Below are 228,741 nucleotides of genomic sequence, written 5' to 3'. Positions count from 1 at the left end.
CCGTTCCACCCCGTTCACGCACGGCGCGCAGCAACCGGCCGAACTGCTCGACCCGCAGCCCCGTGAACGTCTCCACCCACACCCGCTCAGCGCTCAACACCCCAGCCATATATCGGAGATGCCCAGCTCAAGGCCTTGTGCAACACGCTTTAAAGGCAATGCTGTTGCTTTACGGGTCTGCGGGTTGGGGGCGTTGGGCGTGGACGGCTTGGGTGCCGGTCCGGGTGGGCTGTGGCCAGGTGTGGTGCCGAGCCCGTTTGAGTCGGTAGTTGGACATCTTGCGTTTGACGACGCGGGGCTGGCTGCGTAGGCCCTACGTCGTGGCGCTCAAGCCGCACCGCGGCACCTGGGCCCGGGCCGACAGCCCTGCGATGAAGAGCAAGCCGAAACCGATCCAGTGCTGACCCGACATCGTCGAGGGATGCCTCCCCGGAACATGCCTCACACTCGAACCGCCCTGATCTGCAACACCACTTGAAGGTCGGTGGTGTCTGGAGCGTGCCGCTCACCACGCTACGGAAGTCCTCTTCTTCCGCGATGTCGGTTGTCGACAGATGGGGCACCCGACTCATCGACGTATGGGCAGCAATGCAGATCCTGCAGCGGGCAATATCTGTCAACTGCCCATATCGGAGAGGACGTACATTGCTCCGTAGAAGACCTCGCACCCTCGGTCTGGGAGTTTGAGAAATCGACGTCATTGGACCAGAAACGCGAGATCAGCATCTCTGCCGACCTGAATCTACTTACCTCTGAGCACGAGAGTCAGACATCCCCACGAGCCGTTTCGTTGTTCTTGGGTCGCGAGGATAAGGTTCTGGAGAACGATGAATTTTGATGGGGCATTGCTCGAAGACTGGATGCGCGACCACTATCATGACGCTGCGATAGACATCGGGTCGAGTGGGGTTCTTGACTACTCGCTCGGACAGGTGCGAAAACTCGCCGGCATCGAGCCTGGTGATTTGGACGAGATCGTTTTCCGGGACAGCCCGTGCCTGGGTCGGGACGACCTGCGCGAGGCCATCGCCTCGCGCTGGGGGGACGGTGACGCGCGCAGGGTGATGCTTACGCACGGCGGCAGTGAGGCTATCTACGTCGCGCTCCAGACCCTCCTTGAGCCAGGTGACCAAGTCGTCGCCCTGCACCCGGCCTACCACTCGCACGTATCCGTCGCAGAGTCCATGGGGTGCGAAGTTCTGCGCTGGCGGCTGCGCGAGGAGGACGAATTTCGGCCTGACGTGGAGGAACTTGCGAGGCTCGTCACTGCGCGCACAAAGGTTATTGTGGTCAACTTTCCGCACAACCCGACCGGCGCGACACTCGACCTTGCTGGTTTCCGTCGCCTGCTTGAGATTGCTGACAATGTTGGCGCCTATCTCCTGTGGGACGGCGCTTTCACGGACCTGGTCTACGATGACGCACCGCTGCCGGACCCCGGACTGACCTATCCGCGCACTGTGTCGATCGGAACCTTTTCAAAAGCTTTTGGTCTACCCGGCATGCGTTTCGGATGGTGCATGGCCGACCCTGAGCTTCTGCGGGCGATGACCAACCTGCGCGACCGCATCACCCTCAGCCTCTCTCCGCTTCTCGAGTACATAGCGCTGCGCGTCGTACAGCGTGCAGACGTCTTCATCGCTCCCAGGCTGAAGAACGCCAAGGCCAACCGACGCCTGTTGGCCGACTGGGCCGTGCGGCACGAGGGTCGTGTCGACCTCCCGCTGCCCCTCGGCGGAGTGACAGCGTTCCCGCGACTGCGCCCGTGGCGGGACACGACCGAGCTTTGCCGTCGGCTGGGAGAGACCAGCAACATACTGCTCGTCCCCGGCCGGGCATTCGACCACCCGTGCCGCGTCCGGCTCGGTTTCGGCGGCGATCGCAGCCAACTGAGCAAAGGCCTGGACATTTTGGGCGCTGAGTTCGCCGCGAGTCTCCAACCGTGAGGCGGAAAGGAACCCTGACGAACATGCAGAGCATTGAACTCTCGGACATTGAGTTGAAGACAGTCAACGACGTACTCGCTTCGCTCACGGCGAAGTTCACTTCGAGCAGTGACCCGGAATTCGTCCGGCAGTGCGCGGTGTTCGCACACGAGCTGCCGCAGCGGCTGCGGGCTGAGTTGAACGCGTTCCGCCTGGAGGCTTCCGGTGGCGTGCTGTCCATCCGCGGCTTCCGGATTGACGACGTTGCTACCGGGCCCACTCCCGAGCACTGGCGTACCCACGCCGACCGGGCGTCCACGCTCCCCGCGGAGATGTACTTCATGCTCTGCGCATCCCTGTTGGGCGACCCCATCGCCTGGGCGACGCAGCAGGACGGCCGGATCATGCACGACATCTTTCCGATCAAGGGTCACGAGAATGAGCAGCTTGGCTCGGGCAGCGAAGAACTGCTGACCTGGCACACCGAGGAGGCCTTCCACCCGCTGCGGGCCGACTACCTCGGCCTGGCCTGTCTACGCAACCACGACCGGGTGGCAACGACCTTCGCCTCGGTCGACGACCTCGAGCTCACTGGTGAGATCAGGGACCTGCTCTGTCAGGAGCGGTATCCGATCAAGCCCGACCGCTCGCATCTGCCGCACCACGGGGAAGACAACCGGGAGATGTCGACGCGCGAACGCGAGCTGCTCTCGCGCAGCTATGAATGGATCATGGCCAAGGACAGCGAGCCCGACCGAGTCGCAATCCTCTTCGGCGACCGCGAAGCACCCTATCTACGCATCGATCCATTCTTCATGGAGGACGCATACGCCGTCCCGGACAGCGCCCGCGCAATGAAGGCCATCGTCGCGGAGGTCGATCGCAACATACGAGACTACGTGCTCGAACCGGGTGAACTGCTCTTCCTGGACAACTACAAGATCGTGCACGGCAGGGTGCCGTTCACTGCCCGCTTCGACGGCACGGACCGCTGGCTCAAGAGGCTGAACGTGGCGCGCGACCTGCGGAAGTCGCGCGATCGCAGAATCGACCACGACGCGCGAGTGATCCATTGACGACCTACAGCGCCTCGGCCCTCGCGGCCGGACGGACCCTACCCGGAAAGGACTGGGAGACGTCAGTGTCGACTACCCAACACTCTGCGATGCAACCGAAGGACAGCCAGGACCGCCGCGTTGACAGGAGTTTCCCCCTTTCCCTGGCACAGGAGCGGATCTGGGTCTCCGAGCAGCTCACCGATTCGGGCTCGCACTACGGGACCCCGGTTGTGTTCGCCCTGCGCGGCGAGTTGGACCTCGGGCTGCTTGAGGTGGCTCTGACCCATATCGTTGAACGGCACGAAGTGCTGCACTCTGTGGTGTCCATCGCGTCTGGCTCGCCTCGGTTCGTCGTCGTCCCCGCACGCCCCGTAAGACTCGATCCACAGGATGTGGCCTCGGAGCAGGAGATGACTGAGCGGGTGAGCGCCGCGACGGCAGCTCCGTTCGACCTCTTGCACGGGCCGCTCGTGCGCTTCGGCTTGTACCGCCTTGGTCCCGCGGATCACCGCCTGCTGGTGGACATACATCACCTGATCTTCGACGGAGTCTCGGCCGGCGTGTTGGTCCAGGAGCTTGCCGAACTTCTTGCCGCGGGCGCCGAGGGCCGCACACCCGAGCTCCCCATGCTGCCTTTCGCCTACGGGCAGTACGCCGTTGCGCAACTTCGCTCGCTCGACGAGGGCCTGTTGGACAGTCAGGTCGAGCACTGGTGCACCCGGCTCAGGGACGCGTCCTTCGCACTTGAACTGCCCACCGATTACCAGCGTCCCTCACGCATGAGCTTCCATGGCGCCAGCCACTCCTTCACATTGCCGGCTTCGCTGGGCGTCGAACTCGCGGCGGCGGCCCGCCGCTGGAGCGTCACCCCCTACGTGGTCATGCTCGCCGGCTGGGCTGCCGTTCTCGGCCGCTACGCAGGCCAAGAGGACCTGCTGGTGGGCACCCCCATGGCCGGTCGGACCGAGCCGGGCACCGAGGAAATGATCGGCATGTTCGTCAATGTCCTGGCCCTCCGGGTACGCCCAGAGCGAGATCAGACGTTCCACGGCCTGGTCAATCAGACACGCCGGGCTTCCATCGAAGGTCTCGCCTATCAGGAAGCGCCGATCGAGAAGGTCATCGAGCGACTTCGTCCGCCACGCGACCCGAGCCGCAATCCGCTGTTCCAGACGGCGTTCAGCTACGACGAGGCGCTTGAGGAGTCCATACGCGTCGCGGGACTGACGATCGAGGGCGCCGCACCGCCGCCGCGCACCGTCAGCAAACTTGATCTGAGTATCGAGGTCGTTGAGCGGGACGGCCGACTCGAAGCGGAAATCGAGTACGCGACCGACCTGTTCGCGCCGGAGACGATCCGCCGCATCGCATCGCACTACACCACCTTCCTCGCCAACGCTGTCCGCTCGCCGAACCGACCGCTGTGCGAGATTCCACTGGCCTCAGAGGAGGAGCACGCTCGGCTGGTAACGCAGCAGAGCGGAGACGGCGCATCATACGATCCCGTCGTCCTCCCCTCCCTCTTCGAGGCCCAGGTCGCGCGGCGCCCCGACGCATGCGCGGTCTCCTGCGGCGAATTGCGGTGGAGCTACCGACAACTCAACGAGCGGGCCAACCGGCTTGCCAGAGTTCTGATTGCCCGCGGACTGGGACCCGAGAAACTGGTGGGGGTCGCGTTGCCCAGCGGCCCGCTCCTCGTCCTGGCCATCCTCGCGATCAGCAAGGCGGGTGCCGCGTTCCTACCGCTCGACCCGGCCTATCCGACCAAGCGAATCGAGTACATCGTCGGCGACGCGCGTCCCGCCCTGCTGCTGACCGATGCCGCCGGCGCCACGGCCCAGCCCTGGACGATGCCGATCCTGGTCCTCGACGAACAGCAGACCGGGCGTGACGCGGACGCATCGAACCTCTCCGACACACAGCGGTCGCAGCCGCTCACCCTCGCGCACCCGGCATACGTCATTTACACCTCCGGTTCGACCGGGACACCGAAGGGCGTGACGGTCACGCACGAGGGCCTCGCTGGGCTCTCCGGCGCGCAGATCGAGGCATTCGGCGTACGGTCCGACAGTCGGGTCCTGCAATTCGCCAGTCCAAGTTTCGACGCCTCCGTCTCGGAGCTCTGTATGGCCCTGCTCAGCGGCGCTACGGCGGTGTTTGTCCCGGGTCTTCACGACTTCGTCGGTGGTTCGTTCGAAGCAGTGCTTGTCCGAGAGGCTGTGACGCACGTAACCCTGCCGCCCTCGGTACTCGCCTCGCTCTCCCCCGACGAGGATCTGCCCGCGGACCTGACCATCGTGGTCGCCGGGGAAAGCCTGACCGCCGACCTCGCCGCACGCTGGTCCGGGCGTTGCAGTATGTTCAACGCTTACGGGCCTACCGAGGCCACGGTGTGCGCAACGCTGATCGGCCCGCTGACGGGGAACGAGGGGAACGAACCGCCACCCATCGGCCGGCCGATCGCCGGCACCCAGATCTTCGTCCTGGACGAGGGCTTGCGGCCGCTGCCGGTGGGCGTGGCGGGCGAGCTGTACCTTGGCGGCGCTGGGCTGGCCCGCGGATACCTCAGCCGACCCGACCTCACTGCGGCCGGCTTCGTTGCCTGTCCCTTCGGTCCGGCCGGGGGGCGGATGTATCGCACCGGAGATCGGGCCCGCTGGCGTGACGACGGGAATCTTGAGTTCGTCGGGCGCCGGGACGACCAGGTCAAGATGAACGGCTTCCGGATCGAGCTCGGCGAGATCGAGAACGTGATCGCAGCGCACCCAGGTGTGGAACAGACCGCCGTCGTGGTGCGCGAAGACAGGCCGGGGCTGCGGCAAGTCGTCGCCTACGTAGTGGCCCAGGCGCCCAACGAGGAGATCCTCGCCCACGCCGCGTCACAGTTGCCCGGTTACATGCTCCCGTCTGCCGTGGTGCGCTTGCAGAACCTGCCGTTGACCACGAACGGCAAGGTGGACCGGCGTAACCTGCCTGCTCCGGATGATCGTTCATCTGTCACCGATCGCAGCCCGGGCACTGAGCGCGAGCAGCAACTGTGCAAGCTGATCGGCGAGGTGCTGGACCTCGCTGAGGTCGGTGTGGACGAGAGCTTCTTCGAGCTCGGCGGCCAGTCTCTGCACGCGGTGCGTCTGCTGAGCCGGATCCGCAGTGTCATGGGTGTGGAGATCGGTATCAAGACCCTGTTCCAGGCGCCTACCGCGGCGTTGCTCGCGGCGCAGATCGACTCTGGTCAGATCGCCGTCATCACCCGGCCGGCACTCCTTCCGATGGTCCGCTGACCCACGGCGGGCGCCGGATGACTTCCGCGTGGTCGGACGGGCCCGCACAGAGCAGTAGGGATCTCAATGCTTGTGTCAAGCCGATTGCGTCACCGAGGTGTGCAAGAGCCCTTCGGATCGCTTTTTGCGGTGGCAATTTCGCGAGGGGGCGAGTTACCTCATCGTGGTCGGCGCAGCCTCGTACGGGTTTGCCCTTCACGTACCGGACGCCGCGACGGGGCGAACGTTGCCATCAGTCACATCCGATCCTCCCGTACCGCCAACATTTTGTGGGACCAGCCATGATCCCTCTGTCGTTTGGGCAGCTCGGACTGTGGTTCATCCATCAGATGAATCCGGGCAGCTCGATGTACACCATGCAGCTCGCTTCGCGGCTGACGGGGCAGCTGGACAGAACAGCCCTGGAGGAGGCATTGCGAGACGTCGTGCAGCGACATGAATCGCTTCGCACGGTAATCCGGGACGCTAGGGGCGAGCCGCACCAGGTTGTCCTGGATATCTCGGAATGCGCGGTGAGACTGGAGTACAAGGAGCTTGCCGAGGAAGAGGTGCATAAGGCGATGCACGAGGCCTCGGAACGCCCGTTCGACCTTGTGCGCGACCTGCCCCTTCGGGCATGGCTGTTCGCACTGGGGCCGCAGGAGCACGTGCTGCTCATGTCGATGCACCACATCGTCAGCGATGGCTGGTCGTTGGGGCCACTCACCCGAGACCTCGCCCGGGCCTACGCGGCGCGGCGCCGTGGCGCCGCGCCGAATATGCCGCCGCTGCCTGTCCAGTACGCCGACTACGCACTCTGGCAGAGGCGGTTGCTGGGCCGCGAGGAGGACCCGGACAGCCTGGCGTCGAGACAGCTCACGCACTGGCGTTCAGTGCTCGACGGCATACCCCAGGAACTGCGGTTGCCGGTGGATCACCCGCGCCAACCGATGTCCGACTTCGCCGGGGGCACGATCGAGTTCACCCTCGACGCCGATCTACATACGGCACTGGCCGAGGTCGCCCGTACCGAAAATGCGACCATGTTCATGGTATTGCAGGCCGGGTTTGCGGCGCTGCTGAGCAAGCTCGGTGCGGGCACCGACATTCCGATCGGCTCACCCGTGGCCGGCCGCATGGATGATGCGCTGACCGATCTCGTCGGTTACTTCGTCAATATGCTGGTATTCCGCGTTGACGTCTCCGGCGACCTGAGTCTGCGAGACCTGGTCAAGCGGGTCCAGACCGTCGCCCTTGATGCCTACGACAACCAGGACATCCCCTTCGATCGCCTGGTCAGGGCACTCAATCCTGCCCGCTCGCGGACCCGTCACCCGCTTTTCCAGGTCATGTTCACCCTGGAGAACAACACCGACGCCGGGCTCAAGTTCGACGGATTGACCGACGTGCCATTGGCCATCGACGCCGGCAGCTCCATGTTCGACTTGGCGTTGAGCCTGCAGGAGAACTTCGGCCCGGACAAGGAGCCGGCCGGGATGGATGCGTTCCTGGAGTACCAGCTCGACATGTTCGAACGGGAGACCGCACAGCGCATGGCCGACGGTTACCGCCGGATGCTGGCCGCTCTTGCCGCGGACCCGGATGCGCCGACCAGCACAGTCGACGTGCTGGGGGAAGAGCATCAAGCGCTGATGTTCGATCGCGCCCTATGACCACACCGAGGTTCCGGTGGTCGCTGCGAACCAGCCCGAGCTGTTCGCGGCGCGAGGCGCAGTCGGCCCGTTCCCTATTGCCCATGAATTCGGCACGCATATCGAGTTGCGCGGCCGCTGACGAATGATGACAACTTACCTAAGGGAGTGACAGCAGTGGCGAATCCATTCGAGGACCAGGACGGCGTGTACCTGGTGCTGGTCAATGCTGAGGGACAGCACTCGTTGTGGCCCGCAGCCATCACTGTGCCCAAGGGCTGGACCGTAGTACACGGCGAAGCTGGGCGAGAGGACTGCCTGGAGTACGTGAAACGGAACTGGACGGACATGCGGCCCAAGTCCCTGGTCGAGGCGACAACCTCTTGAGGGCCCCTCGGTGTGGCAGCGCCGCCCGACCGGACCCAAAGAAGCCATCACCTAGCCCTCGTGCCGGGACCTGAAACCAGCACGCGCGGAAAGAGACGCAATGAGCGATGTAGGGGTCTCCGGCGAACGAGGACGCCGAGGCAAACGCAGAAGGCTGCTGACTGACCGAAACTTCGCCTCCTTATTGGCCGCCCGGCTGGGCTCCAGCATGGCCAACGGCTTCCTGCCGGTTGCGGAGAGCTTCGGTATCCTCCACACCACTGGTTCTGCGAGTGACCTCGGCCTCGTCCTCGGAGTTCAGGCGGCGGTTTCGCTCGTCCTGTCGCTGTTCGCCGGCGTCGCGGCGGACCGCTTTCCGCGTGCCGCGTTGCTCATCGTTTCGTCGATCGTGCGCCTGGTCGCGGCGGCGACCTTGGCGATAGGGCTACTCACGCATACTGCGACCCTCAGCTGGTTCTTCGCTCTGGCAGTCGTATACGGCGGCGCTGACGCGCTGTTCGGTCCGGCCAGCATGGCGATCATGCCGGACGTCGTTGCGAAAGACGACCTGGACGAGGCCAATGCGTTGGTCGGTACGTTTTCCTCGCTGGCTTGGACGGTGGCCCCTGCGGCGGCAGGAGTGGTCGTGGCGGCGTACGGTGCGGGAGCCGCTTTCCTGGTGGAGAGCGTGCTGATGCTTTTCATCACTCTTTGTCTCGTATTCGCCAAGATCCCCGCTGGGGGCGAAGCCGAGCCGGATCGCGAAGGCGGGACGCTCACGCAGCTGGCGCAAGGATGGCGGGAGTTTCGAATACGCCGCTGGCTATGGCTGCTTACCTTGCAGTGGACGTTGTTCTCGCTGGTCCTGCTGGCTCCCCTCGCGGTCCTCGGCCCGTTGGTAGCCGACACCTATATGGGCGGTGCCGCAGCTTGGGGTGTCATCGGCACCTGCATGACCATCGGCGTGGTCTGCGCGCAGTTCACCGCCGGGCGGATCAAGCCGAAGCGACCGGTGGTCTTCATAGCGTGGCTGCCACCGCTGATCGTCTTCGAAACGCTGGCCCTCGGCTCTGGCGTGCCGACGGTGGTGGTGGCGGGTGCCGCACTGCTCTCCGGCTGTGCGATCGGCCTGCAAGGAGTGTTCTTCCAGACCCTCATGCAGCGAGCCGTACCGAGCGCGGTACTCGGCCGGGTGGCCGCCTTCGACTTGATGGCCTCGGAGATCGCCCAGCCGGTCGGCTTCGCCGTAGCCGGCCCACTGGGCATCCTGTTCGGCCTACGCCCGGTGCTGGTGGGCTGTGCTGTGGTCGCGGTGGTGGGCACGGCACTGTTCGCCCTTGCCCTGACCAGGGTTGAGCAACCAGATCTACAGGTGCAGAACGAGCCGGACGACGCCGGGCTCCGCAAGTACGCCATCGGACCGCACGTGCCGGACGGCGGCAGTGAGGCGTCGGTCAGCTGAGCGGTACTCGACTGCGGACGAGCCTTTGACGAAGCCGGACCCCCGCGGCACGAAGGAATCAGGAAGATGATTTATAAAGACAGGTTGGCCATACCCGGTCCGACTCCGCTGCCGCCCGCGGTCATCGCGGCGGCGACGCATCCAATGGTCGACGAGCGCACCGAGGACTTCGCACGCATATTCACACGAATCATCGACGGGCTCAGGCATGTGCTTGGTACCGCGGGGGACGTGCTGATCTTCTCGTCAAGCACCACCGGTGCGTTCGAGAGCGCGGTGCAGAACCTCTTCAGTCCAGGGGAAAAGGTACTCGTGGTGGACAACGGCGCCTTTGGAAGGCGCTGGGTGGAGCTGTGCCGCGCTTATGGCCTGGAGATCGTCGTGCTCGACGTCGAGTGGGGTTGCGAGCCGGACCCTGCGGCTGTCGAAGCCTGCCTGGCGGCCGACTCGCACATCGTCGCGGCGATCGTCGTACACTGCGAGACCTCCACAGGCGTCGTCACCGACCTTGAGGCCCTCGGGCGCGCGACCCGCAGTGTGCTGACGATAGTGGACTCGGCCTCCGGGGTCGGCGGCTGCGAAATGCAGGCCGACGCGTGGGGGTTGGACGTCGTGGTCGGCGGATCTCAGAAGGCCCTGATGGCGCCGCCAGGGGTCTCTTTCGTCTCGGTCAGTGAGCGTGCCTGGCGCCGGCACGCCAAGGCCAGGCATCTGCGGTACTACTTCGACTGGACGATCACGCGTGACAGCCTGAACGACTCCATCCCGCGTACCCCCTGGACGCCGGCGGTCGGCGTGCTGCTCCAGTTGTCCGCGGCGCTCGAACAGGTACTCGCTGAAGGCATGGAGCGGCGCCACCGGCGGCATTCGGAGCTCGGCAGGATGGCCAGAGCGGGCTTGCGCGGCCTCGGACTTCGGCTGCTGACCCCAGAAGTGGCGCGCAACGGCATCGTGACGGCCGCGTTCACGCCGCCCGGAACAGGCGCGCGATCTCTCGTCGATGCGGTAGTCGAGCACACAGGCGTCCAGTTGGCTACCGGCAACGGAGAACTGGCCGACCAAGTGGTGCGGATCGGTCACTGCGGCCACGCCGACCCGCTCGACCTGGTTACCGCGCTGGCCGCGCTCGAGACCGGGTTGGCAGCCCTCGGCGCCCCGGTGCTGCCGGGCAGTGGCGTCACACCCGTTGTGAAGCTGATGGCAGAGCAGGTTGACGCCGCCGCACGCCCCTTGACGTCGACGTCGCCCAACCCTGAGGAGTCTGCCGCGTGAACGCCGACGTTCAATCAGCGCGTAACGACGCGCCGAAGCTCATCCCGCACCTGCTTGAGCAGCACGCATGGGTGACGCCGCACGCTTGCGCCACCGAGGATGCACAGCGGGCGCTGACCTACGCCGAACTCGCCGCCGAAGCCGAGCACATGGCGGCGCGCCTGGCGGAGGTGGGAGTGCTTCCCGGCGATCGCGTCGGCGTGATGATGCGTCACTCCGTCGACCTGCTTGTCGCGATTCTCGGCGTGCTGCGTGCGGGAGCGGCCTACGTACCCATCGACCCGGACTACCCCGACCAGCGCAAGAGTTTCCTCGCGGCGGACTCCGGTATCAAGATTCTCATCGTAGACGGAGCGCAGGGGACGCCAACCAGCCTGCCCGTCATGACCCTTGCGCCGGACCGGGGGCGCTTGCCTCCCCGTCCGGGCGCCCCCGCAGCCGCGCCGGACGATCTGGCCTGCGTGATCTACACCTCAGGTTCCACCGGAGCGCCCAAAGGCGTCATGATCACCCATCTCGGCCTGGCGAATCTCGCAGCCGCCGCGAGTGCCGAGTTCAACATGGGGCCGGATGACCGCTACCTGATGCTGGCCGCCGCCGCATTCTCCGCCTCACTCGAGGAGCTGTTCCCCCCACTCGTGCAGGGCGGGACAAGCGTGTTCCCGACCGACCGGGTTGCGCTCTCCCCGGTGGAGGCTCTGCTCGACTTCCTCACCGCGCACGACGTCACGCTGCTGGAGATGCAGACCGCGCACTGGCACCTGCTGGTTCACCACCTCGTGGACACCGGCGGGGCACTGCCCCCGTCGCTGCGCCTGGTCGTCGTGGGAGGTGACCGCGCCATGCCCGAAGCCGTCGAGCATTGGAACCGCTTCCGCCTTCCGCTGGTGCACGTCTACGGGCCGACCGAGACCACTGCGACCGCGTCGTACTGGAGCGTGCCGCCCGGACAAGCACCCAAGGACGGGGTGTTGTCCATAGGCGATGCCATCGCCGGAACCCGCATGTTCGTCGTGGACGAGCGGCTCGAACTCGTTCCCGCAGATGCCGAGGGCGAGCTGCTCATCGGTGGTGACTCGCTGGCACGCGGTTACCTGGGCAGACCCGACGTCACCGCGGAGAGGTTCGTCGCCGACCGCTACTCGGGGATTCCGGGTGCCAGGTTGTACCGCACCGGCGATCGGGTACGCCGTCTTCCCGACGGTCGGCTGCAATTCCTCGGACGCGGCGACCAGCAGGTCAAGGTGCGTGGATATCGCGTCGAACCAGGCGAGATCGAGGCTGCGCTCGGCCGGCACCCTTCGGTGCGTCAAGCCCTGGTCACGACTGGTCGAGACGCGTCGGGTGAGCGGCGTCTGATCGGCTACGTGACTGCTGACCGGGACACGGTGAGCGTCGGTGAGCTGCGTTCCTTCCTCGCCGATGAACTGCCGGCCCATCTGATCCCTTCAGCGCTGATCCGGCTGGACGATTTTCCGCTGACGACGCATCGGAAGATCGACCACGCGTTGCTTCCGCAGCCGCCGAAGTGTCGGCCCGACCTGCCCACCGAGTTCGTGCCGCCGACAGGTGAAATCGAGTGGCGCGTCGCCGCCGCCGCGGCGGAGCTACTGGGACTCGACGAGATCGGTGTGCTCGACAACCTGCTTGACCTGGGTGGGGATTCGCTGTTCATGTTGCGGCTGATCAGCTGGATCCGCACACACTTGGGCATCAGCCTCGGTTTCCGCGAGGTCTTCGACGCGTATTCGGTACGCGGAGTGGCGGCGCTGGCCGACGCGAGGGCGGACGTCACGGCGGTGGGTAAGCCGGGCAGTGGCCGGTGACCATGCTTCCCGACCTACCAGTGGCAGTGCTTCCGGAACCGGCGCCCGCCGATCTCATGACAGCGTTGCATGCTTCAGGCGTTCGACTGGCTCCGCCGGCCCGGGCTCAGGGCTTGATCTGGACCGGCGAGCGGCCCTCGGTGCTGGCAGCCGCACTGGAGTGCGCGCCGTCGGTGCGCTGGGTTCAACTGGCGAGCACCGGCGTCGAAAGCTACCTGCCGCTCATGGATCAGCGGATCCGCTGGAGCCGGGCCGTGGGCGTCCAGTCCGAGCTGGTAGCTGAACACGCCCTCATGCTCGCGCTGACCGTGCTGCGCCAGGGCACTGCTTCCGTGAGGGCCGGCGCGTGGCTGCCGCGCCCTGCCATCGGGCTGACGAACGCCGAGGTCCTTGTGGTGGGCGGCGGCGGGGTTGCCCGGGCACTGCTCGCACTGCTGCGCCCGTTCAGGGTCCGCCCCAAGGTGGTGTGCCGCGGCGGCGCCCCGATAGCGGGCGCCGAGGTCGGCACGCCCGATCGCCTCGACGAATGGCTGCCCGAGGCCCGTGTGGTCTTCCTCGCGGCGCCGCTGACCGCGGACACGGCCGGGCTGATCGACGCAGTCAGACTCAGGTCCATGCGTCGGGACGCGTGCCTGGTGAACGTGGCGCGCGGCGGGCTTGTCATCACAGATGACCTCGTTCGTGCGCTGACCTCCGGGTGGATTGCCGGCGCCGGCCTGGACGTCACCGACCCCGAGCCGCTTCCTCCGGAGCACCCGCTGTGGTCCCTTCCCACCTGTGTGATCACCGCGCACTGCGCGGGCGATCTGGATCACGCACTCGGACCCTTCGTCGACCTGGTCCGGCGCAACATTCGTCGACTGGCGAACGGCCTTGAGCCGATCGGCCTGGTCGACCCGGAACTCGGTTACTAGCCGACTGTCAGGAAGAGCGGGTCATGATGACCGAGTCAACCACTACTCCGAAGGCCACGCACCCGACCGGAGCACCCATGGGCAACCGACAGATCGAGAGGATCTCCCTCCTGCAGGAGCAGATCTGGATCGCTGAACAACTCGCCCCGGGCCGCAGCGTTTACGGAATACCTATGGTGATCCGACTGCGTGGCGCGTTGGACACGGAGCTCGCCGCCCGCTGCGTGACCGAGATCGTGCGTCGGCATGAGGTGCTGCGCTCCCGGGTGGGCGAGGAAAACGGTGAACTGCACCTCATCACCGATCCGCCGCAGCCCTTCGCGCTGCCTGTGTTCGACTTTCGCTCCCGGCCCGACGAGTGGCGTGTGTTCGTCGAGACGGCTGCTCGAGAGTCCTTCGACCTTGTGCACGGCCCGCTGCTGCGGGCCGCTGTGCTACGTCTTGAGGATGACGCCTACGCGTTTTTCCTCAACATGCACCACATCGTTGCGGACGGTTGGTCGCTGCGTCTGTTCTGGACCGAGTTCGTCGCGCTCTACGCCGCATGGCACGCGGGCGGTGAGCCCGATCTGCCTGACCTCACCATGCAGTACCGCGACTTCGCTGCCGAACAGCGGCGCATCACCGAGGACGGCGGGTACGGCAACGTGCTCGACGCGTGGGCTCGGGAATTGGCCGGTGCGACGACGGTCCTTGCACTGCCGGTCGATCACAGTTCAGGAGCGTCCCGGGACTACCAGGGGGATGAGTTCACGACAGTGGTGCCAGAGCAGCTTCGGGCCGATACCTACGCCTGCGCCAAGCGGCTCGGGGTCACGCCCTTCGCGATGCTCGGCGGTGTTTGGGGCGTGCTGCTGGCCCGCTGCACCCGTCAGGACGACCTGCTGATCGGAACGCCTCTGGCCGGCCGGACCCGGCCCGAGTACCAGTCGCTCATCGGGCTGTTCGCCAACACCATGCCGTTGCGACTGCGGCTGGACGCGGACGTGTCCTTCGCCTCCCTGGTCCGCGAACTCCAGCTGAGTACTTTCGACGCGCTCTCCTCACAAGACGCGCCTTTCACCGAGCTTGTCAAACGGGTCGACTCCCAACGCACCTCGCGTGAGACCCCGCTCTTCCAGACGATGTTCTCCTTCGAGCAGTCCACGGAGTTCGAGGCCACGCTGCCGGGCTGCGCGGTGACGGAGCTGTACGAGGTGTCCAATGGCGGGGCCCGGTTCCGTCTCAGTCTCAGCGCTGTCGACGCGCTGGGGGAGCTGAGCCTTCAGTTCGAATACGACAGTGAGCTGTTCGACCCGGGCACCATCGAGGCAATGGCCGAGAGCTACCTGGCGCTGCTCGGCGAGGCCGTGTCCCACCCCGAGTTCCCACTGGAGGCGCTTCGCACATCGACCGACGCCGCGCCCGATCGGGAGCTCACCGGCCGACCCGTGCCGGTCGACGAGCCGGCCACCCTGCACGCGCTGTTCGAGCGACGGGTCCGACAGAGCCCAGATGCGCCGGCGATCGAGCGTGAAGACGGTACTCCCGTCAGTTACGCACAGCTCAACAGCCAGGCCAACCGGCTCGCGCGGTATCTGCGTCAGCTAGGTCTTCGCACGGGCGAGCGGGTGGCGCTCGCCTTGCCCCATGGCTCCTCCTGGCCGTCCGCCGTGCTCGCCGTGCTGAAGGCGGGCGGGGCCTACGTCCCGGTGGCTCCGGACGCGCCCGGCAGCCGCAAGGCTCACGTCCTCGCCGAGACCGCGCCCCGCTTGGTGCTCACGGTCGTGGACCTTGCCGAGGGCTTTGCCGGGGCGCACCATGTGCTCGCCCTCGACGACCCGGCGGTTGCTTCCTCGATCGAGGCCCAGACCGGTGAAGATCTCGAGGACATCGCTGTGACAGGCCGCCAGGTCGCGTATGTCCCGTTCACCTCCGGCTCGACGGGAGTGCCCAAGGGCACCCTCGTCACCCATGTCAACCTGACTGCGTTCACCCGTGCCGCGGTGGACACGATCGATCTGGGCCCGGAAGACAGGATGCTGCAGCTCGCCGCGATGACCTTCGACGTACATGTCGAGGAGTTCTTCCCAACCTGGCTGGCCGGTGGCTGCGTCGTCTTTTTCGATGGCGTGCTCGGCCGGACCAGCCCGGAGGCACTGCTGCACCTCCTCGGAGAGCGCGAGATCACCATATGTGAGCTCCCCACCGCCTATTGGATCGAAGTAGTGCGCCTGATCGACCCGGCTGTTGTCCCCATTCCGCAAAGCTTGCGGCGAGTGCTGGTCGGCGGCGAACGCGCGCCGATCGAGGTCTACCAGCGCTGGTTGGACTTCGGGATTCCGCTCACCAATGTCTATGGGCTCACCGAAACGGCGGTGACCAGCACGACCTACCAGCCTGATGCTGACTTCGACCGCGAGGCGCTGCCGATCGGACGACCAATGCCGCACGCCGCCGTCTACGTGCTCGACGCTTTGCTCGCACCGGTTGGACGCGGCGTGCCAGGGGAGATCTACCTGGCCGGCCCCGGCGTCTCCGACGGCTTTCTCAACCGGCCCGAGCAGACCGCCGAGCGCTTCTTGGCGGACCCCTTCGCGGCCGAGCCGGGCGCACGTATGTATCGCACCGGCGACCAAGGCCGATGGACTACCGAAGGTGACCTCGAATTTCTCGGCCGCGTGGACCGTCAGCTCAAACTGCGCGGCCATCGGGTCGAGCTCGCCGAAATCGAATCGGTACTCGACGGCCATCCGGACGTGGCGCTCAGCCTGGTCGTGCCTCGGCGCACCGAGGCTGATCCAGCGGCCGAGCTTGAGCTGATCGCGTTCCTGATCGGTGCGTACGCCGACGAGGCAACAGTCGCGGCGTACGTTCGTACCCAGCTTCCCCCACACCTGGTTCCGGCTCAAATCTCAGTAGTTGAACGGTTCCCGCTCACCTCGCACGGCAAGATTGACGAAGCAGCCTTGCTCGCGCTGCAGAGCCGCGAGCGTGTCGTCCCCGAGGAAGTGCAGGGCAGCGAGCTCGAAGTCAAGGTCGCGGAGGTCTACCGTGAGGTACTCAAAGTACCGACGATCGACCTGCGGACGGACATCTTTGCGCTGGGCTTCCACTCTCTGGCCGCGCTGCGGCTCGTTTCCCGCCTCAATAGTGTGTTCACGGTGCAAGTCCCGATTGTCGAGTTCTTCGTGGACTCCTCAGTCACCAACGCTGCCCGACTGATCGTGGCGGCGGGGGCCGACCAACCAGTCGGCTGACCGCGCCATCGGCGCATACGACCGACGTCCTGCGCGGGATCATGCTGGTCGCCCTCAAAGAGCTCTCCCACAAGCCCTGGAGCGACCAACAGGGCAACCTCGCTAGAGGTTGCCCTACCTTTCACACGTGGGTCTGATCCGGTCGTTCGTAGGACTTTCCAGTTCTTCAGGATGAGCAGTCCGGTGCCCTGATAGCCGCCGTCGGCGATGGTGGGAACGCCGCGGCAGACCCGGTCGACGCCGGACTCGGTGAAGGCCCGGCAGTCGTTGCGGCTACCGGGCAGCGGATCACCGATGGCCACCGCCAGACGGCTGTTGGCGTCAATGACCACCTGCAGGTTCGTCGAGTACCGGTAGTTCTTGCTCGAGGCAGCCACGCTGCGATCCCTGGTGGGCACCAGCGTGCCGTCCACGATCTACAGGGTGTCCTCCCGTTTCCGGCGCGCTGGCGAGATCGCCAGCAGCGGCGCCAGATGGTCAAGGATCCGGTCCGCGGCCGCTGATGCTCAGAACCGCCGCCACCCGCGGCCTGGATCCCGACCTGATCTCCTTCACCCAAACCCTGCGCTCCGCCCGGCGCAGCGTGACCGTCACGCCGGGCCGCTTTTCCCCCTGAGCTGCTGGTCAGAGCCATCGTCTGGCTCCAGCACGACCTGCTCGAACACCTCCTGCCACACAGACGCCTACGCAGCCAGCCCCGCGTCGTCAAACGCAAGATGTCCAACTACCGACTCAAACGGGCTCGGCACCACACCTGGCCACAGCCCACCCAGACCGGCACCCAAGCCATCCGCGTCCAACGCCCCCAACCCGCAGACCCGTAAAGCAACAGCATTGCCTTTAGGCGGCGGTGGACGCTGTCGGCGCAAGGGGCTCGGTGTTCGTGAACGGCTGCCCACGCCCATAGGGCGGCAACGCTCGGCAGGTCGGCCGTTTTCTCGACGCCCTCGGTGTGTTCGGTATGCGGTGGGTCCAGGAGGACAAGCAGCGGCTTACCGAGCGCCAGGAGCCCTTCGTGGTCGCCGTGCCGCAGACTCAGGCTGCTCGCCTTGTGGAGCACACCACGGATGCGCTGGTCCTGTGGTGTGAGCCGGTGGAGCGCGGCCGCGTAAGCGCGCGCCGATCGGGGCCAGTTGGTCCTGGCCTCCTGGCGGGCTGCGGCCAGCAGCAGCGGCACGGCGAGGGCATCGTCCAGGCGCGGGCCTGAGGCTGCGACGCGATCGGCCAGCCTCGGGTAGCCGCGGCCGGCGACTTCGGCACCGAGCTCGTCCGCCAACCGCTTGATGTACCGAGCGGAGTTGCCCTGCACGTCGCGCTGGATGGGCAGAGTCCGCAAGGCCGCGGCGAGCGCCGGGACGGCGAATGACAGGCGGCCCTGCGGGCCCATGGTCAGGATCCCGTCCTTGATCCAGCGTGCCCAGCGCCCTCGACACAGCATCCGTCAACGCGGATTCGGCCGGACGGCCGAACCGCCGTGTGACGTGGACGTCGACGAGCGTGGCGACATCGGCAGGCTGCAGAGGGGGCAAAAAGGACATGGTCGGCCGCGGCCGTCAGCTGGGCGCGGCCGGGTTCCGCCGCAGGCCCTTGCCGCCCGGCCATCACCGCGGGTACGCCTCGCGGGCGGAAGACCCGCAGCAGCAGCGCCAAAGCATCGGCGCTGCGCTGCGGCATCCGCTCGACGCCGTCGACAACCAGCGCGAACGGGTCTGGCGGAATGCCTCCATCAGTACCTCGGAGAAGGCGGATAGCGCGCTCGCCCAGCCCTCCCGCACGGCGGCGCGCAACTGTGCTCGGCGGGCTGCCGTGAGAGGCGGCAGGCAGCCGTCGGGATCCTCGACGGTCAGGCCGCAGCCCGCGTCGAGGGCGAAAGCGTCGGCTGTGTCCTCGGAGTCTTCGTCTTCCCAGCCGAGCCTCACCACCGCGGCGCCGTCCTGGGCTGCCGCACGCTGCGCCTGCTCCAGTACCGCGGTCTTGCCCATCCCTGCCTCTGCGGTGACCAGGCCGTCGTCGAGACGCGGTCGGTGGTGTTGACGTCGATGTGCAGCCGGGGCTTTCCCGTCCGGGGGTCACTGGTCGGGCTGAAGACGAGGGTGGGCTGCGGGCCGCCGAAATCGGCTGGTGCTGTCGGGTCGCTCGGCCTGGTGCGCATCGGGACAGTTCGGGGCGGAAAGCAGCGCGTCCCGGTACGGGCGTTCCAGTGTGGCGTTCCAGGCGTTGCGTGTTTGACCTGTTCAGGGGTGCCTTCTGCGTTCCAGCGTCCCGGACTGCCGGCCTTTTGTGGCGGGTGGGACAGGTGATGTCGCAGGCTCTCTCGGCGGGGCCGTACGGCGCGTCTGTCCCCGCTGGCTCGGGGTCGCAGGGCGCCCGTGAAGTACGTGCCACGAGTCCTGTTGTCCGACGTCATGAAGGGGAAGGACGTGCTGAACGGCATGCCCATGCCAGGAAAGACATGCACGAGACTGGCCTGCGTCGTTTCGCTTGCGCTGATGTTCGTCGCGGCCACGACGTCGACTTCGTCGGCCCCTACAAGGGGACCAAGACTCCCGCCGCCCCGGCGGCCCCGGCCAGGCCAGCGCTTCAGGGAGAGATCGAGGATGTACCCCCCGAGGGCCCACCTGTCGTGGGTGAGTACGCGGCCGGAGTGTCCCCGGATTTCGACAGCGACCACTTCGCGGTCTGGGGACGCCAGGCGGCCCAGGACAAGAATCTGATCGGCAGGATGGTCGCGCAGTACGAACCTGATCTGGTGCTCGTCGGACTCGGGTTCAACGACATGGGCTGGTTCGTCAGCGGCACGCAAGGCACGCTCAACAGCATGAAGGAGCTGATCGACAACGCCCGCGCCGCCAGGCCCGGCGTCGGGTTCGCCGTGGCGAACGTTCCCCAGCGCTCCCTCATCGACGGGCGCGAGGACCTGCCCGCCACGACCGCCGACTACAACGACCTGCTCGCCGACGCGGTCTCGTCCTGGAGCAGCCCCGCCTCCCCGGTGGAGCTGGTGGACTGGGCCGGCGGGTACGACTGCGGTCCCGTGGACTGTCCGGCGGGCTACGACGGTCTGCACGGCGATGCGGTGGCGGATGCCTCGCTTGCGGAGCCATCGGCGCGGGCCGCGGCGTGAGCGGATCGGTGGCATCCCGCGCACGAGCGGCTTCAGGCCGAGGCTGTCGTGCAGTTGGCGCCGGAGATGCCCAGCGACAGAGGTAGACCGTTCCGGTCCGTGACGAGGTGGATTCTCGATCCGTCTTTGCAGCGGCCAGTCGGATTCGGTCCGGTCAGTGGCCCCTCTTTTTGCAGCCCTGAGGCTGACGGACCTGGCTCCTGTCACTCCTCGTTTCCGCGACCCCACGCAAGGGAAAACTACGTGATCATTACGTGCCGAGACCAATCCTGTCCGGAACTCGTTGTGGAAGAGCGAGCCGCTGGGCACGACAGCGGCACCTGGACATACCAATTGCCGGATCAGTGGTTCGGCATCGTCACGCCAATACGAGGTGTGTGTCAAATTGAAGGTCGAGAGAATCACGGTTGGTTACGTACCACGCTCAGTCCTGGAGAGGTCTGCCGGGTCGCACCCAACAACCTGATCCGGCTCAGCAGGACACCGCCCAGACGTCTCCCATTCGAAGTCGTTTGTATCCAGCTCTCCGTAGAAGTCCTTCAGCGAGCACTGGACACGCACACCACCGCTCCTGTCCGTGATGTTTCGGAATTACAGACACTGCGCGCCTTCGATCCACATGTCGCATCCATGGCGCAAACTCTACTTCACGCCCGAAAGACAGGTGCAGGAGAGCGCTATGCCCTGAGTGCAGCCCACTACCTGGCTGAATATCTACTCCATCCACGCCGCGACGCCTCACCGCGCACCGGAGGTCTTAGCCCGGAACAGCTACAAACGGTGACAACATTTATGAGCGCGAATTTCTCCTCGAACATCACGCTTGATCAGCTTGCCAAGGAAGCAGGACTCAGCCGGTACCACTTCCTGCGTCGTTTTTCCGCAGCCACCGGAAAGACACCTCTGCAATACCTCACCGAGTTGCGCATCGAAGCTGCCTGCTATCTGCTCGCAGTAGACAATGACCCAGTGTCTCAAGTCGGTAGGCGCTGCGGTTTCCCTAACCCAGAGCACTTCGCCCGCGTGTTCCGTAAGCACGTTGGATGCGCGCCATCGCAATACCGGCAGCAAGGGCAGCGTGCCTCTTCCCCTTGAGCGGGTGTCACCGCATCGTCGTGACACGGATCCACCGTGATGCTCGCACCCGTCTCTACCTCGAACGACCGACGAAACAAGTACTGCCGGGTTCCTCTTTCACTGGGTATGTGTCCTGGTGGCGGGGTAGTTGACGGTGCTCGGGGGCGGGTGCTGGACGATGGTTTTACGCGCACGACCGGGGCGTGATGAGGAGGGGCGGATCGTCGTTCGTCGATCGTCGCGGGCACGGAAGGCGCCGCGCGATGCCGTGATGCGGGCGAGGATGATCGAGTTGAGCTGCGGAACGCGGAGCCGGGGACGGGGGATGATCCCGGCTCCGCGTCCCGGGCGGCACGTCAGTGGTTGACGTGGCTGCCGTCCATGGGGCGCCCCGCTGTCATCAGGTTCTTCAGGTCCCGGGCGTACTTGGCGACGAGGTCGCGCGTGAGGCTCGGGATGTCCCCGTGCCCGGCGATGGCGCCGGCCCGGACGGCGGCGCGGAACCGGTCGGAGGGGATGACGGATCCGGGTACCGGGTCCTCGGGCTCCTTGAAGCCGTGCCGGATGGGCAGCGCCGCGTACTGCCGCTGTGCCTCCGGCAGGGCGCGCATCGCCGCCTCGAACCGCAGGTACCACTCGGCGTAGTCGTCCACCCGCTCGATGGCATGGCCGTCCTGGGCGAGCCAGTCGACGATGGCGTCGAGGGAGACGCCGTCGTCGTTGGGGTTCACGAGGCTGAACGTCCGGTACTCCGACGGGGCTTCAGAGGTGCCGCGGCCCCCCAGCGCCACCACGGCGGCGGCCGTGAACTCGACCGGCAGGCCGTCGTAGTGGGCGCGTTCGCCGTCCGCACGGTAGAAGCTGCGCGGCGCGACCCCGGTGGCGAGCACGCTGAACAGGAGGCGGCTGAACACGTCGGTGACGTTGAGCTGTCCGCCGTACCGGCTGTGCGCGAGGATCATGCTGGACCGGACGGTCGTGACCGGCAGTCCGCACAGGTCGTGCGCCTCCCGCAGCAGCACTTCGCCGGCCCATTTACTGGTCGCGTACCCGTTGGCATAGCCATCGTCGACGTTCAGGGCCGGTATGGCGACGCGGACGTCGGTGTCCTCGTCGAGGGCCGGTCGGCAGGAGTCGGCGACCCCGACGCTGGAGATGTAGGTGATCGGCTTCGTCCGGCGGGTGAGGGCCAGCCGGACGAGTTCGGCGGTGCCGACGACGTTGGCCTCGAAGAGGTGCGGGTACGGCAGGAGGTGGTTCACCAGCGCACCGGCGTGGACGATCAGGTCGACCTCGTCGGCCAGCCGGTCCCAGGCCGCCTCGTCCAGGCCGAGCCGCGGTTCCGCCATGTCACCCGCCACGACCTCGAGATGGACCGCGGCCAGTTCCTCGTACGTCCGCACCAGCTCCGGGTCGCCGCTGTCGAAGGCCGCGTCCAGCCGCTGCCGGGCCGCGGCGGCGTTCTTGCCGCGCACCAGGGCGATCAGCCGGCCGCCGGCCGGCGCCAGGGTGCGCAGCCATTCCAGGGCGAGGAAGCGGCCGAGGTAGCCGTTCGCGCCGGTCAGCAGCACGGTGCGCGGCTCCCGCTCGGCACGGGGCAGCGCGGGGGCGTCGGCGAGGAGGTGTGCGTCGAGGAACTTGTCGAGGGTGAGGTCCTGCGCGTGGACCTCGGTCACGCCCTCGCCGTGCACCGAGGCGAAGGTGGGCCGCCGCACGGCCGTATCTCGGCGAGCAGGGCGCCCGGCGCCCTCGCCGCCTTCCTTGATCTCCAGGATGCGGATCGTCATTTCCTTGAGCGTGACCGGTTCCAGGAACAGCTGGATCGGTACGTCGATGTCCAGCTCGTCGCGGAGCCGTCCGGCCAGATGCACGGACGTCAGCGAGTCGCCGCCCGCCTCGAGGTACGTCTTCTCCAGACCGGCGGACCCGTCGAGATCCAGCGCCTCGATCACCAACTCGGCGACCCTGCCCTCCAGTTCGCCCCCCAGTGCGGGCGCCGCACTCTCGGCCGGCGCCTGAGCGGCCGTGCCGCGCAGCGTCAGGGCGCCGTGGCTCTCGCCCGCGAACGGGTACGACGGGAGCCGTACCCGGCGCGCCTCGCCGTCGAGCGTCGGCCAGGTCACCTCCTCGCCGCGCAGCCACGCCTCCCCCGACGGGTCCCGCACCGGATCCGGGTGGCTCTCGGCCAGTGCCATGAGCTTGTCCGACGCCTCCTGCACGCCGGCGGCGACCACGTAGGCACGGACGGGCATCCCGACCCGGCCGGTGCGCAAGGTGTGCGCGACATCGGCGAGGGCGGGGGCATCGGCCTCGCGCAGACGTGCCGCCAACCGCGATGCCACGAGAGCGAGTTGATGCTCGGTGCGGGCCGACAGCGGCAGGACCGTCGGGCGGGCGTCGGCCTTCGCGCGCGGCTCGCGTGCCGGTGCCTCCTGCACCACCACGTGCACGTTCGTGCCGCCCATGCCGACCGACGTCACGCCGGCCAGCCGGGGCAGGTCCGGCCTGCGCGGCCAGTGACGGGTCTCGGTCACCAGTCGCAGCGGCGAGTCCTGCAGGGCGGCGACCGGGTTCGTGACGTTCACCGTCGGGGCCAGGGTGGCGTGCTCCAGCATCAGGACCGTCTTGATCAGCGCCGCCACACCGGCCGCCGCGTCGGCGTGCCCGATGTTCGACTTCACCGAACCGAGCGCGATGCCTACGCCGCCGTCGAGGCCGGCTCGGGCGGTGAACGCCGCGCTCGCCGCCTCCAGTTCGATCCGGTCGCCCAGCTCGGTCCCGGTCCCGTGCGCCTCCAGGTACTGCGCCGCCGACGGCTCCAGCCCCGCCGCCGTCCACGCCTCGGTGATCGCGGCCGTCTGCCGGTCCACGCCCGGAGCGGTGAAGCCGACCTTGCCGGCCCCGTCGTTGGTGACGGCCGTGCCCCGGATCACCGCGCGCACCGGGTCGCCGTCGGCGAGCGCGTCCTCCAGCCGCCGCAGCACCAGCACGCCCACCCCGCTGCCCGCCACCGTGCCGGCCGCCTTCTCGTCGAAGGGGCGGCAGCGGCCGTCGGGGGAGGAGGTCCCACCCTGGTAGTAGACGTAGCCCTCCTTGCGCGTGGTGCCGATGGCGACGCCGCCCGCGAGCGCGGTGTCGCACTCGCCGAGCAGCAGGGCCTGGACGGCAAGATGGACCGCCGTCAGCGAGGTCGAGCAAGCCGTCTGGACCATCATGCTCGGCCCGTCCAGTCCCAGCCGGTAGGAGATCCAGGGCGCCAGGAACTCGCGGTCGGTGAGAATACGCACCTGGAGCGCGCCGATCGACGCGGCGAGCACCGGGTCCGTCTCGGCGGCCAGCGCGTGGTCCGTCGAGCTGCCGCCCATGTAGACGCCGGTGCGGGACGGTGCGTTCAGCGGGGCGTACCCGGCGTCCTCCAGCGCCGACCAGGCGGTCTCCAGGAGCACCCGGTGCTGCGGGTCCAGGGCGGCTGCCTCGGTGCGGTTGAAGCCGAAGAGCTCGGCCTCGAAGCGGTCCGCGTCAGCGAGATGCCCCTGCACCGGGACGAACGCGGGATTGCGCAGCTCGGCCGGGTCCGCCCCGTCGGCGAGCAGTTCCTTCTCGGTGAACTCGGACAGCGAGCAGACGCCGTCGCGCAGGTTGGCCCAGTAGGCGTCGAGGTCGGGGGCGCCGGGGAAGCGTCCGCTCATCCCCACGACGGCCACCGATTGCTCAAGGTCGTGCTGTGCGGCTTCCTCGGTCGTCATCGCGTCGTGCCCTTCCTGGAACGGAGCTTGTGCAGGGCGGCCCGGTCGCTGCCGCGCCGGGCCGCCTCCTGCCCGGCCGTCTGGTCGAGTTGGGCAGCCGCGGCGGCCGCCGTCGGGTGCCGGAACAGGTCGGTCAGGGGGATGAGGTCCTGGTACTCCGGGTGTTTCCGGAGCGCCGCGAGGACGGCCGGCAGCCGTGTCGAATTGCCGCCCAGGTCGAAGAAGTTGTCGTGGACGCCGACCCGGTCCAGGGTCAGCACCTGCTGCCACACCCGGGCCACGCGCCGCTCGGCCGCGCTGTCCGGGGCGGTGTACGACCGGCTCAGCTCGGGGCGCGCGGAGGGGGGATCGGGCAGCGCAGTATCGTCCACCTTCCCATTCGTCGTCATGGGCATGCGGTCGAGGACAACAATGGCCGACGGTATCAAGTGCGCGGGCACGGAATCAGAAAGCGCCGATCGAAAGCCTTCCTGCGTCACATCAGTCCCCGGTTCCCTTGCCTCGTACCCCACTACGGATTTTCCCATGTCAGGGTTACATCCCTTTTGGCCTGCATGAGAGAGTCCTTCCGGCTGGTTATCTTGACGTTGAGGGATTTCCGGATCGGAGCGTATGGAGGTTCTGAATGAAGGTAGAAATGATCTCCCCTCACCAGATGCTCGAAGAACGCCCCCGTGGTTAGGTTCTCGGCCTCGGCGGGCGATGGGTAGCTGGCTGCGTTGCGGGTGCCCGAAGCGAATAGATGCGCCAACCGGGTGCCGCCCGCCTGGAAGACTCGGGCAGCCTCCAGGGCTACCAAGGCGCCCATACCGTGCCCGAATAATGCTTTGGGACGCTCATCCGATGGATCGAAGGTGTCGGCGATCTCGAAGGCAAGATGATGCAGATCGGTTGGTGAGCGCTCATCGATCCGTTCAGCGCGTCCGGGACAGCGGACGGCCTGGACTTCAATCCCGGGAAGATTGCTCCCCCACTCCTTGAACACGGAGGCCGATCCGCCTGCATGTGGGAGGCAGACCAGCCGATGGACGGCACCGCCAGGCACGAGGTCGCGCCGGAACCTGGTTAACTCCACCGTCACCGCCGTTCCCCTCCCTCTGAACGCTGGCGCCGTGCTCGCAGCGCGCGAGCGCGCCTGGCCGATGCCGCTCGCCCGACCACAGCCGAACCATCGTCCGAGGGCACGCCGTCACGGATCAGCGTTGCCTGCGCCGCCACCGTGGTGTGCGAGAACAGAGAAACAACCGAGAGCCGAACTCCCGTATGTCGCTCAAGGGCGTTCTGAAGCTCAAAGAGCTTGACCGAGTGGCCGCCCAGATCGAAGAAATTCACCTCGATCGGCACATTTTTCCGCTTCAGTACCTCGGCCCACGCGGCGGACACCCGTCCAGTCGTGTCGTCCGTGGGGGCGGCGGCTGCATCCTCTGTCTGGGAGTCCGGATAGGTTTCTGCCAGAGCACTAAGGTGTTTTCGGTCGATTTTGCCGTTAACAGTCACAGGAAACCGATCGAGCACATGAATCCAGTTCGGAACCATGGCTTGCGGCAGCCTGCGGGCCACATGCTCGCGGATTGGTTCTGGAGAAATGTAAGAAGGCGACAGGACGAACCCGACAAGCTGGGTCCGCTCCGCGTTCGTCACCACGACGGCGTCGCTGACCCCTGGTGCAGTACGCAGATGAGCCTCGACTGCGCCGAGCTCGATCCGATGGCCACGGATCTTAACTTGTTGATCGCGGCGGCCGAGGAATTCCAACTCACCATCGTCGTTCCACAGGGCGAGGTCCCCCGTGCGGTACATCTTGGCACCCTCGACGTCGGTGAAAGGGTCGCCGATGAAAGCCTGGGCAGTCACTTCAGGGCGGCCGAAGTATCCTCGAGCTACCCCTGCGCCGCCGATGAACAACTCGCCGCTTACACCGCGGGGGACCGGCTCCAGCTCCTCATTCAGCACGTATAGGCGGACACCAGGCGCCGGCCCGCCGATGGATATCGGTCCAGGGGCCTCATAACGGCGGAAGCTGGCCCATACAGTGGCCTCGGTCGGGCCGTACTCATTGACCAGGGCGGCTGTGCGACCGAGCAAGGCGAAATGGCGTTCCACCAATGCCTCCGCCAGCGACTCGCCGGCCACGATCACCGTATCCAGCGCATCCAGCCGCCTGCCCTGCCGTGTCGCCGCGTCTAGCAGTGCGCTGTAGAGGAGCGGCACACAGAGCAGCCGGGTCACCTGCCAGCGTTCCACCAGGCGGGCCAGCCGCTCAGGATCGCGGATTTCATCAGATGTAGCTACGACTAAGCATCCCCCCGCGGTCAAGGTCCCCCACACCCCGGCAACCGAGGAATCGAAGGCCAAGGGGGACACAAGCAAGAAGACCGGAGCGCCGGGATACACCGCGCGGCGTGCCCAAGTGGAAGCGGACAGCTGACTGTGCTCGACCAGGACACCTTTGGGCTCGCCAGTGCTGCCCGAGGTGTAGATGATGTAAGCGGCGTCATTGGGTGTCACCGCGACTGCCGCCGCCGTGGTCTCTTCTCCTTCTCGGGCGTCCTCCGCTCGAATGACCGGGCATGTGAGCGTGGGCAGTCGGCCAGACGTGCCGTCTGCGACGATCACGGCAGACACGCCCGCGTCAGCGAACACATCAGCGATCCGCTGATCAGGGTGGGCCGGGTCTGCCGGGACGTACGCGGCACCGGCGTACAGGATTCCGAGCACGGCGGCAATCATCGCGTTCGAAGGTTCAACGAGCACACCGATTCGCTCGCCTCTGCCCGCACCTGCCGCACGGACAGACGCTGCGATGCGCCTGGCCCAAGCGTCGAGCCCGCCGTAGCTCAGCTCGATGCCCCTGCTCCGAACGGCGACCCTCAGCGGATCACTGCTGGCTATCCGGGCCACGACTGCATGGACTGGGCCGAGCTCCTCGTGTGGAGCGTTCGACACAGAGTTCTGTTCTGGCAAGGTCATCAAAATTCCCACACTAATTCTCGGCTGATGGTGCTCGGTTCATGGCGTGCCAACAGGCCAAGGACGACCTCGGCATGCCGCCCCAGCGTGCGAGCGGCCAACATCGCCCGGGCGGGGACCTGAACGCCGAGACGCTGGTCGAGCTGGCGGGCAAGGAATGTGATCAGCAGTGAATCTCCCCCAACTCGAAGAAAGTCGGAGTCGTCACGGAGATCGGTGTGTCCAAGCAGTTCAGTCCACAACCCGGCTAGCGTTGCCAACATGAGCAGTACACGCTCATCGGACGGTCACTGAACTCCGCTCAGACCGGAGGGGATTCACTCTGGCATCCGTTCACCCCAGCGTCAATGCCGCAAGAAGGGCCGGCAAGGCGGCTCGCAATATGTGTCCAGAAGAGCGCAATAACTGTCAACCGTGCTTTGCTGGCGACACTTGACGCCAGCTCGCGGACGTCGCTAGCCTGCTCGATATTCCATCACGGGCGCAGTACTTAAATCCCGTAGATTATTCATAATCCGGCGGTCCGTAAAGGGAGGATCCGGTGCGCGAGCAAGAAGGCCAAAAATGTCTGATCGTTGTGAACGGGGAAGAGCAGTACTCCATCTGGCCGCTTGATCAGGCCGTTCCAGCGGGCTGGAACAGAATCGGAGCCTCAGGGGAGAAGTAATACTGTCTCAACCATATCGCGAAGATATGGACGGATATGCGGCCGCTGAGTTTGCATAGATACCTGACGACGACAACCGTGTCTGCGGTACCCGATCCCCACTCGGAACTTCCACCCCCGGTCACCCGGCTTTGTTCGAATGAGCATGCAGTCGAAGCACGACTCAGCGTTGGTGAAGACGTACGGACGACGATCGCCCGCGACTTCTCCGACTCCTCTTTCCTGAAACCCTGGGTGGAACGGAGCTGACGGTGCCAATCGGCCACGGCGCCAGTAGCTTTACCAGCACGTTTTCCGGCATTTTTTACTCTATGCGCTCGCGGCAACCTGACTCTTGACTACGAGCAGATACGGTGCGAAGCAACCATCATGCTGCCTTCGCTTTCCGGGCGGGCCAGGCTATGGCGGGTGGCCAGTCGGCCCCATCCGAACTGAACACCTCGTTTGCGTTACTGGACGACCCTGTTCGGCGACCCAGGCGCTGTCCCGTATCTCGTGGCCCGGCTCGACCGCCGGTGTCCAGGCCGATACCGGGGAATTCCGTTACAACAATATTCGACGCAGAGTCAACAATGAAGGCCGACTCCTGTCGATCTATACCCCCCCCCTTAGAAGCCTCGGGTTTCGACTTCTTCGATGCGGTGGACTGGAGGATCTTCCATGCGCACTCCCGATACGACGAATCTATCTCGCCTGCTCGATCCCGAACATGCGGCGGAGCCATACTCATTCTATGCCGAGTTGCGTACAAAATCACCGGTGCAGTGGGATGAATGGATGCAGACCTGGGCGGTGTTCGGCCATCCGGAAATCCTCGATCTCTCGAAGGACGGGCGTCTTTCTGCAGCCAGAATATCGGATTTCTACGAGAGCCTCCCCGAACAGGCCCGTGGCGATGTTGCACTGCTGACTCGCACACTGTCAGACATGATGCTGTTCAATGATCCGCCGCATCACACCCGGCTACGCCGACTGATCAGGCCGAGCCTTTCTCCCCGCCTCGCCCGGGAACTACGCTTTCATGTCCAGGAGTTGGCCGACGAGCTACTCGACAAGGTCCTGCCGAGCGGGCGCATGGACATCATTCACGACTTCTCGGAACCGCTCAGCCGTGGCGTCATCGCGAAACTGGCAGGCGTATCCGACGACGCCGCCCACCTCCTGGAGAGCTGGCAGGGGCTGTTGCATGAGTTCTTTACTCAGTCCGACGCCCAGAACGCGCGGATACAGGCACTGAGGGAGTCCTTCGACCGCACTGCCACCGCTCGTCGAAACAGCACGGCCGACGACTTCTTCAGCCGGATGATCAGTCCCCAACTCCGGGCAGCCGACTACACCGAGGACGAAGTCTTCGCCAACCTCCTGCTGCTCATCGACGCGGGGCAGGCGACTACCACACATCTGATCGGGAACGCGGCCCTCGCCCTGTTGAACAACGACGAGCAAACTCAGCGGCTGCGCAGAGATCCTGAGCTGATTACACCCGCCACGCACGAACTGATGAGATACGACAGTTCGGTCCAGTTCACCACTCGGAAGGCGCTCGCCGACATCGACCTCGGTGAGCACCTGATCCGAGCTGGCCAGTCGGTGACCCTGATTCTTGGTTCAGGGAATCGTGACCCTCGCCGCTACACCGACCCGGACATATTGGATGTCTCCCGACCGGCAGCTGATCACCTGTCGTTCGGGCACGGCATCCACTACTGCCTGGGCGCCTCACTAGCTCTCACCGAGATCGATGTCGCACTGCGGGCGCTGCTGCGTCGGACCACCAACTGGAAGTGCGAGGTGGCGCAGCCCGAGTGGCTCGAAAGCATCAACTTCCGCTTCCTTGCATCCCTTCCGATCACTTTTGAGGCAATCGCCTGAATGTGGCATTCGCCTCGGCCGAAGGAGAGTTCCTTGGGACATGATGTCGGCGCATGCCGTCGGCGTTGAAGTTGTGGATCACGTCCCGGACCCGGTCGTTGCTGGTGAACGTCACTTCGGCGATCTTCGCCACCGGCATCCCCTGCGCGGACAGCAGTGTTGTCTGGGCGCGCCGCCAGGTCACCACCGATCCCGTGCCGCGCCGAATGATCCGTAGCAGCCGGCGGCCCTCGTCATCATCGATCTCGCGGACGCGCACTCGTTCTGCCATCCGCACGGCGTGGCGACCGCGCGCCGCTCAAGCCAGCACCCGGACGGCGCGTCACATCACAACAGGGCGAACGTTGCCTGATGCGGCATTAGCTCATGGAGAGCTCACAACATCATGTCCGCGGTTTTGGAGGGCGACCGCCGCGAACACTGCGGTCATCAGCCTTCGGAAGGCTCGGAATGGCGTAATCTCACGGACCTTGTAGGGCACTGGTCCGTCATCGGGAGTCCTCAAGTGCTCCAGACGCCTCCCGGAAGCCTGGGATTTCCCAGAGACTCTTCAGGCACTTTCACGTCTGTCCCAGGGAGTTTCCACGGACTTTCCACCTCCTAAGCAGGGAAGGCCCCGACAGCGCTGAAAGACAAGAACGCGCTGGTCAGGGCCCTTCTCCCCAGCACACCATGCCTCGACTCCCTTGGGCCGCCGCCACGGCCACGCCGGGTGCTGATCTTGGTGTCCCGCTACGGCCACTGCCTCAACGATCTGCTCTACCGGGCCCGCAGTGGCGACCTCCCGATCGACGTGGGCGGCGTGGTCTCCAACCACCGCGACCACGAGGCCCTCGTCACCTTGCACGGCAGCCCGTCTCCTGGACATCGTCGACTCGCTCGACGTCGAACTCGTTGTCCTGGCCCGCTTCATGCAGGTGTTCTCGGACGACCTGTGCACCCGGCTGGCCGGCCGGGTGATCAACATCCACCACTCGTTCCTGCCGAACGCGCCACGACCCACTACGTCACCGCCGACCTCGACGAGGGCCCGATTCATCGCGCAGGAGGTCATCGACGTCGACCACAGCCACACTCCCGACGGCCTTGCCGCCATCGGCCGCGACGCGGAATCGGCCGCCCTCGCCAGCGCGGTCCGCCGGCACTGCGAGGGGTGGGTGTTCGTCCAGGGCAGGCGTACGGTCGTGCTCCGGTGAGGCGTGGCGGCTTCAGCAGCGCAAGCCGACGATGCCCCAGCCGCGGTGCTCCGCTTCCGTAACCACCTTCGCCCAGTCGGTGAGAAGGTCGGCAAAGGATTCGAAGGTCGTGATCCATCCGCTGGGCACGGCGGCATGCTCGGTGAACAGATCGTGCAGGACGTCCAGGGAGGGTGCGACCCGCCGCCACCATCCGGCGATCAGCGGCACGTGATCGGGCGGGCACCACAGCAGCAGATCCGCGTCCCAGGTGCATGGCCGATCCGGGAGGTCCGAACCGACCCCGGTCGTGTCTTCCAGGCCGTGCCAGAACAGCGCGTCGTTGAACTGGTCCAAACTGTCGCGCAGTTCTGGCTCGACCAGGTCCCGGAAGCGCTCCCAGCGGTGACCGGCCCAGAAGTGCGGCTTGTACGAGCCGAGGCTGTCGCGAAAGGCGTACCTGCCGTACCAGGCGTTGTCCGGCGGCGTGGGCCACGACCAGCCGTGCTCGAAGAGGTCGTCGCTGTACGCCTCTCCGAAGGCGGCGTCGACGAGCAGCTCTTCCCTCTCGCCCGGCGCGGCCGCCTCCACCCGCGGCCAGTCCACGATCAGCACTTCGATGCCCACACCCATCACGCCAGCGTAGGGCAGGCCAATCGATGTTGATCAGGTGCCTGGGTCGCACAGCCCGGCCATCCGCAGAACCGCGTCGCGCGGGCATGCCGTTGGACAGGGCGTGCAGGCCGAGTCCGTTCACGGAGACTCCGCCACGGGACGTGCACCGGATGATGGTGCCCACTGCCCTCCGCCTCTCCCCACGGAGCACTTCATGAACGTCGTCATCTTCGGCGCGTCCGGCATGGTCGGACACGGCGTACTGCGCGCCTGCCTGCTGGACAGCGAGGTCACCCGGGTCCTGGTCGTCAACCGCCGCCCGCTCGGCATCACCCATCCCAAGCTGCACGAGATCATCCACCAGGACTTCGCCGACCTCTCCCCCATCAGCGGCCAACTCACCGGCGTGGACGCCTGCTTCTACCCCCTCGGTGTGTCCTCCGCCGGCCTCGGCGAAGCCGAGTACACCCGCATCACCTACGACTTCACCCTTGCCGCGGCTCGCACACTCCTGGCGCACAACGCCCGACTGACCTTCGCCTACGTCTCGGGCGAGGGCACCGACAGCACCGAGCAGGGGCGCACCATGTGGGCCCGCGTCAAGGGACGCACCGAGAACGCCCTCCTGGCCCTGCCGATGAACGCGTACATGTTCCGGCCCGGCTACATCCGGCCTCTCCACGGCGCCGTCTCCAGGACCACGGCCTACCGCTTCACGTACACGCTCACCGGCTGGCTGTACCCCGTGCTGCACCGCATTGCCCCGAAGCACACGACGACCACGGAACACATCGGGCGCGCCATGCTCGCCGTCACCCGTCAACCCGTGCGGAACCGCATCCTGTTCAGCCCGGACATCAACCGCCTCGGCGCCTGAGAGCGGCTGTGACCGCGAGACGCATCGCGCGTCACGTGCGTCGTCGTCGGCGCAGCGCGTGGAGGAGTTTGGGCATGACGCCTCCGATGACGAGGGCGGCCAGGGGCAGGACGACATCGGACCATGGGTCGCGGATGGGCTTGTAGGTCGCGACGCCGTCGCGGATCTCGATGAAGCCGAGCGGCTTGGCCCCCGCCCCGCCCCCTCCTCCACCGCCGTCGCCGGTCTTCGCGGCGCCGACCTCGCGGCCGGCGCCGCCGCCGAAGCCGAAGCCGACCTTGGCGACGGGGATGACGGTGACGCCGCCGGCGGTGACGGGTTCGCCGTACACGGCGGTCACCGAGGCGCGGCCGCCGAGCTTCTCGGCGAGCCGGTCCAGGAGAGTGACGGAGGCGTGTGCGGCCGACAGGTCGACGTCAGGAAGGTGCGGGGGCTCGGAGTCGTGCTGGGGCGAGGTCATGAGGTGCACTCCGGTCGGTGGCGCTCGGCGGTGCCGAGGGTGTGAGTGGAGGCTGGGGAAGGAAGGCGGGTGCCGCGGAACAGTGCGGTGTTCGGATGCCGGCCTCGTTCGGTCACCGTCCTCCTCGACAGCGTTCCCCTGAGGGCTACCATGTTTTGCGGAGGTATTACACAGTGAAGTCACTTCACGATATGCCGGAAGGGACCTCTGCCGCCAGCATCTCGCTGGACCGGCTCTTCGAGCTGGCCGAGGTGCTCGGAGCGATGATGGAGCGCGGGGTCGGCGAGCACGGGCTCACCCGGGCCCGGGCCGGGCTGCTGTGGACGCTCTTCCGAGACGGGTCGATGACGCAGCGGGCTCTTGCCGCACGGCTCCGGGTCACTCCGCGCAACGTCACGGGTCTGCTGGACGCTCTGGAGGCCGACGGCCTGGTGGCCCGTGCCGCCCACCCGAGCGACCGGCGGGCCACGCTGGTGTCCCTCACGGAGTCGGGCCGCGCCCTGGCCTCCGTATTGCGCGGGGGACGTGACGCCCTGGCCGTGGAGCTCTTCAGGGACATGTCCGCGGGACAACTGGCCGCGATCCAGGACGGCCTGGAGACGGTGATCGCACGGTTGCGCGCCATCGATCGGGCCGGCGGTTGGCGAGCCGCCGTTCCGCACGCGAAGGAGGTGACGCCCGATACCTTGCCGGGCGGGCTCCCTCCGCGGCGGACGAAGCGGGGGTAATAGGATCTGAGCTGCCGCGACGGCCTCGTTGGCGCAAGTGTTCGCACGCAGGCCGGGCCGTTCGGTCATGCTGGGAAGGTGCCAGCGTCACCCCTGCGGAGGGAGCGGGAATGGCGGAGAGTCCGGCCGACGAGTGGAGGGACGGTCCCGCCGCACCCCAGCTGCGGCTGGACGAGCTGCTGGAGGGCCTCCAGGAGCAGGTCGCGCAGGTACGCGCCACCCGCGACCGGGTGCATACGCTGCTGGACGCGGTCCTGTCGATCGGCTCCGACCTCGATCTCGACGTGGTGCTGCGCCGCATCACCGAGTCCGCGGTGGCCCTGGTGGACGCCCGGTACGGGGCGCTGGGCGTGCTGGGCGACGAGGGCGGCCGGATCAAGCAGTTCATCACCGTCGGCGCGGACGAGGAGACCGTCGAGGCGATCGGCCACTATCCCGAGGGCCGGGGCATCCTGGGGCTGCTGATCAGGGAGCCGGAGCCGCTGCGGCTGGCCAACATCGGCGCACACCCCGAATCGGTGGGCTTCCCCGAGGGGCATCCGCCGATGACCACGTTCCTCGGCGCCCCGCTGCGCGTACGCGACCGGGTCTTCGGCAACCTGTACCTGACCGACAAGCGCGGCGGGGCGCAGTTCGACGACGAGGACGAAGCGGTGCTGCGCACGCTGGCGGCCGCGGCCGGCGTCGCCATCGACAACGCCCGGCTGTACGAGGACTCGCGGCGCAGGGAGCAGTGGCTGGCGGCGAGCAGCGACCTGACCCGGAGCCTGTTGTCGGGCACGGACCCGGAACAGGTGCTGCACAAGGTCGCCGCCACGGTGAGGACGCTGGCCGATGCCGATCTCGTGACGCTGGCCGTGCCGATCGAAGGCGGCGACGAGTTGGTGATCGAGGCCGCCGACGGGGAGGGCGCCGAGCGGGTGCGCGGCCTGGTGCTGCCGGCCGGCGCTCTGGCGGCGAAGGTCTACGACTCCAACGAACGGATCACCAGCGGCGCACTGTCCCAGGAGCCGCAGGAAGGCGCTGGCTCCGCGGCCCACGTGGAGCTCGGGGCCGGGTTCCTGCTCCCGCTGGGCGGCCGCGAGAACGTCCGCGGAGTCCTCCAGGTCGCCAACCTGCCCGGCCGCGAGGAGTTCTCCGACGCGACCGTGACCATGGTCAGCGGCTTCGCCGACCAGGCGGCACTCGCTCTGGAGCTGGCCGAGCACCGACGTGAGGCCGAGCATCTCCTGGTCCTGTCCGACCGCGACCGCATCGCACGCGATCTGCACGACCTGGCCATCCAGCGGCTGTTCGCCTCGGGGCTGACGCTGAACTCGGTCCTGGGCCGGATGGCCGACCGGCCCCAGGTGGCCGAGCGCGTCCAGCGGGTGGTCGAGGATCTCGACGACACGATCAAAACGGTGCGGAGCACGATCTACGCGCTGCGCGAGCGCGACCGCGCCGACGGGCGCTCCGCGGGGCTGCGCGCGCAGCTGCTGTCCGAGACCGACCGGGCCGCCGAGGCTCTGGGCTTCAGCCCCGCCCTGCGGATGACGGGCCTGCTGGACACCGCCGTGCCCGCGGACCATGCCGAGCACCTGCTGGCGGTGGTGCGCGAGACGCTGTCGAACGCTGCCCGGCACGCGCACGCCACGGCCGTCGAGGTCACCGTCGAGACCGACGGGACGCGGCTGCAGCTGCGGGTGTCCGACAACGGGCGTGGCCTCGACCCGGCCGTCACCCGCCGCAGCGGCCTGGACAACCTGCGCCGGCGGGCCACCGACCTGGGCGGCAGCTGCACGCTCACCCCGAACGAGCCCACCGGCACCGTCGTGGAATGGACGGTGCCCCTCCGCGGAGACGCGGACGTGGCCCCCTGAGGTGACCGTCAGCCCGTGCGTTCCCAGCCGCGGCGCGGGGCCCGGGCGCCGAGCCCGGTGTCCCGGCTGCGGTAGACGATGTAGGGGCGGGTGACGTAGCCGAGTGGTGCGGTGAGCATGTGCACCAGCCGGGTGAACGGCCAGAACGCGAACAGCAGCAGGGCGCTGGCCGCGTGGAGCTGGAACAGCACCGGCGCTTCGCTCATCAGGTGTGGGTCGGGCTGGAGGTAGAAGACGGAGCGGAACCAAGGGGAGATGGTCTCGCGGTAGTTGTAGCCGCCGCCCAGGGCGTTCGCGGCCACCGTGGCGGACAGGCCAAGGACGATGGTCACCGTGAGGGAGACGTACATCGCCTTGTCGTTGCGGGTGGTGGCCGAGAAGACGGGTCCGACCGTGCGGCGCCGGTAGATCAGGATGGCCAGCCCGCCGACGGTGGCGATGCCCGCGATGACGCCGAGGGTGAGGGCGAAGACGTGGTAGACGTCCTCGCTGATACCGGCCGCTTCGGTCCAGCTCTCCGGAATGACCAAGCCGGCGATGTGGCCCAGGAGCACCATCAGGACGCCGAAGTGGAACAACGGGCTGCCGATGCTCAGCAGCCGCCCCTCGTACAGCTGGGAGGAGCGGGTGGTCCAGCCGAACTTGTCGTAGCGGTAGCGCCAGACGTGGCCGAGGACGAACACCGCGAGGACGACGTAGGGCAGGACGACCCACAACAGGATGCCGCCGGTGCCGGTCTCCGCCGCCAAGGTGGAAGGCTTCATCGTGGACCTCCTACGACGGGGTCGGGCAGGAGCACGGGGGACGCGTACGGATCGAGGCCGACCTGTTCCTCGGGCGGGCCCTGGGCGGCCAGGCGCAGGACGGCTTCGCGGTCGTCGCCGGCGAGGGCGGGAAGGGTGGCGGAGACGGAGTCCAGGACGTGCGCCCATGGCGAGGCGGCGTCGCGCAGGGCCAGGCGCAGCAGTTCCAGACCGGCGCGGTGTTCGGTGAGCAGCCGTGCTCCGGTGGCGGGCTCGGCCGCGGCGAATTCGAGGACGACGGCGAGATGGTCGGGCAGTTCGTCGTCGGTGAGCCGCCACCCGGCTTCGGCGTAGGTCTGCTTCAGACGCAGCAGGGCGGTGCCGCGCTTCCTGGTGTCGCCGTGCGCGTAGTAGGTCAGGAAGAGGCAGCAGCGCTTGCGATGGTCGAAGGTGGCGACGTAGTCGGCGGCGAGTTCCGGCAGCGGGGTGCGATCGGCCTGCTCGGCGAAGCGCGTCAGAGGAGTGCCGACCGGACTCGGCTGGGTGGCGGCGACTTGGAGGGCCAAGGTGAGGTGCTGCGTGAGCCGGTCGTCGGGGTAGGCCAGCAGCAGCGACTGGGCCTGCCAGGCGAGCGCGTTGCGGGCGTCGGCGGCCAAGGGCTTCATGAGGCGGTGCCGTTCTCGTCGTCCGTGGCGGGCGGGAACAGGCCGGGTGGGGTGCCTTTGCCGTCCCAGTTGAGGAGGTTGAGGCGGGTGGCCCGGTCGGTGGGGACGGTGGGGGTGTCGGAGGCCTGGCGGTCGCGCAGGGCCCGGTAGTTCTCCACCGCGATGGGCGCGGCGCCGCCGGAGGTCTCGCCGAAGGGGCCGGAGCCGCCCATCCCCGGGCCGCCCGCGTAGTCGAGGCTGCACTCGGTGGCCAGCTCCTCCAGCCTGTGGGCCTGTTCGGCGTGGGCGGGCGGGATGACATACCGCTCGTCGTACTTGGCCAGGGCCAGCAGCCGGTACATGTCGTAGAGCTGCTCGCCGCTCATGCCGACCGACTTGGGGATGGTGTCGTCCGGATCCCGGCCGAGGTTGATGTCGCGCATGTAGGAGCGCATGGCGGCCAGCCGGCGCAGCACCGCGTCCACGGGGGCCGGATCGCCGGCGGTGAAGAGCTGGGCGAGGTAGTCGACGGGGATGCGCAGCGCGTCGACGGCGGCGAAGAGGTTCTGGTGCCGCTCGGCGTCGTGGCCGGTGTCGCGGACGGCGTCGACGACCGGGGACAGCGGGGGGATGTACCAGACCATGGGCAGGGTGCGGTACTCCGGGTGCAGCGGCAGGGCCACCTTGTAGGTGTTGATCAGGGAGTGGACCGGGGAGCGTTGGGCGGCCTCGATCCAGTCCCGGGGAATGCCCGCCCTCTCGGCCTCGGCGATGACCTGGGGGTCGTCGGGGTCGAGGAAGACCTTCCGCTGAGCCTCGTACAGGCCGGTGTCGTCCGGGGTGGAGGCGGCTTCGAGGACGCGGTCGGCGTCGTAGAGGACGAGGCCGATGTAGCGCAGCCGGCCGACGCAGGTCTCGGAGCAGACGGTGGGCAGACCGACCTCCACGCGCGGGAAGCAGAAGGTGCACTTCTCGGCCTTGCCGGTGCGGTGATTGAAGTAGATCTTCTTGTACGGGCAGCCCGTGACGCACATCCGCCAGCCCCGGCAGCGGTCCTGGTCGACCAGCACGATGCCGTCCTCCTCCCGCTTGTAGATCGCGCCGGAGGGGCAGGAGGCAGCGCAGGACGGGTTGAGGCAGTGCTCGCAGATGCGCGGCAGGTAGAACATGAAGGTCTGCTCGAACTCGAACCTGATCTTCTCCGAGACCTCGTTGAGCAGGACGTCCCGCTCACTGGTCGCGGCCGATCCGCCGAGGTCGTCGTCCCAGTTCGCCGACCAGGAGATCTTCATGTCCTTGCCGGTGATGAGGGACTTGGGGCGGGCGACCGGGGTGTGCTCCTGGAGCGGGGCGTTGGTCAGGGTCTCGTAGTCGTACGTCCACGGCTCGTAGTAGTCGTCCAGCGACGGCAGGACCGGGTTGGAGAAGATCTGGATGAGCTTCTTGAACCGTCCGCCCGCCTTCAGCGCCAGCCGGCCGCGCTTGTTCAGTTCCCAGCCGCCCTTCCAGGTGTCCTGGTCCTCGTAGCGGCGGGGGTAGCCCTGGCCGGGGCGGGTCTCGACGTTGTTGAACCAGACGTACTCGACGCCGGTGCGGTTGGTCCATGCCTGTTTGCAGGTGACCGAACAGGTGTGGCAGCCGATGCACTTGTCGAGGTTCATCACCATCGCCATCTGGGCCATGACGCGCATCAGTAGGTCACCTCCTGGTCGGCGCGGCGGCGGATGACGGTGACCTCGTCGCGCTGGTTGCCGGTCGGGCCGAGGTAGTTGAAGGCGTAGGAGAGCTGGGCGTAGCCGCCGATGAGATGGCTGGGTTTGATCAGCAGGCGGGTCAGGGAGTTGTGGATGCCGCCGCGCCGGCCCGTGGTCTCGGTGCGGGGCACGTCGATGAGCCGGTCCTGGGCGTGGTGCATGTAGACGGTGCCCTCGGGCATGCGGTGCGAGACGACCGCGCGGGCGGCGACCACGCCGTTGCGGTTGACCGCCTCGATCCAGTCGTTGTCGTGCACGCCGATCTTCGCCGCGTCCTCCTTGCTCATCCAGATCGTGGGGCCGCCCCGGGACAGGGAGAGCATGAACAGGTTGTCCTGGTACTCGGAGTGGATCGACCACTTGTTGTGCGGGGTCAGGTAGCGGACGGTCACGCCGAGTTCCCCGACGTCCCCGAGGCGTGGCTCGCCGAACAGGGAGTCCATGTTCAAGGGCGGCCGGTAGACGGGCAGTTGCTCGCCCAGCGCGGCGATCCAGTCGTGGTCGAGGTAGAAGTGCTGGCGGCCGGTGAGGGTGTGCCAGGGCTTGAGGCGCTCCACGTTGACGGTGAACGGGGAGTAGCGGCGCCCGCCGGTCTCCGAGCCCGACCACTCCGGGGACGTGATCACGGGGACGGGGGCGGCCTGGGTGTCGGCGAAGGTGATCCGCTTGCCCTCGTGCTCGGCCGCCAGGTCCGCCAGTCGGGTGCCAGTACGGGCTTCCAGGGTGTGGAAGCCCTGCGTGGCCAAGTGCCCGTTGGTGGTGCCGGACAGGGCCAGGATCGCCTCGCAGGCGTGCACGTCCCGCGCGATCGACGGCCGTCCGTCGGCCGCACCACCGCGCACGGTGCCGTTCTTGCGCCGCAGGTAGTCCAGTTCGCGGTCGAGCTTGAAGGTGACTCCCTTGGTGGTGGCACCGAGGGAGTCGAGCAGCGGGCCGAGGGCGCTCATCTTGTCGGCGACGGCGCCGTAGTCCCGCTCGACGGTGAGGAGTTTAGGCATGGTGCGGCCGGGGACCGGCTCGCACTCCCCCGCCTTCCAGTCGCGGACCCGGCCGTGCGGGGTGGCCAGTTCGTCGGGGGTGTCGTGCAGCAGCGGGGCGGCGATCACGTCCGTGCGGACGCCGAGATGCGCGGCGGCCTGGCGGCTGAACTCCTTGGCCAGGGTGTGGAAGGCGTCCCAGTCGGTGCGGGTCTGCCAGGGCGGTGCGATCGCCGGGTTGAAGGCGTGCACGAAGGGGTGCATGTCCGTGCTGGACAGGTCGTGCTTCTCGTACCAGGTCGCGGCGGGCAGGACGACATCGGAGAAGACTGTGGTGCTGGTCATGCGGAAGTCCAGCGCCAGCAGCAGGTCGAGCTTGCCGGTCGGGGCCTCCTCCCGCCATACGACGTCCCTGGGCCGGGCGTCCGGCGGCGCCTCGGTGGCGCGCGCCGAGGCGTCGGTGCCGAGCAGGTGCTTGAGGAAGTACTCGTTGCCCTTGGCCGAGGAGCCCAGCAGGTTGGCCCGCCACACGGTCAGCACCCGCGGGAAGTTCTCCGGTGCGTCCGGGTCCTCGCCCGCGAACCGCAGCCGACCCGCCTTGAGTTCCTCCACGATGTGCTCGGCGACCGGGCAGTCCGCGGCGGTTGCCTCGTCGGCGAGGTCCAGCGGGTTGCGGTCGAAGGTCGGGTACGACGGCATCCAGCCCATGCGCGCGGACTGGGCGATGACGTCGGCGGTGGTCTTCCCGGCCAACGGGCCACCCGCGTCGGCCGCGGCGAGGGTGTCGGCGGAGAACGGGTCGTAGCGGAACTGGTCGCTGTGCAGGTACCAGTACGCGGTCTGGATCATCAGCCGGGCGGGCCGGTTCCAGTCGGCGGCCGTCGCGATCGACTGGTAGCCGGTGATCGGGCGCACCTTCTCCTGGCCCACGTAGTGCGCCCAGCCGCCCCCGTTGACCCCCTGGCAGCCCGTCAGCGTGGTCAGGGTCAGGAACGCGCGATAGATCGTGTCGGAGTGGAACCAGTGGTTGGTCCCAGCCCCCATGATGATCATCGAACGTCCGCCGGACTCCTCGGCGTTGGCGGCGAACTCCCGGGCGATACGCGCCGCCCTGTCCGCGTCCACGCCGGTGATCGCCGCCTGCCAGGCCGGGGTGCAGGGCTCCTCGGCGTCGTCGTACGACGTCGGCCACTTGCCCGGCAGCCCCAGGCGCCCGACGCCGTACTGGGCGAGGAGCAGGTCGAACACCGTGGTCACCAGGCGGCCTGCGACCCGTCGCACCGGCACCCCGCGCCGCAGCCGGCGCGGACCGCCGTCCGGGGCGTCGAACCGCGGCAGCTCCACGACCACGGGTTCCTCGTCCCCGCCGGCGGCCGACAGCAGAGGATCGACGCCGCCGAGGTCGAGGTTCCACTTCCCGGCGCCGGAATCGCCGTAGCGGTCGCCGAGGGTGCCGTTCGGCACCACGGGGAGCCCGGTGGCGCTGTCCAGCAGGACGGTGCGGAACTCCGCGTGCTCCGCCGCGGCGTGCTCGCCGCCCAGGTCCGCGGCGGTCAGGAACTTGCCCGGCACACAGGAGCCGTCCTCGCGCTCCTCGACAGCGACCAGGAAGGGCAGGTCCGTGTACTGCTTGACGTACGAGGTGAAGTACTCCGTCCGCCGGTCGACGAAGAACTCCTTGAGGATGACGTGGCCCATGGCCATCGCCAGGGCGCCGTCGGTGCCGGGCTGGGCCGGCAGCCACTCGTCGGCGAACTTCACGTTGTCCGCGTAGTCGGGCGACACGGCGACGACCTTCTGGCCCCGGTAGCGGGCCTCGGCCATCCAGTGCGCGTCCGGTGTACGGGTCACGGGCAGGTTGGAGCCCCACATGATGAGGTATCCGGCGTCCCACCAGTCCCCGGACTCGGGTACGTCGGTCTGGTCGCCGAACATCTGCGGGGAGGCCACGGGCAGGTCGGCGTACCAGTCGTAGAACGACAGCATCGCCCCGCCGAGCAGCGAGTAGAAGCGGGCTCCGGCCGCGTGCGAGACCATCGACATCGCCGGGATCGGCGAGAACCCGGCCAGCCGGTCCGGCCCGTACTCCTTGATGGTGTGCACATGCGCGGCGGCGACCAGCTCCACCGCCTCGTCCCAACTCGCCCGCACCAGACCGCCCTTGCCGCGGGCCCCCTTGTAGCGGGCGGCCCGCTCCGGGTCGGAGACGACGTCGGCCCAGGCCGCGACCGGGTCACCCAGCCGCTCTTTGGCCTCGCGGTACATCTGGAGGAGCACGCCGCGTATGTACGGGTAGCGCACTCGGGTGGGCGAGTAGGTGTACCAGGAAAAAGCGGCGCCGCGCGGGCAGCCGCGCGGCTCGTACTCGGGGCGGTCCGGTCCGACCGACGGGTAGTCGGTCTGCTGTGCCTCCCAGGTGATGATGCCGTCCTTGACGTACACCTTCCACGAGCACGATCCGGTGCAGTTCACCCCGTGCGTGGAACGCACCACCTTGTCGTGCGACCAGCGGTCCCGGTAGAACTCGTCCGCCTGCCGGCCGCCCTTTCGGTGCAAGGTACGCAGGTCGTCGGAGACCTCCGCCCGGGTGAAGAACCGGCGGCTGCGCACCAGCGCCTCCGCCAGCTCGCTGTCCAAGGCCGCCTGCGGCTGTTCCCCGCCGGTCTTCGCGCTCACCGTGCCACTCCCCCCGGGTGTCACGAGCACCCGTGCGACTTCGTGATCGGTTCGGGCCGCCTACGACTGTACGACCGTCCCCCGGAAGGTCAACAGCCACACCGCAAAACAACGTGCGCCGAGTAAGGAGGGCGAGGACAAGAACGAATCGCAGGCCGTTCGGCCGGTGCGGCGCAATCACCCGACAGCGGGCCGGGCGTGTACGTGATCGCGTCCGGGCCGGGGCAGCCGCATGCTGGATCCGGAGGCCTGCGTGTCCGGGGAGGTCGCATGGAATGGCTGGTCACACTGATCGGCGCGGCAATGGTGATGATCATCCTGCGGGATGTCTTTCACACACTGTGGCACCCCACGCGCCACGGTGGACTGAGCAGGTTCGTCATGACGCTGTTGTGGCGGCTGTCCACCCGGGGCCGCAAGAGCCCGAGGGCCGCGGGCCTGGCCGGCCCCGTCGGCATGGTGGCCGTTGTGGCGACGTGGGCCTGCGCGATGGCCGTGGGCTGGGCCCTGGTGTACTGGCCGCACATGCCGGAAGCGTTCTCCTTCTCCGGCACGCTGAAGCCGTCCGAACACTCCGGTCCCGTCGACGCCCTGTACCTCTCTCTGGTGACTGTCGCCACCCTCGGCCTGGGCGACATCGCGCCCTCGGCCGATTGGCTCCGGGTCGTGGCGCCTTTGGAGGCCATGCTCGGCTTCGCGCTACTGACAGCCACCGTCTCCTGGATTCTCGGCATCTATCCGGCCCTGGCCCGCCGACGGGCGCTGGCACTGCGCATCTCCCAGTTACGCCGCGCCGGCCCGGCGACCGCTCATCTGGCCTCTGACGCCGGAGCCGCCGTCCTCGACCAGCTCGCCGCCGACATCGCCCACGCCTGCGTGGACTTCCTTCAGTACCCCGAGTCGTACTACTTCCACGACGGACTGAGTGACACCTCGCTGGCCCTCAACCTCGGTCACGTCGCCGATCTCGCCGAGCGGACACGGCGGTCCGGGCACTCGGGTGCCCGGACCGCCGCCGCGGTGCTCGCCACCTCACTCGACGACCTCGCCACGGTGCTCGACGAGCGTTTCCTGCATACCCGGGGAAACCGGCAGCAGGTTCTGTCCGCCTACGCCCGCGACCACGCCGGCCGCTGATCCGGCCGGGACAGAGTGCTGCCCGCCTTTGCACGCGCCGCCTCCACCGCTTCCCACTCCTCGGTGCTCAGGTTGGCAAGCGCGGCCGGGAAGACGCCGTCCTGCTCCTTGAGGATGTGATCGCGCAGCAGCGCCATCGCGCTCATCAGCCGGTCCGGCCAGCCCGGGTCCGTCAGATACGGCCCGTCCGCCTCGGCCAGCACCGCCTCGATACGGCGGTGCTCGTCCTCCAACGCGGCGATCTGCTCGGGGAATTCGGCGGCCAGAGCCGGGAACAGACCGTGCTCCTCCACCTGGGTGTGCGGGCCCAGCACGGCCGTGATCTCGCGGGCGAGCTCGGCCATCCGGGCGACGGCGCCGTCGCGCCGGGCATCCCGTACGAAGCTGATGAGGCTGACGACCCTCTCATGCTCCTGGGTCAGTTCGTCGATGGTCTCCAGGGCCTGGCAGCCGCAGTACTCGCACACCGGTGTCTCTCCCCTTCTTCCTGTTCTTCCTGGTCCATTGGCCTTACGCGGTGGTGGCCGCGGTGCGCTGCTCGCCCTGGCGGCCGGTGCTCGACGGGCGCTCTCCGCCTTCGACTGCGGTGCGCACACCGGTGAGGGTGAAGGCCAGCGCGGCGGCGGCCACGATCGCGAGCAGGGCCAGGCCGGCCGCGTACGTCCCGTACTGCCCGTACAGCGTGCCCATCACCAGCGGCGGCAGGAAGCCGCCCAGACCGCCGGCGGCGCCGACCACTCCGGTGACCGAGCCGACCTGGTTGGCCGGGGTGAGCAGCGCCACCAGGGCGAACGTCGCTCCGCTGCCCGCGCCGAGTGCGGCCGCCATGGACAGGAAGGCGATGGTGCCCACGGGTGCCAGGGCCGGGGTGAAGGACTGTACGACCGCTCCGGCCACGACCACGGCCAGCGAGCCGGCCAGCACCCGGACCGGGCCGATCCGGTCCGACAGCCAGCCGCCGATCGGGCGCATCGCCACTGCCAGCAGGACGAAGCCCGCCATGCGGTTGGCCGCGTCGGCCTGGGTGAGGCCGTAGCCGGTCTTGAGGTACGTGGGCAGGTAGACCGAGAAGGCGACGTAGCCGCCGAAGGCGACCGCGTACAGCGCGGAGGCCTGCCAGGTGATCCCCAGCTTCAGGGTGGCGCCCAGGCGACGGGCCAGCGGCTCGGTCGGCACGGTGCGGCCGGGCGCGTCGCGCAGCAGCAGTGCGGCGGCCACCGCGTACACGGCCAGGACCGCGGCGGTGATCAGGAACGGGGTGGCCATGCTGTTGGCGTCGACCAGCTTCACCGTGGTGAGTGCGCTGATCGCCGTACCGCCCATTCCGGCGCCGAAGACACCGATGGCCAGGCCGCGCCGCTCGGGCGGGAACCAGGCGTTGACGAGCGGCACGCCCACGGCGAAGGCGGTGCCGCCGATGCCGAGGAAGAAGCCGCCGACCAGCAGGGCGGCGAGGGAGTCGTGCCCGGCCAGGCCGAGGTAGAGCACCGGCACGATGGTGACTGCCGACACGATCGGGAACATGACGCGTCCGCCGAACCGGTCGGTCAGGGCGCCGACCGGGATGCGGCCCAGGGAACCGACCACGACCGGCACCGCCACCAGCAGGGACTGCTCGAAGGACGACAGGTCCAGGCCGTCCTTGAACCGCGGGCCGAGCGGGCTGAGCAGGGCCCACGCCCAGAAGTTCACCGCGAACCCGACCGTGGCGAGCGCCAGCATCAGCCAGGCTCGGCCGGACACCGGCGCACCCGACGGTGAGCTGTCGCTCTTCGACTTCAACGGCTGGACCATGGTGTCCGCCCTTTCCTTGTCCTGGTGGTACGGCGCCACAGGCCTCTTGCCGGTGGAACGCCGTCCCCTCACCACTGTCCGCGACAGAGATCATCAGAGGCATGGGCCATGAGTCCCTCCCGACGGCCGGACGGTCCCCGAGGTCGTCGGGTGGAAGGGCCGGTCGGCCCTACCGCCGCCCGACGGTCACGGGGACGATGGACTGATGTTCCAGAACGACGCCTTTCGCGCCCTTGAGCGGCAGGAGTGCCTGCGCCTGCTGGGCAAGGTGCCGGTGGGCCGCGTGGTCTACACCCGTCAGGCGCTGCCCGCGGTCCTCCCCATCAATTTCTCCTTGGACACGGACGCCTCCGTGCTGCTGCGCACCTCGTCGGACTCGGATCTCGTCCGCGCCATCGACGGCGTCGTCGTCGCCTTCGAAGTGGACGAGTTCGACGCGGCGACCCGCTCCGGCTGGAGCGTCGTCGTCACCGGACGGGCCGGCGTGGTGACCGATCCCGCCGAGCGCGAGCGGCTCGCGCAGACCGGCCCCACGTCCTGGATGCCCCTGCGGGACTCAGTGTTCGTACGCATCGAGGCGGAGATGGTCACCGGCCGTGAGCTCGGCAGGGCTCGACCGGATGCGCTCGCCGACCACAGCTGACCGAGGGGGCTCTCCGGAGCTGCTCACATCCGGGATCTCAGCACGTCGACCTCGCAGCCCGGCGCGAAGGCGTCGAAGCCGTGCTCCATCAGCCAGCGGACCACCAGCAGGCTGCGTACCGACCACCACCCACGGATCACGTCGAGGTCGACGTCGGTGCCATAGCCGGCGAGGACGTCGTCGAGGCGCTCCTCGTGTCCGAGCGTGAAGGTGGCGAGGTCGTAGAGGGCATCGCCCTGGCCGGCCTCGGACCAGTCGATGATGCCGGTGACCTCGTCGCCGTGGACGAAGACATGCGCGATCTGCAGGTCACCGTGCGTGAACGCAGGAATCCACGGCCGGAGCGCGGCCTCGGCGACCTGGCGGTTGCGGGCGACCAGGTCGGCGGGCAGGGCGCCGCTCGTCACAAGCGCCTCGCACTCTTCGTCGAGTTCCGCCACCAGCTCGCTCACGCTCCGTCCTGCCCGGCCAAGCCGGGGCGGCAGGGGCGCGTCGTGCAGCTTCCGGATGGCGGCGCCCGCCGCGGCCCACGCCGCCGGCGACCCGGTCACCGGCCCGCCCAGGCGCCCCAGCGTCGTCCCCGGGACCGCGGCGATCGCGAGCACGGGCGGCCTGCACCACAGGACCTCCGGGGTCGGGACCGGTGCCAGGGCCATCACCTCGGCCTCGACGTCGATGCGCGCCTGATCGGCGTCCACCTTCAGGAACACGTCGCCGACGCGCAGAGTCGCACGCTCGGAATGGGCGACGACGACCTCGACCTCGTCCATGGGCGACCAGTATCCCGGCGCCGGCCGCCGCCGTCGCCGGGTTTGTGGCCTGCGGATGCGCGGCCGGCCGGAGTCCTAGGCGGCGCAGTCCCCGGGTCCTCGCGGTGTGCCGGGGCCGTCCGGGCCGTAGCCGAACCGGATCAGCATGTGCGGGTGACACCGCTTGTGTCGCGGCGGGGCCACCGCGTCCCGCAGGTCGGACCATTCCATGGCCTGGTGCAGGAGCGACGTGCGCAGCCCGTGCGCGGTCGCCGTGAGGAGGACGTACTGGAGGGCCTGCCCGGCGCGCAGCCAGTCGTCCCTGCGGTCGTGGGGCGTCCACAGCAGGGCCAGCTGGATGTGGCGTTCGAAGAACAGCGCGGGCCGGTGGACGACGGACCGGGGGCCGGTGAAGTCCCGCATCGGTATCCGCCTGCCCGCGTCCGGCGGGCCGAGGGCGGAGGCGGGGATGCCGTAGGAGCTGTCCGCTCCCGGGGCGTTGATCCAGGCGAGGGTTTCGGCGGCGCGGTCCGGGTGGGAGTGGTTACGGGCCTCGCCCGCGGCGGTCAGGCGCAGCAGACGCCGCCTCCCGGCGAAGTCCGGTACGTGCAGGCGGGCGCCCGCGGCCTGCGCGGCCGTGGTCATCTCCGCCACGATCGGCTCGGGCACCGGGCGGCCGGTGAACGGCATCCGGCTGGTGTGCCGCCGTGCGATGGCCTGGTAGAGCCCGGAGTCCGACGGCTCGTGGTCCGGGTCGAGCGGGCCGGTCAGCCGTACGGCGGCCAGAAGGCCGGGATCACGGTGGTCCGGCAGCAGCCGCACGTCCGGTCGCCAGCCCAGGTGGACGGCGGCGAGGCGGAGGTTGAAGACCGCGGCGCCCACGGACAGATACTGGGCGCGGTGCGTCGGGTCGGTCAGCGGCAGTGTCCGCTCCGGCGCCGAACGGACCTCCAGCACCTGGCTGTCGTGGTCGAGGCGGAAGCGCCAGGGCTGGGTGTTGTGGATCGACGGTGCGGCCACGGCGGCCGCCAGGAGCGACTCTATGGTGGCTGCGTCCAGGACGGTCCGGGTGCGCATGATGCCTCCTTCTTCTTCGTCGTGGGCGCCGGTCATGTGGCGGGCAGTGCGGTGGCGAGCAGGACGACGCCGAGGGAGCCGACGAGGGAGACGACCGCCAGGGCCCGGGCCAGCTCGGCGCGCCCCTTGGCGTGCGCGATGCCGTGTCCGGCAGCGGCGAGCATCACCACCACGAACAGGGCGAGTTTGGTCGCGAGGGTGCGGCCGTAGCCGGGTTCGGCGAGGGAGGCCCAGGTGACGCCCTTGTGCCAGGCCATGGCCAGGCCGGTGGCCAGCTGGACGGGCAGGAAGATGGCTCCGGTCAGCATCCCGAACCGACGGCCGGCCGCGGCGGTGAAGGTGTCCTTGGCCTCCGAGGCGAGCACGTGGCGGGCCAGTGGCAGGATCACCAGGGACAGGGCCAGTTGGCCGCCGACCCACAGGGCGGCGCCGGCCACGTGCGCGAACCGCACCAGGGACCACCAGCCGACGGTGTCCATCAGTGGCTCGCCTCCACCATGCCGTGCGCGCCGGCCTCGGCGTGGCGCATGTCGTGGTCGACGAAGGCGTAGTGCCCGGCCTCGGGGAACGTCGTCTCGACGAAGCCGCCCTGCGCCGGGGCCAGGTCCAGCACCTGCGCGCCGCCCGCGTCGCCGGGCTTCAGCGAGTAGGCGCCCTCCTTGTACACGGTGTCAAAGACGGTGCCGACGATGTGGAAGGCGATTCCGTCGCTGGGGCCCGCGGCAATGACCCAGAAGCGGGCCCGCTCTCCGGCCTTCGCCTTCAGGGGCGCTTTCCCGTACTGGTTCGCGATGCCGTTGAACGCCCAGGCGTCCGGGGTGTTCTGACGCATCTTCGTCACCTGGGCGGTGCTGCCGGGTGTGCCGAGGTAGAGCTCGGAGGAGACCAGCACATACTCGCGGTCGACCTTCGCCAGACCGGGCGGGTCGATGATCACGGCGCCGTACATGCCGTTGCCCATGTGCTGGAGCATCGGTGAGGTGCTGCAGTGGTACAGCCATGCCCCGGCCTTCTCGGCACGGAACCGGTAGACCAGCCGCTCGCCCGCTTCGATGGTGCGCATGGGCTTGTCGGGGGCGAGGGCGCCGGCGTGGAAGTCGATGCCGTGGCCCATGCCTTCGTCGTCGTTGACGAGGGTGATCTCGAAGACGTCGCCGATCTTGCCGCGCAGGGTGGGGCCGGGTGCGGTGCCGCCGAAGGTCCACATCTGCTGCTTGACGCCCGGGGCGACTTCGACCGTGGTGTGGGCGGCGTGCAGTTCGACCTTGTGCACCGTGCCGCCGGGCGCGGGGGCCAGTTCGGCGTCGCGTGCCTGCCAGCCGTCGGAGAAGTCGGCGGAGAGATCCAAGCCCTCGTCGGTGGCCACGGTGGTGTGTCCCTCGTGTCCGCCGCTGTGGGTCGCCGCGCCGTCCTTCACGACGATGTCCATGGTCATCCCGGCGGCCCGGTGACCGGGCAGGGTGCACCACGCCTCGCGGTCCTCGGTAACGGTTCCCACGTCGAGGGTGTGGCTGTCGCCCTTGCCGAGCAACGGAGTCGACGGGCCGTCCCCGACCTTGAGGTCGTGGCGCTGGGCGTCGGCGTTGGTGACCTTCAGCCGTAGTGCCGTTCCCTCGGTGACCTCGATCCGGGCCGGGCGGACGCGCATGTCGGCGAGGGTCACGTCGACGGTGCGGGTCACGGTGGCGGCGCCGCCTCCCGCCGCGGAGGCGACGGACGAGTCGTCGGTGTCCCCGCCGCTGTTGGCCGCGAGTACGGCCAGCAGGGTGAGGGCGACGCCCGCGGCCGTGCCCCACACGGCGGGCCGCACTCCGGTGCCCGCGTCCGGCGACGGCCTCCGGCCGGTGCGCACGAGCACGGACGCCGTGAGTGCGAGGAACGCGGCACCGGCGAGCGCGGCCAGCAGTACGCCGGTCGTGGCTGCCCGGCCGGGCAGCGGGAGTGCCGCCAGCGCGACGCCGGTGTTGAGCGCCACCAGCCGCGGCAGCCAGCCCCGTTCGAGGACCGCCCGTACGGCGACACGGTCGTTGGGCCCCTTGCTGAGGACGACCGGGAGCAGGTAGGTGAGCGCACCGATCAGGATCTGGGCGACGAAGCCGACGAGCAGCACCGGGAGCAGGGCGTCGATCCCGGCCTGTGCCGCCGCCAGCGGCCGGGCGGCCAGCCAGGCGAGGTCCGCCGCCACCGCGATCAGCAGCCAGCAGGTGGCCGCGGCGAGCATCCAGGCCGCCGCCGCGGACACCGGCCGGCTGCCGTGCACGGTACGGATGAACAGGTGGGCGGCGAGGGCCGCTCCGGCCGCGTAGAGGACGAGGCCCGCCGCGGCCGGCCAGCGCCAGCCGACGGCCAGGGCGGCGACGGACACCAGCAGCCCGCCGCCGGTCAGGCCCAGCACCCAGCGGGACACCTTCATGGTGCGGTCCTTCATCCGGACGCCCAGCACGGTCGGCCACAGCATGAACAGCGTGCCCAGGACCGGCAGACCGATCCAGCCGAGCAGCGTGACGTGCAGGTGCGCCAGCCGAAGCCCGGCGTACCGGTCCGGGCCCCCGGCACCGCCGCCCGCCAGGAGCCAGCCGAGGACGGCGCCGGCGATGAGGGCCGCCGTGGCCGCCCGGTAGTAGGAGACGATCGGCTTGAGCCGGCCGCCGAGCGCGCCGCGCCCGAGGCGGACCAGCACCACCAGGTGTGCGGTGGCCGCGGACACCAGCAACGCGGCGGATACGGCGGTGAGTACGGGAGTCGCGTTCCACACGCCGATGAGCAGTCCGACCACGGCGAGGTTGGCCGTCGCGAGCCGGGCGGTGCTCCAGCGCTCGTCGGGGATCTTCGCGTGCAGCAGGGCGACGGCGAAGTGTTCGCTCCAGATCAGGATGGCGGTGGTGACGGCACCGAGCAGGAACATGTGCACCGCCAGCCAGCGGGCCACCGGGAGCGACTCCTGCGCCGCGACCGCGAGCAGAGCCAGGGCGAGCCACGCCACGACCAGAACGTGGGCGCGCAGATGGCGGGCCTTCACACCGGACGCCCTGAACCTGCTCGGATATCTGGCGGGTCCGCTCGCGGCGCCGGTCCCGGCGGGCCCGCCGGTGATGCTGGTCATGCCACCCCTTGGTGCTGTGCCGAATCGGCTTGATGCGGTGCGGAACCCGCTCGGTGCTGTGCCGAACCCGCGTCGCCGGGCAGCAGCGCGGCCAACTCCCGCTGGTGCGGGAAGGATCCGGGGACGTATCCGCACCACGGTTCCTCGGCGTACGGATCCCCGGTGACGCCGTACGCCCGGGACCGGGAGCCGCCGCAGACCTTGCGGAACTCGCACGCCCCGCAGCGGCCGCCCAGCCGGTCGGGGTCCCGCAGGGCGGTGAACAGTTCCGAGGTGCGGTAGATCTCCGTCAGCGGTGTCTCGCGCACGCTTCCGGCGCCGAGCGGCAGGAAGCCGCTGGGGTGCACGGTGCCGGTGTGCGAGATGAAGACGAAACCGCGGCCCGCGTTGACGTCCAGGGGCGGGCGCCGTACCCGGCGGGCCGCGTTGTCCAGGCCCAGCTCGGCGACTCGCCCGGTCAACTCCCGGTACAGCGGGCCGAGTCCGAGAGCGGCCACATGGTCCTCGCCCTTGGCGGCGAGGATCTGGCGCTGCAGGGCGACGCGGCGGAAGTGGTGCGCCTCGGTGGTCTTGGCGGGCACGGTCAGGCCCACGTCGAAGACGAAGTTGAGGACATCCTCCACCTCGGTCGCGGACAGCACGCCGAGGCTCTTTCCCCGGCCCGTGGGCACCAGGAAGAAGGCGCTCCACAGCATCGCCCCGTGCTCGGCGACCAGGCGGACGATGTCGGGGAGGTCGTGCAGATTGTGCCGGGCGACGGTGGTGTTGATCTGCACCTTCATGCCGAGGGAGCGGGCCGCGTCCCAGGCGTCCAGGGTCCAGCGGAACACCCCGGGCACCCCGCGGAAGGTGTCGTGGGTCTCGGCGGTGGACCCGTCCAGGCTCAGCGAGAGCCCGACCGCGCCGGCCGCGTGCATCTCGCGCAGCCGCTCCTCGGTGAGCGTCGGGGTACCGGACGGGGACACCGCGACCCGGACTCCGGCCTCCTTGCCGTAGGCGATGAGTTCGTTCAGATCGGGGCGCTGGAACGGGTCGCCGCCGGTGATGACGAAGAGCGGCGCGGGCTGTCCGAAGGCGGCCACCTGGTGCAGCAGGTCCTTGGCCGCGGCGGTGTCCAACTCGCGCTTGTCGCGCAGGGGCACGGCCTCGGCGCGGCAGTGCAGACAGGCCAGCGGGCAGGCCCGGGTGGACTCCCAGATGACGATGAAGGGCCGCTCCCCCGCGTCGTGCCGCTGCCGGCGGATGGCCTGGGCGGGAGCGTTCATCGCACGGCCCTGCCCAGCGCCCTGGGGCTGTGTCCGGCCGCCCTGGAGTCGGGGCAGACGAGGCGGGCGGCCGGACGGTGACCGGGCCGGGCCGGGCGCGGCGTCCACCGCGAGCGACAGCGGTGGGATCGGCCTCGGGGGCGGTCGATGTGGTCGTGCACGGGATACCTCCGGATCGGTCGCCGTCAGCATCCACCGGTGGCGGTGGTCGGCGCGGCGGCCGATGGTCTTGTCCAACGGGGCCGTTGGTCCCTGTCGAAGCGGTTCGGGCCGCCGTTGGTCCCTCTCGGACCGGTTCGGGCCGCCACTGGTCCCTCTAGGGGCGGTTCGGGCCGTGCGGAGCAAGGGCGTCCGCGGTGGCCAGCAAGGCGGCACCGAGGCCGGTCAGCGCGGCGCCCAGGCCCGTGACCAGGGTCGTGAGATGCCAGGCCTGATAGGCGGACATCAGCGAAGCGCGCAGGGACTGGCCCATGAACGCGGTCTGACGCAGCTCGGCGAGCTTCTCGTCGTCGCCTCCGGCGGCGTGCAACTCGGCACTGATCTCGGCATAGGTGCGGCCGCCGGTGGCATGGGCGAGATTGCCCTTGATGAACTCGGCGTAGGCGTGCGCCTCGGGGCCGGTCTCCACCCGTCGGCCCGCATGGGCGGCGAGTTCGGCGGGCAGCCCGCGCGAGGGGAAGGCGATCTTCTGAGCTGCCAGCTCGGTACGAATCTCCTTCCTGCCGCTGCGGCCGCGCCACAGCATGACCGGCCCGGCCACCACCAGGGCCACGCCGACCGTCCCGAGCAGGGTGCCGGCCCGACGGTGCGTTCCGTCCATGATGTGCTGTCCTTCCTTGGGGGTGAGTGGGTTCCGGTCAGCGGTGACTGAACCGCAGCCGCCAGGCTTCGGGGCCTCGTTCGAGGTACTCCACGGCGAAGACCCCCGGATTGCGCTGCTCGATCTGCGCGAGCAGCGGCAGCGGGTCGTGGTGGGCGATCAGCACCATCGCGGTGCCGGCCGGGACGGCGTCGAGCGCGCCGAAGACCGTGGCGTGACGGATGGCGTGGGGCACCTCCCGCACGTCCAGTGCGGGTTCGTCCGCCTGCTGGGCGCCGCAGGCGCACACGCCGCCGCAACCGCCAGGCTCCTCGATTCCCTCGTCGTGCATGTCGTGTCCTTCCTCGTGGTGCCGGTCTTCTTGGATGTCCTCGGTGGACGGGTAGGTGGCGAAGTGCTGGTGCATGTCCTCCAGCAGCGCCGCCAGGGAGACCTCCGGTGTCATGGCGAGCAGCGGCAGGACCAGGCCGTTCTCCTTGGCCACGTGCTCCTCGAAGAGCACTTGCAGGGCGCGGGCGTCGGCCGCGGCGGACGCCGGGTCGGGTGCGGTGCGCAAGGCGTCGACGAGTGCGGTGAGGCAGCGGTGTTCGCCGATGAGGCTCTCGATCAGCAGGCGGGCCTCGCGCATGCGGTGGGCGGCCGGGTAGAGGGTGGCTTCCTCGGCCGCGGCGTGCGGCAGCAGCGAGCGGTCGCAGAAGGCCACCAGCCCGGCGTGGATCTTCTCCGCGGCGCTCGGGTCCCGGTCCTTGGCGGTGAACAGCATCCTCACCCGCCCGGCCAGTTCCCCGGCCAGGCGGGCGTGATGTGCCTCGGCGCTTTCCAGGGCCGTTGCGTCCTCGGGGGCCGAAGCGAGGGTGAGCGCGCTCATGACGGTTCTCCAGCAGGTCACGGTCGGCCCGGCCGACCGGTGCGGGTGTGTCGTGCGTTCCGGGGCGTGGGCACCGGGGAGGGGGATGTCGCGCCCGGCCGCGACGGGCGGCCGGGCGCACGACCGAACCGGGCGCCACGCGCCGTACCCGCGCCTCGTGTGCGGCGGCCGGGGACGATGGATCGGGCCGCCTGGCAGGCACAGAATGCGGTGGTACAGATGGGCATCTGCGGTTCGATCACGGCCAGCATGCAACGCCGGGCATGATCGTCCCCCCGGCCGACCGGACCCAGCACCGGGACCATTGGTCCCTACTGTGACCAGCCATATTGGGCCGGTAGGCCGTGGGCCAGGGACCGGGCAGCCCCGGGTGGAGAGCGGGGTGCGCCGCCTAGCGTCCTGGCCATGGAGAACGATCAGAACGCACGGCGTCAGGCGACGCGGGCCGGCGAAGGCTGGCCGCTGGCCGCGCGCAGGCTCCTTACCCGCAGTGAGGTGTCCGCCGACGGCCGTGCCGTGTTCGGCAAGGGCGATCCGCAGTGGGAGGGCTTCTACCGGGACCGCTGGGCGCACGACAAGGTGGTGCGCTCCACCCATGGAGTCAACTGCACCGGTTCCTGCTCCTGGATGGTGTACGTCAAGGACGGCATCATCACCTGGGAGCACCAGGCGACCGACTACCCGTCGATCGGCGCGGACTGCCCGGAGTACGAGCCGCGCGGCTGCCCGCGCGGGGCCTCCTTCTCCTGGTACACCTACTCGCCCAGCCGGGTCCGCTACCCCTATGTCCGGGGCGAGCTGCTCAAGTTGTGGCGCGAGGCCCGCAAGCGGCTCGGTGACCCGGTCGCCGCCTGGGCCGAGATCACCGGCGACCCGGCCAAGGCCCGTGCGTACAAGCGGGCCCGCGGCAAGGGCGGGCTGGTGCGCGCCGACTGGGACGAGGTGAGCGAGCTGGTCGCCGCCGCCCAGGTGCACACCGTCAAGAAGTACGGCCCGGACCGCGTCGCCGGTTTCTCCCCGATCCCGGCGATGTCGATGGCGTCGTTCGCCGCCGGCGCCCGGTACCACTCGATGATCGGCGGCACGCTGCTGTCGTTCTACGACTGGTACGCGGACCTGCCGGTCGCCTCACCGCAGGTCTTCGGTGACCAGACCGACGTACCGGAGGCCGCGGACTGGTGGAACGCGGGCTACCTGATCATGTGGGGCTCCAACATCCCCGTGACCCGCACCCCGGACGCGCACTTCCTCACCGAGACCCGCTACAACGGCACCAAGATCGTCGCGGTCAGCCCCGACTACGCCGACAACGTCAAGCACGCCGACGAGTGGCTCGCCCCGCACCCCGGCACGGACGGGGCGCTGGCGATGGCGATGGGCCATGTGATCCTGCGCGAGTTCCTGGTCGACCGCGAGGTGCCGTACTTCCAGGAGTACCTGCGCAAGTTCACCGACGCCCCCTTCCTGATCACCCTGCGCGAGCACGAGCGCGGACTGACCCCGGACGGGTTCCTCACCGCGGCCGACCTGGGCCAGGACGGGGAACACGCCGAGTCCAAGACGGTCCTCCTCGACTCGGCCACCGGCGAACCGGTCGTGCCGAACGGCTCGCTCGGCTTCCGCTGGGCACAGGAGAAGGGCAACTGGAACCTGAACCTCGGTGAGGTCGTGCCCGAACTGAGCCTGCTGGAGCGGGCCGAGGAGACGGCCGAGGTCGCGCTGCCCCGCTTCGACGAGGGCGCCACGGAGGGCGGTTCGGTCCTGGTGCGCGGCGTGCCGGTGCGCCGGATCGGCGGCCGCCTGGTCACCACCGTCTTCGACCTGATGCTCGCCCAGTACGGCGTCCACCGCCCCGGCCTGCCGGGCCAGTGGCCCACGTCGTACGAGGACGAGGCCGAGCCCTACACCCCCGCCTGGCAGGAGACGATCACCTCGGTCCCGGCCGAGCAGGCCGCCCGCATCGCCCGCGAGTTCGCCCGCAACGCCGAGCGCACCAACGGCCGTTCCATGATCGCCCTCGGCGCGGGCACCAATCACTGGTTCCACTCGGACACGATCTACCGGGCCTTCCTGGCGCTGCTGACGATGACCGGCTGCCAGGGTGTCAACGGCGGCGGCTGGGCGCACTACGTCGGCCAGGAGAAGGTCCGCCCGGTCACCGGGCAGCAGCACCTGTCGTTCGCCTTCGACTGGCAGCGGCCCACCCGGCACATGGCGGGCACCTCCTACTGGTACCTGAACTCCGACCAGTGGCGCTACGAGGCGTTCGGGCCCGAGGAGCTGGCCTCCCCGCTCGGCACCGGGCGCTTCACGGGCCAGGGCTTCGCCGACTGCCTCGCGCAGGCGGTGCGGCTCGGCTGGACGCCCGGTCACCCCGGCTTCAACCGCAACCCGCTCGACCTCACCGACGAGGCGAAGGCCCGCGGCAAGCAGGTCGCCGAGCACATCGTCGACGAACTCAAGTCGGGGCAGCTGAAGTTCGCGGTCGAGGACCCCGACGACCCGGCGAACTTCCCCCGGGTCCTGACGGTGTGGCGCGCCAACCTGCTGGGCTCCTCCGGCAAGGGCAACGAGTACTTCCTGCGCCATCTGCTGGGCACCGACGCGGCGGTCCGCTCCGAGGAGACCCCGCCCGAGCACCGCCCGAAGGACGTGGCCTGGCGGGAGGAGGCACCCGAGGGCAAGCTCGACCTGATGGTCTGCATGGACTTCCGGATGACCTCCACCGGCCTGCTCGCCGACGTCGTCCTGCCGGCCGCGACCTGGTACGAGAAGGACGACCTGTCCAGCACGGACATGCACCCCTTCGTGCACGCCTTCACCCCAGCCATCGCCCCGCCCTGGCAGGCCCGCACCGACTACGACACCTTCCTGACCCTCGCCGACCGGTTCAGCGAACTGGCCGAGGAGCACCTCGGCACCCGCACCGACGTCATCGCCGTACCGCTGCTGCACGACACCCCCGACGAACTCGCCCAGCCCGGTGGCGTCGTCAGGGACTGGCGGACCGGCGAGTGCGAGCCGATCCCCGGCAAGACCATGCCGAAGCTGGCCGTCGTCGAGCGGGACTACACGGCGATCGCACAGAAGATGCGTGCCGTCGGCCCCCTCCTCGACACCCTGGGCACCACCACCAAGGGCGTCACGGTCCACCCGGACCGCGAGATCGAGGACCTGCGCCGCCGCAACGGCACCGTCCGCGACGGCATCGCGGCCGGCCGGCCCTCGCTGGCCACCGCGAGCGACATGTGCGAGGCGATCCTCGCCCTGTCCGGCACCACCAACGGACGCCTCGCCACCGAGGGCTTCAAGGAGCTGGAGCGCCAGACCGGCAGCGAGGGCCTGGTGGAACTCTCCGCCGAGCGCGAGGCCGAGCGCATCACCTTCGCCGACACCCGCACCCAGCCCCGCTCGGTGATCACCTCCTACGAGTGGTCGGGCTCGGAGACCGGCGGGCGCCGCTACTCGCCGTTCGTCATCAACACCGAGCACATGAAGCCCTGGCACACCCTCACCGGCCGCCAGCACTTCTTCGTCCAGCACGACTGGATGGCCGAACTCGGCGAGCAACTGCCCGTCTACCGGCCGCCGTTGAACACGCCCCGGCACTACGGCGACGAGGAGCTGCACGAGGCCGGCCGGGCCGAGGTGACGGTGCGCTATCTGACGCCGCACTCGAAGTGGTCGATCCACTCGAACTACCAGGACAACAAGTACATGCTCGACCTGTCCCGCGGCGGCCCGACCATCTGGATGTCCACCGTCGACGCCGAGAAGATCGGCGTGAAGGACAACGAGTGGATCGAGGCGTACAACCGCAACGGTGTCGTCGCCGCCCGCACGGTGGTCACGCACCGGATGCCCGAGGGCACGGTGTACATGTACCACGCCCAGGACCGCAACGTGAACGTGCCGAAGACCGAGATCAGCGGCAAGCGCGGCGGCATCCACAACTCCCTGACCCGGCTGCTGCTCAAGCCGACCCATCTCGCGGGCGGCTACGCCCAGTTCACCTACGCCTTCAACTACTACGGCCCGACCGGCAACCAGCGCGACGAGGTCACCGTCATCCGCCGCCGCAGCCAGCAAGTGGAGTACTGACATGCGCGTCATGGCACAGATCGCGATGGTGATGAACCTCGACAAGTGCATCGGCTGCCACACCTGCTCGGTCACCTGCAAGCAGACGTGGACCAACCGCACCGGAGTCGAGTACGCCTGGTTCAACAACGTCGAGACCAAGCCCGGTGTCGGCTACCCCCGCCGCTACGAGGACCAGGAGCACTGGAAGGGCGGCTGGATGCTCGACAAGAAGGGGCGCCTGGTCCTGCGCTCCGGTGGCCGGGTGAAGCGGCTGCTGTCGCTGTTCTCCAACCCCGACCTGCCGAGCATCGAGGACTACTACGAGCCCGTCACCTACGACTACGACAACCTGGTCAGCGCCCCCGCAGGACCGGACATGCCGGTGGCCCGCCCCCGCTCCGTCCTCACCGGCAAGCCCACCGACATCACCTGGGGCGCCAACTGGGAGGACGGTCTCGGCGGCGCCGCCGAGAACGCCGGCGCCGACCCCAACCTGAGCGGCGAGTGGGCCGAGAAGGTCAAGTTCGAGTTCGAGCAGACCTTCCTCTTCCACCTGCCCCGGCTGTGCGAGCACTGCCTCAACCCGGCCTGTGTGTCGGCCTGTCCGTCGGGCGCGATGTACAAGCGGGTCGAGGACGGCATCGTCCTGGTCGACCAGGACAAGTGCCGCGGCTGGCGCATGTGCGTCACGGCGTGCCCGTACAAGAAGGTGTATGTCAACCACGCCACCGGCAAGGCCGAGAAGTGCACCTTCTGCTTCCCGCGCATCGAGGCCGGCCAGCCCACCGTCTGCTCCGAGACCTGCGTGGGACGGCTGCGCTACCTGGGCCTGCTCCTCTACGACGCCGACCGTGTCGGCGAGGCCGCGGCCACCCCGGACCAGAAGGACCTGCTGGACGCCCAGCGCAACGTCTTCCTCGACCCGCACGACCCCGAAGTGGCCCGCGCGGCACGGGAGTCGGGCATCCCCGAGGACTGGCTGGCCGCGGCCCGCCGCTCCCCGGTGTACGACCTGGTCTCCCGGTACAAGGTGGCCCTGCCGCTGCACCCGGAGTACCGCACCCTGCCCATGGTCTGGTACGTGCCCCCGCTGTCCCCGGTCCTCGACGCCGTCGACAACGCGGGCGGCAACCAGGACGACCCCGACCACGTGTTCGCCGCCGTCACCCGGCTGCGCATCCCGCTGGAGTACCTGGCCGAGCTGTTCACCGCCGGGGACACGGATGTCGTCGCCGGAGTACTGATGAAGCTCACCGCGCTGCGCTCGTACATGCGCGAACGCACCCTCGGCGAGGCCGGTGACGAGGCGCCGCTCAAGGCCGTCGGGCTCACCGCACGCGAGGCCGAGGACCTGCACCGGCTGCTCGCCGTCGCCAAGTACGAGGACCGGTACGTCGTCCCCGCCGCGCACAAGGAGGACGCCGCCGCGCTCACCGCGATGGAGAACCGCTGCCCGGTCGAATCCTCCGGCGAGCCCGCCCAGAGCGGCCGCGTCATGCTCGGCATCCCCACCCTGCGCCGCAAGACCGCCGGAGGCAACCCGTGAGCCCCCTGCCCGCCACCATCCCGGCCCTGGTCCGCACGAAGGTCCGCGCGGCCGTGCGCCGCCCGTCCCGCACCACGCCCCAGGAGGCCGAGTCCCGCACCCTGGTGCTGCGACTGTGCTCCCTGCTGCTGCAGTACCCGGACGCCGAACTCGCCGCCGCCCGCCCGGTGCTGACCGCGACCGTCGAGGCGCTGCCGCCCTCGCCCGCCGCCGAGCACCTGGCCGCGTACACCGCCTGGTGCACGGAGCAGGAGCCGGAGGCCCTGGAGCGGCACTACGTCGAGATGTTCGACCTGCGCCGCAAGAGCAGCCTCTACCTCACCTACTACCTGCACGGCGACACCCGCCGCCGCGGCATGGCCCTGCTCACCCTGGCCCAGCGCTACCGCGCCGCCGGCTGGGACACCGACGGCAGTGAACTGCCCGACCACCTCCCGGTCGTCCTGGAGTTCGCGGCGCTCGGCGGCCCCCGGGCGGGCGAGGCACCCCTGCGTCAGCACCGGCGCGGTCTCGAACTGATCCAGCGTGCCCTGACCGACGCCGACTCGCCCTATCGGCACGTCCTGGCCGCCCTGCTCACCCTCCTGCCGCCTGCCACCGAGGCAGATCTGCAGGCGGTGGCCGAGCTGGCCGCTCAGGGCCCGCCGAACGAGGACGTCGGCCTCGACCCCTACGGGTCGGGCGAGTTCGCGCCGCCGGACGCGTTCGTACCGCCCGAGCAGGCATCGCCCACGCTCGTTCCGCCCATGTCCACTCCGCCGCACCCGGAAGGATCCCGATGAGCGCCGCACCTGCCCCTCTCGCCGCAGCGAGCGGCGCCGACCTGCTCCTGTGGGTCGCCATCCCCTACATCTGCCTCGCCGTGTTCGCCGTCGGCCACGTCTGGCGCTACCGCCAGGACCAGTTCGGCTGGACCTCCCGCACCACCCAGCTCCTGGAACACCGCTGGCTGCGCTGGGGCAGCCCGCTGTTCCACCTGGGCGCCTTCATGGTGATCGCCGGGCATGTCGCCGGACTCGCCATTCCGAACTCGTGGACCGAGGCGGTCGGCATCACCGAGCACACCTACCACACCGTGGCCGTCTGGGCGGGCTCGGTGGCGGGCGTCACCATGGTCACCGGGCTGGGCATGCTGTGCGCCCGGCGTCTGCTGAACCGCCAGATCCGGCTCGGCACCGACCGCAGCGACAAGCTCCTCTTCCCGCTGCTGTCGGCCACCGTCCTGCTCGGCATCACCGCGACGGCCTCCCACAACGTCTTCGGCGGCGGCTATGACTACCGCTCCACCGTCTCCGTCTGGTTCCGCGGCCTGTTCGTCCTCCAGCCCCAGCCCGAGGCCATGGCCGGCGCCCCGCTGCTGTTCCAACTGCACGCCCTGACCGCCTGCCTGCTCTTCGCGGCCTGGCCGTTCACCCGGCTCGTGCACGTGTGGAGCGCGCCCATCGGGTACCTGGCCCGCCCGTATCTGGTCTACCGGCGCCGGGCCAACCCGGCCCCCACCCCGGCGACCGCCGGCCGCGCCCGGTCGGCCTCCGGCTCCCGGCGGGCCGCATGAGCCACGGCCCCGCGCTCGCCCCCGACGCCGCGGCCATCCGGCGCGGAGAGGCGGTGAGCGCGCGGCGCCGTACCGGCGTGGTCATGGTCGTCGCCGGGGTCGTCGGGTGGCTCGCCTCCTTCCAGCTCACCGTGGACGGCTGGCGGCTGCTCCGCGATCCCGGCTACCAACCGCCGTGCGACATCAGCCCCGTCGTGAGCTGCGGCAGCGTCATGTCCAGCTCGCAGGGCAGCCTGCTGGGCTTCCCCAACATGCTGCTCGGACTGGGCGCCTTCGCCGCCGTGACCGCCCTGGGCATCGCTGTGCTCTCCGGGGCGCGCCTGCACCGCCGACTGTGGCTGGCTCTCGACGCCGGGGCGCTGGTGGGGGTGGTGTTCGTCCACTGGCTGATCGTCCAGTCGCTCTACGAGCTCAACAAGATCTGCCCGTACTGCGCCGTCGTGTGGGTCGTCACCATCGCCTTGTTCTGGTACCTGACCGTGCACTGCCTGGAACAGGGGATCGTCCCGGTCCCCCGAGGTGTCCTGTACATCGTCCGGGACACGCACTGGATGCTGCTCGCCGCCTGGTACGGGGTGATCGCACTACTCGCCCTCACCCGGTTCTGGCCGTACTGGAGCAGCCTGCTGTAACCGGGCCCCACAGAAAGACGCGCATGCTCTTCGAAGACCTCCGGACGGCCTGCCGCAAGGACCCCGCCCTGCACGGCGTCCACGTGGTCGATGTCCTGCTGTATCCCGGCCTGTGGGCGATCTGGTCCCACCGGCTCGCCCACCGGCTGTACCGGCTCGGTGTACCGCTGGTGCCCCGGCTGCTGTCCCAGCTCGCCCGCGCCCTGACCGGGATCGAGATCCACCCCGGTGCCGTCATCGGGCGCCGCTGCTTCATCGACCACGGCATGGGCGTGGTGATCGGCGAGACGGCTGTCGTCGGCGACGACGTGATGCTCTACCACCGCGTCACCCTCGGCGGCACCGGTTGGTGGACCGACACGAAGACCGCCAAGCGGCATCCCACCGTCGGCGACCGCGTCGTCCTCGGCGTCGGCGCCACCGTGCTCGGCCCGATCCACGTCGGCCACGACACGATCATCGGCGCGCACGCCCTCGTCCTGCGCGACGTCCCCGCCCGCTCCCGCGTCCACGCGGCACCCGCGTCCGCCACCGCCCGCCCCGGCGGCACCGCGACGCCGACCCACGCCGGGTTCCTCACCCCGGCGGAGAAGAAAGAAGGACGAACATGACGGCTCCCCACGCGTCGATCGCGCCCTCGATCACAGCACTGATCGGCCGCACCCCTCTGGTGGCACTGCGCCGCCTCGGCGCGGACCTGCCCGTGCGGCTGGTCGCCAAGCTGGAGTCCGCCAACCCCGGCGGCAGCGTCAAGGACCGCATCGCCCTGGCGATGATCGAGGACGCCCAAAGCGTCGGCGCACTCCGGCCCGGGCAGCGCATCGTCGAACCGACCAGCGGCAACACCGGCATCGGCCTGGCCATGGTGGCCGCCGCCAAGGGCCACCCCGTCACCTTCACCATGCCCGAGAGCATGAGCACCGAGCGGCGCGCCCTACTGCGCGCCTACGGCTCGGACCTGATCCTCACCCCGGCCGCCGAGGGCATGACGGGCGCCGTCGCCCGCGCCGCTGAACTGGCCGAGATGCACGACTGGTTCATGCCCCAGCAGTTCCGCAACCCGGCGAATCCCGACGCCCACCGCCGCACCACCGCTCAGGAGATCTGGCAGGACACCGCCGGGCAGATCGACATGCTGGTGGCCGGCGTCGGCACCGGCGGCACCGTCACCGGCGTCGGGCAGGTCCTCAAGGAGAAGAACCCCGGCATCACCGTGGTGGCCGTGGAACCGGCGGAGTCCGCCGTCCTGTCCGGCGGCTCCCCCGGCCCGCACCGCATCCAGGGCCTCGGTGCCGGCTTCGTCCCGGACGTCCTGGACACCGAGGTGTACGACACGGTCTGCCGGGTCTCCCTGGCCGAGGCACAGGCGCAGGCCCGTCGCCTGGCCCGCACCGAGGGCATCCTCGCCGGAGTCTCCGGCGGAGCGGCCCTGCACGCCGCCACCACGCTCGCCCAACGCCCGCGGCACAAGGGCGCCTTGATCGTCGTCGTCCTGCCCGACACCGGAGAGCGCTACCTCAGCACCGACCTGTTCGACGTGTAGGGACTTCACCGTGCGACACAACGGACCCACTGGGCCCCGCACTCGGGACGTTCGGCCCCCGCATCCCCTCCCTCACTTAGTTAGGTTTACCTAAGTAACACCGATGCGGGCAGAGAGCGAGGCACGAGCATGACATCCATGGACCCTTCGGACCTGCGGCAGCACATCCCCCTTCCCGGCGCCGGACTCGACGCCACCCGCATGCCCGGCCACTGGCTGCTGGCCCGCCTGGGCAAGCGCGTCCTGCGCCCCGGGGGCGTGGAACTGACCTGCTGGATGCTCGACAACCTGCTCCTCGGCCCGGACGACCGGGTGGTGGAACTGGCCGCAGGCCTGGGAGCCACCGCCCGTCTGACCCTCGCCCGCGACCCGGGCTCCTACACGGCCGTCGACCGCGACCCCGCCGCCGTGGCGGGCCTGGCCACGCTGACCACGTCGGGCACGACCGCCGTGATGGCCGTGCGGGCCGACGCCGCGGACACCGGTCTGCCGACCGGCAGCGCCACCGTCGTGTACGGGGAGGCCATGCTGACCATGCAGCCCGACCCCGCCAAACGCCGCATCGTGCGCGAAGCCCGGCGGCTGCTCGCCGGCACTGACGGCCGGTACGCCATCCACGAGCTGTGCCTGCTGCCGGACGACCTCGGCCAGGAACACACCGAGGCGATCACCAGGGATCTGGGCGGGGCCATCCACGTCGGCGCCCGCCCGCTCACCCCCAGCGGCTGGGCCGCCCTGCTCACCGACGAGGGCTTCACCGTCACCGCGCACCGGATGACTCCGATGGCCCTGCTGGAACCCCGCCGGCTCATCTCCGACGAGGGGTTCGGGCAGGCCGTTCGTATCGCCGGCCGTACCCTGCGCGACCCAGTGGCCCGGCAGCGCGTCCTGGAGATGCGCCAGGTCTTCCGCCGCCACCAGGCCCACCTCGGCGCCATCAGCCTCATCGCCACTCCCACCCCGCCCCAGTCCTGAGGAGGAACCCGCCATGTCCGCCACCGTGCTCACCGACCTGGTCGCCGAACTGACCGTGCCCGAGGACGGCACCCTCAGCCGCGTCCTGTACCGCGACGACCGCCTGCGCGTGATCGGCTTCGCGTTCGCCGCCGGCCAGGAACTGACCGAGCACACCTCGGCCCTGCCCGTGGTCATCCAGGTCGTCCAGGGCCACCTCGACCTCGTCCTCGGCGACGTGAAGACCGAGGCCACGCCCGGGACCTGGATCCACCTGCCCGCACGGCTGCCGCACTCGGTGCACGCCAGCGAGCCCAGCGTCATGCTGCTCACGATGCTGCCCGCCCCGGAGCCGTCCGGGTCCGGGGAGCCGTCCGGGGCCTGACTCGGCTGCGCGGCCCGCCGCCGGGCTCACAGGACGTCGAGCACGTCTCCCACCGGGCGGCGGGGCGTGGCAGCGCCCCTCGGTCCGTAGCCGAGCCGCACCACCATCTGAACCTGGCCGGTGCCCGAGCCCGGATCGCGGGCCAGCAGGCGCAGCTCGCGGTCCTCCAGGGCGTGGGAGGTCAGAGAGGTGGCCAGGTCGGCCAGGGTGGCCTCCAGCAGAACGCGCTCCAGCGCCTGGCCGGCGCGCAGCCAGTCCGCGGGATGGTCGCCGACGGTACTCAGGAGCGCCAGATGCGGGGTGTGCTCGAAGGCGGTGGCGCCCCGGTCGGCGACACGCCGTCGCCCGGCGAAATCCCGCACGGGAGCCCTGCCACTCCGTTTGCGCGGCCCGAAGGCGTACTCGGGGACCCCGTCGACGGCCAGGTCCGCCTCCGGCCCGAGCCGGGTCCAGCGCACCAGATCCTCATTGGCGTCGGGGTCCATGACGTCGCGGCTCTCCGCGTCGCGCACCAGGTCGAGCATGGTCTCGGCATGCCAGACGCCGGGGAAGTGCAGCCCGGCCCCCTCGCGGGCAGCGGCCTCCCGCAACGTGGCCCGGACGTCCTCGGGCACGTCCTTGTCGGCGAAGGGGTGGCGGCTGGTGTGGCGCTGCCGGATCGCCGGGTACAGCCGCGCCAGGTCGTCCTCCTGCGGGCGCCCGGCCGGGCCGGCCAGCCGCACGGCGGCCAGCAGCAGCGGATCCTGCGGCTCGGGCAGCAGGCGCGTCTCCGGTACGAGGCCGGCGTGGGCCGCGGCGACGCGCAGGTTGAACAGCGCCGCGCCGCAGCCGATGTGCAGCGCCCGGTCGTCCGGATCCGAGTGCGGCATGGCCCGCTCCGGATCGGCATGCAGCTGGACGACACCCTCGCCGGTCAGGAAGCGGAAGCGCCAGGGCTGCGCGTTGTGCATGGACGGGGCCGCCGTGGCGTCGGCCACCAGCTCCGCCACCGTCTTCTCATCCAGCCGCGTTGTCATGGCGTCCTCCTCGCACGCTCCGGTGCGGACCGGGTTCCCCATCGACGGCCCCTGCCGCTTCTCGTCAGCCGCGCGGGAGGCGGGCGGCGACGTACTCGGTGAGGTCGAGCAGCCGGTTGGTGTAGCCCCACTCGTTGTCGTACCAGCCGAAGACCTTGACCAGATCGCCGTGGGCCTGGGTGAGCGGGGCGTCCAGGACGCACGAGGCCGGGTCTCCCACGATGTCCCGGGAGACGATCGGGGCATCGGACACCCGCAGGACGCCCTTGAGCGGTCCGTCGGCGGCCTCCCGGAAGGCGGCGTTGACCTCTTCCGCGGTGACGGGCCGCTCCAGCACGACGCTCAGGTCGGTGAGGGAGCCGTCCTCGACGGGGACGCGTACGGCGATGCCGTCGAGGGTGCCCGCCAGCTCCGGCAGAACCAGGCCGACGGCGCGGGCGGCGCCGGTCGAGGTGGGGATGATGTTGACGGCGGCACTGCGGCCGCGGCGCGGGTCCTTGTGCGGGCCGTCCAGGACCACCTGGTCGTTGGTGTAGCCGTGGATGGTGGTCATCAGGCCCTTGACGAGGCCGAAGCCCTCGTCGAGGACCTTCACCATCGGCGCCACGCAGTTGGTGGTGCAGGAGGCGTTGGACACGACATGGTCCCGCTCCGGGTCGTACGTGCCCTCGTTGACGCCCATCACGATCGTGGCGTCGACGCCCTTGCCCGGCACCGACAGCAGCACCTTGCGCGCGCCCGCCGTCAGATGTGCCCCGGCCTGCTCCCGGGTGCGGAAGCGGCCGGTGGACTCGATAACGACGTCGACGCCGAGGTCGCCCCAGGCCAGGGCGGCCGGGTCGCGCTCGGCGGTGACGGCGACGCGATGCCCGTCGACGGTGATGGAGCTGTCGTCGTGCTCGACGGTGCGGCCGAGGCGGCCATACGTCGAGTCGTACGCCAGCAGATGAGCCAGGGCCGCCGGCGAGGTGATGTCGTTGATCGCCACGACCTCGACCGGGGTGCCCGAGGCGGCCTCCGCGCGCTCCAGCACCAAGCGCAGGTAGTTGCGTCCGATGCGGCCGAAGCCGTTGATTCCCACGCGCACGCTCATGTCCGTCGCCCTCTCGGTCGATTCGCACCTGCTACCCGCTGCCAGCGTGCCGACCGGGGCTTCGATCGAGCTTGGGCCGTACGGGGGCGAGCCGGGGGACGTTCGGCCCAACGGCCCGTCCGGGCGGCTCAGTGGCCGTCGCGCCGGAGCCGGTCCTGGGCCTGGGTGGCGATGACGGCCGCCTGGACGCGGCGCTCGACACCGAGCTTGGCCAGCAGCCGGGAGATGTGGTTCTTGACCGTCTTCTCGGCGAGATACAGGCGCTGGCCGATCTGGCGATTGGTGAGACCCTCGCCGATGAGCGCCAGGATCTCCCGTTCCCGTTCGGTCAGGCCGGGCAGGGCGTCGGCCTCGGGCTCCGTCTCCTGGCCCTGGCGCAGCCGGGCCATCAGCTTGGCGGTGGCGCTCGGGTCGAGCAGGGACTGGCCCGCGGCCACCGTGCGCACGGCAGACACCAGGTCCGAGCCCTGGATCTGCTTCAGCACATAGCCGGACGCGCCCGCCATGATCGAGTCCAGCAGGGCCTCCTCGTCGTCGAAGGAGGTCAGCATCAGACAGGCCAGCTCCGGCATGCGCGAGCGCAGCTCCCGGCAGACCGACACTCCGTCGCCGTCGGGCAGGCGGACGTCGAGGACCGCCACCTGCGGGCGCAGCGCGGGCACGCGTACCAGCGCCTGCTCGGCGTTGGCGGCCTCGCCGACGACGGTGATGTCCGGTTCGTCGTTCAGCAGGTCGTGCACCCCGCGCCGTACGACCTCGTGGTCGTCCAGCAGGAAGACCCGGATCGGGTTGTCGGGTCCGGGCCGCACGCCGTCCGCCATCGGAAGCTCCTGGTTCTACGTTGTCACGCCGTCTGATTCCCGCACCGGACCGCGCCCGGGGGCGCGACCGGTCGTCCTTGTCTGCTTCCGATCCTGCGCGATCGCGGGCCGATGGGCCAGGGCCGGTCGGCCCCACTGGTCCCGGTATTCCGTCCCACCGGCATTCGGTCCCCCGGCCTCGGGACGATCGGCCCCTGCCCCCGCAGGTCGTCGTGCGGGACGCTGAAGAGACATCGGGGGCCGGATCCTCGGGACGGTCCGAAGGGACAGCAGCGACCGCTCGGTCGACAGAGCCCTGCACTCCGGCCCCGATGCCATCACAGACGCCACGCCCCCACCCGGGACCTCACGCAGGCGGGCGTCCCGGACACGGAAGGAAGATGGCGTGATGAGCCGTACCGTCGGCGAAGTCATGACAAGCGAGGTGGTCGAAGCGCGCAGGGAGACGTCGTTCAAGAACCTGGCCCGGCTCCTGGACCGGCACCGCATCAGCGGCCTGCCCGTCGTGGACCACGACGACAAGGTCGTGGGCGTCGTGTCCGGGACCGACCTGCTGCGTCACTCCACCGGCGCGGCCCGGGCCACGACCGCTGAGGAGCTGATGTCGACGCCCGCCGTCACGGTGCATCCCGAACAGCGCGTCGCGGACGCCGCACGTGTCATGGAACGCCACCGCGTCGACCGGCTTCCCGTGGTGGACGAGGAGGACCGGCTGATCGGCATCGCCACCCGGCGAGACCTGCTGCGGGTGTTCCTGCGCACCGACGAGGAGATCCGCCGGGAGGTGACCGACGACGTCCTGACACGGGATCTGCGTCTGCCGCCCCGCACCGTGACGGTCTCTGTCCGGGACGGCATGGTCACGCTCGACGGGCAGCTGGAACGGCGTGGCGACATCCCCCTCGCCCTCCAACTGGCATGGCGGGTGGACGGAGTGGTCGGCGTCGTCAACAAGCTGACGCCGAGGCCGTGAGGGCCGTCCGGCCCCGCGATCCGGGGCCGCTCGGACACCGACCGGAGACCGGGTGGCCGTGCCCGGCACGGGGGTGCGGGAGAGACGCTGCTGGTGGAGCGGCACCGGACCCTCGCGGCTCCGCTCGTCCGAGCCGCAGGCTGTGCGGCTTCTCCTCTCGATGACGGAGGCACATCCATGACCCGCCACGACGATCGCACCGAGACCGCCGCCCCGGCCGAGGCGCCGTCGGACATCGCCGTCGCCATCGACCGCCTGGTCACGAACGGGCTCAAGGCACTGGCCGACTACGAGGAACTCGACCAGGAACAGGTCGACCACATCGTGAAGAAGGCGTCGGTCGCCGCGCTGGACCAGCACACGGCGCTGGCGCGGCTGGCGGTCGAGGAGACCGGCCGCGGTGTGTTCGAGGACAAGGCGGCGAAGAACATGTTCGCCTGCGAGCACGTCACCCACAGCATGGGCCGTATGAAGACCGTCGGCGTCATCGCCCGCGACGACATCGAGGACATGGTCGAGATCGCCGAGCCGGTCGGTGTGCTCGCCGCCGTCACCCCGGTCACCAACCCGACCTCCACCACCATCTTCAAGGCCCTGATGGCGCTCAAGACCCGCAACCCCGTGGTCTTCGCCTTCCACCCCTCCGCCCAGCGGTGCAGCGCCGAGTCGGCCCGGATCGTCCGCGACGCCGCCATCGCCGCGGGCGCGCCCGAGCACTGCGTGCAGTGGATAGAGACCCCGTCCGTCGAGGCGACCCACACCCTGATGCACCACCCGGGCGTCTCCCTCATCCTCGCCACCGGCGGCAACGCCATGGTCAAGGCCGCCTACTCGGCCGGCAAGCCCGCCCTCGGCGTCGGCGCCGGCAACGTCCCCGCCTACGTGCACCGGACGGCCCAACTGCGCCGGGCCGTCAACGACCTGGTGCTGTCGAAGTCGTTCGACAACGGGATGATCTGCGCCTCCGAGCAGGCCGTCATCCTGGACGCCGAGATCTACGACGCCGCCCTCGCCGAATTCCGCACCCTGCACGCCTATGTGGCGACCGCCGAGGAGAAGGCGCGGCTGGAGACCTTCCTCTTCCCGGCCGGGAAGACCGCGGGCGGTGGCTGCGAGCCCAAGGTCAACTCCGCGGCGGTCGGGCAGAGCCCGGCGTGGATAGCCGAGCAGGCCGGGTTCACCGTGCCCGCCGACACCTCGCTCATCCTGGTCGAGGCGGAACGGGTCGGCCCGGACGAGCCGTTGACCCGCGAGAAGCTCTGCCCGGTGCTCACGGTCCTGCGCGCCGGCTCCGAGCGGCAGGGCTTCGACCTGGCCGCCGACATGGTCGCCTTCCACGGCCAGGGGCACAGCTCGGTCATCCACACCGAGGACCGCGCACTCGCGGAGGCGTACGGCCGCCGGATGAAGACCGTCCGGGTCATCGTCAACTCGCCCTCCTCGCAAGGCGCGATCGGCGGCATCTACAACGGCCTGCTGCCGTCCTTGACGCTGGGCTGCGGCTCCTGGGGAAGCACCTCCGTGTCCAACAACGTATCGGCGGCGAACCTGTTGAACATCAAGCGGGTCAGCACCCGCCACAACAACCTCCAGTGGTTCAAGGTCCCGCCGAAGACCTACTTCGAGCCGGGGTCCATCCGCTACCTGGCGTCCATGCCGGACGTCCACCGCGTGACGATCGTCACCGACGCCACCATGACGCGCCTCGGCTTCGTCGACCGGGTCAGCCGCGTCCTGCAGCGCCGCCCCCAGCCGGTCACCCTCCAGATCATCGACAACGTCGAGCCCGAGCCGAGCATCGACTCCGTCCAGCGCGGCGCCCGTCTGATGCGGGACTTCCGGCCGGACACGATCATCGCGCTCGGCGGCGGTTCGCCGATGGACGCGGCCAAGGTGATGTGGCTGCTGTACGAGCAGCCGGACATCGACTTCGCGGACATGCGGCAGAAGTTCTCCGACATCCGCAAGCGTGCCTTCCGCTTCCCGGTCCTGGGCGCCCGCGCCCGCCTGGTGTGCGTGCCCACCACGTCCGGCACCGGCGCCGAGGTCACCCCGTTCGCGGTGATCTCCGACCCGGCGACGAACAAGAAGTACCCCCTGGCCGACTACGCCCTCACCCCCAGCGTGGCCATCGTCGACCCGCTGCTCACCACCGAACTGCCCCCGGCCCTGGCCGCCGACAGCGGCTTCGACGCCCTCACCCACGCCATCGAGGCGTATGCGTCCGTGTACGCCAACGACTTCACCGACGGTCTCGCGCTGCACGCGATCCGCCTGATCTTCGACAACATCGAAGCGGCCGTGACCGACCGCGCCGGCAGCGCGCAGGCCCGCGAGAGGACGCACAACGCCGGCACCATCGCGGGCATGGCCTTCGGCAACGCCTTCCTCGGCATCGTCCACGCCATGTCCCACACCCTCGGCGCCACCTTCCACATCGCCCACGGCCGCACCAACGCCGTCCTGCTGCCGCACGTCATCCGCTACAACGGCACCGTCCCCACGAAGCTCACCGGCTGGCCCAAGTACGAGAGCTACCGCGCCCCCGAACGCTTCCAGGACATCGCCCGCACCCTCGGCCTGCCGGCCGGCACCCCGCAGGAAGGCGTGGAGTCGCTCGCCGCCGCGGTCGAACGGCTGCGCGCGGCCGTGGGCATCGAGCCGTCGTTCCGGGCCCTCGGCATCGACGAGCGGACGTTCCTCGACGCGCTGCCCCAACAGGCCCTCAACGCCTACGAGGACCAGTGCGCCCCCGCCAACCCCCGGATGCCCATGCTGGACGACATGCAGGACATCATGCGGGCGGCCTTCTTCGGCCCGGTCGGCCGACCGGCCGAGTAGGCGCCCGCGCACCGGGGCCGCACGGGGCCGACAGGAGTGCGTCCCGGTGCCGTGCGGCCCCACGGCCGAGCAGGCCGTGGGACCGATGCGCCCGAATCCCTGGGGCCGTTCGGCCCTTCTTCGCCCCACGCCCGCAAACCGCACCGAAACGCGGACGCGTGGCTGCTACACAGAGGATGCCGCGCGATGCGATGCGGCTTCCCTTCCCACCTCACCCCTGCCCGGGAGGCTTCATGCTGTCCGCAGAATCCGCCGCCGTGGTCCGCGCCACCCTGCCCGCCGTGGCCGGTGCGCTCGACGAGATCACGACGCGCTTCTACGGTGCGATGTTCCGCGACCGGCCGGAACTCCTCGACGGGATGTTCAACCGCGGCAACCAGGCCAGCGGAGCCCAGCGCCGCGCCCTGGCCGGCTCGATCGCCGGGTTCGCCACCGCGCTGCTGGCCGATCCGGACACCCGGCCGGACACCCTGCTGGACCGGATCGCGCACAAGCACGCCGCGGTCGGCGTCACTGACGACCAGTACACGATCGTGCACAAGTACCTGTTCGGCGCCATAGCCGAGGTCCTCGGCGACGCGGTCACCCCGGGAGTGGCCGCCGCCTGGGACGAGGTGTACTGGCTGATGGCCGGCGCCCTGATCGGACGCGAGGCCCGCCTGTACCAGGATGCGGGCGTGGAGCCCGGCAAGATCTGGCGGCGGTGGACGGTCGTCGAGCGCCGCACCGAGACCCCGGACGTGGTGTCCTTCGTCCTGCGCCCGGCCGACGGCGAACCGGCGCCCCGGGCGCGGGCGGGCCAGTACGTGAGCGTGCGGGTCCGGTTGGCCGACGGCGTGCACCAACTGCGCCAGTACAGCCTGTCCTCGGACCCGGGCGGGGAGCTGCGGCGGATCACGGTCAAGCGGGTCGCCGCCACGGACGAGGCCCCCGAGGGCGAGGTCTCCAACCTCCTGCACGAAGGGATCGCCGAAGGAGACGAACTCACGCTGTCCGCCCCGTTCGGGGATGTCTTCCTCGACGACCCGTCCGACGCCACCCGTCCGGTCGTCCTGGTCTCCGCCGGCATCGGCGGCACCCCCATGGCCGGCATCCTGGCCCACCTCACCGCCCTCGGCTCCACCCGCCCGGTCCTCGTCCTGCACGCCGACCGCTCCCCCGCAGACCACGCCCTGCGCACCGACACGGGCGAGCTGGTCGGGCAACTGCCCGGCGCCCGCGCGGTCTTCTGGTACGAGCGCCCCGGCCCGGAGGAACCCGACGCCCACGAGGGCCTGATGAACCTCGCCGGCATCGAAATCCCCGAGGAGGCGACGGTGTTCCTCTGCGGCCCGCTGCCGTTCATGCGCGACGCCCGCACCCAACTCCTGCGCACCGGCATCCCGGCACGAGACATCCACTACGAGGTCTTCGGCCCCGACCTGTGGCTGCCCGACACGGCCGCCTGAAACGAGCCCAACGGCCTCACGTCCTTACGCCCTCTGGAGGAACCCGTAATGACCAGTGACAACACCCAGGCCACGCCCGCGGTGCGGCTGCGTACCGACGGCCCGGTGGACGAGAAGACCCGGGAGTACGCCCGTACGAAGATCGACGCCGTCGTGAACCGGCCGGGACTGCCCGCCGTCACCGGCGAGGTGCGGATCGTGCGAGCGGCCGCTCACCACGCGGACCGCCCCTGGTCGGCCACCGCCGATCTGCACGTCGGCAAGCGGCAGATCGTCGTCCTCGCCGAGGAGGCCACCGGCACGGAGCTCGTCGACCGACTCCAGGACCGGCTGCGCCGGCAGACCGACAAGGCCGCCCACGTGTGGGACGGCAACCACCGGACGGCAGCCCCGCCGTGGCGCGGTGAGCAGTCCGCGTGAGTCAGCAGTGCCCTTGAGTCAGCAGTGAGCACGGCCCGGTCGGTGACGCTCCACCGGCCGGGCCCTCGGGAGAGAACGAGGAGTTGTGTCATGGCGAAGGCGTATCTGGTGGGCAGCGGCATCGCGGCGCTCGCCGCGGCCACGTATCTGATTCGCGACGGCGGATTCGACGGAGCGGACATCCACCTCTTCGAGGGACAGCGGACCATCGGCGGCAGCCTGGACGCGGGCGGCACGGCGGACGCCGGCTACACCCTGCGCGGCGGGCGCATGTTCGAGGCCGCGTACCGGTGCACGTACGACCTGCTGTCCGGCATCCCCACCCTCGACGACCCCTCGGTGTCGGTGACCCAGGAAATACTCGCCGGCCAGGAGGACTTCGCCTGGGACGACATCGCACGCCTCGTCGACCGCGACGGGAAGATCGTCGACACCCGCTCGATGGGCTTCTCCGAACGCGACCGGCTGGAGCTCGTCCGCTGCCTGGCCACACCCGAGGGGCACCTGGACGGAAAGCGGATCACGGACTGCTTCGGCGAGCACTTCTTCACCACGAACTTCTGGTTCATGTGGTGCACCACGTTCGCCTTCCAGCCCTGGCACAGCGCCATCGAGTTCCGCCGCTACCTCAAGCGCTTCGTCCACCTCCTCCCCGAGTTCGCCGGCCTGTCGGGCATCCACCGCACCCGCTACAACCAGTACGACTCCGTCGTACGGCCGCTGACCGCCTGGCTCCGTGAACGCGGCGTCACCCTCCACACCGGCTGCCACGTCACCGACCTGGAACTCGTGCCGGGACACCGGCACACCACGGTCGAGACCATCCGCCTCTCCCGGCACGGACGGGACGAGAAGATCGCCGTGGCCAAGGACGACCTGGTCCTGGTCACCAACGGCTCCATGACCGACGCCTCCAGTCTCGGCTCGCACACCGCCGCTCCGCCCCCGCCTCCCCACCGCTCGGACGCCTGGCTGCTCTGGCACCGACTGGCCCGCGGGCGTGATGACTTCGGCGACCCGGCCGTCTTCGACAAGCACGTCAAGGAGTCCCGCTGGGAGTCGTTCACCGTCACGACCAAGGACCCGGCCTTCCTCGACGCACTGGCACAGTTCAGCGGCCGCGAGACCGGCCGCGGCGGCCCGATGACCTTCACCGACTCCAACTGGCTGCTCACGATCGTGGCCGACCGCCAGCCGGTCTACCGAGACCAGCCCGAGGGCGTCTCGGTGTGGTGGGGCTACGGCCTCTTCCCCGGGCGCGCCGGCAACCGGACCCCCAAGCCGATGACGATGTGTTCCGGCCGGGAGATCCTCGACGAGGTCCTGCACCACCTCCCCTTCGACGAGGAGGTGAACGCCCGGATCCGGCAGACCTCCACCGTGGTGCCCTGCCTGATGCCGTACATCACCAGCCAGTTCCTCACCCGCCGCCGCGACGACCGGCCCAAGGTCGTACCGGAGGGGTCGGTCAACCTCGCGTTCATCGGCCAGTTCGCCGAGGTGCCCGACGACGTCGTGTTCACCGTCGAGTACTCGGTCCGCACCGCCTGGACCGCCGTGGCCCGGCTGCTGAAGCTGGACAAGCGGCCGCCCGAGGTCTACAAGGGCCACCACGACCCCCACGTCCTGGCCGCGGCCCTGGAGACCATGCACCGCCGTCCGTCCGCGGCGTGATCGGCCACGCTCCGGCCACCCACCCCCGCTGGGAGCGCTCTCACGTATTCGTAGGCTGTCGATATCCTTGAACGGACCGCATCGCAGCCGGTCGAACGTGCCCCAGACGAGGGAGTGCCCGCCTTGCCCGAGCCGATCACGGGGCCCCGCCCCACTCTGGAAGCCGTCGCAGCTCGCGCCGGCGTCTCCCGGGCCACCGCGTCCCGGGTGGTCAACGGGGGTGCGGGGGTACGTGCCCCGCTGGTCGACAAGGTGCGCCAGGCGGTCGAGGAGCTCGGCTACGTGCCCAATCACGCGGCCCGGACCCTCGTCACCCGGCGCAACGGCGCGGTGGCCGTGATCATCGCGGAGCCGGAGTTCCGGATCTTCTCCGACCCGTTCTTCGAGCAGCAGGTGCGCGGCATCAGCCGTGAACTCACGGCGCACGACGCTCAGCTCGTCCTGCTGTGGGTCGAGGGCCGTGGCGATCACGACCGGATCGCCCGCTATCTCGGCGGCGGCCATGTCGACGGGGCGCTCGCCTTCTCCGTGCACAACGACGACGAGTTGCCCGCCCTGATCGACAAGTCCCGCATCCCCACCGTGTTCGGCGGCCGGTCCGTCGTGGACCGCAGTCTCGCGGCACCCTACGTCGACTGCGACAACCGCGGCGGGGCCCGCCAGGCGGTCCAGCACCTCGTCTCGCTGGGCCGGCGCACCATCGCGCACATAGCGGGCCCGCTCGACCTCACGGCGGCCCTGGACCGGGTCGACGGCTACCACGACGTCCTCGTCGACGCCGATCCCGAGCTGATGTGCCAGGGCGACTTCACGGAGCGCAGCGGCGCCCTCGCGATGGCCGAGCTGCTGGAGCGGCGCCCGGACGTCGACGGGGTGTTCGCCTCCAACGACCTGATGGCCCTGGGCGCGTTGCGCACGCTGCGGGAGCGCGGGGTGCGGGTCCCCGACGACGTGGCCGTGGTCGGGTTCGACGACATGCCGTCGGTGGTCGAGCTGACCGACCCGGCGCTCACCACCGTCCACCAGGACATCGAGGGCATGGGCCGGCTGATGGTGAAGCTCTTGATGCGCCTGCTCGACGAGACCGGGAGCCCTGCCCCCGCCTCCGTCATCACGCCGACCTCGCTGGTACGGCGCGCCTCGGCCTGACCCACTCGCACGGACACGGCGGGCACCGGCTCGGTCGCCGGTGCCCGCCGCGCTCCTGTGAGGGGCCGAGAGGGGTGAACCCGTCCGGGTCAGCCGAAGGGGATCACCAGCACGGAGTTCTCCGTGCCCGTCTGGAGCTTGGTCGTGCCGTTGCCGATGGCGCTCCACACCTCCAGCCGGACCGTGCCGTTGGCCAGGTTGCCGAGGCTTCCGGTGGAGGACTTCAGACCGCGCGTCTGGGCGTACTGCTCCCAGCCGGCCACCGGGTCGGTGGCGAAGTAGTGGTACGTCTCCGTGCGGTCGAAGGAGCCGTTGCCGGTGAGGTCGTAGCTGACCCTCACCTGCTGGCCGAGGCCGACCGTGGTGCCCGCGTCGACCTGGAACCGGAATGCGGTGCTCGCGCCCGACGTGAGCGTGCCGTTGACGCCGCGCACCTCGTAGACGAGCGGCTGGTACGGAGTGCCGTCGTGGTTGGTGCCCCCGGCGGAGGCGATGGTGTCACTGCCCGCCGTGCCGCCGGTGGCCGTGGTGAGCGTGCCGCCGGAGCGCAGCTGGAAGGTGTTGCCGGTCGGCGGATCGGGATCGGGGTCCGGGTCGGGGTCACCGCCGGTTCCGGTGCCGGTCGCGGTCGAACGGGCGGGTACGGACAGGGTCTTGCCGTCCGAGAAGGTCACCGTGCGGGCGCTGGAGCCGTAGTTGTGGGCGACGTAGGTGCGGGTCGTGCCGTTGTCGAACACGGCGGAGGAGGGAAGGTCCCCGGTGACGCTCGGGTCGGGGGCCCCCAGGGCGGCGAGGCCCTCGATCCAGTGATAGCTGTGCGCCTTGGATTCGCCCTCCTCCGGGGTGTAGGAGGCATGGCCGGCGTCCCACTTGGACTTGGCCGCCGCCGGGTCCGCAAACGACTGGAACTCCCAGAGGATGTCGCGCCATTCGGCGGCGGGGCCGCCGTTCTCGCGTTCCATCTCGGCCAAGTTGCGCCGGATGGCGGCTTTCTCGCCACCGAGGTGCAGGGAACCGCCGGTCACCGGCAGGACGTTGATGCCGTGGATCTCCTCGGGGTTGGCCGTCCACCAGGTGGCGTAGGCCGCGCCGCTGCCCCAGACCATGCCGGCCGTGTCGTGGCCGAAGGAGGAGGGGAAGACCTGCTCGTCGGCGTCGAACCAGTACTGGGCGATGGCCTCCGCCTCGGTGGTGAGCAGATAGCTGCCGAGGTCGCGCAGCGAGGCGTCACCGGTGGCGGAGCCCCACAGCACGAGTGCCGCGCTGAGGTTGACCGACTCGGACGAGGACTCCTGGTTGTTGCCGGCGGCGAAGCCCTGATGGCCCGAGGCCCAGCTGTGGCCGGCGTACACGTCGAAGCCGCGCAGGAAGGGGAAGGCGCTGTCGGTGCGGCTCGCGTTGGCCGTGTCGCGGATCAGGGTCTTGACCATGCCGCCCCAGGCGGAGTCGGCGGCCCAGGCCTGGTCGTACTGGGCGACGATCGCGGCCGCGTAGACGTAGTAACTGTAGTGGAAGTGGTGGTCGTTGAGCTCACTGTCGCTGCCGTAGGAGGCGGGGTAGCCGGTGAGGGTCTTCCACGCCTGGTCGTAGGAGAACTCGTTGGCGCCGCCCGCGGTGAACCACTGCTCAAGGCGTGCCTTGATGAGCCCGAGGAGCTTGTCGCGGATCGCGCCCTCGCCGATCTGGTCGGCCACTGGTACCAGTTGGGCGAGCTTGCCGAGCGCCTTGCCGGTCCAGTAGGTGTCGACGGCACCCGAGAACGGGTCCGAGGAGTTCGCGACATCGTTCAGATAGCCGCGCAGCCGTGTGGCGTCGACGCCGCTCGCCTTCGGCAGGGCGGGCAGGACCGGGGAGGCCTTCTGCGAGGTGGTGAACGAGGCGGACTCGCGCACCTTCATGGTGCCGCGCGGGGAGACGTAGGTGTACGGGGTCAGCGCGTCCGAGGTGTTGAGCCACTGGTGCCGGTAGAGGGCCTGGAGCGTGCCGCGTTCGGTGCCCTCCTTCGCCTCGGTGGTCAGGGTGTAGGTGGCGCGCACGGTTCCGCCGCTGTAGTTCCAGTTGACGGTGGAGCCGGTGACGAAGCTGTAGGCGTACTTGCGGTAGGTGGCGAGCGCGTCGGTGGAGGGCAGTACGGCGACGGAGAAGTAGTCCTTGCCGCCCAGGCCCGCGGTGACGGCCGAGCCGGAGACGTTCCAGTCGCTGCCGGTGGGCGCGAACAGGGCGTAGTGGTGTCCGGCGACCGTGATGCCGAGGACGTTGCCCTGGTCGGAGAAGACGGTGGGCGTGGACGCCGTGGTGATCCGGGCGTCGCCGCCGGAGCCCTTGGCGTAGACGAAGGGCATGCCGTGGCCGATGGTGGTGCGCAGGGTGTGCGTGCCGTCGGACCAGTAGGGCGTGACGGTCCAGTCGGACCATGAATCGGCCTTGGTGTCGGGCGAGTTGAGCCCGGTGAGGCCGAGCGTGAGGTCGGCCTTGTGGGCGTACTCGTACTGGCGGCCCTCGCCGACGATCGCGGGCGTGGTCGGGTAGCCGACCTCCAGTCCGCCGGACACGGCCTGGTAGGTCAGCGGGTGGCCGTACATCGGGGTCGAATACGGGTTGTCGCCGTAACGCTGGAAGGCCAGGGAGGACCACCAGTCGTTGGTGGGCACAGGCTTGCCCTGGGCGGCGGACGTCACCTTGGGGGTGACCGGCGTGCCGGTGTTGGTCGTGGGTCCGGTCGTACCGGCGGGGCGGGAATCGGAGTAACTGCCGGCGCCTATGGGGATCGTGGCGGCGGCGGCCGGGGTCGCGGCCGGACCGAGTCCGGCGGCGGCCAGGGCGGCGGCCAGGACCAGCACGGTGGCTGGTCTCTTGCGGGTGGCTGGCATGGGGGTACCTCGTGTCATCACGACGGGTTGTGGGGTCTCACCGTGTGCGTCCGGAACGTTTCGAGAGCGCTCTCAGATGGCCGGAAACGTAAGACTTATGAAACGTTGACGTCAATAGATTTGACACAGAAGGCAGTTGAACCCCGAGCCGAACCCGTTCCGCCTTCGAGACTTGACCGATCACCCATGACGCAGGCACGCTTCACTCTCAACCTTGAGAGCGCTCTCAAGAACGTGCTTGGTGCTGCGGGAGCGCATAAAACACGACTGCGGCCCCCTCGCGGAGGCCGCAGTGCGCTGATCGGTGGAGCGTCTACTCGGTCACGTGCCCGTGGCCGTCGTGCAGGCCGCCGCCGCTGCCGGAATCCCCGTCCGTCGGGGCGGAGTTCACCGGCTGGGTGAGCGGTGCGAGGTCGTACGCGTAGTGGCCGACCGCATCGGCGATGACGTCGATGTTGATGTCGAACGCGCGCAAGTTGATGTTGTCGATGTCATCGCCCGGGGCGTGGTAGTTCACGTCATACGCCACACCCGCCTGGCCGCCGAACTTCGCGGCCTGCGCCTCGGTCTTGATGCCCTCCGCACCGGTGAAGGTGCCGCCGGAGGGGATGCCGACCTCGATGAACGGGCCGTAGTCCGAGCGGCCGGTGAAGTCGGTGCCCTCGTGCGGGATACCCTTGGAGTCGAGGAAGTCGTTGATGCCCTTCTCCAGTTGGGCCGAGCCCTCGGGGCCGGGGCCGGCACCGGTGGCGTCCGAGTCGTCGCCGTCGTAGACGAAGTAGGCGGCGTTCGGCGAGCCGATCATGTCGAAGTTCAGGTAGAGCTTGATCTGCTTCTTCTGCTCTTCCGTGAGCGAGGCGACGTACGCCTCCGAGCCCAGCAGGCCGAACTCCTCGGCCGACCACCAGGCGAACTTCACCTTGTTCTTGACCTTGCCCTGGGACTTGGCCAGCTTCTGCGCGACCTGGAGGATGCCGGCCGAGCCGGAGCCGTTGTCGTTGATGCCCGGTCCCTCGTTGACCGAGTCCAGGTGGGCTCCGAGGAAGACGGTGTTGTCCGCGTCGCCGCCGCGCGTCTCCGCCACGACGTTGAAGGTCTTGCGGTTCTCCCGCAGTTCACGGATGTCGAGGGTGACCTTGACCGGCCCCGTGGCCGCCTCGGCGGCCAGCGCCTCGCCGTCCGCCTGGGTGATGCCGCCAGTGGGGATCTTGCCGAGGGTCGAGTCGCCGATGGTGCCGTTGAGGGCGCCCCCGGTGTTGTTGTAGATCACGGCGCCGACCGCGCCCGCCGCGTGGGCGTTGGCCTGCTTGACGGCGAAGGTGCAGCCACCGCGCTTGATCAGGGCGATCTTGCCGGTGAAGGCACCGGCGGCGAAGTCGGTGGCGTCGCAGCCGTTGGTTCCGTCGGCGTCCACGGGAGCGACGGCCACGTCCGCGGTCACGCCGCCCTCGGGGCCGCTGGCGGTGTACGTCATCAGCTGGATGGGGATGTCGCGCGGGGTGGGCGAGACCACGGCGAGGGACTCGGCGATCTCGTCGGTATAGACGAAGTCGAACTCGTGACGGGTCACTTTGTAGCCCGCGGCCTTGAGCACGGCCTCCACGTAGGCGGCCGACAGTTGGTGACCCTTCGAGCCGGCCACCCGGGTGTCACCGCTGTGGTCGGCTATCGCTTGAAAGACCTTCAGATGGCGAAAGGCGTCCTTGGCTGTGGACTCCTTGACGAGTTGCCTCGCCAGTGCGTCACCCCGGTTGGCCGGGCTCGGACTGCCGGAACCCGCGGTGGCGGGTCCGGCGACGAGCAGCGGGGAGACAAGTGCGGCGGCGGCCAGGGTGGCGGTCACCACCGTTCTTCGACGTGCGGACATAACGGTCCTCTCACGCAGGTCATGAGACAGATCGACAGTTCGGGAGAACACGGTCGAGGCACGTTAACCCTGCGACTGCCCGCTGCCAAGAAGGAGTTCAACTTCGGTGTCGACCGGAGTGCGTGCGGATGCGGCAGACGACAGCGCTGTCACCAACTCACTTGCCGGAGGGTGCAACAGCGAGCGGACTTACGACTGCACATCCCGGCGGCGTGCACGGCCGCCGCTCGCCCACGTGGCGTCGGCCGCCGACGCAAGGGTCACCGATGGCAAGTTCACCCTTCGCGACCGCAACAGCTCATCAGCCCAACAGCCGGGCCCTGACCGCGGCGAGGACTTCCGGGCGGCTGCGCGGTCCGTTGTCGGCCGCGATGAGGTGGTCGCCGATGCGCAGTGAGAAGGTGATCAGGCAGCGGGCCTCGACATCGCCCTCGTCGGGGCAGAAGGCTCCGTAGAGCTCGCGCAGATAGTCCATGCGCCGGTTGTCGGCCCGGCGGAGGCACTGGGCGACGTCTTCGTCGCGCCGGGCCCAGTCGCGGATCGCGAGCTCGACTCCGGCGTTGGTCACGGGTGTCTCACTGGACCCCACGAAGTCGAAGAGGCGGCCGAGGCGTTCGCGGGCGTCGCCGCCGTCGCGTTCGATCCGTTCTATGACATCCTCGGTGACTCCGCGCTCCCAGGTGTCGAGCATCTCCTCCAGCAGGGCGGCGCGATTGCGGAAATAACCGTAGAAGCCGCCTTTGCTGACGCCGAGCGTCTGGGCGAGGACCTCGACCCGGACGGCCTCGGGGCCACCGGCGGCAAGCGCCCGCAGCCCCTCCTCGATCCACTTGTCCCTCGGCGTACGGATCGCGCCCATGCCCTGACTCCCCTCACCGGTCGGAGCTAGTATACGGAGCCGTATAGATGAGGCTATGCTCGATCTATACGCCACCGTATAGACAGGGGTTCGCCATGAGTGATCTGCGCCTTCCCTCGACCGACCACACAACCCGCCCCTGGCGGATCCATGAGATCGCCGGCGACTTCCGGCTCGAGGATCTGTGGATGCTGCCGACGCCGGGCGGCCCTCACGACCTCCAGCACCTCGTCGAGCAGATGGCGAACGGCAAGGATGGTCCGGACGGCGGCAACCCCGTGGGCCGCTTCCTCTTCGCCGTCCGCTGGAAGCTCGGCGCGCTGCTCGGCTGGGACAAGCCGGACTCGGGCGTCGGCGGCCGGGTGGAGACCCTGCGCGACCGCCTGCCCGACGACCTGCGCGACGGCACGCGGGGGCCCGACCTCACCTCGGCGCCCTTCACCTCCGTCTTCCAGACACACGATGAGTGGGCCGCCGAGTACGCCAACAAGACCATGCACGGGGTCATGCACATCGGGTGGGTCGCCGACGGGAAGGGCGGCTACCACGGCCAGATGGCGGTCCTGGTCAAGCCCAACGGCCGCCTCGGTTCCCTGTACATGCTAGGCATCAAACCCTTCCGGTACCTGGGCGTGTACCCGGCGCTGATGCGATCGATCGGCCGGGAGTGGCGCGAGAACGCAGCACGCCGGACGGCACCCTGACACCCACCCGGGTGAAGTGGTTCTGCGGTTACCTCTGGCGCACGGCGTAGGTCAGGTGCGTCACCCGTGACGACGGCTCCGAACGGACCTGCTCCAGCGCGATCCTGGACGCGTCCACGCCCTCGAAGAGGCGGGTTCCGGAGCCGAAGAGCACCGGTGACAGCGCGATCGAGAACTCGTCGACCAGTCCGGCGTTCACGTACTCCAGGATCGTCGCACCGCCGCCGGCGATACGGACGTCCCGGTCGCCGGCGGCCTCGCGGGCCTGGTCGAGGGCGTGCTCGATGCCGTCGGTGACGAAATGGAACGTGGTGCCGCCGGGCCGCTCCCACGGGTCACGCTTGGTGTGGGTCACGACGTAGACCGGCGTGTGGAACGGCGCCTCCTCCGGCCATGCCTGCTCGCCGAGGTCGAACATGCGCTTGCCCATGACGCTCGCGCCCGTGCGCTCGAACGTCTCCCGCGCGATGTCGTTGTCGCGGCCCTCCTCGCCGCCCTCGCCCAGCTTCAGGTTCTCCCGGAAGAACCGCAGCGGGAAGACCCACTGCTGGAGTTCCGTCCACTGCGCCGCCCAGCGTTGGACGTCCGGGTCGTCCTGCTTGTCGGGTGCGAAGAGGATGTCCTCATTCGGCACGGACTCGGGCGCGATGAAGCCGTCCAGCGACATCGACACACTGAAGAACACCTTCCCGGCCATCAGTTCTCCGCCCCCTTCCGCACGAGGTCGGCGACGTAGGCCGCCAGGCTGCTCAGGGTCTGCCGGCCGCCTTCGATCGCGTGGTACTTCTCGACCGCCTGGTCGCGCAGTTCCTTGGTGGGGAACAGCGTGCGCATCTCGATCCGGGTCGCCGCGCCGTCCGGGGTGAAGGTCAGCACCGACTCGAAGGCGTTCGGGTCGTCGGGCGACTCACCGTGCAGCAGCTCGATCCGCTCCGCCGGGACGATCCGCCGCCAGCGGATCCACTCGGAGTAGTCGGTCCCGTCCGGACCGTGCAGCACGAAGTCCCACTCCCCGCCCTCGCGGAACTCGAAGGACCGCGTCGTCGTGGTGAACCCCTCCGGACCCCACCACTGCGACAGGTGCCGGACCTCGGTGAACGCCTCGAACACCAGCTCCCGCGGGGCGTCGATAACCCGGGAGATCACGATCTCCCGGTCGGTCGTCACCGACTCCGCCCGCGTGTCCTGCCTTGCCTCTGCCATCGGTCATCCCTCCTGCCGTGCCTGCTTCAGGTCCTGCACATAGGTGTCCAGGCGGTCGAAGCTCTCGTTCCAGAACTGCTCGAACCCGCCGACCCACTCGTGTATCGGCCGCAGCCCGCGAGCGTCCAACCCGTAGAGACGCTGCTTGCCCACCCCACGCACCCGCACCAGCCCCACCTCCCGGAGCACCCGCAGGTGCTTGGACGCCTGCGGCTGGCTCATCCCCAGCTCGTGAGCCAGGTCGGTCACGGGCCGCTCACCCGCCCGCAGCAGCGCCAGGATGTCCCGGCGCTGCGGCTCGGCGATCGCGTTGAACGCATCCGACGTCGTCGCTGCTCGTGCCATGACAGCCATCATATGCCTATATCGGAATACATCAAGCCGTGGAGATTCGAGCGGGTCTTGTCGGATGGCGATTGCGAGCCCGCAGGCGCTTGTTCAACCGCCCGACGAGGGCGGCCAGTAGCAAAGCCAGCCACGGATGACCCAGCTGCGATCTGTCCGCGGAGCTCGAGGGATTACCCGAGTCCGAGCGGGACCTGGTGCGCGAACTGGCGTGGTTCTACGACAACCCGTGACGGGATCGTCACTCGGTCCGGGTGCAAAGGCTCCGCGTCAGGGTAGGGATCATTACCGTCGCAGCGACGAGGTGCAGCCCGAGGAGGGTGATCGTGGTGGCGGTGTTCGCCCCGGTGAGGAGGGGCGGGACCAGCGAGATCACGGTCAGTGAAACCGCCGTCCACGCGAATCGCTCGGCCGGGCGATTGCTCCAGCGTCGAAGAGCGACGGCGATGACGACACCCACGACCGAGAAGAATCCGGTCACCACGGCGAACCCGGACAACGGGATCGTCTCGCCGCCATCAGGGATCTCGAAGTCGACGCCAACGGCCTGTGCCAGCGCAGCGGCGAGCGTGGTGGCCACCGTCGCTACGAGCGTGGCAACGAGGCCGGTGCCGACGAGCCCGCGGAGTCGATGGGTGTGACCGGTCCGGCCCGATACCTGGCTCATGTCGTTCGTTCCTCCATCGTTCGGTAGCTGGCGTACGGCCACGCGCACCCTCGCCGTACGACGGCCGGGGTTCCGCAACGCGCGGACGCCGGTGCCGCGGAGCCAGAACCCGGCGTCGCGTCCAAGGACCGGCCCGGGCTCGCCGTCGCGCAGTTCCAGCTGGACCCGCCCGCGAGTGACGACGGCGAACGCGTCGTACCATTCCTCCGCGACCACCACGACACGCGCGCCACGGCGCAGCGCGAGCGTCCGCACCGGGGCTACTCCGTGCCGTCCGCCGACAGGCGCTCCGGCAGCCCGAGCCGCGGGAACTGGTCGTCGTGGAACGTGACGATCTCGGTGATCGCCCCGCCGGTGACACGCAGGACGTCGATCGTCAGGGGCAGGTACGCGCCCTCCTCCTTCTGCCAGAGATAGAACGCGACGGCGGGCTGCCGGTTCACGGAGGTGAAGACGCCGCGCAGGCCCTTCACGCCCTCGAAGCCGCTCTCGACCCAGTCCCTCACCACCGCGTCGCGGCCGATGTACAGCCCCGGCGTGGGCGGCATCGAGCACCGGACGTCGTCCCGCAGCATCGAGGCGAGCGTCGGGATGTCCGTGGCCACGCTGGCGTCGGTGTAGCGGCGTACCAGTTCGCGCGTCCCCGCGTCCTCGTCGCCGCCGGTCCAGTCCTGCCGCTCGGCGGGCAGGTGCTCCCGCATGCCGGCGCGGGCCCGCTGCAACGCGCTGTTCACCGAGTTCACGGAGTCCCCGAGGATCTCCGCGACGTCCTTCGCCGGCCAGCCGAGCACGTCCCGCAGGATCAGCACGGCCCGCGGACGCGGAGCGAGGTGCTGGACCGCGACCAGGTACGCCAGCTCGATCGTCTCCCGCGCAACGGCGACGGTCTCCGGCTCGTCCGCGTCGCCGGCGGGCAGCTCGTCGAGCAGCCGGTCCGGGTACGGCTGGAGCCACAGCACCTCGCCGCCGGTCGCGGGCTCCGGGCGGCGCTTGGCAAGCAGGTCCAGGCAGGCGTTGGTGGCGATCCGGTACAGCCAGGCCCGGAACGTCGACCGCCCCTCGAAAGTGTCCCGCCTCCGCCAGGCACGCAGGAACGTCTCCTGCACGGTGTCCTCGGCGTCCTCGAACGACCCGAGCATCCGGTAGCAGTGCACGTGCAGCTCCCTGCGGTGCCGCTCCGCCAGCCCCGAGAACGTCGGCTCGTCGACCTCACCCAGACCGCTCACGCCCAGCTCCTCCAGCCGCGTGTCCGCACTCATCACGTCATCCTTCCGCCTCGTCCTGTCCCGTCGTAGGTGTGACGGGCGGGGGCGCGAAAACTCATCACTGTGGGCGGTCGGTACGCCTGAACGTGCCGCTCCAGACATGTTCGACCGGCTCGGACCGACGCCACTGCAGGAGTGCCACCGCCTCCTTGACTCGGCCCAGCTCGATGAGGAGGGCGGCCATGGCTGCGCGGTTGGCAGTGGCGTGCGGTTCGAGAACGGCGACGGCCTCCTCGGTCCGACCGGTCTTGGCGAGCAGGTCGGAGATGGTCACGGCCGCGTACGACGTACCGCCCTCGGGATGCACCCGCGCCCGTGCGATTCCCTCATCGAGCCGGCCGCAGTCGGCCATGAGCCGAAGGCGCAGCATGAAGAAGTCCCACTCCTCCTCACCGCCGTGGCGTGCCTTGAGCACGTCGAGGTGAGCCAGGCCGTCGTGGGCGCGGCCGTGATCGGCGTACAGGGTGCACAGCGTGTCGACGAGCCAGTCGTCCGCGCCGCCGGGTTCGTCCACGACCGTACGCATCACCTCGATCGCCTCGCCGCCCCGGCCGTGCCGGGCCAGGAGCGCCGCGAGTTGCACCGCGTTGCGAGGCCGACAGACCGGTGAGTCGTCTGAGTCGTCCGTTTGTCGGTATGCGGCGATCGCGCCTTCCACGTCCCCGTGCTCCTCCAGCACCTCAGCAAGGCGCTGCGTGGCGAGCCCGAGATCTTCGGACCTCGCGTACGCACGCAGTTCCTCGATCCGGCCGTGCCTGGCCAACAGGTCGGCCAGTTGATCGTGGTGGTTGACGGAGGTTATGTGCCGGGTACGCAGCAGAGCGATCGCTTCATCGACGCGGCCCTGGCGTTCGCGGATCACGGCGAGCAGCCCAACTGCCGTGTCGGGGTCCAGACCGCGGCAGCACCAAGGGTCCTCGCAGCGGTGATCGGCCGGAATCCGAGCGGCCAGCAATGCGGCGATGTCCTCGTCCCGGTCCGTCCCCGCGGCGATCTCGACCAGGGTGGTGGCCAGGACCCAGTCCTCGATTCCGGGGATCAGTCGCGTGACCGCCTCGTCGTTGCGTCCGTGCCGGGCCAGAAGGCGCGCCAGGACCTCCAGCGGCGGCCCTCCGGTCCGTGCGTACGGGCAGGCCAGTGCGATCGCTTCCTCTACCCGCCCCCAGTTCTCCAGCAGTTCCGCCTGGGCTTGGGCGGCCGGCCACCAGCCTGTGGCGACGTAGGGAGTGAGCACCTCCAATGCCTGCGCCAGCCTGCCCTGGTCCCCGAGCCGCCGCGCCCAGTCCCGCGCGCAGAACCACTCCCCTTGGCCGGCCTGGAACGCCACCTCATCCCCGTGGCCGAGTTCCAGAAGCCGGGAAACCAGGAGCGGAGGTATGCAGCCGGACTGCGTTCGGGTCCGACGGTCAAGATCAGCGGCGTCCACGTGCGCACTCTAGAGCGTGTCGCAACCGGGCGGCTTCCCCACTTCGATCCCGGATCGGACCCAGCCGGTGGCTGGTGACAGGATCCAAGAGTGCAGATCAAGGGATACGACGACGGCCCGCTGGTGGCGGGCGAGTCTCTGCTGGCCCGACCAGGCTTCTGGTCCAACTACCTTCTGGCGATGTGCAGCGACGGTGCGTGTACCGAGCGCCCGGTCCCGGAATGGTTCGGCGATGACGGTGCCGATGCCGACGCCCTGTCCGAGGTCCTCTTCGATCCAGAGCACTGGCCGGTGTTCCGGGTGTCGGCCGAAGGCGGTCCCGGAGCTGTGGTGATCTACCGCAACCTGGTCGGCGACTACGGCACCGACTACCTCCTGACCCACCCGGACAGGAGCTATGCCCAGCAAGTCGCCCACTGGGAGGGAGATTTCTCGGGGATGGGCCTGACGTGGCACGAACTGGTCAGCATCGTCGACAACCCGTCTCCCGGAGCGGAAGGCGTCCAGGACCCAGCCGCTCGCCTCCTGCTGGTCCTTCCCCTCCTCACCGACCCGGACGACCTGCCGGAGGCAGCCCCGGCGAGGCTCACCACCGCCCTCACCGCAGTCGGCGCGCCCCAGGACAGCGCCTCGACGGCGGCGGAACACCTGCTTGCCCACCTCGCTGGAAGATCCCGACACGATCCCACGTGGAAGTCTCCGCTGAGCGGCAGCTGGAACGCAGGCCAAGCGTCGCCTTCCAAGGGAACGACCTCAGAATCCGATGGCCTCGCGCAGCAGTAGGACAGTGCCGCGGCCGGGCTGCGGATCGGCGTTGAGGACGAGGAGACGGTTGAGCGCACTCGGCTGGCCGTAGACCGCCTGGGCGCGTTCGTTCTCCAGTGGGAGGGCGTGTTCCTCGATACGGCGCAGCGCCGTGGTCAGGTCGGGCACCACTTTCTGCGCGCCGACGATCCAGATCGCCTTCGCGGCTCCGCCCGCGGAGGCGGGTAGTTGGCTGCCGCTGCCCGAGGCGATGACGAGGGAGCCGGTCTCCGTGACGGCCGCGACGCTGGCGACGAAGACGTCCGGGGTGGCCACCAGTCGGCGGATCTCGTCGGACTCGGTGGCGCGGTCCATCTTCAGTACGCGTGGCCGGATGGCCTCGTGGCGGTCGCTCTCCTCGATGTCCTGCGCGATGCCGGAGAGGCGAAGCGTCTCGCTGGCGCCGGTGAACACGCCCGCACCCTCCGGTATCAGCTCCTTGACGCGGGCGCGGGCCGCCGCGGCGTCGTCGAGCAGTTCTGCGGTGAAGCCGTTCGCCCGTAGTGCCGCTGTCGCACGGTCGAGGCGTTCGGCGGACGCCGGTTCGTTGAAGGCGTCGACCGTGACTGCTGCCGAGGCATCGTCCCATACCCAGTCGGGGCCGGGCGCAGAACCCCGCAGCGGAGTCATGTCGAGATACTGGACCTCGTAGACCCGCTCGGCGAACTTCCAACCCTCCGGTGTCCGCTCGTAACTGTCATGGTAGGTGGCGAAGTTCAGCCCCGAGCGGCCGTTGAGGACCCGCGCGACCTCCTGGATGTAGGTGCGGCCCGTGGCCGTGTCGCCGTCGAGGCGGATCGTGCCCGGGTGGCTGTTCTGCACGAAGAAGTCCCACTGGGATTGCAGACGTTCGGCTCCGGTCCGGATCTCCTCCCGGCCGACGAACTCGACCGGGATGCTGGGCATGCGCAGCACTCCGTGGGGGGTGAACAGCGCGGCGAGGCGGGCGCGGTCGCGCATCATGGCCGCGTCGGTGAACTCGCTGCGCAGCGCCTCGATTTCGACGCGGTCGGCGATCTCCTGGAAGTCGTTCACGTCCGGTGTCCTGTCCTGTGGCTGGTGTGTTTCCCTGCACCCAGTCCGACAACGCGGCCCGGCCGATTGTGAGGCGAGCCGCGGACCTCACATTCCGCCGCCCTGATGGTCGTAATGAAGAGGGAGCGCGAACGAGGGAGCCGAAGAGCGTATGACCACCCCCTGGGAACAGTCACAGCAAGAGGCGGAGGAGCAACGCCACCCGGGCCTGGGCGCGATCATGAGCGAGCGGCGCCAACTGCTCAATCTCGCCTACCGGTTGCTCGGGTCCCTGGCCGACGCGGAGGACGTCGTCCAGGAGGCCTACACCCGTTGGTACGCGATGTCCCGGGCGCGGCAGGAGGCCGTCGAGTCCCCCGGCGCCTGGCTGACGACGGTGGCCAGCCGCATCTGCCTGAACATTCTCGGCTCGGCGCGCAGGCGAAGGGAGACATACGTCGGTGAGTGGATCCCGGAGCCGCTGCCCGACCCGGCCGAGTGGATCGCCGGGGCGGCCGGCGGCACCGGGCAGGACCCGGCCGACCGGATCACCCTCGACGAGTCGGTGAGCATGGCCTTCCTGGTCGTGTTCGAGTCGCTGACCCCCGCCGAGCGCGTCGCGTTCGTGCTGCACGACGTCTTCCGCTATCCGTTCGCCGAGGTGGCCGAGATCCTCGGCCGCAGCCCGGCGGCCTGCCGTCAGTTGGCGTCCTCGGCCCGCCGTCGCATCGCCGCGCGTGCGGAGGCGAGCCCGGACGCGACCCGGCAGGCAAGCGTCGTACGGCGGTTCAAGACGGCCTGGGAAGCACAGGACATCGAGGCGCTGCTCGGCCTCCTCGACCCGGGTGCCACCGCGATCTCCGACGGTGGAGGCCGCGCCATCGCCCACCCGCTGCCGATCGAGGGTGCGGAGCGGATCGCACAGCTCTACCTCACCATCGCCCGGCTGGCGCCCGCCCGGACGATCCTCGAACGCACCGTCAACGGACTGCCGGGCCTGGTGATCGAGTCGGAGGGCCGGATCGAGACGGTGTTCGCGTTCGATGTCGCCGAGGACGACCGGATCACGCGCATCTGGGCGGTGCGCAACCCGGACAAGCTCCAGCCGTGGCAGGTGTCCTGACCATCCGTCGGCTCAGGCGATCTGCGAACCAGGTGAACGAGGCCGCCCGGGCCCGCCGACCAAGGTCAGGTGGGGGTGCGGAGGGTGTCACGGAGGTCGGTGGCGGCGTCGGCGAGGGCTTGGAGTTCAAGGGTGCGGGGGTCGGGGGGTGATGGGGCGCCGAAGAGGAGGAGGCCGATGAGGCGGTCCAGGAGGGTGGTGGCGCGGGTGCGGTCTGTTGGGGGGCCGGCGGGGAGGGTTTCGGAGAGGGCGAGGATCAGCGGGGTGGCTTCGGCCGCGGTGTCGCGTTGGCGGGTCTGTTCCGCGGCGGGGTCAGGGGTGCCGCCCACGAATGAGGTCTCGTGGTGGCGCTGGGAGAGGGCGGTGAGGGCCTCGGCGAGGTCGAGGCGATGGTCGCCGCCGAGGGCGGCGTAGACGCGGCGCAGCAGGTCGGCGGCATGGACGCTCGGGCCGGAGTCCGGTGAGCCGAAGGAGGCCACTCCGATCAGGCGGTACAGGAGCGGGGCCATGCGGGTCAGGTCGGGCGCGGGTGGCGTGGCGGCCACCAGCGGGTCGAGGAGGGTGAGGGCTTCGGCGGCGGCCTCGCGCTGGTGGGCCAGTTCGGCGGGCTGGTCGGGGTTGCCCGGGCGGAAGGCGGCCTCGTGGTGGAGGAGTGCCTGGTTCGTCCAGACGGCGGCGATGTCGAGGGTGTGGTCGCCGGGGAGGCGGGCGTACAGGGCGCGGGCCAGGGCGGCGGCCGCGGTGGCGTCGGCGATGACGGGGGTGCCGTAGGCCAGGTAGCCCGGCAGGTTGGCGACGCGGGAGGCGAGGTCGGGGGCGGGGGGCTGTTCCGTGGCGAGGATTTGATAGATCTGCCAGGCGTTCTGGGCGGCGGCCAGTTGCAGCGGGACGTCAGTGGGGTGGGCGGCCCGGGCGACGGCGTGGAACTTCTCGGCGGCCGTGGAAAGCCCGGCGGCGGCCAGTTCGGGGGTGTGGAGACGGGCCTGGCGGAATTCGTCCAGGATCTCGTGGGTCAGGGACAGGGCGATGGTGGTCCGGCCCTTGCGCAGACGGTCGATGGCCAGATCGGCGTACGCCGCCCACAGCCGGTCGTACCAGGTGGTGCAGGCCGGTTTGCCCGTGCGCTGGGGGTCGAGCGCGGTGCGGTAGTCCAGGACGAGTGGGGCGTCGCAGCCGGGGGTGTGGATCTCCAGCTTGCCGGTGTGGCCGTCCGCGCGCAGGAACTCGCCGCTGGCCAGGGGCAGGGTGTCCAGGTCCGGGATGTCGCCGCTCTCGTCGGTGATGCGGGCGCGGTACTTGCGGTCCTGGTGGCTGAACCAGATGCGGAAGCGGGTGCCGTCCGGGGCCTGGAAGACATGGGACGAACCGTGTTCCAGGGTGGCCGGCAGGTGGGTGTTGGCCTGGAGGATCCGGGTGCGGAAGTCATCGAAGGCACCGGCCGCGGACTCGGCGGCGTAGACGAATCCCAGGGTGTCCAGGGCGGGGAGGAAGGGCGGGGTCGGCGGCACGGGGACCGGCGCGGCGGGGGCACGGTAGACGGCCAGGTGGATGCCGAGGTGGGACAGGTCGGCGAAGATCCATGGGCCTGGTGCGGTGAACGAGCCGTCGCGGGTGATCCGCAGGTTGAGGTGGTCGGCGCCCTCGCCCTTCCACGCGAGATGGAGCAGACCGGCCGCGGAGGCGAGGGCGGGCGGTTGGGTGCTGATCTCCGGGAGGGAGACCTTGGACGCGATCCCGTCGATACCGAAGTCGCCGGCGGTGCTGGCGTACAGCCCGACGCGGGCGACGTTCAGGTTCTCGTTCCCCGAGCCGCGCCAGCCGAGGTAGAGCAGATCGTCGTGGGTGGTGAGGGCCGGACCGCGGGCGCTCGTCTCGGCGAAGATGTGCTTGCCGTGGAACGTCCGGCCGTCGTCGTCGGAGAACGCGAGGTTGAGGTCCTCGTTGCCGGAGCCGCGCCAGCCGAGGAAGAGCCGTCCCGAGCAGGAAGTGAGCGCGGGGGCACCGTCGCTGGTGTCGCCGAGGACGGTCTTCTGCTCGATGCCCTCGATGTCGTACGTGCCCGCGGTGCTGCCGATCAGTACGACCCGGGCCACGTTCAGCTGCTGTTCGCCCTCGCCCGTCCAGGCGAGGTGGACACGGCCGTTGTGGGCGGCCAGCGCGGGCGCCATGTCGGAGTGGTCGCCGAGGGTCGTGGCGGACGAGAACGTGCGCCCGTCGTCGGCGGAGACGGCGAGGTTGAGCTGGTTGTTCCCGGCGCCCTTCCAAGCCAGGTAGAGCAGGCCGTCCTGGGACGCGATGGCCGGCGCGACCTCGGTCGTGAACCCGTGGGTGACGACGCCCTGGAGCCCCTCGACGCCGTCCATGCCCATCAGCGTGGTGGTCTGCGCCGTAGCGACGCTGATGTTCTCGTTGCCCGAGCCCTTCCACGCCACGTAGAGGCGGCCCTTGTGCTCGCACACCGCCGGTGCGTGCGAGCTGGACTGCTCCTCTACGGTCTTCTTCTCCGCGGGACGCAGGTTCGCGCCCGCCATGATGCCGCGGTGCACGCCGAGGTTGACCGAGGACATCCGCTCGGCGAACGGGTCCTCGTCGGGGTCGTACCGGTTCACGGCGTACGGATCGAGCTGGAGATCCGGCCAGGGTTCGAACCTGATCAGGTCGGCGTAGGCGACATCGGCGCCGGTCGGGATGAGCGTGGTGGCCTGCGCCCTGGAGGTCTGTTCCCAGCTGTTGACCCCGATGTCGAACTCGTCGTTGCCGTAGCCGCTGTTGAGGAAGTTGCCTCCGGCCGTCAGCAGGAAGGACGGCGAGTGGTAGTAGATCTCCAGGCCGCCGTCGGCGTCGTCGGGTGAGGCGGTGAGGCGGGGGCGGCTGCCGTGGAAGAAGCGGTGCAGGGCGGGCGGCGTCGTACGGTCCAGCGCGATCAGGTAGGCCGCGGCCGGCGGACGGTACGAACTCGTCCCCGCGATCAGCGCGTTGTCGGTGAGCGAGGCCGGGAAGCGGGCGGGGTTCCCGGCTGGGTCGACGAAGCCGGTACAGGCGGCGAACATGCCCGTCACCTGGTCGCCGAAATTGGAGAGCAGGTCGTTGCGGTCGTTCGCGGTGTGGTTGATGCGGTGCTGCTGGCGCCGGAAAGGGCTCACGCGACGCACACGGTTGCTGGAGACGGCATATTTGACCATGGTGTAGTCGAGCAGGATCCGGGCCGCCGAGCGGATCCGGTCGTCCCGCGCGAATTCGTACAGGTTGAACAACGGGTGCAGTGCGAGGCGGGCGTAGGGCCGGGAATTGAATTCCAGGAAGTCGTGCTGGGCGATCCGTTGCAGATATCCCAGGAGCCAGTCGCGCAGACCGTTCTTCTCGTTGTCGTACTGGACCTCGGGATTCCGGTCGTGCAGGAGCTGGTTGTAGAGATACCGGCAGCTCTCGATCATGAGCAGATGGTTCTCGGTCTCAGGGACGTCGATGTTGAGGAACGTCACCTCGTAGATCTCGATCTCCGGGCGGTGACCGCCCGACATGTGGCCGGGGATCAGCGTGTCCAGGATGAAGTCGTGGTCCTCGGCGGCGAACAGGTCGGGGTACCGGCAGACCGCCGTCATCAGGCCCTTCAGCGCGATGTCGTAGTCCCGCTTCGTGCCGACCTCGCCCTTTCCGGGGTGCCAGCGCCGCAGCACCTTGGGGATGAGGGTGCGACTGGGCTCGGCGCCGGGGGCGGCGAATGCCGGGTCCGCGGCGGCGGCGTGGAGGTGGGCGATGAGCGCCGTGGCGACGTTCTCGTCGAACTCCCTGCCGTCCGCCTGATCGAAATCGCCGAGGGGATGTGTATGGGCGTAATGGCGGGCAATTCCCAGAGCTCGTTCCCGATGACTGGCATAAGCGGCCTCTGGGGTTCCGTTCAACGCCGTGGCGTCGAGGTAAGAGTCGGGAACAGGCATCATCGCGTCACCTCAGCCACGTACGTTTCGACGTCACGGCACTCTCGCTGCGACTCAACACCAGCGCTGCAATTGACGTCAAGGGTGAAATGTACGACCGGAGTTGACGGTCCCGAACCGGTCGTCGAAGCAACGGATCAGGTCGCTCGACCAGTCATCCAGGACGGACCGCCCGAGGTGGGCGGTCGCGTCGCATGGGTCGCCGAGGACGCCGTTGGAGCTGACGGCGGCCACTCCGCCAGTGATCAGCAAGGGCAGGAGTTCGTTCAGCGGGGCTGTCGTGCCGCGCCGGGCCGCTCGGCGACGTACCGCGGCCGGGCGCAGTGCGAGCATCGCCGAGGTCTCCGCTCGTCCCGCGTGGCTGTCGTCGGCGGGGCCGGACGGGAGCCAGGCGTGGGCCCGCCGGTCTTCCGCGCGCAGTACCTCGACCGCGCGGCGCAGGGGAACGGCGTTGCCGCCGTGCCCGCAGACCAGCAGCACTCCCGCGAAGGCGTCGGCGGAGCGCACCAGTTCCACCAGCAGCAGCTCCAGGGCGCGCCGCCCGATGGAGAGGGTGCCCGGGAACGCCGCGTGCTCGCCGCTCGATCCGTAGGGCACGGGGGGTGCGAGCACCGCGGACGGCCGTGCGGCGGCGAGGCGTTCGCTCAGGACGACCGCCACCTCGGTGTCCACGGTGAACGGCAGGTGCGGGCCGTGCTGTTCGGTTGCTCCGAGCGGGACGACGAGGACGGAGCGCGGGGCGATGTCGGCCAGCTCGGGCCAGGTCAGGTCCGCCAGCCTCCTGGGCGAAGGCGCGTTCGTCATCGGTGTGCTCCGCGTTCGGGGCGCAGGTCGGTGAAGTCGGGCAGCAGGGGGACGGCCGTACGTTCGCGCAGTGCGCCGCGCCATACACCCGCGCCGTAGGCCAGGTCATCGGCGAGTGCCGCGGCGCACCACAGCAGCGGGTTGACGTCGCGCGGGCGGTCGCGCAGCTGGGAGAGGACCATCGCGCCGAGGGCGATACGGCCCGCGCGGCCGGCCGCCAGGGCGGGCAACGCGACCGGCCACCAGGTGCGCAGGGCCGCCGAGCCGAGCATGCGGGCCACACCGAGGTGGCCGCGGAGCGCGAGCCGTAGCGATGTGCCGGCCGGAACCGCCGCCGGGGCCAGCTTCCGTGGCAGCAGCGTCGTCGTCCCCGAGGCGAGCGCCAGGGCGAGGTACGGATGCCCGGTGAGCGCGGCGGTCCAGGCCGCGGCCGCCCATGGGGACAGGCGCGCGGGGGCGACAGCCGGGCCGTGCCGTCGGGCCAAGGGGGCGGCCGAGCTGCCGTAGCCGTAGCGCTGGCGCAGCAGGTCCGGCCAGGTGGCGCGCGGACGGTGCAGGACTTCGGCCGCGGGTTCGTACCGGACCCGGCGGCCTGCCGCGAGCAGCCGCCAGACCAGGTCGACGTCCTCGCCGAAGCGCAGTGTCTCGTCGAACCCGTTCAGCTCGCGCAGGGCGTCGGTACGCACGAGGAGGGCAGCGGTGGGCAGATGGCCGACGCGGGTTCCAGGGCGCACCTCGGCGGGTTCGCGGCCGAGGTCCAGTGGGGACCGGGCGACCTCGTAGCGGGTCAGTGCCGTGCGGCCCGGGGCGCTGCGGACGCGTGGTGCCACCGCCGCCACCTCGGGGTCCGTGAAGTGCGCCAGCAGAGGTGCCAGCCATCCGGGTCCGGGTACGACGTCGGAGTCGAGGAAGGCGATGAGCGGGGTCGTGACCGCGCGTGCGCCGGTGTTGCGCGCGGCGCCCGGTCCGCGTGACACGGGGTGCCGGGCCGACGCGCCGGGTACCGGGGTGGTGGAGCCGTCGTCGACGACGAGGACGCGGTGCAGATCCCGCAGGGCGGCGCGCAGGTCGTGCAGGAGGCTGTCCTCAGGGTCGCGGACGGGGATCACGACGGTGACGTCCTGAGGGCCCCAGCGGGCCGTGCGGTGACGCGGGTGTGCCAGGCCCGCTGTGACGAGGCGCCGGGCCAGGGCGCGGTGAGCCGGTGCGGCGGCGACCGGCTCCCCCGCGAGCCACCGTTCGACGAGGCGGGCGCCGTCCGGGGTGAGCCGTAGGACCCGTAGCGGTGAACCGCCGATCAGCACCCGGCCCGCGTCGAGCGCGCGCAGTGTGGTGTCCGGGGTGAGCCTCATGCGGTGAAGCCTCCGTCCGCGTGCAGCACGGTTCCCGTGATCGCCGACGAGTGCGGGCCGCACAGCCAGGCCACGGCGTCCGCCACCTCCTCGGGTTCCAGCAGACGTTCCGTCAGCTGGTGGCGGGCGAGGGTGTCCGGGTCGTCCAGTCCGTAGAGGTCGGCGGTCGCCCGCAGCATGCTGGTACGGGTGGCGCCCGGCGACACCGCGGCGGCCGTGACCCCGGTTCCGCGCAGGTCACAGGCCAGGCCGCGGATCAGGCCGACCACGGCGTGCTTGACCGCGTTGTAGCCGGCCAGATGCCACAGGCCCCGGTGCGCGGCCGCCGAGGCAATCGCCACGAAGCGGCCGGACCGGGGCTGCGGCCTGCCCAGGAGTTCGGGTACGGCGGCGCGGGCGAGATGGAGCACGCCCCGCACACCGACGTCGAAGAGCGTGTCCCACTCGTCCTCGGGCATCTCCCACAGGGGCGCTCCGCCCGCCATCACCGCCGCGCCGGCGACGGCGGCGTCCAGCCCGCCGAACTCGTGGCGGGCCATTTCGACCGCTCGCGCCATCGCCTCAGGTTCGCGGACGTCCGCCGTCAGGGGGAGTACCGATCCGGGCCAGGCGGCCGCGACCGCGAGGAGTTCCTCCCGGCGGGCGAGTGGATAGCGCAGCCCGGGCAGGTCGCCGCACACGTCCACGGCGACCACCTGCCAGCCGTCGGCGGCGAGCCGACCGACCACGGCGGCGCCGATGCCGCGTGCGGCGCCGGTGACCAGGGCGACCCGGCCGCTCATCGGACGCCCTCACCGTTCGTGCCCGGCCGGGCCATGTCAGGCCGAACCCGACGGTCGAAGGAAGCCGGGCGGGATCATCACGTCATCGGCGGTCAGTTCGTGGACGGAGGACCGGCCAAGGCCGAGCAGCGCGGAGTCGATCCCGCCGCGCAGCACGTCGAGGACGTTCTCCACGCCCGCTTGGCCACCGGCGGCCAGGCCCCACAGGTACGCGCGGCCGATCATCACGGCCCGCGCGCCGAGTGCGAGGGCCTTGACCACGTCGCTGCCGCGGCGGATGCCGCCGTCGAGGAGGACCTCCACCTGGTGGCCCACCGTGTCGGCGATCGCGGGCAGCACCCGGATCGGCGCCGGGGTGGTGTCGAGGTTGTTGCCGCCGTGGTTGGACACGGAGATCGCGGTGACGCCCGCGTCGACCGCGCGACGGGCGTCGTCGACCCGGCAGACGCCCTTGAGCATGAAGGGCCCGTCCCACTGCTCGCGCAGCCAGGCGACGTCGTCCCAGGACGGGGGTGGTGTGCCCATCCAGGTGCCGTACGCCCCGAAGAACGTCGGCGCCGGCTGACCGGCTTCCGCGAGGTTGGGGGCCGTCAGGTCGGGCAGGCGCAGCTGCTTCGCGAAGTCGAGGAGCCAGCCCGGCCGGGCCATGCCCTCGGGGGCGAAGCGCAGCATGGCCTTGAGATCCAGTCGCTCGGGGATCTTCGGGCTGCCCCAGTCGCGGCCGTGCGAGAACGACCAGTCGAGGGTGAGGATCAGGCCCTTGGCGCCGCCCGCCCGGGCGTGTGCCACGCGCCGCAGGATCGCGTCGCGGTCCCCCATCCAGTACAGCTGGAAGAACACCTGCGGGTTGGCGGCGGCGACGTCCTGGAGCGTCCTGCTGGCGAAGGAGCTCAAGCCGACCGCCGTGCCCCGGGCGGCCGCGGCGCGGGCGACAGCGACCTCGCCCTCGGGATGGACCGCCTGGACACCGGTGGGCGAGATGATGACGGGCAGGGCTATGTCCTGGCCCATGATCCTGGTCGCCGTCTCCCGCTTGGCCGACAGGCCCGCGACGTGCGGCGCGAAGCCCAGCTCCGCGAACGCCTCCGTGTTGTCCCGATAGGAGACGCCCCGTTCGGAGCCGGCCAGCAGGGCGCTGTAGACCGACTTCGGCAGCCGTCGCCGGGCCCGGCGACGGGCCTCCTCGACCGTTTCGAACCATCTGCTCATGCGTGTAGTCGTCCTTTCCCGGAGCCGGGGAGTCGTCGTGTTCCGGTCCGGCCGTTCACCGCGGCCCGGTTCCGGCCAGCGGGTTCTCGTCGCAGTAGCGGTCCACGGGGCCGGTGCGCAGCGTCGGCAGTCCCAGTGCCACCGGCCGGCCGCGGACCGGGCCCTTGTGCGAGTGATCGCCGGCAGGGCGTGGCGCCGCGGACCGGTCGGCGGTGGCGAGGGCCGTGGCGCCGTGACCCTTGACGCACTCGGGATCGGGCCCGTCCAGCGGCAGGCCGGTGAAGAACTTGGCCGCCATGCAGCCGCCCTGGCAGGCGTCGTACGCCGCACAGGACGAGCACGTTCCCCCGCTGCCGGGGGTGCGCAGTGACGCGAACATCTCCGACTCGCGCCACACCGCGCCGAAGCCCGCCGTGCGCACGTTGCCCGCCAGGAACTGCTCGTGGATCGCGAACGGGCAGGCGTACACGTCGCCGATCGGGTCGATGAGGCACACGACCCGGCCGGCCCCGCACAGGTTCAGACCCGGCAGCGGGGTCTCACCGAGCGCGTTGAGGTGGAAGAAGGAGTCTCCGGTGAGCACCTTCTCGCCATGGGCCACCAGCCATTCGTACAGCCTGAGCTGGTCGTCGGGCCGGGGGTGCAGAGTGTCCCAGGTGTCCGCGCCGCGGCCGGACGGGCGCATCCGGGTGAGGCGCAACTGGGCGCCGTAGTGGTCGGCGAGAGCGGCGAACTCGTCGAGCTGTGCGATGTTGTGACGGGTCATCACCACACTGATCTTGAACTCGCCGAAGCCGGCCTGGGCGAGGTGGTCCATGGCGCGCAGTGCGGTGGTGTACGAGCCGGGTCCGCGGACCGCGTCGTTGACCTCGGCGGTCGCTCCGTCCAGGGAGATCTGTACGTCCACGTAGTCCGAGCCGGCGAGCCGCCGGGCCCGGTCCCGGTCGATGCGCACGCCGTTGGTGGAGAACTTCACTCCCACCCGGTGGTCCACCGCGTAGTCCACCAGCTCGAAGAAGTCGGGCCGTACGGTGGGTTCGCCGCCGCCGATGTTCACGTAGAACACCTGCATCCGCTGCAACTCGTCGATGACCGAGCGGCATTCGGCGGTGTCCAGCTCGCGTGGGTCCCGTCGGCCGGAGGAGGACAGGCAGTGGACACAGGCGAGGTTGCAGGCGTAGGTCAGTTCCCAGGTCAGGCAGATCGGCGAGGTCAGGCCGTGCTTGAAGTGTTCGGTGAGTTTCATGGTGCGGCTCCGACGCTGTGCGCGTGGTGGTCGGCGGGCTCGATGGTGCCCGCGTCGGCGAGCCCGGCCAGCGCGGCGAGGTAGGCGCCGTGCCGGTCGGGAGGTATGGGGAACGCCGCCAGCGCGGCACGGACGTCGGGGTGTTCGCCCAGTGTGGTCACCAGGTCGACCAGGACCGGCGACTTGAGGAACGTGAGCCTTCTGGTGCCGAAGTGGTAGGCCAGCGCGCCGAACGGTTCCGGGCGCAGCGCGACACTGGGTGAGCACCGGTAGGGCCGGTCCGGGTCGAACATGGCGATCCTCCTTGACGGAGCGTCAGTAGACGCCGCACATGCCGTCGATGGACACGTCCTCGACGAGCAGGTCCTGCTGGACCGTGGTGTCGGTGAACTCCGCGTCGTCCTCGTTGTGCTGCGGGTTCTCGGGCATGGTTGTGCTCCTCGTTCTCGATGGGGTGGACGGGGGCGCCGCCGGGCGGGTGGCGGCGCCCCGCACTGCGCGGTGCGTCAGTGCTCGTGGACCAGCACGCCGCGGATGTTCTTGCCGTCGACGAGGTCCTGGTAGCCCTGGTTGACCTCGTCGAGCGTGTACCGCCTGGTCACCAGCTCGTCGAGCTTGAGCTGGCCCTTCTGGTAGAGACCGAGCAGCTTCTTGATGTCGTACTGCGGGTTGCCGCTGCCGAAGAGCGTGCCCTTGATGGTCTTCTCCCAGAGCGTGAGGATCGCGCCGGACACATGGACGGTGAGCTTGGCCGGGTCGGCGAGGCCGGTGACCACGACCGTGCCGCCCTTGCCGACGACGTCGAAGGCGGCCGAGACGACTTCCTCGGTGACCGTGCCTACCAGGATCAGGGCCTGGTCGGCTCCCTGGCCCAGGGTCAGCTCGTCGACCAGCCCCTTGGCCTGCTCGGCGGTCGCCACGGCGTGGGTGGCACCGAGTTGGCGCGCGGTGTCCCGCTTGAAGGCGACCGGGTCGACGGCCACGATGTGGGTGGCACCCGAGACCGCCGCCGCCTGAACCGTGTTGATACCGAGGCCACCGACTCCGTAGATCACCACGGTGTCGCCGGGGCGGACGCCGCCGGCGTTGGTCGCCGTGCCCCAGCCGGTCGGCACGCCGCAGCCGACGAGCACGGCGGTCTCCAGCGGCAGGCTCGGGTCGACCTTGACGACGGAGTGCTCGGAGATCACGCCGTACTGGGAGAAGGTGCCGAGCATGCACATCGCGCCGTAGTCGGCGCCGTCCCGGTGGAAGCGGAAGGTGCCGTCGGGCATGCTGCCTTCCAGAATGGTGGCGCCCATGTCGCACAGGTTCTGGCGGCCGGTGGAACAGTAGCGGCAGTGGCCGCAGTTGGGGATGAAGCTGCACACGACGTGGTCGCCGGGCTTGACCTTGGTGACACCGGGGCCCACGCGCTCGATGACGCCCGCGCCCTCGTGGCCGCCGACGATGGGGAACCTCGGCGGCAGGTCGCCGTCGCTCAGGTGCAGGTCGGAGTGGCACAGGCCGGCGGCGACGTAGCGGATGAGCACCTCGCCGGTGGTGGGCTCGTCCAGGTCCAGCTCGACCAACTCGAAGGGCTTACCGATCTCGGTGAGGACTGCGGCTCGGGTCTTCATGCGGCTCTTCCTTCTTGCTCAGGCGGAACGGGGGGCTTGGGAAGGGGCGGACGGAGGTGCCGAAAGGCTGGGGTGCGGGGAGCCGGGCGCGGTGTGCGGCACCGGTGCGCGCCCGGCGCATGCGCAGGACCGCGGCTACAGCTGGATGTTGACGGCCTTGGTCTGCGTGTACTGCTCAAGCGCGGCCGCGCCGAGCTCGCGCCCCCAGCCGGACTGCTTGTAGCCACCGAAGGGCAGGGCGGTGTCGAAGGCGTTGTAGCAGTTGACCCAGACGGTCCCGGCCTCGAGTTCACGCGCGATGCGGTGGGCCTTGGAGACGTCCTGGGTCCACACACCGGCGGCGAGACCGTAGGGAGAGTCATTGGCCTCGGGGATCGCGCCGCGGTCCGCGGAGAAGGGCGCGGCGACCACGACGGGTCCGAAGATCTCCTCCCGGACGACACTCATGTCGGGCTTGACGTCGACCAGCACCGTCGGCTCGACGTAGTAGCCCTGGTCACCGACCTGGTTGCCGCCGGTCAGGGCGCGGGCACCGTCGGCCAGGCCCTGACGGATGAAGCCGGTGACACGGTCCAGCTGCTCCTGGGAGACCAGCGGGCCGAGCTGGGTGGCCGGGTCGAGGCCGGGGCCGATCTTCACCTGGGAGGCGAAGTCCGCGACCCTGCGGGTGAACTCGGCGAAGATCGAGTCCTCGACGTACAGGCGGGTGCCGGCCACGCAGCACTGGCCGTGGTTGAACAGCCAGGCGTTGGCGGTGCCGGGCACGGCCAGGTCCAGGTCGGCGTCCGCGTAGACGATCTGCGGGCTCTTGCCGCCCAGTTCGAGCGAGACCTTCTTCAGATTCCCGCCCGCCGCCGCGACGATCTTCTTGCCGACCTCGGTGGAGCCGGTGAACGCCACCTTGTCGACGCCCTCGTGAGCGGAGATGGCCGCTCCCGCGTCACCGAAGCCGGTGACGATGTTGACGACCCCGGGCGGCAGGATCTCGTTGATGACCTCACCGAGCAGCAGCGCGGTGAGCGGGGTCTGCTCGGCGGGCTTGAGGACCACGGTGTTGCCGGCCGCGAGCGCGGCCGGGATCTTGAACGCGGCCATCAGCAGCGGGAAGTTCCACGGAATGATCTGGCCGCACACACCCACCGGCTCGCGCAGCGTGTACGCGTGGAACTGACCGCCCGGCACCCAGGGGACCGACACGGGAACGGTGCGGCCCTCGATCTTGGTCGCCCAGCCCGCGTAGTAGTGGAACAGGTCGGCCGCCCAGGCCACGTCCACGCCCTGCGCCACGGCGACCGACTTGCCGTTGTCCAGCGCCTCCAACTGGGCGAACTCCTCGGCCCGGTCCAGCAGAGCGTCGCCGATCCGCCAGATCAGCCGCTGCCGCTGGGACGGCGTCAGACGCGGCCAGGGGCCTTCCTCGAAGGCCGTGCGGGCGGCGGCCACCGCACGATCGACGTCTGCCGCGCCGCCCCGGGCCACATCCGTGATCCGCGCGCCGGTCGCGGGGTCGTAGGTCGTGAAGGTCTCACCGCTGAGCGCGGGCACCCACTCACCGCCGATGAGCAGCTTCCGCTCGGTCGACACGAAATCGTGTACCGACTTCAGCAGGGCGGGACGGGAAAGGTCTGTCACGTGAGTCTCCGGAAAGATCTGAGGAGGCCCCGTTGTGTCGGCTGTCACACGGGGGTGACAGGGAATATCCATCCGTTCACCCGGCCGTAACTGTCGCAATCCGAGACACCGCCGCGCGCCGAGTCCGTCGGCCCAGGCGCCCTCTCCGTATGGAGGTGGCTGTGTGACGCGCGCCACGCGAAGGTGGCCGCACAGCCGTCGTGGGGCGCCTCTGGCTGCCGCGTCGGGTCCGCGCGTACGATGCCGATGCGAGAAGGGGCTCCCCCATGAGCGGTCACAGCGAGCGCGAGCAGGAGGTCCTGGAGGGCCTGGATCTGCTCTTCCGCCTGGACACGGAGCGTGAGCAGCGGCTCAGCCTCCTCGACACGCACGCCGTGCTGCGGGCCGTCGCCGACCGTATTCGCCATGAACACGGCTTCGACATCGCCCTCGCGGGGATCGTGGAGAACCGCGATCTGGTGCTGCGCATCTGGGCGGGCACGCAGTTCGACGCTCTCCACGACCTGCCGATACCGCTGGGTCTCGGCGTGGGAGGCCGGGTGGCCGCGGTCGGGCGCCCGGTGGTCGTGGGCGACTACTGCCGCTCCGACCGGATCACCCACGACTTCGACTCCCAGGTCAGCCGGGAACGCGTCACGGGCATGGTCGGCCTGCCCATCGGCAGCGGCAGCGCACGCGGCGTGATCTACGGCGCCCAGCGCAACGCCACGGAGATCAGCGACCGGACGGTCGACGCTCTGGGTCGGCTCTCCCGGCTGGCCACGCTCGCCGTGGACGTGGCCGACGGCGCCGCCACCCTCGCGGACAGCTCCGTGGCCGCGGAGCGGCGGCGCATCGCCGAGTCCCTGCACGACAGCGTGGGCGCGATGCTGTTCGGCATCGGCTCGTCCCTGCGCCAGTTGCAGACCGAGGCGCGCGAGACCCCGTACGTGGCACAGCGGCTCGCCCTGATCGAGCACCAGCTGTCGCTGGCCGGCAGCACCCTGCGCGATTCGGTCTCCCGGCTGCGCGACGCGCGCGGCGAGAGCGATCCGGGCCGCCTGGCGGCCGATGTCGCGGAGTCCGTGCACAGCTTCCAGCTCCGTACCGGCGTCCTCGCGAGCTTCGTGCCGGTGGGGCGTACGCCGGAGCTGGACCCCGAGCGCCGGGCGGTGCTGGTCCGTGCGGTGGACGAGGCACTGCTCAACGTGGAGAAGCACGCGCGGGCCCGGTCCGTGGTGGTCACCCTCGCCGCCTGCGAGGACCGGCTGAGCGTCGTGGTCATGGACGACGGCGTGGGCTGCCCGGACGCGGCGGACGACACCGGGAAGGATCACGCCGGGGACAGTGCCGGGGCGGTGGGTACCGGCGCGGGGCTGCCCGCCCTGCGTACCCGGGTGGAGCGGCTGGGCGGCTCACTGCGGCTGGTGCAGGAGGAGGACGGCACGACATTGCGCTGCGAAGTCCCGCTCCCGCGCCCGGCCGCTTCCTGACGGCCCGCTTCCGTCCCGGCGCGGCCAGTTCCGCCGAGCGGCCCGGCGCCGGTCAGAGCAGATGCTCCTCCCGGGCCCGCCGTACCGCCTCCACGCGGTTGCGGGCGCCCAGCTTCTGCATGGCCGTCTGGAGGTAGGTCTTGACGGTGTTGCGGGCCAGGCCGAGATCCGCGGCGATCTCCGGGTTGGTCTTGCCGGTGGCGGCGAGGCGGACGACCTCGTACTCGCGCCGGCTCAGCGACAACTGGAACAGACGCGCCTGGAGCATCGCCCCGCCGGACTCCTGCAGGCGCGGGTCGATCACGCGCACCCCCGCCGCGATACGGCGCAGCTGTTCCACGAGGTCGGTGTGGGTGACGTCCTTCAGCAGACAGCCCTGCGCGCCGGCCGACATGGCCGCGTCCAGCGCCGCGTGGTCCTCGAACGCCGTGAAGATCACGACCCGGGTGGCCGGTGACACCGCCAGCACGCGCGGAAGCGCCTCGCTGCCCAGCATGTCCGGGAGCCTGAGGTCGAGCAGGACGACATCCGGGCGCAGCGTCGAGGCCAGCTCGATCCCCTCCCGAGCGGTCCGGGCCGAGCCGACGACCTCCAGGTCAGGGGCGTCACGGACCAGCGAGCGGACGCCGTCGCAGACGACCGGATGGTCATCGACGATGAGCAGCCGCACCGTGTGTCCTGCGGAAGTATGAACCACGTTGGTGAACTCTCCTCTCCACCTGGAGGAACCGGAACCGGCCAGGGGGATGAAATATCGGGGTGACGGTATCGAAACATCAAGGAGATGGGCCATGGCCTCGGTCGATGACTTCCTTTCCGCCCGCGAGGTGCTGCTGCGCCACCGGGCCGACTATGACGCCGCGCGCCGTGAGTTCGAGTGGCCGCGGCCCACCACGTTCAACTGGGCCCTGGACTACTTCGACCGCATCGCCGAGGGCAACGACCGGCGCGCGCTGTGGGTGGTCGAGGAGGACGGTAGCGAGCAGACGCGTACGTTCGCCGAACTGTCCGCCCGCTCGAACCAGGTGGCCAACCACCTCAAGTCCCTCGGGCTGCGGCGCGGGGACCGGATGCTCGTCATCCTGGGCAACGTCCCCGAATTGTGGGAGGTGATGCTGGGCGCGATCAAGCTGGGCGTCGTGGTCATCCCCGCCACTTTGCTGCTCAGTCCCGACGACCTGGCCGACCGGCTGGACCGTGGCCAGGTGCGTGCCGTGATCGCCGCGACGGACGTCACGGAGCGTTTCGCCGGGCTGCCGGGGGCCGATCTGCGGATCGCCGTGGGGGCGGACGCGCCGGAGGGCTGGCAGCCGTACGCGGCGGTCGACTCGGCCTCCGACCGCTTCACGCCGGACGGCGAGACCCCTGCGGACGACCCCATGCTGCTGTACTTCACCTCGGGTACGACCTCCAAGCCGAAGCTGGTGGAGCACACCCACACCTCGTATCCGATCGGGCATCTGTCGACCATGTACTGGATCGGCCTCCAGCCCGGCGACGTGCACCTCAACATCTCCTCCCCCGGCTGGGCGAAGCACGCCTGGAGCAACCTGTTCGCGCCCTGGAACGCCGAGGCGACCGTGCTGGTGTTCAACTACGGCCGATTCGACGCCACCCAGCTGCTGGACGTGCTGGCCCGCTGTGAGGTCACCACCATGTGCGCCCCGCCCACGGTGTGGCGCATGCTCATCCAGGCGGACCTGGAGCGGTACGACGTCAAGCTGCGCGAGCTGGTCGGCGCCGGGGAGCCGCTCAACCCCGAGGTCATCGACCAGGTCCACAAGGCTTGGGGGCTCACCATCCGCGACGGCTTCGGGCAGACCGAGACCACCGCCCAGGTCGGCAACACCCCCGGCCAGCCGCTCAAGCCCGGGTCGATGGGCCGGCCGCTGCCCGGCTACCACGTCGCCCTCCTCGACCCGGAGGGCAACCCGGCCGCGGAGGGTGAGATCGGCCTCGACCTGGCCCGTCGCCCGGCCGGCCTGATGCGCGGTTACCGTGACGACGAGGAGCGCACCGCCGAGGCCATGCGCGGCGGCTTCTACCGGACCGGGGACGTCGCCTCGCAGGACGCCGACGGCTACATCACGTACGTGGGCCGCGCCGACGACGTGTTCAAGGCCAGCGACTACCGGATCTCCCCGTTCGAGCTGGAGAGTGTGCTGATCGAGCATCCCGCGGTCGCCGAGGCCGCCGTCGTGCCCTCGCCGGACCCGGTACGGCTCGCCGTGCCCAAGGCGTTCGTGATCCTCACCGAGGACCACCAGCCGGGCCCCGAACTCGCCCGGGACATCCTGCGGTTCACCCGCGACCGGCTCAGCGCCTACAAGCGCGTCCGCCGCATCGAGTTCGCCGACCTGCCGAAGACCATCTCCGGCAAGATCCGCCGGGTGGAGCTGAGGGCGCACGAGCAGCAGCGCGACGCGAAGCGCAACCCGCACGAGTACTGGGAATCGGACTTCCCCGAGCTCAAGGGCTGACCCCGAAGCGACACACCGCGCCCGCGGCACCTGCCTGAGCATCAGGAGGGCCGCGGGCGCGGTCGTGCGTGCACTACGGGGCACAAGGTTGTGCCCCGGCTCAGCCCTTGCGGGTCTTGATCTCCTCGGTGAGCTGTGGGACGACGTCGAAGAGGTCGCCGACCACGCCGTAGTCGACCAGGTCGAAGATCGGGGCCTCGGCGTCCTTGTTGACCGCCACGATCGTCTTCGAGGTCTGCATACCGGCACGGTGCTGGATCGCGCCGGAGATGCCGTTGGCGATGTACAGCTGCGGCGAGACCGACTTGCCGGTCTGGCCGACCTGGTTGGTGTGCGGGTACCAGCCGGCGTCCACCGCGGCACGCGAGGCACCGACGGCCGCGCCGAGGGAGTCGGCGAGTTCTTCCACGGCGCCGAAGTCGCCGCCCAGGCCACGCCCGCCGGAGACCACGATCGCCGCCTCGGTCAGCTCGGGGCGGCCGGTCGACTCACGCGGCGTGCGCGCGGTGACCCTCGTGCCGGCGGCCCGGGCCGAGAAGGCCACGGACAGCGCCTCCACCGCACCGGCGGACGGAGCGGGCTCGACGGCCGCGCTGTTGGGCTTCACCGTGATGACCGGGATGCCTTTGGACACCCGGGACTTGGTGGTGAATGAGGCGGCGAACACCGACTGGGTGACCACCGGACCCTCCTCCACATCGACCGCGTCGGTGATGATGCCGGAGCCGATGCGCAGCGCCAGGCGGGCGGCGATCTCCTTGCCCTCGGCGGAGGACGGGACCAGCACGGCGGCCGGGGAGACGGCCTCGACGGCGGCCTGGAGGGCGTCCACCTTCGGCACCACGAGGTAGTCGGCGTACTCGGACGCCTCGTGGATCAGCACACGGGTGGCGCCGTGCTCGGCCAGTACCGCGCCGGTGTCGGCCGCGCCCGCTCCGAGCGCGACGGCGACCGGCTCACCGATGCGGCGCGCCAGGGTCAGCAGTTCGAGGGTCGGCTTGCGGACGGCACCGGCCACATGGTCGACGTAGACGAGGACTTCGGTCATGAGAACGCAACTCCTGGTGTTTCAGATGAACTTCTGGCGCGCGAGGAACTCGGCGAGCCGCTTGCCGCCCTCGCCCTCGTCCTTGACGATCTCCCCCGCCGTACGGGCCGGCCGCGGCGCCACGGCCTCCACGACCGTGTACGCGCCCTCCGCACCGACGTCGTCGGCGTCGAGGTCCAGATCCGACAGGTCCCAGGACTCCACCGGCTTCTTCTTGGCCGCCATGATGCCCTTGAAGGAGGGGTAACGCGCCTCGCCCGACTGGTCGGTGACCGACACGACGGCGGGCAGCCGCGCCTCCAGCCGTTCACTGGCCGCGTCACTGTCACGCCGGCCGTGTACGACGCCGTCTTCGACACCGATCTCGGACAGCAGAGTCACCTGCGGCACCCCCAGCCGCTCGGCCAGCAGGGCCGGAACGACGCCCATGTCGCCGTCCGTCGACGCCATTCCGGAGACGACCAGGTCGTAGCCGGCCTTCTCGATCGCCTTCGCCAGCACCAGGGAGGTGCCGATGGCGTCGGTGCCGTGCAGGTCCTCGTCCTCGACGTGGATCGCCTGGCCGGCGCCCATCGACAGGGCCTTGCGCAGGGCGTCCCGGGCATCCTCGGGGCCGACCGTGACGACGGTGACCGTCGCGTCGTCGGCTTCCTCGGCGATCCGCAGAGCCTGCTCGACGGCGTACTCGTCCAGCTCGGAGAGCAGGCCGTCCACGTCGTCGCGGTCGACGGTCAGGTCATCGGTGAAGTGCCGGTCGCCCGTGGCGTCGGGCACGTGCTTCACCGTGACAATGATCTTCAAGCTCATGGTTGTCCTGTCTTTCAGCGGTGCGTGAAGGTCGGGGGGCGCTTCTCCACGAAGGCGGCCATGCCTTCCTTCTGGTCGGCGGTGGCGAACACCGCGTGGAACAGCCGGCGTTCAAAACGCACGCCCTCGGTGAGGCTGGTCTCGAAGGCCCGGTCGACGGCCTCCTTGGCCATCATGGCGACGGGCTTCGACATCCCCGCCACGGTCTCGGCGACGGCCAGGGCCTCGGCGAGGAGTCGGTCCGCCGGGACGACGCGGGAGACCAGGCCGGCGCGTTCGGCCTCCGCGGCATCCATCGTGCGGCCGGTCAGGCACAGTTCCATCGCCTTCGCCTTGCCCACGGCCCGGGTCAGGCGCTGGGATCCGCCGATGCCGGGGATCACACCGAGCTTGATCTCGGGCTGCCCGAAGACGGCCGTGTCGGCGGCGAGCAGGATGTCGCAGAGCATGGCCAGTTCGCAGCCGCCGCCCAGTGCGTACCCGGCGACAGCGGCGACGGTCGGTGTGCGCAGTCCGCCGATCCGGTCCCAGGCCGTGAACCAGTCGCTGAGGTACATGTCCATGTAGTCCCGGGGACGCATCTCCTTGATGTCGGCGCCGGCGGCGAAGGCCCGGTCGGAGCCGGTGAGGACGATGCAGCCCACCTCGTGGTCACGGTCCAGCGCCTCGGTGGCGGCCACGATCTCGTGCATGACCTGGAGGTTGAGGGCGTTCAGCGCCCGCGGCCGGTTGAGCGTGATCAGGGCGGTGCGGCCCTTGCGTTCGACGAGGATGGTCTCGTACGACGTCGTGGTGGCGCTGTCCGTCATCGAGGTGCTCCGATCTCTTCGACGGGAAGGGTGTCGTCGGGGGCGAAGGAGAGCTCGCGTCGGCCGAGCGGGGCGAAGAAGCGTGCCACGTCCGGGCCGGTCACCTCGGCGAGCGAGGGCGGGGACCAGCGCGGGTCACGGTCCTTGTCGATGACCTGGGCCCGGATGCCCTCCACCAGGTCCGCGGAGGACAGCGCGGTGCACGCGATGCGGTACTCCTGCTCCAGCGCCCGTTCCAGGGACCCGAGTTCGCGGGCCGACCGCAGGGCGGCGAGGGTGACCTTGAGCGCGGTCGGCGACTTGGTGAGGATCGTCCCGGCGGCTTCCTTGGCCTCGGCGATACCGGTGTCGAGGAGCCGGCGGATGATCTCCTCCACCGTGTCGGCGGCATAGCACTCGTCGATCCACGCGCGCTGGGCGGCCAGTTCGCCGTCCGGGGGTTCGGCGGCGTAGCGTCCGACGGCCTCGTGGGCCGGGGTGTCGGCGAGGGCCGCCGAGAGAGCGGGCAGCAGGTTCGACGGGACGAAGTAGTCGACCAGGCCGCAGAGTCGGGCGTCCGCGACTCCCACGGGGGCGCCGGTGAGCGCCAGGTGGGTGCCGAGTTCGCCGGGCGCGCGGGAGAGCAGGTGGGTACCGCCGACGTCGGGGACGAATCCGATGCCGGTCTCGGGCATCGCGACCCGGGAGCGCTCGGTGGCGACACGCACGCTGCCGTGCGCGGAGACGCCGACACCGCCGCCCATGACGATGCCGTCCATGAGGGCCACATACGGCTTGCGGTAGCGGGCGATACGGGCGTTGAGCCGGTACTCGTCGTACCAGAAGTCCGCCGAGGCCATGCCACCGCTGCGGGCGTCGTCGTGGATGGAGCGGATGTCGCCGCCCGCGCACAGCCCCCGCTCCCCCGCTCCGCTGATCACCACGGTGTCGACGCGGGGATCGTGCTCCCACTCGGTCAGCGCGTCGTCGATGCGGCGCACCATGAGGTGGCTGAGGGCGTTGAGGGCCTTCGGGCGGTTGAGGACGAGGTATCCGGCGTGACCGCGGACCTCGGCCAGTACGGAGGTGTCGGCGGTCATCGGGCGGCTCCGATGAGGCCGCGGGCGACGATGAGGCGCATGATCTCGTTGGACCCTTCCAGGATCTGGTGGACACGGAGGTCCCGGACTATCTTCTCGACGCCGTACTCACTCAAGTAGCCGTAGCCACCGTGGAGTTGGAGTGCCTGGTCGGCGACGGCGAAGCCGGTGTCGGTGGCGAACCGCTTGGCCATGGCGCACAGTTGCGGCGCCTGCGGATCCGCGCGGTCCAGGGCGGCGGCGGCCTGCCGGACCAGTGCGCGGGCGGCGGCCAGTTCGGTGGCCATGTCGGCGAGACGGAACTGGAGCGCGGAGGACTCGATGAGCGGGACGCCGAAGGCCTCACGGTCGGAGAGGTAGCCGCGACTGCGGTCCAGGGCGCTCTGCGCACCGCCGAGGGAGCACGCCGCGATACCGAGCCGGCCGCCGTTGAGGCCCTGCATCGCGATACGGAAGCCGTCGCCCTCGGCGCCGAGCCTGCGGTCGGCGGGGATCCGGACGCCGTCCAGGATCACCTGGCACGTCGGCTGGGCGTTCCAGCCCATCTTCTTCTCGTTGGGCCCGAACGACAGCCCCGCGTCGTCGCGCTGGACGACGAAGGCGGTGATGCCACGGGGTCCCTCGTCGCCGGTGCGGGCCATCACCAGGTAGACGCCGGAGGCGCCCGCACCTGAGATGAACTGCTTCACACCGGTCAGGACGTAATGGTCGCCGTCGCGTTCGGCGCGGGTGCGCAGCGCGGCGGCGTCGGAACCGGCGCCGGGCTCGGTGAGGCAGTAGCTGCCGAGGGTGTCCATGGAGCACAGACCGGGCAGCCAGCGGGCGCGCTGGGAGTCGTCCCCGAAGCGGTCGATCATCCAGGCGACCATGTTGTGGATGGAGAAGTAGCCCGCGACGGCGGGACAGCCGACGGCGAGCGCCTCGAAGACGAGGACGCCGTCGGAGCGGGTGAGGCCGGCGCCGCCCCGGTCCTCCGCCACGTACACGCCGCCGAGACCCAGTTCGGCACCCTTGCGCAGCACGTCCACGGGGAAGTGCTTCTGCTGGTCCCATGCCTCGGCCTGGGGTGCGAGGTGCTCCTGGGCGAAGTCCAGGGTGGTCTCGACGATGGCCAGCTGGTCGTCGGTAAGGCTGGTGGTCAGCATCGTGTCACCGTCCGTAGGGGTGTGCCATTCATGCGCTCATGCTGCGCGTGAACCGGAGGGCCCAGTACCTCCGGATAGAGAGGGGAAGAATTCAGCGGGGGCGCAGCACGTCCGCCTGCTCCTCGAACCACGACGCCAGGTGCTCGCTCACGATCCGCACCCGCTCCACGTTGAGCAGCGTGGACGGCACGATCATCCAGAAGGTGCGCGCCACCTCCAGCTCGGCCGCCAGCACCGGTACGAGGCGGGTGTCGCCCCCGGCTAGGAAGGCGGGCAGCAGGCCGATGCCCATCCCCGCGGCGACCGCCTCCAGCTGGGCGAAGACATTGCTGCTGCGGAAGGCGAACTCGGCCGTCTCGGACACCTGGTGGAAGACCCGCAGCTCGGGCAGGTCGAGCAGGGACTCGATGTACCAGACCATCTCGTGCGCGGCGAGGTCGTCGGGGGTGCGGACCGGCGTCCGGCGTCGCAGATAGCCGGGTGACGCGTACAGCCGCAGCGCGTAGTCGCCGAGTGGGCGCGCGTGCAGTCTGGGGAGCTCGGGCCGGTGCAAGGTGACCGCCACGTCGAACTGACCGGTGTGGTGGCTGATCAGGGCGCTGGTCGTAACCAGTTCGAGGTCGATGTCCGGATGGCGGGCGTGCAGCGGAGCGAGCGCGGGTGCGACGAGCACCGAGCCCGCCGCGTCGGTGGCGACGATCCGCACCAGACCCGAGACCGGGCGCGTCTCGTCGTCCGCGTCGGAGAACGCGAGGGCCGCCTCGGCCTCGATCCGTTCGGCGTGCGGCAGCAGTCGCCGGCCGGCCGCGGTCGGCGTCCAGCCCGTACGGGTCCGCTCGAAGAGCCGATGGCCCACGGCCTTCTCCAGTGCGGCGAGGCGGCGGGAGACCGTGGTGTGTTCGACGCCGAGTCGCTCACCCGCCGCGACCAGCCGTCCATGCCGGGCCAGCGCCAGGAAATAGCGCAGGTCGTCGAGGTTGACCTTCTGATTGATGTGCACATCCGCACAGTACCTGTGTCCAAGTGCCTCTTGCCTGTGCAGGTGTGCAGGTCCGACCTTTGACGCCAACAGCCCCACGGCACCAGGAGGTAGCGGGATGACCACCATCGGATTCATCGGTCTCGGCAACATGGGCGGCCCCATGGCCGCCAACCTCGTGGCCGCCGGGCACGAGGTGCACGGCTACGACCTCTCCCCCGAGGCCGTCACGGCCGCTCGCGAGGCCGGGGTGACCATCGCCGTATCCGTCGCGGAAGCGGTGGCGAAGGCCGAGGTCGTGGTCACGATGCTGCCGACGGGACGGCACGTACGGGACGTGGTCCTCGGCGAGGAAGGCGTCCTGGCTCAGGCCGGCGCCGGCACCCTCGTCATCGACTCCTCGACCATCGACATCCACAGCGCCCGCGCCGTCCACGCGGCGCTGACCGACCGCGGCCTGCCCGTGGTGGACGCCCCGGTGTCCGGCGGGGTCGCCAAGGCCAGGGCCGGCACCCTGACCTTCATGGTCGGCGGCGCCCCCTACGCCTTCGAGCTGGCCCGTCCCTACCTGGAGGCGATGGGGGCGAACATCGTCCACACCGGCGCCGCGGGCGCCGGCCAGGCCGCCAAGATCTGCAACAACATGCTGTTCGGGACGACCATGACGGCCGTCGCCGAGGCTTTCGTCCTCGCCGAGCGCCTGGGCCTGGACGCCCACAGCCTCTACGACATCGTCAGCACCTCCTCCGGCGACAGCTGGGCCCTGCGCAACTTCTGCCCCTGGCCCGGTCTCGTCGAGGGGTCGGCCGCGGACAACGGCTACCGCGCCAACTTCGCCGCCGCCCTGATGAGCAAGGACCTCCGGCTGGCGCTCGGCGCCGCCGCCGAAGCCGGTGTCGACCTGCCGGTGTCCAGCGGTGCCGACACCGTCTTCGCCGCCCTGGCCGCCACCGAGGGGCACCTGGACGCCTCCGCGGTGATCCGCGAGATCCGCGGCCGCGACTGACCTGGCCGCCCCCCCGCTCCGCCTCTTCGGCTCCTGGCAGCCGATCCCCCTCCACCTCGCCGCCGCGGCGGCGGTGTCGGCCCTGGGCCGACCAGCCCCTCACGCCCCACCTTCCTAGGGACCATCATGATCACGCAGCAGACCACCGCTCCCCAGTCCGAGCACCACGTCGGTGACACGCCCATGCTGATCGCCGGTGAGTGGACCGAAGCCGCCGACGGCCGGTGGATCGACGTCGAGAGCCCGCGCGACCGCACGGTCCTCGGCCGGGTCCCGCGCGGCGGCGCCGAGGACGTCGAACGAGCCGTGACCGCGGCCGCCCGCGCCTTCCCGGGCTGGCGGGAGCTGCGCCCACGCGATCGCGGCGACCTCTTCCGCAGGATCGCCGACGCGCTGGAACCCGAGCAGGAACGCATCGCCCGGCTGCTGTCCCTGGAGAACGGCAACGCGATCCGCACCCAGTCGCGCGGCGAGATGCAGTTCGTCGTCGATGCCTTCCGCTACTTCGCCGGTGTCGCCGGTGAGACCAAGGGCGAGAGCATCCCGCTCAACTCCCTCGTCCTGGACTACTCACGGCGCGAGCCGCTCGGCGTCGTCGGCGCCATCGTGCCCTGGAACGCCCCGCTGATGCTCTCCGCGCTGAAGATCGCCCCGGCGCTCGTCTCGGGCAACACCCTGGTCCTGAAGCTGGCCGAGGACGCCCCGCTGGCCGTCCTGGCCGTCGCGCGGATCTGCCAGGAGTATCTGCCCGAGGGCGTGCTGAACGTCATCACCGGATACGGCACCGAGGCCGGTGAGGCCCTCACCTCGCACCCCGCGGTCGCCAAGCTGTCCTTCACCGGCTCCACGGCCGTGGGCCGCCGGGTCATGGAGAAGGGCGCCGAGCGGATCGTCCCCGTGTCGCTGGAACTGGGCGGCAAGAGCCCGCAGATCGTCTTCCCCGACGCCGACGAGGACTGGGTGGTCGACGGCACCATCAGCGGGATGCGGTTCTTCCGGCAGGGCCAGTCCTGCACCGCCGGATCCCGGCTCTTCGTCCACGAGCACGTCCTCGACTCCTTCGTCGACAAGCTCGTGGACCGGCTGTCCAAGCTGGTCGTCGGCGATCCCCTCGACGAGGCCAGCGACATGGGAACCATCGTCAACGGCCGCCAGTTCGACCGGGTCCGCGACTACATCGCCGACGGCATCGAGCAGCCCGGCGTGGATCTCGCGCTCGGCGGCCTGCCGCCCGCCGAGGGCCCGCTCGCCCAGGGCTGGTTCCACCGGCCCACGGTCTTCGCCAACGTCTCCAACTCCTGGCGCATCGCGGCCGAGGAGATCTTCGGCCCGGTGGTGTGCGTGATCCCGTGGCGCGACGAGGCGGAGGTGCTCCGGATGGCCAATGACACCCACTACGGCCTCGCCGGATTCGTCTGGACCCACGACCTGGGCGCCGCGCTGCGCACCGCGCACGCCCTGGAGGCCGGCTGGGTCCAGGTCAACCAGGGCGGCGGCCAGGTGCTGGGCCAGTCGTACGGCGGATTCAAGCAGAGCGGCATCGGCCGGGAGTTCTCCCTGGAGGGCATGCTCGACAGCTACACCCAGCGCAAGCACGTCTCCGTGCACCTGGAGCGCTGAGCGATGAACACCGCCACCACCACAGGCCCGCTGACCGGAGTGGTCGTCGTCGACCTGTCCCGTGCCCTGGCCGGGCCGCAGACCGCGATGATGCTCGGCGACATGGGCGCACGGGTCATCAAGGTCGAGGCCCCCGGCACCGGGGACGAGTCGCGCGGCTGGGGACCCCCGTTCGTCGGACCCGAGGACGCGCCCGAGTCGACGTACTTCCTGTCCTGCAACCGCAACAAGGAGTCGGTGACCGCGGATCTGAAGTCACCCGAGGGTGCCGACCTGCTGACCCGGCTGGTCCGGCACGCCGACGTCCTGGTGGAGAACTTCCGGCCGGGCGTGATGGACCGGCTCGGCTTCTCCACGACACGCCTGCACGAGCTCAACCCGCGCCTGGTCGTCCTGTCCATCAGCGGCTTCGGCCACGACGGGCCGCAGGGCGGCCGCGCCGGCTACGACCAGATAGCGCAGGGCGAGGCCGGGCTGATGAGCCTGACCGGCCCGGACCCCGACAGCCCCACCAAGGTCGGCGTACCCATCGGGGACGTGCTGGCGGGCATGAACGGCGCGTACGGCGTGCTCACCGCGCTCTTCGAGCGCGAACGCACCGGGCGCGGCAAGGTGGTCCGCACCTCGCTGCTCGCCTCGATCGTCGGCGTCCACGCCTTCCAGGGCACCCGGTACACCGTGGCCGGTGAGGTGGGCCGGGCCGCCGGCAACCATCATGTGGCGATCGCCCCGTACGGGCTGTTCCGCTGTGACGGCGGGGCGATCCAGGTGGCGGCCGCCAACGACGCCCAGTGGGCGCGGTTCGCGGAGATCATCGGCCTGGACACCGCGGACCCGCGCTACGACGGCAACGCGCGGCGCGTCGCCCGTCGCGACGAACTCGTCGCGGACATCGAGAAGAAGCTCCTGGAGCAGCCGCCCGCACACTGGCTGGCCCTGCTGGACGCGGCCGGGGTCCCGGCCGGCGAGGTCCGCACCCTCGATCAGGTCTACGACTGCCCCCAGACCCGCTCCCAGGGCCTGGTGATCGAGGTGGACCACCCGTCGCTCGGCACCATCGAACTCCCCGGCCCCGCCGTCCGGTTCGACGACTCGGGCCGCGCGGGTCACCGTCCGCCGCCCCGCCTGGGCGAACACAACGAGAGCGTCCGTGCCTGGCTGCACGGCCTGGACGGCTGAGGAAAGCAACGCACATGACAGCGACACCACGCGAGTCGGAGTCCGGACTGCCCATCGAACCGGTCTACGGACCGGATGACCTTGCGGGCTGGGACGCGGCCGAGAAGCTCGGCGCGCCGGGCTCGTATCCCTTCACCCGGGGTGTGTACCCGTCGATGTACACCGGGCGTCCCTGGACGATGCGCCAGTACGCGGGTTTCGGTACCGCGACGGAGTCCAACGCCCGTTACAAGCAGCTGATCGCCAACGGCACGATGGGGTTGTCGGTCGCCTTCGACCTGCCCACCCAGATGGGTCATGACTCCGATGCGTCGATCGCGCACGGCGAGGTCGGCAAGGTCGGCGTGGCCATCGACTCGGTGGAGGACATGCGGGTGCTGTTCGGCGGGATCCCGCTGGACAAGGTCTCCACGTCGATGACCATCAACGCGCCGGCTGCGCTGCTGCTGCTCATGTACCAGCTGGTCGGCGAGGAGCAGGGCGTGCCGGCCGCGCAGCTGACCGGCACGATCCAGAACGATGTGCTCAAGGAGTACATCGCGCGCGGGACGTACATCTTCCCGCCGAAGCCGTCGCTGCGTCTGATCGCCGACATCTTCAAGTACTGCCGGGCCGAGATCCCGAAGTGGAACACCATCTCGATCTCCGGCTACCACATGGCGGAGGCGGGTGCCTCGCCCGCGCAGGAGATCGCGTTCACCCTGGCGGACGGCATCGAGTACGTCCGTACGGCGGTCGCGGCGGGCATGGACGTCGACGACTTCGCCCCGCGGCTGTCGTTCTTCTTCGTGGCCCGTACGACGATCCTGGAGGAGGTCGCCAAGTTCCGTGCGGCCCGCCGGATCTGGGCGCGGGTGATGCGGGACGAGTTCGGCGCGAAGAACCCCAAGTCGCTGATGCTGCGCTTCCACACGCAGACCGCGGGCGTCCAGCTGACCGCCCAGCAGCCCGAGGTGAACCTGGTCCGGGTCGCGGTCCAGGGCCTGGCCGCGGTCCTGGGCGGCACGCAGTCGCTGCACACCAACTCCTTCGACGAGGCCATCGCGCTGCCCACCGACAAGTCGGCCCGCCTGGCCCTGCGCACCCAGCAGGTGCTGGCCTACGAGACCGATGTCACCGCCACGGTCGACCCGTTCGCGGGCTCTTATGTCATCGAGAAGATGACCGACGAGGTCGAGGCGGCGGCGCTGGAGCTGATGCACAAGGTCGAGGAGCTCGGCGGCGCGGTCACCGCCATCGAGCACGGCTTCCAGAAGAACGAGATCGAGCGCAGCGCCTACCGCATCGCCCAGGAGACCGACTCCGGCGAGCGGGTCGTCGTCGGCGTCAACCGCTTCCAGCTGGACGCGGAGGAGCCCTACGAGCCGCTGCGGGTGGACCCCGCCATCGAGGCCCAGCAGGCCGAGCGCCTGGCCAAGCTCCGCGCCGAACGCGACCAGCAGGCCGTCGACACCGCCCTGGCCGCCCTGAAGAAGGCCGCCGAGGGCGACGACAACGTCCTCTACCCGATGAAGGACGCCCTGCGCGCCCGCGCCACCGTCGGCGAAGTCTGCAACGCCCTGCGCGAGGTGTGGGGCATCTACGTCCCCATCGACGCCTTCTGACCGCAACGCTGGAACAGGTGACCCACATGTCTGCAACTTCCCCTGCCTGCCGCGTCGTTGTGGCCAAGCCCGGGCTGGACGGTCATGACCGCGGGGCCAAGGTGATCGCCCGGGCACTGCGGGACGCGGGCTTCGAGGTGATCTACACGGGGCTGCACCAGTCGCCCGAGCAGATCGTCGAGGCCGCGATCCAGGAGGACGCCGCCGGGATCGGCCTGTCCGTCCTGTCCGGCGCCCATCTCACTCTCTTCGCCCGGGTGATCGAGCTGCTGGAGCAGCGCGACGCCTGCGACATCACGGTCTTCGGCGGGGGGATCATCCCTGAGGTGGACATTGCCCAGTTGGAGCGGATGGGCGTGGCCCGCGTCTTCACACCGGGCACTCCCGTCCATGGCGTCGTGGACTGGGTCAGGGCGCACGTCGGGGCCGGGGTGGCCGTATGAGCACGGCCCTGGCCGAGCTGGCCGGCGTCACTGTGCTGCGGCACCCGGCCGGTCAGGTCGTCCTGGACGGCGTCGACTGGCGGGTGCGCGCCGGTGAGCACTGGGCGCTGCTCGGGCCCAACGGCGCCGGGAAGACGACCCTGCTGCGGCTCCTCGGCGCGCAGGGCCACCCCACCCGCGGCACCGTGGATGTGCTGGGCCACCGCATCGGCCGCGTCGACCTGCGCGAACTGCGCACTCGTATCGGCTTCGTGTCACCGATGCAGGAGGTGCCGCACAACGCGACAGCGCACACCGTCGTCCTCACGGGGGCGACCGGCACCGTGCAGCCGCTGTGGCGTGCCTACGACCCGGCGACGCGCGAGCGGGCCCATGAGCTGCTGTCCGAGCTGAACTGCAAGGACCTCGCCGATCGGCCGTACGGCGCGTGCTCGGGTGGTCAGCGAGCCCGCGTCCTCGTCGCGCGGGCACTGATGTCCGCCCCGGCGCTGCTGCTGCTCGATGAGCCGTACAACGCGCTGGACCTGCCGTCCCGGGAGGACGTGATCGACGCCATGCGGGAACTGTCATTGACCAGACCGGAGTTGGCGACCGTCACCGTCACTCACTACCTGGAGGAGCTGCCCGGCAGCACGGGCCACGCGCTGCTGCTGCGGGAGGGCCGGGTGCAGGCGTGCGGCACCGTCGACGAGGTCCTCACCGGAGCGCGGCTCTCGGCCTGCTTCGGGCGGCCCATCGAGGTAGAGCGGAACGCCGGCCGTTGGGCCGCCCGCTCGGCGCGGACGGTGTGACCGCGACCCCGCTCGGATCCGCGCCCGCTCGCTGAGCGAGCACCCCTCCAAGCCGCCGCGCCCCGGCTCGAACGGCATCGCTTCCTCCCCCGGCGATCCGTTTCCCCTCCCTGTGGAGCCGGGGCGCGGCCTTCTGCCGTCCCGCGGCCGCCGACGGATCACCGGCCGCCGACGGATCACCCTGCGGCGGTCAGCCGCTGCTGCGCCCAGATGGTCTTGCCGTTCGCCGAATGGCGAGTGCCCCATCGTTCACTGAGCTGGGCGACGAGGAGCAGGCCGCGGCCTCCCTCGTCGTAGGTGCGGGCCCGGCGCAGATGAGGGGCGGTGCTGCTCGTGTCGGAGACCTCGCACACCAGGCCGCTGTCTCGGATCAGCCGCAGACTGATGGGCGGGCGGCCGTAGCGGATGGCGTTGGTGACCAGTTCGCTGACCAGGAGTTCGGTGACGAAGGCCGTCTCCTCCAGTCCCCACAGGCCGAGTTGACCGGTCGCGAGGCTGCGGGCTCGGGCGACCTCGGCCGGGTCGGGGGCGATGTCCCAGGTCGCGACCTGGGAGTCGTCGAGCGCGCGGGTGCGGGCGATCAGCAGGGCGACGTCGTCCGCGGGCGGGCCGACGCAACAGGCGTCCAGGACGGCGTCGCACATCTCCTCCAGCGACGCCATCGGATCGGCGAGCGCGCGGCGCAGCGGGGCGAACCCGATCTCGCCGTCCACTTCCCGGACCAGGCCGTCCGTGTAGAAGGCGAGCAGACTGCCCGGCGGCAGGTCCAGTACCGCCGACTCGAACGGCAGATCGCCGAGCCCCAGGGGCGGTCCGGCGGGCAGGTCGGGGAAGTCGAGGGCGCCGTCGGGCCGCAGGACGGCCGGGCCGGGGTGTCCGGCGCGGGCCATCGCGCAGGTGCGCGCGACCGGGTCGTAGACGGCGTAGACGCAGCCGGCTCCCATCTCGCCGGCCTCGCCCGCGCGGGTCGGTCCCAGGGCTTCCTGCTCGGGATCGGTCCGCAGCACGAGGTCGTCCAGGTGGGTGAGGAGCTCCTCGGGCGGGAGGTCGAGGTCGGCGAGGGTGCGGACCGCCGTGCGCAGCCGGCCCATGGCGGCCGAGGCATGCACCCCGTGGCCGACGACGTCACCGACGACCAGGGCGACGCGCGCGCCGGGCAGCGGGATCGCGTCGAACCAGTCACCGCTCACTCCGGCCTGGGAGCTGCCCGGCACATACCGGAAGGCGAGGTCCACGGCCGACTGCCGAGGGGTGTGCCGGGGCAGCAGGCTGTGCTGGAGGGTGAGGGCGGTGTTGCGTTGCAGGGTGTACTGGCGCGCGTTGTCGATGGCCAGGGCGGCCCGTGCGGCGAGTTCGGCGGCCAGGTGCAGGTCGTCCACGTCGAACGGCTCGGGTGTGCGGTGCCGCAGGAAGATCACCAGACCGAGGGTGGTGCCCCGGGCGAGCAGGGGTGCCACCAGGTACGAGTGGATCCCGAAGTCCCGGGCACGCTCGGCGCGGGCGGGTTCCCGGGCGAGCCATCGCGCCATGTCGGGATCCTGGATGCGGTGCCGCAGGGCGCGCCCGGTGCTGAGTGCCAGCTCCATGGGCGAGTCCCGGCCGATGCGGTCCGGCTGTCCGAGCGGGATCGCCGATTCCGGGCAGCCGTCCAGCACCGACTGCTGGGCGATCCTGAGGTAGGTCGCGGTGGCACGCGCGCCCGCCGGTTCCGGCGGCAGGCCGCGGACCACGCTGTCGAGCAGGTCGACGCCCACGTAGTCGGCGAACCGCTCAGCGGCCACATCGGCCAGTTCCTGCGCGGTCCGGATGACGTCCAGCGTGGTTCCCACACCCAGTCCGGCCGCGCTCATCAGGGCGAGCCTGCGCCGGGCCAGGTCCTGTTCGGTGATGTCCAGGGCGGCGATGGAGGTACCGCACACCTGGCCGTCGGCGTCTCTCACGGGAGAGACGAAATCGGCGTAGACGCGTCCTCGGCCCTCGTCCCGGGCACGGTCGGAGATGCGTACCCGGACCGCTTCCCCGGTGCGCAACACCTCGGCCGACAGTTGTTCCAGGCGGCGGTAGGGCGGCGCGAATCCGGCCTCGCCCAGTCGGCGGCCGAGTACGTCCTCGGCTCGTACCGCCATGGCCCGGTACGCCTCGCGGTTGGCGCCCACCATACGGTTGTCCTGGTCGAACACGCCTATTGCGAGGGGCAGTTGGTCGAGCGCCGCGCCCATGAGCGCCGTCGTCCCGTCGTCGTGCGCCGCGTCGATCAGCACCACCCATGAGGTGTCCCCGGCGGCGTCGCGCACGGGTGCGGCGTACACCTCGCCGTCCACGCGCCGTCCGTCCCGGTGCCGCAGTGCGACGCGGCCGCTCCACCCGTGCCCCTCGGCGAGGGCGTGGCCGAGTGCGTCCGGCATCGGCCCGTCGAAGAGGTCGGGGTACGCCTGTCCGATGACGTCGTCGGGGCGGTGTCCCAGCAGCTGCTGCGCGCCCGACGCCCAGGCGGTCACCCGGCCTCGCGCGTCCACGCACACCACAGCGGGCGATGCCGCCGCGCCGTCACCCGTCTTCTCGTTCCGCGCCATGTCCGGGCCCTGCCGTCCGCGTCGTACGACCAGCCCCCACGCCTTCTGCCTCCAGAGTGGACCCGTCCCGGGCCGGGGCTCAACCCGCGTCGCGGATCCAGCCGTCGAGGGGGACGTCGACGCGGAGGCGGACCAGGGGTTCGTGGCGGATGACCCGGCCCCCGGGGCTGACGAACGAGATGGCCGACCCGGCGAGCCGGACCTGAACCCCGGGACGCACGGCGTGCGGCGGGCCTTCGACCCGGCACCGTACGACGAACCCCTCCTTCATCCGCACGGGCCACAGGGCGCCCTGCTCCACGGGGGCGGACCGGCGGGACGCGACCACGCCCACGCCCTCGCTGCGTTCCGTCACCAGCTCGGAGGACCAGCAGGCCGGGCACACGGCCCGGCGGATGGTGGCGGTACCGCACCAGGTGCAGCGCAGGAAGAACAGCTCGGGGCCGCCCCACTCCTCGTCGGACGCCTCACCCCGCGACACCGGCGCGTTTCTGACCGCTCCCGCGTAATACACGATGCCAGCTCCCTTCGGAATTTCGAGACCCGCCTTCTGCGGACACGAAGGAGGGGAGCAACGTATGGCACTCCGTTCCGGATCGAAAGGTCGGAGTTCCCCCAGTTGGAGAGGGCAGTAGGCCATGGATCGCCTTTTTGAATTCGAGCGGAGCGGCACGGCGTGCCAAGGGTCCGCCCAGTGGCCTCCCTCTCCAACTGGAGGTGTTGCTGTGGCCCACGACACTCCATCTTCGACGTACCCCCCGCCGAAAAGAGGCGACGAGCCCGTCGTCTCACCCAGTTCGGAGTCGCATAATGCACCAGCCCCCTTCCCGCGCCGCCGGGAAATCGACCTCGCTCGCCAAAATCATCACGGTGAGCAGCGCCGGATCGGCCATCGAATGGTTCGACTTCTTCATTTACGGAACGGCCGCCGCGCTGGTCTTCAACACCTTGTTCTTCCCGGCATCCGACCCTCTGGTCGGCACCCTGCTGGCTTTCATGACGTTCGCCATCGGATTCGTGGCGCGTCCGCTGGGCGGGATCGTCTTCGGGCACTTCGGCGACCGGGTGGGCCGCAAGCCCGCGCTGGTGACGGCCCTGTTCCTGATGGGCGGCTCCACGACGCTGATCGGGCTGCTGCCGACGTACGACGTCATCGGTCCGGCCGCCCCCGTGCTGCTCGTCGTCCTGCGCCTGCTGCAGGGCATCGCCGTGGGCGGCCAGTGGGGCGGAGCCGTGCTGATCGCCACCGAGAACGCCCCGCGGGGGCGGCGTGGCCTGTACGGCAGTTTCGCGCAGCTGGGAGTGCCGGCCGGGCTGATGCTGTCCAGCCTGGTCTTCCTCGTCATCACGTCCACGCTCGACGAACAGCAGTTCACCTCGTGGGGCTGGCGGGTGCCGTTCCTGTGCAGCATCGCCCTGGTCCTGGTCGCGCTCTTCGCCCAGTTCAAGCTTGAGGAGACCGCCGACAGCCAGGAAGCACGCGAGGACCGCGAGGAGTCCGGCACCTCCCGTTCCCCGATCGTCGAGGTACTGCGCAAGCACCCCAAGAACGTGCTGCTGGCGGCCGGGGCGGTTGTCGTCGTCGGCGCGGGCTTCTATCTCTTCGTCACCTACATGCTGGCGTACGGCACCACGGTCCTCGGCATGCCGAAGAGCACCCTGCTCAACGCGGTCCTCGTCGGCGCCGCACTCCAGGTCCCCGCGCTGATGGCCTTCGGAGCCCTCTCCGACCGCGTCGGGCGCCGCAAGGTGTACCTGGCCGGCGCGGCCGGCATGGGACTGTGGGCGTACCCCGCCTTCCTGCTGATGAACACCGAGCAGTGGCCGCTGGTCACCCTGGCCCTGGTCGTCGGGCAGCTGCTGTTCGCCACGATGTACGGCCCGCAGGCGGCCTTCTTCTCGGAACTCTTCTCCGCCCGGGTGCGCTACTCCGGCGCCTCGCTCGGCTACCAGCTCGGCATCATGCTGGGCGGCGCCTTCACGCCGATCATCGCGACCTGGCTGGAGGCGAAGTACGACTCGTTCGTGCCCGTGGCGGGCTTCCTGGTCGCGGCCGCGGCGATCTCCTGCGTGTGTGTGCTGGTGCTCAGTGAGACCTACCGGCAGGAGTCGGAGCCTCAGCCGCAGGCCACGGTCGACGCCGATGACGAGCCGTCCCTGACGGCGAGCTGACCTCCCCTGAGCGACAGAGCGGCCGCCATGGCTTCCATGGCGGCCGCTCTTCATTTGGCTGTGGCGGTCAGTCCCGGCCGGGGGCGCCGGTCAGGACACGCACCTCCGCCTCCGCGTACCGCGCCCCGCCGGCCTCGCGGGTGTCACGCACCGAGCCGAGCCAGCCGAGGAGGAAGGCGATCGGCACGGAGACCAGGGCGGGGTTGTGCAGCGGGAACACGGCGATGTCCAGCTCCGGCAGGAGCGCGGTCGGGGAGCCGGTCAGGTCCGGGGACAGCACCACCAGCAGTACCGAGGAGGCCAGGCCGCCGTAGATGCTCCAGGTGGCGCCCCTGGTGGTGAACCGCGGCCAGTAGATGCTGTAGACGAGCGCGGGCAGGTTGGCGGAGGCCGCGAGGGCGAAGGCCAGTCCCGCGAGGAAGGAGATGTTGACGTTCTGGGCGTACAGGGACAGCGCGGTCGCGGTCACGCCGATGACCACGACCGCGAGCCGGGCGACGAGGACCTCGCGCTTCTCCGAGGCGACCCCGCGCTTGAGCACCGTCACGTAGAGGTCGTGGCTCAGTGACGTCGCTGCGGCCAGCGTGACGCCGGCGACCACGGCGAGGATCGTCGCGAATGCCACGCACGAGACGATGGAGACCAGCGGCGGGCCGCCGAGCACCTCCGCCAGCAGGGGCACGGCCGTGTTGCCCGCAGGGCTGTCGGCCGCGATGCTCTGCCCGCCCACCAGGGCGGCCGCGCCGAAGCCCAGCACGCCCGCCATCAGGCACGCCCCGCCGGTCAGCCATGTCATCAGCCGTACCGACTTGCGGGCCTTCGCCGCCGTGGGCACCGCTCCCAGCCGCATCAGCAGATGTGGCAGTCCCGCGGTCCCCAGCGCCATGGCCAGCTCCAGGCTGAGCAGGTCGAGGCCGCCGGTGTCGCCCGCGAAGTACCCGCCCGGACGCAGGAAGTCCGCGCCGCGGTCGCTCGTCCCGGCCGCGGCCGTGAGCAGGGCGCTCGGGTCGAAACCGAAGCGGCCCAGCACCCAGACGACCAGTGCCCCCAGCGTGCCCAGCAGCAGCACGGCCTTGATCATCTGCATCGCGGTGGTCGCGCGCATCCCGCCGATCAGCACGTACATGATCATCAGGAAGCCGAGGGCGCAGACGACGGCCGTACGAGGCAGTTCTCCGGGGATGCCGAGGATCGATGCCGCGATCGACCCCGCGCCGACCATCTGGACGATCAGATAGAGCAGGCAGATCACCAGCGTGGACACGCTGGCCGCCGTGTACACCGGCCTCGGTCTCAGCCGCTGGGCGAGGCAGTCGCCGAGCGTGAACCGGCCCGTGCTGTGCACCGGTCCGGCGACCAGGAACAGGAGGATCACACATCCGACGACCGGACCGGTGAGATAGGCGATGCCGTCGTAGCCCGTCAGCGCTATCAGGCCCGGCGTGCCGAGGAGGGTGGCGGCGGAGACGTAGTCGCCGAACATCGCGAACCCGTTGCGCACGGCGGACAGCCGCCGTTCGCTGACGAAGTAGTCGCTGGGGGTGTCCCGGTCGGGCGTGAGCCACAGTGCAAGGAACATCGCGAGGACGACGAAGACGATGAAGACTGCGATGACGGGGAAGGAGTGCTCGCCACCGGGCAGGCGTTCGATCGCGGTCACCGCTCCTCCTCCCGCTCGAAGGTGGCACGGACCTGGGCGGCCAACGGATCGAACCTGCGGGCACGCCGCCCGTGCCAGTACGTCACGGTCAGGCTGAGCGCTCCGAGGAGCAGGCTCAGGGCCATGCCCACGTTGACGGAGCCGAACAGCCGGACGGCCACGAGACCGGGCGCGCCGACGGCGAGCAGGGGGTTCAGCAGGTAGAGCCCGAGGACGGCGCCCAGGACGGCGACGGCGGGGCGACGCGCCCCGCGCAGTGTCGCGATCGCCGGACCGGCCTGAATCTGAGCGAAGGAGGGCGGTGGTGGCGTCGTGGGCCGGGGGGCGGCCAGGTCGTCCCGGGCCGAGGCCGACCGGGGCTGAAATGCGTCGTAGCTCATGAGGCGCGCCTCCGGGCCGGTGTCACGGCAGGTGCGGATGCCTTGTCGATGATCATGGGATCCCGTGCTGGAGAGGATGAGGGAATCGAGGAAGAAGACACCGAGGCGGAGTCGGGTGGGCCCGCGGCCCAGCCACCGGCCTTCGGTGCGGAGCGCGATTCTTCACGCCGCCTGTTTCCCTCAACACCCCCTCTTGGAGAGGCGGTTCACGTCCGCGGGCCGTGCCGAGTGCGCAGCCGCGCCCCGATTTCCCCCTCTCCGTTTGGAGAGGCTGGAGCAGCTCTCGCAGCTCGGCATCCGGTGACAATGCGAGGTGGCGGGACCGTGAGCGGAGGAACGCATGGCAGATCCGGACGACTCTTTCATCACCGCGGCCCGGCTCCGGCCGGAGATATCCCAGTCCTGGCGGCGGTCACTGATGAGCGGGCTGCGGCCGGACTCGGGAGTGCGCCTGGAAGCGTCCATGGACATCGACCGACGCGGCAGGCTCCAGATCGCGGCCGCGCCGGTGCTGGACCAACTGGCCCTGGAGCTGGCCGACACCGGATTCGGCATTCTGCTCGCCGACAGCCGGGCACGCATCATCGCGCGGCGGTTCGGCGAGCGGCGGCTGGAAACCGCCTTCGACCGGGCGGGGATCGCCATCGGCAGCCTGTTCCTGGAGGAGACCACCGGCACCAACTCCATCGCCACGGCCTTCGAGTTGCGGCGCGGGTGCGCGGTGCTCGGTGAGGAGCACTACATCGAGTCGTTCAAGGGCTTCTCCTGCTACGGCCACCCGCTGATCAGCCGCGTCACGGGCCGACTGGAGGGTGTGCTGGACATCAGCTGTCCCGCGCACCTGGCCAATCCGCTGCTGGGCCCGTTCCTCGCGCGCGCGGCCCGCGAGATCGAGAGCCAGCTGCTGCTGGGTGCGCGAGAAGCCGAGCAGCGGCTGCTGGCCGCCTACCAGACGGCCGCGGCAGGCGGGCGGCGTGCGGTGGCCGCGTTCGCGGAGGGGGTCGTCATGGCCAGCGCCAAGGCCATGGAACTCCTGGACCCCTGCGATCACGCGGTGCTGCGCGGCCTGGCCGCCGACCTGCCGGCGCGTGATCATTCCGTCCGGCGGGAGGTCGAGCTGTCCTCCGGGCGATCGGTGAGCGTGACCCTGCGGGCGGTGCCGGGGACCGGCGGGGTGCTGGCCGAGCTCACGGACGAGGCGAGCCCCCGGCCGCGGGTGCCGCGCGCCGGCGAGCGCATGGGCTGGATCCGGGTGGAGGCGGCCGGGGACATCGCCGGTCACCGAGGGTCCCGCCGGCCTGTGCTGGTCTGCGGGGAGCCCGGCACCGGGCGCTCGACCACCGTGGCGACGCTGGCCGAGGGGCAGGTCGTACGTCGGTGGGACACGGTGGAGTTGCTGCGCGCGGACGCCGTGGACCTGGTCCGGCAGGTCGCGGCCGAGAGCCCCGAGGTCGTCGTGGTGGAGGACGTACATCTGCTGTCACCGCCCCTGGTCGCCCAGGTCGCGCGGCTGCTGTCGGCCGAGCGGGTCTGGACCGTGCTGACCAGTGCCCCGCTCGCGGATCTCGCACCCGAGCACGCCGCGCTGGCCGCGCGCTGCCTGGCGCGGATCGAGCTGCCCCCGCTGCGGGCGCGCCGCGAGGAAATCCCGTCCCTGGTGCGGTCGTTCGTCCATCGCCTGTATCCGGAGGCGCGGGTGCGGTTCACCCCGCAGGCGCTGGAGGCGCTGGCCGCCCATCCCTGGCCCGGCAACCTGCATGAACTGCGCGAGGTGCTGCGGCAGGTACTGGAGCACCGGTCGGCGGGGGACATCACCCGCGCGGACCTGCCCCCGATGCTGCGGGAGGCGGCACGGACAAGGCACCTGAGTCTGGTGGAGCGTGCCGAGTACGAGACGATCCTCGCCGCCCTGCGCGGTTGTTCCGGCAACAAGGTGCACGCCGCGCGGAGGCTAGGGATGAGCCGTGCCACCCTCTACCGGCGCATACGGGCCCTGGGCATCGACGACACGGACACGGTGACGGCGTCCCGGACCGGGGGCACCGGTGTCCGTGCCCACGCTGACGGATGCTGACGGATGCAGACGGATGGGTTGTCTCACATTGCGACAGTTACCGGGGCGCCGGGTGGTGCACAGTTCTCCCCTCCTGTTCTTGAACCCGCCGTACGGGTCCGCCAGCTCGCCCGCTCCCTTTGGAAACCGGTGTGATCGACGCCTCCCACTCACCGCCGCACGCTCGCCGACCGGTTCGGCCGTCCGCCGAGATCCTGCGCTCGGTGCAGTTCTCGTGCCAGTTGCTCTTCCGCAGGGAGGGCGAGTTCGCCGAGCACTACTACGCCTCTCTGGCCGAGATCCTGCCGGAGATACGCAAGCTCACCCCGCACGGCGGGCGGCCGCTCTGCGACAGCCTGGTGCGCTCGGTGCTGTGGGCGGCGCTCACCCAGGACACCCCCGAGGTGGTCGAAGCGACCCTGGGCCGGATCGGCGCCTCCCACCGGCAGTTGGGCTTCCCGGTGGTCTGGTACCGCCCGTGCGGCCGTGCTCTGCTGGACGCCGCGCACGCGCTTCACGGGGAGGACTGGGGGTCGGCACTCAGCTCCCACTGGGTGGCCTACTACACGTGGCTCAGCGGCAGTCTGGCCTCTGGCTCGCAAGCCGCGCAGGCCAAGTCCGGTCCGGACGTACCGGATCCGGCGGGTGCCGAAGGCACGCCCTCGGCGTCACTGGGAGCCGTGCTCGCGGAGTTGCGCGCCCGGCTCTTCCCGGGCGAGGAGTCCTCCCTGGCCGCGATCTGTACCCGGGTCGCCCTGCGCACCGGAGCGGACCTGCGCAACCCACGCCCGGACCAGAACGCCGACCCGGCGGTGGTGCGCAACGTGCTCGACATCCTGCTCGTGCTGGGCTACTCGCTGCCCTCCGTAACCCCGTTGCTGACCGGACCGTACCGGCACCGCACGGCACCCTCCCCCTCCGGTCCCGGTGCCGAGAAGCCCCCTGCCGCACCGGCCACCCCACCCACCGCCCCGGCCGACGGCCTGCTGCGGCGGTGCAGACAACTCTTCGGCAAGGCGAACCGATGAACCACACCTCACCCCCGCGCTCCGGCGTCGTCCGCGCCCACGCCACCGGCCCCGTCCACAGGGCGGTCACCCGACTGGTCACCGAGCTCGAACGCGGCCTGACGGGACGCGGCGCCACCGCGCTGCTCTACTTCGCCTCCAGCTCCTACGACCCCACCGTGCTCGCCCCGGCCATCGCCGCCCACTTCCCCCACACGGTGGCGATCGGATGCTCCACGGCCGGAGAGTTCACCGACCTGCGCAACGGCACGGGCGGCATCTCGGCGGTCGTACTGCCGGACGACGTGGTCACGCACGCAGCGGCGGCGCTGGGCGACCTGGGTGAGGATCCCGGCCGGGGCACGGCGGCCGCGCTCGGCGCCCTGGAACGACTCACCCACAGCCAGTTGCGTCACCTCGACACGGCCCGGCACGTGGGGTTCGTACTGATCGACGGTGTGCGCGGCGCCGAGGAGGAGGTCAACGACATGCTGGGCAACGCGGCGCCGCTGCTCGACTTCGTCGGCGGCTCGGCCGGGGACGACTTCGCTCTCCGGTCCACCTGGGTGGCTGTGGGCGCGGACGTGTCGTACGAGGGTGTGGCGCTGATGGTGTGCCGCAGCGCGGCGCCGTACCGGGTCGTCAAGACGTGTTCCTTCACCCCGACGGGCCAGGTGCTCCGGGTGACCCGCGCCGACCCCGCCTCGCGGCTGGTCCACGAGTTCGACGGACGCCCGGCCGCCGAGGCCTACGCCGACGCGGTCGGCCTCGCGGTGACAGCACTGGACGTCGACGTCTTCATGGACCGCCCGGTGGGGCTGATGATCGACAACCACCCCTGGATCCGGACACCCCAGGCGGTCGCCCCGGGCGGCGGCCTGCACTTCTGGGCACAGATCATGCCCGGCATGGAGGTGGAGATCATGCGCTCGGGCGACCTGCTGACCGACACCCGTGCCGTGCTGCGCCGGGCGCGTCTGGACCTCGGCGGGGCCGCCGGTGCCGTGCTGTTCAACTGCGGGTTCCGGCGCCTGGAGATGGACGCCAAGGGCCTCTCCCCCGCATTCCCCACCGCCCTCGACGGGATCCCCACCGCCGGTTTCCATACCTACGGCGAGAGCTGGCTGGGCCATGTGAACCAGACATTGACGGGGGTGGTGTTCGGTTCCTCCGCCGGCCGGTTGTGCTGAGCCGCCGGGTCACGTGCCTTCCCGCTCATTTGCCATAACGGCAAGATTCCGTGCCGACGCTCCGGGCGGCTCGCAAGACTGAGGGCCTGCCGACACAAGGAGCCCCCGATGAGCACAACCCAAGCGGCCTCGTTCTGGGACGGCATCTACGCGGACCGAGCGATAGGCGACGCCCCTCAGCCGAACGTCCGCCTCACCGAGACGGTGGCGGGCCTGCCGCCCGGTGACGCGCTGGACCTGGGATGCGGCGACGGCGGAGACGCGCTGTGGCTCGCCCGCCAGCAGTGGCGCGTCACAGCCACCGACATCTCCGCCGTGGCGGTCGAGCGGCTCGCCAACCTCGCCCGCGCACACGGCTTGAACGAGCGCGTCACCGCGTTGCGGCACGACTTGCAGAAGTCCTTCCCGTCCGGCGAGTTCGAGCTGATCTGCGCCCACTACCTGCACACCCCCTACGACCTGAACCGGGCAGCAGTCCTGCGCACGGCGGCGCACGCACTGCGCACAGGCGGACGGCTGCTGGTCGTCGACCACGGCTCGGCCGCGCCGTGGTCTTGGAACCAGGACCCCGACATCCACTATCCGAGCCCGTGGGAGGTCGCCGCGGACATCGCTCTGGACCCGGCCACGTGGACCGTCGAACGGGCCGACACACCACAGCGGATCGCGACAGGCCCGGGCGGGCGCACCGCCGAGGTCACCGACCACATCCTCCTGATCCGCCGCACCGCCTGAATCCGCGGCCCGTCCTGCGAAGGCAAGGAGCCCCCTCATGCCCAGCTCCACTCACCGCAACCGCCGCCGCGACACCCCACCGCCCCGCACCGCGAACAGCGAGGCCGAGGTCCTGCGCGGATTCCTCGACTACCTCCGGACGTCGATCGCCGCGAAGGTCGACGGCGCTCCCGAACCACAGGTGCGCACAGCCGCGGTGTCGTCGGGCACGAACCTGCTCGGCCTGCTCAACCATCTGACCTTCGTCGAGCGGGCGTTGTTCCTCGGGGACGACATCACCAACTGGAAGGCGACCTTCCAGCCCGCGCCCACGGACAGCGTGGCCGATGTCGTGGCCCACTATCGGGACGCGGTGCAGCGCGCGAACCAGGTGCTCGACAAGTGCACCGACCTCGGCGCACCACTCCCCCGCCCGGAGTCGAACCGCCCCGCTCCCACCACCCGCTGGGCCCTCACCCACATGATCGAGGAGACCGGCCGTCACGCGGGGCACGCGGACATCCTCCGCGAATTGATTGACGGCGTCACCGGCCGTTGATCTACGGTCAGCTCATATCGGTCAAGCCCTCAGAACTCACGCCGTCGCGCTCACCACGTAGGAGGTTCCACCATGCCCACGTACCACGTCACGGTGACCACCAGCGCCTCTCCGGAGGATGTCTGGAAGCTGCTGGTCGACGCCGCCAGTTGGCCGCTGTGGTCAAAGGTCGACAGCCTGGACACGGCACGGTCGGTGGGCCTCGACCCAGGCGGCGACGACGGCATCGGTGCCGTCCGGGCCTTCCGGACGGGCCGCAGCGTGACCGGGGAACGGCTCACCGAGAAGGTCGAGCGCCGCCTCTTGGCCTACGAAGGTGCTTTCAACTCCTCGCTGCACGACTACCACGCGCGCATCGAACTGAGGCCGACATCCAACTCAGGCACAGTCATCTCCTGGTCCGGCGAGTACCGGACGAGCTGGCTGCTGCGCTGGGTCATGCCGCGCTATCTCCAGAAGTTCATGCAGGGCATGGCGGAAGGACTGGCACGCTATGCCGAGGAAGGCAGGCCGACTTGCTGACGCTGCACGTCAGAGCACGCTGCGGGGGCTCTGGTGTCCTACATCTTCGGGCGCGTCGTTGCAGAGGACGTCCCTGCTGTGACATTTGGTGCGGGAAGTCAGGGCCAAGGACCAAATGCTTGAGGAAGCCCAGCGCGAACCAACTTCACTACTTTCGGCCGCTCACCCCGGCCCTCCCTCAAGGACCGGGCACCGTAGCCTGGGTCAGACCGCCCGTTGGGCCGCGACTGCTCCCGTGTACGTCTCCAGGGTCAGATCCGCCGTGCCGATGCCCAACTCGGCGAGCACTGCGCGGATGTCGTCGAGGGCCGCGGACACATCGTCCTCGTCAACCAGGGTCTCGACCTCCAGGAATGTGCCGTCAATCTCGGGCACCCATACGAGCGTGGCGAGCATCTGCCGACCGTGCGCGGTGAAGTCATGGTTCCGACACCGCTTCTCGAACGCGATCAGCTCCGCATAACCGAGCCCGCGGAGGATGGCGTGCGCCTGGTCGGCGTCCTCGACGCGGGCCTCGTGCTCGGGCTTCGACCCGGACTCGGCGTCAACCGCAGCGCCCTTGTGCGTAAGCACGGTCCGCGTGCCGTCCACGCCGTGCACGGTCCGTACCCGCAGTTCTTCGCCTGCCTTCTCCAGCGAGCCGTCCAGCCGGTCGTAGTAGGTATCGCGGTACACCTCGACCCGAGCGGTGGCTCGCTCGTCCAGCTGCCGCATCACAGCTTCGGGGGCGTGCACGCGCGCCTTCAACTCCGCCTCGATCACCTGCGGTTCCCTCCTCGTCAGATGGTGCGCTCCGCGCCGTCGATGACTTCCTCGAACATCCGCCTAAAGCCCCGGTACAGCGGGCCGTGCGGCATCTCCATCACCTTGTACAGCGCGCTCTCGTGCCCTTCCCACCCCGCGTCGAACGCGCCGACGAACATGGTCCCGTCGGCGCGGATGAGTCGCCACGTCGGCAGCATCCGGTACCGCCACACGCCGACATCGCCGACCTCGGCGAGCTCCCGCAGCCGCGCCTCGGTGAGCCGCACACCGCCGGCGAGGGACTCGGCGGACTCCCCGATCTCCGCCGCGCGGCGCGCCAGGGCGTCGCTGTCGGGGTCGAGGAGCGCGACCCGAACACGGAGGCCCTTGCCACCCTGCTCGCGCGGCAGACAGGCGCGCAGCAGGCTGTCGTTGAGGCCGATCAACCCGAGACCCCCGAAACCGCGAGGACGTCTAACTCCGTGGCTGCGCGGGCCTGCTGCTGGATCTCCTCGGATGCCGAGTTCTGCGCGGCGTACACACGCACCACTTCCGGGAACGTGGCCAGGTCGAACGCGGCCCCGCCTGCCCGCTTCTCCCGCCCCGCGGCCAGGCCGAGGAGGTGTCGGGCGTCGTCGGGCATGTGGAGGCCGTCGGCAATCCGCTCGTACACGTCCAGCCGCGTCACCTCACAGCGGCCGCTCATGAGCTCGGAGACGCGGGCCTGCGTCATGCCCGTGGCGGTGGCGATACGGGCCTGGCTGGCGCCGGCGTACTGCTGCGCGTGCCGGAACACGGCGCCCATGTCGCGGTCTCTCAGGGCCTGGCGTACTCGGCGCGTTCCCATGCCCAGTCGGGCAGTTCGATCGGCTCCAGCGCGGCCCCCATGGCGCAGCCCCCGGTATCGCGGACGGGGGTGGGATTCCAACCCACGGTGAGATTGCCGGTAGGGGATCGAGTCGACACCAGGAGTCACAGGACGCTGGCCAGGACAGTCACCCCGGCGGCCGCGCGAACGGCCCCGGGCGTGGCCGACTGATGGGAGTCGACATGGCCGAGAGTACGCAGTCCGCGGGCACCGCCAACACCCCCACCGCTTATGGGTTCTGTGCCTGGCACAAGAACTTCGCGCGGGGCGTCCGCCTCGTGCGCGTGATCGAGCAGGGCTCCGGGCCCGGCGCGGGCCTGTACGCCTGCCCGCCGTGTCTCGGAAGGCACAACCTCACACCGCTTGCCGACCTGCCACTGTGAAGCGCGAGCGCGCCACGGCCGAGTTGCCGGGGGAGTGCCGGCGCAGCATGTGCCGGCTGTATGCCGGTCCGCGGGTCATCAAGCGTGAGGGCGCCCCGTCGTGGGAGGCGCCCACCATGACGTTGCGCTGCGACTGCCGCTGTCACCGAAGCCTGTGAGTCCGGCTAGGCCTCTGCTGCCGGTTCCCGCCGTAGTCCGACAGCAGGCTGCTGGCTGTCCCTGTACCCCGCCATGGGCGGACAGCCCCAGCCCCTTCGGTCGGCTACAGATGCCCAAATCAGCCGAGATGCCGCTCAGTTGGACCAACATCCGAGCTGTGGCCTAATCACGGTGGTCGGCCATCCGGACCAGACTCAACATGAGCAAGGGACCTCCACGCTCTGGCCAACAGCCTTGCATCCAGTGTCAGGGCAATCCCCTGAGTGCCGACGAGCCTTGAGGCACCTGGCAGGGCGGCTTCGTTGTGGTTACCTCCGGACACCGTTGCCGATGACTGGATGCACGGGCCCTATTTGTGGTCCCGCAGGAAGGCCGGGATCTCGTCGCGGGTCGGGTAGTTCGGCAGCGGGGCCGGCTTGTCCTGGAGGAACGCCGTGATGACGGCGGCGGCTCGGGCGTTGTTGTCGTCGAGGCCGTTCCAGATGCGGTGGCCGACTTCGGGCATGTACTGCGTGCGCTGGACGGCGGGGTCGTGGGCGAGGATGGCGGTTGCCCATTGGCGGAGTTGGGATGAGCACTCGGCGATCATCAGCATCGTGGGGGTTGTGGAGCGCTTCAGTTGTGGGGCGATGGAGGGCGAGTCCTTGACCGTCTGCTGGATGCGGAGGCTGGCGGCGGGGCTGAAGGAGAAGTTCTGTTCCGTGTCCTCGGTCGGGATGCGGTCGGCGTCGCGTGCGCAGTAGGCGGATGCCGTGTCGCTGCCGAGGTCGGCGGCGGTGAAGGCGTTGTCGCCCTCGGCCTGGCCGATCAGTCCGGTGTCGGGGGTGAGGAGTCCCAGGCGCATGAGGCCGAAGGCCACGGCGTACCGGGGGACGTGCGTCGAGCGTGGTCCGGTCATGGCCGGTGCGAGGCCGCGCGCGGATTCGCGGCCCTTGTGCCCGCTGATGTGTGCGGTGGGGCCGTCCATGGGGCCGGGCTCGGCGATGATGGCCCGGTTCATGCGTGCGGCGACGCGTGGTTCGGCCAACGCCCGGGTGAGCACGGAGCCGCCCGCGGAGAAGCCGAGGATATCGACCTTTCCCTTGTCCAGGCGGTCGACGAAGGCGGCGAGGTCTCGGACCGACCTGGAGATCGAGTACTGGTCCATGGGGAGCAGGTCGCTGCGTCCGCCACCGGCCTGTTCATAGGCGTAGACGTCGTGGCCCTGGCGTGCCAGGAGTTGCAGGAAACGGTGGTCGAGCACCGAGATGCCGCGGACCGGTCCGCCGTTCAGGTACACGAGCGGGACGGGATGCCGGGGGCCGGACTTCGCGGGCCGGTAGTGGTACACCGCTACCCGGCTGCCTGTGGAGAGGTTCCAGTGCTGCGTGGTCACGAAGGGCAGAGCGGGCGGGTACTGACGGGTCGTCGGGACCGTCGGGATGCAGACCGTGGCCGTCAGCGCTGCCGCGACGACCACCGGCAGGAACGGGATGAGCCGGGTCGGCCAAGTGCGGTGCCGCGCCCGCCACATGGCGAGGCCCGCGCCGACGCCAAGGGTCGTCAGCCATGCGGCAAGGCCCCCGCCTGCCCCGTCCGTGAGGGCGATCAGTGCGAGGAAGACGACGATCAGCGCCGCGATGGCCGTCAGTGCCAGCAGTAAGCGTCCGGTGAGGCGGAGCAGACGTATGACGGGTGTGGGCATGGCGAACCTCCAGCCGTTTCAGAACGCTGTTTCAAAACGACGTTATCAGAGCGGGTAGGCTGCTGACCGTGGGTAGGCCGAGAACGAACGACGAAGCAGTCAAAGAGCGGCTTGTGGTGTGCGCGAGCGAGATGCTCGCCACCCAGCCGCGGGAGTCGGTCACCGTCCGCGCCGTGGCCGCCGCCGCCGAGGCGTCCACGACGGCGGTGTACTCCTTGTTCGGCGGTAAGAACGGGCTGATCAGGGCGGTGCGAGACAGAGCCGTCGGCGGCCTGTTCCGGGACGTGTCAGCGGTGCCGACCTCCGCGGATCCGCTCGCCGACCTCTACGCGCTGGCCGCCGCCTACCGTCAGTGGGGGCGCGAACACAGCCACCTCTACACGGTGTTGTTCGGTGGGGTGCAGTCCTTCGACCCGTCGGGGGAGGTCGGTGTCACTGACCCGATGCGTCCGCTCCTCGCGGCGATCGACCGCGCCAAGACAGCGTCCGTCCTCGTCGGCGACGCGACGTCGATCGCCCTGTCGATCTGGGCTGCCCTGCACGGGCTCGTGACCCTCGAACTGGCCGGTGCCCTCGACACCGTCACGGCCGAGGCCGCGTTCCACTCGACGATTCACGCCACGCTGCGCGGCTGGACGACCCCTGCGGTGTTCCGCGGTCTCCGCCAGGCCGAGGTGTCGGCAGAGCGGTAGCCGTCGATCGTGCACAGCTGACAAGGTTTCCCGCACGGACGACAAAGTCCGGGTGCCGCGTTCGCCCTAAGGTCTGCAACGCAACTCCGTCGCCCTTGAGGGGAACCATGCGCATCCGCACCACCACGGCGGCCGTCGTCGCCATACTCGCCGTCGCCGTGTCTGGCTGTGGCAGCGACGACGGCAACAGCGACAGCAAGGCCGACACCACACAGAGCAGCGCGCCCGAGACATCGAGCGCCGCGGACGACAGTGACACCGCCCCGGGCGCCGACCTGCCGCCCGAGCCCACCGGCGCGGAGCGAGACGCCGTACTCGCCGCCATCATGGACGTCAACGCCACCCTCACCCACGACGAGGCCAAGGCCATCGACGCGGCCCGCAACCAGTGCGCGGCCCTCGACGGCGGCGCCGCCAACCCGGACCACAGTGCCGCACAGCGGTTCTCCTACGCCGGCGTCACGCTGACCGATGACGACGGAAGCCACATCAACACCGGGCTGCGCAAGACGCTCTGCCCCGAATCCTGATCAGCGCGACCAACTCCGGCCCGGGAAGGTCGTTGTGCGCCGTAACACACCCCTGCCAAGCTGATGTTGAGAGCGTTCTTGGCTGAGGGGTGGGTCGTGCGGGAGCAGGGCAAGACGTTGTTGCCACTTCGGCCCGGTGGCCAGTACGGACGTAGGCCCATTCGATGAGCCCTGTCCTCGACACCACGCTGATACCGCCGCAGGACCGTGAGGAGTTCATCCGGCACGCGGTGTGCGAATCCGTCGTCGCGGTGGACATCGATCATCATCGTCCGGCCGGGGACATCTCGGCCCAGATGAAGCTCGGCGCGATGGGACCCATGACGGTCCTCTCGGCACGGTCCACCGCGGCCACCGTGGAACGGACGCAGCGGCTGGCCCGGGTGGACGAGGAGCCGGCCGTCTTCCTGGGCCTTCAGGTGTCGGGCAACAGCCTGGTCGTGCAGAACGGTCGCGAGTGCCTGCTGCGGCCTGGCGACTTCGCCGTCTACGAGTCGGCCGCTCCCTACACACTTGTCTTCGACGAGGGAGTCGACCACCACTTCTTCCGCATCCCCCGTGCGGCGCTCGCTCTCCCCGAGCGGCTGTTGCGAGACGCCACCGCGGTGCGCATGGACTCCCAGAACCCCGTCGCCGGCCTCGCCTTCACGTACTTCTCCCAACTGGCCGTCACCGAGGAGCTGCACGAAGGCTCCCAGGCAGCGGCGGTCGTGGAACCCAGCATTGAACTCATCCGCGCTGTCGTGGCCTCCCACATGGGCAACTCCGGCGTGGCCAAAGTGCCGTTGGAGGCCACCCTCAGCTTGCGCATCACTCAGTACATCCGGACGCACCTGTCCGACCCCGACCTGTCGGCCGCGCACATCGCCGCCGCACACACCATCTCGGTACGGCACTTGTACGCGGTGCTGGCCCGGTCGGGCATCAGTCTCGGGGACTGGATCCGCTCGCACCGCTTGGCCGAGTGCAGGCGCGAGCTGGCCGGGCCGAACGGCAGGCTGCGAACCATCGGGGCGATCAGCCGAAGTTGGGGCTTCGTCGACGCGACCCACTTCAGCAAGGTGTTCAAGCAGACCTACGGCATCTCGCCCCGGGCCTGGCGCGAGCAGCACCACCCGGGCACTTCCAAGGTCCGATCGGCGCCAGAGCCTGATTGACCCTCGACCTTGTGCAAGGTCCAGAGTTCAGGGCGTGGAGAACGACATGCGCAGCATTGGCGAGATGGCCCGCGACAGCGGCCTGGGCGTGAGCGCCCTGCGGTTCTACGACCGTGCCGGTGTGCTGGTCCCGGCCTGGGTGGATCCGGTGAGCGGTTATCGGTGGTACGAACCCGAGCAGCTCGACGAGGCCCGGTTGCTGGCCCGCCTGCGCCGGGCCGGGATGCCGCTGGCCGACATCCGGCTGGTGCTGGCCAGTTGGTCCGGCGCGGACACCGATCTGGTCCGAGAGCTACTCAAGGCGCACCTGCGCCGCCTCGAACAGGGACTGTCCGACGCCCGCAGTGAGTTCTCCGCGCTCCGAGCACTACTCGATCACCGGGAGAATGACATGACTTCGCTCCGCATCGCCACCGTCCGGCTGTCCGTCGCCGCGCCCGAGCTGGCGGCCGCGCTGGACACGGTTCGGTTCGCTGCGAGTACCGATCCTGAGCTGCCCATGCTCGGTGCGGTCCTGTTCGACATCGAGGGCGAGGGCCTCCACGTCGTGGCCACCGACCGGTACCGGATGGCTGTCGCCCGGGCCGGTGTCACCGGGTACGGCGGGGGCCGTGTGCAGGTCATCGTGCCCACGCCGCTCGTCGACGCGATGCGGGCGCTGCTGGACGGTGCGGGACCCGTGCGGCTCTCCGTCGACGGTGACCGTGTGACGCTGGGGGCCGGGGACCGGCAGGCGGCCGGGCAGTGTCTCGACCACGACTTCCCCGACTACCGGCGTCTCCTCCCTCAGGCCGCGGAGCGCCGCACCGTCGTCGAGGTGGCGGCCTTCCGGAAGGCCCTGGAGACCGGTCCGGTCCGTTCCGATGAGGCCGGAGCGCACGACCTCAGCGTGCTCAAGGTCGAGGACGGCGGCTCGGTGACCCTCTGCTCTGACGGTGACGACGACGCCCCGAACCGCGTTGCGGTCAACCGTGAGTTCCTGCTGGACGCCCTGGCCGCCGGAGCCCGGGAGCGGCTGATTCTGGAGATCGGCGCTCCCACCGCGCCGATCGCGATCCGCCGGCCCGACGACGAGGACACCTTCTCGATGGTGATGCCGGTCCGCCTGGAGGACTGACCGTCCGCTCGCCCCGTACGGCTCGATGGGCCGGACTCAGTTGCCCACGCCGAGGCCGGACATGAACGCGGACGGGTATCGGTCGCCGCGCACCGCGCCGCGCGGTACCGCCTTCTCGACCTCGGCGAGGTCGTCCGGGGTGAGGTTCAGGTCCAGCGCGGGCAGCGCCTCGGCCAGCCGTGCGCGGGTACGGGCGCCGACCAGGGGCACGATGTCCTCGCCCTGCGCGGCCACCCAGGCGATGGCGAACTGGGCTACGGTGCACCCCTTCGCGTCGGCGACCCGGCGCAGCGCCTCCACGAGGGCGAGGTTGTGTGCCACGTTCTCGTGGGAGAAGCGCGGGCTGACGGCGCGGCTGTCGCCCGGGGCGCTGCTCCGGGCGGCGGACCAGTGCCCGGAGATGAGCCCGCGGCCCAGGACGCCGTACGCGGTCAGGCCGATGCCCAGTTCCCGCAGCACCGGCAGAACGTCCGCCTCCACCGCTCGGGAGATCAGCGAGTACTCGATCTGCACGTCGGCGACCGGGTGCACGGCGTGTGCCCGGCGGATCGTGGACGCGTCGACCTCCGAGAGGCCGAGGTGCCGTACGTGGCCCGCGTCGATCATCTCCTTGACCGCGCCCACCGTCTCCTCGATGGGTACCGCCGGATCCAGCCGGGCGGGACGGTAAATGTCGATGTGGTCGGTGCCCAGCCGGGTCAGCGAGTACGCCAGGAAGTTCTTCACCGCCTCGGGACGGCAGTCGTGCCCGCCGAACCGCGCGCCGGGCCCACGCAGCAGGCCGAACTTGACGCTCAGCCGGTAGCTGTCCCGCGGGCGGCCGCGGAGCGCCTCGGCGAGCAGCAACTCGTTGTGGCCCATGGCGTAGAAGTCACCGGTGTCGATCAGCGTCATGCCCGCCTCCAGCGCGGCGTGCACGGTGGCGATGCTCTCCGCGCGGTCGGCCGGCCCGTAGACGCCCGACATGCCCATCGCGCCCAGGCCCAGCGCGGAGACGGCCGGGCCGGTACTGCCCAGGGTTCGTGTCTGCATCACGTTCTCCTTACGTCGTCGGCCTGTCCCCCCACTGTGCGTCCGCGCCTGTTGTGCGGAGTAGCGGAGCGTTCATCATGGGAGAGCCACTCCCTGGCTGGGCACGCTCGCCGCGAGGGACCATGAGGCATGCAGCGTGACCAGCTCGCCGACTTCCTGCGCCGCCGCCGCGAGGCGATCCGCCCGGCGGAGGTGGGTCTCACCGAGGGCCCCCGCCGCCGTACCACCGGCCTGCGCCGGGAAGAGGTGGCCATGCTCGCCGGTGTGTCGGTGGACTACGTCGTACGCCTTGAGCAGAGCCGCAGCAGCCAACCCTCGCCCCAGCTCCTCGGCGCGCTGGCCCGGGCGTTGCGCCTGTCCGACGACGAGCGTGACCACCTGTTCCATCTCGCCGGCCACCGGCCCCCGCCCGCCGACGGAGTGGCCCGCCTGGCCCGCGCGGGACTGATCCGCATGCTCGACCTGCTCGGCGACACCCCGGCCTTTGTGCTGTCCGACCTCGGCGAGATCCTCGCCCAGAACCGCACAGCCGTCCTCCTGATGGGCGATCACACCGCCTTCTCCGGCGACCGGCGCTATCTCGTGCACCGCTGGTTCACCGAGTCCGCCACCCGCGCCGTCTGTCCGCCCGAGGAGCGGGAGCGCCACGCACGTCAGCTCGTGGCCGATCTGCGCGCGGCCGCCGGGCGCCGCTCGGGCGACCCCACGGTCACCGGACTCATCGAGCGGCTGCACGCGGCGAGCGCCGACTTCCGCTGTCTGTGGGCCGAACATGAGGTGGGAGTCCGGCGCGCCGACCGCAAGACCCTCCTTCACCCGCGGGTAGGCCGCCTGTTGATGGACTGCGAGACGCTGGTCACCCCCGACCAGGGCCAGCAGCTCCTCGTCCTCACACCGGCGGACGACGAGACCCGCGAACGACTCGACCTCCTGCGCGTACTCGGCACCCAGGAGTTCCCCACAGAACACGCCTGACCGCCCGCGCAGTTGAAACAACCAGCCACGCCGACACAGGTGTCCGAGTGATGGCGCGGAGACGAACACAGGTGTCTTCCGTACTATCGCTACGACACCCTGTGCGGCAGTAACTGCCGCTGCTGACATGAGACCAGGCAGAACAGACACACGCGTTAGATTTCGCATACGCCGTTGGCTCGCTGCATCGCGTAGCCTCGGCGCCGAGCAAGGATGTGAGCACCATGTCCGAAAGCACCGTCGAACCCAGCGAGTTGACGTCGCAGTACAACGCCCAAGTGGCCGGCGACCTTGAGCGGAACCTCAAAGAGCAGGAGCGCCTTGGCGGCGAGATCGAAGCGCTGCAGGCTCAGCTGGCTGCCCTGCGGCAGGATCACACCGTCCTGGTGAGCATTCAGCAGGCGCTCGGTGCTTCGGCAACGCCCTCCGCACCCGAAGCCCAGCCCGCCGCGACGGTGCCCGCTCCGCGCACCAAGCGAGCGAGCGCGGCCAAGCCTGCGAAGGACAAGAAGACCGGTGCCGTCGCCCGGAAGCGCACCAGCAAGAAGAAGGCTGCCCCGGCAGCGGCCGCGCCGTCCGCCGCCCCCACACTCGTCGAGCTCGTGCGCGAACACCTGGCGGGCCAGAGTGAGCCTCGTTCCGCTGCCGAGATCACCACCGAGCTCGGACAGCAGCACGCCGAGCGCAACATCAAGACGACGGTCGTGCGTACGACGCTGGAGGGGCTGGTGGCCAAGAGCCAGGCCCAGCGCAGCAAGCAGGGCAGCTCCGTCTTCTACACCGGTCCGGACACCCGCCCGGACGCCGCGCCCGCCCCGGTCGAGGAAGCGGCCCCGCAGACGTCCGACTGACCAATCCTCAAGGGCGCACCACCGGTTGGGCCTTTGAGTTCGCAGCACATAGCCGTGCCCTGGCAGGCGGCTCGTCCGCCATGGGGCACGGCTGCTTTGCGTCCAGTGGCATCCAGCGTGGCCGACTGCCGACACTTCGTCCGCCCTGATTCAGTCTTTGTACTGGATGCGTACAAAGATATGGACGCACCAGAAGAAGTCTCCTAACGTGTCCCGCGCGCCACGGCATTCCGCTCCACCCCCTGCTCCACCCCCGCTGCACCCATCACCCGCAGCCCGGCTCCGTACGCCGTACGAGCCGTGAGGAGGACGCATGAGCTCCCAGCCCCCGCGAAGACGCGCTTTCCGCCGCACCCTGACCACCGCGCTCATCTGCTGCACCGCGGCCCTCGGTCTGACCGCCGGCCCGGCGAACGCGGATCCGCAGCCGGCCGCCGCCGAACTGCCCCCGCAGGAACCCGGGGTCACACTGCGCGTCTTCGACGTGCAGATCCCGTTGAGCGAGCTCTGCACGCTCAAGCCGGGCCAGACCCCGAACATCGACAAGCTGGAACCGGACATCGACTTCTCCACCGCCGAGGACTTCGGCTTCGAGTCCAATTTCGTCAGCCAGGTCACCGCCAACATCAACGTGCCGCAGGACGGCACCTACACCTTCCGGCTCACCAGCGACGATGGCTCTCAGCTGCTGATCGACGACCAACTCGTCATCGACCACGACGGGTTGCACGGCGCGGAACCCAAGGACGGGACGGTCGAGCTGACCGCCGGCTACCACTCGCTGCGCATCGACCACTTCGAACGCGGCGGCGGACAACAGGTCACCCTGGCCTGGCAGCCGCCCGGCGCCTCCGACTTCGCCCTGGTGCCCAACTCCGTGCTCAGCACGGAGGCGGACGTGGTGCGGGTGACGGCGCCCGGCCGCAAGGAGTGCGAGGGCGCCTTCGACACACCGGGCGACGGGCTGCCGCTGACCGGGGTCCACCCCGACTACGACCTGACGAACCTGCGTCCAGCGGGCTTCGAGCCGCAGATCACCGCGATGGACTGGCTGCCCGACCAGCGCCTGGCGGTCACCACTTGGGGCGGCTCGCAGACCACGGCGGGCGAGGTGTACCTGCTGGACCATGTCACCGGCGCCACCGGCCCCGACAAGGTGACCACGAAGAAGATCGCCTCCGGGCTCAAGGAGCCGATGGGCATCAAGTACGTCGACGGAAAGCTCTACGTCTCGCAGAAGCACGAGCTGACCGAACTGACGGACACCAACGGCGACGACGTCATCGACAGCACGCGCACCGTGGCCACCTGGCCGTACGGCGGCAACTTCCACGAGTTCGCGTTCGGCCTGCTCTACCGGGACGGATTCTTCTACCTGAACCTCTCCGTAGCCATCAACTACGGCGGCGCCACCACCGACCCGCAGCCCGCCGCCAATCGCGGCACCACTATCAAGGTCAACCGCAAGACCGGCAAGGTCTCCTACGTCGCCGGCGGTCTGCGCACCCCCAACGGCATCGGCTTCGGCCCGCAGGGCGACCTCTTCGTCACCGACAACCAGGGCGGCTGGCTGCCCGCCTCCAAACTGGTGCACATCAAGCAGGACCGCTTCTTCAACCACTACACCAACCCCGACGGCCCGTTCGACGCGAACCCCGTGACCCAGCCCGTCCTGTGGCTCCCGCAGAACGAGATCGCCAACTCCCCGAGCACGCCTCTCTATGTCACCAAGGGCCGCTACGCCGGCCAGATGCTCTTCGGTGACGTCACCTACGGCGGGCTCCAGCGGGCGTACCTGGAGAAGGTCAAGGGCCAGTACCAGGGCGCCGTCTTCCGCCACACCCAGGGCCTGGAGGCGGGCGTGACCCGGATCAGCCGCGGACCGGACGGCGCCATCTACGCCGGCGGACTCGGTGCGGGCGGCAACTGGGGCCAGGAGGGCAAGCTGACCCACGGCCTGCAGAAGCTCACACCCAACGGCGGGAACGCCTTCGACGTCCTGTCCATGCGGGCCGTCGACGGCGGCTTCGAGCTGGAGTACACCCAGCCGCTGTCGCAGCAGACCGCCGACAAGCTGGCGGACCGCTACCGGGTCAAGCAGTGGCGCTATGTGCCCACCCCGGCCTACGGCGGCCCCAAGGTGGACGAGGAGCCCCTCACCGTCCGCTCGGCGTCACTGTCCCGGGACGGCAAGAAGGTGCGGCTCGCCATCGCCGGCCTCAAGCCCGGCCATGTGGTTCACCTCCGCTCCCCTCGCCCCTTCAGCTCGGCCTCGGGCGCGTCACTGTGGAGCACGGAAGCCTGGTACACGCTGAACAACCTCACCAGCGCTCACCCACGAACGACGTTGTACGAGGCGGAAGAGGCCGCCCTCAGCGGCGGCGCCGGAACCAACACCGACCACGGCGGCTTCTCCGGCGCGTCGTTCGTCGACCGCTACGGCACACAGGGGGCGACCACCACCTTCACCGTCAACGTCCCCGCGAGCGGCTCGTACGACGTGGGTCTGCGCTACTCCAACGGCCCCAATCCGTTCAGCGGGACCAAGGCGATCAGCGTCGCCGTCAACGGCGAGAAGGTGGGACAGACCCGGCTGCCCGGCACCGGCGACTGGGAGACCTGGTCCACCCGGACGGAGAAGCTCACGCTGCGGGCCGGGACCAACACCATCGCCTACCGCAATGACCCGGGCGACGACGGGCACGTCAACCTGGACCTGATCACGGTGCACAAGTCCGGTGAGCGCGTGACCCTGTTCGACGGCGAGGACCGGTCACTGTGGCAGCACACCTCGGGCCGGGCGGCCCAGTGGCCGCTGCTGGCGGACGGCGGCATGGAGGTCTGCTGCGGCGATCTGCGGACCAAGACCGCCTACCGCGACTTCCGGCTGCACGTGGAGTTCCGGCTGCCGAACCTGCCGCCGGACGTGACGGGCCAGGACCGCGCCAACAGCGGTGTCTACCTCCAGGACCGCTATGAGATCCAGATCCTGGACTCCTACGGCGACACGGACCTGGCGAACAACGAGGCCGCGTCGATCTACAGCCGAAAGGCGGCGGACGTCAACGCGGCGCTGGCACCGGAGACTTGGCAGTCGTACGACATCGTGTTCCGTGCCGCCCGCTACAACGACGCCGGTGACAAGACCGCCGACGCCCGGGTGACGATGACGTGGAACGGCAAGACGGTCCACGACGACGTCGCCATCACCTCCCCCACCGGTGGCGGTGCGCCGGAGACGGCGATGGCGGGGGCGATCCGCCTCCAGGACCACGGCAACAAGGTCCGCTACCGCAACATCTGGATCGAGCCGCTGGACTGAACGGACAGGCTGCCCCCGGGAGTTGCACATCCCGGGGGCAGCGCCGCGTTCAGGATGCCGGGACCTCGTCGACGAAGGTTGTCCCCGCGTTGCGCAGGGAGGTGATCTTCGCGGCGACCTGGGCCGGGGTGAGGACCTGGTCCTTGACGTGCAGGACGTAGTCGACCTGCTGGTCGTAGGCGCGCGGGGTGGTCGACGTCTGGCCGTTGAGGTCGATCAGCCACTGGTTGAAGTTGATGGACATGGGCCGCTCGGGCAGGTAGGCGGCGTCATGCGTGCCGAAGTGCTGGCCGTCGACGTAGTAGGTGATCCGGCTGTTGTCGATGGTCACGACGAGGTCGTGCCAGCCGGCGAAGCTCTGCCTGCTCTCGCTGTGCTGGTTGACCGCCTGCCACGGGTCCGGGTTGTAGGTCTCCCAGGAGGTCGTGTAGAGGATGTTCGCCGGCTCGCCCCAGCCGCCGTTGGGCAGATACTCGAAGTCGTACTCGGCGTAGTCGTCGGCCATCGGGGCCTTGAGGTCGTTGATGGTGAAGAAGGTCTGGACGATGCGGTCGCCGTCGGGGCCGTACTTGGGGGCGTCGGAGAACTTCACCCGAGCCGCGTAGGTGCCGTTCTTGAACTTCGTTGCCTTGGTGAGGACTTCGGTGTGGGTGGTGGTGGAGCCGGTGCCCGCGCTGGAGGTCTCCAGGTTCATCACCGTGTTGCCGCTCTGGTTGGCGAAGGTGACCTTGGAGGGGTCCCAGGTGGCGCCGGGGACGCCGGGGCCACCGGAGTTGGCGCGCACGCTCCAGCCGTGGCTGGACAGGGCCGGGTCGGTGTGCGACGTGTAGGAGAAGTCATCGAACAGGGTCTGGCCGCCGCCACCGGGCGGGTCGGTCGGCGGGTCGGTCGGCTCGTTCCCGGATGGGGCGGTGCCCCACACATTGGCGCCGGCCAGCTGAGCGGTGACCTTGGTCCAGTCGGCGTAGGCGGACTGGGTGCCGCTGAAGGAGTAGTCGTCGCTCTGGGTCAGGGTCTGCCAGTTGGACTGGTAGAAGCGCAGTTGCATGTCGCCGGTGTCGGCGCCGGGGGCGAGGGAGCCGGCCGCTGAGGTGAAGCCGATCTCCAGGTAGCGGTCGGCCGTCGCGGTGGGATTGGCGAGGGTGCCGAAGGTGCCGGTGATCGCCGAGCAGCCCTTGACCGCCCATGAACAGGCGAAGCGGTACGAGGCGCTCGGGGAGTCCGCCTTGAAGTAGTAGCGGATCTTGACCTGGCTCAACTGGACGGTGGTGGTGCCGGTGTTGCGCACCTTGAACCAGGGCTCGGACTGGTCGGCGGTGGCACCGCCGGCACTGGTGCGGTACTGGACGGCCAGGCCGTCGCCCGCAGCCGCGGACGCGGACACGGTGGTGAGGGGGACGGCCACCAGGGCCGCGCTGCCGACTACGGCGGTCAGGGCAAGGGCCGCGCGGATGCCGCGGCGGTTGGCACGGGTACTCATCCGACAGTTTCCTTTCGTTCGCTCCCGCCAGCCGCGGGAGGGATCGTGGGGGGTGTGCGGGTGGAGCGGTGATGGCTTCACACGGGGGCGTGTGCCGCCCGGTCCCGGAGGGTGTCGTGCGGAACGCCGAGCGCGGTCAGCCGCGCCCGGTGCCCGTCCAGCCGGGCCCGGAAGTCCGGCCAGTCGTCGATGGAGGTGGATCCCCACGCCCGCTCGGCGAGAGCGCACAGGCGGGGGTAGGTGAGGTACTCGATGTGCTCGGGCGTGGGCACGAACTCGGTCCACAGCTGCCCCTGGGTGCCCAGGACCTTCCCGGCGAGCAGGGGTTCGTCGGAAGGCGGCACCAGGTCCACGCCGTACACGGTTCGCAGGTCGACGGCGTGGCCCGGCTGGGCGAGGGGTTCCATGGGGCCGGGGTCACGTGCGTAGTCGAAGTAGGTGGAGCGATGGTCGGTGTGGATGACGTCGTGTCCCCGGCGAGCGGCCGCCCAGGCATGCCGCGGTGTGCGCCAGCTCATCACCGTGCAGGTCAGGGGCAGTGTGCTGCCGTCCTCGGCCCAGGCGACCGGGCGACGGCCGGCCTGTACGACATGGTCGGCCATCCGGGTGAGGAACCAGCCGTGCAGCTCCCGCGGGCCGGACAGCCCTTCCCGCGCGGCGCGGGCGATCGCCGCCGGGCTGGCCTCCCATTCCTGGGTGGGGACTTCGTCGCCTCCGATGTGGACGTACGGGGAGGGGAAGAGGTCCATCACCTCGTCCAGGACCGTCCGGAAGAAGTCCAGGACGTGGTCGCCGACGCCGAGCACGTTCGCGCAGACGCCCCAGTGGGTCCACACGTCGAGCGGCCGCTCGGGGTGGTTGCCCAGTTCGGGGTAGGCGGCGAGCGCGGACCGTACGTGTCCCGGCACGCCGACCTCCGGCACCACCGTCACGCCTCGCGCGGCCGCGTAGGCGACCAGTCCGGTGAGTTCGGCGCGGGTGTACGAGCCGCCGTGCGGACGGCCGTCGAAGCGCGTGCTGCCCGCGGGGCCGATCATCGACTGCGTCCGCCGGCTGCCGATCTCGGTGAGCCGGGGGTAGGCGGTCACCGGCATCCGCCAGCCCTGGTCGTCGGTGAGGTGCAACTGGAGCACGTTCAGCTTGTGCAGGGCGAGGAGGTCGACAAAGCGGCGCAGGTAGGACACCGGCTGGAAGTGGCGGGCGACGTCGAGCAGCATGCCGCGCCAGGGATGTGCGGGCACGTCCGTGATCTCCACCCCGGGCAGCTCGACGCCCTCCGACGGCGCCGACAGGGCTTCGTAGGGCAGGAGTTGACGGATCGTCTGGACGCCGCGCAGCAGCCCGGTCGGGTGCGCGGCGCGCAGCAGGACCTGGTGGGCGGAGACAGTCAGCCCGTACCCCTCCTCGGCCAACCCGGTGAGCGCGGGGTCGAGGGCGAGGACGAAGGTGCCGTCCTCGGCGTGCTCCGGGCACAGTCCGGTGGCGGGCCCGAGACAGCTGCGCAGGAGGTCGGCCGCCGCTTCGGTGCCGGGGGTGACGCGCAGCCGTGTGGTGTCGTCGAGCCGGAACCGGCCGGGGCGTGCGGACAGCGTGCTGGGGCGGGGAACGAGGGCGAGATCAGGGCGTGGGAGTACGGGGTGCGACAGGTCCACGGGGCTTGGTCTCCGGTGTTCAGTGATGGGCGGGGCTGGGGGCGGCCGGCTAGCCCTTGACTCCTCCGGCTGTCAGGCCCGAGGTCACATGGCGCTGCAGGGCGAGGAAGACGATCAGCGCGGGCAGTGCGAAGAGGGTGGAGGCGGCCATGGTGGCGCCCCAGTCCGTGCCGAAGGTGGTCTGGAAGGAGGAGAGCCAGACCGGCAGTGTGCGGCTGTCCTGCTGCTTGATGATGAGGAAGTTGGCGTAGGTGAACTCGTTCCAGGCGGTGATGAATCCGAAGAGCGAGGTGGCCATCAGTCCCGGGGCGAGCAGCGGGAACGCGATCCGGCGGAAGGCGCCCACCCGGGTGCAGCCGTCGACCTGCGCCGCCTCCTCCAGCTCGGGCGGGATGCCGGCGATGAAGCCGCGCAGGACGATCACCGTGAACGGCAGGGTGATCATGAAGTAGATCAGGGTGAGCGTCGGCAGCCGGTCGAGCATGTTGGTGTCGCGAGAGATGATGTAGATGGGGATGATCAGTGATTCCCACGGCGCCATCTGGGCGATGAACACCGCCAGCATGAACTGGCGGCGGCCGCGCCAGCGCAGCCGGGCCACGGCATAGGCGGCGCCGAGCGCGACGACCAGCGCGAGGAGGACGGCGCTGAGGGTGACCAGGATGCTGTTGCGCCAGAACAGGGCGAAGCTGTCGGCCTGGACCGCAGTGCGGAAGTGCTCGAAGGTCCACTCGCGAGGGATCAGGCGGGGTTCGTAGGACTGGATGTCGCGGGACGGCTTGAAGGCGGTGGCAACCATCCAGTACACGGGGAACAGGCAGAGGACCACGGTCAGCGTGGCTGCCGTGTTGAGCGGGAGCCTGCGAAGTCGGCGCCGCGGGGCGGCGGTCCTGCGGGTCGTGGTCACAGGTGCTCCCCTTCCTGGCGGAACAGTTGGCGGAAGTAGAGGACGAGGACCCCGCTCATGAGCAGGACGGTGACCATGGAGGCGGCCGATCCGAGGTCGTAGCGCTGGTTGGCGAGGGCGGTCTGCACGGCGTAGACCGGCAGGATCGTCGTGGCGTCGCCCGGTCCGCCCCGGGTCATCACCCAGATCTGGACGAACGCCTTGAAGGTCCAGATGACTTCGAGTGAGACCACGAGCATGAAGATCGGTCTCACCAGGGGGAACGTCACCGAGCGGAAGATCCGCAGTGCGCCGGCGCCGTCGAGGCGCGCGGATTCGTAGAGCTCCTGGGGCACGGTGGTCAGGGCCGAGTAGACGGTGATGGCGGCGAACGGCACCGACTGCCACACGATGAGGATGACGAGGATCGTGAACGCGGCGCTGCCGTTGGCGAACCAGGTGTAGCTCTCGAAGGAGGTGAAGCCGAGGTCGGTGAGGGTTTCGTTGACGATGCCGAACTGTGAGTGGAACAGCCACTGGAAGACGGTGGTGGCGGCCACGACCGGCACCGCCCACACCAGGACCAGTGAGCTGAGGACCACGGTCCTGCCGATGGCGCCCAGTCGTTCGATCATCAGGGCGACCAGCGTCGCGAGGATCATGATGGCGGCGACGTTGACGGCCATGAACAGGAACGTGCGGCGGACGACGTCCCAGAACCTCGGGTCGGTCAGCAGGGTCCGGTAGTTGCGCAGCCCCACGAACTCGGCGTCGCCTCTGATGAGTTCGCGCAGCCGGAAGTCCTGCAAGGAGATGAGCAGGGCCCGTCCGAAGGGATAGACCAGGAGGTAGAGCATGCCCAGGACGGCCGGTGCGGTCAGCAGGTAGGGGCCGAGAGGGCGTCTGTGGGACGGTTGGTGGGAGGACCTGGTGAGCATCAGTCAGGAACCGCTGTTGAGCGTGCTGGTGATGGACTGGGACGCCTCGGCGGCCTCGGACTTCGCGTCCTGGCCGGTGAGTACGGCGGTCATGTAGTCCTTGATGGGGTTCTTGGCCTCGACCGCGGCCCACTGGGGCGTGTTGGGCGTGGCGTGCCCCTGCGCGGCGCCGACCGCCATCGCCGCGGCACCGGGGTCGGAGGCGACGGCGGCGGCGAGGCTGGTCTTGTTCGGGACGTAGCTCATCGACAGGGCGAGCTTCTGCTGCCAGGCGTCACCGGTGAGTTCCTTGATGAAGGTGTACGCCTCGTCCTGGTGCGCGGCGACGGCGGGCACGACCAGGTCGGAGCCGCCGGTGAACACGGCGCCCGGGGTGTCGGCGCTCTTGCCGGGGATGGGGAAGAAGCCCAGCTTGCCCTTGAGTTCGGGGTTGCTCTGCGCGATGACGTTGGCCCCGCCGGGGGTGGCGATGACCTGGGCGATCTGCCCCTTGGCCACGACCTCGGCCTGCAACGGGCGGGATTCGTCGGAGTCCTTGGGGCCCTTGCCGAGCGCCTGGAGCCGTCGGTAGAACTCCATGGCCCGCAGCGCTTCGGGACTGTCCAGACCGCCCGCCCATTCGCTGCCCTGCTGGACGGCGAGGTCACCGCCCTCGTCCCAGATGAAGCCGGCGAGGGTGAACCAGTTCTGGCCGGGGAGGTAAATACCCTGCACGCCGCCCTTGTTGAGCTTCTCGGTGGCGGCGAGCCACTGGTCACGTGTCTTGATCTGCGCGGCGTCGATGCCCGCCTTCTCGAAGAGATCAGTGCGGTAGATGACGACGCGGTTGGCGGCGTAGTACGGGATGCCGTACTGCTTGCCCTCCCAGGCGCCAGGCTCAGCAAGGCCCTTGAGCCAGGTCTCGCCGCCGAGGTCGGCGACCTTGTCGGTGAAGTCGGTCAGTCCGCCGCTCTGGGCGTACTGGGCGACCTGGGTGTTGCCGACCTCGATGACGTCGGGGGCGTCGTTGCTGGCCAGGGCGGCGGTGACCTTCTCGCCGATGCCCTCCCACTCCTGGATCTGGATCTTGACGTCGATCTCCGGGTGCGCCTTCTCGAACCCGGCCTCGAACTCCTCCTGGAAGGCCGCGGAGACGCTGTCCCGCATCAGCCAGACGTCGAGGGCGGTCGGTCCGCCGTCGCTCTGGTCGCCGTCGGAGGAGGAACAGGCGACGAGTCCGGCGCTCAGCAGCATGACGCCGAGCAGAGCAAGGGGGCGGTGCTTCACGGTTCACCTCTGGGGAGCCTGAGAACGAATGGGAAACCCCGACCTGACCAATCGCCTGCCGGGTGTTTACCAGTTGGTGGCTGGTTGAAGGTGGCATAGACCAATAACACCGTCAACCCCCCTGGCCGAGATGGGTTTTGGTCGACGGACGGCCGGAAACCACTGGACAGCCCCGGACCTGCCCGGATGGCTGCAACCTGACCAGTAGGCCAGTTATAGTTGACCAGCGAACTCCCCGACGACGAACGAGAGCCCCGTATGGAGATCGACGCGGCAGCCTCCGGCGCGATGCTCAAACGTGAGCGGGTCCGTGACGCCATCCTCGAACTCATCGAGGCCCGGCGCCCCGGGGACGCCATCCCGTCCGAGCGCGCGCTCTGCTCCCAACTCGGCGTGTCACGCCCCACACTGCGGGCGGCGGTCGACGAGCTGGTCGTCGCGGGACTGCTGGTCCGTGAGCACGGCCGGGGCATGTTCGTGGCCGCGGAGAAGATCACCCAGGAGCTGGTCTCCGAGCGCAACGCCTTCAGCCTGCCGCAGGCCGGCGGGGTGTGGACCAGCAGACTGCTGGAGTTCAGCACCCTCGCGGCCGGCGCCCGCATCAGCCGCAAGCTCCGCGTCTCCCCCGCCGCCGAGATCCTCTACGTCGCCCGCCTCCGCCTCGTGGACGGCTCCCCCGTGGCCATCGAGCACCTGCACGTCCGGAAGGATCTCGCTCCCGACCTGACCAGTGACGAGCTCAAGCAGGGCGACCTGTACGAGCACCTGCGCGACCGGCACGGCGTCCAGGTCAGCGAAGCGGTGCAGTCGATAGAACCCACGGTCGTCACCCGCGCCGAAGCCGACCTGCTCCAGGTGCCGGAGCTGTCCCCGGCGCTGCTGTTCGAGCGGCTCACCACGGACACCCACGGCCGGGCGGTGGAGTACGTCCACTCCCTCTACCGGGGCGACCGCTACCGCATCGTCTCCCGCCTCACCCTCAGCGCCGACGACGTGCAGCCCACGGCGGAGGAAGGCCATCACCCGGGCATCCCCCCGGGCGACTTCACCAGCGGCGACCCGGTCACCTTCTCCACGCGAGGCGTGGTCCAGCAGAACACCTGAGGCGCGACGTCACCCGTACGCATGAAAGAAGCGCCGCCCGCCCAGGACTCGGCATGACGCACACAGCCGCGGGGATAACCCGTCAGCACATGCGAAGTGATCGACAAGAGGGAGCCTGGGCGTGAGTGATGTCGTCTTCGTCGCGGATTTCACATCCGATCGTCAGTGGGTCGCCGGCCGTTCCTGGGCCTATCCGGACGGAGGCCCCACCAACCCGAACGACAACAAGCTCGACCACCTCACCCAGGACCCCGCCTACTTCGACAACGGCACCTTCCGGGCCACACGCCGATCCGACGGGCTGTGGGACACCGGCCTCCTCACGACCGAGGAGAGCGCGGAGTCCTTCATGGTCCGAACCGGCGACCGGCTGGAAACCAGGGTGCGGCTGCCGGTCGGACTGGGTGCCTGGCCGGCGATCTGGACCTGGCGGGACGGCGGCAACGAGGTCGACGTCTTCGAGTACCACCCGGACAACCCAGACCTACTGGAACTCACCAACCACGTCCGCCACAGAAGCAGTTACGTCCGCGACAGCGCGGTCCGCCCCGGAGGCGAGATCACTCTGCACGTGACGTTCGGCAAACGCAGCGTGGTCTGGCTCCTCAACGGCAGAGAGATCTTCGCCGACGCACGCGGCGTCGGTCCGGACTGGCACGCCTTCCTCATCGTCAACCTGTCAGTCTGCGCGGGGCGTTACCACCCGAAGCCCGAGGAGGGCGTCGACGAGTTGTCCTACGGGGTGGAGAGCCTGATCGTGCGGCGCGGCTGAGGAGGGCACCGCGGAGTGCGGCCATGGTTGAGGTCGGTGCCGGAGTGGTCGGCGCAGGAGATACGGCCGAGAGTCCGACCTTGTAGTCGTCGCACTCCGCGAAGGACTAACTTATGACCGCTGAGCGGGGTTTGAGGAGGTCGCCGTGGGTGAGCAACGTCTGGGTCTGGTCCTGGTGCATGGGATCCGGTCATCGCCTGCCATGTGGGCACCCTTGAAGAAGCTCATTGCCGAAGACACCGCGTTGCGCCTCGTCCGCCCTCTGCCCTTCGGCTATTCGACAGGTCTGTGGCGGCTCAACCCCACGCGCACTTTCCCCACATTCAATGTGGCCGCCGACAGCCTCAAGGAGTACCTCGACACCGAAGGTGAGGCGTATACCCGACTCATGGTGGTCGCGCACAGCCAGGGTGGTCTGATCGTGCAGCGCTACCTGACCCGGATGCTCGCCGAGGGAAGAGGCCGCGATCTGGCCAGGATCCGGCGCGTCGTGCTGTTGGCCTGCCCCAACGACGGTTCGGAGATGGTGCTTTCGTTGCGGCGCAATGTGTTCGGGCTGCGCCATCCTCAGGAACGCCAACTGCGTCCCCTCAATGACGAGATCACATCCACGCGGCGCGCGCTGTTGCGCGACGTCGTGAACGCGTCCGAGGTCACCGACCGTACCTGTCCCATCCCCTTCTCCGTGTATGCCGGTGAGAGCGACAGGATCGTCTCCAGCACGTCCGCCCAGAGCGTCTTCCCCGACGCGGCGGCGCTGCCCGGCGACCACAAGACCATCGCCCGGCCCGACTCTCGGCAGCACCGCACGTACACCACCCTGCGGCGGCACATCCTGACAGCTGCCAGCCCTGACCCTCCCGGCCCCGTCGAACCGCCGCCGGACGCACTCCCGTCCGTTCCCGTCGACGCGTACCGCACCGACGCGCTGGCCCTGGGTGTGCACCCCGTCATCGAGTCCTCGGCGCAGGGCAAGGAGCTGCCGCCTCAGCCCCCTTACGTCACGCGTTCCCACGACGCCGTACTTCGCGTTGCCGTCGAGGAAGCGTCCGCCGGGCACAGTCGGCTGGCGGTCGTGGTGGGTGGGTCCTCCACGGGCAAGACCCGTTGCTGCTTCGAAGCCCTGCGCCTGCTGGACTCCGGATGGCGCCTGTGGCGTCCGCCCAGCGCGAAGGATCTCGTCGAGGCGCTCTCCTCCGTGTCCCTCCTGCCGAAGACCGTGCTCTGGCTCAACGAGACCCAGCGCTATCTGACGGCACTGCCTGATGACGTCGCGGCACGTGCGCTCCAGTCGCTGCTCGACGATCCCGCCCGCGGTCCAGTACTGGTTCTGGGCACGCTGTGGCCGGAGCGCCTGCGTGATCTTGCCGCCGATGAGAACAGCGCGGCCGCACAACTGCTGGAGGACCGGCAGATCTTCATCACGGACACCGGATTCCAGGGCGCGGCGAGAGCGGTGCTGGAAGAGGCCGCGGCCAGGGACCTCCGGCTCGCGGAAGCGCTCGCGGCCAGCCCCGATGAGGTGACGCAATACCTTGCCGGCAGCCGGGAGCTGCTCATGCGCTATCACAGCACCCCGGACGTCCAAGCGCTCGTCAACGCGGCCGTCGACGCCGCACGCCTGGGGTATGCCCAGGACGTCAGCGCGGGGTTCCTCGAACGCGCGGGAGGTGCTCTCCTTCCCGAGTCCTACCGACGGACCCGGGATGAAGCCTGGCGCTCCCACTGGTTCGTCGGGGCGCTTTCCGAGGCAGGCAAGCCCTGCCGAGGCGTGCCCGGCCCACTGACCACTCTCGGCTCGGCACCCGAGAAGCCCACCGAGGGCACGCAGGGCTATCGATTGGCCGACTACCTACGTCAGAAGGTCGGGGCCCAGCGCGTCCTGGACTGTCCGCCCGATGCCTGGTGGGAGGCGACCGTAGGGTCTCTGCCGTCACCCGCCGGTGTCCTCGCCCTGGCACGGGCGGCACATGCGCGCGCCCGCTACCGGGTCAGTACCGCCCTGGCCCGGCAGGCCCTGGACATGGACCCGTCCCTGCCCGGTCACACCCTCCTGGTCGAGACCCTCGCACAGGCCGGCCACGCAGAGGACGCCGCCTCCGTCGCCGAATCCGCCCTCGACCACGGTGAGGCCGGCCCGGCGCGGCGCCTGGCCGAACAGGCGCTGGAAGCCGGAGACACCACCTCCGCCCTGGAATGGCTGGAGCGGGCCACCCAACAAGTGGGGAGCGACGCCACCTGGACCGACTACAGCCAGACCCTGCTGAAGGCCGGGCGGATCGATGAGGCCCTTGCGGCCGGCGAGCGAGTCCCTGACTGGCATGTCCGGCATATCGGCTACGACTTGGCTGATGCCGGCTACCCGGAACGGGTGCTGCCAGTGGCCCGGAAACTGGCCGCGCGGGGACACCCCTCGCTCATGGCTTCCGAAGCACATCGGCTCAACGCGGCCGGACACCGCCAAGAGGCGGTCGCTGTCCTGGAAGAGGCGGGCGCCGCCGGCTCCTCGCTCGCCTATGAGGAGCTGACGTTCCTCTTCGAGGAGGCCGGCGATCCGCGCCGGGCCGAGGCATTCGGTCAGCGTGCGGCGAATGAGCACGGCTACGGCAAAGCCCTCAAGCGGCTGTCGAGCCGGCGTGAGCGCAACGGGGATCTGCGTGGTTCCGCGCAGGCGATGATCGCGCTGGGCGATTGTCCCGGCTGGGAGTGGTGGTACCTGGTTGCGGCCGAGGAATTCACCCAGGTCGAGGAGTTCGACCGGGCGCTGGACGCCGCTGAGAAGGCGGCTGCCGGAGGCCACCCGGTCGGCTGGGTGCTGGCCGCCGTGATCGCCAAAGCCAGGGATGATGAACGCGGGATGGAGGACGCGCTCGGCCGGGCGGAGCTGTCCGAGGACGCCGAAACCTGGCACGCTCTTGGGGACTTCCGCGCGGAACAGCGTGACTACGACAAGGCGGCCGAAGCGTATCGGCGGGCCGTCGAACTCGGGGACACCACGGCCTGGTCCGCGCTTGCGGCCATGTGGCACGACGCCGGGCGCACCGCCCTCCGGGACGCCGTCGTGGCCGAGGCGATCGCCGCGGGCCACATCCGACGACTGTCCCAACTGCCGGACCACTACGCCGATTCGGGCGACGACGCGGCGGCCGAGGCCCTGGTTCTGCGAGCTTCCGAACTCAACCAAGAAGGGCCAGGCATCTACCTCGCCCGCCGATGGCATGAGAACGGCCGCAGGGATGAGGCACTCAACCTCGCCCTGGCCCTGAGCCGCTTCGGACACACACAAGCCCTGGCTGAATGGGTCAAGGAACAGTGGGCCGAGAAGCGGACGGAGGACATCATCAAAGCCCTCACCGCCCAGGATGCCGCGAATGCTCTGCGCCGGCGGCCCGACAACACCGCCTACCTGCTGGCCTCCTACGCGGAACAGGGCTCCTTCGACTCCTTCCGGCACCACCTCTCAGCCGAGCACAACCCGGCTACCCTGCTGCACCTTGGGCGACTGTGCGAGGAACTGGACCTCGCTGAAGCGGCAACGGCCGCATTCGAGCGTGCCATCGAGCTGGGCGAAGGCAGAGCCCTGGTGGAGCTGGCCCGCCTCAGGCAGCACCAGGGCGACAGCGGCGCCGACCCATTGCTCCTGCGCGCGGTCGACGCAGGCGTTCCCAACGCTCTCGAATCCCTCATCGGGCACTACGAAGCAACACGCAGGCGTCACCTCGCTGGCCAAGTCCGGCGCTACGGCGTCTCCGACGGAGCGCCCGCGGCGCCTTGGTAGCGGAGGGCGGACCGTGCCCTGGGGCCTGGCGACAATCCGTCGAAGGCTGGCACCAACGCCTCTGGGGATGGGGACGGGCAGGTCATAGCCTCGGCTGCGTTCCCGGCACCGGCCGGGAGAGTCGCTGGTGGAGGAGCCCTTCATGCACGCCCAGATCGTCCTGTTCGACGGCTTCGATCCGCTCGACGTCATCGCTCCCTTCGAGGTTCTGCACGCCGGCGGAGCCGCCTGTGACGCGGTGAGCGTGGAACTCGTGTCCGCCGAGGGCCCCCGTGAGGTGGTCAGCGGCACCGGCGGACTCGCGCTGCGCGCCACCGCCGCCCTCGACCCCGCACGCGCGGGGCTGATCCTGGTCCCCGGCGCCTCCGGCCGGATCGGTGACCCCGGCGAGATACCCGACCACGACGCCGAGGCCGAGGCCGGGGGCCGGTCGCAGGACGACTCCATCCCCGTACTGCTGGGACGGGCGCTGACCACCGACCTGCCCGCGCTGCTCAAGGCAGCGATGGACGACCCCGACGTACTCGTCGCCACCGTGTGCGGCGGCTCGCTCATCCTGGCCATGGCCGGCCTCCTGGAAGGACGCCACGCCGTCACCCACCACCTCGGTCAGGACCTCCTCGACGCCACCGGCGCCCACGCCGTCAACGCCCGCGTCGTCGACGACGGGGATCTCGTCACCGCCGGCGGCGTCACCTCCGGACTCGACCTCGGGCTGTACCTCCTCGAACGCGAAGTGGGCCCGCAGATCGCCCACGCGGTCGAGAACCTCTTCGCCCACGAACGCCGCGGCACCGTCTGGCGCGCCCAAGGCCCCGTCCCCGCAGGCTTCTGAAACCCGCACCACTCAGTAAGGGAAGACCAGCATGAACGTGGAAGGCACGTGGGATCTCGTGATCGCCACTCCCCTCGGCAAGATCAAAGCGGTGGTCGAACTCCGGCAGGACAACGGCATCCTGGCCGGCACCGCACATGGAGCGGGCGAGGAAGTACCCCTCACCAACCTCACGGCCGACGGCAGTCGCCTCACCTGGAACCAGGCCATCGCCAAACCCCTGCGGCTGAACCTGGCCTTTGACACGACAGTCGACAAGGACACCCTCACCGGACACTCCCGAGCCGGACGCCTGCCCGCCTCGAAAGTCACCGGCCGACGCCGAACCGACCACCCCTGACCAGCCGCACCCTCCCCCAAGACGCCCTGGCCGACTGACGGCTCAGCGTCCTTCGAGCCCACCGCGAGCCAGGTTGCGGACCGTCGGATCCAGCAGAGTCGGTCCGAGTTCCGGAGGGATTCATGCCCCACGCGACCCAATCCGCAAGGTCGGCCGAGCGGCCCGACACCGATGTGGTGATTCTCGGATCCGGGCTCGCCGGAACCGCTCTGGCGGCGGTTCTGGCGCGTGGCGGCGCGAGCGTCCTCCTCATCGACGCCGACAGCCACCCCCGCTTCGCCATCGGGGAGTCGACAAGCCCGTACACGTCGATGCTGATGCGGCTCGTGGGCGAGCGCTACGACGTGCCGGAGTTCAAGGACCTCACCACGTTCGACAGCGTTCAGCGAAGTGTCGCCACGACCTCGGGCATCAAGAAGAACTTCGGTTTCCTGTACCACCGCGAGGGCGAGCGCCAGCGTCTGGAGGAATGCCACCAGTCGCTGATCCCCCGGACCGGCCACTTCGAGAACCACTACTTCCGCCAGGACATCGACGCCTGGATGCTCAACGTGGCCGTGAAGTACGGCGCCAGGATCCGCCAGCGGACGACGATCGTGGACATCGACTTCGACGCGCAGGGCGGCACGCTCACGGACGAACGCGGCACCACCTACCGCACCCGCTACGTCGTGGACACCAGCGGCATCGAGTCCCCGCTGGCGTCGAAACTCGGGCTGCGCGACGAAGCACCGGTCATGCGGCACCACGCACGTTCACTGTGCACGCACATGATGAACGTGACGGCGTATGACGACCTGTTGCCGCGGACCGCCCACGGCCACCCGACGAAGTGGAGCCAGGGCACCCTGCACCACCTCTTCGAGGGCGGCTGGATCTGGGTGATCCCGTTCAACAATCACCCCCGCACCACCAACCCACTGGTCAGTGTCGGGCTCAACCTCGACCCGCGGGTCCATCCCGACGTCGGCGGCACACCGGAGGAGGAGTTCCGCTCCTTCATCAGCCGCTTCCCGGACATCCGCGCCCAGTTCACGGACGCCGTCGCCATCCGTCCCTGGGTGCGCACGGACCGGCAGCAGTACTCCGCCTCGAAGACCGTCGGCGCCCGCTGGTGCCTCGCCTCCCACGCAGCCGGGTTCGTGGATCCGCTGTTCTCCCGCGCTCTCAGCGACTCGTTCGAGATCGTCAACGCCCTCGCATGGCGGCTGCTGGCGGCGCTGGAGGAGGACGACTTCTCGGTCGAGCGCTTCGCATATGTCGAGCAGCTCCAGCTGGGGCTGCTCAGGAACAACGACGACCTGGCCGCCGACGCCTACACGTCGTTCGCCGACTTCCGCCTGTGGGACAGCTGGCTGCGCGTCCACTCGCTCGGCCGGCTCCTCGCCACATTCGAGATCGGCCGCGCGTACGAGCGTGTCCGGCGCTCGCGCCAAGTCGCCGACCTGGCCCGGCTGGAAGGGCTGGCGCCCGATGGCGGGATACCCGACCACCCGCCGGTGCGGGAGCTGCTGGCCCACGTGAGCGAGCAGATGCGGTCCGTTCAGGAGGGCCGCCGGTCCGGCGACATCGCGGCCGACAACATCCTCACCGCCCTGGGCAAAGCGGACTTCGCACCTCCCGGCTTCGGCCTCACCGACGCTTCGAACCGCTGGTTCGACGCCGGCCCGCGCAAGACCGCCGACACCAGGCGGTGGGCGCGCAACAGTGCGCCCCCGGAGATCGGCCGTCTCGTGGCCGAGGGTCTCTCCCTCCTCAGCAACAAGCACCTGTAGCCGAACGATTCCAGCCTGGGCGAGCAGGCCGAGCACACCCTCGCCACCTGGCCAGTCGTGGACCGGCGCCTGCGCTCGCCGTCGGCGCCGGAGTCCTGACCGCCGTCTCATCCCCGAGGAGCAGACACACCATGAGCCCTCAGACCAAACGGTTCGACGTTGCCATCATCGGTGCCGGCATGGGCGGCTCCATGCTGGGTGCGGCGCTGGCCCGCAGCGGCCTCCAAGTGCTGCTCATCGACGCGGGCACGCATCCGCGGTTCGCCGTGGGCGAGGCCACGATCCCGTACACCAACGTCTCCCAGCGGATCATCGCCGCCCGCTACAACGTGCCCGAGCTGACGACCCTGTGCACCCTCAAGGACTGCGCCAGGACGATCGGCCCGACGTTCGGCACCAAGACCCACTTCGGCTTCCTCCGCCATGAGGAGGGCAAGCCGCAGAACCCGCGCGAGACCAACGAGTTCCACACCCCCGGGCTGCTGCACGAGGCACATCACCTCTACCGGCAGGACGTCGACGCCTGGGTCTTCCACCTGGCGGTCACCTGCGGCTGCACCCCGCTCCAGGACTTCCGGGTCGCGGACATCGACTTCGAGGACTCGGGCGTCACACTGCACGGCGAGCAGGGCGAGCAGTTCCGCGCCCGCTACGTCGTCGACGCCAGCGGCTACCGCTCGCCGATCGCGAAGAAGTTCGGCCTGCGCGACGAGATCCCGGTGTTCAAGCACCAGTCGCGGTCCATGTTCACCCACGTGCACGGCATCACCCACACCGACGATCTGTGGGACCGCAAGCCGGAGCACACACCGCCCGTGCCGTGGTACGAGGGCACCGTCCACCACACCTTCCACCGCGGGTGGGCCTGGGTGATCGGCTTCGACAACACGCCGCTGTCGCGCAACCCGTTGTGCTCCATCGGGCTCACCGTCGATCCGCGGGTCTACCCGAAGAACCCGCGGCACTCCGTCGAGGAGGACTTCGCCGACATCACCTCCCGTTTCCCCGACATCGAGCGGCAGTACGCCGGTGTCACCCCGGTCCGCGAGTGGGTCAGCGCGGACCGGCTCCAGTACTCCTCCAAGCGCACCGTGGGCGACCGCTGGGCGCTGTTGGGGCATGCCGCCGGCTTCATCGATCCGCTGTTCTCCTACGGTCTCGCCAACACCGGCGACGCGGTGAACCGGCTCGCCTGGCGCCTCATCAGGGCCTGCCAGGACGGTGACTTCTCCGCCGAACGCTTCTCCGACTACGACGAGTGGCAGCGCGCCCGCTTCCACTACAACGACGAGATCGTCAACGGCGGGTACACCGCGTTCGACCACTTCGAGTTCTGGAAGGCCGTCTTCCGCGTCTGGGTGTGGGGCAACAACTTCGGCACCTTCCGCGCCCGCGCGGGCCTGACGAAGTATCAGAAGGACGGCAGCGACCAGCACTTCAAGGACCTGGAGAAGGGCCAGTATCTCGGCTACGACTGGCCCGACCACGAAGGCTACAAGCACCTCTTCGACACGATGGTGGCTCAGGTGGACGCGCACCAGGCGGGCAAGATCACCGCGCACGAGGCGGCCGAGACGCTGTGGGAGGTCCTTGAGGGCGCGAACTTCATGCCCAAACCCTTTGGATTCCAGAAGCGGTCGGTGCATTTCATGAGCCCCAAGCCGCCCGTCATCGCCAGGACGGCGGTCTGGCTCACCAGGCACGGCGACCCGACCGTACGCAAGATGCTCCTGAAGAGCGGCGGCCAGGCACTGCGGCTTCGCTTCACCGGCCGGAAGATCTTCTGAACGAACCCCGGGCTGTGGCCCGGGAGTTCGAGGATCAGCGGGGCGTTCAGCAGCTCATGCTCCAGGTGTGGGAGTCGCCGTTGTCGTTGGCCGCGCCGTTGTAGTTGACCTCCTGGCCCGGGGTGAGGCAGATCGTCATGTGGCCGCCCTGGTGGGCCCGGGAGTAGACCTGGACGTGGTCCTTGATGCCCGGGCCTGAGATGCCGTGGTTGGCCCAGGAGGAGTCCTCGTCAGCGATCCAGCTCTCCCACCAGCCGTCGTCTCCGGACCAGTTGGCGCGCTGCCCCTGGAAGTCCGCGTTTTCCCAGGCGCAGAACTCGCCGGAGGGACAGTCGGCCGCGCCGGCCGGGCCGGCCGCGGCGAGGCTGCCGGTGAACAGGAGGAACACTGCTGCCACGGCGGTGAACAGATTGCTGTGCATCATGAGGGGGTGTGCCCTTTCCGGTGGGGGGTGGGTTGCGTGGCCAGCAGGTCGGCCGCGCGGTGCACTGCGCGGTCGCGCAGCTGGTCGTAGGTGGTGATCTCGGTGCGGTGCGCGGCTCGGGCCTCGGCGAGCCGGGCGGGTTCCAGCCGGGCCCGCAGCGCGTCCAGGCCGCTGGCCCGTACGCAGCGGGTGTCCTGGTCGGGGCACGCGGCTCGGCGGGCGAGCGCGGCCCTGTACCCGGGGTCCTTGGTGAGCGCGGCCTGGGCTTCGGGGCGCAGGTTGTTGACGACGACCTCGGCGCGGAACCAACGGGCCTGGTCGCCGTAGAGGGAGCGATGCGCTTCGGCCAGGCAGCCGTCCGTATGGGTGCGGACGGTGTGGCCGGTGGCCAGGGTGACCGACAGTTCGGCCCGCCCGGCGCCGAAGAGCGCCTTCTCCTGCGGGGGCGGTCCGGCGGCGCCACGGGCCGTCATGCACCGGTCCACCAGTACCCGCTGCGCGGCCTTGATCAGGTCGCTGCGACCGCGCTCCGAGGAGGGCAGCGACGGCCGGGACTCCGCCGCACAGCCCCCGGCGACCGTCAGCACCAACACGGCACCGGCCACGGCCCGGCCCACCGCCTGAGCGCGGGCAGTAGTGATCGTCACGCCAGTCCAAACGATCAAGACGGGCCGACGGCACGGTGGTGGCGGAGCGTTTTCGGCGTCGAACGTCGTCTGGCATGATCGCGCGGTGAGTGATGCGAGGTTGCGGGCCGCCGACGCCGTTGAGTCGCACGTGCGGGCGTTCTTCGAGGGGCATTCCGTGGAGGTCGCCCCCTGCGACCTCGGTCCGCTACGACGAGAGGCGGTTCCCGACCTGCGCGTCCTCGTCGTCGGGCCCGGCCCCCACAGCGACAGCTGGGCCTATGTGACCGCCGGGTGCTGGGCGGCGATGGAACAGGACGGCCAAGGGCTTGAGTTCGTCATGACCGCCCACGTCCGCGACCAGCGTTTCATCGACCTCATGGCGATGGTCGCCTACTACCACTGCGACGGGCACCGACTCGGCCTGGAGCACAGCATGCCGATCGGAGAGCCGTGGGTGCCGGGTTCGACCTGCGACCACCTGCTGATCAGCCTGCCCTACCTCCACGGACCGGACCTCGAACACTGTCCGCTGCCCGAAGGACACGTCCGCATCCTGTGGACCCTGCCGGTGACGACCGCCGAGATCGAGTTCCGCCGACGCCACGGTCACGAGGCGCTGGAGCACCGCTTCGACGCGGCGGGGATCATTCCCACCGATCCGTTCAGGGCCTCCGTCGTCTGACGCCACGGCAGACGGATCGAGGGCCGGCCTTGGCGACGAGCCCTCTGTCACCACCATTGCCCACGGTGACACACGTCGCTATGTTAATCGAAAATCACATTGGTGCGATGGGGTTCCCCGTCCGCGTCGATCGCACAACTGGCAAGTCTGCGAAGGCAATCTGGAACCCCTTGGCCCTTCAGGGAAGCAGGTAAGTCAATGGAGAACCTCAGCAGGCGAAAGGCGCTGTCGCTCGGAGTCGCGCTCGGTCTCGTGGGTGTGGCGCACCCCGTACAGGCATGGGCGTCGACGGGCTCGGCGACCGGTGCCTCCGCGGGGCCCGGTCCGGAGTGGATCTGGGACGACGCAGCGGACCCGGTGATGGCTTCGATGCTCAAGAGCGGACACGTCCCGGCGATCAACACCGCGTGGGCGTCATGGGTGAACAACAATGACCCGCTGCCCAGCGGCCTTCCGACCGAGTTCGCCGCATACCTGCGGCAGGTCAACCAGCTGCCCTCCTGGGCGGATCCCGCCAAGCTGGCCCGCGCCGCGGACTTCAACCGGCGCCGGGACACCTACCTGTTCATGCTGTACGGCCTCGGCAGCGGCATCATGAGCACCGTGATTCCGCGCGAGGCCAAGAGCGTGTACTGGTCCGCGGGCGGCGCCGACATGCAGGACCGCGCGGCCAAGACGTTCACGTTCGGCTACGACTTGTCCCAATTGGGAGCCTTCGAGCCGACGGGACAGTTCGTCGTCACCGCCAACAAGACTCGCGTGGTGCACGCCGCGGTGCGTCATCTGCTGCCGCAGTCGCCGCACTGGCGGGCGGTCGCCGACGAGACGATCCCGATCAGCGCGGCCGACATCCTGGTCACGTTCCACAGCCTGGGCACCTATGTCCACCGGAAGCTGCTCGACTGGAAGATCCCGTTCCCGGCCGCGGACCAGGAGGCGTTCCTGCACTCATGGCAGGTCGCCATCGCCCTGCTCGGCGTGCCCCATGAGCACATCCCCCGGACGTGGGCGGAGGCCCAGGCGCAGTCGGCGCGGGTGCTCACCCCGATTCTCTCCCCCTCGACCGAGGGCATCGCCCTGGCCGAGGAACTGCTCGGCCTGACCGCCCAGATCGACCTCGGCGTCACACGCGGGTTCCTCAACGAGTTCGTGCGCTACGTCCTCAGTGACGAGGTCGGCGACTGGCTGGGCTTGAAGCGCGACTACGCGGCGGCGGCCCTGGTCCGCACCGGCTGGCCGGCGTTCATCCTGTTCCGTGAGGGGCTGTCGCCGATCATGCCCGGCACCTTCTACATGTTCGACCAGTTCGTGCGCGCCCTGGCCATGTTGTTCCTCAACAAGGGCTCCTCCGGGACCACCACCCCCATCACGATCCCCACCGGGAACAGGGCGGGCTGAGCTGCCGGGTTCCGACGGCTGGTCAGAGACCCAGGGCGCCCGTGACCAGCGCGGTCACGGCCGCACGATGGTCAGGGCTGTCCCGCCACCGCAGTCTGCGTCCCGCCTCGACCACCACGCCGAACCCCGCGTGCACCAGCACTCGGGCCTGGCGCGGGTCCAGCTCCGGACGGACCAGTCGCAACTGCTGTTCCCACACGGCGATGTGTTCGCGCTGGGCGAGGACCAGGGGCTGCCGCAGATCGGTCGGCAAGCCCACGAACTCGGCCTCGGCCACGCTGTTGAGCTCGGTGTGTTCGAAGCAGTAGGCCACGTACGTCGCTGCCAGCGCGACGACGGCGTCGTGCGGGTCGGTCACGTCCCGCAGATTCCGCTCCACTCCCTGGGACAGCAGTCCTGCCGCCTGGAGGCATGCCGCCGCCAGTACGTCGATCTTGCCGGGGTAGTGGCGGTAGAGCGCGGACGGGGTCAGGCCCACCGCCTCCGCGATCTGCCCATTGGTGACGTTGGCGAATCCGTCCCGCGCGAACAGCGGGATCGAGGCCGCGAGGATCTCCGCGCGCCGCGTCCGCGGCACCGGCCGGGCCGGCAGCTCGACGGGGCGCGCGCTCAGCCGGCCCACCGCTGGATCGGTCACGGCCACGCGCAAGGCGGACGCCAACAGCAGGTCCTCGGCCCGGCGTTGGGCGATGGAGGTGTGATGCATCGTGATGGATCCGATCGCACCGAGGGCCGCCATGGCCCGCAGGCGCTCGTCAGGCAGTGGGTGCTCGCGTTGGACCGCCTCGTCGACCCGCTCGACGAGGCGGCCGAACTTCACCCCGAGACGTCGGCGGTCCTCGCGGTTGAGGTACCGGGCCTCCCAGCGGTACACGCCGCCCGATGCGCGATGAGCGATGGTGACCCGGGTGATCTCGGTCAGCACGTCCGTCAGACTCGCCTCGGCCGGCACCTCGTCGAGCGCGGCGACCAGTCCGTCCACCATGACGTGGGCGCACTCGGCGAACAGCGCGTACTTGTTCGGGAAGTGCCGGTACAGAGCGGCCGCGGTGATGCCCACACCGGCGGCGACCTCCTCCATGGACGCCTTGTGGTAGCCGCGCTCGCTGAAGACCTGCCCGGCCGCGTCGACGATGAGCTGCTTGCGATTGCGGGGCCGAGTGCCCGCGCTCGGATCGGCGCTCGCGGCCGAACGGGCGGATGGGGAGGCGGGAGCCATGTCGATTAGTCAATCACACGCCGTCAGGGGCCTGACTGCCTCAGCGTGAGCGGCTCGCTCCAGCCCGCGGCCGGTCAGGTGAAAGTGAGGACCGGCTTGATCACGGCGCCGTCCCCCATGGCGGCCACGGCCGCGTCGATGTGCTCGAACCCGAAGGTGGTGACCAGCCGCTCCAGTGGGAAGAGGCCCCGCCTGTGCAAGCCGATCAGCTCGGGGATGAAGCGGCCGGGGTCGGAGTCTCCCTCGATCACCCCATGGACGCGGATGCCCTTGGCGAGCAGGCCCATCACGTCGAAGGTCACCTCACCGCCGAGGCCGAGGAGGGCGAGTTCGCCGCGCGGGCGCAGCGCGCCGACGGCTCGGCGGGCCATCTCCGGGCGGCCGGTGGTCTCGACGACATGGTGCGCTCCCCCGCCGGTGAGGTCGCGCAGCTCGGCCACCAGGCCGCTCCCGGGCTCCAGGGCCGCCTTGGCGCCGAGCTCGATGGCCAGGGCACGGCGGGAGGCGACCGGGTCGACGGCCACCACCGGGTCGCAGCCCACGGCGACGGCGGCCATCAGCGCGCTCAGGCCGACTCCGCCCGCGCCCAGCACGACGAGCGAGGCGCCGGGGTCGGGACGCAGCCGGTTGAGCACGGTGCCCGCGCCCGTCTGGGCGCCGCAGCCCAGCGGCGCCGCGACCACGGCGGGCAGGTCGGAGGGCACCTTGACCACACCCCGTTCGTGGACGACGGCGTGCGTGGCGAAGCTGGACTGGCCGAAGAAGCCGGCGTGCAGCGGCCGGCCGTCGAGGGACAGCGGTGTGGTGCCGTCGGCGCGGCCGCCCGAGAGGTTCCGGGCCCGCGCGGCGTGGCAGTAGGCCGGGTGTCCCGCCGCGCACTGCGCGCAGTCGCCGCAGCTGGCGAAGGTGAGGCAGACATGGTCCCCGGGCGCGAGGCCGGTCACCTGAGCGCCCACGGCCTCGACCCGGCCGGCGCCCTCGTGGCCGAAGACCATCGGGGTGAGCTGCCGGGGCCAGGTGTCCCGCATGGCCAGGTCGGTGTGACAGACGCCGGCCGAGGTCATCCGCACCAGCACCTCGTCCGGGCGGGGGTCCTCGAGGTCGGCGTCCCGCAGGGTGAACGGGGCTCCCGGAGCCTCGGTGAGGGCGACCCGGACGCGCCTCACGAGCCCCCTCCGGCGCCTGGGCCGGCGTACGGGGCGTTGGGGACGCGGTCGAGGAAGAAGTAGTAGAAGGGGCCCTCGGCAGGGGTCCCCTTGGCGTTCATGATGCCCATCAGCGTGGTGTCGTCGACCTGTTTGAAGTGGTCGAGGACCGGCTGGCCGTCATAGACCATGGTGGCCGTCGCCTCGCCGCGGAACTCGACGGTCCACAGACTGGCCTCGCCTTTGCCGAGCTCACGGTTGGAGTACAACTCCCCGGTCGCGTCACGGCAGATGAGCGGCTTGGCGTCGTGCACGGCGGCGAACGTCTTGCCGTACCACCCGGCCTTGGCCAGGGCGCCGTTGAGGGGATGGCCGGTGCGGAATTCGCCGCCCTTCCACTCGCCGAGTATGTCCTCGGGGCGGACGGTGGCCAACGCCGCCCAGATCTCGTCCAGTTCGGCCGGGTCGACCAGGCCGTCCCTCTCCTGGAGCTTGCGGAACCGGGCGCGGGCCTCAAGCACGTCCATGCGGGATGTCCTCTCGTCGGCGCGAAGGCCGTGGGGTGAGGTGTCGAGTCGTGCCGGAGTGGGTCGCAGACGGTCATCGCAGCCGGCCCGCGGAACCCCGGGCGCCGGAGGAGCACCGCGGGAACGGGACCGGCAGGTCACCGGTGACCGCGCCGGGGTGGCCGACGGTCCCGAGGGTCAGCAGGACATGGCGTTCGGCGACCTCCTCCGCGGTGAGCGGGCCGTCCTCGCGGAACCAGTTGGCGACCCCCTGGCACATGACGAGCACCGAACGCACGGCGTCGGCCGGAATCGGTGTAGTGAACACGCGCCGGGCGACGCCCGCCTCGACCGTGTCCAGCAGCATGTGCTGGAGATAGTCACGCAGGGCGATGTAGCGAGCCCGGTTCTGCGGATCCAGACTGCGTATCTCGGTGTCCAGGAAGGCCAGTTGCCGGCGGTGGGCCATGGAGAGCACGATCGACTCGACCATGCCGCAGAACCGGGCCAGCGGATCGTCCCCGGCTTCCCCGGCCGCGGCCCGGCAGCGGTCCAGGACGTCCTTGACGGACGTCTCCAGCAAGGTGGCCAGCAGCGCCTGCTTGTTCTCGTAGTGGTAGTAGAGCGCCGGCACGGTGACGCCGACCCGGGCGGCGATGTCGCGGACCGAAGTGCCGTGGTAGCCCTGTTCGTTGAAGGCCCGCATGGCGTGCACCAGGATCGGGTGCAGGTCGAGCGGTCCGTAGGAGCGCCAGTGCTCCGCCGGTGGCGCGGAGTCCTGACTCGGCACGGCACCCCTCCTTCCAGCTACTTAGCGATCGCTCAGGAGAACGTGAATTCCAGCGTCCGGCCTGGTGCCACTTCCCCGCCCTCAACCCATAAAAACCAGTGCGGCACAGGGAGTTGACCGATCGACGCCTCACTCCTACTTTTTAGCGAGCGCTCAGTAAGTCTCCGGTTCATTGAAGGGCCGCTGCTGATGGAACTGTCCACGCCCTTGGCGTACGCCGCCGATCCTCGGGCCGCCGCGGACCAGGCCGCCGCCCTGGAGTTCGCGGGTCTCGACGCCGTCTGGGTGGCCGAGGCGTACGGCTTCGACTCTCCGACGATCATGGGATACCTCGCCGCGCGGACCGAGCGGATGCGGATCGGCTCGGCCATCCTCAACGTCTACTCCCGCACCCCCGCCCTGATCGCCCAGACCGGTGCCGGCCTGGACGCCCTCACCTGCGGCCGCGCCCTCCTCGGCATCGGAGCCTCCGGACCACAGGTCGTCGAGGGCTGGCACGGCCGCCGCTACGACCGCCCGCTCGGGCGCACCCGCGAGGTGATCGAGCTGTCCCGGCGGATCTGGCGGCGCGAGGTGATCGAGCACCACGGCATCACCGATCTGCCGCTGCCACCGGAGAAGGGCGGGAGCCTCGGCAAACCGCTGAAGCTGCTCAACCACCCGGTCCGCGACACCATCCCGCTCTACGTCGCGGCGCTGGGCCCGGCCAACGTCCGGATGACCGCCGAGATCGCCGATGGATGGCTGCCGTTCCTCTACGTCCCCGAGCACGCCGACCAGGTCTGGGGCCGGTCCCTCGCCGAGGGCGGCGCCGCGCGCGATCCCGGGCTCGGCCCGCTGTCGGTCGTGGCGGGCGGCCTGCTGGCCATCGGCGACGACGCGGCGGCCGTCCGTGACCTGATGCGCCCCACCGTCGCCCTCTACGTCGGCGGCATGGGCGCGCCCGGCCGCAACTTCTACCACGACCTGGTCTGCTCCTACGGCTACGAGTCCGCGGCGGCCGCCATCCAGAAGCACTACCTCGCGGGCCGCAAGAAGGACGCCGAAGCCGCCGTACCGGCCGAACTGCTGGAGCGTCTGTGCCTGGCCGGACCCGAGGGCCATGTCCGCGACCGCGTCGAGGCCTTCCGTGAGTCGGGCGTGACCATGCTCAACGTCACCCCCGTCGGCCCCGATCCCGCTCGGTTGATCGAGCGTGTGAGGAACTGGCTGTGATCCCGCGACCGGCGCCGTCCCCACCGAGGAGTGCCCCGCCCCGGTCTCCCCAGACGTTCCCTTCCGACCCGCAAGGAGGCCCCGATGGCATCGGCGCCCCGCACCACCGGCGACCTGCCCGGCGACCCGGCCGACCGGACGCTGCCGCAGCTGCTGGCCCGGAACGCACGCGAGTACCCCCAACTCCCCGGCCTCTCCTGGCAGTCGGCCCAGCCCGACAGCGACAGCGGCTGGACGACGTTGAGCTGGGCGGAGATCCACGAGCACACCCGGAGCCTTGCCGCCGGCTACCGGGGCCTCGGCGTCGGCCGTGGCGACCACGTGCTGCTCATGATGTCCAATCGGCCCGAGCACTGGCTGTCGGACATGGCGTTGGTCCGCCTCGGCGCGATCCCGGTCAGTGTCTACGGCACCGCGGCCCCTGGGCAGATCACCCACATCGCCCGCAACTGCCGGGCCCGCCTGGCCGTCGTGGAAGGGGCGGCCCAAGTGGCGGTGTGGGAGCCACTGCTGGCCGATGCCGAGACCCCGCTGGAGCGGCTGGTGGTAGCCGAGGCGGGCGCGGAGAACGGCCACGTCCCGTACGCCGGCCTGCTCCGCGCGCCGGTGCCGGAGCGCTTCACCGAGGAACTGGACGCCGCCCGCCCCGAGGATCCGCTGACCGTCGTCTACACCTCCGGCACCACCGGCGAACCCAAGGGGGTCGTCCTCACCCACCGTGCGGTGATGTCCAACGCCTTGGCGCTGGACGCCGTGGTCGAGTTGCCCCCGCACGTCGAGCACCTCTGCTACCTGCCCTTCGCTCATATCGCCGAGCGGATGCTGGGCATCTACCTGCCCTGCCACCGGGCCTCGCACGTCTACCTGTGCGCCGACCCGACGCGCGTCGGCGAGGTGGTGCGCAAGGTGCGTCCCGCGCAGTTCTTCGGCGTGCCGAGGATCTGGGACAAGCTGTCCGCCGCCGTACGGGCCGTCCTCTCGCTGATGCCGGCCGAGCAGATGGCGGTGATCGACCGGGCGTTCGAGGTCGCGCGTGAGCACGTCGGATACCGCGAGCGGGGCGAGGCGCCACCCGCCGAGCTGGAGGAGCGCTATGCCCGCGCCCGCGAGGACGTGCTGCTGCCCTTGCTGGCCGCGGGCGGTCTGGACCGGGTGAGCTGGTCGGCCAGCGCGTCGGCGCCGATGTCGGTCGACGTGGTGAAGTTCTGGGCCGGTTTCGGCATCGTCATCATGGACGCCTGGGGGCTGACCGAGACCACCGGCGTGGCCACCAGCAACAGTCCGAAGACCGGCTTCCGGCTCGGTTCGGTGGGACGCCCGGTGCAGTCCGTGGAGATCCGCGTCGCGGAGGACGGCGAGATCCTGGTGCGGGGCTCGTCCGTGTTCTCCGGCTACCTCGACCCGGACGGCTCGGTGCGCTCCGCCCTGGACGCCGACGGCTGGCTGGCCACCGGCGACATCGGCCGGATCGACGAGGACGGCTTCCTGTGGCTCACCGACCGCAAGAAGGAGATGATCGTCACCTCGACCGGGAAGAACGTCTCGCCCGCTCTGGTGGAGAACGCGCTCAAGGAACACCCGCTGATCGGCCAGGCGATGGTGCACGGCGACAACCGCTCCTACCTGGTCGCCCTGTTGGTGCTCGACGCGGAGGCCGCCCCCGCCTGGGCCGCGGCCAACGGCATTGAGGCCGAGGGAGGTCCGGCCGGGCTGGCGGCGCACTCCGCGGTCCGGGCGGAGGTGGACCGCGCGGTGGCCGCCGCCAACACCCGCCTCAACCGCACCGAGCAGGTCAAGTGGTACGAGCTGCTGGCCGAGGAGTGGGGTCCGGCGACCGGCGAGCTGACGCCGTCGCTGAAGATGCGGCGCCGGGTCATCCAGGACAAGTACGCCCGTCACCTGTCCGAGCTGTACCGGGACTGAGCTACAGAGAAACGACAGATGTCTCATCAAATCTCCGGGAGTTGTTCGCCGGTATCGTAAGAAGCACCATGCGAACTGACACGAACAACTCGTGGCTCGTCCGGGCCCTCTCCCAGCCCGAGCCGGAGGACCGGACGGCGCGGCGGATCCTCGACGCGGCACTGGAGCAGTACACCCTGCTGGGGCTGCGCCGCTCCTCCGTGGACGACGTCGCCAAGCGGGCCGGTGTCTCCCGGGTCACCGTCTACCGGCGCTTCCAGACCAAGGACAAGCTCGTCGAGGAGACCCTGCTGCGTGAACTCAGCCGGTTCTTCCAGCGGCTGGACGCGGCGGTGGCGGCACTGCCGACGATGCAGGAGCGGGTCGTGGAGGGCTTCGTGGTCGCCCTGCGCCACACCCGCGCCCATCCGCTCTTCGGCGGTCTGCTGCGCCTCGAACCGGAGTTGGTGCTGCCGTACCTGACCGTGCAGGGCGGCTCCTCGCTCTCCGCCACCGTCGAGTACCTCACGGCCCATCTGCGCCGCGCGCAGCAGGCCGAGGGCCGTCCCGACGAAGACCCGCGCCCGCTCGCCGAGTTGATGGTGCGGGTCGCCGTGTCCTTCCTGCTCAACCCCGCCAGCTGCATCGAGATGGAGGACGAGGACCAGGCCCGGGCCTTCGCCCGCCGCTACCTGGCCCCGCTGCTGGACGCCTGACCTCCCGTCGTCAGCGGCGCCGGTGCAGCGCTCGCGCCAGCCGCACCGCGCGCTCCCGCGTGGCGGCCGGAACCCCGAAGGAGGTCAGCGCGATCGGCGGGGTGAACCGCTGCACCGTCGTCGACTGCACGGAGGTGAAGGCGCGCAGCCCCTCCGCTCCGTGGATCCGCCCGAAGCCGGAGTCCTGCGAGCCGCCGAACGGCAGCGCCGGCACCGCCGCGAAGCCCAGCACCGAGTTCACCGACACCGCCCCCGCGCGCAGCCGCGCCGCGATCGCCGCACCCGCGCGCCGGTCGCGGCAGAACACCGCGGCCCCCAGGGCGTAGCGCGAGGCGTTGGCCCGCTCCACCGCCTCGTCCACGTCGGTCACCGGGTTGATCGCCACGACCGGTCCGAAGGTCTCCTCCGTCATCGCCGCCGCATCCTCGGGCACGCCGGTCAGCACGACCGGCGCTATGTACGGAGCGCGAACCGACTCGGGCCCGCCCAGCAGAGCCCGCGCACCCGCGGAGATCGCGCCGGTCACATGCCGTTCGACGATCTCGGCCTGGCCCGCGAGCGTCATCGGGCCGTAGGCGGCGTCCGCCTCGGCACCCGGGCGCACGGCCCCGGCCCGCTCGACCACCCGTTCGCACAGTGCGGCGTGGATCTCTCGCACCGCGTAGACGCGCTCCACCCCCGCGCAGGTCTGGCCCGCGTTGCTCAACGCGCCCCACACGACGGCGTCGGCGGCCGCGTCCAGGTCCGCGTCCGCGTCCGCGGTGACGATCACCGCGTCCTTCCCTCCGCACTCGGCGAGGAACGGCGTCAGGGTCTCGGCGCACACGGCCATCACCTTGCGGGCCGTCCCCGGCGACCCGGTGAACGCCAGCTTGTCGACCCCGGACCGTGCCAGGGCGTCCCCGGTGGACGCCGCGCCGGTGACGCTGGTGAGCAGCCCGGCATGCCCGGGTACGGCGGCGTCGAAGCTCTCGGCCAACCGGACCCCGGTTGCCGGGGTCAGCTCGGACGGCTTGAAGACCACGGCGTTTCCCGCGGCCAGGGCGTAGCCGATGGAGCCCATGGGTGTGTACACGGGGTAGTTCCAGGGGCCGATCACGCCGACCACACCCAGCGGCCGGTGCACCAGCGAGGCCCGCTGGTGGGCGGTGAACAGTCCGGTGCCCACCTTGCGCCGCCGCAGCACGCGTTGGGCGTTGCGGGCGGCCCAGCCCAGGTGTTCCAGGGTGAGTACGACCTCCAGCGCGGCGTCACCGGCGGGCTTGCCGGTCTCCTCGGCGATGGTGCCGGCCACGGCGTCCAGGTCGGAGGCGAGGGCCTTCTTCCAGCGCAGCAGATGCTCCCGGCGCTCGGACGCGGGCAGCGCCACCCACCCCGCTTGGACGGTCCGGGCCCGTGCCACGGCGCGGGAGACCTCTTCCGGGCCGTTGACCGGGTGTTCGGCGATCGGTTTGCCGGTCGTGGGGGAATACGTGGTGAAGGTCGCGGCACGTGGTGCGGTGGCCGGGGTGGTGTCGGTCATCGGGACTCCTGAGGGGGAGCATCGGGGGCGGCGGACCGCGCCGGCACGGCGGCCCCTTCCGGCGGGGTCTCGTCATGGAGCGGGTCCGGCGGACGGGAGTGCGCCCAGTGCGGACCCAGGTCGTCCAGAGTCCAGCCGAAGGGGTAGGTGCGGGCCTTGGGCTTGCGCGGTAACCACTCCGGCCGCGCGGGCAGCAGGCGGATCAGCGCGGCCCGGGTGCGGAAGCCGCGGTGGACGGCGGCCCGCAGCCAGCGCGGCTCCGGACGGAAGCCGAGCGCCTTCAGCAGCGGTTCGTCCAGGACGGCGAGCGCGATCCGGGACGCCGTCCGCCGTGCCGGGGCCGGGTACCAGGAGGCCAGGATCCGCAGGGTGGCCGCGGCGACCCGGCGGTTGGCGGGGTCGTAGGCGAACATCTCGCGCTCGTAGTCGTCGTGGAGCCGTTCGAACGCGGCGTAGGTGTCGGGGACGCCGGAGATGCCCATCATCTCGCCCATCCGGCGGCCCACCAACGCCAGGCTCTCGGTCTCCTGCGCGCACAGGCGCCGCCAGCCGAACCGGTCGATCCACCGCTTCGGCCCCACGACCGTGGTGGCCAGGACGTAGAGGAAGTCCTCGTTGGGGATCCGGTAGCGGCCGTGTATGCGGTTCAGGTGGCGGGCCGCTGTCCGTCCGTGCTCCGAGTCCATCCCCTCGCGGACCATCTCGTAGGTCATCAGCACCGTGTCGTCGTACCGCTTCTGGCCGGCCCGTTCGAACTCCTGGGTGCGGTCCAGGAGTCGGGAGATGCGCGGGACACCGTAGTCGCGCAGGAACGCGATCGACGTTCCGTGGAGATAGTCCCGGGGGAACTCGTAGTGGATGATCCACCGGTAGATCTGCTCGAAGTCCTGCTGCGGATCCAGCTGCCGGATGCGGCGGAGCCGGCTGTAGCGGCCCATGGGGGATCCCTCCTGTCGGAATCGCGGTGCCGCCAGTGAGTCGATGATACTGAAGCTATTGACTTGTTTCACGAGCCGTCAATACATCGGGCATGACCGGGACTTGAAGGTGGGCTCCGGCCGCGCGCGGCGCAAAGGGCGACCGGAACCGGACGCGCGCCCTTGTCGGGCTCCTGGCCAGGGTGGACACTCCGGGCGTGAATCTCATGGCCCAGGTCTTCGCCCTGCTCGCGGCGCTGGCCCACATCGTCGTCGGCGCCCTGGAGCGGTTCTTCTACGACCGTCCCGCGGTCCGCGTCTTCCTCACGACCTCGACCGCCGACGCACCCGAAGTCACCTTGTGGCGCTCAGGAGTTGCCGCCTACAACATCCTCATCGGACTCGGCCTCGTCGCCGGAGTCACGGCCCTGCACACCGGCGACACCACCGTCGGCCGCACCCTGATCATCTACCTCTGCGCGTTCCTGATCGCCTCCGCGATCATCTTCGTCGTGTCGTTCCCGCGCCTGTGGCGCGGCGCCCTGGGCCAGGGCCTGCCGCCCGCGATCGCTCTCCTGCTCGTGGCACTCACTCACTGAACGCCCAACGGCGAACACCTCGCGGAGTACGGCGGCAGCCGCCCTCCACGAGGTGTCTCGATACCGGGTCGAAACCTCAGGGCTTCATCTCGTACGCCCCCGACAGCGCCTCGACTCGCTGCCAGACGCGCTCCGAACGCTCCCCGTCGACGACCGGGCGCCGGACCGCGCCGAGTGCCCAGAGCTGCTGCTGCTCGGTCGCGGAGTCCTTGCCGTGGAGTTCGACGGCGTGCGCGGAGAAGTCGCGTACGAGGACGGCGAACAGCTCGTCGAGCACGACCTCGTCGAGGCCCGTCAGGGCTGCCTGCTCCAGGACCAGCTGCCCGTGGACGACGAGCGCGAAGAGCTGCCCGACGGCGAGGAGCAGGTCGAGGTCGCGGCTCTGCTTCTCGTCGGGAGCGGCGGTGCGGACGAACTCGCACAGCGCGTCGGCCTGTTCGCGGAACCGGGCGACGTTGGCGAGGTGGGCGTACGCGTCGAAGGCCGGCCGCCAGTCGTGGAAGCGCACGGAGCCGAGGCCGCGGGCCGGGCCCTGCCGGAAGAGGAAGTCGTCGTCGGCCGCGTCGAGTCGGGCCGGGACGGGCTCGTAGGCGACCGGGTCGAGGAGGTGGTTGCGCATGAACTTGAGGATCAGCGCCAGGTTGACGTGGACGGTGCCCTCCAGCTTCGGCAGGCCGCGGATCTCGACGGCGGCCTGGGCGAAGTAGTTGTCCTTCTCGAAGCCCTTGGCGGCGATGACGTCCCACATCAGGTCGATGACCTTCTCGCCCTCGGTGGTCACCTTCATCTTCGTCATCGGGTTGAAGAGGAGGTAGCGGCGGTCCTCCGGACCGGCGGTGCGGAAGTAGTCCACGGCACGGTCGCTGAACAGCTTCATGCCGACGAGCCGGACGTAGGCGTCGGTCAACTCGCGCCGCACATGCGGGAAAGCGGTGACGGGGCGGCCGTACAGGATGCGGTTCTGCGCGTGGGTGACGGCCTCGTACATCGCGTGCTCGCAGATGCCGATCGAGGCGGTGCACAGGTTGAACTTGCCGACGTTGACGGTGTTGAGGGCGGCGTCGAAGGCGGCGCGGCCGGTGTGCAGGACGTCCTCCGCGGCGACCGGGTAGTCCTCCAGGCGGAACTCGCTCACGTACTTCGAGGAGTCGACGACGTTCTTGACCAGGTGGTACGACGGGTGACGGCTGTCCGCGGCGAAGAAGACGTAGCCGTCGGGGCCCTCCACGTCGGTGCGGCGGCCGAAGACGGACACGAGCCCGGCCTTGTTGCCGTTGCCGATGTAGTACTTGGAGCCGGTGGCCCGGAAGCCGCCGGAGCCGTCGGGCTCCAGGAGCATGTCGGTGGAGTAGATGTCGGCGCCGTGGGCCTTCTCGGACAGACCGAAGGCGAACACCTCGCCCTGGGAGAGCAGTTCGGCGGCGCGGGCACGGGCGGCGGGGTTCTCGCTCTGCCAGACCGGGCCGAGGCCGAGGATCGTGACCTGCCACGCGTACCAGTAGTCCAGGCCGTAGAAGCCGAGGATCTCGTTGAGGGCGGCGATGCGGGCGGTGTCCCAGCGCTTGTCGCCCTCGCCCTCCCCGGCGGCGGAAACGGGGGTGAGGAAGGTCGCGAAGAGCCCCTCCTTGGCGGCGAAGGCGAGGAAGTCGCCGAGCCAGGCGCGGGTCCGGTAGTCCTCGATCAGTTGGCGCTTGCCCCGCTCCTCGAACCAGTCGACGGTGGCGCGCAGCAGCCTGCGGGTCTCCGGGTCGAAGTGCGCGGGGTCGTAGGTCCGCGGGTTGAAGAGCAGCGCGTCGGTCATGAGTGCCGCCTTTCGGCTGGGAGGGGTGAGGGTGGGTCCGGGTCCAGGGTTCGGATCCCGGGGCCGGCTCGGCCGCCGGTCAGTGATCAGTGGTCGGTGATCGGTGATCGGTGCCGAAGCGGGCGAGTGTGGCGAGGACGTCGTCGAGCCAGGCGATCATCATGCGTTCGTAGGCGATGCCGCCGCGCAGCACGACGTACTGGAGTTCCCGTTCGGCGTCGAGCGGCCCGTCCGCCGGTGGCTCCCCGAAGTCGCGGGTCTCGCCCGCGAGGTAGTGGGCGAGGCGGTCCGTGTGCGCCTGACGGTGCCGCTCGACCTCGCTGATGAGGCCGGACGGATCGTCGAAGGCGGCGCCCCGGACCTTCACCGCGAGGTCGTGCCGCACGCTCTCGGGTTCGGTCGGCTCGTGGAGCCACGCGGAGAGCGCGGCCCGTCCGGGCCCGGCGACGGAGTACTCCTTCTTGTCCGGGCGCCCGTACTGCGCGACGTCCCGGACGTCGATCCAGCCGTCACTCTCCATGCGCTTGAGCACGCGGTAGATCTGCTGGTGGGTGGCGGTCCAGAAGTACCCGATGGAACGCTCGAACCGCCGGGCCAGCTCGTAGCCGGACCCCGGCTTCTCCAGCAGGGAAACGAGGATCGCGTGCTCGAGCGCCATGCCCACGATCTTCCTATGCACCTCGTTGCATAGCAACGGCACCGCGGTGAGACACGGCTCACCCGGTGCGGGTCGCGTGGATCCGTACTCCTCAGCCGACCTGGTCGAGCAGCAGCTTCGCCGCCACCGCCGCGCCGTCGGTGCGGATCGTCTCGGCCACGGCGGCCGCGCGGACCCGGGTCTCGGGAGCCAGGGCGACGCCGAGCACGGCCGAGAGGGACTCGTAGGTCGGGTTCGGGCCGTCGTGTGCCGCGCCGATGCCGAGGCCGGCGACGCGGCAGGCCCAGTACGGTTGGTCCGCCATCTGGGGTACGACCACCTGGGGCGCCCCGGCGAGGGCGGCCGTGGTCGTGGTGCCCGCGCCGCCGTGGTGGACGACGGCGGCGACACGCGGGAACAGGGCGTGGTGGTTGGCCTCGCCGACGGCGAAGCAGTCGTCCTGGTCGTCGGCCACGGCGAGGTCGGCCCAGCCGCGGGAGAGGAGCACACGGCGGCCCCGCGCCCGGACCGCCTCGACGGCCGCCCGGGCGACGCCGTCCGCGTCGCGCATGGGGATGCTGCCGAAGCCGACGTACACCGGCGGTTCGCCGGCCTGGAGGAACGCCTCCACGTCGGCCGGCAGCGGGCGGTCGTCCGCCCGGAACCACGCGCCCGTCTGCACCACGTCGAGGTCCGCCGGCTCCAGCCACGGGCTCAGGACCGGGTCGGCGGCCAGCCAGGGGCGGTCGGTGAGGACGTAGTCGCGGAAGCGCGCGACCGGCGGCAGGCCGACGGTCGCCCGGTGGGCGTTGAGGCCCGTCCCGAACAGGTCGTTCATGGTCTCGGTGTCCAGGTCCCACAGCGCTCGGTTGTCGGTCACGCCGGGCGGGAACGGTCGGCCCGGCCGCTCGAACGGCGGGTGGTGCGGCGAGGGCAGGTAGGCGGGGAAGCAGGCGACGAACACATAAGGGATGCCCAAGTGCTCGGCTGCCGTCCTCGCGCCGGCCGCGGCTGGGAGCAGGCCGGTCGCCAGGATCACGTCGCATCCCTCGGCGGCCGTGACGACGGCCTCGTAGGTCGTGGCGGTCATCGCGGCCGCGCGTGCGGGCAGCCCCTCGGCGGGAGCCTGTGTCTTCCCGGTGAGTACGCCCTTCACGAACGGGCGCACCGGCTCACCGATCGGCACCAGCGGGAGGCCGACGGAGTCGAACAGCTCCGCGAAGTCCGGGGGCGTACACATCCGCACGTCCACCCCGAGATCCCGCAACCGCGCAGCGACCGCCACCAGCGGTTCGACGTCTCCACGCGACCCGTAGGCCATCAACAGCACGCGCATGCGGTGACTCTCCTCATCGTGGGGGACCCCCAGCGGGTCCTGCCGTCAGCAGGGGTGGTCAACTCCCCGCACTTCTGGGTCAGATGGGCGATTCTGCGGCACCGCTGGGGATTTGCCGCAAGCCCTCCTGTGCGCGAGCCGCTGACCAAGGGGCTGTCATAGCCCGAACAGCCGCGCCGCGTTGTCGTGACACACCGCGCGCAGCCAGTCGCCTCCCAGGTCCAGGCGCTCCAGGGAGTGGAGTTGGTGCAGGTAGGGATAAGGCGTGTTGGGAAAATCGGAGCCGAGCAGGATGCGGTCGCCCAGGTCGGTGAGGCGGGGCAGGTCCTGGCGGGGGAAGGGCATGAAGCCTTCCGTGAAGTCGGTGAACGCCATGGTGGTGTCGAGGCGCACCTGGTCGTAGCGGTCGGCGAGGTCGAGGAACTCCACGTACTCGGGCATGCCCATGTGGGCGACGATCAGCCGCAGTCTCGGGTTGCGTGCCAGCACCCTGGCGATGGGCTCGGAGCCGGTGTGCTTGCCGGGCGCGGGCCCGGAGCCGCAGTGCACCACCACGGGGACACCGGCCTCGGCGAGCAACCCCCACGCCCGCTGGAGACGCTCATCGGCCGGGTCGTACGCTCCGACCTGTACGTGGGCCTTGAACACTCGTGCCCCCGCTTCGACGGCCTCGCGGACGTAGGTCTCGACGTCCGGCTCGGGGTAGAGGGTGGCGGTGTGCAGGCAGTCGGGCGTGCGGCGGGCGAAGTCGGCCGCCCATTCGTTCAGCCATCTGGCCATGCCGGGCTTGTGGGGGTAGAGCATCGAGGTGAAGGCCCGCACCCCGAACGCTCGCAGCAGCTCGGTCCGCTCCGCCTCCTGCTTGCGATAGGCGATCGGCCACTTCAGCCCGCCGACCAGCGGCCCGCTGGTGTCGAAGTAGTTCCAGACCTTGTGCAGGACACTCTCGGGCATGAAGTGGGTGTGGACGTCGATCAGTCCGGGAAGACCGAGTCCACGCCAGAAACGGCGTACGTCATCGGCCTCCTCGCCGAAGTCCCCGCTGGGGAAACTCACCGGGCACCACCCTTCTCGTCGGTTGCGTCACTGCGCGCGCGGACCCGAGCAGGTTGATCTTGCCATCGGCGGTGCGGACCTCGCAGCCCTCCGGCATCAGCGGGGCACCGAACGGCTATGCCTTGGTGAACCGTTCGGCGGCCTCCCACAGTTCGCCCTCGCGCTGGGGGTCGTAGGACTCCGGCGACGAGCGGTCCGCGCGGTCGCGGTCGACGTAGGAGCCGGTCGGCGCCTGGATGGTGCCGAGGACGACGTCGGCGAGGCTGCGGCCCGCCGTGGTGGGGCTGGTGGCGAACGGAGTGAGGGTCAGCGCCGGGAGCACGCGGCGCATCGCGAACCGGGAGAGGGCGTCCGCGTTGCGGGCGAGGCCGGTGCCGGGGACGAAGCCGGGGTTGTACGCGATGGCGTCGATCCCGGCCGGCAGCCGGCGGGCGTACTCGTGGACGAGGTAGAGGGTGGCCAGCTTGCTCGTGGAGTAGGCGGTGCGGCCGGCGGCCGTGGTGTGCGGCTCGGGGAAGGCACCTGTGCGGGCGAGGAGGTCGGGGGACGTCCAGGCCGGGCCGGGCACCATGCCCAAGTTATGCCGGAAGTCGCCGAAATGGGTGTCACTCGTGGTGATCACGATCCGCGCGGGAGCGGTGAAGCGGTCCTGGAGCAGACGGACGAACAGATGGTTGGCCAGGACGTTGACGGTGAAGGTGGCCTCGAACCCGTCGGAACCCTCGGTCAGCGCGTTGGCGTACTGAATGCCCGCGTTGCCCACGAAGCCGCGCAGCGGCGGGAGTTCACCGCCCCGCAGCCGGTCGAGGATCGCCGCCGCCGCGGCGCGGACGCTGTCCAGCGAGCCGAGGTCCGCCGCGACCTGCGAGACCGTGTGTCCGCCCGCGCCGAGTTCCCTGGCCAGTGATGCGCCGGTGGATCCGCGGGCGACGATGACGAGGTGCACGTCGGGCGACCGGCGCAGGATGTGCTGTGCGGCGACGCGGCCGATCCCGCGGCTCGCTCCGGTCATCACGATGGTGTGCTGCACAAGGGCTCCTCGGCTGGTCGGGCGGTGGCGCCCGGCTCGGGCGCGTGTCCACGCTCGCCGCCCGCGCGGGCACCGACCAGTGCCGTCCCTGTCACTAGGACTGGCAGTACCCAGGCTCGACCGGCGCCGCGCGGGGAGAATGACCCCATGGCCACCGCCCGCTCCGCTTTCGCCGCACTCCTGCGCGCCTGGCGCGACCGCCTGTCGCCGGCCGACGCCGGGTTCACCGTGACGGACGGCCGTCGTGCCCCAGGACTGCGCCGGGAGGAACTGGCTCAACTGGCCGGGCTCTCCGTCGACTACGTGCTGCGCCTGGAACAAGGACGCGCGAAGAACCCGTCGGCCCAGGTAGTCGGCGCTCTCGCGCGGGCCCTTCAGCTCTCCCGCGCGGAACGCGACCGACTGTTCCGCAGCGCCGGGCTGCTGCCGCCCCGGGACGGGACGGTCAGCACCCATGTGCCCCCGGGGATCCAACGGCTCGCCGCCCGCCTGGACGACATACCTGTGGGAGTGTTCGCCGCCGACTGGACCCTGGTGTGGTGGAACACGACGTGGAGCGCCCTGCTCGGCGACCCGTCCGCCATCCCCGCCGCCGAACGGAACCTGGCCCGTGCCCTCTTCGGCACCGGCGCCGCGCAAGCCGCGCTGCACCCCGTCGAGTCCGAGCGCGGACAGGACGCCTTCGCGGCGTCGATCGTCGCCGACCTCAAGGACGCGGTGTCGCGCTACCCCCACGACGCCCGGCTCGACGGCCTCGTGCGGGATCTGCGCGAGACGTCCGACGCCTTCGCCCACCAATGGTCCACGGACACGGCGGCGACCCCGCACACGGCCGACCGCAAGACGATCCGGCATCCCGAGGTCGGTGACATCCTCCTCGACTGCGACGTCCTCGTCGTCCCCGGCGCCGACCTGCGCATGGTCACCTACACGGCGGCGACCGGCAGCGACGACGCGGACAGACTGGATCTTCTTCGGGTCGCAGGAGCCCGGGCGGCCACCGGAGCCTGAGTATCGGCTCGATGTCAGTGCCAGGTCGTACTCTCCCGACATGGCCCGTCCCTTCAGGCGGGAGAGGCGATGGGGGTAATGGTGCGCAGGCCGGTCGATGGCGAAGTACACGTTCACTACGGTCAGATCTACGTCGAGAGCGATCCCGACGACTTCGGCATCGATCTCGCGGACGCGTTCGCCGGGCAGCAGGCCGGGCTGTGCGGAGCGGCGGTCCCCGGCGCCCTGTTCCTGCTGACCGGGCTGCACACGGGCAACGTCGGTTTCACCGTCGAGGTCCACGACCGGACGCCGCCGCTGGATCCGGCCTGGGAGGAGGTCGTGGAGGCGTCCTTCCGCCCCGTGTCGGAGGGCGGCGCACTCGTGCAGTGGGCGGGTGAGGACTCCTGGGAGCTCGGCCTGGAGGAGATCGATTACCGCGTGCGCTATTGCGCCAAGGGCATGGACGCGGCGAGCGAGTTCGACACGCGGCTCGACGACGAGCCCCAACAGGACTGCTACCTCCTCCAGTTCTGGCCCGCCGCGCCGGAGCCGGACCGCGTCGTGAAACAGGCGTCGGCGAACGCCGCCTACTGGCACGACTACGCCCGCCGGCAGCCCGCCCCTCCCTCCCCCGCCGAACGTGCCGAGGCCGAACGTCAGGCCCGTCTCGCGCAGGAACAGGAAGAGAGCGAGCGTCGACTCGCCTACGACCGATGGGAGTGGGGCGGGCAACTGCCGAGCGAGGCCCTGCGCGAAGTCGGTGGCAATGTGCGCGGGCTCCTCCCCTTCGATCCCGCGCTCGTCCACGCCCTCGACGCCGCCGGCCCCGACACCCAGCGCGCGGTCGCCGTGCTGGCGGCACGCCACGCCTGCGAGGCCGCCGGTCTCGCCGGCCTCGACTGGATCGCCGCGGGACTTGACGCGTTGACCGAAGGACGTCCGCTGCCGTCGCCCTTCGACGACTGGGACCGCATGTGGCAGACCCTGGAATCCGACCCACACGCCCCCGACAGCATCGTGGGCCAGGCCGTCCCGCCCGAGCGGCCCCCGTTCCAGCCACCCGCCCGCGACGACTCCCACACCAGCAGCGTGATCCTGCCCAAGGCCCTGGCCCGGAGCGTCGCCCTGGTGCAGTCACCGGCCCCGGAACCCTCCGCCGCGGCCACGTCACCCCGACTCGCGCTCACCATCGGCGCGCCGGCCGAGCCACATCCCATATCCCAGCCGCACATGGCCCTGCCCGCACTGCCGGCCGCCGCAGCGGCCGACCCCCTCCAGGCGGCCCTGGACGCAGTGTTCGCGGCAGTGGTCACCTACGGCGAGAACTACCCCACCCTCCTCCAACACATCTGGAACGCCTGCCGGGCACGCTCCTAGGGGCTGCCTGCGCCGGAACCTGGTTCGGCGAGGACAGGGTAGTTTGCCAGTTCGATCACTCGCTCCACCCACATGCGGCGGCCTTCTCGCGCCGCCGCCGTTCCCGGCGGGGCGGGGTGGCGTGCGCACGACCGCGAGCGGACAATCTCTCCTGGGTGGACTCCCCCGTCCTGCGGAGGTGCTGTGACGGATCCGCGAACGATCCTGTGGCAGGCACGTCAGGGTGCCGTACCGGCGGACTGGCGTGTGTTCACCAAGAGGCGTGGCAAGCTGTCCGGCTTCTTCCGCGGGACGTCGGACCATCCCGACCCGCTCCTGGTGATCACGCCGGACGTCGCCGTCGAGTACATCAGTGAACGCAAGCCGCTCACGATCGTCGCCTTCCACGAGCTGTCCGGCATGAAGCTGCGCGTGGCCGGCTCCGATTCGTCGGCGATCGTCTACAGCTGGATCGATCTGCGCTATGTCGACGGCCGTAAGAAGAAGTGGCCATCCGGCCGTTTCGCCAACGACCTTGAGGCGATCCAGGGCTTCATCGAGGCCTACGGCGCCCACAAGGCACTGCGCGGGTACGCGTGACTCTCGGACCCGGTCCATGGCCCTGGGTCGGCGGCTTCCGAGGGATCCGTGCGGGTCAGTGGCGGGTGGGCCGGTAGATGAGTTCCTGGATGCGGCCGTCGAGGGTGCGGTGCTCGATGAGGTCCAGGTCGAAGTCGGCCGCGCCCTTGAAGATCGGGTCCAAGCCGGTCCGGCCGGTGATGACGGGGAAGAGGGTCACCTGCAGGCGGTCGACCAGGCCGGCGGCCATCAGCGCCCGGTTCATCGACAGGCTTCCGTGTGAGCGCAGCGGCACCTCGGACTCCTCCTTGAGCCGGGCCACGACGTCGACGGCGTCACCGTTCGCGACGGTCGCGTCCGGCCAGTCGAGGGGGCCGTCCAGCGTCGTCGACACCACTGTCGTCGGCAGGTTCCTCATCCGGGTGACCCAGGGGTCGCGTACCTCGGACTCCTCGGTGCTCGACTCCACCATCCGCGCGAACGCGCGATAGGTGTTGGCCCCGAAGACCATCCGCTGCTCCGCCTCGTACAAGGCCAGGCGGTGGTCGAGCAGTTCGGGGCCCTGCTTGCCCCAGTAGCCCGTCCAGTCGCCGCCGGCGGCGCCGTAGCCGTCGAGGCTGGAAAAGACGTCGAAGGTGTAGGTCGCGGTCATGTTTCTTCTCCTCGGCGTGGTCGATCGGTGCGAGAACTTGCGGGTGGTGTCCGTCGGGCGGGCTCGGTGACCTTCACATCCATAGACCTCGTACGCTCCGCGAACTCATCGCTCCGACCATCGGGCCTGGCCCGGTCCACTCGAATGGCGCCCGTTCCAAGTGCCAAGTGCCCCTCTCGCCCCGGCGTCGGTCTGTGCCATCTAGCCGACGGTCCGTCACCCGGCGGGTCGTCCCGAGTGGCGGTGGCCGGGTTCCCCGCTGACCGTGGATCACGTCGAGGCGGGACCAGATCGAGTTGATACCACGTCAGCCACCCGCCCCTCGGCAGAGAGGGATCTCAGATGCTTTCTGTACGCACGCTGCTCGCCACCACGGGGGCCTCGGCCGTCCTGCTCCTGGGTGCTCCCGGCGCCTTCGCCGAAGAGCACGACCGGGACCACGAGGACTCCTCCTACAGCAGGGAGCACGACGGCGGCCGGGACTACGGCAACGACGGCGAGGACTCCTGGGGCGACAAGAAGCACGAGAAGGAGGACGACTGGGGCGGCAAGCACACGGACGACTCCTGGAAGGGTGAGCGCGACCACGACTCCTGGAAGGGCGACCACCACAAGCCCAAGGGCGGTATGCACACCGGAGGCGGCGGCCTGGCCACGCCCACGGTGACCGCGGGCGGGCTGGCGGTCCTGGCGGTCGCCGGCACCGGCCTGTACGCGGCGCGTCGCCGTAAGGCCACCGGCGGCGCGGCCTGACCATGCCCGACGTCATAGCCACCGCGGCCGCCACGCGTGCGCCGCGTGGCGGCCCTGTGGCCCCCGATTGACCGCCCCTTTGCGCTCCGCTGCTGTGTCCAGGTGAGGTGGACTCCCCATGACCGCTCGTCCCTCCCCCGATGCCGACGCCGCCACCGATCCGGCCCGGGCGAAGTCGAAGTTCCGCGGCCGCGTGCTGGTCATGTCGGCCGCCGCCCTCGCGGTGCTGGCCATGATCGTCTTCAGCGACGACGAGCCGTCCACGACCGCCGGCCCGCCACCCTCGGCACGGGCCACCGCATCGGCACCGCCCGCAGGTCAGGCGGCCGGACAGCCCGCGGGCGGCCGGTCGGCACCCAAGCACCTGCCCCGGTCCAAGCCCGTACGGCTGCTCATCCCGAAGATCTCCGTCGACGCCCCCTTCACCGACCTCGCCATCGGCCGGACGGGACAACTCAATGCCCCGCCCGCCGACAACACCAACCTCGTCGGCTGGTTCGCCAAGGGACCCACCCCCGGGGAGACCGGAACCTCCGTCATCGCCGGGCACGTCGACACCGCCACCGCACCCGCCGTCTTCGCCGAGCTCTCCGAGCTGAAGAAGGGTGACCCCTTCCACGTCGAACGCGCCGACGGACGAAAGGCCTCCTTCGTCGTCGACAGCGTCGAGACCTTCGCCAAGGACGACTTCCCCGACGATCGGGTCTACGCCGACACGCGCTCGGCCCAGGTCCGCCTCATCACCTGCGCGGGCGACTACGACCGCACGGCCAAGGACTACACCGACAACCTCGTCGTCTTCGCCCACCTCAAGTAGCGGGTGGGCACTCGGCTCCGGCGCTGCCCAGAGTTCCCTGCATGCTCAGGCATCCCGCGCCCGTGCAGGGCTCAGCGCTTGAGGGTGAAGGTGAAGTCACCGGTGAGCCTGCCGCTCAGCCGGGTTGCCGAGACGAGGTTGCCCGCCCTGATCAAACGCTCGACCTCGGCCCGGGAGAGACCGCAGCCGTCGGCGATCAGTCGCACCGGCCGGACCGGGATGCGTGCCGCGAAGCGGACCGAGACGTCGATCACCTCACGGTCCAGGTGATCCGATCCGCCAGTGTCGAGGCGCCAGGCGCCCGTCCAGTCGAGGGCGGTGTGATTACGACGCTGCAGGCCCGGATCCTGCAGCAGCTCAGCTGTCAGACCGAGGTCGTTGCCGTGCAGCCGGTCCAGCAGCTCGGGTCGTACCGAGCGCACCTGCGCCCGCTCCAGAACCGTGAGCTTCGCCGTTTCCCCGCACCCCGTGCAGAGCACCAGGAGCCAGGCGTCGATGAGCTTGTGGTGGGCGTTGACGCGGAATTTTCCGCTCGCCCGGAAGCGCGTGGACGCGCACGTGTGGCAACGGCGCTGCACGAGCGGCAGGCAGGTGGGCATGACAAGCCAGGTGTTGAGCACAGAAGTACACCGGTTTCAGTGAGAAGACCGCAGCAGGAAGAGGCGCGGCGCAGCTGCGCGACGCGCGACAGATCAGCTCTCGGGGGGTCTCACAGGGTGTACAACGGCCCGTCCTTGACTGGACAACTTCGGTGCGGCAGCACGGTACGGGCGCAGGCCGACGCCGTTCCACCGGTTTTCCGGGCGCGGTGAGAGAGTGCGGCATGGAGATTGCCAACCGCACGCTGACGGTGGACGTGGTCGCGGCACTGACGTACTGGCCCGACGTCATCTGGGGAGGTCAGAAGAACCCTCCGGACCCGGTGGATCTCGCTGTTCTGCCCCCGTTCTTCAACGAGGTGCTGCAGGAACTCCCGTGGTGGAACCGCGACTGGAAGGTCAGTCACGTCGAGCCGGCGCTTCCCCTGGAGATCGAGAGCGATCACCACGGTCACCCTTCGAGGTTCACCGAGGTGTCAGTGCCCGGCACGGTCGGTTCCGGCGGTGGTGACACCCTGCCCTTCGTCGCGAAGGTCGGGTTCGCGGGCGACCGGCTGATCCGGTTTCAGGCAAAGATCGGCGACATGGTCCTTGGCCCTGCCATTGCCCCCGCTGGGCGAATGGAGCCGCATCCGTTCGCGCGGGTGCTCACCGCGTTGATGGACCTGCGCGGGATTCCGGTCAAGGTGATGGCACGGGAAACCGCACGGTCGATGTCCACCATCCACATGCTCCGCAACGGAAGGCACAACCCGGACCCGCTTCTCGTCCAGGAGATCGCCAAGGCTCTGGGCATGTCCGAAGCGGACGTCAGAGTCATCGCCGGACTCGACGACAGCAGTACGCGGTGCTGACAGGCCCGAGCGGGCCGGACACTCGGCCGGCGCGCTTCATGGGCCGTACGGCTCAAGGAGCTGGTCGACGGGTGCGTAGTCGTCGGTGAGGAGTTGGGCGTCGTCGATCCAGGAGGTGAGGTCGTCGCCGGTGGCGATCTTCCAGCCGGTCTTGCGGGCGTCCAGCGATTCCTGGGTTGCGGGGAGGTCGACGGGGCGGTTGGAGGCGAGCACGACCAGGTTGCCGCCTTTGGGGGTGGCGGTCGGGTCGAGGCCGATGTCGGTGGGTTCGCCGACGAGGGCGACGTGCTCGAAGACCTCGCTGAGGGTGGCCACTTCGGCACGGGCGAAGGCCAGTTCACCGTGATCGATGAGGTTGGCGACGTACAGGCCGTCCTCGTCGAGCACCCGCCGTATGTCCGTCATCGCTTCCTTCGTGGTGAGGTGCCACGGCACGCTGACGCCCCCGAAGGCGTCGCCGACGACGAGGTCGCGGCTGTCGGCGTCCAGTCGCCGCAGGCCGATCCTGCCGTCCTCGGCGCGTACGTCGATGTCGGCTCGTGCCCCCAGCCCGAGCTGGTCGCGGTTGATGCGTACGACGCCGCTGTCGATCTCGGAGACAAGGCTGCGCGTCCCGGGCCGGGTGGCCCCGAGATAGCGGGGGAAGGTGAGTCCGCCGCCGCCCAAGTGGTAGGCGGCGAGCGGCTCGCCTTCGGGAAACGCGGCGTCGACCACCGACGCGATGGCGCGCACGTACGCGAACTTCAGGAAGGTCGGGTCGGCGACGTCGACGTAGGAGTGCCGCACGCCGTCCAGGACCAGGATGCGGCCGCTCTCCCGGTCGGGGTCCGCGACGACCCTTGCGCAGTGGTACCGGGTCTCGATGTCGCAGCCCCCGGGCGCGACCGTGGTGGCGAGGCCGCCCGCGACGACCACCAGTGTCAGGGCCGGGACACCGCTCCAGCCGCGCGCCCGCCACTCCACCAGCGCCGAGCCGACCACCAGCAGCACCCCGAGGCCGATCAGGATGCCGCTGACCGGGAACCGCGCCACCAGCACGAAGCCGGTGACGACGGTGCCGACGATGGCGCCCACCGTGCTGACGCCGGACAGTCGGCCGACCACCGTTCCGGTCTCGGCGAGGCTGGTCAGGCGCAGCTTGGTCACGACCGGCGTCACCGCGGACAGCAGCGCGCCCGGTACGAGGATGGTCAGCGCCGCGATCAGGAAGAGCAGCGCCGGTGCCCACTCCGCCGTGGTGCGCAGTACGGCGGGGATCAGGGCCACGACCGCTCCGGACACCCCCAGCGAGGGGCCGAGGAGCCGACGTGGACTGACCAGGTCGGCGAGGCGCCCGCCCAGCCAGGAACCTGCGGCGATCGCCGTGAGGGCGATGCCGATGACCATGGTGCTGGTCTCCAGGGTCAGACCGAGGTAGGGAGCCAGCAGCCGTAGGGAGACGATCTCGACCACGAGGACCGCGGCGGAGGCGGAGAACACGAGCGCGGCGGCCGCACGGGAACTCAGGCCGTTTTCGCGGGGCCTGTCCCGGGCGACGGGCGACGAAGACAATCCGGTCACGCACGGCATCCTTCCATGCGGCCCATCCGCACACAGGAGTTGAGAGGGGCCGTCGGTAACTGGCTACCGCACTCGGGGGATGGGCGCACCGGCCGACGGGCGCGCGCTGACCAGCGCCGGAGCTCCGGCCGCACGGTTGTGGCACCTACCGGGCAGGGCGGCGGGGCCGGGCAGTGCGGTCAGTTGACGCGGGGCGGCTTTCGAGGGTGAGGCGGGTCCAACGTCGCAGTCCCTCTGCGTGGTTGCCGGTCCCCGTGGCCCGGGCGACGGCCGCGGCATGCTTCGCTCCATTCCCACCTGGCAGGTGTCGCCCGGCTTCAGGGAACTCTCCCGCCTCCGGAGCGATCATCACAGACCTTGTCCGGCCGCCAGGGCACCCATACGCTCGGAACATGATCTGTCGTATGTGGCGGGGCTGGACCACGAACGAGAACGCCGACGCGTACGAGCGCATCGTCCGGGGTCAGGTCATTCCCGGGATAGAGGCGCGGCGCATCCCGGGGTTCCTCTCGATCGACCTGGTGCGACGCGAACGGGAGAACGACGTCGAGTTCATGACCCTGATGTGGTTCGACACACTCGACTCCGTACGGGCGTTCATGGGCGAGGACTACAAGACGGCGCACGTGCCGGCGGCCGCGCAGGCAGTGCTCTCGGACTTCGACAAGCAGTCAGTGCACTTCGACGTGCTCGATCGTCGCGAGCAGCCCAAGTAGTCACCGTCTCGGATCGCTCAATCCGACGGCTGGCTGCCTGACGCGTGGATGTGGAGCGTCCGTGGTCCGGGCGTTCCACATCCGGCTGTCCGGTCCCCCGCACCGCCCCAGTAGCCTCGTGCCCGCAAAGCGATTCGGGCGGTGTCACTCCGGCCCAACTCGTCCAGGTCACGGGATCAGGGAGCAGTGTGCCGCCTTTCGTCCACCAGATCACCAAGTACGACCCCGCGGACCGGGACGAGCACGGCGAATACATCGGCGCCGAGGAGACCGCCAGCGACCACGGGGCAACGGAGTCGGCCTACTTGGAGGCTGTCGCCGCCTTCGCGGCGGCCTCAGGCATCGACCGTCTGGCCATTCGCGAGCCGCAGATCACCGGCTTCCCCCACTTCGGTCTGGAACCGGCCGTAGAAGGCCACGGCCTGCTCGGTCTCTTCCCGCCCGATCTCACCGGATTCCACGACGGCGCGGAGGTCCCCCTCTCCACCGCTCTGGAGCTGGTGCGGGCCATGCTGCGCGACCACGGCGCGTGGTGCCGTCTGGAGGCCGAGGACCGGTTCGCCGTGCACGTCGGGTGGGACCAGTACGTGTATGTGAGGACCGACAGGCCCTGCGAGAGCGCCCTCGCACGCACCCGGGCACTGGGCCTCTTCCCGGAACGGCTGGAGGCATCGCCCTACGAACCGGACTTGGACGAGCCCGGCGTACAGCGCCCCGCCGACGAGGACTTCTGGGCCCGCTTGCACTGGTCCGTCCTGACGGGCGAGGCGGCCGTATTGGAGGAGGGGTACGTCGACAACGGCTCCCGCTGGCACCGCCTCACGGAGACCGGCCTCGACGCGGTACGCGCCAGGCTCACCCCTCGCGCCATGCTGACCGTCTGGCCGGACCTGTCCGACGACGTGGCGGCCGTTCTCGCCGCGCTCCCCCACGACGGCTCGGTGGAGTTCGTGTGGGAGGACGGGGACGGGGTGATCACCAGCACGGTCGCCGACGAAACCGACTACGCCGCACTGGCCGCCCGGGTGGCGGGCGCTCGGGCCGCTGCCGCCCTGCCCCTGGCCCTCGACTCACGCCACCCGCTCTTCACGGCCGTGCTGCCCGACAGTGACGGCGTGCTACGGGCCCGGTGGAGGACCGAACAGACCCCCAGCGACCGGAGTTGGGCCTTTCTCAAGACCCTCCGGCCGGGGCAGACCGTCACCGGCACGGTCCAGGAGATCGCCGACTTCGGTGGCACGTTCGTGGACATCGGCGGTTTCACGGCGATGATCAACATTACGGAGCTGTCCTGGAGGCGCTTCAGTCACCCCTCCGACGTCGTGAGCGTCGGACAGGAGATCTCGGCCGAGGTTCTCGACGTCGACATGATGAGAGAGCGTGTGTCGCTGTCGTTGAAGGCGTTGGACACGGATCCGATGGAGCAGTTCGCCGGGCAGGTCGGCCACGTCGTGACCGGTGTCGTGACCAAACTCGTCCCGTTCGGTGCCTTCGTCCGTGTCGAGGACCGAGAGGACGGACTCGAAGGGCTCGTCCACAACGCCGAGTTGTCCGAGGAGGCCGTTTCCCACCCCGAGGACGTGGTCCAGGTCGGCGACCCGCTCGTCGTGAGGGTCCTCGACGTCGATCCGGCCAGACGACGCATCGCTCTCTCCCATCGGCAGGCCATCGCGCACGAAGGGGCATGAGCAACCCGGGCCGCCCATTGCGGTCATGGGCGCACGGAGGAGCCCCGCAGACCGCAGAGCGCCAAGACCGTCATCACCACCGCGGCCCCGCCCGCCACACCGAAGCCGCCGTGCGCACCGCCCGCGTCCACCACTCGCCCGCCAGCGCCGCTGCGCCCGCCGATCCCGCCGCGCTGGCGGAGTTGCCCCAGGTGAACGCCTGCGTGAGGACGGCGCGTGGGACCGATGACTCGGTGAGGACGGAGGCGAGGATCAGCAGGACCGGCACGGCGAGTCCGGTCAGGGCGAGGGTGGCGCCGACCGCGAGGGGCGCGTCGAGGACGGTCAGCGGGAGACTTGTGAGGGCGAGGCAGGCGGCGGCCGCGGCCTGACGGTGCCGGGGTGAGCCGTCCCCACGCCATGCTCCGTAGGCCCAGCCTCCCACCAGACTGGTGCAGTTGGAGGCCGAGTACAGCAGTGCCGCCGCGTCCGGCGTGCCGCGTCCGACCGCGTAGGCGGCGACGGACACCTGCATCGCTGGCCTGGCCGCGAGACCGCTTCACACAACCGCGCCGTCGTCTACACCGGGGACGGCGAGCACGGCGAGTACCTCTACAAATTAGTCAGCGACAAGCGAGCCGGACGGTCGCTCGACCATGGGGTGCTGCATGTGGCCCGGCTGTATCCGGACGGCCGGGGCGAGTGGCTGCCTCTGGTGTACGGCCGGGGGCCGCTGATCCGCGCCAACGGATGGGAGGACCAGGCCGACGTGCTGCTCCGCACGCGCCTCGCGGCGGACGGGGCGGGCGCGACGCCGCTGCCCCCCCCCGGCAGGATCGCGGTCGGCAGCGGTACCACGGCCCGCCAGGTCGTGTGCGCGCTCGGCGCGCGCCGTGCGGTCGGATGCGAGGCCACCGGCAGTGGCTCCCGTTCCCGGATCACCGGAGTCGCGATGCCCTCACTCGCCGGAAATCTGATCCGGCTGCGCGAACACGGCGGTGATCCCACCGCGACCGCCTTCCTCTGGTCCGACGAGGAACTGTCCGGACAGGGCCTGCGGCAGATCTCCGCCGAGCCGCAGACAGAGCGGGCCCCTACGGTGCGCGATCTTCAGTACGACGCTCAAGGACACCTGTGGGCCGTGCTGGAGGCCGAGGGCACGCCCAGCGACGAGTTGGTCTCGGTCAACACCGCCAGCGGCACCACCCGGCGGGTGGTGACTGCCCGGCAGGGGGCCGAGCTCACCGCGGTGGCAGTCGCCGACGACAACAGACAGATCTTCGTCGCCGCCTGCACTCCCGGAGCTGTTCAGGAGCGGCGTTCGGTGGTGCTGTCCGTGCGGCGGCCCAGAGCGTAGACGGGCGCGGCGGAGGCACTGCTCGGCCGGTACGGGTCTGCCGGCCGTCTGGTCGCCCGTGACATCTCGTGGTGTTGTGCTCCTGTGGACGGTGCTCTCTCGACCTTGATCGCAGTCCTGGGGACACTGCTCGGCGTCGGCATGACGCAGCTCTTTCAGCGCCGGGCTACCGAACGCAACGAGAGGTTCGCGTCTCAACAGCAGCTCCGCTCGGAGCGGATGACGGTGTACAGCGACTTCGCCGGAGCGGTGACCGAGTTCAGGCGGGGTCAGGCCGACCGCTGGCACCGCACCAGTGAGGACCCGGACGGCCCGGCTTGTTTCGAAGCGCGCATGGAGTCGTACCGCCTTCGCGCCCGTTCCCTCCACGCGCTGTTCCGGGTCCAGTTGATCGCGAGCGGCCCGACGACGAACGACGCCGCACAACATGCTCACCATTTGACGGCCAGGTTGCACACAGCACCCGACGAGACGGAATTCGACGCACTCGCCCAGCAAGCACGTGACGCCGTACAACAATTCGTCCGGCTCGCGTCCTCCGACGTTCAGTAACCCTCTGGTGAATTGGCCGCGAAATTGGCAACGTTGCCGCCACACCCGACAGCCAAAGGGAGCGCCAGTCATGAGCCAGCAGCGGATGGCCTTTCGCGCCATCGAAGTCGGTGACGGCAGTGACGGGCGTTGGGCCGCTCATACTCAGGCCCTGTGGCCGGCGACGGAAGGCTGGATGACGGAGGAGGGCAGGACGGCGGAGGGCGCGGCGCGTGCTCGGCGGATGTTCGAGGCCCACATGCCGGAGTTGGTCCGGGTACTCGACCGGCTCGCCGACCAGTTGGACCGGCCCGGGGGCGAAGCCTTCCTCACGCTGGCGACGATCAAGCCGTTCTTCTCGGGCTGCACTCAGATCGGCGGCAACGGCACTCTGCTGCGCAACTACGACTTCGACCCCGCCGATTGCGAAGGCACCATCGTCTCGTCCCATTTTCTCCGGCCCGTCATCGGAATGCAGGATGCCGGCTGGGGACTGCTGGACGGAATGAACGACGCCGGGCTGGCGGTCTCGCTCACCTTCGGCGGGCGGTTCGTGCACGGGCCGGGCTTCGCGATCCTCATCGTGCTGCGCTATCTCCTGGAGACCTGCGAGACCGTCGACGAGGCGATCGGCAAGCTGCGGACGATACCCGTCGCCATCCCGCAGAACGTCACGCTCGTCGACCGCGAGCGGGCCGCGACGGTGTTCGTGGGGCCCGACATCCCGTTGTCCGAAACACCGGACGCCTGTGCCGCCAACCACCAGCATCTGCCGGTGCCGGACGAGCAGGAGCGGTTCTCCCGCACCCAGGAGCGGCTCAGAGCCATTCGCGCCGCGGGGACGGACGTAGCGGCGATGCTGAAGCCGCCGCTGTATCAGTCCGCGTACGCCGAGGGGTTGGGGACGGTCTACACCGCCCTCTACGAACCTTCCGAGGGGCGAGTGACCTACCACTGGCCTGACGAGTCCTGGGAACAGTCCTTCGATGGCTTCGCCCCCGGCCTGCGTACCGTGAGCTTCGGCCGGTCCGGCTGACAGCCTCGGCAGCAGGCGGTGGTCAAGTGCCCATCGTGGACTGGCGGATGACGACCGAGGTCGACAGCACGGCGGTCGGCTCGGCCAACTCCTCACCCGTCAGCAGCGCGAGGAGCATGCGCGCCGCGGTCTCGCCCATCGTTCTCATCGGTTGCCGGACCGTGGTGAGGGAGGGGTGCAGCAGGGCGGCCATCGGAATGTCGTCGAAGCCGATGACGGCCACGTCGTCGGGGACGCGTCGGCCGGCCGCGCGCAGCGCTGACAGTGCCCCGACGGCCGCGAGGTCGTTGTGCGCGAACACGGCGTCGAAGTCGCGCCCTTCGCCGAGCAGACGGTGAACGGTCTCGCGCCCGTCGGCCTCGGTGAAGTCGCCTTCGACGACGAGTGAGGGGTCCAGGGGGCAGCCGCCTTCGACGTATGCGCGTTCGAAGCCGTCGAGCCGGTCGCGTACGCAGCCGAAGCGCAGTGGCCCGGTGAGCACGAGTGGCCTGCGCCGCCCTATGCCCAGCAGATGGCGTGCCGCCGCGGCGCCGCCCTCGTGGTTCGCCGCGGTGACGTGGGGAAACTCGGGATGCCGACCGCGATCGTCGATCAGTACCACCGGCAGTCCTTTGCGGTGCAGCGCCGCCAGCATCTCCAGGGTGTTCTCGGGCTCCACCGCCAGCAGTCCGTCGAAGGCGCGCGCGGAGACCTGGCTGGTGAACCGCTCGACCGAGTCAGCGCCCCGGTTGCAGGTGAACAGCAACAGGCCGAACCCGGCCGCCTCGACGGTGTCGACGACTCCCTGGAGGACCTCCCCCATCCAGGGCCAGGTCAGCGAGGGCACCAGCATGCCGACGGTACGGCTGCTCCCCCGGGCCAGCCCCACCGCGCCGGAACTCGGCACGTACCCCAGCCGGTCGATGACCTCCCGGACGTGAGCCCGGGTTGAATGGTCCACCTCGTCACGCGTGTTGAGCACGCGCGAGACGGTGGTCTTGCTCACCCCGGCGATCCGAGCCACGTCGGCGATGGTGACCCGCATGGCACCCCTTCCCCCCGCGCACTACTGCGACGTCAACAGCCTATGTCGAGGTCTCGCGGACGAGCTTCCGGTCCGCCCTCGCACGGCTCGCGGACCAGCGCGGCGTACCGGTCGTGACGTCACTTGTTGAAGGCATCCGGGCGCAGGAATGTACCAATCACTACGAGAAGTATTGACGACGACATGACATCTGCCGTTCACTCGCGCCAATCCCGGAACCGGTTCCGGAACCGGTTCCGGGAGTCAGCCCCCACCACTTCCTCAGGAGGAGTGCTGTGTTGAGGACTTTTCCTCGCCCACCCGCAGACCGCCCCCGTCGGCGTCGCGCTTGGTCCACCGCCCTGGCGGCGTTAGGCCTGCTGCTCGCCACCTTGTACAGCGGCGCGGCCACACCCGGCAGCGCGACCGAGGCCACGGAGCTCAACGCCGCTCCCCAGGCCGCCCAGGTGGTCCGCGTAGCGGAGTTCCTCGCCGAGTGCCCGTACAGCCACCGACTCCCCGACGATCCCATCGTCTTCCCCGGCCTCCCCGGGGCCTCTCACATGCACAGTTTCTTCGGCAGCCGGGCGACGGACGCGCACACCGATGTCACCGAGCTGCTGGGCTCGTCGTCCACCTGCAGTCCCGCGGTGGACACGTCGTCGTACTGGGTGCCCACGATGTACCGCAACGATCAGCCCGTGGAGCCCACCGGCACCACCTTCTACTACCTGGGTGAAGGCGTGCGGGACGACATCATCCAGCGCATCCGGCCGTTCCCGCTGGGACTGCGGATCGTGGCCGGCAACGCCAAGGCCACGGGCGTCAACGACCCCACCTCGGTGGCTCGTTGGTCGTGCCTGCACCACGGCGAGGTCAATCCCTCGAAGGACTTCGTGAACTGTCCGGCGGGATCGATGCTGGAGTCCTACCTGGACTTCCCGCAGTGCTGGAACGGCACGGACCTGGACGCCCCCGACCACAAGAGCCACATGTCCTACCCGGTCAACGGCGCATGCCCGGCCAGCCATCCGGTGCCGGTGCCGAAACTCCGCCAGGTGCTGCGCTACCCGGTCTCGGGGAGCACTCAAGGGCTACGGCTGGCATCCGGACCCGGGTACACGATGCACGGTGACTTCTTCAACGCCTGGCCCGAGAACGAGCTCGCCCGCCGGGTCACCAACTGCATCAACGTCATCGTCAAGTGCGGAGCGGACGGCAACCCCTCCTGAGCACTGACCTCTCACCCATCAAGTCGCCCCGGCACGGCAATCGAGCCAAGGAGCAGCGATGACAGACTTCGTGGCCGGCGGACCGAAGAAGGTCCTTCTCGCCGCTCTGCTGTGCGCGCTCGCCGTGTCGGGGTGCGCGGGTTCTCCGCAGCCGTCCCGTCCGGACTCAGGGAGTCGGGCGAGCACGAGCGCCCCGCCCAGCGGACTCACTGCCGCCGACATCGGGTGGTTACAGCTCATGATCGCGATGGACGACCAGGCGCGGCACATCCTTCAGCTCGCACCGGAGCGGAGCGGCAGTACGGACCTGAAGGTCTGGGCGGCCGACGTCGCCGAGCACCACCGCTCGGAGCTGGCCACCCTTCGAGCCCTGCTGACCGAGGGCGGCGTACCGGACGACAACCCGCACGAGGGCCACGACATGCCCGGCATGGTCAACGCCCAGGAGCTGCGGGCCCTGGAGACCGCCCAAGGCCCCCGCTTCGACCGCCTGTTGCGCTCCGCTCTGCTCGAACATCTCGCCCAGGCACGGAAGTTGGCGGCGAGCGTGCGGACGGCGGACACCAGCAAGGAAGTGAAGAAGGCGGCCCTGGCCACGGGTACGTCCGCAGCCGACGCCCGGCGACGCCTAGGGTCCGCTTGACCGAAGGAGGTCACCTCGCGTAGCGATCCGAAGTCGCACAGCTACATCAGTCAGCGTGTCTGAACACCGTGTATGGTTACTTCCACGGCGCCGCGACGCAGTGCTGCTCGACGAGCGCCACCAGCCAGGAAGCAACCACCCCTTCTGAAGGCAGGAACACAGGCCATGACGCTGACAACCACTCCGTTCGGAATGCGCGCCACCGCCGCGGAGGTGCTCGACGGGGTCGATCTGCGCGGCCGCCGGATGATCGTCACCGGAGGCTCCTCGGGTCTCGGCGCCGAGACGGTGCGGGCGCTCGCCGGCGCCGGAGCGCAGGTGACCGTGGCCACGAGGAACCCCGAGTCCGCCAAGCCGCTGCTCGACGAGTTCCCGGAGACGCGGGCCATCGCGCTCGACCTCGGCGACCTGGACTCCGTCCACGCCTTCTGCGACGGGTGGAGCGGGCCGCTCGACGGCATCGTCGCCAACGCCGGGGTGATGATGCTCCCGACCCGGCAGGTCAACGCGCAGGGCTGGGAGATGCAGCTCGCCACCAACTACCTCGGTCACTTCGGCCTGGTCGTAGGCCTGCACTCCGCTCTGAAGGATGCCGAGGACCCGCGTGTCGTCGTGGTCAGCTCCGGTGCGCAGCTGCGCGCGGGCTTCGACTTCGACGACCCGCAGTTCGAACGGCACCCCTACGACCCGTTCGTCGCCTACGCGCGGTCGAAGACCGCCGACGTGCTGCTGGCCGTCGGAATCAGCCGGCGGTGGGCGGAGGACGGCATCGCCGCCAACGCCTGCGCGCCGGGCTGGATCCACACCAACCTGGCCCGTCACCTCGACAAGGCCACCCTGCAGTCCCTCGGCGCCATGGACGCGGACGGCAACCTCATCACCCCCGACTACTACAAGACCCCCGCTCAGGGCGCCGCCACCGCGGTGCTCCTGGCCGCGTCGCCGTTCCTCAAGGGCGTGACCGGGCGGTATTTCGAGGACAACCAGGAATCCGAGGTCGTGGACGGCGGCGCCGAGGTGATGGCCGGAGTGGCGCAGTGGTCGGTGGACCCCGCCGCCGCCGATCGGCTGTGGGACTACGCTCTGCCCGTGGTGCGCTGATCCACCGCGCTCCGTGAAGCCGCGTGCGGCGAACAAGGACGAAGACACACCAGAAGGTTCCCGATGCGACCAGTGACCCGACGCCAGGCCGACCACCATGCGGCACGCTCGGCTGCGACCGTGGCCCAGGTCATGTCCACCCTTCAGCGGCTCCTCGACTCGGGCGAGGCCTTCTCCGAGATCAGCGTCCAGCGGATCCTGGAGGAGGCCAAGGTCTCCCGAGCCACGTTCTACGCGCACTTCCAGAGCAAGACCGACGTCCTGGTGCGGCTCACCAACGATCTGCGGGAATCACTGCTGGCGCTCGCACAGCAGTGGGACCCGTCCGCCGGCCCCGACCGGCTCGCCCAGTTCTTCGAGGACGTGGTCAGGATCCACCGCGCCCACCAGAGCGTGATCACCGCGGTCCGCGAGGCGGCGGCCTACGACTCCACGGTGGACGACTTCTACACGGCCGACCTCGAAGGATTCGACGAGACGGCCCTGCAGTCCCTGCTCTCCGACCAGGCTGCCGGGCTCACCCCGACCGACCTCGACGCGGTCGCGGCCAGCCGCATCATCGTCTGGGGCGGCGCCCAGGCGATCGCCCACCACATCCGCGTCGACGACGGCAGCGGCGACAAGGTCTTCGCCCGCGAACTCGCCCAGATCTGGTGGCACGGCGCCTATCGCCGTCCCAGCGGCAGCTGAGCAGCGGAGATCCTGTCGTTCGCGTTCTGCTGAACCCGCGGATCGCCTCAACTCTCCCGCGCCCACCCCGTCCCGAGGCCGCGCCCGTCCACCGTGCCGCGCAGCGGCAGATCCCCTGCTGACCGGCCCGCCAGCACCTGCCACTCCCCCGGCTCGACGCGCCAACTCCCGGTTGCTTCGCACCAGTGCTGAAACGCGCGCAGCGGCACAGGCACCGGCACGGTGACCGCGTCACCCGGATCCGCCTCGACGCACGCGTATCCGGCGAGCCAACGACGCGGCCGGTCCAGCCGTGAGGCGGGGCGGGCCAGGTACACCTGGACCACCTCGCGGCCCCGGCGGCGACCCGTGTTGCGGACGCGCACGCGGACCCTGCAGGGAGCAGGGGCGCCTTCCTGGAGGGTCGCCTCGTCCGGCTCCGCGGCGCGGACCGTCAGGTCCTCGTACGCCCAGGTCGTGTAGCCCAGTCCGTGCCCGAACCAGTACGCGGGTTCACGGCCGGTCCGCAGCCATGCCCGGTAGCCGATGTGCAGTCCTTCGGTGTAGTCGAGCACCCCGTTCTCGGGCCGGGTCCGGCTGACCGGAGCCTCGGTGAGCGTGGCGCCCCAGGTGGTGGGCAGGCGCCCGCCGGGCTCGGCCTCTCCGAACAGCACGTCGGCGATTCCGGCGCCGCCCTCCTGTCCCGGGAACCAGGTCAGCAGTACCGCGCCGGCCGCCGCCCGCCAGGGCAGTTCCACGGGGCTGCCGGTGTTCAGGACGACCACTGTGCGCGGGTTCGCCGCGCACACCGCGGACACCAGGTCGTCCTGGCGGCCGGGCAGTGCCAGCGTCGTACGGTCGTAGCCCTCGGACTCGCTGTGTTCCGTGGTGCCCACGACCACCACCGCCGCGTCCGCCCGGCGTGCCGCTTCGGCCGCGGCGGCGATGGCGGCGTCCGGGTCGGGGGCGGGCTGGGCGGCGGTGAGCAGAGTGGCCCGGCCGGTGCCGGGGGCGAGTTCGCGGCGGGCCACGACGTGCGTGTCCTGCCCGGCCGGAAGCACGGTCCGACCATACTGGCAGGGCGGGTTGACGTGCCGGACGGCCGGGTCGTCGGTGAGTGGCGGGAACACGCCCTCCACCAGGTCTCGGCCGTCCACCGTGAGCGTCATCCGGCCGAACCCGCCGACGCCGAAGCACCATTGGCCCCCGGTACCGGACGGCAGTACGGCGCTGATCTCGACGGTGTGCGCGCCGGGCGGCAGCGGCGGTTCCAACTGGCGTCCGGACAGCCGGTGTTCGACGTGGAGTTCGCGGCCTTCCGCGTCGAGCACTCGGAGCAGCACCCCGGGTGCGTCACTGCGCGGGTTGCGGCAGCGCGTCTCGTCCAGCGGTGCTGGAGGGGCGTCGAGGTCCGGGCCCGGCAGGTGCACGATGCGCGTCCTGCCGTGCAGTGCACGGCGGATGCCGTCCAGCGGGGTCACCACTCCGGGCGGGAAGACACCCGCGCTGCCGCCGCCCTGTGTGCGCGGCTGGGTGGCGTGCGCGCCGATCACCGCGAGAGTGCCCAACTCGCCGCGGTCCAAAGGGAGTACGTCTCGGTTGTGCAGCAGCACCGACCCGGCGGCGACCGCTCGGCGCAGCAACTGGCGGGCGTCGGAGGGCGGCAGTGGCTCGGGCGTGCGCCGCGTCGGCTCACCCAGCGCGCCCACCCGGTCGGCGAGCCGCAGCAGCCGGCGGACCTTGTCGTCGACCGCTTCGGGCGGAACCGAACCGTCCTGTACGGCGTTCAGCAGGGCGTCCGCCCAGGGGCCGTCGGGTCCGGGCATCGCCAGGTCGAGGGCGGCACGGGCGCTGGGTGCCGTGGTGCGCACCGCGCCCCAGTCCGAGACGACCACGCCGTCGAAGCCCCACTCGCTCTTGAGCGGGTCGGCCAGCAGCGGATTCTGCGTCATCGTGGTGCCGTTGACGCCGTTGTACCCGGTCATCACGGCCCGCACCCCGGCCGCCACCGCCGCCTCGAAGGGCGCCAGGTACACCTCGCGCAGCGCCCGCTCGCCGACCTGGATGTCCGCGGTCAGCCGCTCGGTCTCGGAGTCATTGGCCACGTAGTGCTTGGCGGTGGCCGCGACGCCGTGCCGCTGGATACCGCGGATCAGGGCGGCCCCCGTGCGGCCGGTGAGCCGCGGGTCCTCGGCGAAGCACTCGAAGTGGCGGCCGCCCAGCGGGGAGCGGTGCAGGTTGAGGGTCGGCGCGAGGACGATGTCCACGCCCTTGCGCCGCGCCTCCGCGGCCAGGAGCCCGCCCAGCCGCTCGACCAGCGCCTCGTCCCACATCGCGCCCAGCGCCGAGGCCGAGGGCAGCAGCAGGGACGTGTCGCGCTCGTCCCACGCCTCGCCCCGGACGCCCGCCGGACCGTCGGAGGTCGTCATCCCGGCCAGGCCGATGACCGGTTCGGCGTGCGTGCGCCAGGTGGTGGCGCCGGTGAGCAGCCGTACCTTCTGCCGCAGGTCCAGTTTGTCGGCCAGCCGCGTGAGTTCTTCGTCTGTCATTCCACCCCCTGTGGCGGTCCCCGATATGGGAGAGCGCTCTCCGAATGGTGCGGAAAAGCAGCACCTTCTGTCAACGGAGATGACCTGCAAGCCCCAGAAGACCTCACCAACATCAACAGCACCTCGGAATTAAGGAGTTGACGCCCAATGGATTGACAGGCCCATGTCCGCGCGCCAGGCTCCGGGAGAGCGCTCTCCCATCGGCACGGGACGCCGAGCCCCTCCTTCGTTCAGGAGAGAACGTGTTCAGACCCCACACCCATGTCCTCGCGCGCACCCGCGCCGGAACCCTCCTTCTCACCCTCCTCGCCCTACTGGCCTCGACGTTGACCGTCCTGACGGCGCCGGCCGCCCAAGCCGCCGACACCCTGCTGTCCCAGGGCCGGACCGCCACCGCCTCCTCCGCCGAGGGCGGCGCCTTCCCCGCCTCCGCCGCCGTCGACGGCGATCTCACCGGCACCAGGTGGGCCAGCCAATGGAGCGACCCGCAGTGGATCCAGGTCGACCTCGGCGACCGCAAGAACCTCAGCCGCGTGATACTGACCTGGGAGGCGGCCTACGGCAAGGCGTACCAGATCCAGGCCTCCGACAACGGCACCGACTGGCGGACCCTGACCTCGGTGACCGACGGAAACGGCGGCACCGACGAACTCACCGTCTCCGGCTCCGGCCGGTATGTGCGGATGTACGGCACGGCCCGGCCCGGCGCCTACGGCTACTCGCTGTGGGAGCTCCAGGTCTACGGCGCCGCCGGCGAGGACCCACCGTCCTCCGGCGGCGCGGTCAAGGTGACCGGCACGCCGGGCAACTGGCAGCTGAGCGTGGACGGCCGCCCCTACACCATCAAGGGCCTCACCTGGGGCCCCTCCGTCGCGGACGCGGCGAAGTACCTGCCGGACGTCAGGTCCATGGGCGCCAACACCATCCGCACCTGGGGCACGGACGGCTCCACCAAGCCGCTGCTCGACGAGGCCGCGGCCAACGGCATCCGCGTCATCAACGGCTTCTGGCTCCAACCTGGTGGCGGGCCCGGCAGCGGCGGCTGCGTCAACTACGTGACGGACGCGGCGTACAAGAGCGCCATGCTGACCGAGTTCGCCAAGTGGGTCGAGACGTACAAGAGTCACCCAGCCACCCTGCTGTGGAACGTCGGCAACGAATCCGTGCTCGGCCTGCAGAACTGCTACAGCGGCGAGGAGTTGGAGCGCCAGCGCAACGCGTACACGACGTTCGTCAACGACGTCGCCAAGCGGATCCACTCGATCGACCCCGACCACCCGGTCACCTCCACCGACGCGTGGACCGGCGCCTGGCCGTACTACAAGCGCAACGCGCCCGACCTCGACCTGTACGCGGTCAACGCCTACGGCGATCTCTGCGGCGTCCGCCAGCGCTGGGAAGAGGGTGGCTACACCAAGCCGTACATCATCACCGAGGGCGGTCCGGCCGGTGAGTGGGAGGTGCCGGACGACGCCAACGGCGTGCCGGACGAGCCCACCGACGTGCAGAAGCGCGACGGCTACACCAAGGCGTGGAACTGCGTCACCGGACACCAGGGCGTCGCGCTCGGCGCCACGCTCTTCCACTACGGCACCGAGCACGACTTCGGCGGCATCTGGTTCAACCTGCGTCCCGACGGGCTGAAGCGGCTGTCGTACTACGCCGTCAAGCAGGCCTACGCGGGCTCCACCGCGGGCGACAACACCCCGCCGGTGATCAGCGACATGGCGGTGTCCCCCGCCGGATCCGCGCCCGCCGGGCGGGAGTTCACCGTCCGCGCCGACGTCCGCGACCCGGACAACGACACGCTCACGCACAAGATCTTCCTCAGCGCCAACTACGCGGGCAACGACAAGCGCCTCGTCGAGGCCCAGTGGCGGTCCACCGGCAACGGCACCTTCGCCGTCACCGCGCCGCAGAAGCTGGGCGTCTGGAAGGTCTACCTCCAGTCGGAGGACGGTCACGGCAACGCCGGTATCGAGACCAGGTCGGTCAAGGTCGTGCCGCCGCCCGTCGCCGGTCCCAACCTGGCCCTGAACCGGCCAGCCACGGCCTCGTCGTACCAGAAGGAGTACGGCGACTGCCCCTGTGCGCCCGCCAGGGCTGCCGACGGGAACATGGGCACCCGCTGGGCCAGTGACTGGAGCGACCCGCAGTGGATCGCGGTGGATCTGGGCGCCCCCACCACGGTCAGCAAGGTCCAGCTCGTGTGGGACCCCGCCTACGGCAAGGCCTACGAGGTGCAGGTGTCCGACGACGGCGGCAACTGGCGCACGGTGCACGCGACTACGAGCGGCGACGGGGATGTGGACGGCATCGAGTTCGCCGCGACGACGGCCCGCCATGTGCGGCTGCAGCTGACCCAGCGCGGCACCGGCTGGGGCTACTCCCTGTACGAGTTCGGCATCTACCGCTGACTGGAGTCCTCATGAGACGACGTTCCAAGCCCCTCCCCGCTCTGCTCATCACCACCGCGCTGATCGCCACCCTGCTCGGGGTGGGATCGACCGCGCTGGCCGACGGGCCCGACACGACTTCGGCCGCGGCCTCCGCACACGCGGGCCACACCATGGCCTTGTCCGCGGTGCCGTCCGGTGACGATCCGGACGGCGACGGCTACATCCCGGCGAACCCGCCGGTCACCGGAGTCACCCCGTCGGACAAGGAGCCACCACCCCGCTACTTCCACGAGTTCCAGGCCAACTGCGCGGTCACGCACACCGCGCCCGACGACCCGATCGTCTACCCGAACCAGCCGGGCAGCTCCCACGACCACACGTTCATGGGCAACACCTCCACCGACGCGCGGAGCACGACCGCCTCCCTGTACGGCGGTACCACCACCTGCAAGGCGCCGGGCGACTCATCGGCGTACTGGATGCCGTCGCTGTACAAGGGCAACCGCAAGGTGCTGCCGACCGGGCCTCAGGTCATCTACTACAAGACGGGTGTCACCGACTACACCAGCGTGCGGCCGTTCCCCAAGGGGCTGCGGTTCGTGGTCGGCAGCCCGATGCAGAGCGCGGAGGAGTTCCGTGACCACCGTGGGTGGGTGGAGGGCTGGGAGTGCGGCGACAGCTACCGCAACGTCGACTTCCCGCAGAACTGCCCCACGGGCACTCAGCTCAACATCCGTATGCAGTCGCCGAGTTGCTGGGACGGCCGCTATCTGGACACGCCGGACCACAAGAGCCACCTGGCCTACCCGGTCGTCAAACCCGGCACGAACAACAACGTCTGTCCGGCAAGCCATCCGGTGGCACTGCCGATGGTCGAGTTCAAGATGGCGTTCCCGGTGGACGGTGACATGTCGCAGGTCCGGCTGGCGAGCGGGCGCGGCTACTCGTTCCACTACGACTTCTTCAACGCCTGGCACGAGCCGACGCTGAAGGCCCTGGTCGACCACTGCGTCGTGGGTGGCCTGCAGTGCGACGCCCGCGGCTACGACGAGACACATCCGGAGGCGGGCGCGGCGCTGGGCCCCGACTACCGGCTGCCCTGACCTTCACCAACTCCCTTGACCGCCCGGTTCGTTGCGCCTTCAAGTCCCCGCTGCGCAACGGGCCGGGCATCCGCCGTCGTCCCTCACGCCGACGCGCGGACCACCAGCTCCGGTTCGAAGATGACCGACGTGGGCTCGGTGCGGGCTCCTTCGATGTGCTCCTGGAGCAACTGCGCCATCGTGCCCGCCATCTCCTCCATCGGCTGGCGGACGGTGGTCAGCGTCGGCCGGCAGGCAAGAGCCGCGCTGGAGTCGTCGAACCCGACCACGGCCACGTCCTCCGGCACTCGCCTGCCGCCCTCCCGCAGCACCTCGCAGGCACCCTGCGCCATCAGGTCGTTGGCGACGAACACCCCGTCGATCTGCGGGTGTTCGGCCAGCAGTCGCGCCATCGCCGCGGCGCCGCTGTCGTAGGTGAAGCCGCCCTCGGCGATCGGGATGTACGGGTGACCGCGCCGCGCCAGTGCGTCCCGGAACCCGGCGAGCCGGTCCTGCCCGGCGGGTACGTCCAGCGGCCCGGTGACCGTCGCCAGCCGCCGGCAGCCCCGGGCCAGCAGATGTTCCGCGGCCAGTCGGCCGCCATCGGCGTGGGCCAGGTCCACGTAGCTGACCGGGACGGGGCGGGCCGGGCGCGCGAACAGCACGCAGGGCAGGGCCGCTTCGGCGAGCAGCTCCGGGAGCGGGTCCTCCGCGTGCGTGGAGACGACCAGCGCGCCGTCCGCGCTGCCCTGTCGCAGATAGGCCACCACTTCGGCGCGGGTCGCCTCGGAGTCCGCGAACATCAGCACCGGGTGCATCGAGCGGGGGCGCAGAAAGTCGATCACTCCTCCGGCGACCCGGCCGAAGAAGGGGTCCGCGAGCATCCGGGCGGCGAACGAACCCTTCTCGCCCTCGGGTTCGCCCGCGCCGGAGACGACGAGTGCGATGGTCTCGGCCCGCCGGGTGACCAGGGAACGCGCGGCCCTGTTCGGTGAGTACCCGGTACGCGCGACCGCGTCGCGCACCGCGCTCTGGATGTCGGGATCGACGTTCCGCACCCCGTTGATGACCCGGGATACGGTCGCCCGCGAGACCCCCGCCTCCCGAGCGACGTCCTCCAGGGTGGGCAGCCGCCTGATCATGCCCGCACCCTACCCGGTGGGCGGCGCTTGGGGGAGCGCTCTCCCACTACGGAGCCCACCCGCTCTTTTGGGGCTCCCGCCCCCCGTCAGCTGGACGACCCCTTGCCCTGGTAGCGCTGGGCGAGCCGGGCGAGGGCGACCGCGCCGAGCAGGAGACCGAAGTCGCGCAGCGCGATGTCGTAGTAGTCGGGGATGGTCAGCAGGTTGACGATGATGCCGGCCAGCCACCCGGCGACCAGCCAGCCCCCGAAGCTGGGGGCGAAGGCGACGACGAGGCCCGCGACGATCTCGATCACGCCGACGGCGTACATGGCCTGCTGGGCGGTGCCGGGGACGACGTCGTTGATCCAGGGCGCGAGGTAGCCGGGCCAGTCGACGAGGAGGTTGGCGAACTTGTCCAGGCCGAACAGGATCGGCGCCACGGTGAATCCCACCCGCAGGATGAGAAACGCCTGGTAGGCGGGATCGGCGAGCGTTCCTCGCCCGTGGGCGGTGGTGGCTGGGGTTGTGGTCGCGGACGACATGACGCCCTCCTTCTATAGGCAACCCTTATTAGCAATAGAAGCGCGGGGAATCTCTTTAGTCAATAGCCGTGGGTTTTACACTGGTGATCGTGGACCGCCCGAAGGAAACCCGTCCCCGTCCCGACGTCTCCGCCGTCGCCGCGCTCGACGAGCCGACCCGCCGGAGGCTCTACGACCACGTCGTACGCCGGACGAGCCCGGTCAGCCGTGACGAAGCCGCCGAGGCCCTCGGCCTCGCCCGCAAGACCGTGGCGTTCCACCTCGACCGCCTGGCCGACGAATCGCTGCTGGACGTCGTCTACGAGCGGCGCAGCGGACGCACCGGCCCCGGCGCGGGCCGGCCCGCCAAGCTCTACAAGCGCTCCGCCAGGGAGTTCTCCGTCAGCCTCCCGGAACGCCAGTACGAGCTGGCCGGACGACTGCTCGCCCAGGCGCTGGAGGAGTCCGAGGCCACCGGCGAAGCGGTCCGTACGGTCCTGCACCGGAAGGCGCATGAGCTCGGCACACAGATCGCCGGGGCGGACGGGGCGGACGCGTTCACCGTCCTCGACGAGCACGGCTTCGAGCCCCGCGCCGAGGGTGACGCGGTCGTCCTGGGCAACTGCCCCTTCCACGCGCTCGCCCGCGAGCACACCCAGACGGTGTGCGGCATGAACCTCCACCTGCTGCGCGGCGTACTGGACGGGCTCGACGAGAGCACGCTCCAGGCACATCTGGCGCCGAGCCCCGGACGCTGCTGCGTCCGCCTGGAACCGGCTCCGTCACCGCGCACCACGGCTCGCCCGTCCTGAAGCATCACGGACCGCGGGCCCCTCGGCGACCCTGCGGAACCGTTCCGCCCGACGCCGTGTCCTCCTTCGCAGGGAAGGTTCCACGCCACGCGACCATTTGCGACAGGGGGATCGCGCCATGGGTCTCGTACGTTTAGGACCACGTTCCAAAGGCTGGGCCGTCGGGGGGATCCTCGGGCTGGCCGTGCTGTACGTCGTCGGAGTGTTCGCCTTCGGCGGGGCGGGATGGTTCATCGCCCCGTTCCACGACGGGGAGGACGAGCCCGAGGACACCGTGGAATCGGTCGAGTTCCACCGGACCACGTACGAGGAGTTCGCCGATCTGTGCGAGGCCGCGCAGAACGCCGAGGGAACGATCGAGGCGCTCCAGGAGGAGCGCAAGGCCGCCACGGCGGTCCGCGCGACGCAGATCGACCAGTCGATCACCGCGCTGAAGGCCACGCGGATCGAGTCGGTCAACGCCTACAACTCCAAGGCCGCCCAGGAACACCGCGCGCCCTTCCGGGACAAGAACCTGCCCTACCGGCTGGACGCCACCGCCGAGCACACGACCTGCGCCCACTGATTCCCCACCGCACGCCGGGAGGAAGGCAGTTCCGCATGAAACGACTCGCACGCATGGTCCTGGTCACCGTCTTCGCGCTCGTCGCGGGCCTCGCCCTGACGTCCTGCACCGACGACACCAGCCAGGACAAGGAGAACAAGGCCAAGCAGGAGAACTACGACCATCTCGTCGCGCAGCAGCCGGCGGGCCGGATGGAGTACTCGCCGACGCGTGAGGCGATCAACCAGTGGATCAAGACGTGGGGCAAGCGCGGCAAGCTCTCCTACGTCTACATCCAGAACGCCAGGGGCGAGTACGGGTACTTCATCATGAAGGGTCTCCCCGTGCCCCGCTGCAAGATGCTCACCCCGACGGACAGGGTGGAGTCCAGCTCCGACGGCGTGGCGGTCCTTCCGCAGCCCGGCATGGACGGCACCTATTCATCGGGCTCCACCTGCAACGCGTACTACGGCTTCGACGCCACGACCGGCGCCTACATGGAGTTCACGGTCGGTACGAACCAGTCGTTCTTCCTGTTCGACAAACCCATGACGATGCCGGAGTACGCGAGCGCCAAGCAGTTGGGGCCGACCTCGGTGAAGGACGTCAAGAACAAGCCCTGACTCAGGTGGTGACGGAGCAGGCTCGTGTTCGAGCCGTCGTGGCGTGGCAGCTCAGCCGAGGGTGAGCAGCTCCTCGTAGAAGCCGCCGAACTCCCGCTCGCGGTCGATGAGATGGACCTCCAGGATCCAGTGGCAGCGGCGCCCGGCCTTGTCGGTGCGCCGCATGGGGGTGTCGTTGGCGGGCGCGATGTACGACTCCACGTCCGCGCCGTCGATCGACTCGTGCGGGAACTCGCCGACCAGGTGCCCGGCGTGCCAGGCGCCCAGCTCCCAGCCGGCCTCCGCGGCCAGCCGCTCCACCTCGACGTAGAGCTGCTTGCCGGTGATGTCGGGACGGTCGGCGAAGTACCGCTTTCCCGCGGCGAAGATCCTCGCGAGGTCGTCGCGCAGCCGGTGCTTGACCGGGTCCTCGCCCAGCACGAAGGTCCGCCCGAAGTCGGCCTCGAACTCCTCGAAGATCGGGCCGAAGTCCGCGAACACGATGTCGTCCGTGCCGATCACCCGGTCCGGCGGGTTCTCCCGGTACGGCTTCAGTGTGTTCGGGCCCGAGCGCACGATCCGCTTGTGCCAGTGCCGGGTCGTGCCGAACAGCTCGTTCGCCAGATCCCGCACCCGGTCGCTGACCGCCCGCTCGCCCTCCCCGGGCGCGATCAGCCCGCGCGTCTCGATCTCCGCGAAGAGCCGCTCGGCCTTCGCCTGAGCGTCCAACAGCCGTGCCGCGCGTATGGATTCATCGTTCGTCATGGGACATACCCTATGTTTCTAGATCATTTAGCCGCAACCAGGAACCCTCGTTCAGGTCACTCGGACCGCCCGCGCCAGGAAATGGCTCCGGGCGTCCTCGCAGCAGGCGAGGGACCAGCCGGCGGCGTGCAGCGCCGGGCGCAGGTTCTCCTCGGCCAGCGGGTCACTCGGGTCGAGGGGGCGGCCATGGCGGGCGGCGCGTTCGGCGCGGCCCGAGGGGTGATAGAGCAGCAGCACTCCGTCCCGCGCGGTCACCCTCGCCCATTCGCCCAACGCCTGGGCCGGGTCCGGCACATGGTTGATCAGGCCCGCGCTGAAGACACCGTCCACCGCCCCGGCCGCCAGGGGCAGTCGGCAGGCGTCGGCCATGAGGAGCCGGGCGAGACCCGAGCGGCCCTCTTTCGCCGTGGCAGTGAGCATCGCCGGGGTCAGTTCCACTCCCAGCACCAGCCCCTCGGCGCCGACTTCCGTCCGAAGTGCGGGCAGCGCGCGTCCGCTTCCGCAGCCCACGTCCAGGGCCCGTTGGCCGGGACACAGGCCCATCCGGGCGACGGCGGCCGCGTACCGGGGGCCGTCGACGGCGAAGCGCTCCTCCCAGGCCGCCGCCTTGGGCGTGAAGAACGTGCGGGTCGCGCTGCGTGCCGCACGACTGGCGACGAGCGCCGCGAAGCGGGGCAAGACCGCGTCAGCGGGTGAGGTGACGGCGTCGGCCGTCTCCGCACGGAACTCAATCCCCCAGGCCGAGCCGCCGATCCGGAACGCCCGCAAGCCGAGGTTGTCGCTGCTTCCGTGGGGCACGCGCCAGGCGTCGGGGACACCGGCGAACAGCGGATCGTTCCACGCGGCCGCCACGGCTCCAGGCCGGGCCTCGCCGCCGGCCGCCCGGGTGAGGAGCTCAGCGCCTTCGCCGACCCCGAGGACGGGGACCTCGGCCTCCAACGCCGTACGCAGCAGCGTGAGTTCCGCCGGACGAACGGGAACCTTCTCTCGCGTCGACGCGGTCTCGCCCATCACCACCAGCCCGGCGGCGTCCCCCAAGGCGGCGGGGACCGGGTCACCCGCCCACGTGCGACACATCCGTACCCGCAGCTCCGCACCCGGGTCGAACGGCCCTTCCCGCGGCGCGAGTTCGACCACCAGGAGGTGCGTGGTGGAAGCCGTGCTCACTCGTCGCCTCTCCTCACGCCCATGCGGGGTATCCGCCGTCCACGCGTACCGCGGTGATCCCGCTGATGTACCGGGCCCCGCAGCGGTCCTGCGGCAGCACGAGCTGGGGTCCGGCCCGGTCCAGCGGGTTGTCGTCGAGGGTGACCGCCAGCAGCACGGGAGCCCGCCCGAAGTCCGGGTCGATCTCCGCCCAGGACAGCAGCGTGTGATGGCCGTCCGCTCCGGTCACGGCGATCAGGAAGCGCAGCCGGTCCTTGCGCCGGGCGGGGTCGAAACCCGGCTCGGCGGCGGACAGCACGTCGTACAGCAGAGGCCCGGTGAAGCGGTGCCGCTGCACCCCGCTCGTGGCGCACTCGAAACTGACCTCCGCCCCGCACTGAGGCCAGGCCAGCAGATCGGGCACGGTCAGCCGGGACGGCCGGCCCAGATCACCGGAGAGCACCACCTCCGCCATCGGAACGGCGGCCGTACGGGCACCTGCGAGGGACTGACTCACGGGCTACCACCTCCCCGGTGACCGTACCCGAACCGGCCAGCCGCACAAACGCAGATACCACCCGTAGAAAGCCACAAGGCTGCTCATGCGATGCACCAGGGGACATTAACCTCGCAGGTGCGGCAGTATGCTCAGCGTATGCACACCTACCGGATCGGTGAAGCAGCCGCCTTACTGGGCGTCAGCGCGGACACGATGAGGCGTCGGGTGGACGGCGGGAAACTGCACGCCGAAACGCGACGACTCCGGCCGCCGCGTCATGCCCGGAGCCGCCCTGGCGGACTTCGCCCGGCAGGTGCACCGCCCGGACCGGGAGAACCCCGGCTCCTCGGCCCGCAACCGCCTGACCGGCCCGGCGTACCGGCGATCGCAGTGATCAAGTCGACCAACGTCGTCATCGAAAGACCTTGAGAAGCGTTTCCCAAGAAGGAGTACATCCGTGTCGACCTCTACCGTGCGCCGGACCCGTCACACCCACCGGAGACAGTGGGTGAGCGGTGCGAGCGCAGTCGCCCTGCTGGCGTTGAGCGCCTGCTCGTCCGACTCGGACTCGTCCGGTTCGGACACCTCCGAGTCGGCCTCCGACAAGGGCAAGCTCTCCGGCACGGTGACCGTGTTCGCCGCCGCCTCCCTGAAGGAGAGCTTCGAGAAGCTGGGCAAGCAGTTCGAGCGGGAGAACCCGGGCACGAAGGTCGTCTTCAGCTTCGGTGGCAGCGACTCGCTGGCCGCGAGCATCACCGGGGGCGCCCCGGCGGATGTCTTCGCCTCCGCCAGCCCCAAGACGATGAAGATCGTCACGGATGCCGGGGACGCCTCGGGGACGCCCGCGACGTTCGTACGCAACCAGCTGGAGATCGCCACCCTGCCGGGCAACCCGGACGAGATCGCCTCCCTGAAGGACCTCACGAAGTCCTCCCTGAAGGTCGTGCTCTGCGACGAGGAGGTGCCCTGCGGCGCCGCCGCGCAGAAGGCCCTGGAAGCCAGTGACCTCAAGCTCACGCCGGTCTCCTACGAGCAGGACGTCAAGGCCGCGCTGACCAAGGTCGAGCTCAAGGAGGCGGATGCCGCGGTCGTCTACAAGACCGATGTGAAGGCCGCCGGTGACAAGGTGGAGGGCGTGGACTTCCCCGAGTCGGCCGACGCCATCAACGACTACCCGATCGCCCTGCTCAAGGACGCGCAGAACACCGACGCCGCCAAGGCGTTCATCACCCTCGTCCAGTCCGCGGAAGGGCAGCGGGTCCTGACCGAGGCCGGATTCCTCAAGCCGTAGGACCGGTCACCGGCTACGGCCACAGCATGTGGCGCTCCCACGGGCCGGTGCGGTGGGAGCGTTCGTAGCGCAGCCGAGTGTGCAGGCGGTCCTTGTCCGCCTGCCAGAACTCGACGGCCGTCGGGACGAGGGTGTGCAGTGTCCACTCGGGGCTGACCAGGTCGGGCTGGGACTCGATCCGGGCCAGCGCCGCGCGAAACGCCGACTCACGCTCCTCGGCGCTGTGCAGGTGCCGGCTCTGACAGCCCAGGAGCACCTCGGCGCGCGCCGAGGGCGACCGGGCCAGCAGGTCGGCTGCGCTCCGCTCGGGGGACGCGGGTTCGACGGTGCCCCGCACTCGTATCTGTCGTCCCTGCTGGGACCAGTAGAAGGTAAGCGCCGCGCGCGGCCGACCGGCCAGCTGAAGGCCCTTGGGGCTGTGGGCGTGGACGGCGAACTGCCAGCCGTCGTCGTCCACGTTCTTCAGGATGAGCACTCGGGCGTCCGGGCCGCCGTCCTCGCCGACGGTCGACAAGGTCATGGCGTGGGCGTCGGGCACACCCGCGGCGACCGCCTCGCGCAGCCAGCCGAGGAACAGTTCGACCGGTTCCGCCGGTGCGTCGGCGGGATCGAACTCCGCCGACGGCCCGGCGAACACCTCCAGGCTCCGCAGCCAGTCCCGCACACTCATCGGCTGCTGGGCACCTTGGGGATCCATGAGTTCTCCTCAGTGGGCGCTGCGGGACGGCGGATCGGGACGGACTGCCGCCGTGCGGGCGCAGCCCGCGGCGAGCCGGAGGCTCTGGGCGACGGCGTGCGGGATGTCCTCGACCGGGAACAGTGTGTGCTGGACGGTCCGTTCGGCGTCGACGATCAGCATCAGGCGCTTGTGGCGCAGTCGGCCCGCGCCGCGGAACACCGGCAGCCGCAGGGCCGCGGCCAGTTGATGGGCGGCGTCGGAGAGGAGTGGGTACGGCAGTTCCTCCGCCCGGGCGAACTCCTGTTGCTCATGGATCAGCTGAGTACTGATGCCGCGTACGTCCACGCCTGCTCGCTGGAACTCGGGCCAGGCGTCCCGGAAGAGGCGGTGTTCCAGGGTGCAGCCCGCCGCTCCGGGGATCGGACCCCATTCGTCTCCCGTGCCGGGGTAGGTGAACAGCACGGTCGCGGCACTGTCCGGTGCGACGAGCGGCAGGTCGGCACCCTGCCCGCCGGGCAGTTCAGGACCGTCCGGGAGGCGCGTGCCGACCAGGGCGTGGACGCGGGCGTGCTCGGCGCTCTCGGCGTCGGCTGTCGCGGTGAGACTTCCGTCACCCAGGACCCACCGGTCACCCCAGTCCTGCATGGCGACGAGCAGGGGCAGCAGGGCCGCACCGGCGTCGGTGAGCAGGTACTCGTAGCGCACCGGACGCCGTTGATAGAGGCTGCGGTTCAGCACCCCGCTCGCGACGAGGCGGCCGAGCCGCTCGCTGAGGACCTTGCGGGACAGGCCGATCTCCGCGGCCAAGGCGTCGAACCGGACGTGTCCGCGGGCGACTTCGCGCAGCACCAGCACGTTCCACCAGTCCCCCAGCACCATGGCGGCCTGGGCGATGCCGCAGTTCTCGTCGGCGTTGTGCATCCTCATGCGCCCATAGTAAGTTCCTTTTCGGGACTCACTTTGTTTCCTGATGAAACTTACCCGATCCGAGCGAAACCTATCGCCCGCCCTGCGCGGGCCCTGCGTGAGGAGCTGCACCGTGACCGCCATCAGCCGGGTCGTCGCACGGGAGATCATCGACAGCCGGGGCAATCCCACCGTCGAGGTCGACGTAGAGCTCAAGGACGGATCACTCGGCCGCGCGGCCGTCCCCTCGGGCGCCTCCACCGGCGCGCGCGAGGCGGTGGAACTCCGTGACGGCGACCCGACCCGCTACCACGGCAAGGGAGTTCGACGCGCGGTCGACGCCGTGAACGAGAGCATCGCCGACGCCGTGATCGGACTGCACGCCGAGGACCAGGCGACCGTCGACTACACGATGATCGAGCTGGACGGCAGCGACACCAAGTCCCGACTCGGCGCCAATGCCCTGCTCGGCGTCTCCCTGGCCACCGCCAAAGCCGCGGCGGCCGCCCACCGGCTCTCGCTGTACCGCTACATCGGCGGCATCGACGCCCGGCTGCTGCCGGTGCCGATGATGAACATCGTCAACGGCGGCGCCCACGCCGACAATCCGCTGGACTTCCAGGAGTTCATGATCGCCCCCATCGGCGCCACCTCCTTCGCCGAGGCGGTCCGCATGGGCTCGGAGGTCTTCCACACTCTGCGCGGCAGCCTCGTCGCCGCCGGCCACAGCGTCAACGTCGGCGACGAGGGCGGCTTCGCACCCGACCTGCGCACCGCGGACGAGGCCCTGGACTTCGTCGTCCGCGCCATCGAGCAGAGCGGGTACAAGCCCGGCACCGACATCACTCTGGTCATGGACCCGGCCACGTCGGAGTTCTTCCGCGATGGCGTCTACGACTACGCGGGCGAGGGTGTACGCCGCACTCCTGCCGAACACGCCGACTACCTGGCCACGTTGGTCGACCGCTACCCCGTGGCCTCCATCGAGGACCCGATGGCCGAGGACGACCACGAGGGATGGCGCGCGCTGACCGCCCGGCTCGGCGATCGCTGCCAGCTCACCGGTGACGACGTCTTCTGCACCAACGAGGCGCTGTTGAGCGCCGGGATCCGCGACGGGATCGCCAACTCGATCCTGGTGAAGGTCAATCAGATCGGGACCCTCACCGAGACGCTGGCCACAGTCGCCACCGCGCACCGCGCGGGATACACGGTCGTGATGTCCCACCGCTCCGGTGAGACCGAGGACACCACCATCGCCGACCTCGCCGTCGCCACCGGCTGCGGCCAGATCAAGACCGGCTCGCTGTCCCGCTCCGACCGCACCGCCAAGTACAACCAGCTCGTCCGCATCGAGGAGGAGCTCGGGGCGCAGGCCCGGTACGCGGGCGGGGAAGCGCTGGGGCTCCGCCGCTGACCAGGCCGGACGTGTCCCGGGCGCTCCGCCTCCCCGCCTCACACGACGCCGCCGTGGTGTGTGCGTGGGGTGTAACCCCCCGCACTCCCGACGTGTGACGGGTCGGAAATTCGATCTTCTTACGGTGATGATCGTGGGTCGGTGCCATGGACGGGCGCACCGGCTCGGGCAGCACCAGCGCGACGGGGTGGAGTATCGGTGGCATCTGACTCGAAGGACGGCGGCGTCCGTACGGTCTGCTCGTACTGCGGGGTGGGCTGCGGCATCGTGCTCGACATCATCCGGGACCCCATCGACGGCCGTCGTCGCGCGGCCAGGGCGTCCGGTGACAAGGAGCACCCCGCCAACTTCGGGCGGCTGTGCACCAAGGGGTCGACGAGTGCGGACATGATGGCCGCGCCCGGACGGCTCGGGAAGGCTCTCGTGCGTGCCGAGCGCGGTGCGGAGCCGGTCGAGTCGGACGTCGACGAGGCGATCGCCTCGGTCGCCGGCCGGCTGCGGGCGATCCTCGACGAGCACGGGCCCGACGCGCTGTCCTTCTATGTCTCCGGGCAGATGTCCCTGGAGGCGCAGTACCTGGCGAACAAGCTGGCCAAGGGCTTCGTCCGCACCAACCAGATCGAGTCGAACTCCCGGCTGTGCATGGCATCGGCGGGCTCGGGCTACAAGCTGTCCCTGGGGGCGGACGGCCCGCCCGGCTCCTACCAGGACTTCGACCGCGCGGACGCGTTCTTCGTGATCGGCGCCAACATGGCCGACTGCCACCCGATCCTCTTCCTGCGCATGATGGACCGCGTGAAGTCGGCGGGCGCCAAGCTCATCGTCGTCGACCCGCGCCGCAACGCCACCGCCGACAAGGCCGACCTCTTCCTCCAGATCAGGCCCGGCACCGATCTCGCCCTGCTGAACGGCCTGCTGCACCTGCTCCACGCGAACGGGCACACCGATGCCGAGTTCATCGCGGAGTTCACCGAGGGCTGGCAGGAGATGCCCGACTTCCTCGCGGACTACCCGCCCGAGAAGGTCGCGGAGATCACCGGCATCCCGGAGGCGGACATCCGTCGGGCCGCCGAGTGGATCGGTGCGGCCGGCGAGTGGATGAGCTGCTGGACCATGGGCCTGAACCAGTCCACCCACGGCACCTGGAACACCAACGCCCTGGTCAATCTGCACCTCGCCACGGGCGCCCTGTGTCGTCCGGGCTCCGGCCCCTTCTCGCTGACCGGTCAGCCCAACGCCATGGGCGGCCGCGAGATGGGCTACATGGGCCCCGGTCTGCCCGGCCAGCGCTCCGTCCTGGTCGACGCCGAGCGCGCCTTCGTCGAGAAGCTGTGGAAGATACCCGAGGGCTCCCTGCGCACCGAGGTCGGGCGCGGCACCGTCGAGATGTTCGAGCAGATGGCCGCCGGGGACATCAAGGCGTGCTGGATCATCTGCACCAACCCGGTCGCCTCCGTCGCCAACCGCAAGAACGTCATCGCCGGTCTTGAGGCCGCCGAACTCGTCATCGCCCAGGACGTGTTCGCCGAGACCGAGACCAACGCCTACGCCGATGTCGTCCTGCCCGCGACGCTGTGGGCGGAGTCCGACGGCGTGATGATCAACTCCGAGCGGAATCTCACCCTCGCGCAGGGAGTCGTCGACGCGCCCGGACAGGCGCTCCCCGACTGGCAGTTGATCGCCCGGGTGGCCTGCGAGATGGGCTTCGCCGAATCCTTCACGTACGCCTGCGCCGAGGAGGTCTTCGAGGAGCTCAAGCAGGCGTGGAACCCCAAGACCGGCTGGGACCTGCGTGGTGTGACCTACGACCGGCTGCGCACCACACCCGTCCAGTGGCCGGCGCCGAGCGTGGACGGCCCGGACCACAACCCGATCCGCTATCTCAACGACGGCGTCAGCCAGGCCCTCCTGGAACGCGAGGACGGCACCTGCCCCCGTCTGGTCTTCCCGACCGCGAGCGGACGGGCCCAGTTCTTCGCCCGCCCGCACCTGCCGGCCGCCGAACTCCCGGACGACGACTACCCCTTCGTCCTCAACACGGGCCGCCTCCAGCACCAGTGGCACACGATGACCAAGACCGGCAAGGTCGCCAAGCTCAACAAGCTCAACCCCGGACCGTTCGTGGAGGTCCATCCCGACGACGCCGGGGCGCTGGGCGTGAGCGAGGGCGACCATCTCGAAGTCGCCTCCCGCCGCGGGCGGGCCGTACTGCCCGCCGTGGTGACCGACCGGGTCCGGCCCGGCACATGCTTCGCTCCCTTCCACTGGAACGACCTCTTCGGCGAGTACCTCAGCATCAACGCCGTCACCAGCGACGCCATCGACCCGATCTCCTTCCAGCCCGAGTTGAAGGTCTGCGCCGTCGCCCTCGCCAGGACGGCCGTCCCCGTCCCCGAGACCCCGACTGTGGCTCCCACCCCCTGGCCGGTACCGGCCGGACCGACTGACTCACCCGTCCACGTGCTCGCCACGCTCTTCGGCATCGGCGACTACGCCCCGAGGATCCTGGCCGAGCCGGAGCGCGAATACCTTTCCGGCTATCTCTCCGCCCTCACCGTCGCCCCACCCGACGGACGGGTCCCCGTGCTGCCTCCGAGCGCGCCCTTCTCCCGGGAGAACGCTCTCTGGGTCGACGGTGTGCTGGCCGGGATGTTCTCCCGCGCCGACGGACCCACCATCGCGGCCCCGGCCGCCGTACCGACCCGCCGTCTGCTCATCCTCTACGCGTCCCAGACAGGCAACGCCGAGGAGTTCGCCGCCACCGCCGCCGGCCGGCTCGCCGAGTCCGGCCGTGCCGTCGAGCTGCTGCCCATGGCCGAGGTGTCCCCGGCACACCTCACGGCGGACACCGATGTACTGATCGTCACCAGCACCTTCGGGGACGGCGACGCGCCCGACAACGGCGCCGACTTCTGGCAGCTGCTCTGCGCCCCGGACGCGGGACGGCTGGAGGGGATCCGGTACGCGGTCCTCGCCTTCGGTGACTCCAGCTACGACGACTTCTGCGGTCACGGCCGCCGCCTCGACGAGCGACTCGACGCGCTCGGGGCCACCCGGCTACTCCCCCGCACCGACTGCGAGCCCGACTTCGAGGACGACGCCGAGGACTGGCTCGGCCAGGTCGTCACCGCCCTGGCCACGGCCGACCGCCCGCAACCCGCGACGAGAACAGCGCCCACCACACCCGCGCCGACCAAGGCATCCCCCTTCGCCACCCTCCTCGTCGGCAACAGGCTGCTCAGCCTGCCCGGTTCCCAGAAGGAGGTCCGGCAGTTCGCCTTCGACACCCGCGACGGCGAACTCGCCTACGACGCGGGCGACGCCCTCGGTGTCTGGCCGACCAACGGCGCCCCGCTCGTCGCCGAATGGCTGGCCCTCACCGGCCTCGACCCCGATGAGGCGATCGACCTCGGCGACGGCACACCCCTTCCTCTTGAGGAAGCCCTGCGCACCCGGCTGGACATCGCCCGCATCACCACCGACCTGTTGAGGTTCGTGACGGATCGCACCGGCAACCACGACCTCAAGCGCCTGCTGCGGCCCGACAACAAGGACACCCTCGCGCAGTGGAGCTGGGGCCGCCAGGCCGCCGACGTCATCGCCGAGTTCCCCGTCCGGGCCCCGGTGCAGGAGTGGGCGGGTGTCCTCAAACGCCTCCAGCCCCGCCTGTACTCCATATCCTCCAGCCCGCTCGCCCACCCCAATGAGGTCCGCCTCACCGTCTCCGTCGTCCGCTACAGCAACGCCCTCGGCCGGGACCGCATGGGAGTGTGCTCGACGTACCTGTCCGACCACGCGGACGACGGCCCCGTCCAGGTCTTCGTCCAGCGCTCCCCCCACTTCCGCCCACCGGCCGACTCCGCCACGCCCATGATCATGGTGGGGCCCGGAACCGGCGTGGCCCCCTTCATCGGCTTCCTCCAGGAGCGCGAGGCCCGTGGCCACACCGGGCCCAACTGGCTCTTCTTCGGCGAACAGCGCCAGGCCACGGACTTCTACTACGAGCGGGAGCTGGCGGCGTACCGGGCATCGGGCCACCTCGACCGCCTCGACCTCGCCTTCTCCCGCGACCAGCGCAACAAGGTCTACGTCCAGGACCGGATGCGCGAACACGGCCCCCGCCTGTGGCAGTGGCTCCAGGACGGCGCCCACTTCTACGTCTGCGGCGACGCCACGCGCATGGCCAAGGACGTCGACGAGGCCCTCAAGGACATCGCGACCACTCACGGCGGCCTGAGCCCCGACGAGGCCGCGGCCTACGTCAGGCGCCTTGCGGCGGACAAGCGCTACGTCCGCGACGTCTACTGACCCCGATCATGATCGGAGCAGTGATGGTTCAGGCCACGAGCAGGCGGAGGCCGAGTTCTGCCGCGTCGAGATCGACGAGGTCGCGGTTGCGCTCGGCCCACCGGCCGGAGGACAGGTCGTCGCGGAGCCCGTCGACCGCCCGCTGTTCGGCCTCGGGCCCGACTCGGGTCCACACCGATATCGCGCGGCGCACATGGTCCTCCAGATACGCCTCGGGCCGTCGCCAGTAGGCCTCGAAGAAGCCGTCGGCGCAGTCCCACGGGATGAGCACCGGCTCCATGCGAGCCCCGATCGCGCTGGCCAGCCGGTCCACCGGAGGGCGTCCGCCGACGAGAGCGGCGACCTCGGGCAGGTAGTCGCGGGTGAGCCAGAACCGCTGCCGCCACCCGGCGTCACTGGCGTCGTGCGTGAACACCACCACCCGCCGGGCCACGCGCCGCATCTCGCGCAGCCCGGCGATCGGGTCCTGCCAGTGGTGCACGGTGCTGAAGGCCATCGCCGCGTCGAAGGACTGGTCCTCGAACGGAAGGCTCTCCGCGGCGGCGGCGACGCACGGTGCCGCCCCGACGGGGCGCTGCGCCCGCATCACCGCCGACGGTTCCACCGCGGTCACGTCACGGTCCGGGGGTTCGTAGGAGCCGGTGCCGGCGCCCACGTTCAGTACCGTCCGCGCGTCCCCGAGCGCGTCCCAGACCCTCGCGGCGATCCGCGGCTCGGTGCGTCGTGTCGCCGGGTAGGCGGACCCGATGGTGTCGTACAACTGCGCTCCGAATACTTGCAGTTGCTCCTCCGACGTGGTCCTGATCCCCATGGCCCGTGCCTCCAGTTCCTTGTCGATGGCCGTCACCATGGCGGCGGCGCTGTCGCGCTGTTCCAGCAGCAGGCCGCGCAGCCGGTGCAGGCGCGCGACCGCGTCGGTGTGCGGGTCGTCGACCAGATCCGCGATCTCGCGCAGCCCGAAACCCAGCCGCCGGTAGGCGAGGACCTCCCGCAGCCGCTCCACGTCGACCGCCGAGTAGGCCCGGTATCCGGCCGCGGTCCGCGCGGACGGCCGTACCAGGCCGATCTCGTCATAGTGATGCAGCGTGCGGACGCTCACTCCGGTCAGCTCCGCCACGCGTCCCACGGTCAGGTGTTCTTCCACGCCACCGAGCCTGCGGCATCACGCCACGTGAGGGTCAAGCGGTTCGCGCCGCCCCTTCACTCGGCGGCCGTCACCTCCACGGAGAGGTCGTTGTCCACCGTGTAGTACGGGCGCACGACGAGACCCCCGACCGTGGCGGACGGATACACGAAGATCTCCTTGCGGTCCGCCACGTCGTCGAGCAGCCGGCCGATACGGATGTAGGAGGTCCCGTCGGCGGATCGGGGCCGCACTCCGAGGTCCCAGACGCGGCTGCCCTCGACGGTCAGCTCGGCGATGTCCGCGGTGAAGGAGAACCGCCGGCCATCGCCCTCGACCTGCGGCCGGAGGGTCCGTACAGGGCCGTTGGCACCCCTCGCGCGCAGTCGTACGACAGCTTCCTCGGACAGGGTGGCTGCGCCGTGCAGCCGCGCCTTGAGGGTCAACGTCCCGTCCGTCACCTCGATGCCCTCGATCTCGGCGTGGCCGGCGCGCAGCCAGGTCCGTACCGCGAGATAGCCGTCCTTGGTGGTGTACGGGACGCGCACCGCCACCGGCGACGGCCGGTCACGGGTGTGTCCGTCGACCAGGGCCCGCAGGTCCCGCATGCCGGGGCGGAGGCGGAGGCGCGGCGCTCCCGGTTCGGGCAGCAGGTACACGTCCCATCGCCCCTCGGGGAGGGCCGGCTGCGGCTCCAGGACCGCGCGTCCCCCGCCGTCCGCCGCTTCGACGGACAGGACGTGGGAGGTCTTCTCGGGCTCGCCCTTCTTGGGGCGCAGCCGCACCAGCAGTTGCGCCGACGCGGGGTCCGACGCCTCAAGTGCGGGAAGGTGGAAGGTGATCCGGCCGTCGGCGTCCGCCGTGCAGTGGGCGCGCGGTGGGGTGTCCTGTGTCGTCGTGACCGGTGCCTGGCTCATCGCTGTCCCCTCCGTACGGCGCGCAGCGCGCTGCCTGCCGCGGCGTGGGCGGCGTCGCGGGCCGCGAAGCCCTGGCTGATCAGGGCCCGATGTATTCGGTCCCGTTCCGGTGCGACCGGCCGCCCCGCTCTTCTCGCCGACATCGCCTCGTCGATGAGGCGTTCGGCCTGCTCCACGACCGGGGCCGGGGCGAAGCGTCGCGCGTTCTCCCTGGCCGTACGGCCCATCCGTCGGCGCCGCTCGTCGTCGGCGACGAGTTCCAGCAGGGCCTCGCCCAGCGCGTCGCGGTCGCCGACCGGCACCAGGCGGCCGTCGACGCCGTCCTCGATGATCTCGCCGGGTCCGTAGGGGCAATCGGTGCTCACCACAGGGAGTCCGCAGCGCATCGCCTCGACGATGGTCATGCCGAACGGCTCGAAGTTGGACGCTGCGGCGCCGATGGAGCCCTTGACCCACTCCGCTTCCATGGGGGTGGCCGCGCCCATCAGGAAGACGTTGTCGTACAGGCCAAGGCTCTGGACGAGCTGACGCAGCCGGGCCTGCTCCTCGCCCTTTCCGTAGATGCGCAGCTGCCAGTCCGGGTGGGCGGCGGCCACTCGGGCGAATGCCTCGATGAGCAGGTCGTAACGTTTCACCGGAACCAGTCGGCCGGCCGCGACCACCACCTTCGCGCGGCCGTCGGCGGCAGGCAGCACCGGGTCGGGGACGCTGTTGGGAAGGGCCTTCACCCTGACGCCGGGCAGGCGCATCTTGCGCCGGTAGGCGGCGGCGTCCGCCTCCGTGACGGTGGTGAGCACGTCCAGCCGCCGGTAGGCCCGGCGCAGCGCGGTGCGCAGCGCCGGTGAGTGGTTGTCGAGGGTGAGGTGTTCCTGACCGATGCGGACGACATTCTCCGGGGCCTGAAAGGCCAGATGCACATTGAGCCCGGGGCGGGTGCCGATCACCACATCGGCGTCGGTCGCCTTCAGCCACTCGCCGATCCGCTGATCGGTCAACTCGCTGTACTGCTGGTAACGGTACTCGGCAGCCGGAAACACGCTCGCAGGTCTCAGATGAAGCGGATGTTCCTTTTCCTTCCGCAGATCCACCAGAGGCCGCAGGGAAACTCTGGGGTCCAGGGTGAAATTCGGGCGTTCCCGATGGCGTAACACCGAGACGATCTCCACGTCGTGCCGTGTGGCCAGCGCCTGGGCCAGGTTGAACGTCGTGGTGATCGTGCCTCCGATGCCGTAGGCGTTGTGAATCAGGAAAGAGATCTTCATGGCGGACTAGACCTCCTCAACCACCGGCCCGTTGCCTGCCGTTATCGCTTTGTTCCCTTTCCGGTCGATGTCACGGTCCGGGTACGCCTCGCGGATACTTCTGGCCCTGCAACCACCGTGGCCGAAAATGTGTCTCTGAGCGCAAAGCAAGGTCGGGGGATGAGATGAGCACATGGGAAGTGCCCGGATACAGCGAGTCACTCGAACTCGGTGCGGGAGCGAGCGGGCGCGTCGTCCTGGCCGTGCACGAGGAGACCGGTGTAGCGGTCGCGGTGAAGTACCTCAGCGAGTCACTGCGCACCCAGCCCGGCTTCGTGTACGACTTCCGGGCGGAGGCCCGGCTGCTCGGCGGGCTGGAGAGCCCGTACGTCACCGGCCTGTACGAGTACGTGGAGGGCCCGCAGGGCGCCGCCATCGTGATGGAGCTGGTGGACGGCGTCTCGCTGCGGACCATGCTGACCCGGCACGGCCCGCTCGACCCCGAGGCCGCGCTCGTCATCCTCAAGGGATCGCTGCTCGGCCTGGCCGACGCGCATCGCGTCGGTGTCGTCCACCGCGACTACAAGCCGGAGAACGTCCTGGTCGTGCCGGACGGTTCGTCCAAGCTCGTCGACTTCGGGATCGCGGTGGACTCCGGCACCACGGCCGGTGTGGCGGGGACCCCCTCGTACATGTCCCCGGAGCAGTGGACCGGCGCGCCCGCTTCACCGGCCACCGATGTGTACGCGGCCACGGCCACCTTCTTCGAGTGCCTGACGGGGCACAAGCCCTACTCGGGCGACAACTTCGCGGAACTGGCGTTGCAGCACGTCGAGGCGCCGGTCCCGGACGACGAGGCGCCCGAAGCGGTGCGCGCGCTCATCCGCCGCGGTCTGGCCAAGGACCCGGCGCAACGGCCTGCGCAGGCGGCGGAGTTCGTCACTGAGCTGGAGGCGGTCGCGGGCACCGCCTACGGGCCGGACTGGGAGGAGCGGGGCCGGGGCCGGCTCGCCGCGCTGGTGGCACTGCTGCCCCTGCTGCTGCCCTCGGCCCGCGGCACTCCTCGTACCACCACGGACCTCGCACGCACGGTCCTGCCCCAAGGTGCGGGCCCCGTCCCCGCCCGATCCTGGGTGCCCGGCCGTCCCGGAGTGCTGGTCTCGGTCGCGGCTGTCGTGCTCGGAGTGCTTCTGACGTACGGAATCCCGTTGAACGCGGGGACCGCGGCGCAGGAGGCGGCAGAGGCTCTGGCCACGACTAGCGCCGGGCCCGGCGCGGAACCGGCCGGGACCACGGCGCCGACCTCGTCGGCCTCCGCGTCCCCGACGTCCACCGCGTCGGAGAGCCCTTCGTCGTCGCCCGGTGAGGAGCCCACCGGCTCGGAGACACCGGGTGGCGCGGAGCCCTCCGCCTCGGCCGGGGGCACGGAGACGGCGACGCCCCCCGACGGCACTGGGAGCACGGCGACGCCGACGACCACCACCGCTCCCCCGTCGCCGGTCGCGCCCGCCGTCAAGGCCGTGACGGTGTCGGGGTTCAGCCAGACCGGGCCTACGACGGCCACCGCGACCCTCAACATCACCACGGACGGCACCGGGCCGATCTCCCTCACCGTCTCGTGGTACACGAGCAACGTCAGTGGGCAGCTCGGCGTCGCCGACGGTGCGCCACAGACGTTCACGCGCAGTGGGGCGACCACGTACTCGATCGCCGTCGACCACACGTTCCAGAACACCGGCTGCTACTGGTCGGTCTATGCCGCCACCAGCCCGACCGCCGCCGGCGGTGACGCCACTCAGCAGCTCCTGACCAGGCGGTGTGACATCCGATGACCGCTCAGAATGAGCACAGCCCCGGCTCCGGCTCCGGCTCTGGCTCTGGCTCCGACGAGGCCGAGGCCGAGGCCGAGTACAGCGCCACGGTGCTGGCCAGCCACTGGATCCAGAGACCGCCGCCCGAGAACACGCTCGTCGACGAGTCCCCGTCACCGGCGCCGTCGCCGCCTCCGCCCGACCGTGTCGACGGCACCCTCCTGCGCTTCGGTCCGGGCGTCACCGCCGCCGTCGCGCACCGGACGCTCCCCGTGGTGCCGACGCCCCCGGCACCGCCGCGTCGGCGCTGGCGCAGACACGCGCTGCCCGCCGTGGTGTTGATCTGCGTCCTCGCGTTCCTCGCCTGGCAGCGGCTCGGGCCGTCCGTCGAGGTCGACACGGTGACGGTCACGGCCCAGCCGCAGGTTCTGGGGTGCGACGGGACGGCGGACATCGTCGGCGTGGTCCGGACGAACGGCCAGCCCGGCACGCTGTCCTACCGCTGGACCAGGAGCGACGGCACCGCCTCCGGCGTCCTGCGCGAAGTGGTCGTCCGCGACCAGGAAGAGGCGAGACTCCACCTGAAGTGGACCTTCCAGGGCAAGGGGCAACGCACGGCGCTGGCCGAGCTCCACCTGCTCTCGCCGACCCGCGAAACGGTCACCGCTCGGTTCACCTACAACTGCTCCTGACGATTCATCAGGCACGGAACGGTCCGGTCGTGACAAACGCGGAAGGTCACAGTACCGACACACCCTGTACCGTTCGGCCACAACCAGCGCAATGATGCCCCTCCGCAACTGCACTCGAGGGGTACCATGCGCATCCGCACTGCCGCTGTCGCCGCCTTCGCGCTCGCCTGCGCGCTCACCGCCTGTTCCAGCAGCACCGACCAGCCCAGCTCCGAGTCGGAGACCACCGCGAGTGAGGTCTCCCAGGAGGACAAGGACGCCGCCGCGGCCGCCGCGGGCATCCCGCCGGAGCCGATCGGCGCCGACCGCCAGGACCTCCTCGACACCCTGGCGGACGCGGCACCGGACGTCGTGCGGTACGAGGACGAGGCGATCGACGCGGCCCGCAATCAGTGCTCGGCGATCAACGGGGGCGCGGGCATGCTCGACTACCTCGCCGCACAGCGGTTCACGTACAAGGACGTGACGACCACGGAGGAGCAGGCCGCGAGGATCAACGACGCGCTCAAGGCGTCGGGCTTCTGCAAACTCTGACGCGGCGTGCGACGGCGGCACATTCGGCCCGAACGGGCCGGCCCGGGGGATGCTTTCGGCCATCCCCGCCACGGGCGCTAGGCTTCGGCCGGCACGGACATGACGGGGGCGGAACGGATGAAGTCCGAGGAGACACCGCGGTGGGGCTCGGCCCTGGACGCGGTCGTGGTGTACGCGCAGGGCGCGATGTGCAGCCGTCTGACGAGCGGCTCCGTGCCGCCGCAGGGGCGAGTGCGGGTCACGGGGCTGCCGCGCTCGATCGACCCGGGCTCGCTGCGCGCCCGCGTGGTCGGAGACAGCGGTGTCCGGGTCACCGAGGTGCGGGTGGAGGTAGACGCCGAGCCGTCCGGCGCGGATTCCTCCGACGCGTTGCGGCAGGAGGTGGAGCGGCTGCGCGACGCCCATGACGCGGTGCGAGGGCGCCGCGACCGGCTGCTCGCCCGCATCAAGGAGATCACGGACCTGCGCCCGGTTCCGCCGCCGCGCAAGCGGGACGACCCGCACCGTCGCACTCCCGCCGAGGCGTGGCTGGCGCTCGCCGACTTCGTGGACGAACGGCTGACGACCCTGCACGGCCGCCTCGCCGAGCTGGAGGCGGAGGTGCGCCGCGCCGAGCACGAACTCACCGTCGCGGCCGACCGCTTGGCCCGGGGCACCACCGACAAGCCCTCCGCCCACGTGGCGACCACGGTCTGCGCGGTGCTGACCCTCGACGGATCCGGTGAGGTGGAACTGGAGCTGGAGTACGGCGTTCCGGGCGCCGTCTGGGTACCGGCGTACCGGCTGGCCTACCGGCAGAGCGCCGACTCCGGCAGCCTGGTGCTGCGTGCCTCGGTCGCGCAGCGCACCGGCGAGGACTGGACCGGGGTGCGCATCGCGCTGGCCACCGCCGATCTGCGGCGCCGCACCGACCTGCCGAAACTGCGCTCGCTGCGGATCGGCCGCCGTCAGCCCGTCGCCGCGCCGTCCGGCTGGCGGGAGCCTCCCGCGGGCCTGGGCGACCTGTTCACCGGGTACGACTCGGCGGGCCCGCGGCCCCGACCGCGATCCGGCGCCGTAGCGGCCGCCGCCGGGAGCGCGCCCCCGGCGGTCGTCGGCGGCCCCCTCCCTCCTCCCCCGGTCGCACCCTCGTACGGCGGAGCGCCCCCGCGGCCCGCCGAACCGGGCGGCCTCCCGCCGCAGTCGGCGGCGCCCGACCGCGCCATGCCCGCCTTCGCGCAGGCGCCGCCGCAGCCCGCCCGCGCCCGGACGGGCCGCGCCCCGGCCGCCCCTCCCCCCGCCATGCCACCGGCCCCCTCCGGCCCGATGGCCCCGCCTCCGCAGGCACCCCCCGCACCGGTGACCGGTCCGCCGCGGCCCTCCGGCGACGAACTCGACTACGCCGCGCTGTATCTCAGCGGCCCGGACGACCCCGCGAGCCGCAGGGGCCGCCTCTTCCCGGCCGCGCCGTCCGACCCGG

At 70.0% G+C, this 228,741-nt stretch carries 195 protein-coding genes and 7 pseudogenes (2 of these 202 running past the window's edge); 102 read left to right on the top strand and 100 right to left on the bottom strand.

The window, feature by feature from the left end:
• Nucleotides 1-109 (bottom strand): annotated as a pseudogene (locus STRCI_RS40025) (transposase family protein) (it extends 567 nt beyond the left edge of the window).
• A gap of 718 nt (nt 110-827) precedes the next feature.
• Here STRCI_RS40025 and vioD point away from each other — a divergent pair.
• From vioD to STRCI_RS39975, 10 genes are all read left to right on the top strand, one after another.
• A complete protein-coding gene (gene vioD, locus STRCI_RS40020) occupies nt 828-1,946 on the top strand; it encodes a capreomycidine synthase (RefSeq protein WP_269663919.1) in 1,119 nt (372 codons plus the stop codon).
• Nucleotides 1,947-1,969: 23 nt separating this feature from the next.
• Nucleotides 1,970-3,001 (top strand): guanitoxin biosynthesis L-enduracididine beta-hydroxylase GntD, encoded by a 1,032-nt coding sequence (gntD, locus tag STRCI_RS40015; RefSeq protein ID WP_269663918.1) that lies wholly within the window; start codon nt 1,970-1,972, stop codon nt 2,999-3,001.
• An 89-nt stretch (nt 3,002-3,090) separates the two neighbouring features.
• A complete protein-coding gene (locus STRCI_RS40010; protein ID WP_269663917.1) occupies nt 3,091-6,264 on the top strand; it encodes a non-ribosomal peptide synthetase in 3,174 nt (1,057 codons plus the stop codon).
• A 281-nt stretch (nt 6,265-6,545) separates the two neighbouring features.
• Nucleotides 6,546-7,916 (top strand): condensation domain-containing protein, encoded by a 1,371-nt coding sequence (locus STRCI_RS40005; protein ID WP_269663916.1) that lies wholly within the window; start codon nt 6,546-6,548, stop codon nt 7,914-7,916.
• A 156-nt stretch (nt 7,917-8,072) separates the two neighbouring features.
• Entirely contained in the window at nt 8,073-8,282 is a 210-nt protein-coding gene (locus STRCI_RS40000) for an MbtH family protein (protein ID WP_055536649.1), read from the top strand.
• Between the two features lie 100 nt (nt 8,283-8,382).
• Nucleotides 8,383-9,723: an MFS transporter gene (locus STRCI_RS39995; RefSeq protein WP_269663915.1), complete on the top strand. Its 1,341-nt coding sequence runs from the start codon at nt 8,383-8,385 to the stop codon at nt 9,721-9,723.
• Nucleotides 9,724-9,789: 66 nt separating this feature from the next.
• Nucleotides 9,790-10,995: a pyridoxal-phosphate-dependent aminotransferase family protein gene (locus tag STRCI_RS39990; protein WP_269663914.1), complete on the top strand. Its 1,206-nt coding sequence runs from the start codon at nt 9,790-9,792 to the stop codon at nt 10,993-10,995.
• Nucleotides 10,992-12,821 carry a non-ribosomal peptide synthetase gene (locus tag STRCI_RS39985; RefSeq protein ID WP_269663913.1) on the top strand — a complete coding sequence of 610 codons (1,830 nt, stop codon included), beginning with the start codon at nt 10,992-10,994 and terminating at the stop codon, nt 12,819-12,821. The genes STRCI_RS39990 and STRCI_RS39985 overlap by 4 nt, the downstream gene beginning before the upstream one ends.
• A 113-nt stretch (nt 12,822-12,934) precedes the next feature.
• Nucleotides 12,935-13,735: an NAD(P)-dependent oxidoreductase gene (locus STRCI_RS39980; protein WP_269663912.1), complete on the top strand. Its 801-nt coding sequence runs from the start codon at nt 12,935-12,937 to the stop codon at nt 13,733-13,735.
• A 77-nt stretch (nt 13,736-13,812) separates the two neighbouring features.
• The gene (locus STRCI_RS39975; RefSeq protein WP_269663911.1) at nt 13,813-16,974 is read left to right on the top strand and encodes a non-ribosomal peptide synthetase; all 3,162 of its coding nucleotides are present in this window, start codon (nt 13,813-13,815) and stop codon (nt 16,972-16,974) included.
• A gap of 170 nt (nt 16,975-17,144) precedes the next feature.
• On the opposite strand, the pseudogene STRCI_RS39970 reads toward STRCI_RS39975, so the two are convergent.
• The 4 genes and pseudogenes from STRCI_RS39970 to STRCI_RS39955 form a co-directional block, all read right to left on the bottom strand.
• A pseudogene (locus STRCI_RS39970) lies at nt 17,145-17,474 on the bottom strand (transposase); the annotation flags it as partial.
• 224 nt (nt 17,475-17,698) lie between these two features.
• Nucleotides 17,699-18,361, bottom strand: a complete 663-nt coding sequence (locus STRCI_RS39965; protein ID WP_269663910.1) for a hypothetical protein — start codon at nt 18,359-18,361, stop codon at nt 17,699-17,701.
• 214 nt (nt 18,362-18,575) lie between these two features.
• Nucleotides 18,576-18,956, bottom strand: a complete 381-nt coding sequence (locus tag STRCI_RS39960; protein WP_269663909.1) for a hypothetical protein — start codon at nt 18,954-18,956, stop codon at nt 18,576-18,578.
• 35 nt (nt 18,957-18,991) lie between these two features.
• Nucleotides 18,992-19,087 (bottom strand): annotated as a pseudogene (locus STRCI_RS39955) (VOC family protein); the annotation flags it as partial.
• A gap of 186 nt (nt 19,088-19,273) precedes the next feature.
• On the opposite strand from STRCI_RS39955, the gene STRCI_RS43435 reads away from it, so the two are divergent.
• A complete protein-coding gene (locus STRCI_RS43435) occupies nt 19,274-20,098 on the top strand; it encodes a GDSL-type esterase/lipase family protein (protein ID WP_336298854.1) in 825 nt (274 codons plus the stop codon).
• On the opposite strand, the pseudogene STRCI_RS39945 reads toward STRCI_RS43435, so the two are convergent.
• Nucleotides 20,018-20,265 (bottom strand): annotated as a pseudogene (locus tag STRCI_RS39945) (IS5/IS1182 family transposase); the annotation flags it as partial. The gene STRCI_RS43435 and the pseudogene STRCI_RS39945 sit on opposite strands and share 81 nt — an antisense overlap.
• Nucleotides 20,266-20,383: 118 nt before the next feature.
• Here STRCI_RS39945 and STRCI_RS39940 point away from each other — a divergent pair.
• On the top strand, nt 20,384-21,193 hold the full coding sequence (locus STRCI_RS39940) for a helix-turn-helix domain-containing protein (RefSeq protein ID WP_269663908.1): 810 nt from the start codon (nt 20,384-20,386) through the stop codon (nt 21,191-21,193).
• A gap of 338 nt (nt 21,194-21,531) precedes the next feature.
• Here STRCI_RS39940 and STRCI_RS39935 read toward each other — a convergent pair whose 3' ends face one another.
• The 5 genes from STRCI_RS39935 to STRCI_RS43605 form a co-directional block, all read right to left on the bottom strand.
• On the bottom strand, nt 21,532-24,921 hold the full coding sequence (locus STRCI_RS39935; protein ID WP_269663907.1) for a thioester reductase domain-containing protein: 3,390 nt from the start codon (nt 24,919-24,921) through the stop codon (nt 21,532-21,534).
• Nucleotides 24,918-25,310: a phosphopantetheine-binding protein gene (locus STRCI_RS39930; protein WP_269663906.1), complete on the bottom strand. Its 393-nt coding sequence runs from the start codon at nt 25,308-25,310 to the stop codon at nt 24,918-24,920. Before STRCI_RS39930 ends, STRCI_RS39935 begins: the two co-directional genes overlap by 4 nt.
• Nucleotides 25,311-25,432: 122 nt before the next feature.
• Complete coding sequence (locus STRCI_RS39925; protein ID WP_269664769.1) at nt 25,433-25,966, bottom strand: thioesterase II family protein; 534 nt, start codon at nt 25,964-25,966, stop codon at nt 25,433-25,435.
• Nucleotides 25,967-25,998: 32 nt separating this feature from the next.
• Complete coding sequence (locus STRCI_RS39920; RefSeq protein ID WP_269664768.1) at nt 25,999-27,822, bottom strand: non-ribosomal peptide synthetase; 1,824 nt, start codon at nt 27,820-27,822, stop codon at nt 25,999-26,001.
• 68 nt (nt 27,823-27,890) lie between these two features.
• Nucleotides 27,891-28,154: an acyl carrier protein gene (locus STRCI_RS43605; protein WP_418953429.1), complete on the bottom strand. Its 264-nt coding sequence runs from the start codon at nt 28,152-28,154 to the stop codon at nt 27,891-27,893.
• Nucleotides 28,155-28,432: 278 nt separating this feature from the next.
• On the opposite strand from STRCI_RS43605, the gene STRCI_RS39910 reads away from it, so the two are divergent.
• Together STRCI_RS39910 and STRCI_RS39905 are read left to right on the top strand one after the other, a co-directional pair.
• Entirely contained in the window at nt 28,433-28,558 is a 126-nt protein-coding gene (locus tag STRCI_RS39910; RefSeq protein WP_336298832.1) for an MbtH family NRPS accessory protein, read from the top strand.
• Nucleotides 28,559-29,218: 660 nt separating this feature from the next.
• Nucleotides 29,219-30,430 carry a cytochrome P450 gene (locus STRCI_RS39905; RefSeq protein WP_269663904.1) on the top strand — a complete coding sequence of 404 codons (1,212 nt, stop codon included), beginning with the start codon at nt 29,219-29,221 and terminating at the stop codon, nt 30,428-30,430.
• Nucleotides 30,431-30,485: 55 nt separating this feature from the next.
• On the opposite strand, the pseudogene STRCI_RS39900 reads toward STRCI_RS39905, so the two are convergent.
• Nucleotides 30,486-30,701: pseudogene (locus STRCI_RS39900) on the bottom strand (helix-turn-helix domain-containing protein); the annotation flags it as partial.
• Nucleotides 30,702-31,133: 432 nt separating this feature from the next.
• Here STRCI_RS39900 and STRCI_RS39895 point away from each other — a divergent pair.
• Nucleotides 31,134-31,626, top strand: a pseudogene (locus STRCI_RS39895) (formyltransferase family protein); the annotation flags it as partial.
• Nucleotides 31,627-31,638: 12 nt separating this feature from the next.
• Here the strand turns inward: STRCI_RS39895 and STRCI_RS39890 are convergent.
• Nucleotides 31,639-32,238: a hypothetical protein gene (locus STRCI_RS39890; RefSeq protein WP_269663902.1), complete on the bottom strand. Its 600-nt coding sequence runs from the start codon at nt 32,236-32,238 to the stop codon at nt 31,639-31,641.
• Between the two features lie 196 nt (nt 32,239-32,434).
• On the opposite strand from STRCI_RS39890, the gene STRCI_RS39885 reads away from it, so the two are divergent.
• Nucleotides 32,435-33,097, top strand: coding sequence for a Rossmann-fold NAD(P)-binding domain-containing protein (locus tag STRCI_RS39885; RefSeq protein WP_269663901.1), 663 nt, complete (start codon nt 32,435-32,437; stop codon nt 33,095-33,097).
• A gap of 31 nt (nt 33,098-33,128) precedes the next feature.
• On the opposite strand, the gene STRCI_RS39880 is transcribed toward STRCI_RS39885, so the two are convergent.
• Nucleotides 33,129-33,557: a spore germination protein GerW family protein gene (locus tag STRCI_RS39880; RefSeq protein ID WP_269663900.1), complete on the bottom strand. Its 429-nt coding sequence runs from the start codon at nt 33,555-33,557 to the stop codon at nt 33,129-33,131.
• Nucleotides 33,558-33,748: 191 nt separating this feature from the next.
• On the opposite strand from STRCI_RS39880, the gene STRCI_RS39875 reads away from it, so the two are divergent.
• Entirely contained in the window at nt 33,749-34,285 is a 537-nt protein-coding gene (locus STRCI_RS39875) for a MarR family winged helix-turn-helix transcriptional regulator (RefSeq protein WP_269663899.1), read from the top strand.
• 110 nt (nt 34,286-34,395) lie between these two features.
• The gene (locus STRCI_RS39870; RefSeq protein WP_269663898.1) at nt 34,396-36,147 is read left to right on the top strand and encodes a GAF domain-containing sensor histidine kinase; all 1,752 of its coding nucleotides are present in this window, start codon (nt 34,396-34,398) and stop codon (nt 36,145-36,147) included.
• 8 nt (nt 36,148-36,155) lie between these two features.
• On the opposite strand, the gene narI (STRCI_RS39865) is transcribed toward STRCI_RS39870, so the two are convergent.
• Genes narI (STRCI_RS39865) through STRCI_RS39850 form a run of 4 tightly spaced genes read right to left on the bottom strand, consistent with a single transcriptional unit; the run spans nt 36,156 to nt 42,941 of the window.
• Nucleotides 36,156-36,911 (bottom strand): respiratory nitrate reductase subunit gamma, encoded by a 756-nt coding sequence (narI, locus tag STRCI_RS39865; protein ID WP_269663897.1) that lies wholly within the window; start codon nt 36,909-36,911, stop codon nt 36,156-36,158.
• The gene (gene narJ / locus STRCI_RS39860; protein ID WP_269663896.1) at nt 36,908-37,555 is read right to left on the bottom strand and encodes a nitrate reductase molybdenum cofactor assembly chaperone; all 648 of its coding nucleotides are present in this window, start codon (nt 37,553-37,555) and stop codon (nt 36,908-36,910) included. Before narJ (STRCI_RS39860) ends, narI (STRCI_RS39865) begins: the two co-directional genes overlap by 4 nt.
• The gene (gene narH, locus STRCI_RS39855; RefSeq protein WP_269663895.1) at nt 37,552-39,225 is read right to left on the bottom strand and encodes a nitrate reductase subunit beta; all 1,674 of its coding nucleotides are present in this window, start codon (nt 39,223-39,225) and stop codon (nt 37,552-37,554) included. The genes narJ (STRCI_RS39860) and narH (STRCI_RS39855) overlap by 4 nt, the downstream gene beginning before the upstream one ends.
• Nucleotides 39,225-42,941, bottom strand: coding sequence for a nitrate reductase subunit alpha (locus tag STRCI_RS39850; protein WP_418953428.1), 3,717 nt, complete (start codon nt 42,939-42,941; stop codon nt 39,225-39,227). The genes narH (STRCI_RS39855) and STRCI_RS39850 overlap by 1 nt, the downstream gene beginning before the upstream one ends.
• A gap of 270 nt (nt 42,942-43,211) precedes the next feature.
• On the opposite strand from STRCI_RS39850, the gene STRCI_RS39845 reads away from it, so the two are divergent.
• Nucleotides 43,212-44,078 (top strand): potassium channel family protein, encoded by an 867-nt coding sequence (locus STRCI_RS39845; protein WP_269663894.1) that lies wholly within the window; start codon nt 43,212-43,214, stop codon nt 44,076-44,078.
• Here the strand turns inward: STRCI_RS39845 and STRCI_RS39840 are convergent.
• Complete coding sequence (locus tag STRCI_RS39840) at nt 44,051-44,545, bottom strand: hemerythrin domain-containing protein (RefSeq protein WP_269663893.1); 495 nt, start codon at nt 44,543-44,545, stop codon at nt 44,051-44,053. The two genes, STRCI_RS39845 and STRCI_RS39840, sit on opposite strands and share 28 nt — an antisense overlap.
• A gap of 43 nt (nt 44,546-44,588) precedes the next feature.
• Nucleotides 44,589-45,872 (bottom strand): MFS transporter, encoded by a 1,284-nt coding sequence (locus STRCI_RS39835; RefSeq protein WP_418953426.1) that lies wholly within the window; start codon nt 45,870-45,872, stop codon nt 44,589-44,591.
• 205 nt (nt 45,873-46,077) lie between these two features.
• Between STRCI_RS39835 and STRCI_RS39830 the strand changes: the two genes are divergently transcribed.
• Entirely contained in the window at nt 46,078-46,515 is a 438-nt protein-coding gene (locus STRCI_RS39830; protein WP_269663892.1) for a pyridoxamine 5'-phosphate oxidase family protein, read from the top strand.
• 23 nt (nt 46,516-46,538) lie between these two features.
• Here STRCI_RS39830 and STRCI_RS39825 read toward each other — a convergent pair whose 3' ends face one another.
• From STRCI_RS39825 to STRCI_RS39795, 7 genes are all read right to left on the bottom strand, one after another.
• Nucleotides 46,539-47,285 (bottom strand): phosphotransferase family protein, encoded by a 747-nt coding sequence (locus STRCI_RS39825; protein ID WP_269663891.1) that lies wholly within the window; start codon nt 47,283-47,285, stop codon nt 46,539-46,541.
• A 75-nt stretch (nt 47,286-47,360) separates the two neighbouring features.
• Nucleotides 47,361-48,341, bottom strand: coding sequence for an Acg family FMN-binding oxidoreductase (locus STRCI_RS39820; RefSeq protein WP_269663890.1), 981 nt, complete (start codon nt 48,339-48,341; stop codon nt 47,361-47,363).
• A gap of 32 nt (nt 48,342-48,373) precedes the next feature.
• Nucleotides 48,374-48,820, bottom strand: a complete 447-nt coding sequence (locus STRCI_RS39815; RefSeq protein ID WP_269663889.1) for a hypothetical protein — start codon at nt 48,818-48,820, stop codon at nt 48,374-48,376.
• Nucleotides 48,820-51,444, bottom strand: coding sequence for a multicopper oxidase domain-containing protein (locus STRCI_RS39810; RefSeq protein ID WP_269663888.1), 2,625 nt, complete (start codon nt 51,442-51,444; stop codon nt 48,820-48,822). The genes STRCI_RS39815 and STRCI_RS39810 overlap by 1 nt, the downstream gene beginning before the upstream one ends.
• Nucleotides 51,441-52,709 (bottom strand): TIGR04053 family radical SAM/SPASM domain-containing protein, encoded by a 1,269-nt coding sequence (locus STRCI_RS39805; RefSeq protein WP_269663887.1) that lies wholly within the window; start codon nt 52,707-52,709, stop codon nt 51,441-51,443. The genes STRCI_RS39810 and STRCI_RS39805 overlap by 4 nt, the downstream gene beginning before the upstream one ends.
• A 316-nt stretch (nt 52,710-53,025) precedes the next feature.
• Nucleotides 53,026-53,529, bottom strand: coding sequence for a hypothetical protein (locus STRCI_RS39800; protein WP_269663886.1), 504 nt, complete (start codon nt 53,527-53,529; stop codon nt 53,026-53,028).
• 37 nt (nt 53,530-53,566) lie between these two features.
• Complete coding sequence (locus STRCI_RS39795) at nt 53,567-54,397, bottom strand: DUF2249 domain-containing protein (protein ID WP_269663885.1); 831 nt, start codon at nt 54,395-54,397, stop codon at nt 53,567-53,569.
• Nucleotides 54,398-54,802: 405 nt separating this feature from the next.
• On the opposite strand from STRCI_RS39795, the gene STRCI_RS39790 reads away from it, so the two are divergent.
• The 9 genes from STRCI_RS39790 to STRCI_RS39750 all read left to right on the top strand — a co-directional run bounded on the left by STRCI_RS39790 (nt 54,803) and on the right by STRCI_RS39750 (nt 65,095).
• The gene (locus STRCI_RS39790; protein ID WP_269663884.1) at nt 54,803-58,498 is read left to right on the top strand and encodes a nitrate reductase subunit alpha; all 3,696 of its coding nucleotides are present in this window, start codon (nt 54,803-54,805) and stop codon (nt 58,496-58,498) included.
• Between the two features lies 1 nt (nt 58,499).
• A complete protein-coding gene (gene narH, locus STRCI_RS39785) occupies nt 58,500-60,026 on the top strand; it encodes a nitrate reductase subunit beta (RefSeq protein ID WP_269663883.1) in 1,527 nt (508 codons plus the stop codon).
• Nucleotides 60,023-60,808 carry a nitrate reductase molybdenum cofactor assembly chaperone gene (gene narJ / locus STRCI_RS39780; RefSeq protein WP_269663882.1) on the top strand — a complete coding sequence of 262 codons (786 nt, stop codon included), beginning with the start codon at nt 60,023-60,025 and terminating at the stop codon, nt 60,806-60,808. The genes narH (STRCI_RS39785) and narJ (STRCI_RS39780) overlap by 4 nt, the downstream gene beginning before the upstream one ends.
• On the top strand, nt 60,805-61,581 hold the full coding sequence (gene narI, locus STRCI_RS39775) for a respiratory nitrate reductase subunit gamma (protein ID WP_269663881.1): 777 nt from the start codon (nt 60,805-60,807) through the stop codon (nt 61,579-61,581). Before narJ (STRCI_RS39780) ends, narI (STRCI_RS39775) begins: the two co-directional genes overlap by 4 nt.
• Entirely contained in the window at nt 61,578-62,213 is a 636-nt protein-coding gene (locus STRCI_RS39770) for a vitamin K epoxide reductase family protein (RefSeq protein WP_269663880.1), read from the top strand. Before narI (STRCI_RS39775) ends, STRCI_RS39770 begins: the two co-directional genes overlap by 4 nt.
• 23 nt (nt 62,214-62,236) lie before the next feature.
• A complete protein-coding gene (gene epsC, locus STRCI_RS39765) occupies nt 62,237-62,824 on the top strand; it encodes a serine O-acetyltransferase EpsC (protein WP_269663879.1) in 588 nt (195 codons plus the stop codon).
• Nucleotides 62,821-63,756, top strand: coding sequence for a cysteine synthase A (cysK, locus tag STRCI_RS39760; protein ID WP_269663878.1), 936 nt, complete (start codon nt 62,821-62,823; stop codon nt 63,754-63,756). The genes epsC and cysK overlap by 4 nt, the downstream gene beginning before the upstream one ends.
• Nucleotides 63,757-63,894: 138 nt before the next feature.
• The gene (locus STRCI_RS39755) at nt 63,895-64,731 is read left to right on the top strand and encodes a class I SAM-dependent methyltransferase (protein ID WP_269663877.1); all 837 of its coding nucleotides are present in this window, start codon (nt 63,895-63,897) and stop codon (nt 64,729-64,731) included.
• Nucleotides 64,732-64,744: 13 nt separating this feature from the next.
• Complete coding sequence (locus tag STRCI_RS39750; protein WP_269663876.1) at nt 64,745-65,095, top strand: cupin domain-containing protein; 351 nt, start codon at nt 64,745-64,747, stop codon at nt 65,093-65,095.
• A 26-nt stretch (nt 65,096-65,121) separates the two neighbouring features.
• Here STRCI_RS39750 and STRCI_RS39745 read toward each other — a convergent pair whose 3' ends face one another.
• The 3 genes from STRCI_RS39745 to STRCI_RS39735 form a co-directional block, all read right to left on the bottom strand.
• Nucleotides 65,122-66,111 (bottom strand): Acg family FMN-binding oxidoreductase, encoded by a 990-nt coding sequence (locus STRCI_RS39745; RefSeq protein ID WP_269663875.1) that lies wholly within the window; start codon nt 66,109-66,111, stop codon nt 65,122-65,124.
• A gap of 64 nt (nt 66,112-66,175) precedes the next feature.
• On the bottom strand, nt 66,176-67,204 hold the full coding sequence (gene gap / locus STRCI_RS39740; RefSeq protein WP_269663874.1) for a type I glyceraldehyde-3-phosphate dehydrogenase: 1,029 nt from the start codon (nt 67,202-67,204) through the stop codon (nt 66,176-66,178).
• 128 nt (nt 67,205-67,332) lie between these two features.
• A complete protein-coding gene (locus tag STRCI_RS39735; RefSeq protein ID WP_269663873.1) occupies nt 67,333-68,025 on the bottom strand; it encodes a response regulator in 693 nt (230 codons plus the stop codon).
• Nucleotides 68,026-68,437: 412 nt separating this feature from the next.
• On the opposite strand from STRCI_RS39735, the gene STRCI_RS39730 reads away from it, so the two are divergent.
• From STRCI_RS39730 to STRCI_RS39705, 6 genes are all read left to right on the top strand, one after another.
• Nucleotides 68,438-68,998, top strand: a complete 561-nt coding sequence (locus STRCI_RS39730) for a CBS domain-containing protein (protein ID WP_336298831.1) — start codon at nt 68,438-68,440, stop codon at nt 68,996-68,998.
• A gap of 177 nt (nt 68,999-69,175) precedes the next feature.
• Nucleotides 69,176-71,839 carry a bifunctional acetaldehyde-CoA/alcohol dehydrogenase gene (gene adhE / locus STRCI_RS39725; RefSeq protein ID WP_269663871.1) on the top strand — a complete coding sequence of 888 codons (2,664 nt, stop codon included), beginning with the start codon at nt 69,176-69,178 and terminating at the stop codon, nt 71,837-71,839.
• A 233-nt stretch (nt 71,840-72,072) separates the two neighbouring features.
• Complete coding sequence (locus tag STRCI_RS39720) at nt 72,073-73,287, top strand: globin domain-containing protein (RefSeq protein WP_269663870.1); 1,215 nt, start codon at nt 72,073-72,075, stop codon at nt 73,285-73,287.
• Between the two features lie 48 nt (nt 73,288-73,335).
• Nucleotides 73,336-73,707, top strand: a complete 372-nt coding sequence (locus STRCI_RS39715; RefSeq protein WP_269663869.1) for a hypothetical protein — start codon at nt 73,336-73,338, stop codon at nt 73,705-73,707.
• Between the two features lie 90 nt (nt 73,708-73,797).
• A complete protein-coding gene (locus tag STRCI_RS39710) occupies nt 73,798-75,381 on the top strand; it encodes an oleate hydratase (RefSeq protein WP_269663868.1) in 1,584 nt (527 codons plus the stop codon).
• Nucleotides 75,382-75,504: 123 nt separating this feature from the next.
• A complete protein-coding gene (locus tag STRCI_RS39705; RefSeq protein ID WP_269663867.1) occupies nt 75,505-76,530 on the top strand; it encodes a LacI family DNA-binding transcriptional regulator in 1,026 nt (341 codons plus the stop codon).
• 89 nt (nt 76,531-76,619) lie between these two features.
• Here STRCI_RS39705 and STRCI_RS39700 read toward each other — a convergent pair whose 3' ends face one another.
• From STRCI_RS39700 to STRCI_RS39690, 3 genes are all read right to left on the bottom strand, one after another.
• Entirely contained in the window at nt 76,620-79,400 is a 2,781-nt protein-coding gene (locus tag STRCI_RS39700; RefSeq protein ID WP_269663866.1) for a glycosyl hydrolase, read from the bottom strand.
• 313 nt (nt 79,401-79,713) lie between these two features.
• Nucleotides 79,714-81,267, bottom strand: a complete 1,554-nt coding sequence (locus tag STRCI_RS39695) for a M28 family metallopeptidase (protein ID WP_269663865.1) — start codon at nt 81,265-81,267, stop codon at nt 79,714-79,716.
• A 301-nt stretch (nt 81,268-81,568) separates the two neighbouring features.
• Complete coding sequence (locus STRCI_RS39690) at nt 81,569-82,126, bottom strand: TetR/AcrR family transcriptional regulator (protein ID WP_269663864.1); 558 nt, start codon at nt 82,124-82,126, stop codon at nt 81,569-81,571.
• Between the two features lie 95 nt (nt 82,127-82,221).
• Between STRCI_RS39690 and STRCI_RS39685 the strand changes: the two genes are divergently transcribed.
• Nucleotides 82,222-82,830, top strand: coding sequence for a DUF2867 domain-containing protein (locus STRCI_RS39685; protein WP_269663863.1), 609 nt, complete (start codon nt 82,222-82,224; stop codon nt 82,828-82,830).
• 28 nt (nt 82,831-82,858) lie between these two features.
• Here STRCI_RS39685 and STRCI_RS39680 read toward each other — a convergent pair whose 3' ends face one another.
• The 6 genes from STRCI_RS39680 to STRCI_RS39655 form a co-directional block, all read right to left on the bottom strand.
• Nucleotides 82,859-83,527, bottom strand: a complete 669-nt coding sequence (locus tag STRCI_RS39680) for a dihydrofolate reductase family protein (RefSeq protein WP_269663862.1) — start codon at nt 83,525-83,527, stop codon at nt 82,859-82,861.
• Nucleotides 83,527-84,033 carry an SRPBCC family protein gene (locus STRCI_RS39675; RefSeq protein WP_269663861.1) on the bottom strand — a complete coding sequence of 169 codons (507 nt, stop codon included), beginning with the start codon at nt 84,031-84,033 and terminating at the stop codon, nt 83,527-83,529. Before STRCI_RS39675 ends, STRCI_RS39680 begins: the two co-directional genes overlap by 1 nt.
• 3 nt (nt 84,034-84,036) lie before the next feature.
• Nucleotides 84,037-84,378 carry an ArsR/SmtB family transcription factor gene (locus STRCI_RS39670; RefSeq protein ID WP_269663860.1) on the bottom strand — a complete coding sequence of 114 codons (342 nt, stop codon included), beginning with the start codon at nt 84,376-84,378 and terminating at the stop codon, nt 84,037-84,039.
• A 241-nt stretch (nt 84,379-84,619) separates the two neighbouring features.
• The gene (locus STRCI_RS39665; protein WP_269663859.1) at nt 84,620-85,300 is read right to left on the bottom strand and encodes a DUF6069 family protein; all 681 of its coding nucleotides are present in this window, start codon (nt 85,298-85,300) and stop codon (nt 84,620-84,622) included.
• 5 nt (nt 85,301-85,305) lie between these two features.
• A complete protein-coding gene (locus STRCI_RS39660) occupies nt 85,306-86,304 on the bottom strand; it encodes an RNA polymerase subunit sigma-70 (RefSeq protein ID WP_269663858.1) in 999 nt (332 codons plus the stop codon).
• 64 nt (nt 86,305-86,368) lie between these two features.
• Entirely contained in the window at nt 86,369-87,637 is a 1,269-nt protein-coding gene (locus tag STRCI_RS39655) for a tetratricopeptide repeat protein (RefSeq protein ID WP_269663857.1), read from the bottom strand.
• Nucleotides 87,638-87,826: 189 nt separating this feature from the next.
• On the opposite strand from STRCI_RS39655, the gene STRCI_RS39650 reads away from it, so the two are divergent.
• Nucleotides 87,827-88,519: a hypothetical protein gene (locus tag STRCI_RS39650; protein WP_269663856.1), complete on the top strand. Its 693-nt coding sequence runs from the start codon at nt 87,827-87,829 to the stop codon at nt 88,517-88,519.
• Here the strand turns inward: STRCI_RS39650 and STRCI_RS39645 are convergent.
• Nucleotides 88,490-89,575, bottom strand: a complete 1,086-nt coding sequence (locus tag STRCI_RS39645) for an LUD domain-containing protein (protein WP_269663855.1) — start codon at nt 89,573-89,575, stop codon at nt 88,490-88,492. The genes STRCI_RS39650 and STRCI_RS39645 overlap by 30 nt on opposite strands.
• A gap of 151 nt (nt 89,576-89,726) precedes the next feature.
• Between STRCI_RS39645 and sigJ the strand changes: the two genes are divergently transcribed.
• Nucleotides 89,727-90,677 carry an RNA polymerase sigma factor SigJ gene (gene sigJ, locus STRCI_RS39640; RefSeq protein ID WP_269663854.1) on the top strand — a complete coding sequence of 317 codons (951 nt, stop codon included), beginning with the start codon at nt 89,727-89,729 and terminating at the stop codon, nt 90,675-90,677.
• Nucleotides 90,678-90,742: 65 nt separating this feature from the next.
• Here sigJ and STRCI_RS39635 read toward each other — a convergent pair whose 3' ends face one another.
• From STRCI_RS39635 to STRCI_RS39590, 10 genes are all read right to left on the bottom strand, one after another.
• A complete protein-coding gene (locus STRCI_RS39635; RefSeq protein WP_269663853.1) occupies nt 90,743-94,618 on the bottom strand; it encodes a sialidase family protein in 3,876 nt (1,291 codons plus the stop codon).
• A 75-nt stretch (nt 94,619-94,693) separates the two neighbouring features.
• Nucleotides 94,694-95,419: a mycofactocin biosynthesis peptidyl-dipeptidase MftE gene (mftE, locus tag STRCI_RS39630; protein WP_269663852.1), complete on the bottom strand. Its 726-nt coding sequence runs from the start codon at nt 95,417-95,419 to the stop codon at nt 94,694-94,696.
• On the bottom strand, nt 95,416-96,771 hold the full coding sequence (gene mftF, locus STRCI_RS39625) for a mycofactocin biosynthesis glycosyltransferase MftF (RefSeq protein WP_269663851.1): 1,356 nt from the start codon (nt 96,769-96,771) through the stop codon (nt 95,416-95,418). The genes mftE and mftF overlap by 4 nt, the downstream gene beginning before the upstream one ends.
• On the bottom strand, nt 96,768-97,553 hold the full coding sequence (locus STRCI_RS39620; protein ID WP_269663850.1) for a mycofactocin-coupled SDR family oxidoreductase: 786 nt from the start codon (nt 97,551-97,553) through the stop codon (nt 96,768-96,770). Before STRCI_RS39620 ends, mftF begins: the two co-directional genes overlap by 4 nt.
• Before the next feature lie 36 nt (nt 97,554-97,589).
• Nucleotides 97,590-98,762 (bottom strand): pre-mycofactocin synthase MftD, encoded by a 1,173-nt coding sequence (mftD, locus tag STRCI_RS39615; RefSeq protein WP_269663849.1) that lies wholly within the window; start codon nt 98,760-98,762, stop codon nt 97,590-97,592.
• A gap of 55 nt (nt 98,763-98,817) precedes the next feature.
• Nucleotides 98,818-100,008, bottom strand: a complete 1,191-nt coding sequence (mftC, locus tag STRCI_RS39610) for a mycofactocin radical SAM maturase (protein ID WP_269663848.1) — start codon at nt 100,006-100,008, stop codon at nt 98,818-98,820.
• Entirely contained in the window at nt 100,005-100,301 is a 297-nt protein-coding gene (gene mftB, locus STRCI_RS39605; protein ID WP_269663847.1) for a mycofactocin biosynthesis chaperone MftB, read from the bottom strand. Before mftB ends, mftC begins: the two co-directional genes overlap by 4 nt.
• A 22-nt stretch (nt 100,302-100,323) precedes the next feature.
• Complete coding sequence (gene mftA / locus STRCI_RS39600) at nt 100,324-100,437, bottom strand: mycofactocin precursor MftA (RefSeq protein WP_269663846.1); 114 nt, start codon at nt 100,435-100,437, stop codon at nt 100,324-100,326.
• Nucleotides 100,438-100,514: 77 nt separating this feature from the next.
• On the bottom strand, nt 100,515-101,627 hold the full coding sequence (locus STRCI_RS39595) for an NDMA-dependent alcohol dehydrogenase (protein WP_269663845.1): 1,113 nt from the start codon (nt 101,625-101,627) through the stop codon (nt 100,515-100,517).
• Between the two features lie 135 nt (nt 101,628-101,762).
• Complete coding sequence (locus tag STRCI_RS39590; protein ID WP_269663844.1) at nt 101,763-103,259, bottom strand: aldehyde dehydrogenase family protein; 1,497 nt, start codon at nt 103,257-103,259, stop codon at nt 101,763-101,765.
• A gap of 266 nt (nt 103,260-103,525) precedes the next feature.
• Here STRCI_RS39590 and STRCI_RS39585 point away from each other — a divergent pair, with 266 nt between their 5' ends.
• The gene (locus STRCI_RS39585; protein WP_269663843.1) at nt 103,526-104,731 is read left to right on the top strand and encodes a GAF domain-containing sensor histidine kinase; all 1,206 of its coding nucleotides are present in this window, start codon (nt 103,526-103,528) and stop codon (nt 104,729-104,731) included.
• Nucleotides 104,732-104,783: 52 nt separating this feature from the next.
• Here STRCI_RS39585 and STRCI_RS39580 read toward each other — a convergent pair whose 3' ends face one another.
• Complete coding sequence (locus STRCI_RS39580) at nt 104,784-105,428, bottom strand: response regulator (protein WP_269663842.1); 645 nt, start codon at nt 105,426-105,428, stop codon at nt 104,784-104,786.
• Nucleotides 105,429-105,522: 94 nt separating this feature from the next.
• Here STRCI_RS39580 and STRCI_RS39575 point away from each other — a divergent pair, with 94 nt between their 5' ends.
• Complete coding sequence (locus tag STRCI_RS39575) at nt 105,523-107,211, top strand: AMP-binding protein (RefSeq protein WP_269663841.1); 1,689 nt, start codon at nt 105,523-105,525, stop codon at nt 107,209-107,211.
• Nucleotides 107,212-107,311: 100 nt separating this feature from the next.
• Here the strand turns inward: STRCI_RS39575 and STRCI_RS39570 are convergent, their stop codons facing one another.
• The 6 genes from STRCI_RS39570 to STRCI_RS39545 form a co-directional block, all read right to left on the bottom strand.
• Nucleotides 107,312-108,259 carry an electron transfer flavoprotein subunit alpha/FixB family protein gene (locus tag STRCI_RS39570; RefSeq protein ID WP_269663840.1) on the bottom strand — a complete coding sequence of 316 codons (948 nt, stop codon included), beginning with the start codon at nt 108,257-108,259 and terminating at the stop codon, nt 107,312-107,314.
• Nucleotides 108,260-108,280: 21 nt separating this feature from the next.
• Nucleotides 108,281-109,066 (bottom strand): electron transfer flavoprotein subunit beta/FixA family protein, encoded by a 786-nt coding sequence (locus STRCI_RS39565; RefSeq protein WP_269663839.1) that lies wholly within the window; start codon nt 109,064-109,066, stop codon nt 108,281-108,283.
• Between the two features lie 14 nt (nt 109,067-109,080).
• Nucleotides 109,081-109,875 (bottom strand): enoyl-CoA hydratase, encoded by a 795-nt coding sequence (locus STRCI_RS39560; protein WP_269663838.1) that lies wholly within the window; start codon nt 109,873-109,875, stop codon nt 109,081-109,083.
• Nucleotides 109,872-110,954 carry an enoyl-CoA hydratase/isomerase family protein gene (locus STRCI_RS39555; RefSeq protein WP_269663837.1) on the bottom strand — a complete coding sequence of 361 codons (1,083 nt, stop codon included), beginning with the start codon at nt 110,952-110,954 and terminating at the stop codon, nt 109,872-109,874. The genes STRCI_RS39560 and STRCI_RS39555 overlap by 4 nt, the downstream gene beginning before the upstream one ends.
• A complete protein-coding gene (locus STRCI_RS39550; protein ID WP_269663836.1) occupies nt 110,951-112,099 on the bottom strand; it encodes an acyl-CoA dehydrogenase family protein in 1,149 nt (382 codons plus the stop codon). The genes STRCI_RS39555 and STRCI_RS39550 overlap by 4 nt, the downstream gene beginning before the upstream one ends.
• Before the next feature lie 91 nt (nt 112,100-112,190).
• Complete coding sequence (locus tag STRCI_RS39545) at nt 112,191-113,099, bottom strand: LysR family transcriptional regulator (RefSeq protein WP_269663835.1); 909 nt, start codon at nt 113,097-113,099, stop codon at nt 112,191-112,193.
• A 97-nt stretch (nt 113,100-113,196) separates the two neighbouring features.
• On the opposite strand from STRCI_RS39545, the gene mmsB reads away from it, so the two are divergent.
• The 6 genes from mmsB (at nt 113,197) to STRCI_RS39515 (ending at nt 119,721) form a co-directional block, all read left to right on the top strand.
• The gene (gene mmsB, locus STRCI_RS39540) at nt 113,197-114,084 is read left to right on the top strand and encodes a 3-hydroxyisobutyrate dehydrogenase (RefSeq protein WP_269663834.1); all 888 of its coding nucleotides are present in this window, start codon (nt 113,197-113,199) and stop codon (nt 114,082-114,084) included.
• 126 nt (nt 114,085-114,210) lie between these two features.
• A complete protein-coding gene (locus tag STRCI_RS39535; protein ID WP_269663833.1) occupies nt 114,211-115,704 on the top strand; it encodes an aldehyde dehydrogenase family protein in 1,494 nt (497 codons plus the stop codon).
• A gap of 3 nt (nt 115,705-115,707) precedes the next feature.
• Nucleotides 115,708-116,883 carry a CaiB/BaiF CoA transferase family protein gene (locus STRCI_RS39530; RefSeq protein ID WP_269663832.1) on the top strand — a complete coding sequence of 392 codons (1,176 nt, stop codon included), beginning with the start codon at nt 115,708-115,710 and terminating at the stop codon, nt 116,881-116,883.
• A gap of 14 nt (nt 116,884-116,897) precedes the next feature.
• Nucleotides 116,898-118,487, top strand: coding sequence for an acyl-CoA mutase large subunit family protein (locus STRCI_RS39525; RefSeq protein ID WP_269663831.1), 1,590 nt, complete (start codon nt 116,898-116,900; stop codon nt 118,485-118,487).
• A 26-nt stretch (nt 118,488-118,513) separates the two neighbouring features.
• A complete protein-coding gene (locus STRCI_RS39520) occupies nt 118,514-118,930 on the top strand; it encodes a coenzyme B12-dependent isobutyryl CoA mutase small subunit (protein WP_269663830.1) in 417 nt (138 codons plus the stop codon).
• Nucleotides 118,927-119,721: an ABC transporter ATP-binding protein gene (locus STRCI_RS39515; protein ID WP_269663829.1), complete on the top strand. Its 795-nt coding sequence runs from the start codon at nt 118,927-118,929 to the stop codon at nt 119,719-119,721. Before STRCI_RS39520 ends, STRCI_RS39515 begins: the two co-directional genes overlap by 4 nt.
• 176 nt (nt 119,722-119,897) lie before the next feature.
• Here STRCI_RS39515 and STRCI_RS39510 read toward each other — a convergent pair whose 3' ends face one another.
• Both STRCI_RS39510 and STRCI_RS39505 read right to left on the bottom strand, forming a co-directional pair.
• Complete coding sequence (locus STRCI_RS39510; RefSeq protein WP_269663828.1) at nt 119,898-122,294, bottom strand: SpoIIE family protein phosphatase; 2,397 nt, start codon at nt 122,292-122,294, stop codon at nt 119,898-119,900.
• Between the two features lie 79 nt (nt 122,295-122,373).
• Nucleotides 122,374-122,808 carry a zinc ribbon domain-containing protein gene (locus STRCI_RS39505; protein WP_269663827.1) on the bottom strand — a complete coding sequence of 145 codons (435 nt, stop codon included), beginning with the start codon at nt 122,806-122,808 and terminating at the stop codon, nt 122,374-122,376.
• Nucleotides 122,809-123,164: 356 nt separating this feature from the next.
• Between STRCI_RS39505 and STRCI_RS39500 the strand changes: the two genes are divergently transcribed.
• A complete protein-coding gene (locus STRCI_RS39500; protein ID WP_269663826.1) occupies nt 123,165-124,466 on the top strand; it encodes an MFS transporter in 1,302 nt (433 codons plus the stop codon).
• A gap of 67 nt (nt 124,467-124,533) precedes the next feature.
• Here STRCI_RS39500 and STRCI_RS39495 read toward each other — a convergent pair whose 3' ends face one another.
• Both STRCI_RS39495 and STRCI_RS39490 read right to left on the bottom strand, forming a co-directional pair.
• On the bottom strand, nt 124,534-126,126 hold the full coding sequence (locus tag STRCI_RS39495) for a solute symporter family protein (protein WP_272591603.1): 1,593 nt from the start codon (nt 126,124-126,126) through the stop codon (nt 124,534-124,536).
• Nucleotides 126,123-126,506: a DUF485 domain-containing protein gene (locus STRCI_RS39490; RefSeq protein ID WP_269663825.1), complete on the bottom strand. Its 384-nt coding sequence runs from the start codon at nt 126,504-126,506 to the stop codon at nt 126,123-126,125. Before STRCI_RS39490 ends, STRCI_RS39495 begins: the two co-directional genes overlap by 4 nt.
• Nucleotides 126,507-126,846: 340 nt before the next feature.
• On the opposite strand from STRCI_RS39490, the gene STRCI_RS39485 reads away from it, so the two are divergent.
• The 6 genes from STRCI_RS39485 to STRCI_RS39460 all read left to right on the top strand — a co-directional run bounded on the left by STRCI_RS39485 (nt 126,847) and on the right by STRCI_RS39460 (nt 132,551).
• Nucleotides 126,847-128,580 carry a sigma-54-dependent Fis family transcriptional regulator gene (locus STRCI_RS39485; protein WP_269663824.1) on the top strand — a complete coding sequence of 578 codons (1,734 nt, stop codon included), beginning with the start codon at nt 126,847-126,849 and terminating at the stop codon, nt 128,578-128,580.
• A 203-nt stretch (nt 128,581-128,783) separates the two neighbouring features.
• Nucleotides 128,784-129,587, top strand: a complete 804-nt coding sequence (locus tag STRCI_RS39480) for a globin family protein (RefSeq protein WP_269663823.1) — start codon at nt 128,784-128,786, stop codon at nt 129,585-129,587.
• Nucleotides 129,584-130,756, top strand: coding sequence for an FIST signal transduction protein (locus STRCI_RS39475; protein ID WP_269663822.1), 1,173 nt, complete (start codon nt 129,584-129,586; stop codon nt 130,754-130,756). The genes STRCI_RS39480 and STRCI_RS39475 overlap by 4 nt, the downstream gene beginning before the upstream one ends.
• A 108-nt stretch (nt 130,757-130,864) precedes the next feature.
• On the top strand, nt 130,865-131,491 hold the full coding sequence (locus STRCI_RS39470) for an SAM-dependent methyltransferase (RefSeq protein ID WP_269663821.1): 627 nt from the start codon (nt 130,865-130,867) through the stop codon (nt 131,489-131,491).
• 37 nt (nt 131,492-131,528) lie between these two features.
• Entirely contained in the window at nt 131,529-132,029 is a 501-nt protein-coding gene (locus tag STRCI_RS39465) for a DinB family protein (RefSeq protein WP_269663820.1), read from the top strand.
• A 72-nt stretch (nt 132,030-132,101) separates the two neighbouring features.
• Nucleotides 132,102-132,551 carry an SRPBCC family protein gene (locus tag STRCI_RS39460; RefSeq protein WP_269663819.1) on the top strand — a complete coding sequence of 150 codons (450 nt, stop codon included), beginning with the start codon at nt 132,102-132,104 and terminating at the stop codon, nt 132,549-132,551.
• A gap of 204 nt (nt 132,552-132,755) precedes the next feature.
• Here the strand turns inward: STRCI_RS39460 and cyaB are convergent, their stop codons facing one another.
• The 3 genes from cyaB to STRCI_RS39445 are packed head-to-tail and all read right to left on the bottom strand — an operon-like array spanning nt 132,756 to nt 134,142.
• On the bottom strand, nt 132,756-133,313 hold the full coding sequence (cyaB, locus tag STRCI_RS39455) for a class IV adenylate cyclase (RefSeq protein ID WP_269663818.1): 558 nt from the start codon (nt 133,311-133,313) through the stop codon (nt 132,756-132,758).
• 17 nt (nt 133,314-133,330) lie between these two features.
• Entirely contained in the window at nt 133,331-133,741 is a 411-nt protein-coding gene (locus STRCI_RS39450; protein ID WP_269663817.1) for a hypothetical protein, read from the bottom strand.
• Complete coding sequence (locus tag STRCI_RS39445) at nt 133,738-134,142, bottom strand: helix-turn-helix domain-containing protein (protein WP_269663816.1); 405 nt, start codon at nt 134,140-134,142, stop codon at nt 133,738-133,740. Before STRCI_RS39445 ends, STRCI_RS39450 begins: the two co-directional genes overlap by 4 nt.
• A gap of 203 nt (nt 134,143-134,345) precedes the next feature.
• On the opposite strand from STRCI_RS39445, the gene STRCI_RS39440 reads away from it, so the two are divergent.
• On the top strand, nt 134,346-134,546 hold the full coding sequence (locus STRCI_RS39440) for a hypothetical protein (RefSeq protein WP_269663815.1): 201 nt from the start codon (nt 134,346-134,348) through the stop codon (nt 134,544-134,546).
• A gap of 508 nt (nt 134,547-135,054) precedes the next feature.
• Here STRCI_RS39440 and STRCI_RS39435 read toward each other — a convergent pair.
• Entirely contained in the window at nt 135,055-136,389 is a 1,335-nt protein-coding gene (locus STRCI_RS39435; RefSeq protein ID WP_269663814.1) for an alpha/beta hydrolase, read from the bottom strand.
• A gap of 68 nt (nt 136,390-136,457) precedes the next feature.
• Here STRCI_RS39435 and STRCI_RS39430 point away from each other — a divergent pair, with 68 nt between their 5' ends.
• The 4 genes from STRCI_RS39430 to STRCI_RS39415 all read left to right on the top strand — a co-directional run bounded on the left by STRCI_RS39430 (nt 136,458) and on the right by STRCI_RS39415 (nt 139,885).
• Nucleotides 136,458-137,081, top strand: a complete 624-nt coding sequence (locus STRCI_RS39430) for a TetR-like C-terminal domain-containing protein (protein WP_269663813.1) — start codon at nt 136,458-136,460, stop codon at nt 137,079-137,081.
• A gap of 107 nt (nt 137,082-137,188) precedes the next feature.
• Complete coding sequence (locus STRCI_RS39425) at nt 137,189-137,611, top strand: hypothetical protein (RefSeq protein ID WP_269663812.1); 423 nt, start codon at nt 137,189-137,191, stop codon at nt 137,609-137,611.
• Between the two features lie 164 nt (nt 137,612-137,775).
• Nucleotides 137,776-138,768: an AraC-like ligand-binding domain-containing protein gene (locus tag STRCI_RS39420; protein ID WP_269663811.1), complete on the top strand. Its 993-nt coding sequence runs from the start codon at nt 137,776-137,778 to the stop codon at nt 138,766-138,768.
• A 46-nt stretch (nt 138,769-138,814) separates the two neighbouring features.
• Nucleotides 138,815-139,885 carry a DNA polymerase III subunit beta family protein gene (locus STRCI_RS39415; RefSeq protein ID WP_269663810.1) on the top strand — a complete coding sequence of 357 codons (1,071 nt, stop codon included), beginning with the start codon at nt 138,815-138,817 and terminating at the stop codon, nt 139,883-139,885.
• Between the two features lie 36 nt (nt 139,886-139,921).
• On the opposite strand, the gene STRCI_RS39410 is transcribed toward STRCI_RS39415, so the two are convergent.
• On the bottom strand, nt 139,922-140,917 hold the full coding sequence (locus tag STRCI_RS39410) for an aldo/keto reductase (RefSeq protein ID WP_269663809.1): 996 nt from the start codon (nt 140,915-140,917) through the stop codon (nt 139,922-139,924).
• 129 nt (nt 140,918-141,046) lie between these two features.
• On the opposite strand from STRCI_RS39410, the gene STRCI_RS39405 reads away from it, so the two are divergent.
• The 3 genes from STRCI_RS39405 (at nt 141,047) to STRCI_RS39395 (ending at nt 146,065) form a co-directional block, all read left to right on the top strand.
• On the top strand, nt 141,047-141,892 hold the full coding sequence (locus STRCI_RS39405; RefSeq protein WP_269663808.1) for a helix-turn-helix transcriptional regulator: 846 nt from the start codon (nt 141,047-141,049) through the stop codon (nt 141,890-141,892).
• A 224-nt stretch (nt 141,893-142,116) separates the two neighbouring features.
• On the top strand, nt 142,117-142,743 hold the full coding sequence (locus tag STRCI_RS39400) for a hypothetical protein (protein WP_269663807.1): 627 nt from the start codon (nt 142,117-142,119) through the stop codon (nt 142,741-142,743).
• Between the two features lie 313 nt (nt 142,744-143,056).
• A complete protein-coding gene (locus STRCI_RS39395; protein ID WP_269663806.1) occupies nt 143,057-146,065 on the top strand; it encodes a 3-keto-alpha-glucoside-1,2-lyase-like domain-containing protein in 3,009 nt (1,002 codons plus the stop codon).
• Between the two features lie 49 nt (nt 146,066-146,114).
• On the opposite strand, the gene STRCI_RS39390 is transcribed toward STRCI_RS39395, so the two are convergent.
• The 5 genes from STRCI_RS39390 to STRCI_RS39370 form a co-directional block, all read right to left on the bottom strand.
• On the bottom strand, nt 146,115-147,545 hold the full coding sequence (locus STRCI_RS39390; protein ID WP_269663805.1) for a cellulose binding domain-containing protein: 1,431 nt from the start codon (nt 147,543-147,545) through the stop codon (nt 146,115-146,117).
• A 77-nt stretch (nt 147,546-147,622) separates the two neighbouring features.
• The gene (locus STRCI_RS39385; RefSeq protein WP_269663804.1) at nt 147,623-149,197 is read right to left on the bottom strand and encodes a beta-N-acetylhexosaminidase; all 1,575 of its coding nucleotides are present in this window, start codon (nt 149,195-149,197) and stop codon (nt 147,623-147,625) included.
• A gap of 49 nt (nt 149,198-149,246) precedes the next feature.
• Nucleotides 149,247-150,104 (bottom strand): carbohydrate ABC transporter permease, encoded by an 858-nt coding sequence (locus STRCI_RS39380; protein ID WP_269663803.1) that lies wholly within the window; start codon nt 150,102-150,104, stop codon nt 149,247-149,249.
• A complete protein-coding gene (locus STRCI_RS39375; protein ID WP_269663802.1) occupies nt 150,101-151,021 on the bottom strand; it encodes a carbohydrate ABC transporter permease in 921 nt (306 codons plus the stop codon). The genes STRCI_RS39380 and STRCI_RS39375 overlap by 4 nt, the downstream gene beginning before the upstream one ends.
• Before the next feature lie 3 nt (nt 151,022-151,024).
• Nucleotides 151,025-152,287: an extracellular solute-binding protein gene (locus STRCI_RS39370; protein ID WP_269663801.1), complete on the bottom strand. Its 1,263-nt coding sequence runs from the start codon at nt 152,285-152,287 to the stop codon at nt 151,025-151,027.
• A gap of 258 nt (nt 152,288-152,545) precedes the next feature.
• Between STRCI_RS39370 and STRCI_RS39365 the strand changes: the two genes are divergently transcribed.
• The 7 genes from STRCI_RS39365 (at nt 152,546) to STRCI_RS39335 (ending at nt 162,678) form a co-directional block, all read left to right on the top strand.
• The gene (locus tag STRCI_RS39365) at nt 152,546-153,391 is read left to right on the top strand and encodes a GntR family transcriptional regulator (RefSeq protein ID WP_269664764.1); all 846 of its coding nucleotides are present in this window, start codon (nt 152,546-152,548) and stop codon (nt 153,389-153,391) included.
• 121 nt (nt 153,392-153,512) lie between these two features.
• Complete coding sequence (locus STRCI_RS39360) at nt 153,513-154,163, top strand: LamG domain-containing protein (protein WP_269663800.1); 651 nt, start codon at nt 153,513-153,515, stop codon at nt 154,161-154,163.
• 145 nt (nt 154,164-154,308) lie between these two features.
• Nucleotides 154,309-157,941: a hypothetical protein gene (locus tag STRCI_RS39355; RefSeq protein ID WP_269663799.1), complete on the top strand. Its 3,633-nt coding sequence runs from the start codon at nt 154,309-154,311 to the stop codon at nt 157,939-157,941.
• Between the two features lie 142 nt (nt 157,942-158,083).
• Entirely contained in the window at nt 158,084-158,776 is a 693-nt protein-coding gene (locus STRCI_RS39350) for a DJ-1/PfpI family protein (RefSeq protein ID WP_269663798.1), read from the top strand.
• Nucleotides 158,777-158,807: 31 nt separating this feature from the next.
• Nucleotides 158,808-159,116 (top strand): hypothetical protein, encoded by a 309-nt coding sequence (locus STRCI_RS39345; protein WP_269663797.1) that lies wholly within the window; start codon nt 158,808-158,810, stop codon nt 159,114-159,116.
• 122 nt (nt 159,117-159,238) lie between these two features.
• Nucleotides 159,239-160,891 carry an NAD(P)/FAD-dependent oxidoreductase gene (locus tag STRCI_RS39340; protein WP_269663796.1) on the top strand — a complete coding sequence of 551 codons (1,653 nt, stop codon included), beginning with the start codon at nt 159,239-159,241 and terminating at the stop codon, nt 160,889-160,891.
• A gap of 131 nt (nt 160,892-161,022) precedes the next feature.
• Complete coding sequence (locus STRCI_RS39335) at nt 161,023-162,678, top strand: NAD(P)/FAD-dependent oxidoreductase (RefSeq protein ID WP_269663795.1); 1,656 nt, start codon at nt 161,023-161,025, stop codon at nt 162,676-162,678.
• Between the two features lie 46 nt (nt 162,679-162,724).
• Here the strand turns inward: STRCI_RS39335 and STRCI_RS39330 are convergent, their stop codons facing one another.
• Together STRCI_RS39330 and STRCI_RS39325 are read right to left on the bottom strand one after the other, a co-directional pair.
• Entirely contained in the window at nt 162,725-163,102 is a 378-nt protein-coding gene (locus STRCI_RS39330) for a peptidase inhibitor family I36 protein (protein ID WP_269663794.1), read from the bottom strand.
• Entirely contained in the window at nt 163,099-163,749 is a 651-nt protein-coding gene (locus tag STRCI_RS39325) for a hypothetical protein (RefSeq protein WP_269663793.1), read from the bottom strand. The genes STRCI_RS39330 and STRCI_RS39325 overlap by 4 nt, the downstream gene beginning before the upstream one ends.
• 85 nt (nt 163,750-163,834) lie before the next feature.
• On the opposite strand from STRCI_RS39325, the gene STRCI_RS39320 reads away from it, so the two are divergent.
• Both STRCI_RS39320 and STRCI_RS39315 read left to right on the top strand, forming a co-directional pair.
• Nucleotides 163,835-164,413 carry a suppressor of fused domain protein gene (locus STRCI_RS39320; protein ID WP_269663792.1) on the top strand — a complete coding sequence of 193 codons (579 nt, stop codon included), beginning with the start codon at nt 163,835-163,837 and terminating at the stop codon, nt 164,411-164,413.
• A 198-nt stretch (nt 164,414-164,611) separates the two neighbouring features.
• Nucleotides 164,612-165,811, top strand: coding sequence for an oxygenase MpaB family protein (locus tag STRCI_RS39315; RefSeq protein WP_269663791.1), 1,200 nt, complete (start codon nt 164,612-164,614; stop codon nt 165,809-165,811).
• Nucleotides 165,812-165,833: 22 nt separating this feature from the next.
• Here STRCI_RS39315 and STRCI_RS39310 read toward each other — a convergent pair whose 3' ends face one another.
• From STRCI_RS39310 to STRCI_RS39295, 4 genes are all read right to left on the bottom strand, one after another.
• Complete coding sequence (locus STRCI_RS39310; protein WP_269663790.1) at nt 165,834-167,030, bottom strand: TetR/AcrR family transcriptional regulator; 1,197 nt, start codon at nt 167,028-167,030, stop codon at nt 165,834-165,836.
• A gap of 74 nt (nt 167,031-167,104) precedes the next feature.
• Nucleotides 167,105-168,196 (bottom strand): NAD(P)-dependent alcohol dehydrogenase, encoded by a 1,092-nt coding sequence (locus tag STRCI_RS39305; protein ID WP_269663789.1) that lies wholly within the window; start codon nt 168,194-168,196, stop codon nt 167,105-167,107.
• On the bottom strand, nt 168,193-168,702 hold the full coding sequence (locus tag STRCI_RS39300; RefSeq protein ID WP_269663788.1) for a DUF4334 domain-containing protein: 510 nt from the start codon (nt 168,700-168,702) through the stop codon (nt 168,193-168,195). Before STRCI_RS39300 ends, STRCI_RS39305 begins: the two co-directional genes overlap by 4 nt.
• A 73-nt stretch (nt 168,703-168,775) precedes the next feature.
• Nucleotides 168,776-169,471, bottom strand: coding sequence for a TetR/AcrR family transcriptional regulator (locus tag STRCI_RS39295; protein WP_269663787.1), 696 nt, complete (start codon nt 169,469-169,471; stop codon nt 168,776-168,778).
• Between the two features lie 189 nt (nt 169,472-169,660).
• On the opposite strand from STRCI_RS39295, the gene STRCI_RS39290 reads away from it, so the two are divergent.
• The 3 genes from STRCI_RS39290 to STRCI_RS39280 all read left to right on the top strand — a co-directional run bounded on the left by STRCI_RS39290 (nt 169,661) and on the right by STRCI_RS39280 (nt 173,304).
• Nucleotides 169,661-170,686 (top strand): LLM class F420-dependent oxidoreductase, encoded by a 1,026-nt coding sequence (locus tag STRCI_RS39290; RefSeq protein ID WP_269663786.1) that lies wholly within the window; start codon nt 169,661-169,663, stop codon nt 170,684-170,686.
• A gap of 84 nt (nt 170,687-170,770) precedes the next feature.
• Nucleotides 170,771-172,609, top strand: a complete 1,839-nt coding sequence (locus STRCI_RS39285; protein ID WP_269663785.1) for an AMP-dependent synthetase/ligase — start codon at nt 170,771-170,773, stop codon at nt 172,607-172,609.
• A 68-nt stretch (nt 172,610-172,677) separates the two neighbouring features.
• Nucleotides 172,678-173,304, top strand: a complete 627-nt coding sequence (locus STRCI_RS39280) for a TetR/AcrR family transcriptional regulator (protein ID WP_269663784.1) — start codon at nt 172,678-172,680, stop codon at nt 173,302-173,304.
• A gap of 10 nt (nt 173,305-173,314) precedes the next feature.
• Here the strand turns inward: STRCI_RS39280 and STRCI_RS39275 are convergent, their stop codons facing one another.
• Both STRCI_RS39275 and STRCI_RS39270 read right to left on the bottom strand, forming a co-directional pair.
• Nucleotides 173,315-174,826 (bottom strand): aldehyde dehydrogenase family protein, encoded by a 1,512-nt coding sequence (locus tag STRCI_RS39275; protein ID WP_269663783.1) that lies wholly within the window; start codon nt 174,824-174,826, stop codon nt 173,315-173,317.
• A complete protein-coding gene (locus STRCI_RS39270; protein ID WP_269663782.1) occupies nt 174,823-175,764 on the bottom strand; it encodes an oxygenase MpaB family protein in 942 nt (313 codons plus the stop codon). The genes STRCI_RS39275 and STRCI_RS39270 overlap by 4 nt, the downstream gene beginning before the upstream one ends.
• Nucleotides 175,765-175,970: 206 nt before the next feature.
• On the opposite strand from STRCI_RS39270, the gene STRCI_RS39265 reads away from it, so the two are divergent.
• On the top strand, nt 175,971-176,342 hold the full coding sequence (locus STRCI_RS39265) for a DUF1304 domain-containing protein (RefSeq protein WP_269664763.1): 372 nt from the start codon (nt 175,971-175,973) through the stop codon (nt 176,340-176,342).
• Nucleotides 176,343-176,418: 76 nt separating this feature from the next.
• Here STRCI_RS39265 and STRCI_RS39260 read toward each other — a convergent pair whose 3' ends face one another.
• The 5 genes from STRCI_RS39260 to STRCI_RS39240 form a co-directional block, all read right to left on the bottom strand.
• Nucleotides 176,419-178,143, bottom strand: a complete 1,725-nt coding sequence (locus tag STRCI_RS39260; RefSeq protein ID WP_269663781.1) for an acyl-CoA dehydrogenase family protein — start codon at nt 178,141-178,143, stop codon at nt 176,419-176,421.
• Between the two features lie 79 nt (nt 178,144-178,222).
• Nucleotides 178,223-178,801: a PadR family transcriptional regulator gene (locus STRCI_RS39255; RefSeq protein WP_269663780.1), complete on the bottom strand. Its 579-nt coding sequence runs from the start codon at nt 178,799-178,801 to the stop codon at nt 178,223-178,225.
• Nucleotides 178,802-178,892: 91 nt separating this feature from the next.
• A complete protein-coding gene (locus STRCI_RS39250) occupies nt 178,893-180,116 on the bottom strand; it encodes a glycosyltransferase (protein ID WP_269663779.1) in 1,224 nt (407 codons plus the stop codon).
• A 156-nt stretch (nt 180,117-180,272) separates the two neighbouring features.
• Nucleotides 180,273-181,172: an amidohydrolase family protein gene (locus STRCI_RS39245; RefSeq protein WP_269663778.1), complete on the bottom strand. Its 900-nt coding sequence runs from the start codon at nt 181,170-181,172 to the stop codon at nt 180,273-180,275.
• 115 nt (nt 181,173-181,287) lie between these two features.
• Nucleotides 181,288-182,202 carry an SDR family NAD(P)-dependent oxidoreductase gene (locus STRCI_RS39240; protein WP_269663777.1) on the bottom strand — a complete coding sequence of 305 codons (915 nt, stop codon included), beginning with the start codon at nt 182,200-182,202 and terminating at the stop codon, nt 181,288-181,290.
• Between the two features lie 147 nt (nt 182,203-182,349).
• Here STRCI_RS39240 and STRCI_RS39235 point away from each other — a divergent pair, with 147 nt between their 5' ends.
• The 3 genes from STRCI_RS39235 (at nt 182,350) to STRCI_RS39225 (ending at nt 185,151) form a co-directional block, all read left to right on the top strand.
• Nucleotides 182,350-183,213: a helix-turn-helix transcriptional regulator gene (locus STRCI_RS39235; RefSeq protein WP_269663776.1), complete on the top strand. Its 864-nt coding sequence runs from the start codon at nt 182,350-182,352 to the stop codon at nt 183,211-183,213.
• A gap of 69 nt (nt 183,214-183,282) precedes the next feature.
• On the top strand, nt 183,283-184,572 hold the full coding sequence (locus STRCI_RS39230; protein WP_269663775.1) for a hypothetical protein: 1,290 nt from the start codon (nt 183,283-183,285) through the stop codon (nt 184,570-184,572).
• A 183-nt stretch (nt 184,573-184,755) separates the two neighbouring features.
• Nucleotides 184,756-185,151 (top strand): hypothetical protein, encoded by a 396-nt coding sequence (locus tag STRCI_RS39225; protein ID WP_269663774.1) that lies wholly within the window; start codon nt 184,756-184,758, stop codon nt 185,149-185,151.
• 55 nt (nt 185,152-185,206) lie between these two features.
• On the opposite strand, the gene STRCI_RS39220 is transcribed toward STRCI_RS39225, so the two are convergent.
• On the bottom strand, nt 185,207-185,782 hold the full coding sequence (locus STRCI_RS39220; protein WP_269663773.1) for a dihydrofolate reductase family protein: 576 nt from the start codon (nt 185,780-185,782) through the stop codon (nt 185,207-185,209).
• Nucleotides 185,783-186,124: 342 nt separating this feature from the next.
• Here STRCI_RS39220 and STRCI_RS39215 point away from each other — a divergent pair, with 342 nt between their 5' ends.
• The gene (locus STRCI_RS39215; protein WP_269663772.1) at nt 186,125-186,535 is read left to right on the top strand and encodes a hypothetical protein; all 411 of its coding nucleotides are present in this window, start codon (nt 186,125-186,127) and stop codon (nt 186,533-186,535) included.
• A 118-nt stretch (nt 186,536-186,653) separates the two neighbouring features.
• On the top strand, nt 186,654-187,352 hold the full coding sequence (locus STRCI_RS39210) for a class F sortase (protein WP_418953424.1): 699 nt from the start codon (nt 186,654-186,656) through the stop codon (nt 187,350-187,352).
• Between the two features lie 71 nt (nt 187,353-187,423).
• Here STRCI_RS39210 and STRCI_RS39205 read toward each other — a convergent pair whose 3' ends face one another.
• Nucleotides 187,424-187,951: a DUF1062 domain-containing protein gene (locus tag STRCI_RS39205; protein WP_269663771.1), complete on the bottom strand. Its 528-nt coding sequence runs from the start codon at nt 187,949-187,951 to the stop codon at nt 187,424-187,426.
• A gap of 224 nt (nt 187,952-188,175) precedes the next feature.
• On the opposite strand from STRCI_RS39205, the gene STRCI_RS39200 reads away from it, so the two are divergent.
• A complete protein-coding gene (locus tag STRCI_RS39200; protein ID WP_269663770.1) occupies nt 188,176-188,805 on the top strand; it encodes a helix-turn-helix domain-containing protein in 630 nt (209 codons plus the stop codon).
• A 36-nt stretch (nt 188,806-188,841) separates the two neighbouring features.
• Here the strand turns inward: STRCI_RS39200 and STRCI_RS39195 are convergent, their stop codons facing one another.
• Nucleotides 188,842-190,365, bottom strand: a complete 1,524-nt coding sequence (locus STRCI_RS39195) for a fused MFS/spermidine synthase (protein ID WP_269663769.1) — start codon at nt 190,363-190,365, stop codon at nt 188,842-188,844.
• A 392-nt stretch (nt 190,366-190,757) separates the two neighbouring features.
• Here STRCI_RS39195 and STRCI_RS39190 point away from each other — a divergent pair, with 392 nt between their 5' ends.
• Both STRCI_RS39190 and STRCI_RS39185 read left to right on the top strand, forming a co-directional pair.
• Entirely contained in the window at nt 190,758-191,081 is a 324-nt protein-coding gene (locus tag STRCI_RS39190; protein ID WP_269663768.1) for an antibiotic biosynthesis monooxygenase family protein, read from the top strand.
• Between the two features lie 188 nt (nt 191,082-191,269).
• Nucleotides 191,270-192,769: a S1 RNA-binding domain-containing protein gene (locus STRCI_RS39185; protein WP_269663767.1), complete on the top strand. Its 1,500-nt coding sequence runs from the start codon at nt 191,270-191,272 to the stop codon at nt 192,767-192,769.
• A gap of 73 nt (nt 192,770-192,842) precedes the next feature.
• Here STRCI_RS39185 and STRCI_RS39180 read toward each other — a convergent pair whose 3' ends face one another.
• Nucleotides 192,843-193,283 (bottom strand): hypothetical protein, encoded by a 441-nt coding sequence (locus STRCI_RS39180; protein ID WP_269663766.1) that lies wholly within the window; start codon nt 193,281-193,283, stop codon nt 192,843-192,845.
• On the opposite strand from STRCI_RS39180, the gene STRCI_RS39175 reads away from it, so the two are divergent.
• The 3 genes from STRCI_RS39175 (at nt 193,278) to STRCI_RS39165 (ending at nt 195,672) form a co-directional block, all read left to right on the top strand.
• Nucleotides 193,278-194,105, top strand: coding sequence for an alkaline phosphatase PhoX (locus STRCI_RS39175; RefSeq protein ID WP_269664761.1), 828 nt, complete (start codon nt 193,278-193,280; stop codon nt 194,103-194,105). The genes STRCI_RS39180 and STRCI_RS39175 overlap by 6 nt on opposite strands.
• Before the next feature lie 105 nt (nt 194,106-194,210).
• Complete coding sequence (locus STRCI_RS39170) at nt 194,211-194,657, top strand: hypothetical protein (protein WP_269663765.1); 447 nt, start codon at nt 194,211-194,213, stop codon at nt 194,655-194,657.
• Between the two features lie 70 nt (nt 194,658-194,727).
• Nucleotides 194,728-195,672, top strand: a complete 945-nt coding sequence (locus tag STRCI_RS39165; protein ID WP_269663764.1) for a C45 family autoproteolytic acyltransferase/hydrolase — start codon at nt 194,728-194,730, stop codon at nt 195,670-195,672.
• Nucleotides 195,673-195,694: 22 nt separating this feature from the next.
• On the opposite strand, the gene STRCI_RS39160 is transcribed toward STRCI_RS39165, so the two are convergent.
• Nucleotides 195,695-196,696 carry a LacI family DNA-binding transcriptional regulator gene (locus tag STRCI_RS39160; protein ID WP_269663763.1) on the bottom strand — a complete coding sequence of 334 codons (1,002 nt, stop codon included), beginning with the start codon at nt 196,694-196,696 and terminating at the stop codon, nt 195,695-195,697.
• 275 nt (nt 196,697-196,971) lie between these two features.
• On the opposite strand from STRCI_RS39160, the gene STRCI_RS39155 reads away from it, so the two are divergent.
• From STRCI_RS39155 to STRCI_RS39140, 4 genes are all read left to right on the top strand, one after another.
• Complete coding sequence (locus tag STRCI_RS39155; RefSeq protein WP_418953423.1) at nt 196,972-197,907, top strand: DUF1996 domain-containing protein; 936 nt, start codon at nt 196,972-196,974, stop codon at nt 197,905-197,907.
• A 58-nt stretch (nt 197,908-197,965) separates the two neighbouring features.
• Nucleotides 197,966-198,550 carry a DUF305 domain-containing protein gene (locus STRCI_RS39150; RefSeq protein ID WP_269663762.1) on the top strand — a complete coding sequence of 195 codons (585 nt, stop codon included), beginning with the start codon at nt 197,966-197,968 and terminating at the stop codon, nt 198,548-198,550.
• A 165-nt stretch (nt 198,551-198,715) separates the two neighbouring features.
• Entirely contained in the window at nt 198,716-199,651 is a 936-nt protein-coding gene (locus STRCI_RS39145) for an SDR family NAD(P)-dependent oxidoreductase (protein WP_269663761.1), read from the top strand.
• A gap of 63 nt (nt 199,652-199,714) precedes the next feature.
• The gene (locus STRCI_RS39140; protein ID WP_269663760.1) at nt 199,715-200,341 is read left to right on the top strand and encodes a TetR/AcrR family transcriptional regulator; all 627 of its coding nucleotides are present in this window, start codon (nt 199,715-199,717) and stop codon (nt 200,339-200,341) included.
• 47 nt (nt 200,342-200,388) lie between these two features.
• On the opposite strand, the gene STRCI_RS39135 is transcribed toward STRCI_RS39140, so the two are convergent.
• Entirely contained in the window at nt 200,389-202,869 is a 2,481-nt protein-coding gene (locus STRCI_RS39135) for a glycoside hydrolase family 3 C-terminal domain-containing protein (RefSeq protein WP_269663759.1), read from the bottom strand.
• 242 nt (nt 202,870-203,111) lie between these two features.
• Here STRCI_RS39135 and STRCI_RS39130 point away from each other — a divergent pair, with 242 nt between their 5' ends.
• Nucleotides 203,112-205,286 carry a discoidin domain-containing protein gene (locus tag STRCI_RS39130; RefSeq protein ID WP_269663758.1) on the top strand — a complete coding sequence of 725 codons (2,175 nt, stop codon included), beginning with the start codon at nt 203,112-203,114 and terminating at the stop codon, nt 205,284-205,286.
• Between the two features lie 11 nt (nt 205,287-205,297).
• Complete coding sequence (locus tag STRCI_RS39125) at nt 205,298-206,371, top strand: DUF1996 domain-containing protein (protein ID WP_269663757.1); 1,074 nt, start codon at nt 205,298-205,300, stop codon at nt 206,369-206,371.
• Nucleotides 206,372-206,454: 83 nt separating this feature from the next.
• Here the strand turns inward: STRCI_RS39125 and STRCI_RS39120 are convergent, their stop codons facing one another.
• The gene (locus STRCI_RS39120) at nt 206,455-207,492 is read right to left on the bottom strand and encodes a LacI family DNA-binding transcriptional regulator (protein WP_269663756.1); all 1,038 of its coding nucleotides are present in this window, start codon (nt 207,490-207,492) and stop codon (nt 206,455-206,457) included.
• Nucleotides 207,493-207,578: 86 nt separating this feature from the next.
• The gene (locus tag STRCI_RS39115) at nt 207,579-208,016 is read right to left on the bottom strand and encodes a hypothetical protein (RefSeq protein WP_269663755.1); all 438 of its coding nucleotides are present in this window, start codon (nt 208,014-208,016) and stop codon (nt 207,579-207,581) included.
• A gap of 83 nt (nt 208,017-208,099) precedes the next feature.
• Here STRCI_RS39115 and STRCI_RS39110 point away from each other — a divergent pair, with 83 nt between their 5' ends.
• From STRCI_RS39110 to STRCI_RS39100, 3 genes are all read left to right on the top strand, one after another.
• Nucleotides 208,100-208,807: a helix-turn-helix transcriptional regulator gene (locus STRCI_RS39110; RefSeq protein ID WP_269664759.1), complete on the top strand. Its 708-nt coding sequence runs from the start codon at nt 208,100-208,102 to the stop codon at nt 208,805-208,807.
• A 118-nt stretch (nt 208,808-208,925) separates the two neighbouring features.
• A complete protein-coding gene (locus STRCI_RS39105; protein WP_269663754.1) occupies nt 208,926-209,372 on the top strand; it encodes a hypothetical protein in 447 nt (148 codons plus the stop codon).
• A 35-nt stretch (nt 209,373-209,407) separates the two neighbouring features.
• The gene (locus STRCI_RS39100) at nt 209,408-209,974 is read left to right on the top strand and encodes a hypothetical protein (protein ID WP_269663753.1); all 567 of its coding nucleotides are present in this window, start codon (nt 209,408-209,410) and stop codon (nt 209,972-209,974) included.
• A gap of 51 nt (nt 209,975-210,025) precedes the next feature.
• On the opposite strand, the gene STRCI_RS39095 is transcribed toward STRCI_RS39100, so the two are convergent.
• From STRCI_RS39095 to STRCI_RS39085, 3 genes are read right to left on the bottom strand one after another with little or no spacing between them, the layout of a single operon-like run.
• The gene (locus STRCI_RS39095; protein WP_269663752.1) at nt 210,026-210,718 is read right to left on the bottom strand and encodes a M24 family metallopeptidase; all 693 of its coding nucleotides are present in this window, start codon (nt 210,716-210,718) and stop codon (nt 210,026-210,028) included.
• A 51-nt stretch (nt 210,719-210,769) separates the two neighbouring features.
• On the bottom strand, nt 210,770-211,885 hold the full coding sequence (locus STRCI_RS39090) for a methyltransferase domain-containing protein (protein ID WP_269663751.1): 1,116 nt from the start codon (nt 211,883-211,885) through the stop codon (nt 210,770-210,772).
• A gap of 13 nt (nt 211,886-211,898) precedes the next feature.
• Entirely contained in the window at nt 211,899-212,381 is a 483-nt protein-coding gene (locus STRCI_RS39085) for a molybdopterin-binding protein (protein WP_269663750.1), read from the bottom strand.
• A gap of 138 nt (nt 212,382-212,519) precedes the next feature.
• Between STRCI_RS39085 and STRCI_RS39080 the strand changes: the two are divergent.
• Nucleotides 212,520-212,792, top strand: a pseudogene (locus STRCI_RS39080) (helix-turn-helix domain-containing protein).
• 28 nt (nt 212,793-212,820) lie between these two features.
• A complete protein-coding gene (gene modA, locus STRCI_RS39075; protein ID WP_269663749.1) occupies nt 212,821-213,654 on the top strand; it encodes a molybdate ABC transporter substrate-binding protein in 834 nt (277 codons plus the stop codon).
• A 13-nt stretch (nt 213,655-213,667) separates the two neighbouring features.
• Here modA and STRCI_RS39070 read toward each other — a convergent pair whose 3' ends face one another.
• The gene (locus tag STRCI_RS39070; protein WP_269663748.1) at nt 213,668-214,351 is read right to left on the bottom strand and encodes a pyridoxine/pyridoxamine 5'-phosphate oxidase; all 684 of its coding nucleotides are present in this window, start codon (nt 214,349-214,351) and stop codon (nt 213,668-213,670) included.
• 9 nt (nt 214,352-214,360) lie between these two features.
• Entirely contained in the window at nt 214,361-215,260 is a 900-nt protein-coding gene (locus STRCI_RS39065; RefSeq protein ID WP_269663747.1) for a winged helix-turn-helix transcriptional regulator, read from the bottom strand.
• Nucleotides 215,261-215,372: 112 nt separating this feature from the next.
• Here STRCI_RS39065 and eno point away from each other — a divergent pair, with 112 nt between their 5' ends.
• Nucleotides 215,373-216,656 carry a phosphopyruvate hydratase gene (eno, locus tag STRCI_RS39060; RefSeq protein WP_269663746.1) on the top strand — a complete coding sequence of 428 codons (1,284 nt, stop codon included), beginning with the start codon at nt 215,373-215,375 and terminating at the stop codon, nt 216,654-216,656.
• A gap of 198 nt (nt 216,657-216,854) precedes the next feature.
• A complete protein-coding gene (locus STRCI_RS39055) occupies nt 216,855-220,964 on the top strand; it encodes a bifunctional nitrate reductase/sulfite reductase flavoprotein subunit alpha (RefSeq protein WP_269663745.1) in 4,110 nt (1,369 codons plus the stop codon).
• A gap of 28 nt (nt 220,965-220,992) precedes the next feature.
• Here the strand turns inward: STRCI_RS39055 and STRCI_RS39050 are convergent, their stop codons facing one another.
• The 3 genes from STRCI_RS39050 to STRCI_RS39040 all read right to left on the bottom strand — a co-directional run bounded on the left by STRCI_RS39050 (nt 220,993) and on the right by STRCI_RS39040 (nt 224,266).
• Entirely contained in the window at nt 220,993-222,081 is a 1,089-nt protein-coding gene (locus STRCI_RS39050) for a MerR family transcriptional regulator (RefSeq protein ID WP_269664758.1), read from the bottom strand.
• An 83-nt stretch (nt 222,082-222,164) separates the two neighbouring features.
• Nucleotides 222,165-223,004, bottom strand: a complete 840-nt coding sequence (locus tag STRCI_RS39045; protein WP_269663744.1) for a transferase — start codon at nt 223,002-223,004, stop codon at nt 222,165-222,167.
• Nucleotides 223,001-224,266 carry a glycosyltransferase family 4 protein gene (locus STRCI_RS39040; protein WP_269663743.1) on the bottom strand — a complete coding sequence of 422 codons (1,266 nt, stop codon included), beginning with the start codon at nt 224,264-224,266 and terminating at the stop codon, nt 223,001-223,003. The genes STRCI_RS39045 and STRCI_RS39040 overlap by 4 nt, the downstream gene beginning before the upstream one ends.
• A 164-nt stretch (nt 224,267-224,430) precedes the next feature.
• Between STRCI_RS39040 and STRCI_RS39035 the strand changes: the two genes are divergently transcribed.
• The 4 genes from STRCI_RS39035 to STRCI_RS39020 all read left to right on the top strand — a co-directional run.
• Nucleotides 224,431-226,077, top strand: a complete 1,647-nt coding sequence (locus STRCI_RS39035; RefSeq protein ID WP_269663742.1) for a serine/threonine-protein kinase — start codon at nt 224,431-224,433, stop codon at nt 226,075-226,077.
• Nucleotides 226,074-226,748, top strand: coding sequence for a hypothetical protein (locus STRCI_RS39030; RefSeq protein WP_269663741.1), 675 nt, complete (start codon nt 226,074-226,076; stop codon nt 226,746-226,748). The genes STRCI_RS39035 and STRCI_RS39030 overlap by 4 nt, the downstream gene beginning before the upstream one ends.
• A 126-nt stretch (nt 226,749-226,874) precedes the next feature.
• On the top strand, nt 226,875-227,282 hold the full coding sequence (locus STRCI_RS39025; RefSeq protein WP_269663740.1) for a hypothetical protein: 408 nt from the start codon (nt 226,875-226,877) through the stop codon (nt 227,280-227,282).
• A 117-nt stretch (nt 227,283-227,399) separates the two neighbouring features.
• Nucleotides 227,400-228,741: the 5' portion of a DUF4139 domain-containing protein gene (locus STRCI_RS39020; RefSeq protein WP_269663739.1), read on the top strand. 728 nt of this gene lie beyond the right edge of the window; 1,342 of the gene's 2,070 nt are visible here — the first part of the coding sequence; the start codon lies at nt 227,400-227,402; the stop codon falls past the right edge of the window.

Source organism: Streptomyces cinnabarinus (assembly GCF_027270315.1).
GTDB lineage: Bacteria > Actinomycetota > Actinomycetes > Streptomycetales > Streptomycetaceae > Streptomyces > Streptomyces cinnabarinus.
This window is presented reverse-complemented; position numbering and strand designations above follow the sequence as displayed.

What these genes read in the sequence shown, in the direction of transcription:
- vioD (WP_269663919.1), top strand. Translation starts at nt 828, where the DNA reads ATGAATTTTGATGGGGCATTGCTCGAAGACTGGATGCGCGACCACTAT.
- gntD (WP_269663918.1), top strand. Translation starts at nt 1,970, where the DNA reads ATGCAGAGCATTGAACTCTCGGACATTGAGTTGAAGACAGTCAACGAC.
- STRCI_RS40010 (WP_269663917.1), top strand. Translation starts at nt 3,091, where the DNA reads ATGCAACCGAAGGACAGCCAGGACCGCCGCGTTGACAGGAGTTTCCCC.
- STRCI_RS40005 (WP_269663916.1), top strand. Translation starts at nt 6,546, where the DNA reads ATGATCCCTCTGTCGTTTGGGCAGCTCGGACTGTGGTTCATCCATCAG.
- STRCI_RS39995 (WP_269663915.1), top strand. Translation starts at nt 8,383, where the DNA reads ATGAGCGATGTAGGGGTCTCCGGCGAACGAGGACGCCGAGGCAAACGC.
- STRCI_RS39990 (WP_269663914.1), top strand. Translation starts at nt 9,790, where the DNA reads ATGATTTATAAAGACAGGTTGGCCATACCCGGTCCGACTCCGCTGCCG.
- STRCI_RS39975 (WP_269663911.1), top strand. Translation starts at nt 13,813, where the DNA reads ATGGGCAACCGACAGATCGAGAGGATCTCCCTCCTGCAGGAGCAGATC.
- STRCI_RS39965 (WP_269663910.1), bottom strand. Translation starts at nt 18,361, where the DNA reads ATGGGCCCGCAGGGCCGCCTGTCATTCGCCGTCCCGGCGCTCGCCGCG.
- STRCI_RS39960 (WP_269663909.1), bottom strand. Translation starts at nt 18,956, where the DNA reads ATGGGCAAGACCGCGGTACTGGAGCAGGCGCAGCGTGCGGCAGCCCAG.
- STRCI_RS43435 (WP_336298854.1), top strand. Translation starts at nt 19,274, where the DNA reads ATGTCGCAGGCTCTCTCGGCGGGGCCGTACGGCGCGTCTGTCCCCGCT.
- STRCI_RS39935 (WP_269663907.1), bottom strand. Translation starts at nt 24,921, where the DNA reads ATGACGACCGAGGAAGCCGCACAGCACGACCTTGAGCAATCGGTGGCC.
- STRCI_RS39930 (WP_269663906.1), bottom strand. Translation starts at nt 25,310, where the DNA reads ATGACGACGAATGGGAAGGTGGACGATACTGCGCTGCCCGATCCCCCC.
- STRCI_RS43605 (WP_418953429.1), bottom strand. Translation starts at nt 28,154, where the DNA reads ATGTTGGCAACGCTAGCCGGGTTGTGGACTGAACTGCTTGGACACACC.
- STRCI_RS39905 (WP_269663904.1), top strand. Translation starts at nt 29,219, where the DNA reads ATGCGCACTCCCGATACGACGAATCTATCTCGCCTGCTCGATCCCGAA.
- STRCI_RS39890 (WP_269663902.1), bottom strand. Translation starts at nt 32,238, where the DNA reads ATGGGTGTGGGCATCGAAGTGCTGATCGTGGACTGGCCGCGGGTGGAG.
- STRCI_RS39885 (WP_269663901.1), top strand. Translation starts at nt 32,435, where the DNA reads ATGAACGTCGTCATCTTCGGCGCGTCCGGCATGGTCGGACACGGCGTA.
- STRCI_RS39880 (WP_269663900.1), bottom strand. Translation starts at nt 33,557, where the DNA reads ATGACCTCGCCCCAGCACGACTCCGAGCCCCCGCACCTTCCTGACGTC.
- STRCI_RS39875 (WP_269663899.1), top strand. Translation starts at nt 33,749, where the DNA reads ATGCCGGAAGGGACCTCTGCCGCCAGCATCTCGCTGGACCGGCTCTTC.
- STRCI_RS39870 (WP_269663898.1), top strand. Translation starts at nt 34,396, where the DNA reads ATGGCGGAGAGTCCGGCCGACGAGTGGAGGGACGGTCCCGCCGCACCC.
- narI (WP_269663897.1), bottom strand. Translation starts at nt 36,911, where the DNA reads ATGAAGCCTTCCACCTTGGCGGCGGAGACCGGCACCGGCGGCATCCTG.
- narJ (WP_269663896.1), bottom strand. Translation starts at nt 37,555, where the DNA reads ATGAAGCCCTTGGCCGCCGACGCCCGCAACGCGCTCGCCTGGCAGGCC.
- narH (WP_269663895.1), bottom strand. Translation starts at nt 39,225, where the DNA reads ATGCGCGTCATGGCCCAGATGGCGATGGTGATGAACCTCGACAAGTGC.
- STRCI_RS39845 (WP_269663894.1), top strand. Translation starts at nt 43,212, where the DNA reads ATGGAATGGCTGGTCACACTGATCGGCGCGGCAATGGTGATGATCATC.
- STRCI_RS39835 (WP_418953426.1), bottom strand. Translation starts at nt 45,872, where the DNA reads ATGGTCCAGCCGTTGAAGTCGAAGAGCGACAGCTCACCGTCGGGTGCG.
- STRCI_RS39830 (WP_269663892.1), top strand. Translation starts at nt 46,078, where the DNA reads ATGTTCCAGAACGACGCCTTTCGCGCCCTTGAGCGGCAGGAGTGCCTG.
- STRCI_RS39825 (WP_269663891.1), bottom strand. Translation starts at nt 47,285, where the DNA reads ATGGACGAGGTCGAGGTCGTCGTCGCCCATTCCGAGCGTGCGACTCTG.
- STRCI_RS39820 (WP_269663890.1), bottom strand. Translation starts at nt 48,341, where the DNA reads ATGCGCACCCGGACCGTCCTGGACGCAGCCACCATAGAGTCGCTCCTG.
- STRCI_RS39815 (WP_269663889.1), bottom strand. Translation starts at nt 48,820, where the DNA reads ATGGACACCGTCGGCTGGTGGTCCCTGGTGCGGTTCGCGCACGTGGCC.
- STRCI_RS39810 (WP_269663888.1), bottom strand. Translation starts at nt 51,444, where the DNA reads ATGACCAGCATCACCGGCGGGCCCGCCGGGACCGGCGCCGCGAGCGGA.
- STRCI_RS39805 (WP_269663887.1), bottom strand. Translation starts at nt 52,709, where the DNA reads ATGAACGCTCCCGCCCAGGCCATCCGCCGGCAGCGGCACGACGCGGGG.
- STRCI_RS39800 (WP_269663886.1), bottom strand. Translation starts at nt 53,529, where the DNA reads ATGGACGGAACGCACCGTCGGGCCGGCACCCTGCTCGGGACGGTCGGC.
- STRCI_RS39795 (WP_269663885.1), bottom strand. Translation starts at nt 54,397, where the DNA reads ATGAGCGCGCTCACCCTCGCTTCGGCCCCCGAGGACGCAACGGCCCTG.
- STRCI_RS39790 (WP_269663884.1), top strand. Translation starts at nt 54,803, where the DNA reads ATGGAGAACGATCAGAACGCACGGCGTCAGGCGACGCGGGCCGGCGAA.
- narH (WP_269663883.1), top strand. Translation starts at nt 58,500, where the DNA reads ATGCGCGTCATGGCACAGATCGCGATGGTGATGAACCTCGACAAGTGC.
- narI (WP_269663881.1), top strand. Translation starts at nt 60,805, where the DNA reads ATGAGCGCCGCACCTGCCCCTCTCGCCGCAGCGAGCGGCGCCGACCTG.
- STRCI_RS39770 (WP_269663880.1), top strand. Translation starts at nt 61,578, where the DNA reads ATGAGCCACGGCCCCGCGCTCGCCCCCGACGCCGCGGCCATCCGGCGC.
- epsC (WP_269663879.1), top strand. Translation starts at nt 62,237, where the DNA reads ATGCTCTTCGAAGACCTCCGGACGGCCTGCCGCAAGGACCCCGCCCTG.
- cysK (WP_269663878.1), top strand. Translation starts at nt 62,821, where the DNA reads ATGACGGCTCCCCACGCGTCGATCGCGCCCTCGATCACAGCACTGATC.
- STRCI_RS39755 (WP_269663877.1), top strand. Translation starts at nt 63,895, where the DNA reads ATGGACCCTTCGGACCTGCGGCAGCACATCCCCCTTCCCGGCGCCGGA.
- STRCI_RS39750 (WP_269663876.1), top strand. Translation starts at nt 64,745, where the DNA reads ATGTCCGCCACCGTGCTCACCGACCTGGTCGCCGAACTGACCGTGCCC.
- STRCI_RS39745 (WP_269663875.1), bottom strand. Translation starts at nt 66,111, where the DNA reads ATGACAACGCGGCTGGATGAGAAGACGGTGGCGGAGCTGGTGGCCGAC.
- gap (WP_269663874.1), bottom strand. Translation starts at nt 67,204, where the DNA reads ATGAGCGTGCGCGTGGGAATCAACGGCTTCGGCCGCATCGGACGCAAC.
- STRCI_RS39735 (WP_269663873.1), bottom strand. Translation starts at nt 68,025, where the DNA reads ATGGCGGACGGCGTGCGGCCCGGACCCGACAACCCGATCCGGGTCTTC.
- STRCI_RS39730 (WP_336298831.1), top strand. Translation starts at nt 68,438, where the DNA reads ATGACAAGCGAGGTGGTCGAAGCGCGCAGGGAGACGTCGTTCAAGAAC.
- adhE (WP_269663871.1), top strand. Translation starts at nt 69,176, where the DNA reads ATGACCCGCCACGACGATCGCACCGAGACCGCCGCCCCGGCCGAGGCG.
- STRCI_RS39720 (WP_269663870.1), top strand. Translation starts at nt 72,073, where the DNA reads ATGCTGTCCGCAGAATCCGCCGCCGTGGTCCGCGCCACCCTGCCCGCC.
- STRCI_RS39715 (WP_269663869.1), top strand. Translation starts at nt 73,336, where the DNA reads ATGACCAGTGACAACACCCAGGCCACGCCCGCGGTGCGGCTGCGTACC.
- STRCI_RS39710 (WP_269663868.1), top strand. Translation starts at nt 73,798, where the DNA reads ATGGCGAAGGCGTATCTGGTGGGCAGCGGCATCGCGGCGCTCGCCGCG.
- STRCI_RS39700 (WP_269663866.1), bottom strand. Translation starts at nt 79,400, where the DNA reads ATGCCAGCCACCCGCAAGAGACCAGCCACCGTGCTGGTCCTGGCCGCC.
- STRCI_RS39695 (WP_269663865.1), bottom strand. Translation starts at nt 81,267, where the DNA reads ATGTCCGCACGTCGAAGAACGGTGGTGACCGCCACCCTGGCCGCCGCC.
- STRCI_RS39690 (WP_269663864.1), bottom strand. Translation starts at nt 82,126, where the DNA reads ATGGGCGCGATCCGTACGCCGAGGGACAAGTGGATCGAGGAGGGGCTG.
- STRCI_RS39685 (WP_269663863.1), top strand. Translation starts at nt 82,222, where the DNA reads ATGAGTGATCTGCGCCTTCCCTCGACCGACCACACAACCCGCCCCTGG.
- STRCI_RS39680 (WP_269663862.1), bottom strand. Translation starts at nt 83,527, where the DNA reads ATGGCCGGGAAGGTGTTCTTCAGTGTGTCGATGTCGCTGGACGGCTTC.
- STRCI_RS39675 (WP_269663861.1), bottom strand. Translation starts at nt 84,033, where the DNA reads ATGGCAGAGGCAAGGCAGGACACGCGGGCGGAGTCGGTGACGACCGAC.
- STRCI_RS39670 (WP_269663860.1), bottom strand. Translation starts at nt 84,378, where the DNA reads ATGGCACGAGCAGCGACGACGTCGGATGCGTTCAACGCGATCGCCGAG.
- STRCI_RS39660 (WP_269663858.1), bottom strand. Translation starts at nt 86,304, where the DNA reads ATGAGTGCGGACACGCGGCTGGAGGAGCTGGGCGTGAGCGGTCTGGGT.
- sigJ (WP_269663854.1), top strand. Translation starts at nt 89,727, where the DNA reads ATGACCACCCCCTGGGAACAGTCACAGCAAGAGGCGGAGGAGCAACGC.
- STRCI_RS39635 (WP_269663853.1), bottom strand. Translation starts at nt 94,618, where the DNA reads ATGATGCCTGTTCCCGACTCTTACCTCGACGCCACGGCGTTGAACGGA.
- mftE (WP_269663852.1), bottom strand. Translation starts at nt 95,419, where the DNA reads ATGACGAACGCGCCTTCGCCCAGGAGGCTGGCGGACCTGACCTGGCCC.
- mftF (WP_269663851.1), bottom strand. Translation starts at nt 96,771, where the DNA reads ATGAGGCTCACCCCGGACACCACACTGCGCGCGCTCGACGCGGGCCGG.
- STRCI_RS39620 (WP_269663850.1), bottom strand. Translation starts at nt 97,553, where the DNA reads ATGAGCGGCCGGGTCGCCCTGGTCACCGGCGCCGCACGCGGCATCGGC.
- mftD (WP_269663849.1), bottom strand. Translation starts at nt 98,762, where the DNA reads ATGAGCAGATGGTTCGAAACGGTCGAGGAGGCCCGTCGCCGGGCCCGG.
- mftC (WP_269663848.1), bottom strand. Translation starts at nt 100,008, where the DNA reads ATGAAACTCACCGAACACTTCAAGCACGGCCTGACCTCGCCGATCTGC.
- mftB (WP_269663847.1), bottom strand. Translation starts at nt 100,301, where the DNA reads ATGTTCGACCCGGACCGGCCCTACCGGTGCTCACCCAGTGTCGCGCTG.
- mftA (WP_269663846.1), bottom strand. Translation starts at nt 100,437, where the DNA reads ATGCCCGAGAACCCGCAGCACAACGAGGACGACGCGGAGTTCACCGAC.
- STRCI_RS39595 (WP_269663845.1), bottom strand. Translation starts at nt 101,627, where the DNA reads ATGAAGACCCGAGCCGCAGTCCTCACCGAGATCGGTAAGCCCTTCGAG.
- STRCI_RS39585 (WP_269663843.1), top strand. Translation starts at nt 103,526, where the DNA reads ATGAGCGGTCACAGCGAGCGCGAGCAGGAGGTCCTGGAGGGCCTGGAT.
- STRCI_RS39575 (WP_269663841.1), top strand. Translation starts at nt 105,523, where the DNA reads ATGGCCTCGGTCGATGACTTCCTTTCCGCCCGCGAGGTGCTGCTGCGC.
- STRCI_RS39570 (WP_269663840.1), bottom strand. Translation starts at nt 108,259, where the DNA reads ATGACCGAAGTCCTCGTCTACGTCGACCATGTGGCCGGTGCCGTCCGC.
- STRCI_RS39565 (WP_269663839.1), bottom strand. Translation starts at nt 109,066, where the DNA reads ATGAGCTTGAAGATCATTGTCACGGTGAAGCACGTGCCCGACGCCACG.
- STRCI_RS39560 (WP_269663838.1), bottom strand. Translation starts at nt 109,875, where the DNA reads ATGACGGACAGCGCCACCACGACGTCGTACGAGACCATCCTCGTCGAA.
- STRCI_RS39555 (WP_269663837.1), bottom strand. Translation starts at nt 110,954, where the DNA reads ATGACCGCCGACACCTCCGTACTGGCCGAGGTCCGCGGTCACGCCGGA.
- STRCI_RS39550 (WP_269663836.1), bottom strand. Translation starts at nt 112,099, where the DNA reads ATGCTGACCACCAGCCTTACCGACGACCAGCTGGCCATCGTCGAGACC.
- mmsB (WP_269663834.1), top strand. Translation starts at nt 113,197, where the DNA reads ATGACCACCATCGGATTCATCGGTCTCGGCAACATGGGCGGCCCCATG.
- STRCI_RS39535 (WP_269663833.1), top strand. Translation starts at nt 114,211, where the DNA reads ATGATCACGCAGCAGACCACCGCTCCCCAGTCCGAGCACCACGTCGGT.
- STRCI_RS39530 (WP_269663832.1), top strand. Translation starts at nt 115,708, where the DNA reads ATGAACACCGCCACCACCACAGGCCCGCTGACCGGAGTGGTCGTCGTC.
- STRCI_RS39525 (WP_269663831.1), top strand. Translation starts at nt 116,898, where the DNA reads ATGACAGCGACACCACGCGAGTCGGAGTCCGGACTGCCCATCGAACCG.
- STRCI_RS39520 (WP_269663830.1), top strand. Translation starts at nt 118,514, where the DNA reads ATGTCTGCAACTTCCCCTGCCTGCCGCGTCGTTGTGGCCAAGCCCGGG.
- STRCI_RS39515 (WP_269663829.1), top strand. Translation starts at nt 118,927, where the DNA reads ATGAGCACGGCCCTGGCCGAGCTGGCCGGCGTCACTGTGCTGCGGCAC.
- STRCI_RS39510 (WP_269663828.1), bottom strand. Translation starts at nt 122,294, where the DNA reads ATGGCGCGGAACGAGAAGACGGGTGACGGCGCGGCGGCATCGCCCGCT.
- STRCI_RS39490 (WP_269663825.1), bottom strand. Translation starts at nt 126,506, where the DNA reads ATGAGCTACGACGCATTTCAGCCCCGGTCGGCCTCGGCCCGGGACGAC.
- STRCI_RS39485 (WP_269663824.1), top strand. Translation starts at nt 126,847, where the DNA reads ATGGCAGATCCGGACGACTCTTTCATCACCGCGGCCCGGCTCCGGCCG.
- STRCI_RS39475 (WP_269663822.1), top strand. Translation starts at nt 129,584, where the DNA reads ATGAACCACACCTCACCCCCGCGCTCCGGCGTCGTCCGCGCCCACGCC.
- STRCI_RS39470 (WP_269663821.1), top strand. Translation starts at nt 130,865, where the DNA reads ATGAGCACAACCCAAGCGGCCTCGTTCTGGGACGGCATCTACGCGGAC.
- STRCI_RS39465 (WP_269663820.1), top strand. Translation starts at nt 131,529, where the DNA reads ATGCCCAGCTCCACTCACCGCAACCGCCGCCGCGACACCCCACCGCCC.
- STRCI_RS39460 (WP_269663819.1), top strand. Translation starts at nt 132,102, where the DNA reads ATGCCCACGTACCACGTCACGGTGACCACCAGCGCCTCTCCGGAGGAT.
- STRCI_RS39445 (WP_269663816.1), bottom strand. Translation starts at nt 134,142, where the DNA reads ATGGGAACGCGCCGAGTACGCCAGGCCCTGAGAGACCGCGACATGGGC.
- STRCI_RS39440 (WP_269663815.1), top strand. Translation starts at nt 134,346, where the DNA reads ATGGCCGAGAGTACGCAGTCCGCGGGCACCGCCAACACCCCCACCGCT.
- STRCI_RS39435 (WP_269663814.1), bottom strand. Translation starts at nt 136,389, where the DNA reads ATGCCCACACCCGTCATACGTCTGCTCCGCCTCACCGGACGCTTACTG.
- STRCI_RS39425 (WP_269663812.1), top strand. Translation starts at nt 137,189, where the DNA reads ATGCGCATCCGCACCACCACGGCGGCCGTCGTCGCCATACTCGCCGTC.
- STRCI_RS39420 (WP_269663811.1), top strand. Translation starts at nt 137,776, where the DNA reads ATGAGCCCTGTCCTCGACACCACGCTGATACCGCCGCAGGACCGTGAG.
- STRCI_RS39415 (WP_269663810.1), top strand. Translation starts at nt 138,815, where the DNA reads ATGCGCAGCATTGGCGAGATGGCCCGCGACAGCGGCCTGGGCGTGAGC.
- STRCI_RS39410 (WP_269663809.1), bottom strand. Translation starts at nt 140,917, where the DNA reads ATGCAGACACGAACCCTGGGCAGTACCGGCCCGGCCGTCTCCGCGCTG.
- STRCI_RS39405 (WP_269663808.1), top strand. Translation starts at nt 141,047, where the DNA reads ATGCAGCGTGACCAGCTCGCCGACTTCCTGCGCCGCCGCCGCGAGGCG.
- STRCI_RS39400 (WP_269663807.1), top strand. Translation starts at nt 142,117, where the DNA reads ATGTCCGAAAGCACCGTCGAACCCAGCGAGTTGACGTCGCAGTACAAC.
- STRCI_RS39395 (WP_269663806.1), top strand. Translation starts at nt 143,057, where the DNA reads ATGAGCTCCCAGCCCCCGCGAAGACGCGCTTTCCGCCGCACCCTGACC.
- STRCI_RS39390 (WP_269663805.1), bottom strand. Translation starts at nt 147,545, where the DNA reads ATGAGTACCCGTGCCAACCGCCGCGGCATCCGCGCGGCCCTTGCCCTG.
- STRCI_RS39375 (WP_269663802.1), bottom strand. Translation starts at nt 151,021, where the DNA reads ATGCTCACCAGGTCCTCCCACCAACCGTCCCACAGACGCCCTCTCGGC.
- STRCI_RS39365 (WP_269664764.1), top strand. Translation starts at nt 152,546, where the DNA reads ATGGAGATCGACGCGGCAGCCTCCGGCGCGATGCTCAAACGTGAGCGG.
- STRCI_RS39350 (WP_269663798.1), top strand. Translation starts at nt 158,084, where the DNA reads ATGCACGCCCAGATCGTCCTGTTCGACGGCTTCGATCCGCTCGACGTC.
- STRCI_RS39345 (WP_269663797.1), top strand. Translation starts at nt 158,808, where the DNA reads ATGAACGTGGAAGGCACGTGGGATCTCGTGATCGCCACTCCCCTCGGC.
- STRCI_RS39340 (WP_269663796.1), top strand. Translation starts at nt 159,239, where the DNA reads ATGCCCCACGCGACCCAATCCGCAAGGTCGGCCGAGCGGCCCGACACC.
- STRCI_RS39335 (WP_269663795.1), top strand. Translation starts at nt 161,023, where the DNA reads ATGAGCCCTCAGACCAAACGGTTCGACGTTGCCATCATCGGTGCCGGC.
- STRCI_RS39330 (WP_269663794.1), bottom strand. Translation starts at nt 163,102, where the DNA reads ATGATGCACAGCAATCTGTTCACCGCCGTGGCAGCAGTGTTCCTCCTG.
- STRCI_RS39315 (WP_269663791.1), top strand. Translation starts at nt 164,612, where the DNA reads ATGGAGAACCTCAGCAGGCGAAAGGCGCTGTCGCTCGGAGTCGCGCTC.
- STRCI_RS39310 (WP_269663790.1), bottom strand. Translation starts at nt 167,030, where the DNA reads ATGGCTCCCGCCTCCCCATCCGCCCGTTCGGCCGCGAGCGCCGATCCG.
- STRCI_RS39300 (WP_269663788.1), bottom strand. Translation starts at nt 168,702, where the DNA reads ATGGACGTGCTTGAGGCCCGCGCCCGGTTCCGCAAGCTCCAGGAGAGG.
- STRCI_RS39290 (WP_269663786.1), top strand. Translation starts at nt 169,661, where the DNA reads ATGGAACTGTCCACGCCCTTGGCGTACGCCGCCGATCCTCGGGCCGCC.
- STRCI_RS39285 (WP_269663785.1), top strand. Translation starts at nt 170,771, where the DNA reads ATGGCATCGGCGCCCCGCACCACCGGCGACCTGCCCGGCGACCCGGCC.
- STRCI_RS39280 (WP_269663784.1), top strand. Translation starts at nt 172,678, where the DNA reads ATGCGAACTGACACGAACAACTCGTGGCTCGTCCGGGCCCTCTCCCAG.
- STRCI_RS39275 (WP_269663783.1), bottom strand. Translation starts at nt 174,826, where the DNA reads ATGACCGACACCACCCCGGCCACCGCACCACGTGCCGCGACCTTCACC.
- STRCI_RS39270 (WP_269663782.1), bottom strand. Translation starts at nt 175,764, where the DNA reads ATGGGCCGCTACAGCCGGCTCCGCCGCATCCGGCAGCTGGATCCGCAG.
- STRCI_RS39265 (WP_269664763.1), top strand. Translation starts at nt 175,971, where the DNA reads ATGGCCCAGGTCTTCGCCCTGCTCGCGGCGCTGGCCCACATCGTCGTC.
- STRCI_RS39260 (WP_269663781.1), bottom strand. Translation starts at nt 178,143, where the DNA reads ATGACCGACGCGCTGCTCTTCAACCCGCGGACCTACGACCCCGCGCAC.
- STRCI_RS39255 (WP_269663780.1), bottom strand. Translation starts at nt 178,801, where the DNA reads ATGGCGCTCGAGCACGCGATCCTCGTTTCCCTGCTGGAGAAGCCGGGG.
- STRCI_RS39250 (WP_269663779.1), bottom strand. Translation starts at nt 180,116, where the DNA reads ATGCGCGTGCTGTTGATGGCCTACGGGTCGCGTGGAGACGTCGAACCG.
- STRCI_RS39235 (WP_269663776.1), top strand. Translation starts at nt 182,350, where the DNA reads ATGGCCACCGCCCGCTCCGCTTTCGCCGCACTCCTGCGCGCCTGGCGC.
- STRCI_RS39230 (WP_269663775.1), top strand. Translation starts at nt 183,283, where the DNA reads ATGGGGGTAATGGTGCGCAGGCCGGTCGATGGCGAAGTACACGTTCAC.
- STRCI_RS39220 (WP_269663773.1), bottom strand. Translation starts at nt 185,782, where the DNA reads ATGACCGCGACCTACACCTTCGACGTCTTTTCCAGCCTCGACGGCTAC.
- STRCI_RS39215 (WP_269663772.1), top strand. Translation starts at nt 186,125, where the DNA reads ATGCTTTCTGTACGCACGCTGCTCGCCACCACGGGGGCCTCGGCCGTC.
- STRCI_RS39210 (WP_418953424.1), top strand. Translation starts at nt 186,654, where the DNA reads ATGACCGCTCGTCCCTCCCCCGATGCCGACGCCGCCACCGATCCGGCC.
- STRCI_RS39205 (WP_269663771.1), bottom strand. Translation starts at nt 187,951, where the DNA reads ATGCCCACCTGCCTGCCGCTCGTGCAGCGCCGTTGCCACACGTGCGCG.
- STRCI_RS39200 (WP_269663770.1), top strand. Translation starts at nt 188,176, where the DNA reads ATGGAGATTGCCAACCGCACGCTGACGGTGGACGTGGTCGCGGCACTG.
- STRCI_RS39190 (WP_269663768.1), top strand. Translation starts at nt 190,758, where the DNA reads ATGATCTGTCGTATGTGGCGGGGCTGGACCACGAACGAGAACGCCGAC.
- STRCI_RS39180 (WP_269663766.1), bottom strand. Translation starts at nt 193,283, where the DNA reads ATGCAGGTGTCCGTCGCCGCCTACGCGGTCGGACGCGGCACGCCGGAC.
- STRCI_RS39165 (WP_269663764.1), top strand. Translation starts at nt 194,728, where the DNA reads ATGAGCCAGCAGCGGATGGCCTTTCGCGCCATCGAAGTCGGTGACGGC.
- STRCI_RS39160 (WP_269663763.1), bottom strand. Translation starts at nt 196,696, where the DNA reads ATGCGGGTCACCATCGCCGACGTGGCTCGGATCGCCGGGGTGAGCAAG.
- STRCI_RS39150 (WP_269663762.1), top strand. Translation starts at nt 197,966, where the DNA reads ATGACAGACTTCGTGGCCGGCGGACCGAAGAAGGTCCTTCTCGCCGCT.
- STRCI_RS39145 (WP_269663761.1), top strand. Translation starts at nt 198,716, where the DNA reads ATGACGCTGACAACCACTCCGTTCGGAATGCGCGCCACCGCCGCGGAG.
- STRCI_RS39140 (WP_269663760.1), top strand. Translation starts at nt 199,715, where the DNA reads ATGCGACCAGTGACCCGACGCCAGGCCGACCACCATGCGGCACGCTCG.
- STRCI_RS39135 (WP_269663759.1), bottom strand. Translation starts at nt 202,869, where the DNA reads ATGACAGACGAAGAACTCACGCGGCTGGCCGACAAACTGGACCTGCGG.
- STRCI_RS39125 (WP_269663757.1), top strand. Translation starts at nt 205,298, where the DNA reads ATGAGACGACGTTCCAAGCCCCTCCCCGCTCTGCTCATCACCACCGCG.
- STRCI_RS39120 (WP_269663756.1), bottom strand. Translation starts at nt 207,492, where the DNA reads ATGATCAGGCGGCTGCCCACCCTGGAGGACGTCGCTCGGGAGGCGGGG.
- STRCI_RS39115 (WP_269663755.1), bottom strand. Translation starts at nt 208,016, where the DNA reads ATGTCGTCCGCGACCACAACCCCAGCCACCACCGCCCACGGGCGAGGA.
- STRCI_RS39105 (WP_269663754.1), top strand. Translation starts at nt 208,926, where the DNA reads ATGGGTCTCGTACGTTTAGGACCACGTTCCAAAGGCTGGGCCGTCGGG.
- STRCI_RS39100 (WP_269663753.1), top strand. Translation starts at nt 209,408, where the DNA reads ATGAAACGACTCGCACGCATGGTCCTGGTCACCGTCTTCGCGCTCGTC.
- STRCI_RS39095 (WP_269663752.1), bottom strand. Translation starts at nt 210,718, where the DNA reads ATGACGAACGATGAATCCATACGCGCGGCACGGCTGTTGGACGCTCAG.
- STRCI_RS39070 (WP_269663748.1), bottom strand. Translation starts at nt 214,351, where the DNA reads ATGGATCCCCAAGGTGCCCAGCAGCCGATGAGTGTGCGGGACTGGCTG.
- STRCI_RS39065 (WP_269663747.1), bottom strand. Translation starts at nt 215,260, where the DNA reads ATGAGGATGCACAACGCCGACGAGAACTGCGGCATCGCCCAGGCCGCC.
- STRCI_RS39045 (WP_269663744.1), bottom strand. Translation starts at nt 223,004, where the DNA reads ATGAGCCAGGCACCGGTCACGACGACACAGGACACCCCACCGCGCGCC.
- STRCI_RS39040 (WP_269663743.1), bottom strand. Translation starts at nt 224,266, where the DNA reads ATGAAGATCTCTTTCCTGATTCACAACGCCTACGGCATCGGAGGCACG.
- STRCI_RS39035 (WP_269663742.1), top strand. Translation starts at nt 224,431, where the DNA reads ATGAGCACATGGGAAGTGCCCGGATACAGCGAGTCACTCGAACTCGGT.
- STRCI_RS39030 (WP_269663741.1), top strand. Translation starts at nt 226,074, where the DNA reads ATGACCGCTCAGAATGAGCACAGCCCCGGCTCCGGCTCCGGCTCTGGC.
- STRCI_RS39025 (WP_269663740.1), top strand. Translation starts at nt 226,875, where the DNA reads ATGCGCATCCGCACTGCCGCTGTCGCCGCCTTCGCGCTCGCCTGCGCG.